This is a genomic window from Pseudomonas reactans (assembly GCF_013387025.1).
GTDB classification, from domain to species: domain Bacteria; phylum Pseudomonadota; class Gammaproteobacteria; order Pseudomonadales; family Pseudomonadaceae; genus Aquipseudomonas; species Aquipseudomonas reactans.
This window is the reverse complement of the sequence record NZ_JACAQP010000005.1, coordinates 56445-284530: the sequence shown is the minus strand read 5'-3', so window position 1 is coordinate 284530 and position 228086 is coordinate 56445. Positions and strand designations below refer to the sequence as shown.

The window sequence follows — 228086 nt, the reverse complement described above, 5'->3', positions numbered from 1 at the left end:
TGAACAGTTTGACGATGCGGTCTTCCAGGGAGTGGAAGCTGATCACCACCAGGCGACCGCCCACTTCCAGCGCTTCGAGGGCAGCCTCAAGGCCAGCCTCCAAGTCACCCAATTCGTTGTTGACGTGAATGCGCAGGCCCTGGAACGCACGGGTCGCTGGGTTCTTGCCTTTTTCCCATGCCGGGTTGGCGACTTTCAGCACTTCGGCCAGATCAGCGGTGCGTTCGAACGGCTGGATTTCACGACGTTCGACCACGGCACGGGCCATACGGCCGGCGAAGCGCTCTTCACCGTATTCCTTGAACACGCGGGTGATTTCTTCATGGGGTGCGGTCGCAATGAACTCCGCTGCGCTGATGCCCCGAGTCGGGTCCATGCGCATATCGAGCGGGCCATCGTTCATGAAACTGAAGCCGCGCTCCGGGTCGTCGAGCTGTGGCGAAGACACACCCAGGTCGAGCAGAACCCCAGCCACCTTGCCCGCCATGCCACGCTCGGCGACTTCGGCGCCCAGCTCGGCAAAGCTGCGCTGCACAACGACAAAGCGGCCGTCTTCGGCCGCTAGCGCTTGCCCGGTGGCAATCGCTTGAGGGTCTTTGTCGAACCCGAGGAGTTTGCCGTCGGACCCGAGCTGGCTGAGTATCAACCGGCTATGCCCGCCTCTGCCGAAGGTGCCATCCAAATAGCAGCCATCCGCGCGTACGGCGAGAGCCTCAACGGCTTCGTCAAGCAGTACGGTGATGTGGTTAAAGCCGCTATCAATAGTCACAGGATCAAATCACGCAGTTCATCAGGCATAGCGCCCGGTTGTTGAATAGCAGCCAGGTCAGCTGCAGAAACAGCATCCCAGGCATCTTCGTCCCACAATTGGAACTTGTTCAGTTGGCCGACCAGCATTGCGCGCTTGTCCAGCTTGGCGTACTCGCGCAGACGCGGAGGCACCAGGAAACGCCCGCTGCCATCCAACTCGAGGTCGACGGCATTACCGATCAGCAAACGCTGCAGGCGGCGGTTCTCTTCACGCAATGAAGGCAAGGCGCGCAATTTGGTTTCAATCAACTCCCACTCATCGAGGGGGTAAACACATAAACAAGGGTCAACGGCATCGATCGTGATGATCAACTGTCCAGAACTTCGCGAAATGAGCTCGTCACGATACCGGCTCGGCATGGCGAGACGGCCTTTTGCGTCGAGACTGATAGCGTTAGCTCCGCGAAACACAGATGCGTTTCTCCAAATTTTAGCGTTTTACGTTCAAAAAACCCACTTTGTGCCACTTTCCGCCACTTGCGCACACTATAGGAATGCGCCCACCACACCGTCAAGGCGCGGATTCAAGGAAAAGCCTTACAGAACGGAGATTTAGGAGCGTAAAGGGAGGAGAAACCAGAGTTCGGCGATGTTTTTGGCCCAACAAGCGCAAATAGCTCAAAGAGCTATAGCTCGAAGTTAAAGTAATTTATTAAGAGTAAGATTTTTTTGGTATTACGAAGATGCATCTGCCAATGATTCGGCAGGGAGGGATTCTTGCGTTACTACCGGTTTTCTGCCCGAGATTCGGACAGAAGGAAAAAGGTGGAGAGTCGATCTGTAAGCCGGGTTCTGTCTTGAACAGTCATTCGTCTACGATGGCCATCACTGGACATCTTTAGCAACCTACCCGGTCCCAGCGCGGGCCACGCCTTGGGACCCTATTTGGTCTTGCTCCAAGTGGGGTTTACCTAGCCACGAACTGTTGCCAGTCGTGCGGTGCGCTCTTACCGCACCTTTTCACCCTTACCGGCACCGAAATGCTTAGGCGGTTATTTTCTGTGGCACTTTCCGTAGGCTCACGCCTCCCAGGCATTACCTGGCACTTCGCCCTATGGAGCCCGGACTTTCCTCCCCCCCCTAATTTTCATAGAGGGCAGCGACTGTCCAATCGACTCTCCGCCGCGCAGGTTAACGGCACGGCGGACTTAGGACAAGTAATAAAAGTTCAGAATTGCCATCACGTTCAGACGGAATACAGGTTTAACGCCGGAACTATTCCGCTTTCTGCTTATCCAGCGCTGCTTGATACAAGAGATTCTTGCGCACGCCGGTAATTTCCGCCGCCAGGGCCGCAGCCCGCTTGAGCGGCATCTCCTTGAGCAGCAGGTCCAGGATGCGCATGGCCTCGCTGCCCACCGCGTCTTCATCCTCAGGCGCCGTCCAGCCCGCCACCAGCACCACACACTCGCCGCGCTGCTGGTTGCTGTCGCCCTCGACGAACCCACGCAGCTCTTCCAAAGGCAGGCCCTTGAGGGTCTCGAAGGTCTTGGTCAGCTCTCGCGCCAGCAAGGCCAGGCGTTCGCCGCCGAACACCAGCTCCATGTCCTGCAGGCATTCAAGGATGCGATGCGGGGCTTCATAGAAGATCAAGGTGCGGGGTTCTTCTTTCAGCGCCTGAAGGCGTGCGCGACGCCCAACAGCCTTGGCCGGCAGGAAACCTTCAAAGATGAAACGGTCGGACGGCAGGCCCGCCGCCGACAATGCAGCGATCAGCGCGCACGCTCCCGGAACAGGCACTACATTGATACCAGCGGCTCGCGCCTGGCGTACCAAGTGGTAGCCGGGATCGGAGATCAGCGGCGTGCCCGCGTCGGAGATCAACGCTACATCGTCGCCGGCCAGCAGGCGCACGATGAAGCGACTGCCTTCCTCGCGCTCGTTGTGCTCATGGCAAGCCGCTAATGGCGTGCTGATACCAAAATGCTGCATTAACCGCTGGGAGTGCCGCGTGTCTTCAGCCGCGATCAATTTAACCTCGCGCAACACTTTCAATGCCCGGGCACTGATGTCGTCCAGGTTGCCAATGGGCGTCGCCACGACAAAAAGCGAGCCTGCAGTGGAATTCAAAGGACCTGGAGCAGTCAAAACGCACACCTCGATGGTTGGCAAAAGCGACATTGTAGCGCGTAGGCGCCTGGAAAATATGCCATCACGGCCGATGCCTTTTCAGCCGTTTAACGCCCGTTGCAACATTTGCACGACCTAAATCGACGGTTTCACGCCAGTAACATCGCGCCTGGGCCAGTGCTTGGGTACAATTCCACGCTAATTTGATCGGTATCAGGAACACTTACATGATCGCTTGCCTGCGGCTGCTCTCCGCCCTCTGCCTCGCTGCCTTATTGGCCGCGTGTGCCAGCTCGCCCTCGTCCAGCCTTGGCGACCTTCCACGGACCCCGGACGCCAGTATCGAGCAACTGCTCGAACAGGCCACCACCGCCAAGACGCCAGAAAAGGCCGCGCTGCTGCGCCTGAGTGCGGCAGACATGGCCTATAAACAGAACAACCCTGGCCGCTCGTCGCAGATTCTTGCTCAGGTGCCCTTGGATGTCCTCAAGCCCGCCGCGCAAGTGTTTGCCAGCACCCTGGCCGCCGAACTGGCCATGGCGCGCAACCAGCCCAAGGCCGCGTTGAGCGCCCTGAACCACCCGAGCCTGCAAAACCTGAAGGACCTGCCGCCTGAACAGCAACTGCGCACCGGCAGCGTGCACGCCCGCGCCTATGAGGCCGATGGCCAGACCTTGGCCGCCGCGCGCGAACGTGTCGCCATGGCCCCACTGCTCACAGGCGATGCCGCCAAAAACAACCACGAAGCCATCTGGGTACTGATTGCCGCCCTGCCGGCTGAACAGCTGCAAGCCAGCGGCAACCCGACGCTCGACGGCTGGATCACCCTGGCACAGGCGGTCAAAGGCGCCGGCACGCTGGAGCAACAACAGGCTGCCATCGATACCTGGCGTGCACAGAACCCGAGCCATCCGGCCGCGGTGCAATTGCCGACGCCACTGACCAAGCTCAAGGAGCTGGCGAGCCAGCCCCTGACCAAGATCGCCCTGCTGCTGCCACAGGACGGCCCGCTGGCTTCCGTTGGCAAGGCGCTGCGCGAAGGTTTCATGGCTGCGCACTACCAGGCTGAACAAGCTGGGCAGAAGCCGCCGGTGATCGAGTTCTATGACAGCTCGCGCCTCAATTCCCTCGACGACTTCTACGCCAAGGCCCAGGCTGCCGGCGTGCAACTGGTGGTCGGCCCGCTGGAGAAGCCGCTGGTCAAACAGCTCAGCGCACGCCCGCAGTTGCCGATCACCACCCTGGCGCTGAACTACAGCGAGACCGATCGTAGCCCGGCGCAATTGTTCCAGTTCGGCCTGGCCGCAGAAGACGAAGCCCGCGAAGTATCGCGCCGCGCCCGTGCCGATGGCCTGCATCGTGCGGCTGCAATGGTGCCCCGTGGCGAATGGGGCGAGCGTGTCTACAAGGCCTTCCGCCAGGACTGGGAAGCCAATGGCGGCCAGGTCATGGGGGTTGAATATGTCGATCAGCCCGTTGCCCTCGCCCAGCAAATTGCCGATCTGTTCCAACTGCGCAAAAGCGAAGGGCGCGCCAAGAGCCTGCAAAGCACCGTCGGCACCGACGTCGCTGCGCAACCTTCGCGTCGCCAGGACATCGAGTTCATCTTCCTGGCCGTGACCCCGCAACTGGCCCAGCAGATCAAGCCGACCCTGAACTTCCAGTATGCTGGCGATGTGCCGGTGTACGCCACGTCCCACGTGTTCAGCGCCAGCGGCGACAAGAACCAGTACCTGGACATGACCAACGTGATGTTCTGCGAAACCCCTTGGCTGCTCAACACCACCGACCCGCTGCGCAACCAGGTTGCCGCACAATGGCCGCAAGCCAATGGCAGCCTCGGCCGCCTGTACGCAATGGGCGTCGATGCCTACCGCCTGGCGCCGCGCCTTGGGCAACTCAAGGCACTGCCGGACACCCGTGTTGACGGTCTGTCGGGTAACCTGGGCATCAGCGCCAACCAGCGCGTTGATCGCCAGATGCCATGGGCCAAGTTTGTCGGCGGCGAGGTCCAGCGCCTGCCGGATACCCCGCGCTGATGCCCGAGCGGTCCAGCGCACAAAGCGGCAAGGATGCCGAACTACAAGCTCTGAAACACTTGCAACAACAGGGTCTGCGCCTGCTGGCGCAGAACTGGTTGTGTAAACGCGGCGAGCTTGATCTGGTCATGCTTGACGGCGATACAGTAGTATTCGTCGAAGTCCGCTACAGAAAACACGCACAATGGGGTGGCGCGCTCGCCAGTATTGACGGGCGCAAGCGTCAAAAGCTGATACTCGCCGCGCAGTTTTTCCTGCAGAAAGAGCATCGCTGGACCGACGCCCCCTGCCGTTTCGATGTGGTTGCCATAGAAAGCACACCGTCTGGTCAGGCTGATCTGAACTGGCTCAAAGATGCCTTCGACAGCTGATTCGCCGGACATCTTCACCACACACTTTTGCTCTTTGCTTTGCGGGCTGCACATTCCTGTGCCAAACAGCCGCGCCACTTAAGGTCACACAGATGGACATGCAATCCCGAATTCGCCAGCTTTTCCAGGCCAGCATCGACACCAAGCAACAGGCGATGGACGTACTTGCACCGCACATCGAGCAAGCCAGTCAGGTCATGGTCAATGCCTTGCTCAACGAGGGCAAAATGCTTTCGTGCGGCAACGGCGGTTCGGCCGGCGATGCCCAGCATTTCTCATCCGAGCTGCTCAACCGCTTCGAGCGTGAGCGCCCGAGCCTGCCAGCCATTGCCTTGACCACTGACTCGTCGACGATCACCTCGATCGCCAACGACTACAGCTACAACGAAATCTTCTCCAAGCAGATCCGCGCCCTGGGCCAACCAGGCGATGTGCTGCTGGCGATTTCTACCAGCGGCAACTCGGCGAATATTATTCAGGCGATCCAGGCCGCACATGATCGCGAAATGATTGTCGTAGCATTGACCGGGCGCGATGGCGGCGGCATGGCTTCGCTGCTGTTGCCTGAAGACGTGGAGATCCGTGTCCCGGCCAATGTCACCGCACGTATCCAAGAAGTCCACCTGCTGGCGATCCACTGCCTGTGCGATCTGATCGACAGCCAACTGTTTGGGAGTGAAGAATGACCGTTAACCGCCTCAGCCTTTTGGCCATCACCCTGTGCCTCGCTATCAGCGGCTGCAGCACGGCCATCACTGCAACACGCGACACCCCTATTCAGGATGACAAGGGCACCCGTACCTTCGGCAGCAAGATCGATGACTCACTGATCGAAACCAAGGTTGAGGTCAACGTCGCCAAGGCCGCTACCGACCTGGGCAACGGCGCCTCGCGCATTGTGGTTACCAGCTTCAACGGCGTCGTGCTGCTCGCCGGCCAGACGCCACGTGCCGACCTCAAGGCCCAGGCCGAACAAGCCGCCGCCGCTGTACAGCGCGTGAAGAAGGTCCACAACGAACTGCAAGTGATGGACCCGATCACCCTGCTGGCCATCAGCAACGACGCGCTGCTGACCACCAAGATCAAGGCACAGATGCTCACCGATAACGCGATCCCAGGTTCGCGCATCAAGGTCGTGACCGACAACGGCATCGTCTACCTGATGGGCCTGCTCACCCAGGCCGAAGCCACTCGCGCAGCCAACTTGGTGCAGGGTGTGTCCGGGGTACAGAAAATCGTGAAGGTGTTCGAGTACATCGACTGACCGAAACGACAGCCACGAAAAAGGGCGCCGCATGGCGCCCTTTTTTATCAGCGAATATTTACTGGTACTGCGAGTACGGATTGCCCTGGAACTGGTTGTTTTGTTGTGGCGCCTGTTGCTGGGTACCTGGCTGGCCATACTGCTGGCCTGGGATCGGGCCGAGGTTGACTTCAACACGACGGTTCTGGGCACGACCGTTGACGTCGGCGTTGCTGGCAATCGGGTTATCCGGGCCGGCACCGCGGGCGCTCAGGTTGGCGCCGTTGACGCCTTGGGACGTCAGGTAGTTGGCCACGCTCTGCGCACGACGCTGGGACAGGTCCATGTTCAACTGGCGGCTACCGGTGCTGTCGGTGTAGCCGACGATCTGGATAGTGTTCTGGTTGAATTGCTTGAGCGAGTTGGCCAGGTTGTTCAGCGGCTGGTAGAAGCTGCTGGAGATCGCGTCCGAGTTGGTCGCGAAGGTGATGTTGCCCGGCATGATCAGCTTGATCTGGTCGCCCTGGCGCTGAACCTCAACACCGGTATTGGCCATACTTTCACGCAGTTTCTTTTCCTGTTGGTCGGCATAGTAGCCGTAACCTGCAGCACCAGCACCCGCAACGACCGCACCGATCAGCGCGCCCTTGCCACGGTTGTTGTGATCGATGGCCGCACCCGCCAATGCACCGGCCAGGGCGCCCAGGCCACCGTACTTGGCGGTCTTGCTCATACCGCCGGATTCATTACTCGCCTGTCCCTGGCTGCTGCCGTCATAAGGGTTAGGTGATGCGCAGCCGGACAACAAGGCTACGGCGGTAGCGACAACAAGCAGACGACGCGAAGTGAACATGAAGGGAGCTCCTACTTTTGCATTCTATGGTGCAAAGGACATTGGCAATGGACCTGTGCCGAGTTTGGAACGCGACAAACGGTAAAAATTCCGTGGCTACAGAAACCGTAGCAGACGCGCGCTGAACACGACCTGAGTTTTTGCTACAAGGTTTGCCTGTTATAGAACGCGTTCAGCCCGGCAATTATTCCTTCATGCCCGCACAAAAGGGTTCTCACGCATTTCATCGCCCAGCCGGGTATCCGGCCCGTGCCCGGTCACCACCGTCGCACCCTCGTCCAGGGTGTACAGCCGCTGCTTGATAGAGCGCACGATCGTAGCCTGGTCACCGCCCCACAAATCTGTTCGCCCTATGCCTCGGCGGAACAGCGTATCACCAGCAATCAGCAACTTGGCATCGGCAAACCAGAAGCTCATCGACCCTGGCGTATGGCCGGGCGTGTGCAACGCCACACCACAACCGCAGGGCAACTCTTCATCATGTTCCAGCCAACGGTCCGGCGAAGGCACCGGGATGTAGGGCACACGAAACATCTGGCATTGCATTTCCAGATTGTCCCAAAGGAATTGATCTTCTTTGTGCAGGTGCAAGGTGGCACCGGTCTTTTCTTTCAACTGGCCGGACGCCAGGAAGTGATCAAGATGAGCATGGGTGTGGATGATGCTCACCACCTTCAGGCCCAGAGCATCAAGCCGTGCCAAGATCAGCTCATGGTTGCCGCCTGGATCGACCACGATGGCCTTTTTGCTGACGGGGTCGCCGATGATGGTGCAGTTGCACTGCAGGGGGCCGACGGGGAAGGTTTCGCGAATCAGCGTGGGGGCTATGAGCGTCATGGGTGATCCTCTGAATCCTACTCAGTGCAATTAAACTAAAACTTCCAAGCCAATATCGCCAAAATAATTGCACTTTCAGAAGCCAGTTAAAGTGCTATTATTTTTTCACTTACCGCAAAAAAGTGCAGGAATAATAGCATGGCAAAAAAAACATCTCCGCTGCTACCTGCTACAGAACGCTTGCTTGCCGGCCTCGGCGAGCGGATCAAACTTGCTCGCATGCGCCGAAAAATCACCGCCAAACAAGCCGCTGAACGTGCCGGCATGTCCCAGATGACGCTTCGCGCCTTGGAGCGAGGATCTTCGGGTAGCACGATGGGCGCTTACTTGGCGATCTTGCAGGTCCTTGGCCTCGAAAAAGACCTGAACACCGTCGCATCGGAAGATGAACTGGGTAGACATCTTCAGGATGCAAAGCTGCTATCCGCAAAGACATCAGTTACCCGAACGAATACGTCGATGGCGTCAGAGAAAGTTACAACTAAGCCCGCCAGCGTTCGTACGAAGCCACTACCTTCAAATCCTATGCCCCCTCCCGACAAGGGCACGATCAGCAGCGATGCGCTGGCTGCGCTGATCCCACCACGGCAAAGGAAAGACACATAATGACCATGATTGGGGTTTATGCCGACTGGGAAGGTATCGACGGCCCATTACGGCTTGGCTGGCTGCACGCAAGAAAAACCCGACAGACCGAAAAGTTCGAGTACGAACACGATCCCCTGGCCTTGCAAAACCGAGCACTGAGCGCCATCCGGATTGATCCTGGCATTGGCCCCTTTGCAGGTGCTCAGTTTCCCGCTGAGGGGCGGAACATGTTTGGTGTGTTCAGCGATTCCTGCCCGGATCGCTGGGGTCGCCTGCTGATGAAACGCCGTCTGGAACGCGACATCCGCGACGGGCTGTACGACGCGAACACTCGGCTCGGCGAGTCGGACTACTTGCTGGGCGTACATGACGTCTTTCGCGCAGGCGCACTGCGTTACCGACTGAACGACACCGGCCATTTTCTCGACGACCAGGACGCCATTGCTGCGCCGCCTTTTATCGAGTTGCACGCGCTTGAAAGAGCCAGTCGCGAACTGGAGAACGATCCGGATAATCGGGCGCCAGAAGGTCGGGAGTGGTTGCGCATGTTGATTGCACCCGGCGGTTCCCTGGGTGGAGCACGCCCGAAAGCCAGTGTGGCCGATCGCAATAATCATCTTTGGATCGCCAAGTTTCCCTCTACCCGCGATACCTACGATGTAGGTGGTTGGGAGTTGGTCATCAATGCTCTTGCCAAGGCATGTGGTTTGAGAGTCGCCTCGGCAGTCGCCAAACGCTATGCCAGCGACTTTCATTGTTTCATGGTCAAGCGGTTCGACCGCACGGCCGCGGGCGGCCGCCTGCATTTTGCATCCGCTATGACCCTCACCAGTCGAGTCGATGGTGACGACGCGAGCACGGGCGCAAGCTATCTAGAGTTGGCTGAAGTACTGATGCGCAATGGCTCGAACACTGATCAGGATTTGCAAGAGCTATGGACACGCATCGTGTTCAATATTCTGGTTTCAAACACCGACGACCACCTGCGCAATCATGGTTTCATCCTGGAACCAGGTCACGGATGGCGCCTTTCGGATGCGTATGATTTAAACCCGACGCCAATGGGAGACGGCCTGAAACTTAATATCACCGAACATGACAACGCACTGGATCTCGAACTGGCGAGAGAGGTCGCCGGCTTCTTTCGTGTGAACCTTGGAGATGCGGATGAAATTATCGCTGATTGCATCAGTTCCGTTAGCCACTGGCGAACCGTCGCCCAAGCAGTGGGCTTTTCACAAAGAGAACAAGACTACATGGCTCCGGCTTTTGCAAAAGCCCAGGCTTAACCAATCAGCCTCAACTCCTGCGCCCTAGCCACCGCCTGGGTGCGCCGCTCGACGCCCAGCTTGCTGTTGATGTGGCTCGCGTGAGTCTTGACCGTGTGCAGTGAGATAAACAACCGGTTGCTGATCTCCTGATTCGAGCAGCCCTGAGCGATCAATTGCAGCACCGCCAGCTCTCGGGCGCTCAATGTCTCATGAGTCGAAGCTGCCTCCACCACTGCAACCGCCGGTAACAGCGCCAGCAGGCTCTGGCTCAGCAACCCATGGGGATCTTTGGCAAGCTGCTCGCGCATCCAGTCCGGGTGGGTTTCCAGCAATCGCTGGAAGGGTTGCAACGCGCCACCTGTACCGGCTTCAAGGGCCTGGACAAACACTGGGCGCGCCTTTGCCTCCTGCCCCTCCTCCAGCAACAGTTGTACCCGTTGGGTCAGGGCCATCAACGCGATCATCTGGCGCCCACTTTTGTGCGCCTGCTGCGCCAGTTCTTCAAGTCGCTGCAACGCCGCCGCCGGTTGGTGTCGAGTAGCATCCAACGCTGCCTGTTGCAGCCCGATATGCTGTGGCAGATGTGGGTGAAACTCTGGCGCGGCGGCGGCGTTTTCGCCATTGTAGGTTTGCCCCAGACGCGTCAACCAGGCGTCAGCCAAGTCGGTACGGCCCTGGGCCAGCCACAGCTCGCACTTGATCAGGGTGATCATCGCCAGGTAGTAGATTGGCGGCACGTCCCAGATATGCATCAACCGCTCGGCCTCGGCCAGCTCGGCGAAGGCTTTGGCAAAGTCGCCACGGCGCCCTTCGAAATTGGCGATCACGCAGTGGCCGATCAACACACTGATGTCGCGGCAAGCCCTGGCTTCAGCAAGACCGGCGCGCAAACGGGCGAGCCCGGCTTCGGGCTGGAGGCGCACCAGCAGCAGAAAACCCTCATAAAGCGATAACCGCGCACGCACCGCATACAAGCGCTGCGGTGCCAGGCCATGCAGACGTTGCAAGCCTTGGCGCACTTCATCCAGGGAGCGCAGGATCTCGCCGCGCGCCTGTAACACCCGCGCACGGTCGTAATGGGCCAGGGCTTCGAACAAGGGGTTGCCGACGCGCTGCGCCAGTTCCAGGGATTCTCGGTTCAAGCCACGCGCACGCCACAGGTCGGCATCGACAATGGCCAGGTTGGACAGGGTCGACAAGCACATCAACCGTTGGCCGTAACGCCGTTGCGGCAAGCTTTCCAGCGCTTCGCTGCAATATCGCTGAGTCAGTTCGCGATCGCCACGGCCACGGGCGATGATCCCGCTCAATGCCAGCCACTGGGCCAACATCGACTTTTGCGCAGTGGCCGACGGCGCCGGCAAGAAACGACTGAGGTAGCTGGACAGTTCTTCCGCCGCATCCAGTTGGCAGGCCAGGCCCAAGGCCCAGCTGTAGAGCACGATCAAGCGCGGCGTGCTGATCAGCAAGCTGTCGGGCAAGTCCATTTTCCAGCGCAGCAACATGCCCACGTTCTGCTCGGCCAACAGTTGTTCTTCGGAAAGGTTTTGTACCAGATTCGCAGCCACATCCAGGTGACCGGCGCGCAATGCCTGCTCCACCGCCTCGTCGATCAAACCCTGGGCATTGAACCAGCGACACGCGCGCAGGTGCAGGCTGGCCGCCGGCAACACGTTGCTGCTGGCACGCCGCGTGCGTAGCAAGTCCGAAAAAAGATGGTGATAACGGTACCAATGCCCCTGCTCGTCAAGCGGCACCAGGAATACTTGGTGCGCCTGCAGGTAACGCAGGATTTCGGCACTGTCGTGGGCTTCACGCACCGCATCGCAAAGTTCGCTGCAAAATCGGTCCTGAGGGGCGGTATCGTACAAAAACGCCTGCACTTCGGTCGGCAGGCAGTCGATGACCTCTTCCAGCAGGTAATCGCGGATCAGTCCTTCGCCGCCGTGCAGACTCTGCGGCAAGGCGCCGTCGCTGCCGGCCTCGGAGGCGGCCAGCAACCAGAAGCGCAGGCCGGCGACCCAGCCTTCGCTGCGGCGGATCAGGTTGTCGAGGGCTTCACCGCGCAAGGAACTGCTGTGGCGATCCAGCACGGCCAGTGATTCGTCGTGCGTCAGACGCAAATCCTGTTCGTGCAGTTCCAGCAGATGACGCGACAGCCGCAGCCGCGCCAGATGCCAGTCCGGACGCTGACGGCTGGTGACCAATACCACAAGGCCATCAGGCAAATGATTGAGGAAAAACTGCAGGCAACGGTCGAGCACCGGCCCCTGGGCCAGATGGTAATCATCCAGCACCAGCAACAGCGGCGCACGGGCGGACAGGTGCACAGCCAGCTCGTCGAGCAGGCCGTCAAGCCATTCTTCAAAGGCAAAGGGTTGATGACGCTGGCGCATTTTCAGCAGGCCCAGGGATTGGGCGCCGAGTTGCGGGAAGAATTGCTGCAAACCGTCGAGCAGGCGTTCAAGGAAACGCCCGGGGTCGTTATCCCGTGGGCTGAGGCCCAGCCACAGGCTTTGCCAATGGGCCGGCAAGCTCTGGCAGAACTCCACCGCCAACGAACTCTTGCCAAACCCAGCCGGTGCGCTGACCAGCAGCAACCGCCCTTCCAGCCCGGCGCTCAGGCGTTCGCACAGGCGCGGACGCAGCACATAGCCGTCAGGCAGAGGTGGCCTGTAGAAGCGACCTTCCAGGGTCGGAATCACCGCACTGGCAGGCCCTTGGATTCGGGACAGATCAGTCATCGCCGGGCTCTTGTAGAAGGCTGTTGTCGGCATTGCAGATGTCCGCAGACTAGCGGTAAAAGCCGCCGGTTTGTAGATCTTTGCAACATTTGCCTGAAAAAGAACTGCGACAAAAAAATACGCGCACAAAAAAGCCCCGAACCGGTCGGGGCTTCTTTGCGAGGATGCGGCCTCGGTTAACGCACGTTAGCGAACACCATCCTGGCGCAAGGCCGCCGGGGTGAAGTCGCTGGTGGTGGCGGTGAAGCCAAAGTCATACGCCTGCTTCTCTTCGTTCTTCATGCCCAGCGCCAGGTAGCGGCCGGACTGCAGGTCGTAGAGGGTTTCCAGGGCGTACCACGGCACTTGCTTGTCGTAGTAGTTCTCGGCATGGGCCTCCGCCACGCGCCACAGTTGGCCACGACCGTCGTAGTGATCGATGACCGCTGCTTGCCAGGTGTCTTCGTCAATGAAGAAGTCACGCTTGGCGTAGATGTGGCGCTGGCCTTCCTTCAAGGTGGCGACCACGTGCCAGACGCGGCGCAGCTCGTAACGCGTCAGGTCCTGGTTGATGTGGCCGGCCTTGATGATATCGGCGTACTTGAGCTTCGGATCGTCGATCTTGTAGCTGTTGGAGGCGATGTAGATTTCTTTCTTGCCGTCCAGCTTCCAGTCGTAGCGATCCGGTGCACCGTTGTACATGTCGAGGTTGTCGGAGGTACGCAGGCCGTCGGCTGCGGTGCCTGGCCCGTCATAGGACACTTGCGGCGCTCGGCGCACACGGCGCTGGCCGGCGTTGTAGACCCAGGCCGAACGCGGTTCCTTCACCTGATCCAGGGTTTCGTGCACCAGCAATACACCACCGGCCAGACGCGCAGGTGCAGTCACTTGCTGCTTGAAGTAGAACAGCACGTTGCCCGGATTTTTCGGGTCGTAGTCTTTCATTTTGTCGCGGAACACAAACTGGTCACGGAAATACACCAGGCTGTAGGAACCGTTGGTTTGCGGCGTAGCCTGGGTTACCAAACGGGTTACGCTGCCGCCGCGATAGCGGGTGATGTGGTTCCAGATCACCTCGACACCGCTTTTCGGGATCGGGAACGGCACGGCCGTTTCGAAGTTTTCCAGGCCGTTACCGCCAGACACCAGATTGGTGTTGGTGGCGTTTTTCTTGATGGACGCAAACACCTCCGCCGGCACGGTGGCACCGCGATGGGTCGGGTAGACCGGCATCTTGAAGGTTTCCGGGTAGCGCTTGAACATCGCGTACTGCCCCGGCGCCAGCTTGTCCTTGTACTGCTCGACGTTCGCCGCAGTGATGGTGAATTGCGGTTGTTCACTGGCGTATGGGTTGGCCAGGAACCCACGGGCGTCAACAGCGCCTGCGTTGGTGGGCAGCGGCGACCATTTTGGAATAGTACCCGCCGCGTTACCGGCCATTTCGGCGCCCATCGGTGTCAGGGTCGTGCCCAGCTTGGCGGCTTCATCCGCCGACACTGCCGCCATGACGTTGCTCGCCAGGATCGACAGCCCAAGCACACCCACGTGCAACAGACTTTTGGTTATTTTCATGTTCTGGTCTTCCTGAAATGCAGTGTGCTTAGAAGTTGGCGCCGAAGCTCAAAGCGACGAAGTCGCGGTCATCCACCGTACTGAACTTGCCACCAAAGAAGTTGGTGTAGGCCAGGCTGGCGGTGTAGGTGTTCTGGTACTCGGCATCCAGGCCCAGGCTGACCGCCTTGCGACCTTCTTCGAAGTTACCGCCAGGGCCTGGCGAATAACCGCTGACGTCATGGGACCAAGCGACGTTGGGCTTCAGGTTCACACCGGCGAAGACGTCCGGATATTCCCAAATGGCACGGGCGCGGTAGCCCCAGGAGGTGGAGGTGGTGAAACCGTCGTTGTTGCAGTTAGTGTTCAGGTCCGCAACGGGCACACCGGCACCTGCGGCGGTCGAGGCGTTGAGGCCATTGCAGAAACCGGCAGGCAGACTACCAGGGCCGAAAACCGGGTCGCGGCCATAACGAGTCTTGGACTTGCTTTCCAGCCCGCCCACATGTGTGACGCCGATTTCGCCCACCGTCGTCAGGCGGCTTGCCCCCATGACCTGATCAAAGAAATGCGTGAATGTTGTTTGTAGCTGGGTAATTTCCTTACGCCGATAACCATTGAGATCCTGTCCTGGAACGCCTTTGAGCACAGAGGCATTGGAATAACCGTTCAACGGTGTGACACCGGCAAATAGAATATCCGTCGAGTTCAGTTGCACCGGCGCATTCGGACGATAACTCACCTCACCACTCCACGCAGTGCCGGTAGGCAGGGTGGTGGAGAAGCTCAAGCCATACAAACGAATATCTTCTGGATACTCGACAAAATACTGGGAGTTGCCGGCGATTATCACAGGCGCCAATTGCCGTAACGCCGCGGGCGCGCCTGGGTTATTGAGCAGGTTATAGAGGGACTGGGAGGCGCCGCGAGCACTGAAGATAGGTGCCCGGCTATGGTAATTCATGAAGTAAGCGCCGAACTCCGTGTCCAACGGCTCATAGTTGTAATGGAAGGCAACGCCGAACTGCCCGCTGTCCCGGGCATCCCTGTCACCGCCACGAGCAACCTTTACCCCTTCTTCGTTTACATCAACACCAAAGCTGTTGAGGGTCGGATAAGCTGCGGGGTTAATTCGAGAACGCTTGTTCAATACACGCAGGTTATCGGTACAGCCATCTGAAATAATATCGGGCTGGGAGAAGAACGTTCCGCAGTTATCCGTTACCGTCTGGTCCCACTCCAACTGATAAAACGCCTCCGCCGACAAATTATCCGTCAGCGTTTGCGACACATAGAACATGTTGACCGGAATCAAACCCTCTTTGACTTCTGCACCCGGACGACGGAACGCCGATACATCGATCGGGTTGATGGAGTTGATGCCGCCGCCGATGAAGGTACTTTCACCCCAGCTCACTACTTGCTTACCGAATCGCACGTTACCGGGCTGATCGGCAATGGAATAGTTGTGGTAGATGAACGCATCGAGAATCTGCCCGCCAGAGGACTTGGCGCCTTCTTTACGGTTGTTGTCACTGATGTCCTTGAAGGGGCGACTTTCGTCCTTTAGCTCAAAGTCATACCAGTACTTGCCTCGTACAAAAACACCGGTGTCTCCGTACTTCAGTTCCAAATCATGGATGCCCTTGAAGATCTTCGAAAAGGTCTCGCCGCGCTTGAAGTTAAGGTGGCCGTCGTCGGAAGTCTGGGACAGGCCACGACCGCCATTGTTGGCGCCGATCAGGTCCTTGTTGGGCTTGGCTGTCGACCAGCTCGCCCCCACGGAAAGCGACGAGTCAAAGCTCCCTTCGATTTCACCAATGTTGAAACTGACGCCGAATGCGGGCCCGGCGAGCGTAGAAGCGAGACTGACGGCCAGGGGCAGTCTTGCCCGGCGCCAGAACTGGTTTACTGAGGTCATCGACGCTACTCCATGTGCATTATTGTTATGGCAGTGAGTTCTTTCTGTGATGCATGTAACGGCCGGAATACAACGATTCCAATGCCGCTCGGCAGCCGAGCCCCCATGGCCCGAAGCGGAACATCCTTGAAAAACTCTGGAAGGGACTATAGCCAGCGGGGGGTAGTGCTTGATCCCTCTAAAGTGTGATTTGCATCACCAACCCGTCTGCCACGACCCTTTCGCCACGTCGACGAAGGCCGACGCGGCAAGGATGGCTGAAAATCGGCAAATCACAAGTGAAGGCGCGAGATAGAGCATTGCCGTGCCAAAAGGGCACGGCGGATCAGCTCAAAGGGTGGATAGGAACGTGCTGTTGTTGGCCTGCCATTCGATGATGTCGATACGGATACGTTTTTTGTCGAGTTTTCCTACGCTGGTCTTGGGAATTTCGGTAACAACGGCGATCTGGCTTGGAATCGCCCACTTGCTCAAGTGCCCCAGCTCCACGAACGGCTTGAGGTGTTCCTTGAGCTCTCGGGCCCCTATCACATGGCCATCACGCACCACCAGCAACGCGAACGGACGCTCGCCCCACTGCGGATCGGCGATGCCCACCACCGCTACTTCGCGTACCGCCGGGTGACGGCTGACCAGGTCTTCGAGGGCCAGGGAGGAGACCCACTCGCCGCCGGTCTTGATCACATCCTTGATGCGGTCGCGGATGTCGATCACGCCGAAGGCATCCAGCGTGGCCACGTCGCCCGTGTGCATCCAGCCGCCTTCCCACAGCTCGGCGCCTTTTTGCGGCTCGTTGAAATAGCCTTCGCTGAGCCACGGCGCGCGCAGCACCAGCTCACCTTGGGACTCACCGTCAGCCGGTAGGAAGTTGCCGTCGCCATCAATGATCGCGGCCTCCACCAACGGTCCGGGGACGCCGGCCTTGATGCGGTAAGTGGTGCGCTCATCCTCGCTGCCAGCCATCAACTCTTCGTTGAGATGGGCGCAGGACACCAGCGGCCCGGTCTCGGACATGCCATACGCGGCGGTCAACTGAATGCCACGGGCCTTGGACGCTTCGTACAGCGAACGGTTAAGCGCACTGCCACCGATGACGATTTTCCAGCCACCGAAATCCACGTCCTGGGCCGCTTTGGCATTGAGCACCATTTGCAGGATGGTCGGTACGCAATGGGAGAAAGTGACCTTTTCCTTGCGCCACAGCTCCACCAGATATTCCGGGTCGTAGCGGCCAGGGTAGACCTGTTTCAGCCCGAGCATGGTCGCCACGTACGGCAAGCCCCAGGCGTGCACGTGGAACATCGGCGTGATCGGCATGTACACGTCGTTGGTGCCGAGCAACCGCACGCTGTCGACGCTGCCCATAATGGTCGCCACGCCCATGGTGTGCAGCACCAACTGGCGGTGGGTGAAATACACGCCCTTGGGGTTACCGGTGGTACCGGTGGTGTAGAAAGTGGTGGCGACAGAATTTTCGTTGAAGTCTTGGAAGTCGTACTTCGGGCTGGCGGCGGCCAGCAGGGTTTCGTACTCGCCCACCAGGTTGGGCAGTTCGGCGTTCTTGGACTCGCCGTCGGTAAGCAGCAGGGTCTTGTCGACCGTGGTCAGTTGCCCGGCAATCGCCTGGTAAAGCCCCACGAACTCACTGTTGACCAGCACGAAGCGGTCCTCGGCGTGGTTCATGGTGTAGAGGATCTGTTCCGGCGACAGGCGCACGTTGATGGTGTGGATCACCGCGCCAATCATCGGGATGGCGAACATGCATTCGAGGTAACGGTGGCTGTCCCAGTCCATCACCGCCACGGTATCACCGGCCTTCACACCCGCTTCAGTCAGCACATTGGCCAGGCGCGCAACGCGCTCGATCAGGGTGGGGTAGGTGTAACGCAGTTTGTCGCGGTAGACGATTTCCCGGGTCTTTTCATAGCGGGTGCCGGACATCAACAGGCGTTTGATCAACAGCGGGTATTGGTACGCACCTTCGGCGGGCGGGATAACACGGGTCTGCAACATACGAATCCCTTTTATGACTGCATGGTCTTGGCTGAAAGAACTGCACTGTAGAGCGCATATGTTTCAGCCAAATCAGCCAAAGGAATGATTTGCAGCCCCCAATGAATGCTAGCTTTGCGCCAGCATTCAGCTTATTTCATGCTGGTGAATGCCAGTTTCACGCCGATGGCAATCAACACCGCGCCCATGGTCCGATCAAACCAGTGTCCCATCCGCGCAAACCCGGCGCGCACGCGCTGCTGGCTGAACAGCATCGCCACCAAACAGAACCACAGCGCCGTCGCCACCGCCAGGTACACGCCGTAACCGGCTTGGATCGCCAGCGGTGTATGGGGGTTGATCACCACGGTGAACAACGACAGGAAGAACAGCGTGGCCTTGGGGTTCAAGCCGTTGGTGACAAAGCCTGCGGTAAACGCACCACGTGGGGTGCGCTCGCCCGCTTCGCGGTGCAGTTCGCCTTCGGCGACTGGCTTGGCCGGCTGCGCGCGCAGGGCCTTGAAACCGATGTACAGCAGGTAGGCGGCGGCCGCCCATTTCAGGGCGTTGAACAGCACGATGGACTGGGACACGATCAAGCCGATACCGAGCAACGAATAACCTACGTGCAGGAAAATCGCCGAGCCGACGCCCAGCGCAGTCCAGGTCCCGGCGCGACGGCCGTGGGTGACACTCTCACGCACCACCACCGCGAAATCCGGGCCGGGGCTGGCCACCGCCAACAAGTGAATCAGGGCTACGGTCAAAAATTCGGCGGCGTACATGCTCACTCCAATTAAGTAACTGATTATTTCATCTGATAGGCTCGGGAGATTACGCCTTCGAACCCTGTCGCAAAAGGTACAGTTGATGACGAACAATCGCCGCGCCGTCTTCCTTGATCACCCGTCCCTGGACCTGGGGGACCTCGACCTCAGCGAGCTGCGAGACAGCTTCAGCGAGTTGCAGTTGTTTACCGGCACCACGCCGCAGAACGTGATCGAACGCGTGCAAGGCGCCCACGTGGTCATCAGCAACAAAATCGCCCTCAACACCGAAACTCTGGCGGCCTGCCCGGACCTCAAGCTGATCCTGGTGTCGGCCACCGGCACCAATAACGTCGACCTCGACGCCGCCCGCGCCCATGACATCACCGTGAGCAACTGCCAGGGCTACGGCACGCCGTCGGTGGCGCAACATACAATCATGCTGTTGCTTAACCTGGCGACGCGCTTGAAGGACTATCAACGGGATGTGAGTGCCGGCAAGTGGCAGGAGGCCAAGCAGTTCTGCCTGCTGGACCACCCAATTGTCGAGCTGGAAGGCAAGACCCTCGGCCTGCTCGGCCATGGTGAGTTGGGCGGCGCCGTCGCGCGACTGGCCGAAGCGTTCGGCATGCGTGTCCTGCTCGGCGCGATTCCAGGCCGCCCGGCCCGTGCGGACCGCGTGCCACTGGATGAATTGCTGACCCAGGTGGATGCACTCACCCTGCACTGCCCGCTCAACGAGCACACCCGCGACTTTATCGGCGCCCGCGAGCTGGCGCTGCTCAAGCCTGGCGCGTTTGTGGTGAACACGGCGCGCGGTGGTTTGATCAACGAACAGGCCCTGGCGGACGCCTTGCGCAGCGGCCATTTGGGCGGCGCGGCCACCGATGTACTGAGCGTGGAACCGCCGGTGAATGGCAACCCACTGTTGGCCGGTGATATCCCTCGACTGATCGTCACCCCGCACAATGCCTGGGGCAGTCGCGAAGCGCGCCAGCGCATCGTCGGCCAACTGGCGGAAAACGCCCGGGGCTTTTTCAACGGGGCCCCGCTGCGCGTCGTCAGTTGATAAACTGCGCCCCTTTTCAAGGAGCAGACCATGGATCCGCGCAGTGAAGTACTGCTTCGTCAGGCCGAACTTTTTCAAGGCAACCTGCTGCTGGTGGGGTTGCCTGCCGACGACCTGCTGGGTCGCCTGCCCAATGCCCACGGCTGGTGCTGGCATGCCGGCGATCAGGCGGCGCTCGACGCACGTTTCCCTGAGCGCAGCCAGTTCGGCGTGAACGTGCCTGACCGGGCGTTTGATACGGCGGTGATCTTCCTGCCCAAGTCCAAGGACCTCACCGACTACCTGCTCAACGCCGTGGCCTCGCGCTTGCCCGGCGCCGAGCTGTTTTTGGTCGGCGAGAAGAAAGCCGGTATCGAAAGCGCCGCCAAGCAGCTGATCCCCTTCGGCAAACCGCGCAAGCTCGACAGTGCGCGGCATTGCCAGTTGTGGCAGATCACCGTGGCCAACGCCCCGCAAGCCGTCGAGCTTGAGAGCCTCGCGCAGGTCTTCGACGTGCCGCTGGCCGAGGGCCCGCTCAAAGTGGTGAGCCTGCCAGGCGTGTTCAGCCACGGGCGCCTGGATCGTGGTACCGAGTTGTTGCTGGAACATCTGGACAAACTGCCAAGCGGCCATTTGCTGGACTTCGGTTGTGGCGCGGGCGTGCTGGGGGCTGCGGTCAAACGTCGCTACCCGCACAACACGGTGACGATGCTCGACGTGGATGCCTTCGCCGCCGCCAGCAGTCGCTTGACCCTGGCCGCCAATGGTCTGGAAGCCGAGGTGTTGACCGGTGATGGCATCGACGCAGCACCGATGGGTTTGAACGCGATTTTGAGCAACCCGCCGTTCCATGTCGGCGTGCACACCGATTATTTCGCCACTGAGAACCTGCTGCGAAAAGCGGCGAAACACCTGGCAAAAGGCGGCGAACTTCGTCTGGTTGCCAACAGCTTCCTCAAATACCAACCACTGATCGAAGAGCACCTGGGCGTGTGTGCGATCAAGGCCGAGGGCAACGGTTTTCGCATCTACCGCGCCAAGCGCGGCTGACGGGCGTTTGAAAAAGAAGGCTTGCCGAATGGATTTTGCCTAGGCAGAATCCGCTCCGTCCTAGGGGAGTAGTCTCCCACGAGCGCCACGCTCGTCCGGCATACGTCAACATACTTGGTCAGCAGACCATGGCGTATGCGACCCAGGAGTCCGCACAGACGGACCGGGGTTTGACAAGACCTATGACACGCACACCTTACCCGGGGCGGGAAGGCTGTACGTGTCATAGCCGTGTCGACCCGCCCCTGGAAACCTACCTGATGCTGGATTCACTACTCGTTCCTACCGCAATCGTTGCCTTGGCCGAAATCGGCGACAAGACGCAACTGCTCGCGCTCATCCTGGCCGCACGCTTTCGCAAACCCTGGCCGATCATCGCCGGCATCGTCGCCGCGACCCTGGCCAACCATGCGGCCGCCGGTGCCGTGGGGGCCTGGTTCGGCAGTTTCTTCTCGGATGCGGTGTTGCACTGGATCCTTGCGGCGAGTTTCTGCGCCACGGCCTTGTGGACCCTGGTGCCCGACAAACTCGACGATGACGAAGCCAGTACCACGCGCAAATTCGGTCCGTTCCTGACCACGCTGATCGCGTTCTTCCTCGCGGAAATCGGTGACAAGACGCAGATCGCCACGGTGATGCTGGCGGCGCAGTACCCGGAGTTGTGGCTGGTGATTATCGGGACAACCCTGGGCATGCTGATTGCCAACGTGCCGGTGGTCTTGGCGGGGAATTTTGCAGCGGAGAAACTGCCGTTGACGCTGATTCGTCGACTGGCGGCGTCGGCGTTCTTCATCCTGGCGATTGTGGCGGTTTACAAGGCCATGCAGAGCAGCGGTTGGATCTAAATCTGTAAACCCGATCCCTGTGGGAGCTGGCTTGCCTGCGATGGCAGCAACCCGGTGCAACTGAAAGACCGAGCCGCCTGCATCGCGGGCAAGCCCGGCTCCCACATTGATCTGCGTTAACTCAGGACTTTTTGGCCTGCTGGTAAAGCGGCATCACCTTCGGAATTGCCGCCTGCAACGAGGCGATTCGGCTGTCGGAGGCCGGGTGAGTACTCATGAACTCCGGCGGCGCACCTTCCGAGGCTTTAGCCATCTTGTTCCACAAGGTGATGGCAGCGTTCGGGTTATAGCCGGCACGGGCCGACAGCTCCAGGCCGATCAGGTCCGCTTCGTTTTCATTGCTGCGGCTGTTGGGCAAGGTCATGCCGTAGTTGGCCACGGTATCGGCCAATGCCAAGCTGTCTTGGCCGAGGCCGAACAACGCACCGGCGCCCTGCTTCGCCATCTCGATCCCGTAGGCCTTGGACATGGCTTCACGGCCGTGTTCACGCAAGGCGTGGGCGATTTCATGACCCATCACGGCGGCCAGTTCGTCATCGGTGAGCTTGAGGTTATCGATCAATGCGCTGTACACGAAGATCTTGCCGCCAGGCCCGCAGTTGGCGTTCATCTCGTCGCTCTTGATCAGGTTCACTTCCCACTTCCACTGCGCGGCATCCGCACGGAACGTCGGCGCCTGGGCGATCAAGCGGTTGGCGATGGCCTGCACGCGCTTGGCGTTGGCGCTGGTCTTGTCCAGTTGGCCCTTGCTGCTGGCCTCTCCCAGGGTCTGCTGGTAGGACTGGGCATACATCTGGTCGACTTCCTGGCTCGACAGCATGCTGAACATGTACTGCTTGCGCTCAACCCCAACGGCGCCGCCGCTGGTGGTGTTGACCGACTGACACCCGGCCAGCAGCATCGCTGCAACCAGGCCGCTAACTGCCAATGACTTCTTCATGAACCTCTCCCTGAAAACACGCCCTTAAAACATGGCGCGTATCGTAGGCGCTCGTTTGTATCGACGCCAGATACACCAGACGTGTAACCGCTGATTTTCAGATACATCCCACGGCGCCAACGCCAACAACGGCGGCGGGCATTCCATTTGCGACACCCCAAACTTTTTTGTAGGACAACCCCTAATGCCCTGCGCGCCCGTGGCCGATACAAAAAGGCGGATTCTCTCCCCTGTGCCCGGAGCTTTCATGAAATTCAAGTCGATCCAATTTTCTGTCGCGGCACTGGCCGGGGCGATTGTCCTGAGCGTGGTCGCGGTGCTGGTGCTGTACGCCTTGTTTGCCGGAGCGCGGACCCAAGAGATGGTGCAGGATCGCACCCAGGTGCAATTCGAACAGATCATCGAGCAGCGCCTGACCGCCTTGGCGCAAACCCAAGCCACCTTGATCCAGCGCGAACTGGAAGCACCCTTGGTGACTGCCAAGAGCCTGGCCACCGCCAACGCCCTGCTCGGCATGAAAGACGCCAAGGGCGAACCGGCCCTGCAAGTCGGCCGCGAGCAACTGATCAACCTGCTGCATGAAACCGTGGTGCGCAATCCGAAGATCCTCGGCGCCTACATTGGCTGGGAGCCCAACGCGATCGATCATAACGACGCGGCCTATGTGAACAGCCCCATTATCGGCATGGCCGCCGACGGCCGCTTCCTGCCGTGGTGGTATCGCAACGCCGATGGCAGCCTGGGCCTGGACAAGCTCGCCGACGTCAACGACCAGAACATCCTCTCCACCGGCGTACGCGCCAGTGAGTACTACCTGTGCTCCAAGGAAAACAAAAAGGCCTGCGCCATCGACCCCGCCCCTTACAAGGTGGGCAACGCGATGGTGATGCTGGCTTCGTTCATCGAGCCGATCATGATCGACGGCACCTTCCAGGGCATCGTTGGTGCCGACCTGTCGGTGAACTTCATCCAGGACATGCTCACCAGCGCCGATCAAAAACTCTACAACGGTGCTGGTGAACTGGCGCTGATCTCCAGCAACGGCCGCCTGGTGGCCTACACCAAGGATGCCAGCAAGCTCGGCGAAAAGGCCAGCGACCTGCTCGACAGCAATGAACTGGCCAACCTCGGCCAACTGAAAGTCGGCGAAGTGCGCTACGACATCGACAAGGAACACGGGCACATCGAGCTGTTCCTGCCGTTCAACATCGGCCAGGCCGACGCGCGCTGGACCTTGATGCTGCAACTGCCCCTCAGCGCCGTGATGGCCGATTCGCAGAAGCTGCAAAGCGACCTGGAAGCCCAGCGCAAGACTGACATCTTCGGCATGACCATCGCCGGTTTGTTGATCGCGGGTATTGGCTTGCTGGTGATCTGGCTGGTCGGCCACGGCATTGCCCGTCCGCTCAAGCAAATGGTCGCGATGCTCAATGACATCGCCCAGGGCGAAGGTGACCTGACGCGGCGCCTGACCAGCGACCGCGTCGATGAACTGGGCGCGATCGCGAGCGGCTTCAACACCTTCCTGATCAAGCTGCAGGGCATGATCACCCAGGTGGTGAGTTCGGTGCAGAAAGTCAGCGACTCCTCGGAACACACCGCCGACATCGCGATACGTACCAACCAGGGCGTGCACAAACAGATGGTGGAAATCGACCAGGTCGCCACCGCTGTACATGAGATGACCGCGACTGCACAAGATGTTGCGCGCAACGCCACCCAAGCCGCCCAAGCCGCCAGCCATGCCGATCAGGCCGCAAGCCAAGGCATGCGCATCGTGCGCGACACCTCCACCTCCATCGGCGCACTGGCTGAAGAAATCGGCAAAGCGGTCAGCGTGGTGCAAACACTGGCCAAGGACAGCGAGAACATCAACGCCATCCTCACGGCGATTCGCGGGATTGCCGAACAGACCAACCTGCTCGCGCTCAATGCCGCCATCGAAGCGGCGCGGGCCGGGGAGCAAGGCCGTGGTTTTGCGGTGGTCGCCGACGAAGTGCGCAACCTGGCGCAAAAGACCCAGAAGGCCACCGAAGAAATCCAGACCATGATCCAGCAGTTGCAACAAGGCACGCGGGACGTGGTGCGGGTGATGGAGGACAGCCAGAACCGCACCGATGAAAGCGTGCAACACGCGGCCAAGGCGGCCGAAGCGCTGGAGACGATCACCCAGGCCGTCTCGGTGATCAACGACATGAACACCCAGATCGCCAGTGCCGCCGAAGAACAGAGCGCGGTGGCCGAGGACATCAACCGTAACGTGATCAATATCGGCCAGGTGGCCAATGAAGTAGCAGGCGGCGCGGATGAATCCAGCGCGGCCAGTGCGGACTTGACCAAGCTGGCGGAACAGCAGCGCCGGCTGATCAATCAGTTCAAGGTCTAAGCCGGGGTCAGGCACTCCGGCCCATTGAGCTTGGGATCGTTGACCATGTTGGCCAGGACTCTTTCGCGCAGCGCGACGGGCTCACTGGCCAGCAGGCCTTGCAATACATGCAACGGCGTCTCGGGATCGAGCCAGGCTGCCTGCCCGGCCTCATCCAGAATCAGCGGGCGACGCTGGGCCTGCGCCGCCTGGGTCACTACCGCCGTGCTCAACCACACCTGTTCCTGCACCGGATACGCTTCCCAGATCGCGGCGAAAAACAACGTGGAGCCCTCCCCCGTCGTCAGCCAGTACGGGCGTTTGCGCTGGGTGCCGCGCCATTCGTAGAACCCATTGGCGGGCAGCAGGCAACGGCGCAGACGGAACGCTTCGCGGAACATCGGTTGTTCGGCCAGGGTTTCGGCGCGGGCATGGGCGGGCGTGCGGGAAAGATCGGTCAACCACGGCGGCGTGAGGCCCCAGCGAGCGCGGGCCAGGGTGCGCTGGCCATCGGTGACGCGCTGGATCAGCACCGAATCATTCGGGGAAATATTCCACTGGGCCTGCTGGTCGGCCGGAAAGCCCGGCAAGGCAGCAAAGGCGGGGTTCCAGCGAAACAGGGCATAACGTCCACACATGGGGCAACACGACTCTTGGGTAAACCGACCGACAGCCTAACAGACCAGCACGTCAGGGAAGCTGTCAGGTTCATCGCCGGGCAGCGGTTGTGCGCCGATATAGGCAGTGATCAGCTCGCGGGCGTGCATGGCCCGGTCATTGTCCACCTCCAGGCCCAACAGACCAAAGATCGGCAGCTCGCCAGTGCCGCCGAGCAAATGCCGGCCCACCAGGTGCGCCTCGATGCCCTCGCTGGCGAGCATCTGTTGCAGCAGCTCGCCTTCCATCAGGTTTTCCGGTTCGTAGATTCGCTGCATGGGTGTATCCGTTATTCGTTTTCACTTCGGGTTTCGAGCATCCACTCTTCCCCATGCACCTGCAGATCGAAAATGATCGGCCGGCAACATACTTGGCAGTCTTCTATATAGATCTGGTCACCGCCAGACAAATCCACGGTTGTCTCGACCTCTTCACCGCAATAAGGACAATCGTACGTCGCATTTTCCAGCATCGCAGCCTCCAAGGTGACTTGTGCGTATAATCGCCGGTCTATTTACAGGGCTATTTCCGGCTGGGCCATTCCTCAGTCCGCCCCCTGGTATTTCCTTTACTTACCCTAGCCGTTTCTAACAAGAGAGCATGATGGGCGAATTCGATACCATCCGACCTTACAACGACAGCGAAGTCCCGGCAGTGCTGGCACGTCTGTTCAGTGACAAGGCCTTTCTGGACATCCTGACCCACTTCCGCTTCCCGCGCTTTGCCGGCGCCCTGGGCTGGCTGCTCAAGCCGATGATCGCCCGCAAACTGCGCCGCGAGTTCGCTGGCGTCACCACCGTGGCCACGCTGCAGGACAAAGTCGAGTACTACGTCGACCACACCATCGATCGGGCGACCGACGGCGTGACCTACACCGGCGTCGAGCAACTCAAGTCCGGCACGGCTTACCTGTTCCTGGCCAACCACCGCGATATCGTGATGGACCCGGCCTTCGTCAACTACGCCGTGTACCACGCCGGCCTGCCGACGCCACGTATCGCCATCGGCGACAACCTGCTGCAAAAGCCGTTTGTCAGCGACCTGATGCGCCTGAACAAGAGCTTCATCGTGCACCGCTCGATCACCGGGCGCAAAGAGAAGATGGCGGCGTATCAGTTGCTGTCGGCGTACATCAACCATTCGATCCGCAACGACGTTGCATCGATCTGGATCGCCCAGGCTGAAGGGCGCGCCAAGGATGGGGATGATCGCACCGAGTCGGCGATCCTCAAGATGTTCCACGTCAGCCGCAAGGATGAGCCGTTTGCCGAGGTGATCCAGTCGCTGAACCTGACGCCGGTGTCCATCAGCTACGAATACGACCCCTGCGATTCAGCCAAGGCCCGCGAACTGTACATCCGCGCTACCACCGGTACCTACAGCAAGGCGCCGGGCGAGGATGACGTGAGCATTGCGCTGGGCATCACCGGCTACAAAGGCCGGGTGCATGTGAACTTCGCGCCGCCGATCACCGAGCGTTTCGAAGACACCAAGCTGCTGGCCGCCGAAATGGACCGGCAGATTCTCGGCGGATACCGCTTGTTTCCGGTGCATTACCTGGCCTACGCCCAGTGGAGCGATGCCGACCCGCAATTGCAGGTGCCGACCGCCGCCGAAGTGTTCCCGGCGGACGAACTGGCCAAGGCGAAGGCGGAGTGGGAGCGACGCTTGAACGAGTGCCCGGCCGAGCACCGCCCCTTCCTGGTGGTGCAATATGCAACGCCGGTGCGTAATCAATATCGAGTCAAGGCCGGCATACCTCTCTGACGCTACGAGAGCTGGCTTCTGTGGGAGCTGGCTTGCCTGCGATGCGGACGCCTCGGTGGATCAGTCACACCTCGGTGATGCTTTCGCAGGCAAGCCAGCTCCCACATTTGTTTTATGGCGTTTTTAGAGGCGGGTGCTGAGCCAGGAGATGGCCAGCGCCAGCGCCAAACAGGCAAACCCTACGCGGTAAGCCAGACGATGCGCCCGTTCGGTGCGCACATCCAGAAACAACATCGGTTGGTCGATCGCGCGGTCTTCGCCCTGCGCGGTCAGGTCGGCCATTGCGCGCTGTTCGCGCAGGCGGGTAATGAACAGCAGCGCAGCGCCCGGGCAAGCCACGGCTAACGCAACAACGTTGATCAAAAGTGCAGGCAGCGCCATCGCAAACCTCGGTAGAACAGTATTTTGGTATCGATTCAGATACAAACCTGAACGATAGTGGCCTCCGGCGCCGTAAATGCTCCCTCCCCCATTGACGGCTAATGTATCCAGTAATTTACGCCGTCACCTGAACGTCACCTTAACAAGCCACTCTGTTGCCCTTCGACGCTTAGGAGCTTGTCATGCTGCACGCGCAAAACCAGGATCGGCTGTACCTGATCACCCAAAGTGATGAGCAAGAAGCACTGGTCGGCGGCCTGGCCTTCAACGTCCAGGACCGCCACTGGCTGGTGTATTGCGCCCTCGGCGGGCACCAGCACGCAGACCTGCCGGAGACCGATCTGCTGACAGGGGTGAGCCTGCTGGATTTCTGTATCGACACCGCCGCGTGAAACTGGAGGCGAAAAAAAGCCGGGCTCATCACTGGGCCCGGCTTTTTGTTGAATCGGTTATTGCGAGCTGAGCAAGGAACCGATGCTTGGGTCCTTGAACAGGCGGGTCAACGCATCACTGAGGACGTCGCTGACCAGCTTGGTGTTGGTTTCCTGGTTTGGCGACATGCCGAAGCGCTGGTTCAAGGACGCACCGTAGCGACCGCTGTAGCGACGGGTGCCGGCGCTGACGTCGGACTTGAAGGTCGCACCGATGGACGCTTCGGTCACGTACAGGCCGTCTTTAGGCGACTGGTATTTCAGCTCGGCCAGGGTAATGGTCAGTTGCGGCGCACCCGGCGCATTGGGGCTTGGGGTGAAACCCAGCAGACGCACGGCGGCTTCAGCCTGGGCCTGCAGCTTGGGCAGTACGTCCTGGGCATTCACAGAAACCAAAGCGGTCTCAGGGTACAGGCCACCGCGCGAGCCGAGGGTCGGCGATGGACGGCCATCCACCACACGCACCGACACCGGCTGGCCATGCCCGACAGGCGCCAGCTGCGAGGTGACTTTCGGCTCTGGGCTGAGTTGTTGCGGGCTGTTGGCGCAGCCAACCAGGGTCAAACTGGTCACAGTGATCAAACCGAACAACAGGCGTTGCAACATACTCATTTCTCCAAGACTAGGCGCAAACAGGCCAGCAGTATAACGGTGCACGCACGCCACTCACCAGCCATCCTGAACGGGAGCTGAAGCCGCGTTGAAATTACAACTTCGCATAAATTCGTCATTCCAATGTCATGACACACTGGCAACCTTCAAGCATGTAACACCATAGGTACAAAGCCATGCGCCTTCTCAAATCGCTGTTCATGCCAAACGCCCGTCATCGCCACTATGCCTTGCTTGACGCACGCGGCCATTGCCTGGCGTTCAAACAGTGCAGCCTGCCTCCGGTCGGCGAGGGCTGGGTGGAAGTAGCGGAGACCCATCTGGGTTGGATGCACCGTCCGCTGCCGGCCAGCGCCCGGGTGAACTCGATGTCGACACATGGGCACCCACGCCACGCGCTGGCTTCCTGACCAGATCCTTAATAAAAGTCATAAAACACGCCCATTTCCCTGGCGTTCTTCGCTACAATCTCCCCCCGATTATAAGGACGTCTCCTGATCGGGCCTCGCAGCATCGTTAATGCCTCGGCACTAACCCCCAAATCGCCCACAGAGAGCCGCCCACACAGATCGAGTGAAGCTGGCGTGCTTGCTGTTTTCCTTGCAAACCATCCGCCTTTACCGAATCTGCCAGAGCTGCCATTGCGCTCGGCCACTTGAGTTGTTTGCCCGTTTTGCCGCGTGTCGGCAGGAGTCTCGGGCCAGGTGCCAGGCTGGGGCAGCCCTTTTTTGAGGTTCACGTCTTCAAAAGAGCGTGAAAAAACGGGTTTTCACAACTTCACAAGAGTGTGGCGAGCAAATGAATAGTTTGGCGTTTGTACAAGCACCATCAGCGTCTGGAACAGCCCAACCACACAGGACCGAGCACGCCTTAAAAACCGGAGCTTGAGCCTGTCCGCTACGGATTGGTTGCACGAATCGCACGCTTTGACCATAAGTCGAATTGCCACAGGCGCCCATGAATGCGTTCATAGGCAGATTAGCCCGGCAGGAAGCGTGCGCTGAACATGCAAAGAATTGCGAATCGGACATGGCGATCCTGGCCATGGGTAACCTGGGGCAACACGTGAACCGCCCCGTCACTCCTGGCAGCCATGCCGTCAATTTGGTGCTGCAGATTTTGGAGACGCGTTAAATGGCGCATAACGAAGCAGTCGACGTAGTACTGGTAGGGGCCGGCATCATGAGTGCCACCCTGGCCGTACTGCTCAAAGAGCTCGACCCCGGCCTCAAGCTGGAAGTCGTTGAGCTGATGGATTCGGGTGCCGCGGAAAGTTCCAACCCGTGGAACAACGCCGGGACCGGCCACGCCGGGCTGTGTGAGCTGAACTACACACCCCAGGCCGCCGATGGCTCCATCGACATCAAGAAAGCCGTGCACATCAACACTCAGTTCGAGGTGTCGAAGCAGTTCTGGGCGTACCTGACCAAAAAGGGCACCTTTGGCTCGTCCAAGTCCTTTATCAGCCCGGTGCCGCACCTGAGCTTCGTGCAGGGCGACAAAGGCGTGGACTTCCTCAAGAAGCGCTTTGAATCCCTCAGCCAGCACCACGCGTTTTCGGACATGCACTACACCGAAGACCGTAGCGAAATGGCCGAGTGGATGCCGCTGATGATGCCGGGCCGCCCGCTCGATGAAAAAATTGCGGCCACCCGTGTCATGAACGGCACTGACGTCAACTTCGGCGCACTGACCAACCAACTGCTCAGCCACCTGACCAGTTCGCCCGACGCCCAGGTCAAGTACTGCAAGCGCGTGACCGGCCTCAAGCGCAACGGCGCGGGCTGGACCGTGAGCATCAAGGACGTCAACAGCGGCAACAGCCGTGAAGTCGACGCCAAGTTCGTGTTCCTCGGCGCCGGTGGCGCGGCCCTGCCGCTGCTGCAGGCCTCGGGCATCGAAGAGAGCAAAGGCTTTGGCGGCTTCCCGGTCAGCGGCCAGTGGCTGCGTTGCGACAACCCGGAAGTGGTCAAGCATCACCAGGCCAAGGTCTATAGCCAGGCTGCCGTAGGTTCGCCACCGATGTCCGTGCCACACCTGGACACCCGTGTGGTGGATGGCAAGAAATCCCTGTTGTTCGGGCCATACGCCGGTTTCACCACCAAGTTCCTCAAGCACGGCTCGTTCCTTGACCTGCCGATGTCGATTCGTGCCGGTAACATCGGCCCGATGCTGGCTGTGGCCCGCGACAACATGGATCTGACCAAGTACCTGGTCAGCGAAGTGCGCCAGTCCATGGAACAGCGCCTGGAATCCCTGCGTCGCTTCTACCCGGAGGCGAAAGCCGAAGACTGGCGCCTGGAAGTGGCCGGCCAACGGGTGCAGATCATCAAGAAAGACCCGAAAAAAGGCGGCGTGCTGCAATTTGGCACCGAGCTGGTCGCGGCCAAAGACGGCTCGCTGGCCGCACTGCTGGGCGCATCCCCGGGTGCTTCGGTGACCGTTTCGATCATGCTGGAATTGATCGAGAAGTGCTTCCCAGGCAAAGCCGCGGGTGAATGGGCCGCCAAGCTGCAGGAAATTTTCCCGGCACGGGAAAAGGTCCTGGAGACGGACGCCGAGCTGTATCGCAAGATCAACGCGCAGAACAACATCAGCCTGGAACTGGTTGAACCCGTAGGAGCGAGCTCGCTCGCGAAAAACGTCAACGATAACGCAGCGCATATGGATTAACGCAGCGCTCTCTGGTTTTTCGCGAGCAAGCTCGCTCCTACAGTAGAAAGCAAAAACGCCCCGCTCTCGCAATGAGAACGGGGCGTTTTTTATGTCTCGGATAATCAGCCGCGAGCGTTTTCGATCAGTTCGATGTACTCGTCCGCATTGCGCTGGTCCTTGATCAGGTCGACGAAGGTCTGGCCATGCTCATCCTTGCCGTCGAGGTCCAGGCCCGCGGCCTTGAAAAAGCCCAGGAACCGCTCGAAATCGTCGATACGCAGGCCACGGTAGGCCTTGATCAGTTTGTGCAGGGACGGGGAAGTCGCGTCGACCGGCTCGAAGTCCAGGAACAACTTGATCTGATCGTCGCCGATCTCGTCACCAATCACCTGTTTCTTATCTTTACGCATTACCGACTCCAGCCTGCAGACATTTACACGGGGTTTGAAGTCTACCTGCGAGGCGCAGGCTTGTGTAGGCGGGGCTACCTGGCCTTTACAGCACCGGTGTGCAGGTCCGCCCAGATGTGGCCATTGGTGTAGCTGAGAAACTGCACGTACACCGTGTCATTGCGCAGCAGGTCGACAATCACACGGTATTGGGCCACCGGGTAGGACAGTGTCAGGGTTTTGCTCTTGTCATCGTAGGCCGGTTTTTTCAGGCTTTTGCTTTCGGCGTCGAAATTGAGCACCACTTGGGCGATGGACGCGCCTTTGTTCAGGGACTTGCCTTTGAGGCGGATCATCAGCGGCGAAGTCACCGGGATCGGCTGCTGGCTGGACTGGCGCTGGTTGCCGACCACCACCGCGTACTCGGTGACTTGCAGCAATTGCTGCTGATCCGGCGCTTCGGCGCGCAGGGTCAGGTCGTCCGAGGGCAGGAATTGGCTGTGCATCGGTGCCGGCGCCGCGGCCAGCGGCAGGCTGAGGGTCAGCGCCAGGGCGGCGCAGGTGCGTATCAACAGACTCATGGGCCGCTCCGGCAAGATGGGCCCAGCACTGTAGCTCAATCGAACTGGGCAAGCATCCAGCGTTGATACTCGGCCACCCCAGCATCGCCTTCGCGGGGCGCCCAGTCGGCCAGTTCACCCTCGCCCACCGGGCGATAGGGCCCCGCTTTGCACTCGAACATCACGGTGTCGGGCTCCAGCACCACCAAACCGTGGAATACACCGGGCGGAAGATCGACGCCGGCGCATTCACCACCGGCCTGCATCACACGCTTGGCGAGCACTTCGCCCGTTTCGCTGAACACCAGCAACCCCAGGCTGCCTTGCAGCACAAGCAAGGTTTCGGCCTTGTCCGCGCTCAGGTGCCGGTGAGGCGGCACGTAGGTGTCCGGTTGCAGGCCCACCGCCAGGCGATGGCAGGGCTCTTCCATCTGATGGAAATTGTGATGGTGGCGGCCACGAGGGCTCGCGCCCGCTTTCTCGGCCAGTTCGGCAAACAGCGTCTGATCAAGAAAACGGGCCATGGCTCACATCCCTTTGACGGCGTAGATCCCGTTGGCATTGCGCCAGTAGCCTTTGTAGTCCATGCCGTAACCGAAGATGTAGCGGTCGATGCATGGCAAGCCGACATAATCAGCCTTCAGGTCTGGGCGGGCCTTGCGGTCGTGGTCTTTGTCGATCAATACGGCTGTGTGCACTTTGCGCGCGCCAGCGTGCTTGCAGAAGTCGATGATCGCGCCCAGGGTGTGGCCTTCATCGAGGATGTCATCGATGATCAGCACGTCGCGGTCGATGAACGAGACTTCCGGCTTGGCTTTCCAGAACAGGTCGCCGCCACTGGTTTCGTTGCGATAACGGGTGGCGTGCAGGTAGGACGCTTCCAGCGGGAATTGCAGGTGGGTCAGCAATTTGCCGGCGAAGATCAGGCCACCGTTCATCACGCAGAAGACCACCGGGTTGGTGTCGGCCATTTCGCGGGTGATGTGCGCGCCGACCTTGGCGATCGCCTCTTCGACTTGCGCTTCAGTGTACAGGCAGTCAGCCTCGCGCATGATTTGACGGATATGCTCGAGATCAGCGGACATGGCGCTCTCCAAGGGGGTGCTGTGGCAAGAAAAGCGGGCGAAGGTACGCTTCTCGTGCGCTCCGAGCAAGCGTTAATGGACTAACGTACTAGATGTCTATAGGACAACACCCTCGGATAGATTAATCTAGGCCGGTTTTTTTGCCCGCCGCCGGAGCCTTTCCCATGCCCACTCGCGAGATCCGCCACCCGCTGATCCGACACAAGCTCGGCCTTATGCGCCGCGCCGACATTAGCACGAAGAACTTCCGTGAGCTTGCTCAGGAAGTCGGAGCGTTGCTCACTTACGAAGCCACCAAGGATTTGCCCCTGGAAACCTACGAGATCCCCGGTTGGGCCGGTCCCGTCCAAGTGGAGAAAATCGCTGGTAAGAAAATCACCGTGGTCCCGATTCTGCGCGCCGGTATCGGCATGCTCGAAGGCGTGCTCAGTCTGATCCCGGGCGCCAAGGTCAGCGCCGTGGGCGTAGCCCGCAATGAAGAGACGCTGGAGGCCCACACCTACCTGGAAAAACTCGTTCCGGAAATCAACGAGCGCCTGGCGATGATCATCGACCCGATGCTGGCCACCGGCAGTTCCATGGTTGCCACCATCGACCTGCTGAAAAAAGCCGGTTGCCGGGACATCCGCGCCATGGTTCTCGTCGCTGCGCCCGAAGGCATTGCGGCCGTCGAGAAGGCCCACCCGGACGTGCAGATCTACACCGCGTCCATCGACGAGCGCCTGAACGAACACGGCTACATCATCCCAGGCTTGGGCGATGCCGGTGACAAGATCTTCGGCACCAAGCAGAAGGACGCGTGAGCATGCAGGATGAATTCAACGACCCGCTTTGGCGCCAGATCCTGTCTGGCGCACAAATGCTCTTCGTGGCATTTGGCGCGCTGGTGTTGATGCCGCTGATCACAGGTCTTGATCCAAACGTTGCATTGTTCACCGCCGGCCTGGGCACGTTGTTATTCCAGGTCGTAACGGGCCGCCAGGTGCCAGTCTTCCTGGCGTCGAGCTTTGCCTTCATCACCCCGATCATTCTCGCCAAGCAGCAATTCGGCCTCGCGGCGACCATGGGCGGGGTGATGGCGGCCGGCTTCGTCTACACCTTCCTGGGCGCTGCCGTGAAGATCAAGGGCACCGGTTTCATCGACCGACTGCTGCCTCCCGTGGTCATTGGCCCGGTGATCATCTCCATCGGCCTCGCCATGGCACCGATTGCCGCGAATATGGCGATGGGCAAAGGCGGTGACGGTGCCGAACTGATCCCCTACAGGACAGCGATGCTGATCTCGATGCCGGCGCTGCTGACCACCTTGATCGTGGCGGTGTTCGGCAAGGGGATTTTCCGCCTGGTGCCGATCATTTCCGGCGTGCTGGTGGGTTTTGCCATGTCGTTCTACTTTGGCGTGGTCGACACGGCGAAGATCGCCGCCGCACCGTGGTTCGCCCTACCCCACTTCACCGCGCCGGAATTCAACTGGCAGGCGATCCTGTTCATCGTCCCCGTGGCCCTGGCGCCGGCGATCGAGCATATCGGCGGTGTGATTGCGGTCGGCAGCGTGACCGGTCGCGACTACCTGAAGAAGCCCGGCCTGCACCGCACCCTGCTGGGCGACGGCATTGCCACCACGGCCGCCGGCCTGTTTGGCGGCCCACCTAACACGACCTACGCGGAAGTGACCGGCGCGGTGATGCTGACCAAGAACTACAACCCGAGAATCATGACCTGGGCGGCGGTGTTTGCCATCAGCCTGGCGTTCATCGGCAAGTTCGGCGCACTGCTGCAGAGTATCCCCGTGCCAGTGATGGGCGGGATCCTGTGCCTGCTGTTCGGTTCGATTGCTGCGGTGGGCATGAACACGCTGATCCGCCACAAGATCGACCTGGGCGAGGCGCGCAACCTGGTGATCGTGTCGGTGACGTTGGTGTTCGGGATTGGCGGTGTGCTGGTCGGCACCGGCACCGGCCCGGATGATTTCGGCCTCAAGGGCATCGCCCTGTGTGCGGTGGTGGCGATTGGTTTGAACCTGCTGCTGCCGGGCAATGATGGTTGGAAGAACAAGAAGCCGGATGAGCCGTTGATTTAACTACCAACGCAAAACCAATGTGGGAGCGGGCTTGCTCGCGAATGCAGTGTGTCATTCAGCACATCAGTGACTGAACCACCGCATTCGCGAGCAAGCCCGCTCCCACATTTTTTTGATCTCCAGTGTGGCTTAGAGCTCGCCAAGCCCATCGATCAACGCCTGATTCTGCTCCGGCGTACCAATGCTGATCCGCAGGAACTGGGCAATCCGTTCCTGCTTGAAGTGCCGCACGATCACACCTTGCTCTCGCAACTTGGCCGCCAGGCCGGCAGCGTCGTGCTTGGGGTGACGAGCAAAGATAAAGTTCGCTGCCGACGGCAACACTTCAAAGCCCTTCGCCTCCAACTGCCCGACCACCTTGTTGCGGCTGTCGATCACCAACTGACACGTCTTGTCGAAGTACTCACGGTCCTCGAACGCCGCCGCCGCGCCGACAATCGCCAGGCGATCCAGCGGATAGGAGTTGAAGCTGTTCTTGACCCGCTCCAGCGCCTCGATCAGGTCCGGATGGCCCACGGCCAGGCCCACCCGCAAACCGGCCAGTGAGCGCGATTTGGACAGGGTCTGGGTCACCAACAGGTTCGGGTAACGGTCCACCAGGCTGATTGCGGTTTCGCCACCGAAGTCGATATAAGCTTCATCGACCACCACCACCGAATCCGAGCTGGCCTTGAGGATCTGCTCCACCGCGTCCAGCGCCAGCACTGTGCCAGTCGGCGCGTTCGGGTTAGGGAAGATGATTCCGCCGTTGGGCTTCGCGTAATCCTCCACACGAATCTGGAACTGTTCGTCCAGCGGCACCGGGTCGGATTGGATGCCATACAGGCCGCAGTACACCGGGTAGAAGCTATAGCTGATGTCCGGGAACAGCAGCGGCAGGTCGTGCTGGAACAGGCCGTGGAAAATGTGCGCGAGGACTTCATCGGAACCGTTGCCGAGGAACACCTTGCCGGCATCAATCCCGTAATACTTGGCGACCGCCTGTTTGAGCAGGTCGCTGTTGGGGTCCGGGTACAGACGCAGGTTATCGTTCAACTCGGCTTGCATCGCGGCCAACGCCTTGGGCGATGGGCCGTAGGGGTTTTCATTGGTGTTGAGCTTGACCAGTTTGGTCAGCTTGGGTTGCTCGCCGGGCACGTAAGGCACGAGGTCCTTGACGAAAGGGCTCCAGAATTTGCTCATGTCTCAGTTCCCCTTCTCTTCAAGGATGCGGTATTCAGCGCTACGGGCGTGAGCGCTCAGGGACTCACCACGGGCCAGCACCGAGGCGGTCTTGCCCAGTTCGGAAGCACCCTGTGGCGAACAGAAGATGATCGACGAACGCTTCTGGAAGTCATACACCCCCAGCGGCGAGGAGAAACGCGCGGTACCGGACGTCGGCAGAACGTGATTCGGGCCCGCGCAGTAGTCGCCCAAGGCTTCGCTGGTGTGGCGGCCCATGAAGATCGCGCCGGCGTGGCGGATCGACGGCAGCCAGGCTTGCGGATCGGCGACGGACAGTTCCAGGTGCTCCGGCGCGATGCGGTTGGCCACTTCAATGGCCTGTTCCATGTCGCGTACCAGGATCAACGCACCACGGCCATTGATCGACTTCTCGATGATCTCGGCGCGGTCCATGGTCGGCAGCAGCTTGTTGATGCTGGCGGCGACCTGGTCGAGGAACGCGGCGTCCGGACTGACCAGGATCGCCTGGGCGTCTTCGTCGTGCTCGGCCTGGGAAAACAGGTCCATGGCGATCCAGTCCGGATCGGTCTGACCGTCGCACACCACGAGGATTTCCGACGGGCCGGCGATCATGTCGATACCGACCTGGCCAAACACGTGACGCTTGGCGGTGGCGACGTAGATATTCCCAGGGCCGACCACCTTGTCGACTTTCGGCACGCTCTCGGTGCCATAAGCCAAGGCCGCGACGGCTTGGGCGCCACCGATGGTGAACACGCGGTCGACACCGGCGATGCAAGCGGCGGCCAGCACCAGCTCATTGATTTCCCCGCGCGGGGTCGGCACCACCATGACCACTTCGGTTACGCCCGCCACTTTCGCCGGGATCGCGTTCATCAACACCGACGACGGGTACGACGCCTTGCCGCCCGGGACGTACAGGCCAGCGCGGTCCAGCGGTGTGACCTTCTGGCCCAGCACGGTGCCGTCGGCCTCGGTGTAGCTCCAGGAGTCCTGTTTCTGCTTTTCGTGGTAGCTACGCACCCGCGCCGCCGCGACTTCCAGGGCTTCGCGCTGAGGTGCAGTAATGCGCGTCAGGGCCAGTTCCAGGCGTTCACGGGGCAGGATCAGATCGGCCATCGACGCAACGTCCAGGCCATCGAACTGGCGGGTGAAGTCCACCAGCGCCGCATCACCACGCTCGCGCACGGCCTTGATGATGTCGAGCACTCGCCCGTTGACCGACTCGTCGGACACGCTTTCCCAGCTCAGCAGATGATCCAGATGATGGGCAAAATCCGGATCGGCAGCGTTGAGTCGGGCAATTGCAGTGGACGTGGTCATAGCGAGGGCCTCATAGGATTGGCAAAAATGCTCAGGCGCCGAAAGTTAGCAGTCGATCCGCTTGGGCACCTGAGAATTCTGGCTATGAGGCGGATAGACGGGCGCGACCTAGGGCCGCGCGGGTAAGTCAACCGCGGTGTCGCGACTCCACTGCCTTGCGCAGGGTGTCGATCAACGCCTGGATACGGGCGTGCTGCATCTTCATCGATGCTTTGTTGACGATCAGGCGGGAGCTGATGTCGGCAATGAATTCTTGCGGCTCAAGACCGTTGGCACGCAGGGTGTTGCCGGTGTCGACCACGTCGATGATCTTGTCGGCCAGGCCAATCAGCGGCGCCAGCTCCATCGAACCGTAGAGCTTGATGATGTCGACCTGGCGACCTTGTTCGGCGTAGTAACGCTTGGCAACGTTGACGAACTTGGTCGCCACGCGCAGGCGGCCTTTAGGCTCGACGTCGCCGACACGGCCAGCGGTCATCAGCTTGCACAGGGCAATACGCAGGTCCAACGGCTCGTACAGGCCCTGGCCGCCGTATTCCATCAGCACGTCCTTACCGGCGACACCGAGGTCGGCCGCACCATGCTCAACGTAGGTCGGCACGTCGGTAGCCCGCACGATCAACAGGCGAACGTCGTCCTGGGTCGTGGGGATGATCAGCTTGCGGCTCTTGTCCGGATTCTCGGTCGGCACGATGCCCGCTTCAGCCAGAAGCGGCAAAGTGTCGTCAAGGATGCGGCCCTTGGACAGTGCGATGGTCAACATGGGAAACGTCAGTCCTTCATCAGGCTATTGCTGCCCGGTCGCAAACGGCGCCGGACACAGATCGAGGCCATAACAGCCTCGATTTGGAACAAATCTGTATTTGTAGGAGCGAGCTTGCTCGCGAAGAACTCATGGACACCGCGTTGATTCTGGATAAACACGTTATCGTTGAAGTTTTTCGCGAGCAAGCTCGCTCCTACAGCGCAGCAGGGACTAGCCCGGTACGCGGCGGATTTTTGCGCCGAGCATCTGCAGTTTTTCTTCGATGCACTCGTAGCCACGGTCTATGTGGTAGATGCGGTCGATCAGGGTGTCACCTTCGGCGATCAGCGCCGAGATCACCAGGCTGGCCGAAGCCCGCAGGTCGGTGGCCATCACTGGCGCGCCCTTGAGTTTCTCGGTGCCGGTGACGATGGCGGTGTTGCCTTCAACCTGGATCTTCGCACCCATGCGGTGCAGCTCGTACACGTGCATGAAACGGTTTTCGAAGATGGTCTCGATCACGGCGCCGGTGCCTTCGGCAATGGCGTTCAAGGAGATGAACTGCGCCTGCATGTCGGTCGGGAACGCCGGGTACGGAGCGGTACGCACGTTGACGGCTTTAGGACGCTTGCCGTGCATGTTCAGCTCGATCCAGTCTTCACCGGTGGTGATTTCGGCACCGGCTTCGCGCAGTTTTTCCAGGACCGCTTCCAGGATGGTCGGATCGGTGTCCTTGACCTTGACGCGGCCACCGGTCACGGCGGCGGCAACCAGGTAGGTGCCGGTCTCGATACGGTCTGGCATGACCTTGTAGGTAGCGGTGTGCAGGCGCTCTACACCATCGATGGTAATGGTGTCGGTGCCGGCGCCGGAAACCTTGGCGCCCATGGCGTTCAGGAAGTTGGCCAGGTCGACCACTTCCGGCTCGCGCGCGGCGTTCTGCAGCACACTGCGGCCTTTGGCCAGGGCAGCGGCCATCATGATGTTCTCTGTACCGGTCACGCTGACGGTATCAAAGAAGAAATTCGCGCCACGCAGGCCGCCTTCCGGCGCCTTGGCCTTGATGTAGCCGCCTTCGACGTCGATCACTGCGCCCATGGCTTCGAGGCCACGGATGTGCAGGTCCACCGGACGCGAGCCGATGGCGCAGCCGCCAGGCAGCGCGACTTCGGCCTCACCGAAACGGGCAACCATCGGGCCCAGCACCAGGATCGACGCACGCATGGTTTTCACCAGTTCGTACGGGGCGATCAGGGTCTTGATGGTGCGCGGGTCGATTTCGACAGCCAGTTTCTCGTCGATCACCGGCTCAATGCCCATGCGACCGAACAGCTCGATCATGGTGGTGATGTCGTGCAGGTGCGGCAGGTTGGCCACGGTAACCGGGCCATCGCACAGCAGGGTCGCCGCCAGGATCGGCAAGGCGGAGTTTTTTGCACCGGAGATGCGAATCTCGCCATCTAGGCGGGCACCGCCGGTAATAATCAATTTATCCATAAGAATCTCGACGCCTTGGGGGCTCAGGTGCGCTCGGCCCAGGCCGCGCGGCTGAAAAATTTCATAGTGACCGCATGGATGCTGCCATCGGTGATCCACGGGTTCAAATGGGCATAGATCTGCTGTTGACGCTTGACCGGGCTCAATGCCGCCAGTTCATCGCTAATCACGTTCAGCTGGAAGTTGCAGCCTTCGCCTTCAACTTCAACGGTCGTTTCCGGCAGCTTTCCTTCAAGAAAGCTCTTAACTTCTAGGGCCTGCATGCTCAACCTCTATCGGCGCCCAGTGCGCACGGGTCGCACATCATACAAAAAAGCCCCGCGCCTGCGAACCCCGCATAGCAGGACTCTGACGGGGGGCCTCTTTAATAATGTGTATTAAGGATGGGCCAGCAGCTCGGTCAGCCCGGAAACTTCGGCGATTTCACGCATGTCTTCGGGCATTGCACGAATGCTGACCGGCTTTTTGGCCGCCTCAGCATCGCGCAAGAAGCACAGCAGCAACGACAAACCCACGCTGCTGGACTTGGTCACCGCCGAACAATCCAGCACCAACGCGGGCGCGGAGCTGGTCTTGATCAGTGCCTGGCCCTGCTTGCGCAGGTCAGGCCCGGTGCGGTAATCCAGCACGCCGCTGATGAACAGCTCGCCGGCATCGCCAAGACGAACAGCCGCTTCAGTCATTGTGCAGGCTTCCCGGCTTCTTTATCGGACGTTTCCTTGGCCTTGGCGACCTCACCGGCCCAACCATTGATGGTTTTATCCAGGTCGTTGCCATTGCGCTGCATGGCATCGGCGAACTGGTCACGGAACAGCTTGCCGATGTTGATGCCATTGATGATCACGTTACGCAGCTTCCACTCGCCGTTGACCTTCTCCAGCGTGTACTGCACCGGGTAGACGGCACCGTTGTTGCCCTTGACGCTCATGTTGACGCTGGTGCGATCACCGGACTCGTCACCGGCCGGAGCGACGGTAATGCCCTGGTTGTTGTACTCAAGCAAAGCGTTACCGTAGAACTGGAACAGGCCACGCTTGAAGTTTTCCTGGAAGGTCTGCATCTGCGCCGGGGTCGCCTTGCGCGAATACTTGACCGTCATGATGCTGCGGGAAATGCCCTCGGCATCGACGACCGGGCCGACAATGGTATTGAGTGCGTCGTAGAACTTACTCGGATCTTGCTTGTACTGCTCTTTATTGGCAGTCAGGTCAGCCAGCATCTTGCTGGTCGTGTCCTGCACCAGGTCGTGCGCAGAACCTGCAGCGTTAGCCATCAGCGGCAGCGCTGCCAACAACACCAGCAGGCCACGTCGCAAGGTAGAGATCATGAACAGATTCCTCATTTGGCGTCTTTATTGACCGTATTAAGCAGGAATTTACCGATCAGGTCTTCAAGCACCAGCGACGACTGTGTGTCGTGGATTGTCGAGCCATCCTTGAGCAGGGCTGTTTCCCCGCCCACGCTGACACCGATGTATTTCTCGCCCAGCAGACCCGCAGTGAGGATAGATGCAGTGGAGTCGGTCGGCAGATTATCTACCTTCTTGTCCAGTTGCATGGTCACTCGCCCGGTGAAGCTGTCGCGATCCAGATCGATTGCCGTGACCTTGCCGATGGTCACACCGGCCATGGTCACTTTAGCTCTGACAGTCAAACCGGCGATATTGTCGAAGTACGCGTAAAGTTTATAAGTATCGGCGGTGGGGCTGGCCGACAGGCCACTGACTCGCAGGGCCAATAACAGTAAAGCCAGGATGCCAGCCAGCAAGAAAAGGCCGACACCGATTTCCACAGTGCGGTTTTGCATCAGAAATCTCCAAACATCAAGGCGGTCAAAATGAAGTCAAGGCCCAGTACCGCCAGCGAGGCGTACACAACGGTCTTGGTGGTGGCGCGACTGATCCCTTCTGAAGTGGGCTCACAGTCATAGCCTTGGAATACGGCGATCCAGGTCACTACAAAGGCGAAGACGATGCTCTTTATGATGCCGTTGAGCACGTCACCACTGAAGGTCACGCTGTTTTGCATGTTGGCCCAGTAGGAACCGTCGTAGACACCCAGCCAGTCCACCGCCACCCACGAACCGCCCCAGATACCCACCACGCTGAAGATCATCGCCAGCAGTGGCAGGGAAATGAAACCGGCCCACAGGCGCGGGGCAACAATGTACTTGAGCGGGTCCACGCCGATCATTTCCAGGCTGGACAGCTGTTCGGTGGACTTCATATTGCCGATTTCGGCGGTCAGCGCGGAACCCGCGCGCCCGGCGAACAGCAGCGCGGTCACCACTGGCCCCAGCTCACGCAGAAGCGTCAGGGCGACCATCTGCCCCACCGCCTGCTCCGAACCGTAACTGGAAAGAATATTGAAACCCTGCAACGCCAGCACCATGCCGATGAACACCCCGGAGACCACAATGATCACCAGGGACATCACGCCGACCGAATGCAGCTGCTTGATCAGCAGGCCAAAGCCGCCGCCAATGCCGCCGCGACCGAGCAGGGCGTGGAACAGGAAAATCGTCGAACGGCCGAGCACTTCGACAATGTCGATGCCCGAACGACCGAAAAGGCGAACCTTCTCGATGAGAGATGTCTTGCGCATCAGCGCTTCCCCAGAAGATCTGAGCGGTAATCCGCTGCCGGAAAATGAAAAGGCACCGGACCATCGGGATCGCCGGTCATGAATTGGCGAATGCGCGGGTTATCGGCGTTCATCAGCTCTTCAGGCGTGCCCTGACCCAGCACTTGGCCATCGCCAACAACATAGAGGTAATCGGCAATGCTCGCGGTTTCTGCAAGATCGTGGGAAACCACAATACTGGTGATGCCCAGCGCATCATTGAGCAAGCGGATCAAGCGCACCAGCACGCCCATGGCGATGGGGTCCTGGCCGACGAAGGGCTCGTCATACATGAGAATCTGCGGGTCGAGGGCAATGGCGCGCGCCAGGGCCACACGGCGCTTCATGCCGCCGGACAGTTCGTCAGGCATCAGGTCGATGGCACCACGAAGGCCTACGGCCTGCAGTTTCAGCAACACGATGTCACGAATCATTTCATCGGACAGCTGGGTATGCACCCGGAGCGGAAAGGCCACGTTCTCGAACACATCGAGGTCGGTGAACAGTGCACCGCTCTGGAACAGCACACCCATATGCTTGCGCGCATCGAACAGATCACTGCGCGACAGCGTCGGCAAGTTCTGGCCATTGACCCACACTTCGCCGGCGCTGGGACGCAATTGCATGCCCATCAGGCGCAACAGGGTGGTCTTGCCGCAACCGGAAGGCCCCATGATGCCCGTGACCTTGCCGCGCGGAATGCGGATATCGACGTTATTGAAGATGCTGCGCGTCCCGCGCTTGAAGGTCAGTCCCTTCAGCTCGACCGCGTAGGCGTTATCGGCACTCATCTAAACTCCTTGGGATGCAGCCTCTCACTCAGACACCACGCTTGTGACAAACGTTTGCAACCGTTGTGCAATAGTTGGCACGTGGGCTGGGCGGACCGAACTGGCGGCGAACTATATCACTGCTGGTACAAGGCGCCCAAGGCCGGAACAGCGCTTGTTCAGATTGGGGACAGGGAAAAGTCGTTACTCAGGATGAATCTCAGGTGCATTGCGAACAAACCCTGACGAACTAGCGTGAGGGAATTGATCATTACCGCTATAATCGCCGACTTTTCGTCAGGCTATACGATTTCAGACATGAGCCAATCCAGCGACCTTATTCAATCCGCACAACGCACCATCCGCCTCGAGCTTGAAGCCGTAGAAGGCTTGCTGGCGCATATCGACGCAGATTTCGTACGCGCCTGCGAGATGATTCTGGCCAGCAAGGGCCGCGTTGTCGTGGTCGGCATGGGCAAGTCGGGCCACGTCGGCAACAAAATCGCCGCCACCCTGGCCAGCACCGGGACCACGGCATTTTTCGTGCACCCGGCCGAAGCCAGCCACGGCGACATGGGCATGATCACCAGGGATGACATCATCCTGGCGCTGTCCAACTCCGGCACCACCAACGAAATCGTGACCCTGCTGCCGCTGATCAAGCGCCTGGGCATCCAGATGATCAGCCTCACCGGCAACCCGGATTCGACGCTGGCAAAGGCCGCCGAAGTGAACCTGAATGTTCACGTGGCCCACGAAGCCTGCCCGCTGAACCTGGCACCGACCTCCTCCACCACCGCCGCACTGGTCATGGGCGATGCCCTGGCCGTGGCGTTGCTGGAAGCCCGTGGATTTACCGCTGAAGACTTCGCGTTTTCCCATCCAGGTGGCGCCTTGGGCCGTCGCCTGCTGTTGAAAGTGGAAAACGTCATGCATTCCGGTGATGAGTTGCCCCACGTCCAGCGCGGCACCTTATTGAAGGACGCGCTGATGGAAATGACCCGCAAGGGCCTCGGCATGACCGTGATCCTGGAAGCCGACGGCCGCCTGGCCGGGGTCTTCACCGACGGCGACTTGCGTCGCACCCTGGACCGCACCATAGATATCCACACCGCGACCATCGATGCGGTGATGACCCCTCACGGCAAGACCGCCCGCCCCGAGATGCTGGCAGCCGAAGCCTTGAAAATCATGGAAGACCACAAGATCGGCGCGCTGGTGGTAGTCGATGCCAATGACCACCCGATCGGCGCCCTGAACATGCACGACTTGCTGCGTGCGGGAGTGATGTAAATGACCAGCGACCTGTTGCAACGCGGTAAAAACATCAAATTGGCGATTTTCGACGTGGATGGTGTGCTGACCGATGGCCGCCTGTACTTCCTCGAAGACGGCAGCGAATTCAAGACGTTCAACACCCTCGACGGCCAGGGCATCAAGATGTTGATGGCTTCGGGCGTGCAAACGGCGATTATCAGCGGCCGGAAAACGCCGGTTGTGGAACGTCGCGCACAAAACCTGGGGATTCCTCACCTGTATCAGGGCCGTGAGGATAAACTGGTGGTTCTGGACGAGCTTCTTGGCCAACTCAACCTAAGCTATGAGCAGGTCGCCTACCTGGGCGATGACCTGCCAGACCTGCCGGTGATCCGTCGAGTAGGCCTGGGCATGGCCGTCGCCAATGCGGCGGCGTTTGTTCGCGAGCACGCCCATGGCATCACCACCGCCCGTGGCGGTGAAGGTGCCGCCCGCGAGTTCTGCGAGCTGATCCTGCGTGCCCAGGGCAGCCTTGAAGCGGCCCACGCCGCCTACTTATAGAGCGTTTTATGCTGAGCAAAAAGATTCGCAACTTCCTGTTATTCGGGGCCATTGCCGCGCTGTTCCTGGCGGTAGGCTACTGGAATATCAGCCCGGAGCGCTTTCTCGACCAGCCTGCCGCGCAGGTTGACGAGGGTGCTATCGACTATTACGCCATCAATGCCAAGAGCGTGCAGTTCCTGCCCGATGGCAAGGTGCAGTACGAGATGACCTCGGACAAGGTCGAGCACGTGAAGGCCAGCGAAATCACGCTGCTGACCAACCCGGACATGAACATTTACCGCGGCACCGAGTTCCCGTGGCACGTCACCAGCAAGCGTGGCGAGGTCAACCCGGACGGTACCGAGGTGGAACTGATCGACTCGGTGCGCGTTGCGCGCACCGACGATAAAAATCGTGAGACCGTGATTACCAGCAGTCGCATGACCGTATTCCCGCAGAAGCAATATGCGCAGACCGAGCAAGACGTTAGAATCGACGGCGCTGGCGGTGTATCGACTGGCAAGGGAATGAAAGCGTATTTGAAAGAAAGCAGGATACACCTGCTATCGAACGTAAGAGGACAGTATGAGGCTCGTTAAAACTCTCCCTATTTTGCTCAGTCTGGGCGCAGCACTGGGAAGCGTGAGCGCCTGGGCTCTGCCGAACGATAGCCAGCAGCCGATCCACATTTCAGCTGACGATGCGCAACTGGATGACAAGCAAGGCGTTGCCACCTACACCGGCGGCGTGATCATTACCCAGGGCTCGATGAAAATCACCGGTAATACCGTCACGCTTACGCGCACCAAGACCGGCGATATCGATGTCGTGACCTCGGTAGGCAACCTGGCTTACTTCGAACAGAAGCAGTCGCCTACCGACACCGGCCCGATGAAAGGCTACGGCAAGACCATCCAGTATCACGCCCAGCAGAACCGCATCGTACTGATCGACCAGGCCAAGGTGCTCAGCCCCGATGGCAACTCCACGGAAGGTGAGAAAATCACCTATGACACCGTGAAACAGATCGCTAACGCCGGTCGTGCCAATGGCAACAAGGTCACCGCGCCCCGCCCACGCATCGACATGGTTATCCAGCCGAAGAAGAAGGCCGAGTAATGGCAACCCTGAAAGCCCAGCATCTGGCCAAGGCCTACAAAAGCCGTCAGGTCGTGCGCGACGTCAGCCTGTCGATCGACAGCGGCCAGATCGTCGGCTTGCTCGGCCCGAATGGCGCCGGCAAGACCACCTGCTTCTACATGATTGTCGGCCTGGTCCAGGCGGATCAGGGTCGCGTCCTGATCGACGACTTGGACGTGAGCCACCAGCCAATGCACGGTCGTGCGCGCGCCGGTATCGGCTATCTCCCGCAGGAGGCGTCGATCTTCCGCAAACTGTCGGTCGCCGATAACATCATGGCGATCCTCGAGACCCGCAAGGAACTCGACCGTGATGGCCGTCGCAAGGAGCTGGAAAGCCTGTTGCAGGAATTCCACATCAACCACATCCGCGACAACCTCGGCATGAGCCTGTCCGGTGGTGAGCGTCGTCGCGTTGAAATCGCCCGCGCGCTAGCCACTGCGCCCAAGTTCATCCTGTTGGACGAACCGTTTGCCGGCGTTGACCCGATCTCGGTCGGCGACATCAAGCAGATCATCCATCACCTCAAGGCCAAGGGCATTGGCGTGCTGATCACTGACCACAACGTCCGTGAAACCCTCGATATCTGCGAAACCGCGTATATCGTCAACGATGGCCAACTGATCGCCGAAGGCGATTCCGCCACCATCCTGGCCAACGAACTGGTCAAGGAAGTGTACCTGGGTCACGAGTTCCGCCTGTAAACACCGTGGTGTCACGGCCGTTTGCCGAGGTGCGCGGGAGTCAATGAAAACCTCCGGATTTTTATTGTTACCGCGCTCTAGGCAAAGCACCCGACATCAGGCATATAATTTGCTTATGTTTGGCGCTCACGCGCCCTGTCGTGGATGGCGCATTGCGCCGGCGAATAAGGTGTTAAGCCCCTGCCATGAAACCATCGCTAGTCCTGAGAATGGGCCAGCAGCTGACGATGACACCGCAGCTGCAACAGGCCATCCGCCTGCTCCAATTGTCGACCCTGGACCTGCAACAGGAAATCCAGGAGGCCCTGGAGTCCAATCCGATGCTCGAACGCCAGGAAGAAGGCGACGACTTCGATAACGCAGACCCGCTGGCCGATAACATCGAGCAAAAACCCAATTCCGACGTGCAGGAACCCTCCTATCAGGAAACCGCCCCTACGGTGGATAACCTTGAGGAAGGCGAATGGAATGAACGCATCCCCAACGAACTTCCCGTCGACACGGCCTGGGAAGACGTCTACCAGACCAGCGCCAGCAGCCTGCCCAGCAATGACGATGACGAGTGGGACTTCACCACCCGCACCTCCGCCGGTGAAAGCCTGCAGAGCCACCTGCTGTGGCAACTGAACCTGGCGCCGATGTCGGACACCGATCGCCTGATCGCCGTGACCCTGATCGACTGCATCAACAACCAGGGTTATCTAGACGAGACGCTCGAAGAGATTCTTGAGGCCTTCGACCCGGAACTGGATATCGAGCTGGACGAGATCGAAGCCGTCCTGCACCGCATCCAGCAATTCGAGCCTGCCGGGATCGGCGCGCGAACCCTGAGCGAATGCCTGCTGCTGCAATTGCGCCAACTGCCGGCCAAAACCCCCTGGCTCGCAGAGGCCCAGCGCCTGGTCACCGATTACATCGACCTACTGGGCAGTCGCGACTACAGCCAGTTGATGCGCCGTATGAAGCTCAAGGAAGACGACCTACGCCAGGTCATCGAGCTGGTACAGAGCCTCAACCCGCGCCCGGGTTCGCAAATCGAGTCCAGCGAAGCCGAATACGTGGTGCCTGACGTGATCGTGCGCAAGGACAACGAGCGCTGGCTGGTTGAACTGAACCAGGAATCGGTGCCACGCCTGCGCGTCAACCCGCAATATGCCGGTTTCGTACGCCGCGCCGATACCAGTGCCGATAACACCTTCATGCGCAACCAGTTGCAAGAAGCCCGCTGGTTCATCAAGAGCCTGCAAAGCCGCAACGAAACCCTGATGAAAGTGGCCACCCAGATTGTCGAGCACCAGCGCGGCTTCCTGGAATACGGCGACGAAGCGATGAAACCGCTGGTACTGCATGACATCGCCGAAGCAGTCGGCATGCACGAGTCGACGATTTCCCGGGTCACCACGCAGAAATTCATGCATACCCCACGGGGTATTTATGAACTGAAATACTTTTTCTCCAGCCACGTCAGCACCTCCGAAGGCGGTGAATGCTCGTCCACGGCGATCCGCGCGATCATCAAAAAACTGGTTGCCGCGGAAAATCAGAAAAAGCCATTGAGTGACAGTAAGATCGCTGGTTTACTGGAGGCACAAGGCATTCAGGTCGCCCGTCGAACCGTCGCCAAGTACCGCGAGTCCCTCGGGATCGCGCCTTCCAGCGAGCGTAAGCGTTTGATGTGACGGGCGGGCCACAGCGTTCCAGTGGCAGGCGCTTTTGCCTGCCGCTTTATGCACTGGCAACGAAGGAGAAGCTGTATGCAAGTCAACATCAGTGGACACCAGCTGGAAGTCACCAAACCCCTGCGCGAATACACCGAAAGCAAGCTGAACAAGCTGGCAGGGCATTTTGACAAGATCACCAACGTGCAGGTCATCATGGAGGTCGATAAGCTCAAGCAGAAAATCGAGGCCACCCTGCACGTACCGAATGCAAAGCTCGTCGCCAATGCGGAGCATGAAGACATGTACGCGGCGATCGACTCGCTCTACGACAAGCTGGACCGCCAACTCATAAAGCATAAGGAAAAGAATCTGCACCTGATGCAAGGTACAGGTCGTTAAATCTCCCCCCATGATCCGACTTGAAACCATCCTGACCCCCGGCCGTTCCCTCGTGAACGTGCCGGGCGGCAGCAAAAAGAAAGCCCTCGAACAAATTGCCAACCTGATCGCGCGCGAAGTGCCGGATCTGGAGATGCAAGATGTCTTCGATGCGCTGATTGCCCGTGAAAAACTCGGTTCCACCGGTTTTGGCAACGGCATCGCCATTCCTCACTGCCGTCTCAAGGGCTGCGAAACCCCCGTCAGCGCCCTGCTGCACCTGGAAGCTCCCATCGATTTCGATGCGATCGACGGCGCCCCGGTTGACCTGCTGTTCGTGCTGCTGGTCCCGCAAGCCGCCACCGATGCGCACCTGGAACTGCTCCGGCAGATCGCCAGCATGCTCGACCGCAAGGAAGTACGCGACAAACTGCGCAGTGCCAGCAGCAATGAGGCGCTGTACCAGGTTGTCCTGGATGAACAGAACGGGCAGTAATCATGCGTTTGATCATCGTCAGCGGCCGCTCCGGCTCGGGTAAAAGCACCGCCCTCAACGTACTTGAGGATAACGGTTTCTATTGCATCGACAACCTGCCCGCCGGCCTGCTGCCGGAATTGGCGGAACGCGCGTTGATTCACACCGAACTGGCGCAACCGCTGGTCGCCGTCTCGATTGACGCCCGCAACCTGCCCAGCCACCTTGAGCGTTTCCCGCAATTACTCGAGGAAGTGCGGGCCAAGCACATTCATTGCGACGTGCTTTACTTGGATGCCGACGAAGAGACGCTGCTCAAGCGATTTTCGGAAACCCGCCGGCGTCACCCCCTCAGCAGCCCTCATCGCTCCCTGGCGGAAGCCATCGAAGACGAAACCAAGCTGCTGGGGCCGATCATTGACCTCGCCGACCTCAAGATCAACACCACCAGCCTCAACCTGTACCAGTTGCGCGATGCCATCAAGCTGCGCCTTCTGAACCAGCCGGAGCCGGGTACGGCGTTTCTGGTGGAGTCGTTTGGGTTCAAGCGCGGCATGCCGGTGGACGCCGACCTGGTGTTCGACGTGCGTTGCCTGCCCAATCCTTACTGGAAGCCGGAACTGCGCGAACAGTCCGGTCTGGATCAGCCCGTGGCCGATTACCTGGCCGCACAACCGGACGTGGAAGAGATGTTCCATGACATCTCCAGTTACCTGCTCAAATGGCTGCCGCGTTTTGCCGCAAGCAACCGCGCCTATGTCACCATTGCCATCGGCTGCACCGGCGGGCACCACCGCTCCGTCTACCTGACCGAGCGCCTGGGCCAGGTCCTGCAAAAAACCCTCAAGAACGTCCAGGTCCGCCACCGCGACCTTAGCTGAAAGGAACACCTTCGCGATGCCCGCTCTGGAAATTGAAATCATCAACAAACTGGGTCTGCATGCCCGCGCTTCGGCTAAATTCGTGGGCGTAGCCGGGCAGTTTCCCTGCCAGATCCGCGCGGGTCGCACGCCGGAATCCATGGTCGACGGCAAAAGCATCATGGCCATGATGATGTTGGCAGCGGGCAAGGGCACCAAGATTCACTTGAAGACGGAAGGCGAGCAGGAAGACGAAGCGATGGCCGCACTGGTGGCGCTGATCAACAACTTCTTCGACGAAGGCGAATAACCCCCTGTAGGAGCCCGGCTTGCCGGCGATGGCGTCCTTCCATCCCGCGCAAGACTCGCGACCGATCGCCGGCAAGCCGGCTCCTACAAGGGAGCGATTTACCCCAAGGCGGTGTCCATCACCATCATCAAGCAGAATCCGATGCACAACCCCAAACTGGCGAGCTTTTCGTGACCATTGCGCCGCGATTCGGGAATGACCTCGTGGGTCACCACCAGTAGCATCGCACCAGCGGCCAGGGCCAGCCCCAACGGCAATAGCACCTCGGCCAGGCTCACCAACCAAGCGCAGAGCACGGCAAATACCGGCTCGACCAGGCCTGACGCCGCGCCGATCAGGAACGCCTTGACCCGCGACATCCCTGCCCCGGCCAACACCAACGCAATCACCAGCCCTTCGGGCACATCCTGCAAGGCAATGCCCATGGCCAGGCTGTCGGCATCCGGCATGCCACCGCCCGCCGAGACGCCGACCGCCATACCTTCCGGGATGTTGTGGGCGATGATGGCAAACACGAACAGCCAGATACGCGGTGGAATCACCGGCTTTTCCGGCGTGCCCACCAGCATTTCCGGGCTGGCGCCGGAGACCTTGCGGTCCACCAGATACAGCCCGAAAGCACCCAACATGATGCCAAAACTGATCAAACCACTGGCACCCCAGGGCGAAAGGCCCAGGCCTTCAGCCGCGGCAATGCCCGGCACGATCAGCGAAAACGCTGTCGCCGCCAGCATGACTCCAGCCCCAAACCCCAGCAGCGTATCGCTCAACGCCACCGGCATCCGTCGAATGACCAGCACCGGCACCGCACCGAGCGCCGTACCGAGAGCGCAGATAGATCCACCCTGGAGCGCACGCAGAATCCGTGGCTCCAGGTTCAGCCAGGCCAGCCCGTGGGCCACCAGCAATGCAGTACCTGCCAACAGCAACAACGAGCCAAACGCATAACGAAACATTCGCCCGCTGCTGATCGCCAGTGTTTCAGTGCCCATAGTTGGCCTTAGATCTTGTTATGAAGGTGAATGTCAGGCCACGGCGGCCTGATAGCGTGCAGCGACTTCCGGCCAGTTGATGACACTGTAGAAGGCATTGATGTATTCCGGACGGCGGTTCTGGTAAAGCAGGTAGTAGGCGTGCTCCCACACGTCCAGGCCGAGGATCGGCGTGTTGCCACCCATCAGCGGGCTGTCCTGGTTACCGCTGCTTTCCACCACCAGCGTCTTTTGCGGGGTGACGCTAAGCCAGGCCCAGCCGCTGCCGAAACGGGTCAGTGCAGCTTTGGTAAACGCCTCTTTGAAGCTATCAAAACCGCCCAATTGCTCCTCGATGGCTTTACCCAGTGCGCCTTCGGGCTTGCCACCGCCTTTGGGCGACATCACCGCCCAGAACAGCGAGTGGTTGGCATGTCCACCGCCCTGATTGATCACCGCTGCACGCAGTTTTTCCGGCAGTTGCTGCACGCTGGAAACCAGCTTCTCGACCGGCCAGCCGGCGAACTCGGTGCCCTCGACGGCAGCGTTGAGGTTGTTAATGTAGGTTTGGTGGTGCTTGGTGTAGTGGATTTCCATGGTTTGCGCATCGATATGCGGTTCCAGGGCGTCATAGGCGTAAGGCAAAGCAGGCAGGGTATAAGTCATATCAATGTGCTCCGTAATGAGGAGTGGCGGGTTGCGCCGCAGCGCCACCCAACAGGCGATGAGTGCGCGGGTACTCGCCGTGATCGCTGATGAAATTCAATAGCTCGACGTAGGTCTTGCTGCTCTGACGCAACGCCGCTTCGCGCAATTGCGGGCTCAGACGCGAGTCCTGCATGGTCTGCAACAAGCGCTGATGGATAGCGCACAGGTACTCCGCGCTCTCCTCGGGCTGGTTCAGGCGCAGGTGCAGGTCCGCCAGGTTGTGGTGGGAAATGACGCAAGCCGCCACTGCTTCGTCGGCATCCGCCCAGCGTTCGAACAACACTTGGGCCAGGGCCAGGGCTTGCAAATAGGCCTCGCGAGCGTCAACCAACTCGCCCGCCATAAAGCAGCGATTGGCCCGTTCGATCGTGCGTTTCCAGTGCTCCATGGTGAGCCTCCAAAGCAGGGACGATGATTACACGCCGCCGGCCGTGAGCTTTTCCGGATCCAGCAGGATCTCCAGTTGGCTACGTGGCAAGTCGGTGTGCTCAAGGGCGACATCAATCACCGGACGGCCTTGCTGATAGGCCTTCTTGGCGATTTCAGCAGCCTTTTGGTAACCGATGATCGGGTTGAGTGCGGTCACCAGGATGGGGTTGCGCGACAACGCTTCCTTGAGCTTGGCTTCGTTGACCTTGAAACTGGCGATGGCCTTGTCCGCCAGCAAACGGCTGGAATTGGCCAGCAATTCGAGACTGCTGAGCAGGTTCTGCGCAATGATCGGCAGCATCACATTCAACTCGAAATTGCCCGACTGACCGGCCACGGTGATCACTGTGTCATTGCCGATGACCTGAGCGGCAACCATCGCAGTTGCTTCGGGGATCACCGGATTGACCTTGCCAGGCATGATCGACGAGCCAGGCTGCAGGCCTTCCAGTTCGATTTCACCCAGGCCGGCGAGCGGACCAGAGTTCATCCAGCGCAGGTCGTTGGCGATTTTCATCAGCGACACGGCAGTGGCTTTCAATTGGCCGGAGACTGCGACGGCGGTGTCTTGGGAGCCAATCAGGGCGAACAGGTTCTTGCCGGGCGTGAATTTAACGCCGGTCAGGCTGCTCAGTTGCTGGCTGAAACGTGCCGCGAATTCAGGGTGTGCGTTGATGCCGGTGCCTACCGCAGTACCGCCCTGGGCCAACGCCTGCAAACTCGGCAGAAGGTCCTGCAAATGCCCGATATTGGCCTTGAGCTGCTGCGCCCAACCATTGAGCACCTGACTCATGCGCACCGGCATGGCGTCCATCAGGTGCGTGCGGCCGGTTTTGATGAACGGGTGAACCTCTTCGGCCTTCTGCTCAATCACCTGCACCAGGTGCAGCAGGGCCGGCAGTGTTTGCTCGTGCAGGACCAGCGCGGCACTGACGTGGATCGTGGTCGGGATGATGTCGTTGCTGCTTTGGCCGCAGTTCACGTGGTCGTTGGGGTTGACCGACTCGCCGAGCAAGCGGGTGGCCAGGTTGGCAATCACTTCGTTGGCGTTCATGTTGGAGCTGGTGCCGGAGCCAGTCTGGAAGATATCCACCGGGAAGTGCCGCATGAACTCGCCTTCCAGCAAGCCTTGGGCGGCGTCGACGATGGCTTTGCCCTGCCCTTCACTGATTTGCTTGAGGTCGACGTTGACCTTGGCGGCGGCGGCCTTGGCCAGGATCAGGGCGCGGATGAATTGCGCCGGCATGCGTTGGTGACTGATCGGGAAGTTGTTCACCGCGCGCTGGGTTTGCGCACCGTACAAGGCCTCGGCCGGCACTTGCAGTTCGCCCATGCTGTCGCGTTCGATACGGGTGTTACTCATCGTTAGATCCTTGCACCAGGTCGGAGTGAGAAATAGACGGCAGCAATTCGCAGGTCGCCAATCGCCACGCAAAGGACTGCCAGCGCTTGAGGCGGCAGGCGCAGTGAGAGAGTTTTTCCAGGTCGCGCAGCGGGCGCCAGGCTTGATCCAGGCACATGGAGCGCCAATGCCAAGGCAGCGCGATGTCGCTGGCGGTATCGAGCAGCAGGCGGAATGAGGTTTCTGCGATCGTCCACGGATGGGTCGCGGTGCAGCACGCCAGGTATCGCCCCTCATTGAGGTAGTGTTCGATCAGGCGCGGCTCGTTGGGGTCAAGGCCGCAGCGAATCTGGCGACTCATCCAGCGCCAGCTCTCCAGGTAAGGATCCTCATGCAGGACAGAACTCATGATCCACGCTCATTCGGTAATGATATTTATTATTAAATGATATTGAGAATCAAAACAATAGCTGCAAATTGATCCGCCTGTAAAACACCCACAAAAAAAGGCGCGCCACCCAATGGGTGGCGCGCCTTTTTTGCGTAAACCGTCGGAAAGATCAGCTACCGGCGACAGTCATCCGCTCGATCAACACCGAACCTGTGCGAATGTTGCTACGCAGTTCCAGGTCGTTTCCGACCGCGACGATCTGTTTGAACATGTCGCGCATATTGCCGGCGATGGTCACCTCCTGGACAGCGAACTGAATCTCGCCATTTTCCACCCAGAAACCTGCAGCACCGCGGGAGTAATCACCAGTCACCATGTTCAGGCCGTGGCCCATCAACTCCGTCACCAACAGTCCACGCCCCATGCGCCGCAGCAGCGCCGCCTGGTCTTCATCACCATGGGTGACGAACAGGTTATGCACGCCACCGGAGTTGGCGGTGCTTGGCAGGCCCAGTTTGCGACCGGCGTACGTGCCCAACACGTAGGAAACCAACTCGCCGTTCTCGACGAACGGTTTGGCATAGGTCGCCAGACCATCACCGTCGAATGACGTACTGCCCATGGCGCGCATCAAGTGCGGGCGCTCGTCGATGGTCAGCCACTCCGGGAACAGCTTCTGGCCAATCGCCCCCTCCAGGAACGAGGACTTGCGGTACAAGTTGCCACCGGAAATCGCCCCCAGGAAACTGCCAAACAACCCACCGGCCAGTTCTGCCGAAAACAGCACCGGCACTTCACAGGTCGGCACCGGCCGCGCGCCCAGACGGCTCGCCGCACGCTGCGCGGCGCGCTGACCAATGCTGACCGGATCCGCCAGCAACTCACCCTGGCGGCTCACGTCGTACCAGTAATCACGCTGCATCTGGCCATCGGCTTCGGCGATCATCACGCAGCTCAAGCTATGACGGGTGGACGCATAACCCCCGATAAAACCATGGCTGTTGCCATACACGCGGCAACCCTGGTGCGTGCTCAACGTGGTGCCATCCGCGTTCTTGATGCGGGCATCGGCGTCGAACGCGGCGGCTTCGCAGATCAATGCCTTTTCGATGGCCTGCTCGGGTGTGATGTCCCAGGCATGAAACAGATCGAAATCCTTCAAGTCCTTGGCCATCAGCGCCTTGTCGGCCAGGCCTGAGCTTTCGTCTTCAGAGGTGTGCTTGGCGATTGCCAGCGCAGCCGCCACCGTCTCGCGAATCGCTTCCGGACCGCTGGCCGAGGTACTGGCCGAACCTTTGCGCTGCCCGACATACAAGGTGATACCAAAGCCTTGGTCGCGGTTGAACTCAACGGTCTCCACTTCCCGCTGGCGCACCGACGTCGACAGCCCCTGCTCCAGCGACACCGACACTTCACAGGCACTGGCCCCCTGGCGCTTGGCCTCGGCAAGGATCTGCTCGACTTGTTCCTGCAGTGCCGGTAACGCTTGCGGACCGACGCTTTGGGCTGCACTCATGGTTTTCTCCAATCAAATTCTGCTTTCGGTTAAGGCCATCGAGCGACCGGGCCGGACAAGCGGCCCCCGACTGGTTATCATGGCGGCGTTTCTTTGCGGACTGCCACCATGGTTGATTCTTACGACGACTCCCTCGATGGGGAGAAAAGCAAAACCCAGGTCAAACGTGAGCTGCATGCTCTGGTTGACCTCGGCGAGCGCCTTACAACGCTCAAAAAAGACTTGATTGCAAAACTGCCACTGACCGACGAAATGCGTCGTGCGCTGGCCGATGCGCCCAAGCACACCGCGAATATCGCGCGTAAACGGCACATCTCGTTTATCGGCAAACTCATGCGCGATCAGGACATCGACGCCATTCTGACCTTGCTCGATCAAACCGATGCCTCCACCCGCCAGTACAACGAACGCTTCCATAACCTGGAACGTTGGCGTGACCGCCTGATCTCGGGCGATGACGCCGTGCTGGAGAAATTCGTGGTGGACTACCCGGACGCGGACCGCCAGCAACTGCGTTCCCTGATCCGTCAGGCCCAGCACGAACTGGCGCATAACAAGGCGCCGGCCACCAGCCGTAAAATCTTCAAGTACATCCGTGAGCTGGACGAGACTCAACGCGGCCTGCGTTGATCCTCTTCCCCGGGTGGCGGTTTTCGCCACCCGAAGCTCCACCTTTCTTACGACCCCGTGCCACCCACGGTGATCGCATCAATCTTCAGCGTTGGCTGGCCGACACCCACCGGCACCGACTGCCCGTCTTTCCCGCAGGTGCCCACGCCGCTGTCCAGCGACAGGTCGTTACCGACCATCGACACCTTGCTCATGGCTTCCGGCCCATTACCGATCAACGTTGCGCCTTTGACCGGCGCGGTGATCTTGCCGTCTTCGATCAGGTACGCCTCGCTGGTGGAGAACACGAACTTGCCGCTGGTGATATCCACCTGGCCGCCACCGAGGTTGGCGCAGTAGATACCGCGCTTCACCGAAGCGATGATTTCGGCCGGGTCACTTTCACCACCGAGCATGTAGGTATTGGTCATGCGCGGCATCGGCAGGTGCGCATAGGATTCGCGACGGCCGTTACCGGTGCGCGCCACGCCCATCAGGCGGGCGTTGAGCTTGTCTTGCATGTAGCCCTTGAGCACGCCGTTTTCGATCAGGGTGGTGCACTCGGTCGGCGTGCCTTCGTCATCGACGCTCAGCGAGCCCCGGCGCCCAGCCAGGGTGCCATCATCGACGATGGTGCAGAGCTTGGAGGCAACCATTTCACCCATGCGCCCGCTGTAGGCTGAACTGCCCTTGCGGTTGAAGTCACCTTCCAGGCCATGGCCGACCGCTTCGTGCAGCAGCACGCCGGACCAGCCCGAGCCCAGCACCACAGGCAAAGTACCCGCCGGTGCCGGAATGGCTTCCAGATTGACCAGCGCCTGGCGCAACGCTTCACGGGCGTAACCCATGGCACGGTCGTCGGTGAGGAAATAACGGTAGTCGGTACGCCCGCCGCCACCATGACCACCCCGTTCGCGGCGACCGTTCTGTTCGACGATCACACTGACATTGAAACGCACCAACGGGCGTACATCCGCCGCCAGGCCACCATCGGTGGACGCCACCAAAATGCGCTCCCACACACCGGCCATGCTCACGGTGACCTGCTGGATGCGCGGGTCCAGCGCACGGGTGGCGGCGTCGATGCGCTTGAGCAGTTCGACCTTTTCCGCACGGCTGATCACTTCCAGGGGGTTATCGGGCGCGTACAGTTGCGCTACGTCCTGAGTGCTGAACGCCTGCACCGTGCCATTTTGCCCGGCCCGGGAGATCGAGCGCGCGGCACGCGCGGCCAGGCCCAAGGCTTCCAGGGTGATTGCGTTGCTGTAGGCAAAACCGGTTTTCTCGCCGGATTGCGCGCGCACGCCCACACCCTGGTCGAGGTTGAAACTGCCTTCCTTGACGATGCCGTCTTCCAGGGCCCAGGACTCGGAAATCTGGCCCTGGAAATACAGGTCGGCCGCGTCGATGCCCGGACCGGCCAGGTCGCCGAGTACGGTTTGCAAGCTTTCGATGGTCACGCCACCGGGTGCCAGGAGGTGATCACTGACTGAGGACAACAACTCGCTCATAGGTATGGCCTTAAATTCATCGTTCCGAAGCAGGTCGCTGTGCGCCCTGCGAGAAAAAGCGCCGATGGTTGACCACCGGCATGCGCGTCCGTATCGACGCCTGTTCACTACTATCGCGTTCGGCCAGCAACACCGCTTCGCCTTGATCCTGTTGTGTCAGCACACGCCCCCAAGGGTCGACAATCGCCGCATGACCATAGGTTTCCCGTGGCCCCGGATGCACACCGCCTTGAGCCGCCGCCAGCAGGTAACACTGGGTCTCGATGGCGCGTGCGCGAATCAGCACATCCCAATGCGCCGCGCCGGTCACCGCCGTAAACGCCGAAGGCGCGGTAATCAGCTCAGCCCCCGCCGCACGCAACTCGCTGTACAGCTCAGGGAAGCGCAGGTCGTAGCACACCGTCAGGCCCAACCGGCCAACAGGCGTGTCCGCCACCACCACATTGCCTCCAAAAGCATAGTCGTCGGATTCGCGATAACGACCACGGGCATCGGCGACATCCACATCGAACAGGTGCAGCTTGTCGTAACGGGCAACGATTTCGCCCTGATCATCCACCAGCAACGAGCAGGCATTGGACTTGGCGTTCGGCTGGTCCTTTGGCGGCAGCGGCAAAGTACCAGCCACTATCCATAAGGTGAGGTCGCGGGCGGTCTGTTTCAACCAGGGCAGTATCGGGCCCTCGCCCAGTGCTTCGGCGCGACCGATGTCGGCCACGTCGCGGCGGCCCATGGCAGCGAAGTTTTCCGGCAATACCGCCAGCTTCGCCCCGCCCACCGCAGCTTGTTCCAGCAAGCGCCGGGCTTGGGCCAGGTTGGCCAGCACATCGCTCTGGCTGACCATTTGAATTACCGCAAAGGACATGGGCCGTCTCTCCGTCATGGGCATGCGGCCATGCTACTCCACAGGCCCTCAGTTTGGCTTTTCAAATGGCTTGTCGAAGGTGATTTTCGGGTCCTTCCACGGCCCTTCGACCTTGTATTGCACACTGGCGAAACGTGAAACCCGATCACCGATCAACTTGTCGATCAGGAACAACGCACCGCCAATAGCCGGCGCACCCACGATCAGCGCTGCGATCGGCAGGTTGTTGGTCACCGGCAGGGTGACCAGCAGCTTGGCGTCGACACGGTCTGCGACCAGGTCCAGGGTGCCGTTCAACTCCAGGTTAGTCGAAGGCCCGGTCATGGTGATCGGCTCACGGGTCACGAATACTCCGTTGCTCGCCGCCAACAAACCTTTGACCCGGTCATAGCTCAAGCCCTTGCCGAGCAAGTCCGAGAAGTCCAGGCGCAGACGCCGCCCGATGGAGTTGAAGTTCAGCAGGCCAAACACCCGCAGCGCCTGTGCGCCGCCTTCCACTTCGACGAACTGGCCATTGCGGAACGCCGCATCCAGGCTGCCGGAGAATCGCTTGGGCCCGACATAGGCTGGCGAACCGGGCCAGCGACCATCCACATCCAGATGGAAATCCTGGCTGGTGACGGTAGGCGCATAACCCCACCCCTTGAGCACATCGCCGATATTCTTGCCATCCAGTCGGCCCTTGTACCAACTGCTGCTGTCACCAGCCGCCCCTTCCCAACCACCCGCCCCCTTGAGCTGCATGCCCTTGAGGCCGAGGTCCAGGTTATTGAAGGCCAGGCCTTTGGCGGTCGGGCGGATTTTCAGCGACCAGGCGCCTATCAGGTCAGGGCCCTGGAACAGTTGATCGATGGCGATATCCAGCGCAGGGATATTTTTGGGATCGACATCGGCCAAGGGGTCCGGTGCGTTTTCATCAGCCTGCACCGTCGGATCCACTGCCGGCAGCTTTACATACTGCAGGTTGACCGCAATCGGTGCGCCCTTGGCGTCCGGCAGGTTGACCGTGCCCTTGGCTTGCTGACTGTCGAGTTGCAAGCCCCAGGCCGCAGGCTTACGCGCCAATTGCAAATTGACCTGATCAAACTGGGTGCCAAAACCGGTCAGCTTACCCACCTTGAAGTCAGCGCCGCTGAGCAACTGCTTGGCGCTGCCGCCCGGATCGTTGCCCGCGTAGCGGTCAACCAGTTTCTTCCACGGGTCAATGTCGAGTTCAGACAGCACGCCGCGAATGCGCAAGCCCTTGGCTCCTGGCAACACAGCATCGCCATCACCCAGGAAAAGCTCACCGCGCCCTTCATTGAATTTGTCCGGCGGCGCCGCAAAGGTGAAGTTGGCCAGCTCGCCGTAGTCGAACCAATAACGCCGCTCGGCACCTTGCAAAGTCATGCGGAACACGCTGTCACGCCCCTGGCTCGCCGGCATGCCGAACGGAGCGGGTAAATCCACGGCCACGCCCTTCATGTTGGAGCTGACCATCAGTTGGCTATCGGCACCGTCCAGGGTCAGTTGCAACTGATAGGGGATATCGCCGGACACCGGCAACGGCTGGCTGACTTTCAACCAGTCCGTCAGCCGCTTGACCGTCACCTGGCCCTTGGCAGTCACACGCGTGCTGATATTGCCCGGCTTGCCATCGGCAACGATCTGCGCGGTGATCGGCCGGTCGAACGCTTGGGCCGTGATGTTCTGGCCACTGAGGCCCTTGGCGCTGTCAAAGCGGAAGTCGCCCTTGAGCTGAGTGAGGTCCAGAGTCGGCTCGGTCAGTTGCAGGCGCGATTTATCCGTCTTGAAGTCCACCACAATCTTAGGATCAGTGCCCTTGGCCAACGGTACATCCAGGTCAAGACTGCCCTGCAGATCGCCCTCACCTTTCCACCCGGCAAAGGTCGATGCAGTGCCGATCGGTGCTTCCTGAAGAATTTTCAAACCGTCGCCCAAACCACCGGCAAACCCGCCAGTCAGCAACAGATGACTGTCCTTGCCCGCCGGCGCGTGGGGGATATTGACGTAGACGTCCTTGACCTTGGTGTCGAGCAACTGGCCCTTGCTGGCCAGGATGCGCACGCCACTCTCCTCGACAAACACTTCGCCACTGACCTTGCTCACATGCGGCCAGCCCGGCTGGAACGCCAGTTCGGCATCATGCACCTTGAAGAACAGGCTGATATTACGTGAAGCCGGCAGCGCGTCGTGGTTCAGCGAACCCTGGTACTGGAAGAAGCCCTGGTCCACGGCGCCCTTGAGAATCGCCGTGCGCAGCCATTCATCCAACGCCGGGCTCAACACCGCCGGCAGGTATTTGGGGGTGAAACGCCCATCGCCATCGACCATGCCGACCCGCAGGTCCATGTAGTCTTCCTGGTCGTGGTCGAAATGCAAGCGAATCAGGAAGTCGGCAGCGACCTTGCCCTCCTCACCCAGCACCTTGATATACGGGGCGATCAGGGTAAAGCCTTGCTTATCGAGCTTCCACGTCAGGCGCGCATTGGCCTGGATGTACTGCCACGGCTTGGCAAAGATCGGGTCGAGGTGCAGGGAAAAGTCCTTGCTGTCCATGCGCAACTCGCCATGCCCCAAGTCACCGCTGATACTGCCGGACACGTTCCGCGCGGCGGGTGCGCCAAAGTAGGCATCAAAACCGATGCGTTCGAGGTTGGCGGCGAAGCTGACTTTTTGATCGGTGGCGTCTTGAGGGCGAAAGTCCACCAGCACATTACGCAGCAGGCCCGTGGCCTTAAGGTGCTGGATAGTCTTGGCAAAACCCTCCGGCAGCGGCGCCAAGGCATTGAGCAGCGGCGTGATCGGCGTGAGGTCCAGGCGGTCGGCCTGGAGCTTCCAGACTTCCTGATCCTTGTCGGTGGCCAGGGTTTGCTGAAGTTGCAGGCGCGATTCCCAGCGGGTTTCCCCCAGGTTCATCGCCAGCGAGTCGAACAGCACCTTGAGACCGGTATCGCTGCGTTGCAGGTAGGCGGTGAGCGCCAGGTTCTCGATATGCACAGGTTTGCGGTCGGCGTAGCTGCCTTTTACCTGCGGCGAGTTGAGGCGCACCACCGCGCTTTGCACGGTGCCTTTGGCCCAGGTCAGCCAGAACTCACCGCCAGCCTTGAATTGGGTGAGCTTCCATTGCTGGGTCAGCTTGGCCGGAATCCACTTGGCCCAGTCGCTTTGCGGCAGGCTCAGGTACGCCTGGACTTCGCCGTCCTTCCACTGGTTGGCGCGAATGCGCGTGCGCAGGTTCACCGCCAAGGGTTGGCCGTCGGGCAGCGTCAGGCGCGCATCCAGGCGTTGACGGGTGATGCCGGTGTGCAGGCTCAGGCCGACATACGTCAGGGTTACCGGCGCCTGGTCAAACGGCTGCAAGGTCACCTGACTGTCGAGCAGCGACACGCGCTTGACCTTTTGCATGTTCTTGAGCAACTGCTCAGGGTCCACGGGCTGGTCGTCTTGCACCGGCAGGCCCTGCAACGCCCATTTACCGTCCTTGTCTTCCTTGACGCTGAGCTGCAAGCCACTGACCTGCAGATGAGCAATGCGCACTTCACGGGCCATCAGGCTGGCCCACATATCCGGCACCACTTCGACCTGGTCCAGGCGCAAGGCACTGCTGCCCTCGCCCACCATCACATCGTGGGCCCGTAATACCGGCGCGAAGCCGCTCCAGCGGCCTTCAAGGCTGCCAATGTGCAACGGCATGTCCACGGCGACCTGGGCCTTGGCTTCGATCTCTGCACGGTACTCGGCCACCAGTGGCGTCAACTCACGACCCAGGCTCACATACACCGCCGCCAGTACCAGCAGCAAGGCACAGAGGCCCAGGCCCCAACGGGTCAAAGCGGCAAAAAAGCGTATCAGACGCTCCATGTCAGGCGACCCTCAAGACAGTAGTCGGACGGCAGATCAAGGTCTGCCCGTCTCGTAAAAAGAAAACGATTGGGGATCAGAGCAGCACCACGTCATATTGTTCCTGGGAATACATGGTTTCGACCTGGAAGCGTATCGTGCGGCCGATAAATCCCTCCAGTTCGGCAACGTTACCGGATTCTTCGTCCAGCAGCCGGTCGACCACTTTCTGGTTGGCGAGCACTCTGTAACCCTCGGCCTGGTAGGCCCGCGCTTCTCGCAGGATTTCGCGGAAAATCTCGTAGCAAACGGTTTCAGGGGTCTTCAATTTACCGCGGCCCTGGCAACTGCTGCACGGCTCGCACAGCACCTGCTCCAGGCTTTCGCGGGTGCGCTTGCGCGTCATTTGCACCAGGCCCAGCTCGGTGATGCCAATGATGTTGGTCTTGGCGTGGTCGCGCTCCAGCTGTTTCTCCAGGGTACGCAGCACCTGGCGCTGGTGTTCTTCATCTTCCATGTCGATGAAGTCGATGATGATGATGCCGCCCAGGTTACGCAGGCGCAGTTGGCGCGCGATCGCGGTGGCCGCTTCAAGGTTGGTCTTGAAGATGGTTTCTTCGAGATTGCGATGGCCGACGAACGCGCCGGTGTTGACGTCGATGGTGGTCATGGCTTCCGCCGGGTCCACTACCAGGTAGCCACCGGACTTGAGCGGCACCTTGCGCTCCAGGGCTTTCTGGATTTCGTCTTCGACGCCATACAGGTCGAAGATCGGTCGCTCGCCGGGATAGTGTTCCAGGCGGTCGGCAATTTCCGGCATCAGCTCGGCAACAAATTGCGTGGTGCGCTGGAAGGTTTCCCGCGAGTCGATGCGAATTTTCTCAATCTTCGGGCTGACCAGGTCGCGCAGGGTGCGCAGGGCCAGGCCGAGGTCTTCATAGATCACGCTGGGCGCGCCGATGGTCTTGATCTGGGCGCCGATCTGGTCCCACAGGCGCCGCAGGTAGCGGATGTCCATGAGAATCTCATCGGCGCCGGCGCCCTCAGCGGCGGTGCGCAGGATGAAGCCGCCCGCTTCCTTGATGCCTTCGGCCGCCACACAGTCGCTGACCACCTTTTTCAGGCGCTCGCGCTCGGCTTCGTCTTCGATCTTCAGGGAAATGCCGACATGGGCGGTGCGCGGCATGTACACCAGGTAACGCGACGGAATCGACAGTTGCGTGGTGAGGCGCGCGCCTTTGGAGCCGATGGGGTCCTTGGTGACTTGCACCACCAGGCTCTGCCCTTCGTGCACCAGGGCACTGATGCTTTCTACCGCTGGCCCTTCGCGCAGGGAAATTTCCGAAGCATGGATAAACGCGGCACGGTCCAGGCCGATGTCGACGAAGGCCGCCTGCATGCCCGGCAAAACCCGCACCACCTTGCCTTTGTAGATATTGCCGACGATCCCGCGCTTCTGGGTGCGCTCCACGTGCACTTCTTGCAGAACACCGTTCTCTACCACCGCCACGCGCGATTCCATCGGCGTGATATTGATCAGAATCTCTTCACTCATGGCTGGGTCTCGTTCAGGCGTTTTCACAATAGTGACCGATCGCTTAAGGCTGGGCGCTGGAGTACGGCGTTCAGCGCGCGGTAAGGTTTTGCCAACAGGGTATGCCGAATTGGCCGAGCAGTTGCGCGGTTTCGCACACCGGCAGGCCTACCACGGCGGAATAACTGCCATTGAGCCCTGCGACGAACACCGAGCCCAACCCTTGGATAGCATAGCCGCCCGCTTTGTCCTGGGGCTCGCCACTGTGCCAGTAGGTGGTTGCTTCCTCGACGGAAATCTCGCGAAACCGTACACGACTGCTTACACAAACAGTCTCGCAGCGCTGGCCATCGGTGAGGGCAATGGCGGTGAGCACTTCATGCTCACGCCCCGCCAGCGCCATCAACATGGCCAGGGCATCGGCCTGATCGACGGGCTTACCGAGGATTTTTCCATCGATGATTACGGCAGTGTCGGCACCCAACACACAGGCGTCGGAGGTATTTTCGAGCGCAGCAAAACCCGCCGTTGCCTTGCCACGCGCAAGGCGCTCAACATAGGAAACAGCGGATTCGTTTGTAAGAGGAGTTTCATCGATAGCGGCGCCGACCACGGTGAAAGGCACACCGATCTGGGTCAGCAGTTCACGCCGCCTCGGGGAGCCCGAGGCCAGGTAAAGCGAATTCATTGCAGACTCTCCCTGTAGGGTTCGATAACCAGGCAGAGCCTCGCAATCCATTCAATTGATTTTATAGCGACGACGCAACCCACGCAGACCGAAGCTGATCCATGGCCACAGCAAGGCACTGACCAGCGCTGGCAATACCAGCGCCAAGGTTGGCTGGCGGTTACCGGTCAAGGCGCTCAGCCATAGCTGAACCAGCTGTGCCAGGCCGAAGATCACCAGGATCACCAGGCACTGCTGCCACATCGGGAACATCCGCAGGCGCTGCTGCAACGACAGCACCAGGAAAGTGATCAGGGTCAGGATCAACGCGTTCTGGCCCAGCAAGGTGCCATAGAGCACATCCTCCGCCAAGCCCAGGAACATCGCCGTGACCATGCCGACCTTATGCGGCAGGTTCAGCGACCAGAACGCCAGCAACAGTGCCAGCCAGAGCGGGCGCAGGATTTCCATGAACTGCGGCAAGGGCGAAACGCTCAGCAGCATGCCGATAGCAAAGGTCAGCCAGACAATCCAGCCGTTGCGCGAATGAGTACTGGCCATTATTCCTCCCTCTGCCGCGTGGTTGCCGGGGCAGTTGCCGGAGGCTTGGCAGCCGGGGTCGCGGCCGGCGGTTTAGTCACGGTTGGCTTGACGGGACGCGTGTTGTGGGCTGCCGGCTTGACCGGGGTGGCTACAGGCGCTGCCGGAGCCGCCGTCGGTGCCGGTGGCCCGACGAATGCCGGCTTGGGCACGGTCGCCGGAACGATCGGCGCTGTACCGTTTTGCTTGTCTTCCGCTTCCTGGGCCTGCGCGGCATCGTTGGCGCGCTCTTCCGGCGTGCGGTTGTCGCTGAACACCAACAGCAGGTAGCGGCTGCGGTTCAGGGCGGCAGTCGGCACGGCACGCACAATGGCGAACGGCTGGCCGGAATCGTGGATCACTTCCTTCACCGTCGCCACCGGGTAGCCCGCCGGGAAACGCTGACCCAGGCCGGAACTGACCAGCAGGTCGCCTTCCTTGATGTCTGCAGTGTCCGCCACATGGCGCAGCTCCAGGCGCTCCGGGTTACCGGTACCGCTGGCAATCGCGCGCAGGCCGTTGCGGTTCACCTGCACCGGAATGCTGTGGGTGGTGTCCGTCAGCAACAATACCCGCGAGGTGTAGGGCATCAGCTCAACCACCTGGCCCATCAGGCCACGGGCGTCGAGCACCGGCTGGCCCAGGACCACACCGTCGCGCTCACCCTTGTTGATGATGATGCGATGGGTGAAGGGGTTGGGGTCCATGCCGATCAACTCGGCCACTTCGACCTTTTCGTTGACCAGCGCGGAAGAATTGAGCAACTCGCGCAGCCGAACGTTCTGCTCGGTGAGGGCCGCGAGCTTTTGCATGCGCCCCTGCAACAGCAGGTTTTCGGTCTTGAGTTTTTCGTTTTCGGCGACCAGTTCGGTGCGGCTGCCAAATTGGCTGGCCACGCCCTGGTACAGACGTTGCGGCAGGTCGGTGATCCAGTAAGTCTGCATCAACACCAGCGACATCTGGCTGCGCACGGGCTTGAGCAGTGCAAAGCGGGCATCGACCACCATCAGCGCGACCGAAAGCACGACCAGCACCAACAGGCGCACGCCCAATGAGGGGCCTTTGGCGAAAAGCGGTTTAATAAGCCGCTCCTCCCAGGCAAATGTTCTCTTTATTCATACGGCATCTAACCGGCCTGGATGCAGATTGAAGAAGATAAACGCCAACAGGCAGCACTGCAAAGTGCTGCCTGCGGGCGAAACATGGGCTAACCAGCAATGACTTATTCGCTGGAGAGCAGGTCCATGGTGTGTTTATCCATCATTTCCAGTGCACGACCACCGCCACGGGCAACGCAGGTCAGCGGGTCTTCGGCAACGATCACCGGCAGGCCAGTCTCTTGGGCCAGCAGCTTGTCGAGGTCGCGCAGCAAGGCGCCACCACCGGTCAGCACCAGGCCACGCTCGGCGATGTCGGAAGCCAGTTCCGGCGGCGATTGCTCCAGGGCGCTTTTCACCGCCTGAACGATGGTGGCCAAAGACTCTTGCAGAGCTTCCAGCACTTCATTGGAGTTCAGGGTGAAGGCACGTGGAACGCCTTCGGCCAGGTTGCGACCGCGCACGTCAACTTCGCGCACTTCGCCGCCTGGGTAGGCGGTGCCGATTTCCTGCTTGATGCGCTCAGCGGTGGATTCACCGATCAGGCTGCCGTAGTTACGACGTACATAGGTGATGATCGCTTCGTCGAAACGGTCGCCGCCGACGCGGACGGATTCGGCATACACCACACCGTTCAGGGAGATCAGGGCGATTTCAGTGGTACCACCACCGATATCCACCACCATCGAACCGCGTGCTTCTTCAACCGGCAGGCCGGCACCGATCGCAGCCGCCATTGGCTCTTCGATCAGGAACACTTCACGGGCACCGGCGCCAAGGGCCGATTCACGGATGGCACGGCGCTCAACCTGGGTGGATTTGCACGGAACGCAGATCAGCACACGGGGGCTGGGCTGCAGGAAACTGTTTTCGTGAACCTTGTTGATGAAGTACTGCAGCATCTTCTCGCAGACGCTGAAGTCGGCGATCACGCCGTCTTTCATCGGACGAATGGCGGCAATATTGCCCGGTGTACGGCCGAGCATGCGCTTGGCCTCGGTGCCGACGGCAACGACACTTTTCTGGTTACCGTGCGTCCGAATAGCCACAACCGATGGCTCATTCAGGACGATACCGCGCTCGCGCACGTAAATAAGGGTGTTGGCAGTGCCCAGGTCAATGGAAAGATCGCTGGAAAACATGCCACGCAGTTTCTTGAACATGGGAAAGGGACCCTAGGCAACGCGTGGGTAAAAAAGTGCGGCAAACTCTAACAACGACAGGGATTTTGGGCAAGGCGCCAATGTGCTAAATTGGCCGACTTTCTGTGCACCTAACCCCACAATCGCGGCCGTAAGACCGTAGAAATGCGGTAGTGTTCCGACAATCTAACACACGGACAGCCTCCGTTCTGTTTTCCACTGGAGATTCCCATGACGCTTGAACGCTCCGACGTGGAAAAAATCGCGCACCTGGCCTCGCTTGGCCTCAATGATGCCGATCTTCCACAGACCACCGCAGCCCTGAACAGCATTCTCGGGCTGGTCGACCAAATGCAGGCCGTGAATACCGACGGTATCGAGCCCCTGGCTCACCCGCTGGAAGCCAGCCAGCGCCTGCGCGCAGACGTCGTGACCGAGAGTAATAATCGCGAGGCCTACCAGTCCATCGCGCCAGCGGTCGAAAACGGCCTGTACCTGGTTCCGAAAGTCATCGACTAAAGGGAAAGAGCCTGCAATGCATCACATGACTCTGGCCGAGATCGCCCGCGGTCTCGCCGACAAAAAGTTTTCTTCCGAAGAGCTGACCAAGACCCTGCTGGCGCGCATCGCCGAGCACGATCCAAAGGTCAACAGCTTCATCAGCCTCACCGAAGAACTGGCCCTGAGCCAGGCCAAGGCCGCCGACGCACGTCGCGCCAACGGTGAAAGTGGCGCGCTGCTGGGCGCTCCAATCGCCCACAAAGACCTGTTCTGCACCCAGGGCATTCGCACCAGTTGCGGCTCGAAGATGCTCGACAACTTCAAGGCGCCTTACGACGCCACCGTGGTGTCCAAGCTGGCTGCCGCCGGGGCTGTGACCCTGGGCAAGACCAACATGGACGAATTCGCCATGGGTTCGGCCAACGAGTCGAGCTACTACGGCGCGGTGAAAAACCCGTGGAACCTGGAGCACGTGCCCGGCGGTTCGTCCGGCGGGTCGGCGGCCGCGGTTGCCGCGCGCTTCCTGCCGGCGGCTACGGCCACCGACACGGGCGGCTCGATCCGCCAGCCTGCGGCCTTCACCAACCTCACCGGCTTGAAGCCGACCTACGGTCGCGTTTCCCGTTGGGGCATGATCGCCTACGCCTCCAGCCTCGATCAGGGCGGCCCTCTGGCGCGCACCGCCGAAGACTGCGCAATTTTGTTACAAGGCATGGCAGGCTTCGATAAACAGGACTCCACCAGCATCGATGAACCAGTGCCGGACTACAGTGCCAGCCTGAACACCTCGCTCAAGGGCCTGCGCATCGGCGTGCCGAAGGAATACTTCAGCGCCGGTCTCGACCCGCGCATTGCTGAACTGGTGCATAACAGCGTCAAGACCCTGGAAAGCCTGGGTGCCGTGATCAAGGAAATCAGCCTGCCGAACAACCAGCACGCGATTCCTGCCTACTACGTGATCGCGCCGGCAGAAGCTTCCTCCAACCTGTCGCGTTTCGACGGCGTGCGTTTCGGCTATCGCTGCGAAAACCCGAAAGACCTCACCGACCTTTATAAGCGCTCCCGTGGCGAAGGTTTCGGTGCCGAAGTGCAACGCCGGATCATGGTCGGTGCCTACGCCCTGTCGGCCGGCTACTACGACGCGTACTACCTCAAGGCGCAGAAAATCCGTCGCCTGGTGAAGAACGACTTCATGGCCGCCTTTGAACAGGTCGACGTGATCCTCGGCCCAACCACGCCGAACCCGGCCTGGAAGCTCGGCGCCAAGAACGGCGACCCGGTGGCTGCGTACCTCGAAGACCTGTACACCATCACCGCCAACCTCGCGGGCCTGCCGGGCTTGTCCATGCCTGCCGGTTTCGTCGATGGCCTGCCGGTCGGCGTGCAATTGCTCGCCCCGTATTTCCAGGAAGGCCGCCTGCTCAATGTGGCGCACCAGTACCAGTTGAACACCGACTGGCACACTCGCACCCCTACCGGCTTCTGAGGAGAACACTATGCAATGGGAAGTTGTGATCGGGCTGGAGATTCATACCCAGCTCGCCACCCAATCGAAGATTTTCTCCGGTAGCGCCACCACGTTCGGCTCCGAACCGAACACCCAGGCCAGCCTGGTTGACCTGGGCATGCCCGGCGTACTGCCGGTGCTGAACCAGGAAGCGGTGCGCATGGCGGTGATGTTCGGCCTGGCGATTGACGCCGAGATCGGCCAGCACAACGTGTTCGCGCGCAAGAACTACTTCTACCCGGACCTGCCCAAGGGCTACCAGATCAGCCAGATGGAACTGCCGATCGTCGGCAAGGGCCACCTGGACATCCCCCTGGAAGACGGCACCATCAAGCGCGTCGGTGTCACCCGTGCGCACCTGGAAGAAGATGCCGGCAAGAGCCTGCACGAAGAGTTTATCGGCTCTACCGGCATCGACCTGAACCGTGCTGGCACGCCGCTGCTGGAGATCGTCTCCGAACCGGACATGCGCAGCGCCAAGGAAGCCGTGGCCTACGTCAAGACCATCCACGCGCTGGTGCGTTACCTGGGCATTTGCGACGGCAACATGGCCGAAGGTTCGCTGCGTTGCGACTGCAACGTGTCGATCCGTCCAAAGGGTCAAGCCGAGTACGGCACTCGCTGCGAGATCAAGAACGTCAACTCGTTCCGCTTCATCGAGAAGGCGATCAACAGCGAAGTGCGTCGCCAGATCGAGCTGATCGAAGACGGCGGCAAGGTCATCCAGCAAACGCGCCTGTACGACCCGAACAAAGACGAAACCCGCGCCATGCGCAGCAAAGAGGAAGCCAACGACTACCGTTACTTCCCGGATCCGGACCTATTGCCGGTGGTCATCGAGGACTCGTTCCTCAATGACGTGCGCGCCACCCTGCCGGAACTGCCACAGCAGAAACGCGAGCGCTTCCAGGCGCAGTTCGGCCTGTCGGTCTACGATGCCAGTGTCTTGGCCTCCAGCCGTGAACAAGCCAACTACTTCGAAAAAGTCGTAAGCATTGCCGGCGACGCCAAGCTGGCGGCCAACTGGGTGATGGTTGAACTGGGCAGCCTGTTGAACAAACAAGGCCTGGAAATCGACGAAGCCCCGGTCACCGCCGAGCAGTTGGGCGGCATGCTGCTGCGAATCAAGGACAACACCATCTCCGGCAAGATCGCCAAGACAGTGTTTGAAGCCATGGCCGCAGGCGAAGGCAGCGCGGACGAGATCATCGAGAAGCGTGGCCTCAAGCAAGTCACCGACAGCGGCGCGATCTCGGCCGTATTGGATGAAATGCTCGCGGCCAACGCCGATCAGGTCGAGCAATACCGTGCGGCAGACGAAGCCAAGCGCGGCAAGATGTTCGGCTTCTTTGTGGGCCAGGCGATGAAAGCCTCCAAGGGCAAGGCCAACCCGCAGCAGGTGAACGAATTGCTGAAAAGCAAGCTCGAAGGCTGATAGCGATGAATGGTCCGGGCGGGATTTCACCTCCAACCCGGATCCCTTGTGGGAGCGGGCTTGCTCGCGAATGCGGTGGATCAGTAAAGCAGTATGTAGCTGACACACCGTATTCGCGAGCGAGCCCGCTCCCACATTTAAAGCGGGGACTCCTTGAATGAAGCGTCTACTCGGCCTCCTGGCCCTGTTCTCCCTGTTGGCCGGCTGCGCCAGCGGCGTCATCAACCCCAACGGCTACGACGAAACCGGCACTGCCTCCTATTATGGCGCCCGGCACCATGGCAAAAAGACCGCCAGCGGTGAACCCTTCAACCAGAACGCCCTGACCGCCGCCCACCGGCAATTGCCGTTCGGCACCCAGGTCAAGGTCACCAATCTCGACAACGACAAATCCGTGGTTGTCCGCATCAATGATCGCGGCCCGCATACCCGTGGGCGCCTGATCGATCTTTCACGCAAGGCGGCCGAGCAGCTGGGTATGATCAGCAGCGGTACGGCGCGAGTGCGCGTACAAGCGCTAAGCAACTAAACGGAGCCCAGGCCATTTTCGGATTAACCGCCCTCTCGCCCTGGAGTCTGCTGGAATTGGTCAGCGGCCTGGTGCTACTGATCATCGGCGCCGAAATCCTGGTGCGCGCCGCCGTGCGCCTGGCGGCGAGCCTCAAGGTGCGACCGCTGATCATCGGCCTGACAATCGTCGCCTTCGGCAGCAGCGCGCCGCAGATGACCGTCAGCCTGCAAGCCACCCTGGCCGGCAACACCGATATCGCGGTGGGCAGTGTGATCGGCAGCAGCATCTTCAACATCCTTGTAACCCTGGGCCTGTCGGCGCTGATCATTCCGCTGCGGGTTTCGCGCCAACTGGTGCGCCTGGATATTCCGGTGATGATCCTGGCCGCGCTGCTGGTGTTCACCCTAGCTGCCAATGAAGCACTCACACCGGTCGACGGCCTGCTGCTGCTGGTTGCCCTGGTCGCCTACCTCGGCGTGCTGCACTACCAGACCCGCCATTCCCGCCGCCCCCGCACGCTGGACACCGTAGCCCGCGCGCCCTGGCTGAGCAGCGTGCTGCTGATGCTCGGCGGGTTGCTGATCCTGGTGCTGGCCGGCCATTTGCTGTTGGGCGCGGCGGTGGATGTGGCGAGCGACCTGGGCCTGTCGGAACGTGTGATCGGCCTGACTCTGATCGGCGTGGGCACCTCGCTGCCATGCCTGGCGACCTCGTTGATTGCCGCCCTGCGCGGCGAGCGGGAAATCGCCGTGGGCAACGTGATCGGCAGCAACCTGTTCAACCTGCTGGGCGTATTGGGCCTGACGGCCCTGCTCGCGCCCTCGCCGCTGTCGGTATCGCCCAATGCCCTGGATTTCGACCTGCCGGTGATGCTCGGTGTAGTCGTGCTGTGCCTGCCGGTGTTCTACACCGGCTACCGCGTGACCCGCGCCGAAGGCCTGGTGCTGCTGGGCCTGTACCTGGCGTACGGGCTGCATGTAATGGCGTTCACCACGGGCATGCCCCTGGCCACCAAGCTTGAACACCTGATGCTGTACTACGTCCTGCCAGTGCTGGTGGCTTTTCTGTTGTTCAGCACGCTGCGAGCCTGGCGCCGCCAACACAAGAGGGAATCGCAATGACCGATCAGAAAAAGCCCGGGGTTGAGATGCGTCGCCAAGTCATGGGCGATGTATTCGTCGACCGCGCCCTGGGCAATGCCACCGAGTTCACCCAGCCGCTGCAGGATTTCGTCAATGAACATGCCTGGGGCAGTGTGTGGAACCGCGAAGGATTGCCGCTGAAAACCCGTAGCCTGATCACCCTCGCCGCCCTGACCGCGCTCAAGTGCCCGCAGGAGCTGAAGGGCCATGTGCGCGGCGCACTGAACAACGGTTGCACCGTGGAAGAGATCCGCGAGGCGTTGCTGCATTGCGCGGTGTATGCCGGTGTGCCGGCGGCGATTGATGCGTTCCGCGCGGCGCAGGAAGTGATCGACACCTACCAGGCACCTGTGTAGGAGCGAGCTTGCTCGCGAAAATCGTCAACGAATACGCGGGCAATCTGAGTAACCGACGCGCTCTTGGGGTTTTCGCGAGCAAGCTCGCTCCTACACCCAGCCGCCGGCCTGCAACACGAAGATCCCGATATTCGTGGTCACCGCCGCCATCAAGGTGGTGATCACGATAATCGCCGCCGCCAGTTCATGATTACCCTCGGCCGCCCTGGCCATCACAAAACTGGCGGCTGCGGTCGGCGCACCGAAGTACAGGAACAGAATCCCCAGCTCCGGCCCGCGAAAGCCCAGCAACCACGCGCCCAAGGTCGCCGCTACCGGCAGCCAGACCATTTTCATCAAACTCGCGCTCAGCGCCCTATTGCCGCTCTTACGCAACGCTGCGAGCGACAAGGTGCCGCCAATGCAGATCAAGGCCAACGGCAACGTAGTATCAGCCAGATACTGCATGGATTTTTCCAACCAGCCAGGCAGGCCAATCTGAAAATAAGCGAACGGCGCCGCCACGATCACGCTGATGATCAGCGGGTTGGCCACCACACTTTTGCAGATGCTCCACGGATCGGACTTGATCACCGGGCTGTACACCGCCAACACGATGGTCGACAGGGTGTTGTAGAACAGGATCACCAGCGCCGCGAGAATCGCGCCGAGGGAGATGCCATAGTCGCCATACATACTGGCGGCCAGTGCCAGGCCTATCACCCCGTTGTTGCCGCGAAACGCGCCCTGGGTGTAGATACCCCGGTCTTCACGCGGGCAACGAAAGATCGCCCAGCCCCAGGCCAGCGCAAAGCTGAGCAAGGTGGCGACTGCAAAGTAGATCAGCAGGCCCGGCTTGAGCGCCGAGTGCAGGTCGGCATGCAAGATGCCGAGGAACAGCAGCGCCGGCATGGTGACGTTGAAAACCAGGGACGAGGCCGTGTGGATGAAGTTGTCGTTGATCCAGTTGATGCGCTTGAGCAGCACACCGAGAAACAGCATGGCAAACACCGGCGCGGTGATGGTGAGGGTGGTGAGGAAAATTGCCAGCATGCCGGGGAGAACCTTGGTGAGCGTCGTTAGGTGGCTAATGATAAGCCATGCAGCCCTGCGGCGTCTGGTAGGACGCCTTCGCGAGCAAGCCCGCTCCCACATTCCGACCGATTTTCAACAGGAGAATGCGGTCAAGTGTGGGAGCGGGCTTGCTCGCGAAGCAGGCGACTCAGTCTCAGGTAATGGGGGCAGGGTTGAATAACGTGATGTCGTTGTGCAGCTTGTGATGCTCCGCCCACGTCTGCTTCCTGCCACTGGCTACATCCAGGTAGAAGTGAAACAACTCCCAACCCAGTTCCTCTATGCTCGCCCGTCCCGTGGCAATACGCCCCGCGTCGATATCGATCAGGTCCGGCCAACGCTGCGCCAGCTCCGTGCGCGTCGACACCTTCACCACCGGCGCCATCGCCAGCCCATACGGCGTACCACGCCCGGTGGTGAACACATGCAGGTTCATCCCCGCCGCCAGTTGCAATGTGCCGCATACAAAGTCACTGGCCGGCGTGGCGCAGAAGATCAGGCCCTTGCCCTTGAAACGCTCGCCTGGCCCGAGCACCCCATTGATCGCACTGCTGCCGGATTTGACGATAGAGCCCAGGGACTTCTCGACAATGTTCGACAACCCGCCCTTCTTGTTGCCCGGCGTGGTGTTGGCGCTGCGATCCGCCTCGCCCTTGGCCAAATAACGGTCATACCAGTCCATCTCGCGCACCAGTTCCTGGGCAACCGCCTCGCTTTCAGCGCGAGACGTCAGCAGGTAGATAGCATCGCGGACTTCGGTCACTTCGGAAAACATCACCGTCGCGCCGGCCCGCAACAGCAAATCCGAGGCATAGCCCAGCGCCGGGTTGGCGGTGATACCGGAAAACGCATCACTGCCGCCGCACTGCATGCCCAGAATCAGCTCCGACGCCGGCACGGTTTCCCGGCGGCGCTGGTCGAGTTTCTTCAGGCGCGTCTCGGCCAGTTCCATGATCTGCTCGATCATCTCGGTAAAGCCGTGGCTGGAATCCTGCAGCCGATACAGCCAGGGCTCACTCAGGTCAACCGAGCTGTCGTTGTCGTGCATCACCTGTCCGGCCTGCAGTTTCTCGCAGCCCAGGCTGATCACCAGGGCTTCGCCACCCAGGTTCGGATTGCGCGCCAGGTTGCGTACCGTGCGGATCGGGATGTAGGCATCGGTCGCAGTGATCGCCACACCACAGCCGTAGCTGTGGGTCAGCGCCACCACGTCATCGACATGCGGGTACTTGGGCAGCAATTCGTCCTTGATGCGCTTGACCGCATGGTCCAGCACGCCAGTCACGCACTGCACCGTGGTGGTGATGCCAAGGATATTGCGCGTACCCACCGTGCCATCCGCGTTGCGGTAACCCTCGAAGGTAAACCCTTCCAAGGGTGCCTGGGCCTCAGGCACCTCGGTGGAGAGCGGCAAGCTGTCCAACGGCGGCGCGGTGGGCATGCGCAGTTGATCTTCCTGCACCCAACTACCACGCGGAATCGGCGCCAGGGCATAGCCGATGGTCTGGCCGTAGCGAATAATCTGGCCGCCTTCGGGGATGTCTTCCAGGGTCACCTTGTGGCTCTGGGGGATGAAATCCACGGTCACCAGGCCGTCCGGGAATTCGGTCCCGGCCGGTACGCCCTGGTCATTGACCACGATCACCACGTTGTCGCGTTCGTGCAAACGAATCGAGCGCGGCGAGTCGGCATGTTCAATCAACTGCATCACACGGCCCCTCAGGAATGCGCTTCGGTTAGGTTGGTCAACTCAGGCCCTTTGGTAGGCGGCTCTTTGAGGACGACACGTTTGATCGGCCCAACGATGACCAGGTAGCTGAACACCGCCACCAGCGCATTGGCGCCGACAAACACCAGGGCCCATTTGAACGAGCCGGTGGTGCTGATGATGTAGCCGATCACAATAGGTGTAGTGATCGACGCGAGGTTACCGAAGGTGTTGAACAAGCCACCACTGAGGCCGGCGATTTGTTTCGGCGAGGTGTCGGAGACTACCGCCCAGCCCAGTGCGCCAACGCCTTTACCGAAGAAGGCCAAGGCCATGAAGCCCACCACCATCCACTCGATATCCACGTAGTTGCAGGCCACGATGCTGCTGGAGATCAGCAGGCCACCAATGATCGGCGCTTTACGGGCGAAGGTCAGGGAATGACCCTTGCGCAGCAGGTAATCCGAAACCACCCCGCCGAGCACGCCGCCGATAAACCCGCAGATCGCCGGCAACGAGGCGATGAAACCGGCCTTGAGGATGGTCATGCCACGGTCCTGCACCAGGTACACCGGGAACCATGTGAGGAAAAAGTAGGTGATACCGTTGATGCAATACTGGCCTAGGTACACGCCGAGCATCATGCGGTTGGTCAGCAACTGGCGGATGTAATCCCACTTCGGCCCGTCGGTTTTCTTACCCTTGCCTTTGTCCTGATCCATATCGACCATCGCGCCATTGGCGGCGATGTGATTGAACTCAGCTTCGTTGATCAGCGGGTGCTGGCGCGGGCTGTGGATAACTTTCAGCCAGATCAGCGAAAACACGATGCCGATCACACCCATCACGATAAACACGTGCTGCCAGCCAAAGCGGTAGACAATCCAGCCCATCAGTGGCGCAAACAGCACCGTGGCGAAGTACTGCGCCGAGTTGAAGATCGCTGAAGCCGTACCGCGCTCAGCCGTAGGAAACCATGCCGCCACAATACGGGCATTTCCGGGAAACGAAGGCGCTTCGGCCAGGCCCACCATAAAGCGCAGCATAAACAGCGCAACCACGGCGGTGGAGACACCAAACTCACCGACATAGCCTTGCAGCACGGTGAACAGTGACCAGGTGAAGATGCTCAGCGCATAGACTTTCTTGGAACCGAACCGGTCCAGCAACCAGCCACCGGGAATTTGCCCGGCCACGTAGGCCCAACCGAATGCAGAGAAGATGTAACCGAGGGTGACCGCGTCGATGCCGAGGTCTTTTTGCAGGCTGGAGCCCGCGATGGCGATAGTGGCCCGGTCGGCGTAGTTGATCGTGGTCACCAGGAACAGCATGAGCAGGATCAAATAGCGGACGTGGGTCGGCTTGGTCGCTTGCATGTAGAAGTACTCCCACTAATTATTTTTTTTGCGGGTAATGGTGGTGTGTTGCTGCCCACTGTAGGAGCGAGCTTGCTCGCGAAAACCTCAAAAGCACCGCGCACATCCTGAATGTCCGCGTATTCGTTGACGTTTTTCGCGAGCAAGCTCGCTCCTACAGGGAATCAGCCCCCGTCATAGGGGGCTGCGAGTTACGAACCGATGTAGCTGGTCTTCACCACGGTGTAGAACTCTTGCGCATAGCGACCTTGCTCACGCGACCCATAGGATGAACCCTTACGGCCACCGAACGGAACGTGGTAGTCCACACCGGCGGTCGGCAGGTTGACCATCACCATCCCGGCCTGGGAGTGGCGCTTGAAGTGGTTGGCATATTTGAGCGAGGTGGTGGCAATGCCCGCCGACAAACCGAACTCGGTGTCGTTGGCCATGGCCAGCGCCGCTTCGTAATCCGCCACGCGCACAACGTTGGCCACCGGCCCGAAGATCTCTTCACGGCTGATGCGCATGGCCGCTTCGCTGTCGGCAAACAACGTTGGGGCCAGGTAGTAGCCTTCGGTGTCACAGGTGACCAGGCCGCCACCGCTGACCAACCGCGCACCTTCGCTTTGGCCGATGTCGATGTACTTGAGGTCCTGGTCCAATTGCGCCTGGGAAACCACTGGGCCGATGTCGGTGCCGCTTTTCAGCGCGTGGCCGACCTTGATCGACTTCATGCGCTCAGCCATCGCCGCGACGAATTGGTCGTGAATCCCGGCGGTGACGATCAGGCGGCTGGAGGCGGTGCAACGTTGGCCGGTGGAGTAGAACGCGCTCTGCACCGACAGCTCGACGGCCTGCTTGAGGTCGGCGTCGTCGAGAATGATCTGCGGGTTCTTGCCGCCCATTTCCAGCTGCACTTTGGCCTGGCGCGAAACGCAACTGACGGCGATCTGACGACCCACGCCGACGGAGCCGGTGAAGCTGATGCCATCGACTTTCGGGCTGTTGACCAATACATCGCCGACCACGCGGCCGCTGCCCATCACCAGGTTGAACACGCCAGCCGGGAAGCCCGCACGGGAAATGATTTCGGCCAGTGCCCAAGCGCAGCCCGGTACCAATTCAGCCGGCTTGATCACCACGCAGTTGCCGTAGGCCAGGGCCGGGGCGATTTTCCAGGCGGGGATGGCGATCGGGAAGTTCCACGGCGTGATCAGGCCGACCACCCCCAGGGCTTCACGGGTGACTTCGACGTTCACGCCCGGACGAACCGACGGCACGTAGTCGCCGGACAGGCGCAGGCACTCACCGGCAAAGAACTTGAAGATGTTACCGGCGCGGGTCACTTCGCCGATGGCTTCGGGCAGGGTCTTGCCCTCTTCACGGGCCAGCAGGGTGCCGAGTTCTTCGCGGCGCGCGAGGATTTCGCTGCCGACTTTATCCAGGGCGTCATGGCGCGCCTGGATCCCGGACGTAGACCAGGCCGGGAATGCCGCGCGGGCTGCGTCGATAGCGGCGTTGACTTGGGCAACATCCGCCTTGGCGTATTCGCCAATGACATCGGACAACTCCGAGGGGTTGAGGTTGACGCAATAGTCGGCACCGGCCACCCATTGGCCATTGATGTAGTTATCAAAACGTTGAGCTTGGGACACGAATCTTCTCCTGACGCAAAAGGCCGCTGATCTCTCAGCGGCCTTGTTGATAAGTTATTGCGCGCCTTGCTTGTCGATCAGCGCGGCCAGGGCTTCATATTCTTCCGGCAACAGGTCGGTCAGCGGCGTGCGCACCGGGCCTGCGTCGTAGCCGGCGATTTTTGCACCGGCCTTGACGATGCTCACGGCATACCCGGCCTTGCGGTTGCGGATGTCCAGGTACGGCAGGAAGAAGTCGTCGATGATCTTGGAAACGGTGGCGTGATCGTCCTTGGCAATCGCGTGGTAGAAGTCCATCGCGGTTTTCGGGATGAAGTTGAACACCGCCGAGGAGTACACCGGTACGCCCAGGGCCTTGTAGGCAGCGGCGTAAACCTCTGCCGTCGGCAGGCCACCGAGGTAACTGAAACGATCACCGAGGCGGCGACGGATCGCCACCATCAACTCGATATCGCCCAGGCCATCCTTGTAGCCGATCAGGTTCGGGCAGCGCTCGGCCAGGCGTTCCAGCAGCGGCGCGGTCAAGCGGCAGACGTTACGGTTGTAGACCACCACACCGATCTTGACCGACTTGCACACAGCCTCAACGTGGGCGGCAACGCCGTCCTGGCTGGCTTCGGTGAGGTAGTGCGGCAGCAGCAGCAGGCCTTTGGCGCCGAGGCGCTCGGCTTCCTGGGCGTATTCGATGGCCTGGCGAGTCGAGCCGCCGACACCGGCCAGGATCGGCACGCTGGTGGCGCAGGTATCAACCGCGGTTTTCACCACTTGGGAATATTCACTGGCAGCGAGGGAGAAAAACTCACCGGTGCCGCCGGCAGCGAACAAGGCGGTAGCGCCGTAAGGAGCCAGCCATTCCAGACGCTTGATGTAACCCGCCTGGTGAAAGTCACCCTGGGCGTTGAAATCGGTCACCGGGAAAGACAGCAGACCGTGGGAGAGGATGGACTTCAGTTCTTGTGGATTCATTATTCGAACACCCTGGGCGAAGACTTTCTATCGAAAGGTTGTTGTTGGTTTTGGTGATGTCGTACGTCATCGTACAACTATAAAAAGATTCGTCAACTGCAATTCATCAGACTTCATTGTGGGCGCTTTGAATGCGCGCCTTCTTGACGCAGGAATTTTTTCCTCTATGCTCGATTTAACTGTATATACATACAGTTATTACGGAAGATTCCTACGACATAGCAAGGAGCTAACATGTCAGGTCTTGAACTCGCAGCACCCGAAAAGAACCCACCGACTCTGCGCTTCGAAGGCGGAGAACACACGGCCATCGGCGATGAAACCCTGTTGCGCTTCGTCAAGGACGCCCCGGCGATTCCCGCCCATCAAGTCGAGTTGCACCTGCCCAACGGGCTGGCGTTGACCTATGGCCAAGTGATCGCCCTGGGCGGCGACTTCTATGGCATTCCCGGTCAACCGATCAGCGATGGCGCCTCCCCCGCCGAACGCGTCCAACGCTTTACCGCGGCCTTCAATACTCTCGCCGTACTGCCCGCCTCGCGGGAAGAAGCGCACAAGATCCTCGCGGTGATGCAAAAGGAGATCACTGCGGTCAAGCAGGCGATCAAGGATGGAAAACAAGCCCATGAAGCCTATGACGCCTTGGGTGATACGTTGTCCGAGGAATGGAACCGCATCACTGGCGGCGGCAGCGCGGTTTCGGCGCTGATTCCATTGGGACGTTACCTGAAACTGGCGGCGGACAATGCCGACCACTTCGGCGAATGGGCGCTGTCGGCCTATCTGGCGGGGCACACGGCGGCACTGCAACAAGCCGTCGTGGCGCACCAGACCGGCACCGACCAGGCGCTGGAACTGGCGTACGCCATGAACAGTTTTGCTGATCACTTTTTGACCGATCTGTTCTCGGCCGGCCATCTGCGTGTACCGCGTAAACAACTGGCAGCTGTGGTGACGCCAGGTGAGTTGGGCTCGCTGATCAGCCGCTTCATGCATGACGAAGACAGCAAGTTCGGGCTCAAGGTGCGCAATGCCATGGGCGATCAATGGCACGCGTATGGGGACAAACGCTACTTCGACGCGATTGATGCGGACAATCGGGTGCAGGTCAAACGTGCGGTGCAGGCTTCGGCGGCTGAAATTTTCGACACCTTCATCAGCGGTGTCGCGCCCTCCCCGGCCAACTTCAAGGCGCCGCTGTATGTGCCGGACCTGAATGCGGCGCAGAACCCGGCGAATAATTTTTCGCCGCTGTTCAAGGCGGAGGGAGACAAGGTATTGCGTCGCAAGGACGTGAATGACCTGAACGACAAGCACTGGACGAATGATTGGTGGGGGTGGAGCACTTACCTGCTGCTCAAGGACTACAAGCCAAACCAACCCGCCAACTAGTAGGAGCCGGCTTGCCGGCGATGCAGGCACCTCGGTCCATCAGCCATACCGAGGCGACACTATCGCGGGCAAGCCCGGGTCCCACATTAGGTCGGTGCAGCCTTCAACCGCGCTGCGCTTCTGCCTCCTCATGGGCGTGGCGCAGCCGCTCGCGGCTATTGGTCAAATGCAACCTCATGGCCGCCCGCGCCGCATCCGAGTCCTGACGTGCAATCGCTTCATAAATCTCTTCATGCTCACGACTCAAGCGCCCCATGTAGTGCTGCTGGTCATCATGGGCCAGGCGCGCCGAATTCAGGCGGGTGCGTGGAATGATGCTGGTGCCCAGGTGGGTCATGATGTCGGTGAAGTAGCGGTTGCCGGTGGACAGGGCAATTTCCAGGTGGAATGCAAAGTCGGAGGCCACCGCGTCACCGGCGTGAGCCGCGCTTTCATTCAGGGCATCGAGCGCCGCACGCATGGCGGCCAGTTGCTCGTCGCTGCGGCGCAATGCGGCCAGGCCTGCCGACTCCACTTCCAGGCTGATGCGCAGCTCCAGGATCGCCAGCACGTCACGCAAAGTAACCACAGTGGCCGGGTCGATACGGAAACCGCTCGGGCTCGGCGTATCCAGCACAAAGGTGCCGATACCATGCCGGGTTTCAACCTGCCCCGCCGCCTGCAAGCGTGAAATGGCTTCACGCACCACCGTGCGGCTCACCCCATGGGCGTCCATGATCGCCGACTCGGTGGGCAACTTGTCGCCTCGCTTGAGCTGGCCGTCGCGGATTTGCTCGGACAACACCGTGACCAATTCCTGGGCAAGGCTGCGGCGCTTGCGGGGAAGACGAGGGGCGGTGTTGGCGTTTTCCATGATGGATCATCTTTCTCGGTGAGCTTGAGCACGCATCATAGCCCATGGTGGTTGTACGATCACCGTCCAGGCGCGACTTTCATCCCTATCCTTCGCGCAAAAAAATACCCCGACACAAGTCGAGGCATTTTTTCAGCGCATCCCGAGAGAGACGCGCGTTATTTCACCACCTTCAGGCTCGGCCGGCCGCTGGGGCGCGGTGGCTCGGAATCCGGTGGCGGCTGATCATCGCCGTCTTCGTTTTCGATCGATTCGTCACCCTCGAAAGGCGACTCCAGATCGAACACCATGCCTTGGCCGTTCTCCCGGGCATAGATGCCGAGGATGGCGCCAATCGGCACGAACAGCGTATGCGGCACGCCGCCAAAACGCCCTTCGAAGCTCACGGCTTCGTTGTCCATGTGCAGGTGGCGCACGGCACTCGGCGATACGTTCAACACAATCTGCCCATCACTGGCGAAACCCTCCGGTACCTGAACCGCAGGAAATTCGGAATTGACCAGCATGTGCGGGGTGCAATCGTTGTCCACAATCCACTCATAGAGCGCGCGGACCAAGTAGGGTCGACTGGAGTTCATCAGCGGCTCCTTAAGCCTTAGCGCATATCGCGTTCGACACCAGACAGACTTGCCTGGAAAGCCTCACGCGCAAACTGGCGCTCCATGTAATCAAGCAGCGGCTTGGCAGGCCGCGGCAGTTCAATACCGAGAATCGGCAAGCGCCAGAGTATCGGTAATAGGCAGCAATCCACCAAACTTTGTTCCTCACTGAGGAAAAAAGGCTTATCGGCGAACAATGGCGAAACGCCGGTCAGGCTCTCGCGCAATTCCTTACGCGCCTGCACCCGAACAGCTTCCTTTGTACGCGAATCCAGAATCACATCCACCAGCCCGCACCAGTCACGCTGGATCCGATGGATCAGCAGGCGGCTGTTGGCACGCGCCACCGGGTACACCGGCAGCAAAGGCGGATGCGGGTAACGCTCATCCAGGTATTCCATCACCACGGTCGACTCCCACAGCGCCAGGTCACGATCGACCAGGGTGGGCAAGCTGCCGTAAGGGTTCACTTCGATCAGTTTTGGCGGCTGACGGCCCGCCTCCACACTGATGATCTCGGCGCTGACACCCTTCTCTGCGAGCACGATGCGTACTCGGTGGGAATAGTGGTCGGCGGGGTCGGAGTAACAGGCCAACCGATTGGTCACGCCCATGGCGGTCCTCCTCGCTTGTTGAAATTATCGAAAGCTCAAAAACGAGCGCGCCCAGAGAGCATCCCTGTAACAACCGGTTAAACCAGGTCGCTACGTATTCAGAGATGCCGCTGGGCGCGCAAGATTAACAGCAATTGCTTACGGTTGGATCAATGCACATCCTTCCAGTATTCGCGTTTGAGCAGGTAGGCGAATACGAAGAAGAACGCCAGGTACAGCAGCACATAGGTACCAATGCGCTGATGCTCCAGTTTGACCGGGTTGGCCGAGTAGGCCAGGAAGGTCACGAGGTTCTTGACCTTCTCGTCGAACTGCTCGTCTGTCAACGAACCTGGGGTTTCTATCTTCAGTTGATCGCACGCTTCATGAGTCAAAGGCGTGCCAGTCAACGGATCGTATTGCTTCTTGCCGTCTTCAACGACCTGGATCTGCTTGCATCCTACCACTTGCTTGCCTTGCAGGCCGACCAGAACGTTAGGCATGCCGACGTTCGGGAACACACGGTTGTTCACGCCATACGGACGCGCCGGGTCTTCGTAGAAGGATTTCAGGTAGCCGTAGAGCCAGTCGGTGCCGCGTACACGAGCCACCAGGGTCAAGTCAGGCGGTGCTGCGCCGAACCAAGTCTTGGCGTCTGCAGGCTTCATGCCGATGGTCATGTGGTCGCCGATCTTGGCGCCGGTGAACACCAGCTTCTCCAGCATCATTTCATGGGGGATGCCGAGGTCATCGGCAACCCGTTCGTAACGCTGGAACTTGGCGCTGTGACAGCCCATGCAGTAGTTGGCGAAGGTGCGCGCGCCATCCTGCATGGCAGCCTTGTCGGACACGTCGATATCGACTTTTTCCAGTTCCGGCCCGCCATGCTCGGCAGCGAAGGACAGTAGCGGCAAGGCCGCAAGCATCAATGCAACGAATAACTTTTTCATCAGCCAGTCACCCTTTCCGGAACCGGTTTGGTCTTCTCGAGCCGGGTGTAGAACGGCATCAGAATGAAGTAGGCGAAGTACAGGAAGGTGCAGACCTGCGACAGCAACGTACGCTCAGGGGTCGGCGCCAATACGCCCAGCACACCCAGGATCACGAAGGAGATGCAGAACACCCACAGCCAGATTTTGCTCAGCCAGCCCTTGTAGCGCATGGACTTGACCGGGCTTCGGTCAAGCCAAGGCAGCACGAACAGCACCGCGATGGCCGCGCCCATGGCGATCACACCCATGAGCTTGTCGGGGATCGCCCGCAAGATCGCGTAGAACGGCGTGAAGTACCAGACTGGGGCAATGTGCTCAGGTGTCTTGAAGGCGTTGGCCTGTTCGAAGTTAGGCTTCTCCAGGAAATACCCGCCCATCTCCGGGAAAAAGAACACGATCGAGCAGAACACGAACAAGAACACCACCACGCCGACAATGTCTTTCACGGTGTAGTAAGGGTGGAACGGAATGCCATCCAGCGGGATGCCGTTTTCGTCCTTGTGCTTCTTGATGTCCACGCCATCCGGGTTGTTGGAACCCACTTCGTGCAGCGCCAGGATGTGCAGTACCACCAGGCCCAGGATCACGATCGGCAAGGCCACCACGTGCAGGGCGAAGAAGCGGTTCAGGGTGATGCCCGAGATCAGGTAGTCACCGCGGATCCACTGGGTCAGGTCGTTGCCGATCACCGGAATGGCACCGAACAGCGAGATGATCACCTGGGCCCCCCAGTACGACATCTGGCCCCATGGCAGCAGATACCCCATGAAAGCTTCGGCCATCAGCGCCAGGTAGATCAGCATGCCGAACACCCACACCAGCTCGCGGGGCTTCTGGTACGAGCCGTAGAGCAGGCCACGGAACATGTGCAGGTAGACGACGATAAAGAACGCTGACGCGCCGGTAGAGTGCAGCAGGCGCAGGATCGAGCCGTACTCGACGTCACGCATGATGTACTCGACGGAGGCGAATGCCTCTTCCGCCGACGGGGTGTAGCTCATCGTCAACCACACGCCGGTGACGATCTGGTTGACCAGCACCAGCAATGCCAGGGAGCCGAAGAAGTAGAAGAAGTTGAAGTTTTTCGGCGCGTAATATTTGCTGAGATGGTCTTCCCACATTTTAGTGGCGGGGAAGCGCGCATCCACCCAATCCATGAACTTGCTCATCACGCGTTCTCCTTATCGAGGCCAATGACAATGAGGTCGTCAGTTTCGTAGGTGTGCGGAGGAACCGGCAGGTTCAAAGGAGCAGGCTGGGACTTGTAGACGCGGCCAGCAAGGTCGTAGTGCGAGCCGTGGCACGGGCAGAAATAACCGCCGACCCAATCCTTGCCCAGATCGACAGGGGCCACTTCCGGGCGGAAGGTAGGCGAGCAACCCAAGTGGGTACAGAGACCGACCAGCAGCAGGATCTCTGGCTTGATCGAACGCACTTCGTTCTTGGCGTAGGCGGGTTGGTCGGACTTCTCGGATTTGGGGTCAGACAACTGGCCTTCGATCTTTTTGAGATTCCCCAGGATTTCCTCAGTACGACGAACAATGAAGACCGGCTGGCCGCGCCATTCAGCAATCATCTGCTGCCCTGGCTCGATCTTGCTGATATTCACCTTCACCGGTGCACCTGCGGCTTTCGCCTTGGCACTGGGAAACCATGACCCCACGAACGGGACCGCAGCCCCCACCGCTCCTGCAGCACCCACCACGGATGTGGCTGCTACCAAGAAGCGACGCCGGCCTGCATTCACGCCGTCATTGCTCATTCAGTCCTCTCCCATCAGCTTTTTGGCCTGTTAAATCAGGCGTCTACTAAGTGTTGAATCTTTACTTATAAAAATTTTGCCGAATGGTAATGAAAAGCCCCACGTCTGACAAGGGAATTGCCGGGAGCTCAGCCTCCAGGCCTTGTAGTATAGGGGGTCTACGGATGTGGCAAGTTGTCACGGCGATTTTTATGCATAAATCGCAGGCAATAAAAAACGCCCAGCTCCGTGAGGAGGCTGGGCGTTTTTGTGGAACGTAAAGCGAATTAACGCTTCGAGTACTGCGGACGCTTACGCGCTTTACGCAGACCGACTTTCTTACGTTCAACTTCACGAGCATCGCGAGTCACGAAGCCAGCTTTGCGCAGAGCGCCACGCAGGGTTTCGTCGTACTGCATCAGAGCGCGAGTGATACCGTGGCGGATTGCGCCAGCTTGACCACTTACACCGCCACCGATAACGGTGACGTAGATGTCGAACTTTTCAACGGTCTCGGTCAGTTCCAGCGGCTGACGAACTACCATGCGGGCAGTTTCGCGGCCGAAGAAGTTGTCCAGGGAGCGGTTGTTGATCGAGATGTTACCAGTACCCGGACGCAGGAAAACGCGAGCGGTTGCGGTTTTGCGACGGCCAGTGCCGTAATTTTGAGTCGCCGACATAATGAACTATTCCGTTAAAACTTCAGTTCTTGGGGCTGCTGAGCAGCATGAGGGTGTACAGCGCCCGCATAGACTTTCAGCTTGCGAAACATATCGCGACCCAGTGGGCCCTTAGGCAGCATGCCTTTGACCGCGATTTCGATCGGGGCTTCAGGCTTCTTGGCAATCAGGCCTTCGAAGTTGGAAGACTTGATACCGCCTGGGAAACCGGAGTGACGGTAGTACATTTTGTCGCTTGCTTTGTTGCCGGTTACACGAACCTGCTCAGCGTTGATGATGACAATGTAGTCACCAGTATCAACGTGAGGGGTGTACTCAGGCTTGTGCTTGCCACGCAGACGGCTGGCGACTTCAGTGGCCAGACGACCCAGGGTCTGACCAGCGGCGTCGACGACAAACCAGTCGCGCTGAACTGTTTCCGGTTTTGCAGTAAAAGTTGTCATTCTTTAATAGCCTCAGGGGCCGCCCTGTAAATTAGACGGCGGATCTTACTGAATAGTGCGTACTTTGACAAGTCAAAGGCAGCCGGATACAGACGCTATCGGGGGCTCGGGTCGGCGCGTCCGTTCAACGGCAAGATTCTTCGGCAGGCGGCGCATCACTTCCACTGCAGAAAGAGGTGGGCAATTATGCAGATTGCGAAAAAAAATTCAACCTGCTTTTATGATTGTTTTCCCTGAAGGAGTACCCGATGGATTATCGACAGCTGGGCCGTACGGATCTGAACGTGAGCGCGATAGCCTTGGGCACCATGACCTGGGGCGAGCAGAACAGCGAGGCAGAGGCCTTCGCGCAGATCGAGCGGGCCAAGGGCGCGGGGATCAACTTCCTCGACACGGCCGAAATGTACCCGGTGCCGCCCAAGGCCGACACCTATGCCACCACCGAACGCTACATCGGCAATTACTTCAAAAGCCGTGGCGACCGCGCCGACTGGATCCTGGCCAGCAAGATCGCCGGCCCCGGCAACACCATCGACTACATCCGCGATGGCCACCTGCGCCACAACCGCAAGCACATCGTCGACGCCCTGGATGCCAGCCTCAAACGCCTGCAGACCGACTGGATCGACCTCTACCAACTGCACTGGCCGGAACGCAGCACCAACTTCTTCGGCCAACTGAGCTACAAGCACAAGGACGAAGACGACCTCACCCCGCTGGAAGAAACCCTCGAAGCGCTGGACGAGCAAGTGAAGGCCGGCAAGATCCGCCACATCGGCCTGTCCAACGAAACGCCGTGGGGCACCATGAAATTCCTGGCCCTGGCTGAAGCCCGTGGCTGGACCCGCGCAGTGTCGATCCAGAACCCCTACAACCTGCTCAACCGCAGCTTTGAAGTGGGCCTGGCGGAAGTTGCGATCCGTGAACAGTGCGGTTTGCTGGCGTATTCGCCACTGGCGTTTGGCATGCTCAGCGGCAAGTATGAAAACGGTGCGCGCCCGGCCAAGGCACGGCTGACCGAATACAGCCGCTTCAGCCGCTACTTCAACCCGCAGTCTGAAGCGGCGTGCAGCCGTTATGTGGCGTTGGCACGGGAGCACGGCCTGGACCCGGCGCAGATGGCATTGGCGTTTGTGACGCAGCAGCCGTTTGTGACCAGCAATATCATTGGTGCCACGTCGCTGGAGCAACTGGATAGCAACATTGCCAGTGCGGATCTGAAACTGTCGAAAGAGGTATTGGAAGGGATTGAGGCGATTCAGAAGGACCACCCGAACCCTGCTCCTTGATTGATCTGTAGACCGCTTTCGCAGGCAAGCCACTCCCACATTTTGATTTGTGAACACCGTCAAATGTGGGAGCTGGCTTGCCTGCGATGGCGCCCTCAAAAGCACCACATGATCACAGCGCCCGCGCAATAATCTCCTTCATGATCTCATTGGTCCCCGCATAAATCCGCTGCACCCGCGCATCCGCCCACGCCCGTGCAATCGGGTATTCCCACATAAAGCCGTAACCGCCGTGCAACTGCACGCACTCATCGAGCACCTTGCATTGCAGGTCCGTGGCCCAGTACTTGGCCATCGCCGCCGTGGGCACATCCAGCTTGCCTTCCAGATGCAACGAAATGCACTTGTCGACGAATACACGACCGATCTGAATCTCGGTGGCCATCTCCGCCAGCTTGAAGCGCGTGTTCTGGAAGTCCGCAATCGCCTTGCCGAACGCCTTGCGTTCTCGGGTGTATTCCAGGGTCCATCCCAGCGCCGCCTCGGCGGATGACAGAGCGCCGATCGCAACCGTCAGCCGCTCCTGAGGCAACTCCTGCATCAGATACGCGAAGCCCGCGCCCGCTTGGCCCAACAGGTTTTCCTTGGGCACCCGCACATCCTGGAAGAACAGCTCTGATGTGTCCTGGGCTTTCATGCCGACCTTCTCCAAGCGCTTGCCCTTGTCGAAGCCCGGCGTGTCGGCTTCCACGAGGAACAGGCTGGTGCCCTTGGCGCCGGCCTTGGGATCGGTCTTGGCGACGACGATCACCAGCTCCGCCAGGTAACCGTTGGTGATAAAGGTCTTGGAGCCGTTGATCACATACTCATCACCCTCCAGCACTGCGGTGGTCTTCACGCCTTGCAGATCGGAACCAGCGCCCGGCTCGGTCATGGCAATGGCCGTGACCATCTCACCGGAGATCAGCTTGGGCAGGTATTTGTGTTTCAACGCCTCACTGCCGTAATGCAGGATATATGGCGCAACAATATCCGAATGCAGTGAAAAACCGATGCCGGTCAGCCCCAGCCGGCTGATCTCCTCGATCACCACCGCGCTGTACAAAAAGTCCGCACCCAGCCCGCCATATTCTTCTGGCAGGTGGGAGCACAGCATCCCCGCCTCCCCTGCCTTGGTCCACAAACCCCGGTCGATGTAGCCCTGTTTCTCCCATTGCCCATGGAACGGCGCGGCGTCTTTTTCGAGGAAGGTGCGCACGCTCTCGCGGAAGAGTTCGTGTTCCGGGCTGAACAAGGTTCTGGGAATCATGGGTCACCTGCGTGGATTGTCGGACAAGGACGAACCCACAGAGACTATGCCGCGAAGGCAGCACGGGACACTGGACACATGCGACAAAAAATAAGACGATCCAGCCGTCTGGTGACCACTTTCCCCTATAAGAATAAATGAAATTATGTCTAACCAAATCTCCACGCCGTTGCGGCGCGTCAGCATTTTGGCCATTGATCGGGTATTCGCTTCAACCCTCATGCAAGCCAAGGATTTTTTCCACCTCGCCAGCCTGCGTTACGGCAAGCAACAAGGCCTGGGCCTGACCCCCGCGTTTGAAACGCGCCTGGTCAGCCCCGACGGGCAATCGGTACGCAGCTTCAGCGATGTGATCATGCCGGTGGACGGCGGCCTGGAAGACGCCGACATCATCGTGCTACCGGCCTTCTGGGATGACTTCGACGCCTTGTGCACGCGCTACCCACAAGTGCTGCCATGGTTGCGTGAGCAGCATGCACGCGGCGCCGTGTTGTGCGGCGAAGCCACCGGGGTGTTCTGGCTGGCCGAAGCCGGCCTGCTCGACGGCAAGGAAGCGACCACCTACTGGCGCTTCTTCAACGCCTTCAGCGAACGCTTCCCCAAGGTTCAGCTCAACCAGGACAAACACCTCACCGACGCCGACAACCTGTATTGCGCCGGCGGCACCACCTCAGCGTGCGACCTCTATATCTACCTGATCGAACGCTTCTGCGGCGCCAACATCGCCCAGGCCGTGGCCCGCGATATCCTCTACGAAGTGCAGCGCAGCTATTCACCGGGACGCATCGGGTTTGGCGGGCAGAAGCTGCACCAGGATGTGATCATCCTGCAGATCCAGCATTGGCTCGAAGAACACTTCGCCGACAAATTCCGCTTCGAAGACGTGGCACGGGAACACGGCATGAGCATCCGCAACTTCATGCGCCGCTTCCAGACCGCTACCGGTGACAAGCCGCTGCATTACCTGCAACGGCTGCGCATCGAGACGGCCAAGGGATTGCTCTCGGGCAGCCGCAAGAGCATCAAGACCATCAGTTATGAGGTGGGGTATGACGATGCGAGTTTCTTTGCGCGGTTGTTCCGGCAGCACACGGAGTTGTCGCCAAACCAGTATCGCCAGCAATTCCAGCAGGCCGCCTGAAACACCCCTGTAGGAGCGAGCTTGCTCGCGAAGAACTCAAGGGCAACGCGGGGAATCAGATTCCCCGTGTCATCATTAACGATCTTCGCGAGCAAGCTCGCTCCTACAGTGAGGCAGTGCTTAAGGCTTGTGACCGCGCGACAGGAATTCGTGGGACTGCATTTCCAGCAACCGGCTCAATGTGCGCTGGAACTCGAAGTTCAGGCGCCCGCCGGTGTACAGGTCCTTCAACTCGACTTCCGCCGAGATGATCAGCTTCACGTTACGGTCGTAGAACTCGTCGACCATGTTGATAAACCGCCGTGCGATGTCGTCAGTGGTGACGCTCATCTGCTCTACGCCGCTCAGGATCACGGCGTGGAAGATCTTGCCCAGTTCGATGTAGTCGTTCTGGCTACGCGGGCCGTCGCACAGCTGGCGGAATTCGAACCAGGCCACATCATCGCAAGTACGCAACGCGATGATTTCGCGGTTCTCGATCATCAGTTTGTCGTTTTCCACCGCCTGGGTGCATTCCGGCGTAAGGGCGCGGAAGCTCTTTTTCAGGCTTTCGTGGGCCGCTTCGTTCAGCGGGAAGTGGAACAGCTCCGCTTGCTCCAGATGGCGCAGACGGTAGTCGACGCCGCTGTCGACGTTGACGATTTCAGTGTTCTGCTTGATCAGCGCGATGGCCGGCAGGAAGCGCGCGCGCTGCAGGCCGTCCTTGTACAAACCGTCGGGCACGATGTTCGAGGTGGCGACCAGAGTCACGCCGTTCTTGAACAGCTCTTCCATCAGGGTGCCGAGGATCATGGCGTCGGTGATGTCGGAGACAAAGAACTCATCGAAGCAGATCACCCGCGCTTCTTCGGAGAAACGCTTGGCGATGATGGTCAGCGGGTTTTTCTCGCCCGGCAGGGTCTTCATCTCTTCGTGCACGCGCTTCATGAAGCGGTGGAAGTGCGTCCGTACCTTTTCCTTGAACGGCAGCGCTTCGAAGAAAGTGTCGACCAAATAAGTCTTGCCGCGCCCCACGCCGCCCCAGAAGTACAGGCCTTTGACCGGCGTGTGGTCTTTCTTGCCAAACAGCTTGCTGAACATCCCCGGCTTGCTCTGCGAAGCCGCGAGCAGGTCGTCGTACAGGCGCTGCAAATGACGCACCGCATTTTCCTGGGCCGCGTCATGGAAGAATTCAGGGCGTTTCAGATCAGCTTGATATCGTTCTAGGGGCGTCATAATTTCGTTAGCAAGGCAACAAAAACGGGCCGTCACTGTAACGACGGCCCCGGATAATGGCAATCAACCCTTGGTCGGGTTAATCCTCGATAGGGGTCAACGCAACGCGCAGGGCTTCGATGGCCGCATCGCGCGACACTTCGTCGGCGAACTCGGCACTGTCGGCCACCACGGCGCCGTCCAGCCATACGCTGAAACCCAGGGCTTCGGTGCGTACGTCTAGGGCGTCGCCATTTTGCAGTTGTTTGGTTACCGCGCCCGCCGCTTTCCCGTCAGCAAAGTTGCGTGACAGCAGCAATTGCTCGCCATCGGCCGCCAGCAGGCGGAAGCGGAAGCTGCCGTCGTCCTCGCGAAAGCTCACGAAGCGCGCAGCTTTTGCGGCTTTCTTCTTGGTCGCGACTGGCGCTGCGGCTTGATTGACGAAAGAACGCAGGCCCACCGCCTCACGCAGCTCGGCCAGGAACGGCGCCGCCACGGCACGGGCCTTGTTGGCACCGACCAGCAGCAGGTCTTCCATGTCCGACGGGCGCGACATCAATTGATGGTAACGCTCGCGGGCTTCGCCCAGTTGGCCATCCAGCAGTTGGAACAGACGGTTCTTCGCCTCGCCCCAGCCCAGCCCTTGCAGCAGTTCGGCGCGGAATTCTTCTTCCTGGGCCTTGCTGGCAAACGCCTGGTACAGGGTAAACAGGTGCGAATTGTCCGGGTCCTTGGCTTCGCCCGGCGCGCGGGAGTCGGTGACGATGCGCGAAATCGCGTCCTTCATGTCCTTGGCGCTGGTGAACAACGGGATGGTGTTGTCGTAGCTCTTGGACATCTTACGGCCATCCAGGCCCGGCAAGGTGGCGACGCTTTCTTCGATCAACGCCTCGGGCATGGTGAAGAATTCTTTACCGTTGCCGAACAGGTGGTTGAAACGCTGGCCGATATCACGGGCCATTTCCACGTGCTGGATCTGGTCGCGGCCGACCGGCACCTTGTGCGCATTGAACATCAAAATGTCCGCCGCCATCAGCACCGGGTAGCTGTACAGGCCCATGCTGATGCCCGCGTCCGGGTCTTCGCCGGCTTCAACGTTCTTGTCCACCGAGGCCTTGTACGCGTGGGCGCGGTTGAGCAGGCCCTTGGCAGCCACGCAGGTGAGCAGCCAGGTCAGCTCGGGGATTTCCGGGATGTCCGACTGGCGGTAGAAGGTCACCCGGTTCACATCCAGGCCACCGGCCAGCCAGGTCGCGGCGATTTCCATGCGCGAGCGCTGGATGCGCTGCGGGTCATCGCACTTGATCAGGGCGTGGTAGTCGGCCAGGAAGTAGAAGGAGTCGGCATTGGCGTCCTGGCTGGCGAGGATCGCCGGGCGGATCGCACCGGCGTAGTTGCCCAGGTGCGGCGTGCCGGTGGTGGTGATGCCGGTGAGGATACGGGTACGAGTCGTCATGGGTAATCGCTTATCAGACTGCTATCAATTCGAGAGGCGCGGCAGCACCAGATCCTTCAGATCGGTGAGCTTGCCATGAAAAAAGTGTCCGCATTCTGCCACTTTCAGCAGCTCATGGGGGCGTTTCAGGGCTGCAGACCAGTCGTAGACGGTCTGTGGGTCGACCACTTCGTCGGTTTCCGGCTGGATCAAGGTCAATGGGCAACCCTGTGGCAGCGCATCGGTATCGCGCAGGCGCATCACCGCTGCGGCAACCATGAATAGATGTGACAGTTTTTCACCCTTGGCTTCCAGGCGACCGCCGAGACTGGCAGCGACGTAGCCGCCGAAGGAAAAGCCGAGCAAGGTGATCGGCAGATCCGGGTGTTTTTCCCGCAGCCAGGTGGCGGCCGCTTCGGCATCGTCCACTTCACCGGTGCTCATGTCGTGGGTGCCGGCACTCGCGCCAACGCCACGGTAATTGAAACGCAAGGTAATCAAACCGGCATCACGGGCGGTGCGCTGCAGGGTCGATACCACTTTATTGAGCATGGTCCCACCCTGCACCGGGTTGGGGTGGCAGATCAGCGCCAGGCCACGTGGCTCGGGGTGATCCAGGTACAGGGCTTCCAATTGGCCTACCGGGCCATCGATCAAAACGGGGGTTTCACGCATGAGCAAGAGATGAACTCCGTGACCTCTCAATGGGTCGACTCGTCTAGCTAAAAGTCTGTGCTTGGCATCATTGCGAGCTTAATCGCGGTATACAGCGCAGGTTTGAGCCGTTAACGTAAAGCAAAGCCGTTTATAGAGGAAGGACTCGTGGAACACTCGCTCTTAGTTTGGTTGTTGCCGACTCTTGCCCTGGTTGCCGGTGTCGCCATTGGTTTCCTGGTTGCTCGCTTGCTGCCGAATGCCGCGCCTAACCGCACGCAGCGTCAGTTGGATGACATTCAGGAACGTTTTGACAGTTATCAGAACGAGGTTGTTACCCACTTCAACAGCACCGCGACCCTGGTCAAGAAGCTCACCCAGAGCTACCAGGAAGTACAGGATCACCTCGCCGATGGCGCAAACCGCCTGGCCCTCGACGACATCACCCGCCAGCGCCTGCTGGCTGCGTTGCATTCCGACGCACCGCAAACCCCACGGGAGCGCTTGACCCCGCCACGGGAAAACCAGGAGCCACCACGGGACTACGCGCCAAAAACGCCGAACGCCCCAGGCATGCTGGATGAGCAGTACGGTTTGAAGAAGTAACTCACTCTTCAAACACTAAAAAGCCCGGCTGATCGATGATCAGCCGGGCTTTTTGTTGGCTGGCGTTTACACCGGCTGTTCTTGCAACATCCCACCCTCGATCCGCACATGCCGCCCATGGAAGCGCTTGAGGCTGCTGCGATGGCCGACGCTGACGATGCTCAGCCCCGGCAGTTCATCGATCAGCGCCTGATACAGCGTAGCCTCGTCCTCTTCATCCATGGCCGACGTGGCTTCGTCCATGTACAGCCATTGCGGCGCGAACAGCAACGCGCGGGCAAAGGCCAGGCGTTGCTGCTCGCCCGGCGAGAGCATGCGTTGCCAGTGATTGGCCTCCTCCAGCCGGCCCACCAGATGCGGCAGGCGGCAGGTTTCCAGGACCTGTGCATAACGTTCTGCCGGGTAGACGCTGGCGTCCTGTGGATAACTCAACACCGCCTTCAGCGTGCCAATCGGCAGGTAAGGTTTTTGCGGCAGGAACAGATAACGTTCGGCCGGCAACCGAATGCTGCCGTGGCCCTCAGGCCAGAGCTGCCCCATCGCACGTAGCAAGGTACTTTTGCCGCTGCCGGAACGGCCGCTGAGCATAACGCGCTGACCCGGTTCAACAACCATGTCTGCGTCGCTCAGCAAATGGCGACCATCGACCAGATCCATACCCAAGTTTTGCACCACCAGCCGGTCGCCCTCGGCGCTCACATCGATGGCCGCTGGGCGTTGCTCGTTGTCGCGCATGGCCTGTTGAAAACTCAGTAGACGGTCACTGGTTGCGCGCCAGCCAGCCAGGTCCGAGTACGCGCTGATAAACCAGCTGAAATTGCCCTGTACGTTGCCAAAGGCCGAGTTGATTTGCATCAACTCACCCAACTCGATCTTGCCGGAGAAATAGCGCGGCGCGGCCACGATAAATGCAAAGACAGTGGCTATCTGTTCGTAACCGGCGGTGAAAAACGTCAGGCGCTTGGACACCTTCATGATGTCCCAGTAGTTGTGCCAGACTTTGCCGAACCGCGCACTCAGCCGCTGATTCTCGTTGGGCTCACCGTTGTACAGGGCGATACTCTCGGCGTTCTCACGTACCCGCACCATGGAGAAACGCAGGTCCGCTTCGAAACGTTGTTGCTGGTTGCTCAAGCCGATCAGACGGCGACCGATCAGATGGGTCAACCAGCTGCCGACAGCCGCGTAAACCAAGGCACACCAGAACATGTAGCCTGGGATAGTGATACCGAACACTTCGATGCTGCCCGACACGCCCCACAGGATGATCGAGAACGACACCAGGCTCACCACATTGCGCAGCAGGCCAAGGCCGAGGCTCAAGGTGTTCGAGGTAAAGCTGTTGAGGTCTTCGGAAATCCGCTGGTCCGGGTTGTCGGTGTAGCCACCCTGCTCCAGCTGGTAGTAATTCTTGTGGCCAAGCCAGCGCGCAAAGTACTTTTCGGTCAGCCACGCCCGCCAGCGAATCGTCAGCATCTGGGTCAAATAGAGGCGGTAGACCGCGCCGAGAATCGCCACGGTGGCGATGCCGCAGAAATAGCCGATCTGTTGCCAGAAGGCGGCGGTGTCCTTGTTCTCCAGGGCGTTGTAAAAGTCTTTGTACCAATGGTTGAGCCACACGGAAATCGCCACGCTGAACAGCGACAAACCGATCACCACCGCCAGCAACAACCAGGCCTTGCCCTTCTCTTCACTGCGCCAATAGGGCGTGATCATCGCCCAGGTGCGGCGAAAGAATTGCCCACGCACCGCATCGTTGACCGCAGAATACTCAGCGTTCTGATTCATCGTTCAGGCTCTGTAAGAAAATGTGACAGGCGTTCGAACCGATCATAGTTGATCGGTTCGGCGCTCCGTGCGGCCTGAAGCAGATTGTTCAGCTGTTGTTCAGATCTGGCTCAGCGCCGTACCGGACGCTTCTGCAGCTTGCGCTGCAAGGTACGGCGGTGCATGCCCAGGGCACGGGCAGTGGCGGAGATATTGCCTTCGTGCTCAGTCAGCACGCGCTGGATGTGTTCCCACTGCAGGCGGTCCACCGACATCGGGTTTTCCGGTACCAGGGTGTCCAGGTCGGCGTGCTCGGAGAGCAAGGCAGCCAGTACGTCGTCGGCATCCGCCGGTTTGCACAGGTAGTTGCAGGCGCCGCGCTTGATCGCCTCGACGGCGGTGGCAATGCTGGAGTAACCGGTGAGGATCACCACGCGCATTTCCGGGTCGAGTTCCAGCAGTTTGGGCAGCAGCACGAGGCCGGAGTCGCCGTCCATTTTCAGGTCGAGCGCGGCGTAGTCCGGAAGGTCGGCCTGAGCGATGGTCAAGCCCTCCTCGGCCGACCCTGCGGTGCTGACACGAAAACCGCGACGGCTCATGGCGCGCGCCATCACGCGGGTAAAGGTGGCGTCGTCATCTACCAGCAACAGGTGCGGCAGATCTTCGCCTTCGACTTGGATCTCGTCACTCATCGATATCTCCTCGTGCGACACGGGGCAGGCGCAGCTCGGTGAGCGTACCCCCTTCCTCATGACTATAGAGCTTCACTGAGCCGCCCGCGCGGGTCACGCTGGCCTTGCTCAAAAACAGGCCGAGGCCGAAGCCTTTGCCCTTGGTGGTAAAGAAAGGTTTGCCGATCTGCTCGGCAATGGCCAGCGGCACGCCCGCGCCGTGGTCGCGAATGCTGATGGTCACGTCGTCGGCGTCCCAGTCCAACTGCACGCCCAGGCCTTCGGGGCAGGCGTCGGCGGCGTTGTTCAGCAGATTGAGCAGGGCTTGGGTCAAGTCTGGCGGCGGTGCCATGCGCGGCACGCTGCCCTGGCCCAGCAGGTGGAAGCGGTAGCTGGCTTCGGGGCGCATCAGGTGCCAGCGGTTAAGGGCCTCGTCGAGCCACTGGGTCACGTCCTGCATCTCAACCGCCAGGCGACGATTGGCTTCGGCGGCGCGCACCAGTTGCTGCAAGGTCTGCTTGCACTGCTTGACCTGCTCGCGCAGCACGCCGAGGTCTTCTTGCAGCGCCGGGTCGTGATGGTCCTGGGTCATTTCGTTGAGCAGCACGCTCATGGTGGCCAGGGGCGTGCCCAGTTCATGGGCGGCACCGGCAGCCTGGGTGGCAACGGCCAGCAGTTGCTGGTCGCGCAGGCCTTCTTCACGGCGAATGGCGCGCAGCTCTTCCTGGCGGCGCAGCTCTTCGGCCATGCGCGCGGCGAAGAACGTGATTACCGCAGCGGACAGGGCGAAACTCAGCCACATCCCGTATATCTGCAGGTTTTCCCGGGCAATCGGGAAGGTTTGCAGCGGGTAGAAGCGCGCCAGCAGCAAGGTATAGAGCGTCAAGGCGATACCCGACAGCACCACCGAGTAGCGCCACGGCAAGGTCACGGCAGCGATGGTCAGTGGCACCAGGTAATACGAAACAAACGGATTGGTGGAACCACCGGAGAAATACAGCAACACACTGTGGATAAACAGGTCGCAGGCCAATTGCAGAGCGTACTCCAGCTCGGTCACCGGCCAGGTAGTGCGCAACCGGATCGCGGTAAACACACAGAGCACGGTGGAGAAACCGAGGGTCACACCCAGTTGCAGCCACGGCAGCGGCAGCAGGTCGAACCAATAGGCGAGCCCGACGGAGCCGGCCTGTGCGGCCAGGACCAGGGTACGGATGAACGTCAGGCGCCAGAGGTTCTGGCGAGTGGCGGAAGTCAGTTTTACGGCGGCGAGCATGTGCTCTCCCGGTGAGCGCTGCAGGCGGATCGGCAGGAGTATAAACGAAGCAGGCCGGCTGGCACGGCGTGTGTGGCTCTTTGCCGCAGGCCGGGCCAATGACCGTTCGTCGGCATCACCACAACTTGTAGCGAATGTGTAAACCCGAAGAACCCGATGCCACCGTCTACAGTCATACCCAACACGACTATCTCAAGGAGCTTCCATGTCTCGTTTCACTCGCAGTGCAGCCGCCCTCACCCTCAGCGTCGGCACCCTGGTCAGCCTGCCAGCACTGGCCGCTGACGCACTGAACTACAACCAGATTTCCCTGCGCGCCGAGGTCAGCCAGGAGGTGGCCCGCGACAAGATGATCGTGACCCTGTACACCGAATCCCAGAACAGCGACCCAGCCAAGCTCGCCGCTGAAATCACCACCACCATGAACAAGGCGCTCGGCCAGGCGCGCGAAGTCAAAGGCGTAACCCTGCGCCAGGGCAGCCGCAACAGCTACCCGATCTACGACAACAAGAACCAGAAGATCACCGGCTGGCGCGAACGCGCCGAACTGCGCCTGGAAAGCGCGGACTTTCCGGCACTGTCCAAGCTTACCGGCGAACTGCTGAATACCCTGAAAATGGACAGCATGGACTTCGCTATTGCCGACGCCACCCGCAAGGCCAGCGAAGATGCGCTGCTCAAGGATGCGGTCACCGCGTTTAAAGCACGCGCGCAACTTGCCACCGACGCGTTGGGCGGCAAGGGCTACAAGATCGTCAACCTGAACTTCAACACCAATGGTTATCCACAGCCCTACGCCCGTGGCGGCATGATGATGAAGGCGGCCATGGCCGATTCGGCACCGACGCCTGAAGTGGAAGCCGGCACCAGCCAGGTCAATATGAGCGCCGATGGCGTGATTGAAGTGCAGATGCCGTGACCCCTACCTGATAAACCTGAACGGCGTTACCCTCGGTAGCGCCGTTTTCGTTTGGGCAGCTTATATATGCCTGCCACTTCAGGGGTCTCCATGGAAAGAATCGCCTTAAAACCGCTACTCCTCGCTGCCGGCCTGCTGGCCTTTATGCCACAGGCCCAGGCCGCCACCACCCTGGTCTACTGCTCCGAAGCCAGCCCCGCCGGTTTCGACCCCAGCCAGTACACCAGCGGCACCGACTTCGACGCCTCAGCCGAAACCGTGTTCAACCGCCTGACCCAGTTCAAACGCGGAGGCACCGAAGTCGAGCCCGGCCTGGCGACAAGTTGGGACATCTCCCAAGACGGCCTGACCTACACCTTCCACCTGCGCGATGGCGTCAAGTTCCACACCACCGACTTCTTCACCCCTACCCGCGACTTCAACGCGGATGATGTGCTGTTTACCTTCAATCGCCTGCTGGATGCGCAAAGCCCGTTTCGCCTGGCCTACCCTTCCGAGTCGCCGTACTTCACCGACATGGGCTTGAACACCACGATCAAGCGCGTCGACAAACTCGACGAACACACCGTGCGCTTCAACCTGAATAACGTCGATGCGTCGTTCGTGCAGAACCTGGCCATGAGCTTCGCCTCGGTGCAGTCCGCCGAATACGCCGCGCAACTGCTCAAGCAAGGCAAGGCCGAAGAGATCAACCAGAAACCGGTGGGCACCGGGCCGTTCGTGTTCAAGCGCTACCAGAAGGATTCGCAGATCCGCTACGTAGCCAATAAACAGTATTGGAAACCCGAAGATGTGAAGCTCGACAACCTGGTGTTCGCCATCACGCCAGATGCGGCGGCGCGCCTGCAAAAGCTCAAGGCCGGTGAATGCCAGGTCAGCGGCTACCCGCGCCCTGCGGATATCGAGGTGATGAAGCAGGACCCGAACCTGCGTGTCCTGCAACAAGCCGGTTTCAACCTGGGTTTCCTGGCCTACAACGTGACCCACCCGCCGCTGGACCAGCTCAAGGTGCGCCAGGCGCTGGACATGGCCATCGACAAGCCGGCGATCATCAAGGCCGTGTACCAGAGCGCCGGACAATTGGCGCAGAACGCCCTGCCGCCAGCGCAGTGGTCTTATGACCCGAGCATCAAGGACGCGCCCTACGACCCGACCAAGGCCAAAGCGCTACTAAAAGAAGCAGGGGTTGCACCCGGTACCACCCTCAACCTGTGGGCAATGACCGTACAACGCGCGTCCAACCCGAACGCGCGCATGTCGGCACAAATGATCCAGCAGGATTGGGAAAAGGTCGGCATCAAAGCCAATATCGTCAGTTATGAATGGGGCGAGTACATCAAGCGCGCCAAAAACGGCGAGCATGACGCCATGATTTATGGCTGGACCGGTGACAATGGTGACCCGGATAACTGGCTCGGCGTGCTCTACAGTTGTGCTGCGGTCAAGGGCAGCAACTACGCCAAATGGTGTAACCCGACCTACGACAAGCTGGTGCAGCAAGCCAAGGTCAGCAATGATCGCGCGCAACGCATCAAGTGGTATCAGCAGGCACAAAAAATCCTTAAGGAACAAGTACCTATAACACCCATTGCGAACTCGACGGTTTTCCAGCCACTGCGTAAGGAAGTCAAGGACTTCAAGATCAGCCCCTTCGGCCTGACGCCGTTCTACGGCGTGAGTCTAGATAAGTAACAGCAACGCCCCAACCGAGTGCGCTAGACGCCTCGGTTGGTCATTTTTGGTGCGCCTCCTGCACCGAAAAAACCCTCGAAATATGCGCAAATATGTACAAACTTTCATAATTGCGACATTCCTGTACGTTCGTACCACTGTTTTACCTTCGTAACGGTTCCGCATCTTGCAATGGGTATGGCGCCTGCATAAGTATCCGCAGGCCGACTCACGAGGTCGCCCTCACCACCAAAAATGACAACAAATCATGAGGCCAACATGCTTAAACACGCAGTCATTCCGTTAATTGTTAGCGCTGGCCTTATGGCCGCAGCTCCTTTCGCCCAAGCGGCGACTAACCTGGTGTTCTGCTCCGAAGGGAGCCCGGCGGGTTTTGACCCGGCCCAGTACACCACCGGAACAGACTTCGATGCCTCGGCCGAAACCATGTTCAACCGCCTGACCCAGTTCGAACGCGGCGGCACTGCTGTGGTTCCTGGGCTGGCCACCAGCTGGGACGTGTCCCCGGATGGCTTGACCTACACCTTCCACCTGCGTGATGGCGTCAAGTTCCACACCACCCCGTACTTCAAGCCGACCCGTACCTTCAATGCCGATGACGTGCTGTTCACGTTCAACCGCATGATCAACAAGGACGATCCATTCCGCAAAGCCGCCCCCACCGAGTTCCCGTATTTCACGGACATGGGGATGGACACCAACATCAAGAACATCGAAAAAGTCGATGATCACACCGTCAAGTTCACCCTTGGCACCGTGGACGCCGCCTTCATCCAGAACATGGCAATGAGCTTCGCCTCGATCCAGTCAGCGGAATACGCCGCCCAGCTGTTGAAAGCAGGCAAGGCCACGGATATCAACCAGAAGCCGATTGGCACTGGCCCGTTCGTGTTCAAGAGCTACCAGAAAGACTCGAACATCCGTTACACCGGCAACAAAGACTACTGGAAACCTGAAGACGTCAAGATCGACAACCTGATCTTCGCCATCACCACCGACCCGTCGGTACGTATCCAGAAGCTCAAGAAAAACGAATGCCAGATCACCTTGTTCCCACGTCCGGCCGACCTGAAGGCGCTGGGCGAAGACAAAGACCTGAAAATGCCGAACCAGGCCGGCTTCAACCTGGGCTACATCGCCTACAACGTCATGGACAAGGTCAAGGGCAGCGACCAGCCAAACCCGCTGGCCGACCTGCGCGTACGCCAGGCGCTGGACATGTCGGTGAACAAGCAGCAGATCATCGACTCCGTGTACCAGGGCGCTGGCCAACTGGCCGTCAACGCCATGCCTCCGACCCAGTGGTCCTATGACACCACCATCAAGGACACCAAGTACGACCCTGAGAAAGCCAAGTCGCTGCTCAAGGAAGCGGGCGTCAAGGAAGGGACTGAAATCGTTCTCTGGGCCATGCCGGTTCAGCGTCCGTACAACCCGAACGCCAAGCTGATGGCTGAAATGCTGCAGAACGACTGGAAGAAGATCGGTCTGAACGTGAAGATCACCAGCTACGAGTGGGGCGAGTACATCAAACGCTCCAAAGGTGGCGAGAACCAGGCCATGATCATTGGCTGGAGCGGTGACAATGGTGACCCGGACAACTGGCTGAACGTGCTGTTCGGCTGTGATTCGCTGTCCGGTAACAACTTCTCCAAATGGTGCGACAAGAAATTCGACGGCATCGTGAAAGAAGCCAAGGCTACGTCGGACGTCGCCAAACGCACCGAGCTGTATAAGCAGGCGCAACATATCCTCAAAGATGCTGTCCCGATGACACCTATCGCGCACTCGACGGTGTATCAACCCATGCGTTCTACCGTGCAGGACTTCAAGATCAGCCCGTTTGGCTTGAACTCCTTCTACGGCGTGAGCGTCAGCGGCAAGTAAGGATCATTGACGGCGACGTTTCCTAACGTCGCCGTTATTGCATCCGCCTGGACCGTAGGAAATAGACCACGCCCGAAATCGTTGCTTCCTACAGCAGCGAACTGCGATGCGTGACGCCGTTGCCTACAAGGTCAATCCGATTTGGCGCATTTACTGCCAGGTCCGCGACCCATAACGTCGTAGGACAGCAGAGGCTCCTAATGCGGAAAGGCACTTGCTGCGCGTGGGATCAGCGATGTCACCCTGGCAGAAGGCCCGGGTGGTTGCTCGCTGATGACAACTACAAACAAGGATCGGGATCGTCATGCGCCATACCACCGTATTATCCGCAATGTTTGCCACCAGCCTGCTGGCTGCGGCCACCATGGGCCACGCCGCCGACAAGCAGAGCCTGGTGTTCTGCTCGGAAGGCAGCCCGGCCGGTTTTGATACCGCGCAATACACCACCGCCACCGACAACGACGCGGCCGAGCCGCTGTATAACCGCCTGGTTGAGTTTGAAAAAGGCGAGACCGGCGTCGTCCCTGCATTGGCAACCAAGTGGGATATTTCGCCAGACGGCCTGACTTACACCTTTCACCTGCGTGAAGGGGTGAAATTCCACAGCAACAAGGAATTCAAGCCGACACGGGAGTTCAACGCCGACGACGTGCTGTTCACCTTCAACCGCATGCTTGACCCCGATCACCCGTTTCGCAAGGCCTACCCCACCGAGTTTCCGTACTTCAACGGGATGAGCCTGAACAAGAACATCGCCAAGGTCGAAAAAACCGACCCGCACACCGTGGTGATGACCCTGAACACGGTTGACGCCGCGTTTATCCAGAACATCGCCATGAGCTTCGCCGCGATCCTCTCGGCCGAATACGCCGACCAGTTGCTAAAGGATGGCAAACCGAGTGATATCAACCAGAAGCCGATCGGCACCGGTCCTTTCGTATTCCAGCGGTATCAGAAAGATTCGCAGATCCGTTATGTGGCCAACAAACAGTACTGGGACCCGAGCAAGGTCAAGCTGGACCAGTTGATCTTCGCCATCAACACCGACGCCTCGGTGCGGGTGCAAAAGCTCAAGGCCGGCGAATGCCAGGTGACCCTGCATCCGCGCCCGGCTGACGTCGATGCCCTCAAGGCCGACCCGAACCTGCAACTGCTGACCAAGCCAGGTTTCAACCTCGGCTACATCGCCTACAACGTGCGCCACAAGCCGTTCGACCAACTCGAAGTGCGCCAGGCGCTGGACATGGCGGTGAACAAGCAGAGCATCCTGAACGCCGTGTACCAGGGCGCGGGGCAATTGGCGGTCAACGCCATGCCACCGACGCAGTGGTCCTACGACGACAGCATCAAGGACGCCGCCTACAACCCGGAAAAAGCCAAGGAACTGCTCAAGGCCGCCGGCGTGAAAGAAGGCACCGAAATCACCCTGTGGGCGATGCCGGTACAACGTCCGTACAACCCCAACGCCAAGCTGATGGCCGAGATGCTGCAAAGCGACTGGGCCAAGATCGGCCTCAAGGTCAAGATCGTCAGCTACGAGTGGGGCGAGTACATCAAGCGCACCAAGAACGGTGAGCACGATGTGAGCCTGATCGGCTGGACCGGCGACAACGGTGACCCGGACAACTGGCTGGGCACCCTCTACAGCTGCGATGCCATCGGCGGGAACAACTACTCCATGTGGTGTGACCCGGCGTACGACAAGCTGATCAAGCAAGCCAAGGTCGTGACCGACCGCGAACAAAGGACTGTTCTGTACAAACAGGCGCAGCAACTGCTCAAGCAGCAGGTGCCGATCACGCCAGTCGCCCACTCGACGGTCAACCAGCCGTTAAGCGCCAAAGTCGAAGGTTTCAAAGTGAGCCCCTTCGGCCGCAACGTGTTCTCGGGCGTCAGTATCACCCCATAAGAAAATAACCGGATTGCGCAGGGCCGACGCTGCCCTGCTGCAAACGTGCGGCCTTTTGTTGGGAAATTTCCTACGCCAAACGTTTGCAATGGCTTGAACGAGTTACACACCCAATAGCCGGATCACCAAAAAAGACCGGCATTAAAAAGAGAACCAAAGGAGCTTCATCCATGAAACTGAGCAGCAAAGCGCTTCTGGCCCTGGCCATCAGCACCATCACGGCAACCGCCTATGCTGAATCCGCCAGCCAGGACTTCGTTCCTACCACACTGGCCGGCACCAGCGCCCAAAGCGAGGCCAAGGGCTTTATCGACGGTCAGAGCCTGGGCGGTACCACGCGTAACTGGTATGCGAACGAAATGAAGTTTCGCAACGACCGCTTCAGCTACCGCAAAGACGGCGTGAAAACACCGATCTCCCGCCGTATCAACTGGGCCCAGGGCACCATCCTCAACTACACCTCGGGCTTCACCCAGGGCACTGTAGGGGTCAGCACTGAAGTCGCTGCTTACAACTTCATCGCCCTTGATCGCGACCGTAAAGACATCGCTGGCGGCTCCAACCGTACTCTGGCCGATTCCGGCGGCGACGCAGTAGGCCAGTGGAGCAAACTGGGTCTGGCCAACGTCAAGTTCCGTGTGTCGAACACGACCTTGACCGCCGGTCGCCAGAACTTCAGCACCGGTATCGTTGACACCATCGGCAACCGCGCCCTGCCTTCGAGCTTCGAAGGTGTGAGCTTCAACAGCGAAGAGTTCAGCAACCTGTCGTTCCAGGGCGGCATCTTCGACCGCGTTTCGCCGCGTACCGAGCAGAGCCTGTCGAAATTCCGTTCCGAATACGGCAACGGCCAGGAAACCGACAAGGTCAAGACCCTGGGCTTCAACTACCAGCCGTTCAAGAGCCTGAAAACCAGCGTTTTCGCGGCTAACGTCGAAGACTTCTGGAACCAGTACTACTTCGGCGCGACCCACGAACTGGGTGATGCACAGACCCTGGCACTGACCACCGGCCTGAACTACTACAAGACCACCGATACCGGCAGCAAGAAGATGGGCAACATCGACAACGATACTTACTCGTTGTCCTTGGGTCTGACCCACCAGGCGCATACCCTGACCTTCTCGTACCAGGAAGTGAACGGTGACGAATACTTCGACTACCTGCACGAAACCAACGGCATCTACCTGGCCAACTCCCTGACCTCTGACTTCAACAGCCCGAACGAGAAGTCGTTCCAGATCGCCTACGCCATCAACATGGCCGAATACGGCGTGCCAGGCCTGAAGTTCAACGTCTACTCGGCTCGCGGCTGGGGCATCGACGGTACTCACTACAACGGTACCGCCTACGGCGAAGCCGGCGCATCGCGCAGCGACCTGCGCCTGATGGATGGCGAGAAGCATCAGGAATACGGTATCGGTTCGTCCTACGCGATCCAGAGCGGCCCGCTCAAGGCCACCACCATCCGTGGCACCTACGTGACTCACCGCGCCAGCGCCCAACAGGCTGACGGCAACATCAAAGAGTTCCGTCTGGTCACCACCATCCCGTTCAACATTCTTTAATCAGCGCCAGGTAGACGGCGGGCTCAGGACGAGCCCGCCGTCTACGCTTGTCTGGTCCCATCGATTGCAGAGGGCTCCGAATGAAATTGCTCCCACTACAAGCCGCCATGGCTGCCGCGCTGTTGAGCGTGGCGATCGGCGTTTCGGCCAAACCACTGGTGGTCTGCACCGAAGCCAGCCCGGAAGGTTTCGACCCGGTCCTGTACACCACGGCCGTGACCGCTGACGCCGCCGCCGAGACCATGTTCAACCGCCTGGTGGACTTCAAGCCCGGCACCACCGAAGTGGTCCCCGCGCTGGCCAAAGACCTGCCCGAGATCAGCGCCGATGGCCTGACCTACACCTTTCACCTGCGTGACGACATCAAGTTCCACACCACCGACTATTTCAAACCCACGCGCAACATGAATGCCGATGACGTGCTTTGGAGCTTCCAGCGCCAGCTGGACCCGAACCATCCGTGGCATAAAAAGTCCCTCGTGGGCTACCCGTACTTCGAAAGCATGGGCTTCAAGGAACTGCTCAAGAGCGTAGAAAAGACTGACGATCACACTGTCGTCTTTACCCTGACCCGTCCTGAAGCACCGTTTTTGGCCGACCTGGGCATGGCATTCTCTTCCATCCATTCGAAGGAATACGCCGACCAGTTGCTCGCATCCGGCAAGACCGAAGACCTCAACGCCAAGCCCATCGGCACCGGCCCGTTCGTCTTCACCCGTTATCAGAAAGATGCCCAGGCGCGGTTCAAGGCCAACCCCGACTACTTCCGTGGCAAACCACAGGTAGACCCGCTGATTCTGGCGATCTCAACCGATAACAACGTGCGCCTGCAAAAGCTCAAGGCCAACGAATGCCAGATCGCGTTGTTCCCCAAGCCGGATGACATCCCAAGCATCAAGAAAGACCCGAACCTGAAAGTTGATGAACTGGCGGCGATGACCACCAGTTACACCGCGTTGAACACCACTCACAAATACATGAGTGATGCGCGGGTGCGTCACGCGATCAACATCGCGTTCGACAAGGCTGGCTACACCGAAGCCCTGTTCGGCAAAGGCAATGCTGTAGTGGGCACCGGCCCTTATCCGCCGACCTTGCTGGGTTTCAGCGACAAGCTGAAGAACCCGCCCCGCGATCTGGACAAGGCCCGCGCCCTGCTCAAGGAAGCCGGCGTACCGGAAGGCACTGAGTTCACCCTGTTCACCCGTAACGGTGGCGGCCCGACCAACCCTAACCCGATGCTCGGCGCGCAGCGCATGCAGGCGGACCTGGCGCAGATCGGCCTGAAGGTGAACATCAAAGTTATGGAATGGGGCGAAATGCTCAAGCGTGCTAAAAACGGTGAGCACGACATGGTTTCGGCGGGTTGGGTCGGTGATAACGGCGACCCGGATAACTTCCTGACGCCAAACCTGAGTTGCGATGCAGCGAAAAACGGCGAAAACTACGCCCGCTGGTGTAACAAAGAGTTTCAAGACTTGATCGACAAGGCGCGCGCCATCGCTGAACCCGCCCAGCGCGCTGCACTCTATGAACAAGCACAGGACGTTTTCGACAAGGACCAACCATGGCTTCCCATGGCTTATCCGAAACTGTTCACCGCCATGCGCAAGAACGTAGAAGGCTTCACCCAAAGCCCTCTGGGTACAAATAACTTCGCCACTACCCAGGTGAAGTAAATAAGAAAAACACTCGGCACCGTCGACACTGACGGTGCCGAACCTGCCTAACCGGCTGATTGAGGTACACGACAAGATGTTTAGTTTTATTGCCCGCCGACTGGGGTTACTGATCCCCACGTTCTTCGGCATCACGTTGCTCACGTTTGCGTTGATTCGCATGATCCCTGGCGACCCCGTTGAAGTCATGATGGGCGAGCGGCGCGTCGACCCCGAGATGCACGCACAGGCAATGGAACGCCTTGGCCTTAACAAGCCGCTGTATGCGCAATACCTGGATTACGTCGGCAAACTGGCCCAGGGTGACCTTGGCGAATCGCTGCGTACCCGCACCAGCGTGTGGACTGAATTCACCGCCCTCTTCCCGGCGACCCTGGAACTGTCCATGGCCGCCCTGTTGTTCGCCGGCATCCTGGGCCTGTTGGCTGGGGTGATCGCGGCCTTGAAGCGAGGATCCCTGTTCGACCATGGGGTGATGGGCATCTCCCTGGCGGGATATTCGATGCCGATCTTCTGGTGGGGCCTGATCCTGATCATGTTCTTCTCCGTAAGCCTGGGCTGGACCCCAGTGTCCGGGCGGATCGACTTGCTCTACGACATCGAGCCGCGCACCGGTTTCATGCTGATCGACACCCTGCTGGCTGACGAGCCGGAGGCTTTCTTCGACGCCCTGCACCACCTGATCCTGCCGGCCATCGTGCTTGGCACCATCCCACTGGCCGTGATCGCGCGGATGACCCGTTCGTCGATGCTCGAAGTCTTGCGTGAAGACTACATCCGCACCGCCAAGGCCAAAGGCCTGTCGCCGGCGCGCGTGGTGTTCGTGCACGGCCTGCGTAACGCGCTGATCCCGGTACTGACCGTGGTCGGCCTGCAAGTCGGCACCCTGCTGGCCGGTGCGGTTTTGACCGAAACCATCTTCTCGTGGCCCGGTATCGGCAAATGGCTGATCGAAGCCATTGGCGCGCGGGACTACCCGGTGGTGCAGAACGGCATCCTGCTGATCGCCTGCCTGGTGATCCTGGTGAACTTCGTGGTGGATATCCTCTACGGCTTCGCCAACCCACGCATCCGTCACCAGCGCTGAGATCATGACCATGACCACACCTACTCCAGTGTCAGCAGTCGATCAAAGCCTGCTGTACCCGTCCCCGTACAAAGAATTCTGGCAAGCCTTCTCCAAGAACAAAGGCGCGGTTGCCGGCCTGCTGTTCATGTTGCTGATCGTGTTCTGCGCGATCTTCGCGCCGTGGGTTGCACCGCATAACCCGAGCGAGCAATACCGCGACTTCCTGCTGACCCCGCCAGCCTGGCTGGAAGGTGGGCAGATGCAATTCCTGCTGGGCACCGACGAACTGGGCCGTGACTTGCTGTCGCGCCTGATCCAGGGCTCGCGCCTGTCGTTGCTGATCGGTTTGTCGTCGGTGGTGATGTCGCTGATTCCGGGGATCCTGCTGGGCCTGTTCGCCGGGTTCTTCCCGCGCTTGCTCGGCCCAACCATCATGCGTCTGATGGACATCATGCTGGCCCTGCCCTCGCTGCTGCTGGCCGTTGCTATCGTCGCGATCCTCGGCCCTGGCCTGATCAACACCGTGATCGCCATCGCCATCGTATCGCTGCCGTCCTACGTCCGCCTGACCCGCGCTGCGGTCATGGGCGAACTGAACCGTGACTACGTGACCGCCGCCCGCCTCGCCGGCGCCGGCCTGCCACGCCTGATGTTCATCACCGTGCTGCCCAACTGCATGGCGCCGCTGATTGTACAGGCCACCCTGAGCTTCTCGTCGGCGATCCTCGATGCCGCAGCCCTGGGCTTCCTCGGCCTTGGCGTACAGCCGCCCACCCCGGAGTGGGGCACCATGCTGGCTTCGGCCCGTGACTACATCGAACGCGCCTGGTGGGTAGTGAGCTTGCCTGGTTTGACCATTTTGCTCAGCGTGCTGGCAATCAACTTGATGGGCGACGGCCTGCGCGATGCGCTGGACCCGAAACTCAAGAACGCCGCCTGAGGAGATTCCCATGTCACTGTTAGAAATCAAGAATCTCAACGTGCGCTTCGGCGACAAGACCGCCGTCCCGGTGGTCGATGGCCTCGACCTCAAGGTCGACAAAGGCGAAGTCCTGGCGATCGTTGGCGAGTCGGGCTCGGGTAAATCCGTGACCATGATGGCGCTGATGAGCCTGATCGAGCACCCCGGCATCGTCACCGCCGACGCCCTGAACTTCGACGGCAAGGACATGCTCAAGCTGAGCAACCGCCAGCGCCGCCAGATCGTCGGCAAAGACCTGGCGATGGTGTTCCAGGACCCGATGACCGCACTGAACCCCAGCTACACCGTGGGTTTCCAGATTGAAGAAGTGCTGCGCCTGCACCTGAAAATGTCCGGCAAACAAGCGCGCAAGCGTGCCATCGAACTGTTGGAAAAAGTGGAGATCCCAGGCGCTGCCAGCCGTATGGATGCCTACCCGCACCAACTGTCCGGCGGCATGAGCCAGCGTGTGGCAATCGCCATGGCGATTGCCGGCGAGCCGAAACTGCTGATCGCGGACGAACCAACCACGGCGTTGGACGTGACCATCCAGGCGCAGATCATGGAACTGCTGCTGGCCCTGCAGAAAGAGCAGAACATGGGCCTGGTGCTGATCACTCACGACCTTGCAGTCGTGGCGGAAACCGCCCAGCGCGTGTGCGTGATGTATGCCGGCCAAGCCGTCGAAGTCGGCCAGGTGCCGCAACTGTTCGACATTCCGGCGCACCCGTACAGCGAAGCGCTGCTCAAGGCGATCCCCGAGCACAGTCTCGGTGCCACACGCCTGGCCACGCTGCCAGGTATCGTTCCAGGTCGTTATGACCGACCGCAGGGTTGCCTGCTGTCACCGCGCTGCCCGTATGTGCAGGAATCCTGCCGTGCCCAGCGTCCGGGGCTTGATCCTAAAACCAACAGCCTTGCGCGCTGCTTCTACCCCTTGAACCAGGAGGTGGCGTAATGGCCGTCGTTCTTACCGCCCGCGACCTGACCCGTCACTACGAAGTGTCCCGTGGCCTGTTCAAGGGCCACGCGTTGGTGCGTGCCCTCAATGGTGTGTCCTTCGAGCTGGAAGCTGGCAAGACCCTCGCGGTTGTAGGCGAGTCGGGTTGCGGCAAATCCACCCTGGCCCGTGCGCTCACATTGATTGAAGAGCCGTCTTCGGGCTCCTTGAAAATCGCCGGCCAGGAAGTCGCCGGCGCCGACAAGGCCCAGCGCAAGCAACTGCGCAAAGACGTGCAGATGGTGTTCCAGAGCCCGTACGCCTCGCTAAACCCACGCCAGAAAGTCGGTGATCAACTCGGCGAGCCGCTGCTGATCAACACCAACCTGTCCGCCGCCGAACGCCGCGAGAAAGTGCAGGCGATGATGAAGCAAGTGGGCCTGCGCCCCGAGCACTATCAGCGCTACCCGCACATGTTCTCCGGTGGCCAGCGCCAGCGCATCGCCCTGGCCCGCGCCATGATGCTGCAACCCAAAGTGCTGGTGGCGGATGAACCCACCTCGGCGCTGGACGTGTCGATCCAGGCCCAGGTACTCAACCTGTTCATGGACCTGCAGCAGGAATTCAACACGGCCTACGTGTTCATCTCCCACAACCTGGCAGTGGTGCAACACGTCGCCGATGACGTGATGGTGATGTACCTCGGCCGCCCAGTGGAAGTCGGCCCCAAGGAAGACATCTACGCCCGCCCGCTGCACCCATACACCCAGGCGCTGCTGTCGGCCACCCCGACCATCCACCCGGACCCGAACAAGCCGAAGATCAAGATTGTCGGCGAACTGCCCAACCCGTTGAACCCGCCGCCTGGCTGCGCCTTCCATAAGCGCTGCCCGTATGCGACCGCACGGTGCAGCACCGAGGAGCCGCAACTGCGCGCCTTGGATAACCGCCAGGTGGCTTGCCACTATGCGGAGCAGTTCGTGGCTTAAGCCCTGCTTTTGTGGCGAGGGAGCTTGCTCCCGTTGGACTGCGTAGCAGTCCCAGTCTTTTTAAACAAAGAGCCAGGGCCGCTTCGCGGCCCAACGGGAGCAAGCTCCCTCGCCACAGTAATCCGGTTCCAGGACTGGAGTGATACAGCGTTCTACAGCCCTTCCCGTCAGGTTGCGCATCAGCCTGGCGGGAGGGGTTTTTTCGTTTTTGCGCGATGTAAATGCAGGAGTGGCGAATTGAATTTGTAACAAAAAACACACAGACGAACCCTCGCATTTCCAGGTGTCGCGGCCTGCAGATGCGGGTTTAGAGCCTCTTTGAAAGTGTATAGATTGTAAATGCAATTTACTTTTATTTGAGAATCAATACCATTCCGGCGCAAGGAGAGCGCCTGAATGCACGTTCGCTACCAGACGGCGACTCAGGCGCATCTCGTTCAATCGCCCTCTAAAGGACTTTGCGGACATGTCGTCTCGATTCAGGCTCAGCCATTTCTCCCTGGCGTTTATCGCTGCCTTCTCTTCGCCTGCCCTGCTGGCGGATGCCCTGGAAAGAGAACGCGACAAAGTACCGATCGAAGCGACAGACCTTCCCGTAGACGGCACGCCACAGGCCTTGGAGCTGGAGGTCACCCGCGTACTCGGGACGGCGGCAGAAGAACTCAAACAAGCCCCCGGCGTGTCGATCATCACCGCCGAGGACATCAAGAAGCGCCCGCCCACCAATGACCTGTCGGACATCATCCGTCGCGAGCCGGGCGTCAACCTGACCGGCAACAGTTCCAGCGGCAGCCGTGGCAACAACCGTCAGATCGACCTGCGCGGCATGGGCCCGGAAAACACCCTGATCCTGATCGATGGCAAGCCGTCGACCTCACGCAACGCCGTGCGTTACGGCTGGAGCGGTGACCGCGACACCCGTGGCGAAACCAACTGGGTGCCGGCCGAAGAAGTCGAACGCATCGAAATCCTGCGCGGTCCGGCCGCAGCCCGTTACGGCTCGGGCGCCATGGGCGGGGTGGTCAACATCATCACCAAGCGACCGACCGACCAATTGCACGGCTCGCTGACCGCCTACACCTCATTTCCCGAAGACGACGCCGAAGGCGCGAGCAAGCGCACCAACTTCAACCTCAGCGGCCCGTTGACCGACTCCCTGGCGTTTCGCGTCTACGGCGGCCTGAGCAAGACCGACGCCGACGATTCCGACATCAACCGCACCGAGCAAGCGACGGCCGATTCGCTGGTGGCCGGCCGCGAAGGCGTGCGCAACAAAGACGTCAACGGCTTGTTGAGTTGGCAATTCACCCCGGAGCAAACCCTCGACCTGGAAGCCAGCTACAGCCGCCAGGGCAATATCTTCGCCGGCGACACCATGCTCAACGGCGGTGGCAACTTCGTAAACAGCCTGGTGGGCAAGGAAACCAGCGTGATTCAGCGCAGCAGCTTCTCGGCGACTCACCGTGGCGAATTTGACTGGGGCTCGACCCTCGCCTCGTTGACTCACGACCTGACCCGCAACGAGCGCCTCAATGAAGGGCTGGCCGGTGCCAATGAAGGTGCGCCTTCCGCCACAGCCGGCCGTTTCGAATCGCGCCTGCGTAACACCCGAGCCACCGCCGAGGTCAACCTGCCACTGAGCTTTGGCGCCGAGCAAGTGCTGACGCTGGGCAGTGAGTACCTCTACGAGTCGATGAACGATCCGGGCTCGTTGCGCCCGCAAACCTACGACCCGGGCACCGGCGGCGTGCCAGGCATCCCGGGTGTCAATCGCAGCAGCACCAAGACCACCGCGTCGAGCTACGCGCTGTTTGCCGAAGACAACATCGAGGTGGGCAGCAAGACCATCGTCACCCCCGGTCTGCGCTTCGACGATCATGAAGAGTTTGGCGGCAACTGGAGCCCCAGCCTCAACGCCTCGCACCAGTTGACCGACGAACTGAGCCTCAAGGGCGGTATCGCCCGGGCGTACAAAACGCCCAACCTGTACCAGTCGAACCCGAACTACTTGCTGTACAGCCGTGGCAACGGGTGCAACGCCAGCGAAGCCAACCTGGGCGGCTGCTATCTGGTGGGTAACCGGGACCTGAAGCCGGAAATCAGCGTCAACAAGGAAATCGGCCTGGCCTACGACAAGGGCACCTGGCGCACCAGCGCGACCTACTTCCGCAATGACTACAAGAACAAGATCAATGCCAGCAACGAGGCGGCGTTCCGCCTGGCCAATGGCCGTCGTGTGCTGCAATGGGAAAACAGCGGGCCGGCTCTGGTGCAGGGGGTCGAGGGCAACCTGTTCGTAAGCCTGCGCAACGACCTGGACTGGAACACCAACCTGACCTACATGATCGACTCCAAGGACAAGGACACCGGCGAGCCGCTGAGCATCATTCCCAAGTACACCGTCAACACCACGCTGGACTGGCAAGCCACCGACAAACTCTCGTTCCAGGTCAGCGGCACCTATTACGGCAAGCAGGAATCGCCGACGCTCAACTCGCGCAGCGCCAGCAGCTACGATCGCAGCGCCCAACAGGATGTCGACCCGTACGGGTTGATGGGCTTGAGCAGCGGTTACGAGTTCAACAAAAACCTCAGCGTACGCGTCGGCATCAACAACTTGCTGGACAAGCGCCTGTACCGCAAAGGCAACGCCGACGACGCCGGTGCCCAGACCTATAACGAACCCGGCCGCGCTTACTTTGCGTCGGTGACTACATCGTTCTGATCGAAACACTGCGAGCACATAACGGACTCCGCCCGGCTAGCCGGGCGGTTTTGTTTCTGGCTGTGACTATGTCTGGCTGTCGCCTTCAGCGTCCGGATCATCGCTGTCCGGCTCGTCGGTGGTGGAGTCATCGTCGTCCTCGCTGCCACCCTGCCCCTTGTCGCCAGGCTCTGCCTCGGACTTGGCCAGTTGCAGATCCTGGTTATGCCCCGACGACACAACACCGCTCTGCACCGGGTTATGCGCCCAGGCCGACGACATTCCCAACGACAACAACACCATCACTTTTATCAACAACACAACGCGTTGAAAAATACTCATGGTTGATTCCGTCCAGTCAGTAGGTAGATCCCACGCGACAGCCGTTTACCGCCGCCAGCCTTGACGCTAGTCCCGATGCCGGGTTTGCGCCAGGCATCAGGTTTCGCCGTCGTCATAGGTTTCACTGTCCTCGCCCTCATTGTAGGGGTTTTCCTGGTCTTCCTTCGGCGCGGGCTGGGCTTGGGGCTTCCAACTGCCGGAGTTGACTTCCTGCTGCTTTTTCTTGGTGACGGGGCCGGTGTCTTTCCATTGAGGAACGCCAGCGCCCGCCAGGGCCGGGACCGTGGACAGTCCCAGACCGGCTAACAGCACCCAGCAGATGATGCGTTTGACACTAGGCACAGCGCTTTCCTTTTCAATCAGTGGATAAATCCTGCACCCAAAAAACTAGACCCGATACGCCACTCTCGCCACAAAAAAGGGCGAAGCCATAATAGCTTCGCCCTTTTCTTTACCGCTCAGACCTTAATGGTGCTCACGGGTCGCACGGAATTTAACATCCGGCCAGCGCTCTTCCATCAACGCCAGGTTCACCCGGGTCGGCGCCAGGTAGGTCAGGTGACCACCACCGTCGACCGCCAGGTTTTCCACAGCCTTGTTGGAGAACTCTTCCAACTTCTTCTTATCGCTGCAATCGATCCAGCGCGCGGAGTACACGGTGATCGGCTCATACGAGCACTCAACCTTGTATTCCTCTTTCAAGCGGCTGGCGACCACATCGAACTGCAGCACACCGACGGCGCCGAGAATGATGTCGTTGCTGCGCTCGGGGAAGAACACCTGGGTGGCGCCCTCTTCCGCCAATTGCTGCAAGCCTTGGCGAAGTTGCTTGGACTTGAGCGGGTCACGCAGGCGCACGCGACGGAACAGTTCCGGGGCGAAGTGCGGGATACCGGTGAAGCCCAGGGCTTCGCCTTCGGTGAAGGTGTCACCGATCTGGATGGTGCCGTGGTTGTGCAGGCCGATGATGTCGCCGGCGTAGGCTTCTTCGAGCTGTTCACGCTCGGAGGAGAAGAATGTCAGGGCGTCGCCGATGCGTACGTCCTTGCCGGTGCGCACGTGGCGCATCTTCATGCCTTTTTCGTATTTGCCGGAGCAGATGCGCATGAAAGCGATACGGTCGCGGTGTTTTGGGTCCATGTTCGCTTGGATCTTGAACACGAAGCCGGTGAATTTCTCTTCGACCGGTTCCACGGTGCGTTCGTTGGCGACACGGGCCAATGGGCGCGGGGCCCAATCCACCACGGCGTCGAGCACGTGGTCGACACCGAAGTTGCCCAGGGCGGTACCGAAGAACACCGGGGTCAGTTGGCCATCGAGGAATTCCTGCTGGTTGAACTCATGGCAGGCGCCCTGCACCAGTTCCAGCTGGTCGACAAAACGGTCGTACTCGTCACCCAGGTGGGCGCGGGCTTCGTCTGAGTCGAGTTTCTCGATGATCTTGGTTTCGGTGCGCTCGTGACCGTGGCCGGCGGTGTAGACAATGATGTAGTCGTCGGCCAGGTGGTACACGCCCTTGAAGTCGCGATAGCAACCAATCGGCCAGGTGATCGGCGCGGCCTTGATCTTCAGGACGGCTTCGATTTCGTCCAACAGCTCGATCGGGTCACGGATGTCGCGGTCGAGTTTGTTGATGAAGCTGACGATAGGGGTGTCACGCAGACGGCACACGTCCATCAAGGCAATGGTACGTGGCTCGACGCCTTTACCGCCGTCGAGGACCATCAACGCCGAGTCCACCGCGGTCAGGGTGCGGTAGGTGTCTTCGGAGAAGTCTTCGTGGCCCGGGGTGTCGAGCAGGTTGACCATGTGGTCGCGATACGGGAACTGCATGACCGACGTGGTAATGGAAATACCCCGTTGTTTTTCCATTTCCATCCAGTCGGAGGTGGCATGGCGGTCGGATTTGCGGGATTTCACCGTGCCGGCCACCGCGATTGCCTTGCCCATCAGCAAGAGTTTCTCGGTGATGGTGGTTTTACCGGCATCGGGGTGGGAAATAATGGCGAAAGTGCGGCGTTTCGCGACTTCGGCGGCCTGGTGGGTCATGGGAAATCGCCTGGCAGGTGAGTCAAAAAAGGGCGGCGAGTATAGCGCAAACCCCAGGGGCCGGACCACCGTTCACCCGATTAGGGGTGGCTAAATGCTGCCAAGTATGGAACCTTTTAAAAGGTCGAGACGTCCACTCCCCTGCTACCGCACTCGGCACAGGGGCTGATAAATCAGCAAGTTAGCCTGACGAGGCTGCGCTCATGGCTCGGATTTTTACCGCGTTGCCGGTATCGACGAGCTGCATTTCGCGACCACATTTGCCGACAGCCAGGAATGGCATTGCCGCTCGGAAATGTGGACGCCGACAGAAGAAAAAAGGAGTCCGCCTGTGGCTATTCGCTATGGCAAAGGGCTGATAGGAGGAGCGGTTGTCGTCGCCCTCCTGGCCCTGCTGATCCACTGGATCGGCATCAACACGATCGAACTGTACCGCGACGATTTGTTGTTTTACCTGCAAGCTCACTTGATCCTCGTTCTTGTCTCCATGCTGGCGGCCCTCGTTGTGGGCATCCCCGCCGGTATCCTGCTCAGCCGACCGCACATGGTCGGGCGCGCAGAACGCTTCATGCAGATCTTCAACATCGGCAATACCGTCCCTCCCCTGGCCGTACTGGCCATCGCCCTCGGCGTCCTCGGAATCGGCAGCGGCCCGGCGATCTTCGCGCTGTTCCTCGCCTCCCTCCTGCCTATCGTGCGCAACACCTATGAAGGGTTGAAAAACGTACAGGGCTCCCTGAAAGAAGCCGCCACCGGCATCGGTATGACGCCGCGCCAGGTGCTGTTTCGCGTGGAATTGCCCAACGCCGTGCCGATCATCATCGGTGGCGTACGGGTGGCCCTGGCGATCAACGTCGGCACCGCGCCATTGGCGTTCCTGATTGGCGCCAACAGCCTGGGCAGCCTGATCTTCCCTGGCATCGCCCTGAACAACCAGCCGCAATTGCTGCTCGGTGCCGCGTGTACCGCACTGCTGGCCTTGCTGCTTGATGGCCTGGTGACCCTGGCCAGCCGCCTCTGGCTGGAACGCGGGCTGCGTGCGTCTTAAGGAACCGACATGAAAAAACTGACCTTGATACTGAGCTGCGTCCTGCTGTTTGCAGGCATTGCGCAAGCCGCCGAAAAACCGGTGATCCGCATCGGCGCCCGGGTGTTCACCGAACAGACCCTGCTGGCCGAAATCACCTCCCAATACCTGCGCACCAAGGGCTATGACACCCGCGTGACCGGCGGCCTGGGCAGCAACCTGGCGCGCAGTGCCCAGGAAAGCGGGCAGCTGGATTTGATCTGGGAATACACCGGCGTGTCGCTGGTGGCCTACAACCATGTCGACGAGAAACTCGACAGCGAACAGTCCTACGCTCGGGTGAAAGAACTCGACGCGAAAAAAGGCCTGGTCTGGCTCTCCCCGTCGCGCTTCAGCAACACCTACGCCCTGGCGCTGCCGGAGAAAGTTGCGGCTGAGCATCCCGAGATCAACAGCATCAGCGACCTGACCCTGGCCGTCGCGCAAGACGCCAAGAGCAACCGCCTGGTGGCCCTGGACACCGAGTTCGCCAACCGCTCCGACGGCCTGGCCGGCATGGTCAAGCTGTACGACATGAACCTCACGCGCAAAAACACCCGGCAGATGGACGCGGGCCTGGTCTACACCGCGCTGCGTAATGGCCAGGTGTTTGCCGGTTTGGTCTACACCACCGACGGTCGCCTGAACGCCTTCAAATTGAAGCTGCTGGCAGACGACAAGCACTACTTCCCGGACTACACCGCCGCCCCCGTGGTGCGTCAGGTGTATCTCGACGCCCACCCGGAACTGGCCGCTGACCTCAAGCCACTGGCCGATCTGTTCGACGACGAAACCATGCGCCAACTCAACGCGCGGGTCGACGTCGACCACGAAAGCCCTTCGGCGGTTGCCGCCGACTTCCTGCGCCAGCATCCGATCAATCAATAAGGAGAAGACATGGAATTCCTGAACGCCTTTTCCCATCTTGATTGGGCCCAAGTCCTGCAACTCACTGGACAACACATCACCCTGGTCGGTATCGCCGTGATCCTCGCGATCCTGATCGGCGTGCCCCTGGGCATTCTGATGACGCGTTTCCCGACGCTCGCAGGCCCGCTGCAAGCCAGCGCCACGGTGTTGCTGACCGTGCCGTCCATCGCGCTGTTCGGCCTGCTGTTGCCGTTCTACTCCAAATTCGGCCAGGGCCTGGGGCCGATGCCGGCGATTACCGCCGTGTTCCTCTACTCCCTGCTGCCGATCATGCGTAACACCTACCTCGCGCTCACCGGCGTGGAGCCGGGCATTCGCGAAGCCGCACGCGGCATCGGCATGACCTTCGGCCAGCGCCTGCGCATGGTCGAGCTGCCCATCGCCGTGCCGGTGATCCTCGCCGGTGTACGCACCGCCGTGGTGATGAACATCGGTGTGATGACCATCGCCGCCACCATCGGCGCCGGTGGCCTGGGTGTACTTATTCTGGCTTCCATCAGCCGCAGCGACATGTCGATGCTGATCGTCGGCGCCGTGCTGGTCAGTCTCCTGGCCATCTTCGCCGACCTGCTCTTGCAATGGCTGCAACGCTCGCTGACTCCAAAAGGATTGCTCAAATGATCGAACTTCAAAACCTGTCCAAGACCTTCCAAAGCAACGGCAAGACTGTCACTGCCGTGAACGATGTAAGCCTGACCGTCAATGAAGGCGAGATTTGCGTGTTCCTCGGCCCCTCCGGCTGCGGCAAAAGCACCACGCTGAAGATGATCAACCGCCTGATCAAGCCCACCTCGGGCAAGATCCTGATCAATGGCGAAGACACCACTGACCTCGACGAAGTGACCCTGCGTCGCAACATCGGTTATGTGATCCAGCAGATCGGCCTGTTCCCGAACATGACCATCGAGGAAAACATCGTGGTCGTGCCGAAATTGCTCGGTTGGGACAAGCAAAAATGCCACGACCGCGCCCGCGAGTTGATGAGCATGATCAAGCTGGAACCCAAGCAGTATTTGCACCGCTACCCACGTGAATTGTCCGGTGGCCAGCAACAGCGGATCGGCGTGATCCGCGCACTGGCGGCCGATGCGCCGCTGCTGCTGATGGACGAACCGTTCGGCGCGGTCGACCCGATCAACCGCGAGATGATCCAGAACGAATTCTTCGAGATGCAACGCGCGCTGAACAAGACCGTGATCATGGTCAGCCACGACATCGACGAGGCGATCAAGCTGGGCGACAAGATCGCCATCTTCCGTGCCGGCAAGCTGCTGCAGATCGATCATCCGGACACGCTGCTGGCGCACCCGGCCGACGAGTTCGTCAGCAACTTCGTGGGCCAGGACAGCACCCTCAAGCGCCTGCTGCTGGTGAAGGCCGAAGATGCGGCGGATAACGCGCCGTCGGTGAGCCCGGAAACCCCGGTGGCCGATGCGCTGGAATTGATGGACGAACATGACCGCCGCTATGTGGTGGTGACCTGTGCCGAGAACAAGGCGCTGGGTTATGTACGACGTCGCGACCTGCACCGTCAGGCCGGTACCTGCGGCCAGTACCTGCGCGAGTTCAACGCCACGGCGGCGTATGACGAGCATTTGCGCATCCTGCTGTCGCGTATGTACGAGTTCAACCGGTCGTGGTTGCCAGTGATGGATGCGGAGCGGGTGTTCCTTGGGGAAGTGACGCAGGAGTCGATTGCCGAGTACCTGAGCTCTGGTAAGTCGCGTGGGGGCAAGACCAGTATTGTTTCGCCTGCTGAGACTGCCCTCGCCTGACCTGACACCACGCAGTCAAAAATGTGGGAGCGGGCTTGCTCGCGAAAGCGGAGTGTCAGTCACTGAATATGTTGACTGATACACCGCTTTCGCGAGCAAGCCCGCTCCCACATTGGGTCTGGGGTGTGTCAGGGAAATCCCGCTGATTTGCCCCCTCCGGGGAACATCATTCCGTCACACCGGTCGGTTACATAAGTAGCTGCACGGGTTCGCGCGACGAACGCGTGCAAAAACGCGACATTTTTAGTTGATCTCAAGCCCCTCACGCCCTAAAGTTCGCGCCGAACGTCCATGCTGGAAACGATCCATCCGGCTCAAGTACTGACGACGAGACAGCAAGGCCAAGGGAAGCGGTTATTCCCATGGCCTTTTTGCTTTCGGCGACATGCCTTGGGAAGTAGGCGAACCAAAGTGGGGATACGGAGGACGTTCATTTGCACCCATTGATCAATCTAGTTTGCCCTTAGGAGTTCCCAGCATGTCGATCAACGTCGAAGATTATTTCGCGCGCGCCACTTTTGACAAAATGAAGGCGTTCGCCGACAAGCAAGAAACCCCGTTCGTGGTGATCGACACCGCGATGATCAGCCAGGCCTACGATGACCTGCGCGCCGGTTTCGAATTCGCCAAGGTCTATTACGCGGTCAAGGCCAACCCGGCCGTCGAGATCATCGACCTGCTCAAGGATAAAGGTTCGAGCTTCGACATCGCCTCGATCTACGAGCTGGATAAAGTACTGGGCCGTGGCGTCAGCGCCGACCGCATCAGCTACGGCAACACCATCAAGAAATCCAAGGACATCCGCTACTTCTATGAGAAGGGCGTGCGTCTGTTCTCCACCGACTCCGAAGCCGACCTGCGCAACATCGCCAAGGCCGCACCGGGTTCGAAAGTGTATGTACGTATTCTCACCGAAGGCTCGACCACCGCTGACTGGCCTTTGTCGCGCAAATTCGGCTGCCAGACCGACATGGCCATGGACCTGCTGATCCTGGCCCGTGACCTGGGCCTGGTGCCTTACGGCATCTCGTTCCACGTGGGTTCGCAACAGCGCGATATCAGCGTGTGGGACGCGGCGATCGCCAAGGTCAAAGTGATCTTCGAACGCCTGAAGGAAGAAGACGGTATCCACCTCAAGCTGATCAACATGGGCGGCGGCTTCCCGGCCAACTACATCACCCGCACCAACAGCCTGGAAACCTACGCTGAAGAAATCATCCGTTTCCTCAAGGAAGACTTCGGCGACGACCTGCCGGAAATCATCCTGGAGCCGGGCCGTTCGTTGATCGCCAACGCCGGCATCCTGGTCAGCGAAGTGGTCCTGGTGGCGCGTAAATCCCGTACCGCCGTCGAGCGTTGGGTGTACACGGATGTGGGCAAGTTCTCCGGCCTGATCGAAACCATGGACGAAGCCATCAAGTTCCCGATCTGGACCGAGAAGAAAGGCGAGATGGAAGAAGTGGTCATTGCCGGCCCAACCTGCGACAGCGCCGACATCATGTACGAGAACTACAAGTACGGCCTGCCGCTGAACCTGGCGATTGGTGATCGTCTGTACTGGTTGTCGACCGGTGCCTACACCACCAGCTACAGCGCGGTTGAGTTCAATGGCTTTCCGCCGCTGAAATCCTTCTACGTGTAAAACGGCTGCAGCAAAAAAACCCATGACAAGTCATGGGTTTTTTACGCCTTAAGAAAGGCTGCCTGCGCGCTCCCGGTAGGCCTCTGCCATTGCTCTGATCTGTGGATCGTTCGCCGCTGAGAGTGCCTGGTGCGCTGTGCGCAAGAACTTCAGGTTCCCGCCCGCCAACGCTTTGCGCAACCACTCCAGCGCTGCTTCGATTTGCCCCCTGTCAGCCAACACCGCCGCATAACTGAACTGCCCGCGAAAATCCCCGGCTTCGGCGGAGCATCGATACCACTCTACGGCGGCGCCCAAATCTCTTGGACAGCATTGACCGTCTTCCAGATAACGCCCCAACAAGTTCATCGACTTGGCATGGCCTTGTTCCGCTGCCTGGCGGTATAGGCTCAGCGCTTGTTGCTGGTCTTCGGCAATACCGCGTCCGGTGGCCAGCAGATTGGCGTAGTTGTATTGCGCCCAATCCAAACCGGCTTCGGCGGCCAAACGGTATTCTCGCGCCGCTGCCGCTTCATCCGCCGCGCAACCCCAGCCATGCTCCAAACACCGCCCGGTCATATTGCGCGCCATCAAGTGCCCGCCCTTTGCCGCAATCTGGAACCAGCGCAATGCCAGCGCTTCATCGCGGGCAATGCCACGCCCTTCCAGCAGGATCTGCCCGAGCAGCGCCTGGGCATCGACCACGCCCTCCTTTGCCGCCACCAGGATCGCTTGGGCGGCGCGCACGGGGGAATCATCAAGCATGCTTTGCAGTTGCTCGACGTTGAGCACTTCTTCACGACGCAACAAGAAGCCCATGTCAGACCTCGACCCAGCGGCGCAACAGGTTGTGGTAGGTACCGGTGAGCTGGATCAGCGCGGGGTGGTCGGGCACGTCGGCGCTCAGTTGCTGGATCGCACCGTCCATTTCGAACAGCAGCGTGCGCTGGCTGTCTTCGCGCACCAGACTTTGGGTCCAGAAGAACGAGGCGTAGCGCGCGCCGCGGGTCACGGCGTTGACTTTATGCAGGCTGGAACCGGGGTACAGCACCATGTCGCCGGCCGGCAACTTTACGCGCTGCAGGCCGAAGGTGTCCTGGATCTCCAGTTCGCCGCCGTCGTATTCATCGGGGTCGCTGAAAAACAAGGTGGATGACAAATCAGTGCGCACCCGCTCATGGCTACCTTTGGGCTGGCGCACGGCGTTGTCGATGTGAAAATCGAAACTGCCGCCAGCGGTGTAGCAGTTGAGCAACGGAGGGAAGACCTTGTGCGGTAACGCCGCCGACATAAACAACGGGTTCTGCCACAAACGCTCCAGCATCGCCGCGCCGATTTCCTTGGCGAGCGGGTGGCCTTCGGGCAATTGCAGGTTGTGCTTGGCCTTGGCGGACTGGTGCCCGGCGGTGATTTTACCGTCGGCCCAATCGGCGGTTTCCAGGGCCTGGCGAATGCGCTGCACTTCCTCACGAGAGAACAGGCCGGGAATGTGCAGCAACATGGGGCAACACCTGAAATCAAATAGACATCAATGGTAATGATTCTTATCCGCCCTGTAAAACGCAGCAGACGAATGAGTTCGTAAAAACCGTAAGCAAAAAGTGTAAAGAATGTAAATTCAGTGCAATTGGCAATGTATCGCAATTGATAGAAATACTTGTTAACACTATATTCCGCGGCCTCACATCCTTGGGGAAAGGACACGTCATGTCGCGCACCACTACAAAAATACCTGCCAGTTCACCACGCATGCTGGCTTCGGCCATCGGCGTTGCCCTCAGCGCCAGCTCTGTCGCCCATCTGGCGCAAGCGGCCGAAGACACTGAACAAAAAGGCCAGCGCAACAGCATCTCCCTGGGCGCCACCAGTATTACTGGCGAAGAACAGGACAACACCTCCTACCAGGTCGAAAAAGCCTCGTCGCAGAAATACACCGCGCCGCTGGTGGACACACCGCGCTCAGTCACCGTGGTGCCGCAACAAGTGCTCAAGGACACCGCCGCCACCTCATTGCAGGATGCCTTGCGCACCGTGCCGGGCATCACGTTTGGCGCCGGCGAAGGCGGCAACCCCCAGGGCGACCGCCCGTTTATCCGTGGTTTTGACGCCCAGGGCGACACCTACCTGGATGGCGTGCGCGACACCGGCGGCCAGAGCCGTGAGATCTTCGACATCGAGTCGATCGAGGTCAGCAAAGGCCCGAACTCTTCGTTCGGCGGTCGTGGCTCGGCCGGTGGCAGCCTCAATCTGGTGAGCAAGACCCCACAAGCGCGGGACTTCACCAACGGCGGTTTCACCTACGGTTCCGACCAGACCCGCCGCTACGTACTCGACGTGAACCGTCAGTTCCTCGACGACAGCGCTGCGTTCCGCCTGAACCTGATGAGCCACGAACAGAACGTGGCCGGTCGTGACGCGATCAACTACGACCGCTGGGGCGTCGCTCCGTCGCTGACGTTTGGCCTGGGCACCCCGACCCGCGTCAACCTCAGCTACTACCACCTGGAAAGCAACGATCTGCCGGACTCCGGGATTCCCTACGGTTACGGCTCGTCGACCGCGACATCCCACGGACATGACAAACCCAACGACGGCGGCGACAGCAACAACTTCTACGGCCTCAAGAGCCGCGACTTCCGCAAGACTCGCGCCGACATCAGCACGTTCTCCGTCGAGCACGACCTGAACGACAACATGACCCTGAAAAACACCCTGCGTCATGGCAGCACCGGGCAGGATTACATCCTGACGCAGCCGGATGACAGCAAGCTCAACGTCAACAAATACGGCACCGTGTGGCGTCGCGCCAACAGCCGGGTTTCGACCACAACCACCACCACCAACCAGACCGACCTGTTCGGCAGCTTCCAGGCACTGGGCTTCAAGCACAGCTACTCCACCGGCCTGGAATTCACCGGTGAAGAAACCCGCGTGAGCAGCTATAACATTAGCCCCAACGCCAACCCGACCTGCACCGTCGCCAAAGGCAGCCTGGGCGGCCAGTGCACCTCCCTGAGCAACCCGAACCCGGATGACGCCTGGACCGGCAACATCGCGCGCAACTATTACGGCACCACCACCAAGGCCACCAGCCGTGGCGCCTACGTATTCGACACCATTGAACTGGACCCGAAATGGTTGCTGAACGTCGGCCTGCGCTACGACACCTTTGACACCGTTGCCAACACCGATTCCGCGACCGGCCGCAGCAAAATCAAAGAAGACAGCCAATTCTTCAACTGGCAGGCCGGCCTGGTCTGGAAGCCGGTGGAAAACGCCAGCATCTATGCGTCTTACGCCACGTCGGCGACGCCAGCCGGCGGCCTGGTCGGTGAAGGATCGGACGGCAACCCTCTGTCTGCCGGTGCCGCCAGCAGCGACTTGCAGCCGGAAGAAACCGTCAACTACGAGCTGGGCACCAAGTGGGACCTGTTCCACGATCGCCTGTCCCTGACCGCCGCGGTGTTCCGTACCGAGAAGAAAAACACGCGCATCCTGGTCGACGCCCTGACCTATCAGAACGCCGGTGAGTCCCAAGTCGACGGCCTGGAACTGTCTGCCAGCGGCAAGATCACCGATCAATGGCAAGTGTTCGCCGGCTACAGCTACCTCGACAGCGAGTTGGTCAAATCCGGCCTGAACGGTCGCAACGGTGTGGTCAGCTCGGGGTCGAGCAAAGGCAACCAAATGCCCAACACGCCGAAGAACACCTTCAGCCTGTGGACCACCTACGACGTCACGTCCAAGCTCACCATCGGTGGCGGCGCGTTCTACGTGGACCAGGTTTATGGCGATGCGGGCAACACCGTGTATGTACCGTCCTACACCCGCTACGACGCCATGGCCAGTTACAAGCTGACCAAGAACGTCGACCTGCAATTGAACGTACAAAACCTGACGGACAAGCTGTATTACGACAAAGCCTTCTCGACACACTTCGCCAACCAGGCGGCCGGTCGCACGGCCCTGCTGTCCACCAGCTTCCACTTCTAAACAGCCACACCACGCAGCAAAAAGCCCCACGCATCGGATGCGTGGGGCTTTTGCGTGTAAAACAGAATGTTTCTCGACAAGCCACGGCATAATGCGCGCCGTGCCCTACATATCCGGATAGACGAGGCGGTCAGACGTGTTGAAGAAAACCCTGTTCCAGTTGCACTGGTTCTTCGGCATTACCGCCGGGCTGGTGCTGGCCTTGATGGGGATCACCGGGGCTGCGGTCTCGTTTCAGGATGAAATACTGCGGGCGCTCAACCCTAGCGTACTGACCGTGGAAAAACGCGAAGCTGGCGTATTGCCGCCCGCCGAGCTGGTGCGCAAGCTGGAAGCCACCGAAGGCAAGACCGTGGCCATGCTGTTCGTTGAGAGCGAGAGCGGCAACGCCGCCCGCGTATTCTTCACGCCGCCGCCCGGTGAACGCCGTGGCCAGTTGCGCTATTTCGACCCCTACACCGGCGACTACATGGGCGACGTGGTCGGCCAGGAAGTTTTCGGCTTCCTGCTGCAATTTCACCGTTTCCTGGTGATGGGCGATACCGGGCGCAACATCACCGGCGCCTGCACACTGATCCTGGTGTTCTTCTGCCTGTCCGGCTTGTACCTGCGCTGGCCGCGCCAGGTGGCGAGCTGGCGCGTCTGGCTGACCCTGGACTGGCGCAAAAAGGGCCGGGCCTTCAACTGGGACCTGCACTCGGTGTTCGGCACCTGGTGCCTGTTGGCCTATCTGCTGTCGGCGCTGACCGGGCTGTATTGGTCCTACGACTGGTACAGCCAGGGCCTGACCAAGCTGCTGTCCGACGCCCCACAGAATGAACGGGTGCGCAAACGCGGCCCAGCCCCCGAAGGCCCGGCGCCCGTAGCCAATTACGATGCGATCTGGAGCAGCATCTACAGCAACGCCGGCCCAGGCTTGAGTGCTTACAACATCCGCATGCCGGCCGTCGCCGGGCAGCCGGCCACCGTCTACTACCTGCTGGACAACTCGCCCCATGACCGCGCGCTGAACCAGATCAACCTGGACCCGGCGACCGGCGAGGTGAAATCCCATGACCGCTACGCCAGCAAGACCCTCGGCTCGCAACTGCTGACCAGCGTCTACGCGCTGCACACCGGCAGTTACTTCGGCCTGGCAGGAAGGATCATACTCACGCTCAGCTCGGTGCTGATGCCGCTGTTCTTCATCACCGGTTGGTTGTTGTACCTGGACCGTCGTCGCAAAAAACGCCAGGTGCGTGACGCGCGTAAAAGCCTCACAGCCAATGCCAGCGATGCCCCGGCCTGGCTGATCGGTTTCGCCAGCCAGAGCGGTTTTGCCGAACAGCTGGCCTGGCAAACGGCTGGCCAATTGCAGGCGGCCGGCTTGCCGGTGAAGGTGCAATCCCTGGGCAGCGTCAGCCAGGATGATCTGCGTCAGTCGGAAAATGCGCTGTTCGTGGTCAGCACCTTCGGCGACGGCGAAGCGCCCGACAGTGCTCGCGGTTTCGAGCGCAGCGTGCTCGGCCAGGACCTGTCCCTAAAGGGCTTGAACTACTCGGTCCTGGCCCTGGGTGATCGTCAATACGAACACTTCTGCGGCTTCGCGCGGCGCCTGCATTTCTGGCTGACCAATCAGGGCGGCAACGCGCTGTTTGCCCCCGTGGAAGTCGACAGCGGTGACACCGCCGCCCTGCTGCACTGGCAACAACAACTCGGCCAGCTCACCGGCCACGCCCCGGCGGCCGCTTGGCCGACCGCCCAATACGAAAACTGGACGCTGAGCCAACGCACCCTGCTCAACCGCGACAGCGCAGGCGCCGATGTCTACTTGCTGGGCCTCACCTCACCTTCGCCACAAAGCTGGCAGGCCGGCGACCTGGTGGAAGTGCTGCCGCGCAACTGCCCTTGGGCCATCGAGCACTTCCTGGGGGGCCTGGGCCTGGCCAACAGCGACGGTGTGCTGATCGACGGCATGGCGCACACCCTCGATCAGGCCCTGGCCACTCGCCAACTGCCGACGCATCGCGCCCACCTGGTCGGCCTGCATGCCCAGGCGCTGGTGGACGCGCTGGTGCCCCTGGGCATGCGCGAATACTCCATCGCCTCGATTGCCAGCGATGGCGTACTCGAATTGATCGTGCGCCAGGAACGCCACCCCGACGGCAGCCTGGGCCTGGGGTCAGGCTGGCTCACCGAACATGCCGCCCTCGGTTCCAGCATCAGCCTGCGCCTGCGTCGCAACAGTGGTTTCCATCTACCAGGCGTACCCGTGCCACTGATCCTGCTGGGCAACGGCACCGGCCTGGCCGGCCTGCGCAGCTTGCTCAAGGCGCGCGTTGCCGATGGCCAACAGCGCAACTGGCTGCTGTTCGGTGAACGCAATATCAAGCATGACTTCCTCTGTCAGGACGAATTGCAAGGCTGGTTGGCCAGTGGGGATCTAGCGCTGCTGGACCTGGCGTTTTCCCGTGACCAGGAGGAAAAAATCTACGTGCAGGATCGCCTGCGTGAGTCGGCCGAAGTGCTGCGTAAGTGGCTCAGCGACGGCGCGGCGATTTATGTGTGCGGGAGTCTGCAGGGGATGGCGACTGGGGTGGACCAGGCGTTGGTGGACATACTCGGCAGTGAGGCGGTGGAACGTCTGATCGAGCAAGGTCGCTATCGCCGGGACGTCTACTGATTGGCAACTGTGGGAGCTGGCTTGCCTGCGATGACTGTAGTGAATTCACCACCGCTATCGCAGGCAAGCCAGCTCCCACAGTTTTGATTGCGTTCCAAGTCAGGCGGGTTGCAGTTTTTGTTCGAACACCGAGACGCCATCCAGGTCCCGCAAAACCACAGTCAACTCCGCCGTCTGCCCATCAATATTCACCTCGCCAAAAAACTGAAACCCGGCGAACGGTGAGGTGTTCTGCGCCGGCGGCGCTTTCTCGAACACCACCTCAGGCCCAAAGGTTTTATCCAACGGATTAGGCCCGAAACTCCCCGCATTCAACGGCCCGGCAACAAACTCCCAGAATGGCTCGAAATCCTGGAACGCCGCACGATCCGGGTGATAGTGGTGTGCCGCGCAGTAATGCACATCCGCCGTCAGCCAGACATGGTTGCGTACCTTCTGCGCCCTTAAAAAGCCCAGCAGCTCGGCAATTTCCAGCTCACGCCCTTGCGGTGCGCCTGGGTCATTATTGGCAATCGCTTCCCAGCGCGGTACGCCTGGGCTCACTTCGCCATCGGGCACACCCAGGCCAATCGGCATGTCAGCCGCGATGACTTTCCACTGCGCCTGCGAACCTTTGAGCTCACGCTTGAGCCAGTCCAATTGCTCACGGCCGAGGAAGGGCTTTTCGCCGCCCAGGTTGTCATCGTTGGGTCCGCGATAGCTGCGCATATCCAGCACAAATACATCCAGCAGCGGCCCATAGCTGAGCTTGCGATAAATCCGCCCGCCGCCATCGGCACTCTGCCGACGCATCGGTGAATATTCCAGCCAGGCCTGGCGCGCACGGCCGACCAAGGTGTTGATGTCCTTGACCTGGTAACGCTCATCCAGTTGCTTGCTCGGCGACCAGTTGTTCACCACTTCATGGTCGTCCCACTGCCAGATTTGCGGCACTTCGGCGTTGAAACGACGGACGTTTTCATCCATCAGGTTGTAGCGGTAATTGCCGCGATACTCATCCAGGGTTTCGGCAACCTTGCTCTTGGCTTCGGTGGTGATGTTGCGCCAGATGCGCCCGTCTTCGACCGTAAGTTGGGCCGGCACCGGGCCGTCGGCGTAGATGGTGTCGCCGCTGTGGATAAAGAAGTCCGGCAAGCGCAGGCGCATGGCTTCATAGATGCGCATGCCGCCGATGTCCGGGTTGATGCCGAAGCCTTGGCCGACGGTGTCGCCACTCCACACAAAACGGATATCGCGGCGCTGTTGCGGCACGCTGCGCAGGTGGCCGAACCAGGGTTCACTGGCAACGCCGGTCTGGGCGTCTTCGAAGTGCACACGGTAGAAGATCGCCTGGTCGGCGGGCAGCCCGGTGAGTTCGACACGGGCGGTGAAGTCGGTGCGGTTGTCGGCCAGGGGTGAGATGAATTTGCGCGGGTTGCTGAAGACACTGCGGGTATCCCACTCCACCACCATGCGGGCCGGGCGGTCGCTGCGGCTCCAGATCATGGCGCGATCACCGAGCAGGTCGCCGGACTGCACGCCGTCGGTGAGTTGTGGCCGGTCCTTGACCGAGGCGATCACCGCCGGGGCCAGGCCCGGCAGCAACAGGCCGGCGCCGACGGCTTGCATCACGCGGCGGCGGCCGAGATCGAAGTGGCTCATGCACATGCCCTCTGAATATCAAAAGGGGAACTTAAGCATGGCCGGATGAAGCGACTATGACAGCCCTACCGATAATGCGTTATCCACGCATCACTGAGGGACGGCCACAGCGCTGATCTTTCCGCTGCGATAAGCCTCGAATATTTGATCAATACTGGATTTGGCATCGCCCTTCGCCGTGAAAATCCCACCGCAACCTTGGTTAGCGGCGGCGTAACGCTCGTCATCCATCAACACCTGATGCGCTTTCTTCAAGTTCCAGAACGGGATACCGGCAAACAAGTGGTGGGTCAGGTGGTAGTTATCGCCATGCATCCCGATGATCGAACGCTCAAGCAGCGTGGGGAAGCGATTGCGGGTGAGCTGCACTTCTTCGTGGTAGAGGCCAAACATCCCGAAATGCTCAGAGACTTCGGATAACCAGCCAATCACCTGGAACACCGTGAAATACGGCACCAGCCAAAACAATACATAGGCCCACGGACCGATGAAGTAGCTGAAAACCAGCAGCAGTACCGTGTGAACAGCCAGCAATTTCAGGCCTTGTGCCGGATTGGCCAGGATATCCCCAGCCCGATTCTTGACCAGGTAGAGGAAGTAACGATAGGTATTGGCCAATGTCAGGCTCTTGAGCAAATGCCCGATCAGAAAATCGAAGCGGTCGGTCGCTTTATACAGGCCCGATTCGATGTAATAGCGGTGGTCCGGGTCTTTATGGGGGTCACCGAGATTGTGATGGTGAAGCTGCACATGGGAGCGTCGGTAAGCCTCATAATTCTGGAAGATCGGGTAGCCGAGCAAATATTCGCCGATGACTTTATTGAGCTTTTTGCTTTGGGTCAGCGTCATGTGCGCGGCTTCGTGCAGCAACGAAGCCAAGGCCCGTTGCCGGGAGCCTATAAACAGGAGTGCCAGTGGGTAGAGGTAGTTGTAGCGATCCGCAAAAAACACCGCCAGTGAGATAACGGCCACGTCGGCCAACACCGCCAACATCCAGTGCCAATTATCCTTTTTGTAAAGTGCACGCAGTCGTTGTTTCACTTCATTGGCAGGATTGAACTTATTTATATTACCCATCAGAATTCCTTTTCCTCAGTTCGAGGCGCCCAGTGTAATTTACCTGATACGCAACATTATAAAAACGGGCCACGCGACGAGCGCTTGATCACCCACACCCAACCGCCGGAGCAACTTAATAGTTTGCACCTGTCTTGGCCAACCGATAGAAGCACAGACGATGCTCGGCGAGTATCGCCGCTACACCACCCTGTTATTTATATAATATGAATATTACAGTTTCGCCAGCAACTCCATGAACACCTGCACATCTTCAAGGCTATTTTTATTATTAATCGATAGCCGCACAAAGCGATCATGCCCTTGCCCCAACATATAGTAAGGCGTATGTGAGGCATAACCCGGCCAGCCATTCACGCCCTGCGCACGCATGTAATCGACAAGTACAGTTGCCGAATAATTAGCGTGGGTAAAGGCAATGATCCCCGCTTGTTGTGTACCTGGAGCGATGACGCTGATATGCGCCGTTTGGGCCAACTGTTGATAAAGAAACCGGTAGGTCCCACGCTCAACGTTGTAGGCCACGGACAGACGGTCTTTGATCGCCTGGTTCAACCCAACCACTGCCGCATTGTTACGCTCGGCATACTCAAAACGCCGCGCATCATCAGCCCCCAGGCTCACCACGCCGCGCACGTCAACGCTGGCCCTGCTCAGGTCAGTGAAGCGCGGTTGCGCAGCCACCATAAAATCCTCGGACAGATAGGCAAACCCCGTGCCTCTGGGTCCGCAAAGAAACTTCCTACCGGCGGCGGTCAACACATCGGCACCGATAGCCTGCACATCCAGGGGCAGCATGCCTGCCGATTGACAAGCATCAACGAAGTAAAAGCACGGGTAATCACGCAAGATATTACCCACCGCTTCAACATCGTTCACGATGCCGCAGCACGACGGCACATGCACGACCGAGACCAGCATGACTTGCGCGCTCATATGCTGTGCCAGCCATTGCAGGTCCAGGTCACCATTTGCCAGCAGCGGCATTACGTCAACCACCACGCCGTAGCGGCGCTGCAACTCAGACAATGCGATCAGGTTGCCGGCGTATTCATAGGGCGTGACCACGACACGCGCCCCCTTGGACCAAGGCAGCGCGTTCAACGCCGTCACCCACGCCTTGGTAGCGCCATCGAAAAGTGCAATATTGCGCGCAGTCGTGCCAAGTAACCGAGCGATATTTTCATACACTTCGCCGTCCAGCGTTGCGGCGTAGGACAGTTCGGTTTCATAGGCGCCGAGTTCATGTTCCTCTTGCAAATAAACCTGCATCACATGCAACGTTTCAGCGGAAACACGACCGGCCCCTGCAGTATTAAAGTGAATCATCAATCAGCCCTATTTCGTGAGCCCATAAAATAGAAACCGCTCGCCACCACGATACACATGGACAAGACATAGAACATCGCCTGGGGCGCATAAAGCGATAACGCTATCCCACACAATACCGGGCCGAGGGCCGCCCCCAGGTTCGACAAGTTCTGTGCGCCGTAGTAAACGCCGCGCATATCCTCCGGTGCTATGTAATCAATAAACAGATATTCCGCCGGAATAATGATGATTTCACCCACGGTAAAAACGATCATCGCAAGTACCCAAATAACCGGTATCTGTGCATAGGCGAACCCCATCAGCCCTACCACAAAGAACAGCATCCCCAGCATTAACATGCGAAACAGGTTGTGCTGGTTGATCCGCGAGCCGATCAGGTATTGAAGACCGATCACCACACAGGCGTTGGTGGTGACCAGGTAATTGATAATCCGATACGCATTTTGTGGGTCGCTCGTCACGATCAGGTATTGCGACAAGTAGGCGGTGAACTGCCCGAACACAATGGCGCTGAGAATGCCGCCGATCGTGAAACACACCAACCGATAGTTCTTGACCAAATGCACCAGCACGTTGGCAAAGCTCGTTCCGCTACCTTCACTCGCACTGCCCGTTGGCCGAGGAATTCGTCCACCCACCAGCCCATACAGCAGGACAAAGACCGCCCCGATCAACGCGGCCACGGCAAACGGCATTCCGGGACTGACTTTGGCAAACATCACACCGAGAAAAGGTCCGATGGCATAGCCGACGTTGGTCAGGGTGTACTTCAGTGAGAACACCCCGCCGCGCTTGTCCGGTGCCACCAGAAAACCTATGCCGGATTTAACGGCGATGTCGACCACGGCATAGGCCAGGTTCACCACCACAATCGCGATGATGAACGGCACCAGACTGGTGACCTGGAACGCCACCGCGAACGCGAGGGCGAACACCGTCGCAGCGACGAGCATGACCCGGTAGTTGGAGAACCTGTCCACCAGGAACCCGCCATAGACCCCCAGGACTGAACTGACGATCAATGCACCGCCGACCGCAAGACCGATATCCGCAACGCCCAGACCAAACGCCTCGGAGAAGTAAATAACCAGATAGGGCAACGCCAGCGCCCTGGCGACGGTCAGGATAAAGGTCGCCGACAGCAGCAGGATCACCGTTCTGTCATAGACCCTGGCTTGACTCTGGGCTACCAGTCCCTCCGAGACGTGCTTCATGTCAGCATTTCCCTGTAAACGCTTGGCTCGTGCTCACGCAGCAATTCAATACTGTGCTGAATATTCGTGCGATCGCTGTCGAGGATGAATACATGACCGGGGCTGTTTTCCAGGGAAATGGTCGGTTTGAGTACACCGTCATCCTGGATTTTTATGCTGTGCACGCCGGGGATCGCCTTCCACGCCGTGATGTCCGGCGAACGCTTGATTGGCCCCGCATGCCGCGAGATCAGAAACACACAGCTGGAATGAAAGTAGAGCTTTTTCCGCGGCCGCTGGCGGTAGTCGAGAAAAGCCTGAGGGTTAATCAACGAGTCGATCCACAGGCTCAACTGGTTATGCCCCAAGGCTCGGGTATAGGCCGAAAGATCGATACCGCCCGGCATGCGCGCAGCCGTCTCCAGCAACACCGGTTCGTCATTGACGATCATCAATTCGCTATGCCCGACGCCTTGCCGGATGCCCAGCGCATCGAGTACAGAGAATATGTAACCGGACAGCCGACTGTAGACGTCGGCATTCTCCACCGGGCACATCAGCTGGTTGTAGTCATGCACCGGCGAGGCACCGATACGAGTACGGTAGACACGGATAATTTCGCTGACGTAGTGCAGGCCATCGACACTCACGGTATTCACGCAGTATTCGATGTCGACGTCTTTGGACTTGCTGAGCAGCAACTCCGAGTTGAAGTCCGAGTTATCCAGGTATTGCTGCACCAGGATCTCTTCATTGCTTTCCAGAAAAATATTGCGACTGGACTTTATGACGTCGAAGGCGTGTTCAATCTGGCTGACGTCAGTGCAAATGTGGATATTGTCGGAACCGGCGCTTTTAACCGGCTTCACTACCACCGGCAGCATGTGGTTTTCCTTGACCCAGTCCAGAATGCCCGGCAACGCATCTGACTTGAAGTGCTTGATCGATCGTACACCCGCCCGGGACAACGCCTCGTGCATTTGGTACTTGTCGCGCCAGCGCACTGCGTGGTCAGGATTGTTATGGCGCGGGACGTTGAACAGCGCAGCCAGATGGGCGGCCAACTCCACGCCGAACTCACAACCGGCCAAGACAAACTGCACGCAATAGTCGGACAGCGCTTCCTGCAACTCTGCATCCGAACGATAAAGCAGGTCGTTGATGAAATCCCCGGTGCGGAACCAGGTCTCATAAAACGCGTTCACGTCAGCGGTCGAACGCACGTGCACACATTCATACCCACGTGACATGAACGCAGGTGCGATCAAACTGCCAATCGAATAGGCATCGACAACCACGACGATATTTTTCTTGTAGATCATTTGACGGCCTCCCGCGTTGAACTCAATTCACGCACGGTGGCTTTGATTATCCCCGCTGCCTTGAGGATGTCGGCACGACTGATATTGATATGCGGCATAAAGCGCATTTCCCGTGCGTTATAAGGCAAGCCGGCGACACCTTGTTGGCTCAGGTGAGTACCGAACTGCATCGGCGTCATACCCAGCGAAGAAACATCCAGGGTCACCATATTGGTTCCCTTGTAGTGCGCAGGCGTCTCATCGATATCGCTGAGCAGGCGGTGCAGCAGGGCCGCATGTTCGTGATCTTCGGCCAAGCGCTCGATATTGTTGTGCATCGCATAGAGCCCGGCGGCGGCCATCATGCCGGCCTGATGAAGATCGCCGCCAAACCATTTACGGTATTTCCTGGCGCGCTGGATCAGCTCTTTAGAGCCCACCATGATCGAGCCCACTGGTGCGCCCAGTGCCTTGGACAGACACATGGACATGAGGTCGGCGTTTTCCGTGTAGGAGGTCACATCAATGCCTGACGCGATAGAAGCGTGGAGGATGCGAGCACCATCCAGGTAACGATAGGCGTCGATAGTCTTGGCATAACCGAAGACTTCGTTCATCTGTGCCAGAGGAAAGATCGCACCGCCTTTGCACCCGAGGGTGTTTTCAACCACCACCACGCGTGGCAACGCGTAGTTCTGGTTCCAGCGGCAACGCGAGGCATACAGCTTTTCCAGGTCACTGACGTCAAACAACCCGTTCTCGTGGGACGACAATGAGAAGTTGACGCCGGAAAACGCCGATGTAGCAGCGGCCTCGTAATAGTTGATGTGGTAGGAAGCATCCAGAAAAATCTCATCACCGGGCTGGGTGAGGGACTTGATAGCCAACTGATTGCTCAGCGTGCCACCCGTGGTGAAGAGCGCCGCTTCCTTTTGAAAGTAATTGGCACAGAACGCTTCCAGAGCCCGCACACTCGGGTCTTCGCCGAAGCATTCGTCCCCGACTTCCGCCTGGTAGATAGCCTTGCGCATGCCTTCCGTTGGCTTGGTGACCGTATCGCTTCTGAGATCGATAAACATGACTGCTCCTTTAGTAACCAGCGCCGAACGTGATACGCGAGGGGTCGTAGAAGTCGGCAAGTGCCTGAAGGACATTGTCCGGCGACTCCGCCAGGCGGTGCAGGAAATGCAGGTACCAGCTATCGCCGTAAACTGCGGCAATCCGGCAGGTCAGGCCCGCCTCTTTGGCACTGCGCAACACGTCCGGTTGTACGCCGTGGAGCATCTCCAGCTCCTCGATCCTCAATTGATAACCACCGTCGAAAAGACGCTTGATCAAGTTGGGGTCTTGCGTTGCACAACTCACAGCCACGTTGGCGGCCAGCAAGTCATCAAGTAACGACAGGTAGCGTTTATCCAGTGCCTCACCACGAGGCAGCGCAATGTCGGGTACCTCGTTGTAAACCCCTTTGACCAATCTGACTTTACGTCCATAGCTGATGATGCGCGGCAAGTCTTCGACAGTTCTATGCAAGTGCGCTTGCACGGTAATACCGACATTGTGATGGGCGGGGGCAAGTTCGGCGTACACTTCCAGAATCTTATCAACGGCCGAAGAGTGCTCCATGCTGATCATGACGGGGATATCGTGCTCCGCCGCCGCCGACAGGATAGTGGCTGCGTTGTGATAGGCGGTTTCCTGGGAAACAAGCAGCCCCACCGCACTTAAATCAAACCCCAACTGTGGTTTTAAACCAGCGCGGGCAAACGTTTTAATGGCGCTCAGGTACTCGTTGACAAAGTCTTGTACAACGCCTGGGTCATGATTTTCTTCACCCACATATTCAACACCCAGCTGGTAGCCTTTTGCCGCTAACGCCTGCAGCTTACCGCTCAATGCCTGCGCATCCGACGCGACAATGTAACGATGGGCAGCGTGCTCGAACAATTTGAAAAACAATGAATTTTTATCAAACGCATCGCGACAGGCCTGGTTGAGTGCCAACTTTTTCAACCCTGCACAGGCCAGTGTATAAACTTCCTTGGAAAGCATTTCTTCCTCCTTGCAGACAATAGTTTGTGCAACCACAACTCATCTATAAAACAGCACAGGTGTTTTATTAAAAACTCGGCGACCCATTTCACGCGCGCAATAGTGCCCTGGACAAGAAAATGCCACTCATAACCTGAAAGGTGTTTTTTGCCCTATTCCGCCTGCATGAGAATGCTCGGGGACTCAAAGCAACGCCGCTCCATAAACAGGAGATGCAGCGATTGCTCATAACAGGGTCGATATACGAAGTGCCGGGAAAGAGCACTTATCGTCGTCAGATTTATTTTAAAAGTGACCAGCATCCTTGTCTCGTCAATCAATAGGCCATTTTTATGACATTGCGAGTAGCGAATCACTGACAGGTATTCGTGCGTCTAGCTTACCGCCGTGCCACGTTCTGATTTATGATCTTTTTTACCAGATAGGTGGAACTAAATTCATGGATACAGGGTTCGTATGTTTTCCTCAGAGCGCTTGAAAGGGATTGATGTGTTCGTCTGCGTCTCGGAGACCGGCAGCTTCAAGGCCGCGGCCGAGAGAATGAATTTGACAGGCTCCGCCATCAGTAAAAGTGTCGCCCGGCTGGAGAGCCGATTGGGCACCCGGCTTTTTCAACGCACGACCCGACGCCTTTCGTTGACCGATGCCGGGATCGCGTTCTATCGCACCTGCACCGGTGTGCTCGCAGACCTCGAAGAGGCAGAGTTGTCACTGCAAGTCGACAATATCGAGCCGCGTGGACGGATTCGAATCGACCTTCCAGGCGCGTTCGGCCGCGCACAAGTGCTCCCGACGCTCCTGCGGTTCATGCAGGATCACCCGCTGCTGATACCGCACATCACGTTCTCCGACGGGTTGATCGACCCATTCCAGGAAGGCGTGGACGTGGTGGTGCGCATCGGCGGCGCCGATGTCTGGCCCGAAAGAGTGGCGCATCGTTACCTGGCCAGTGAGTGGCATACCTTCTGCGCATCGCCGAGCTATTTGGCCAAGCACGGCACGCCGCTCACGGAGCAGGATCTGGAGCATCACCACTGCATCGCCTATGGCTGGGTGGATGGCAATATCACCCCGTGGAGTTTCGCAGGCGAGCATCCGGGCGCCATAAAACGCCAACCGGTGGCTGCCCGGTTGGTGATCGGTAATGGCGAAGGCTTGTTGATGGCGGTATTGGCGGGCAGTGGAATCGCACAATTGCCATCGTGGCTGATTAATCAGCAGTTGGAAGACGGAACCTTGGTAGAAGTGTTGCCCCACCTGGCAACCGAGGGCATTCCGATCAATCTTGCCTGGGTCAAAAGCCGCCAAACGCTGCCAAAGGTCAGTGCCTTGCTGGACGCATTGACGGCAAGCCTGACGCCAGCAGGCGGCATCTTAGGGGGGCTTAGACGAACATGACCCCCTTGAGAAACCAGGCGACCCCAAGGCCGCCTTTGCATGCCGATGTACAACCGCGACCACCCGGGCACTGCCACAGTGCCGTGCCCCCACTGCTGATACATGCGATCAGGTCGGCGCGACCGCCAGTTCGACGGCTTCCGGGCGCTTGATCAGCGCGTACACCAACCCCGTCAACAGGCTGCCGGCAACAATCGCCAGCAAATACAGCAACGCATGGTTCATCGCATTCGGAATGACCAGCACAAACAGGCCGCCGTGGGGCGCCGCCAGTTTGCAGCCGAAGTACATCGACAGCGCGCCGGTCAACGCACCACCGGCAATGCTGGCCGGGATGACGCGCAACGGGTCTTTGGCGGCAAACGGAATCGCGCCTTCCGAGATAAAGCACATGCCGAGGATCATCGCCGCTTTGCCGGCCTCGCGCTCAGTCTGGGCGAATTTGCGACGGGCCAGGAACGTGGCGATGCCCATGCCAATCGGTGGCACCATGCCGGCGGCCATGGTGGCAGCCATCGGCGCGCCACTGGAGGCCGCCAGCAAACCGACGGAAAACGCGTACGCCGCCTTGTTGATCGGCCCACCCAGGTCGACACACATCATGCCGCCCAACAGAATCCCCAACAGCACCGCGTTGGTGGTGCCCATGGTGCTGAGGAAGTCGGTCAGCCCAGTAAGCAGGCGCGCGACCGGCGGCCCCACCAAGTAGATCATCGCCAGGCCGGTAAACAGGCTCGCCAGCAATGGGATGATCAGGATCGGCTTGAGCGCCTCCAGGCTCTGCGGCAACTTCACCGCACGGGTGATCAGCTTGACGCAATAGCCGGCCAGGAAACCGGCGAAGATGCCGCCGATAAAGCCCGCGCCCAGCGTCCCGGCCAATAAGCCGCCAATCATGCCGGGCGCGATGCCGGGCCGGTCGGCAATCGAGTAGGCGATGTAGCCCGCCAGCAACGGCACCATCAACATGAAGGCACGGTCACCCACGGTTTTCAGTGCAGCTGCCAAGGTGCCTTCCTGTTCAAAGGCATGGATGCCAAACACGAACGACAAGGCGATCAATAGCCCGCCCGCCACCACCATCGGCAACATGAACGACACACCGGTCAACAGGTGTTTGTACACGCCGGTCTTTTCTTTCTTGGCCACCGCACCGCTGGCGGCGTTTTCCACCGCACCTTCAGCCAGCGCCTTATTAAGGGTGGCTTCGGACTGCTTGAGGGCAATGCCAGTGCCGCAGCGGTAGATCTTCTTGCCGGCAAAGCGCTCGGTGGCGACTTCGATATCCGCCGCCAACAACACCACATCGGCATCGGCAATGGCCTGCGGGCTCAAGGGCGTCCGTGCACCGACCGAGCCTTGAGTCTCGACCTGCAAGTCGTAGCCCAGCCGCTTGGCGGTCTGCTGCAAGGCTTCTGCGGCCATGAAGGTGTGTGCCACGCCGGTTGGGCAAGCGGTGATGGCGACGATGCGCGGCGCATGCTTGGCCAGCTTCTCCGTAGCGACATACACCTGCGCCTCTTCTGCGCCGCGACGCAACACCGCGTCGACATCCGCCAGCGCCTGGGCCGGCGTGCTCTGGAACACGCGCTTGCCGACAAACCGCTGCATATCCACCGGGGTGCTGCTGACCAACAACACCCATTCGGCGTCGTCGATCGTGGCCTGGGACAACTGGCGTTCCGGGCGCTGCACATCCACCACTTCAACGCTGGTGCTCCAGCCTTGGCGCTGCGCGGCGGCGTCCAACAAGCGGGCGCACAGCACACTGGTGACCATGCCGTTTGGGCAGGCGGTAACAATGGCTAACTTCATCACAAACCCTCTTATTGTTCTGTCAGCGCGCGCACGTGGACGCCGCTTTCGAGGCACGCCAATTGCGCGTGATCGCTGATGCCGAAACCGATCTGCGTCACCGCCATCGCGGCAATTGCCGTGGCTCGGCGCAGGGTTTGCTCCGGTGTATCGCTGCTGAGCAGACCGTGGAGCATCCCAGCCAACAGCGAGTCGCCGGCGCCGACGGTGCTGGCAACCGCGACCTTGGGCGGTGTGGCGTGCAACGATGTGCCCGGGCTGTACCAGCTCACGCCCGCAGCGCCGTCGGAAACCACCACGTGTTCCACACCTTGTTGATGCAATTGGCTGATGGCATCCGGGGCATTACCCAGGGCGTCGGCCAGTTCTTCGGTATTGGGTTTGACCAGCCACGGGCCAGCTTTCAACCCGGCGCGCAATGCGTCGCCGCTGGTGTCCAGGGCGACTTTCAAGCCAAGGTTTTTCAGTTGTTCGAGCATTTTCTGAAACCACTGCGGGCTGACGCCGCGCGGCAGGCTGCCAGCCACTACCACCGCATCGAATTCCGGACCGATCATCGCGATCATCTTGAGCAGCTCTTCTTGCGCCGCTTCACTCACCAGCGGCCCAGGCGCATTGATGTCGGTGACCCGGCCATCCTGCTCGGCAATCTTGATATTGCTGCGTGTTTCACCCGGCACGCGAATGAACGCATTGCCAAATCGACGGCGGGCGATCAGCGCGTCGAACGCCTGGGGGTTTTCCTCACCGAGAAACCCGCCCACGCTCACCAGATGGCCCAGGTCGGCCAACACCTGCGCCACATTCACACCCTTGCCGGCGGCATGGGTCAGCAGGGTTTCGCTGCGGTTGACTTCACCCGGTTCCAGGCGCGCCAGGCGTACCGTCAGGTCCAACGCAGGGTTCAGCGTCAGGGTCAGAATCCTTGCCATCTACACGGCCTCCACTAGGGCTCGCACTTCGGCGGGCGAGCCCACCGCCAGTGCTTGTTGCGCCAGGCCCTGGGCCTCGCTCAGACTGAATTCGCGCACGCGCGCCTTCACTTCGGGAATGCTGCGGGCCGACACGCTCAGCTCATCGACACCCAGGCCGATCAGCACTGGCACCGCCAACGGGTCCGCCGCCAGCTCGCCGCACACGCCGACCCATTTGCCATGGGCATGGGCGGCGCGCACGGTGATGTCGATCAGTTGCAACACCGCCGGGTGCAGGCCATCGGCCTGGGCGGACAGGGTCGGGTGGCCACGGTCGATGGCCAGGGTGTACTGGGTCAGGTCGTTGGTGCCGACGCTGAAAAAGTCGACTTCCTTGGCCAGGACCGGCGCGAGCAATGCCGCCGACGGCACTTCGATCATGATCCCCAGTTGCAGGTCCGCTACCGGGATTTCCAGGCGCAGACGCTCGGTCATGTCGCGGGCTGCGCGCCATTCGTCAACACTGCCGACCATGGGGAACATGATGCGCAGCGGGCGATTGTCCGCCGAGCGCAGCAGCGCCCGCAGTTGCGCTTCCATGATCTGTGGGCGCTGCAAGGTCAGACGAATGCCGCGCACGCCGAGGAAGGGGTTTTCTTCTTGGGCGATCGGCCAGTAAGGCAGCGGTTTGTCGCCGCCCACATCAAGGGTGCGCACCACCAGCGGGCGACCGGCGAGGCCATCGAGGACGCGGCGGTATTCAGCTTCCTGGGTGGCCTCGTCCGGCGCTTGCGGGTGGGCCATGAAAATCAGCTCGGTACGTAACAAACCAATGCCTTCGGCACCCTGCTCCACCGCGCTGGCAACCCCGGCACTTTCGCCGATGTTGGCGAACACTTCCACGGCGTGCCCGTCGCGCGTCAGGGCCGGTTCGTGGCGCTGCGCAGAGGCGGCTTGCAGGCGTTGTTCACGGGTGTCGCGCTCGACCGTTGCGCGTTGCAGGGTAGCGGCGTCGGCGTCTACATGCAGGCGACCGCGCTGGCCATCCAGCAACAACGGCGTACCGGCGGTCAGCAGCAACACCGTCAGACCGGCACCGACCAACGCCGGAATACCCAGCGCACGGGCGACAATGGCGCTGTGGGCCGTCGCGCCGCCACGGGCGGTGAGGATGCCGGCGACGCGCGCCGGGTCCAGACGCGCCACATCGGACGGACCGACTTCGTCCATCACCAGAATGTAAGGTTCGCTCGGCTCCTGGGCGGTTTCGACGCCACACAGTTGCGCCAGCACGCGGCGACCAATGTCACGCAGGTCGGCGGCACGTTCGGCAAGCAAAGCATCCTGCAACGACTCCTGCTGCTTGGCGGCCGCCTCGATCACACTCATCCACGCCGCTTCAGCGCTTTCGCCTTGCTTGAGGCGGGTGTCGACTTCGTCGGTGAGTTCCGGGTCGTCGAGCATTTCCTGGTGGGTGATGAAAATCTCGCGGATCGCCTTGGACTGGCTGCGCTCGATCAGGCCTTGGATATCACGACGCACATCACCCAAGGCGCTGCGCAGGCGCTGGCGCTCGATGGCCGAGGATTCGCCACGCAGTGGGTAATCGAAGACCTGCTGAACCTGGATATGCGCTGGGCCGATGGCAATGCCCGGCGCGGCGGCGATGGCCTGGATCTGGCTGCCGGCCAAGGGCGCGCTGAGCACCGGCTCGATATCGACGACTTCAGGCGGGGCGCTCGCGGTCGGCAGCGGCTCGACTTCTTCACCCAGGCCTTCTTCCACCGCCGCCAACAGCGCGGGCAGCGCGTCGCCGGCAATGCTCGGTTCGGCGACAAACTCCAGCACCTGGCCGCGACGCGCACCGAGGCTCAGCAGTTTGCTCAGGCTTTTCACCGACACGGCGCCAACTGGACCATCGACGACGCGCACGCGGAGGTCGCCTTCGAAACTTTTCGCCAACTGCGCAAGGATCTTCGCTGGGCGTGCATGCAGGCCGTGGGCGTTGGCCAGGGTGATGCGCGCAGTGGGCCAATCTGGAGGCAATTCACCGCCGAGCACTTCAAGCACGGCGCGGCTGCTGGTGGCGCGGCCGAGTTCCTGGCCGCGGCCTTCGATCAGCAAGGCACATAGGCGCTCGAGCAACGTCTGGTGGGCTTCGCCCAGGCTGGCCAGGCAGAACAGGCCGTTGAGCGGCTGGCCGAGGTAACGCATGGGTTTGTCCGGGGTGACAAACGCCAGCCCTGGGCGCTTGACAGTCTGCTCGCTGTGCAACCACCACAGGCCATCGCCGAGGGGCAGCGCGTCCACCTGCTGCAACACGGCGGCGAAACCATTGCTCACACAATCGGCCTGACGCAACAGACGCGCACCGCGCCATACCAGCTCTTCGAAATCGTCGGCCGACACGCCCAGGCTGATCATCTGCGCATCCAGCGCCAGTTCCTGCGGCGCACCTTGCAGCAGTTTCAACAGCGCTTCGGCGCTGCCGGCACGGCGCAGGGCCTGGCCCAAGTCGGTTTCGCCGAGGGCGCGGGTGAGCAGTTGCAGCAAGCGCAGGTGTTCGTCGGATTTGGCGGCGATACCGATGGCCAGGTACACGATCTGGCCGTCGCCCCAGTCCACCCCTTCGGGGAACTGCAGCAGCCGCACACCGGTGGAGAACACCTGGTCACGGTTTTCGGGGGTGCCGTGGGGGATGGCGATACCTTGGCCAAGGAAGGTCGAGCCTTGGGCTTCACGGGCTTGCAAACCGCTGAGGTAACCCTCGGCGACCAGGCCATCGGCCACCAGTTTTTCAGCGAGCAGGTGCAAGGCAGCAGATTTGTCCACAGCCACTTGGCCCATGGAAATCTGCTCTACAGTGAGCTCAAGCATGCCGTTCTCCTAGTTAGTGCGGTGGCGCACTAGGTATTGTTTTAAACAAACAGTGTAAAGGGTGTTCAAGAATTACTGACTGAGCAGTCAATTGGCAGTAGCCACTCAGTCGCGAACGTCGTAAAAATACGCTGGCTGAAACGTTTAATCTATAGTTTATGGAAGACTACGCGTTAATTGCGCATCCTTGAAGAACCACTCGGCGCTTGAGCCAGGACATTGGTCGTGTACAGGAATCGGTTACGATTGGAGAAAATGTCGGGGCAAGCTCCAGAAAACAAGGAAATCCCGGTTTGAAACTCAGTGATATCGCCCGTCTCGCCGGTGTGTCCGTGACCACCGCCAGCTACGTCATCAATGGCAAGGCTGAACAGCAACGCATCAGCAGCGCCACCGTCGAGCGAGTGCGTGCCGTGGTCGAAGCCCATGGCTTTACCCCCAACCCCCAGGCCGCCGGGCTGCGCAGTCGGCACACGCGCACCTTGGGCTTTATCCTGCCCGACCTAGAAAACCCCAGTTATGCGCGCATCGCCAAGCTGCTGGAACAAGGCGCGCGGGCGCGCGGCTATCAACTGCTGATCGCCAGCTCCGACGATGACGCCGACAGCGAACGCCAACTGTTGCAACTGTTCCGTGCCCGGCGCTGTGATGCGCTGTTTGTCGCCAGTTGCTTGCCGGCCAGCGATGACAGTTACCGCGAGCTGCAGGCCAAGGGGCTGCCAGTGATTGCCATCGACCGGGTGATGGGCGCGGATCATTTCTGCTCGGTGGTCAGCGACGACCGCCAGGCGTGCCAGCAATTGACCAGCAGCCTGTTGCAACCTCTGCCCAAGCAGATCGTGCTGATCGGCGCACGGCCCGAGCTAAGCATCAGCCAGGAACGTGCCGCCGGCTTCCGCGAGGCACTCGAAGGTTTCACCGGCGAGGTGATCGTCGAACACGGTGAAGCCTTCAGCCGCGATTGCGGCCGACAGTTGATGGAGCAACTTCTGCAGCAACTGGGGCATTTGCCTGACGCGCTGGTGACCACGTCCTACGTGCTGCTGCAAGGCGTGTTCGACGCCCTGCATGACTTCCCGCTCAAATCACGGCCGCTGCGCCTGGGCACCTTTGGTGATACCCAGTTGCTGGATTTCCTGCCGCTGCCGGTCAACGCCATGGCCCAGCAACATCAACTGATTGCCGAGACCGCCCTGCGCCTGGCCCTGGCCGCGGTTGAAGAAGAACAGTACCAACCCGGCGTGCATGCCATCGGCCGGACGTTCAAGCAGCGTATTCGCGAGGCCTGAGCGTGGAGTTGATCGACACCCACACCCACTTGGACTTTCCGGACTTCGACAGTGATCGCCGGGAAGTCCTCGCCCACAGCCGAGCCTTGGGCGTGCAACGCATGGTGGTGTTGGGCGTGTATCAGAAGAATTGGCAGCGGTTATGGGACCTGGTGCAAGCGGACGAAGGCTTGTTCGCTGCCTTTGGCCTGCATCCGGTGTACCTCGATGACCATCGCCCCGCCGACCTGACGGAGCTGGGCGACTGGCTGACTCGCCTGCACGGCCACCGGCAACTGTGCGCTGTGGGCGAAATCGGCCTGGATTACTTCCTCGAACAGCTGGACCGCGAACGCCAGCAAAGCCTGTTTGAAGCGCAACTGAAACTGGCGGTGGACTTCCAACTGCCAGCACTGCTGCACGTGCGTCGCAGCCACGCGGCCGTGATCGCCACCCTCAAGCGCATTCGCCTGCCCCGTGGCGGCATCATCCATGCATTTGCCGGCAGCCGCGAAGAAGCCCGCGAATACATCAAGCTCGGCTTCAAACTGGGCTTGGGCGGCGCCGCCACTTGGCCCCAGGCCCTGCGCATGCACAAGGTGCTGGCTCACCTGCCGTTGGATGCGGTGGTACTGGAAACCGACTCACCGGATATGGCGCCCGCCATGTATCCCGGCCAACGCAACAGCCCCGAACACCTGCCGTCTATCTGCACCGCGCTCGCCGAGCGCATGGGTACCAACGCTTTATTGCTGGCTGAGGCGAGCACACGCAATGCGCGCGAGCTGTTCAACTGGTAGCGCGGGTGTGACCAATTGTAGATTCAACGTCATGCGCTGGCGGTAACGGGCGTATCGCAACACCAGAAAATGCACCAGCAGCACCACCAACGAGATGTTGAATTGGCCGATCACACTGATCAGCCCCACCCACTCCACCACCAGCGCCACGATCAGCACCGTGCAGGTCAATACCGCCATGCTCGGGCGCACCATCGCCCACTGGTCCAGGGACCTGAACTGGCGCAACTGCCGAGGGCAGTTCAACTGCAAAATCCACTGGCAGTAAGGGCAATCGAACGGCTCTTCGATGGCGATGGCATTCAGTTGCCAAGGCTTGAGGTTAAAGGTGATATCACAATGGGCGCAGTGCCCTTTGATGCCGATCGCAGCGGCCATCGCTGTGCCTCCCCTGGACTTGAAATCGAGTGAAACAATTTTCACCGATTCACGGCTCCAGAAAAGAGACGCAGCAAAATCAGGACAAGCGCCACACCACAAGGCGATAAATCCTACACATGGCTCTCACACCCGAAACGCGCCGATCAATTGTTTCAGCTCAATCACCTGCAGCGATAGCTGTCGACTCGCCGCTTCGGTCTGATGCGTGCCCTCAGCCGCATGCTCGCCAGCCCGATTGATTTCAACAATGTTCTGGTCGATATCGTGGGCGACGGCGGTTTGTTGCTCCACAGCGGCGGCGATCTGCTGGTTCTGATCGACGATCATGCCGACGGCACCGAGGATGTTTTCCAGGGCCTGCTGGACCTTTTCCGACTGCCCCACGGTGCCACTGGCCATTTCATGGCTGCTGCCCATGGCCTTCACGGCAGCCGCCACACCACTGTGCAAGCGGCTGATCATCTGTTCGATTTCTTCGGTGGAATGCTGGGTGCGTCGTGCCAGCGTGCGCACCTCATCGGCCACCACCGCAAACCCACGCCCTTGCTCGCCAGCACGCGCGGCTTCGATAGCCGCGTTGAGTGCTAGAAGGTTGGTTTGTTCGGCAATGCTCTTGATCACTTCCAACACGCTGCTGATGGACTGGCTGTCGGTGGCCAGTTGGTTGATCACCCGCACCGACTGATCGATCTCCGTGGCGAGCCGCGCAATGCTGCCCTGCTGCGACTGCACCAGGCCACGGCCGCTGACGGTCTCATCGTTGACGCTATGGGCACTGCTCACTGCCGCCGCCGCGCTGCGCGCAACTTCCTGCGCAGTAGACGACATCTGGTTCATCGCGGTCGCCACCTGTTCGATCTGCGTACGCTGCCCGGATACGGCCTGATTACTCTGGGCCGACACCGTCTCCACCTGTCCGGCCTGCAACTCGACTTGACTGACGGTATGCCCGACGCGCTCGATCAAGTCATGGATCTTCGCCACGGTGCCGTTGAACACCTGGCCCAGGTCACCCAGTTCATCGCGGCTATGTGCAACAAAAGTGACGGTCATGTCCCCGGCCGCCACCTTATCCATCATCGCGCCCAGGCGCCTCAGCGTGGTGCGCGTGGAGGCGTAGAAGCCTGCGTACAAATAGAAAATCAACAGGAACACCGCGCTCAGCGCCGAGACCAGCACCACCATGTGTGTGCGGTTCTGTGCCAGACGTTGTTCCAACTGCTGTCCGAGAAAGGTCAACGTGGCGTCATCCAACTGGTAGGTCTGGGCCATCAACCGGCTGACACCGTCGTAGAAATCCTGCCAGGGTGCGTCGAGGGTTTCGGCCATCACCACCTGTTCTTCAAACAACTCGCTGCCTTGCTTGAGGCTGGCGCTGCTGGCCTTGGCCAGGCTGTCGAGGGCCGTATGCGCGGCTTTGCTGGAGCCCAGGGCGTCCTGCAATTTCAAGCCATATTCGGCCTGGAGTTTTTCCAGTTGCTGCAACAGTTCGTCAAAGCGTGTGCTGGACGACGAATTGAGAAAGCCTTGACCCAGAGAATAGGCGCCCATCGCCCGGCCTTCGCCCAGTGTCTGGGTGACCTGCGGGGTCACGCTGGTGATCAATTCACTGAGTTGGCGCAGATCGCTTTGGGAGTCGCGGCTTAAGCCGGATTGGCTGGCGATGATCTGGCTGAGCATCTGGGCCTTATTGAGCAATTTGCCGATCAGCGCACTTTTGCTCAGCAACGAGGTTTCCTGTTGCTGGGCCTTGAAGGCGGTGATCAACTCGTCGCGCTTGGCGTCAAACGCGGCAATTTGCTCGGGCTCGGTCGTCATGGCGTTGAGGCTTTGCAGGCGACTCAACACGCTGTGTTCCAAGGCGCTGATCTTGCCCTCAAGGTCGCCCGCCTTGCCGGACTGGCCCAGCGTGGCGTTGATCTGCACCTGGTTGTTGAGGGTTTCCAGGTCGCGGCGTAGCGCCAGACTGCTGCCAAGCAAGTCGAGGCTTTGCAGTTCGACGCGGGTGCCCTGGAATTCACGCCACGAGTCACGCACCAGGTAATAGTTGGTCGCCAGCATCGGCAGCAGGAACAACACGCTGATCAAGCTGAACTTCATGCCGAAGCTCAGGCGATTCATCAGCGCGACGGCGGGATAGAGCAAGCTCTTCACAGGTGAACTCCCTTTCTTTTATTTTTATTGAGGCGCAGGGCGGCAGTTAGCCAGCATCTGTATAGCTCAATTTGAAAGGGAGTTTTGTAACTTAAGGTTAATGAGATCAGCCGTCAGGGCAATACCGTCCAGATGGCAAACCCGGCATACCACAGCACCGCTGCGCGCAGCAGCAGTTCCCAGAGTCGGTCGAGGCTGTTGATGCCGTCGGGACCGACCGCCGGTGGCGGGATTTCGGCGGCGACCAGGCCGACTTTCTCCACCAACTGGGCAGCGCTGATGTCCCAACTCAGCAGTTCATGCAGCATCACACGGCCAACGGCGACGAAGTTGCCCACCAGGGCAAAGCTGGCCGCCAGCAGACGCACCGGCAGCCAGTCAAAGGCGTGGCGCAGTTGCCCGGCCCGCTCAGCCACCAAAGGGTTCTTGCTGTGGTCACTGGCCAGTGCGAGCAGGCGATAAGCCAGCGCAGCCACCGGACCCAACAGGAAGTACCAGAAAATCACCGCAAAAAAGCTCTGGTAGGCCTGCCACAACAGATGGCCCTGGACGCGTTCGAGCAGTTGTTCGCCACTGTCGGCGCTCAGGTTCAGGTCACGCTCGGCCACATGCTCGGCGGCTTGCAGGTCGCCACGTCGCCAGGCATCGCGGAAGGGGCCGAGCCCGGCAAGCAGATCACCACGGCCCAGGCTGTAGATCACCACCAGCAGGTGCACCGGCAGTGCCAACAGCCCGTAAGCCACCGGCTCCAACACCAGCAGCAGCAACGCCAACAATGCCACCGGCAGCAACACCAGCAATGCCAGGATCAGCCAGGGCTGTTTGCCCATGCGCGGGCTCGATTCCAGCTTGGCAAGTTCACGCAGCCAACCGCCATCACGCTGCAACCGCTGGCGCAGGGCCGAGAACTTCTCGATCCATACGGCCAGCACCAACACCAGGAAACTCATCGTGCGTGTCCTCCATCCTGTAGGGCGCTGCGAAAGCGCGTCCAATCAAAAGCCGGGCCGGGATCGGTCTTGCGACCCGGGGCGATATCGCTGTGACCACAGATACGCTGGGGCGTAATGTCGGGGTAAGCCGCCAGTAACTGGCGGGTCAGGTCGCTCAATGACGCATATTGGGCGTCAGTGAACGGCTGGTCATCCGTGCCTTCAAGCTCCACCCCCAAGGAAAAGTCATTGCAGGTGTCCCGCCCCTCGAATTGCGAGATCCCGGCATGCCAGGCGCGATCAAGACAGGACACAAACTGCGTCACCGCACCATCACGTTCAATCAGAAAATGCGCAGACACCCGTAGGTCAGCGATCCCTTCAAAGTAGGGATGTTCCGTGACATCCAGGCGGTTCTGGAAGAATTCCTGCACTTTACCGGTAGCGAACTGCGCCGGTGGCAGGCTGATGTTATGCACCACCAACAGTGAGATCTCGCCGGCGGGGCGCTCGTTGAAGTTGGGCGAAGGGCAATGACGGATGCCCTTGCACCAACCGCTGGTGGGGTCCAACTGCATACAGGTTCCTTGAACGAGACAACGTGTGATCAGTATGCCGCGTTCGACCCACAGGTTGCGATCACTTGCCGCGATTGAGTTGTCGCAGCTTGCCCACGACGGCCGTCAAGGCACGCTCGAACAAGGGGCCGCCGTCCAAGGCGTGCAGCGTGCCCTGCTTGAACGCCAATGCCAATTGGCCCGCGCTTTTCTCCAACACCTTGAGCCCCGTGCGACTGGTGAAGATGTAGGTGTCGGCCGGCGCCATGATTGCCGTCAACCGACAGCGCAGCGTAGTGGTCGCGTCCTCCTCGAACACCACCCAGCCACCGATCTTGAGTTGGTGAGCCTTGATCCGGTCGAGGTCGTTGTCCTGCAGATCGCGGACCGGGTCAGGTGACGCCGAGGTCAGCACAAAGGGTTCGTGCACTTCGATCCACTCGTCGACACCTTCAGGTGCCTGGACATGCAAGGCCTGCAAACGCACAAAAAACTCGCGGGTGCTGAAGGGGTCGAACGCGGCGCTGGTCAATCCGTCGCGCAAGGCCTTGAGCAAGCCCGGCAGTTGCTCCAGCAAATGGCGCCCGGCTTCGGTGTCTTGTTGCAGACCGACGCTCCAGATCAGTTCGTCCATGGTGCGCAGCCCCGCCTGCCACTGCACCGACTGCTCGCCATGCTTGAGGCTGGCCAGCAACAGTACCTGGCTCCAGGCCTGTTGCAGGAATTGCACAACCGGACGCGGCAGGGTCTTGCCCAACAACCGCTTGTTCAGCACATCGGCCACGCGCTGGCGAGCCGCTTCGGTGCGCACGCGCCCGGCTTCGGCATCGCGGGTGTGTTGTTCAAGCAAATCGCTGCGCCGCCGCTCATCGGCAGTGAATGCACTGAACTCGGCGAGCAATTGGCAGAAAATCGCCGGATCTTCGACAAATTCATTGAGTAAGCGCTGCACCACCTGCTCGATGCGCAGATACAAGTGGTCGCGCTGGCTGCCGCCCATGGCCGCGGCCGCGATTTCATTGAGCAGGCGTCGCGCCGGGTGGCTGGCACGACTGAAGAGGCTCTTGTCCAGCACCGCCACCTTCAGCATCGGGATCTGCAGACGGCCGATCAAGGCCTTGAAGGCATCGGGCACGGCGCGGTCGTTGAGGATGAATTCGAACAGCAGCGCGATCAGGTTGATCACATCTTCGTCCGCCTCCTCCACCACCCGCGACTTGCCACTCTTGACGCTGACGCGAGTGAGCAACTGCTCAAGCTGGTTGCGCAGGTCGAAATCATCCTCGACCTCAGGCTCCGGCACGTACTGCTGCAAATGGGAGAGCAAGCGCAGCAGGTCACGGGTGGCAATGGGCAAGGGTTCGGCGCTGGCTTCAAGGGTCGGCGCCACGCTACCGCGTACCGCGGCGAGCAACGGCTGGAGCGCGGCGAAGGCTTCCTGGCCATTTTCGTCGACAGGCGGCAAGGTTTCTTCGCGCGGCAGCTTGCGGGACTCAGGCGCCTCAAGCCGCCGCGACGGTACGGCTTTGAGCTCCGGCAACACACCGGTCGCGACCAGCAATTGATTGGCTTCGCCATACAGTTGGTCGGCGTCACTGAGCACGTACTTTTCAAACAACTTGAGCATGATCAGTTTGACGCGAATCTCCACGCCCAGGCTGCGCCCCGCCCGCAGGAAGAACTCACACAGCAGTGCAGGCCCCAGTGGGTTTTCACGATCATCCAGGCGATTGCCGAGCAACGCGCTCAAGCGAGCCGTGAGTTGCGCCAAGGCCAAGCCATCACGGTGCCGCACCCGACCCAGCATGGCCTCAAGTGCAACGGCTTTTTCCAGGTCATCCTTGGATGAGCCCGGTGCTGCGTCGTAGGAAACCACCGGCACCAACTGCAATTCCCCGCGCCCTGCCTGACCCAGGCTGGCGAAGGCTTCAAACAGGCGCTCCATGAACACACGCTCGAAATTCTTGCGCTTGAGGCGCAGGTCGCGCATGGCCTCGAAGAAAATATGGTGGTCGAGGTTGTTGCGCGCCTTGTCGGCCATTTCGAACAAGGTGTCGTCGGCGTTATCGAACAAATCCTGCAGCCCCTGCTGCAACTGTTGTGCTGCCTTGTCGCGGACCTGCAGCAACACCACCGGCAGTCGGGCGAGCGGCGATGGCGTGGCGGGCGCCTTGTTGAAGGGCACCACCTTTCCGTCATTGTGCATCCTGGCCTCCTGAAACGGCGGTATTGGTCTGAACGTCAAAGCTATGACGCCAATTGCAAGGCGCGAGATTATCTGGCAAATGAGGGGGGTTGCGCCAGCAAACTCTGCCTTTGCTCGGTAAATGAATGGTGAGCCTGGGTTCGAGCGCGCACTGCCCCTATAATCGGGGCACTTTGTCTGTGGAGCCTGTTATGCCGAATCTCCGTCTTGCCGACCTCACCGCCGAAATCGAAGCCAACGTGCGCCGCGCACTGCTGGAAGATATCGGCAGCGGCGACATCACTGCACAGTTGATCCCGGCCGAACGGCTGGCCACGGCGACCATCATTACCCGTGACGCCGCGGTCATCGCCGGTACGGCCTGGGTGGATGCGGCGTTCCGCCAGTTGGACCCACGGGTCGCCGTGCATTGGCAAGTGGCCGACGGTGAGCGCGTCAACCCCAACCAGGTGCTGTTCCACCTTGAAGGCCCGGCACGTTCACTCCTGAGCGGCGAACGCTGCGCGCTGAACTTCCTGCAGTTGCTGTCCGGCGTCGCCACCCGCGCCCAGTTCCTCGCGGATTTTGTCGCCAGCACTCAGGTCAAGCTGCTGGACACCCGCAAAACCCTGCCGGGGCTGCGCCTGGCGCAGAAGTACGCAGTGACCTGCGGCGGCTGCCACAACCACCGTATCGGTTTGTATGACGCGTTCCTGATCAAGGAAAACCATATCGCGGCCTGCGGCGGCATCGCCCAGGCGATCACGGCCGCCCACAAGATCGCCCCCGGCAAGCCGGTGGAAATCGAAGTGGAAAGTCTGGATGAACTGCGCGAAGCCCTGGCGGCGGGCGCGGATATCATCATGCTCGATGAGCTGAGCCTGGACGATATGCGTGAAGCCGTGCGCCTGAACGGCGGCAAGGCGAAACTGGAGGCCAGCGGCGGGATCAATGAAAGCACCCTGCTGCCCATCGCTGAGACCGGGGTGGATTACATCTCGATTGGTGCGATGACCAAGGATGTGAAGGCGGTGGACTTGTCGATGCGCCTTAGTATCTGAAGGGCCTTAATTGTAGGAGCGAGCTTGCTCGCGAAAAACGTTAACGATAACGCGTGAACGCTGACGGCACGCGGCGCCCTTGAGTTTTTCGCGAGCAAGCTCGCTCCTACAGACGGCTTCTAAACCACCAAGTCATTCATCTCGCAATACTCTTCCCATTCGACACCCAGCACCTCGGCCGCCTCTTTGTGCAAAGCCAGTCGTGCCGCTTCAAAACCTTCCGGTGTCGAGGTGTACTTGAGGGTCAGCTCCCAAGGCTGGTAGCCCTGGCTCTCGGCCTCGTCCTCGAATGCCCACTGGATCTGGTCGCGCTGATCATCGGCGCTCAGGTCCTTGATCTCTTCTTTAAGCTGCGGCGTGTCCTCAAGGTATTTTTTGAGTGCTTCTTCGTGCCGAACTTCCTGGGTCATTTCAGTCGTGGTCATGTCGTTCTCTTAGATCGAGGAATGGGGATGCATCTGGGTCATCAAGGTTGCGCAGATACAAAAGAGCGGGCGCAAATGCCAGCTCGTCTGGCCTTCAGAACCATTCTGGGATCAACGGAAAACAGTGCTGCCGATGTTGCCTTTTTGCCCGAGACAGGAATCGAACCTGCGACCTTCGCGTTACGAGTGCGCTGCTCTACCGGCTGAGCTACACGGGCGGTGGGCTAAAGCTAGCACCGCATCGGGAGTCCGGCAACTTGCCGCCGTCAGCGGGCAATCACGCCCTGAGCCCAAAAGCGTGGTTGCAGCATGTTGGCATGGCTGTCCAGGTACTGTTGCTGGGCTCGCGCGATGTGAGGCACGTCACGCACGGCGATAACAATCAACAGACCAACGGCCAGCAGCCCCAAGACTTTCCAAGCGCCCCAGGCCAATGGCAATTGGCCGGTTTGCGGGGTTCGCCAGACATGCAACGCCATCAGCCAGCCCACTACCAACGCCAGCCAGACCTGGGAGTTGGGCATCACGATCACGCCGTCGACCATGGACTGCACCAACGCACCGACCAAGGCCGCAAACAGGCAGAGTCGCAACAGGTCCGCAGGCTCCGCGCTCAGCGCACGCTCACGCAGTACACCGACTGTGGCCCAGCCTGCGCGCCATGCCAACACGGCGACGCACAACGCCGATGGCACGCCCCACTCACTGGCCCATTGCAGGATCGCCTGATGAGGGTGAGCGGCAATACTGTTGGCGATATCCGCGAAATGCATCGGCCCGAACCCCAACCAAGGACGCTCGACGAGCATGTGCCAGGCCTGCCACCAAATCGGACCGCGTCCCGACAACGTGGTTGTGAGGCGATCGCTGGCGGCATTGGCGATTTCGATCCCCTGGTAGTCCGCCAACACCTTGAACACCAGCCAATACAACAACAGCCCCCCCAGCATTGCGGTCAATTGCCAAGCTAGCCAGCGCCGGCCCCATGGCCCCAGTACCGCTAGCACCACGCCCGCCGTGCCTATACCAAGCCAAGTACCCCGCGTGCCCCCCCCAATCGCGATCAGCCACCACGCGCACAGCAGCGCGAACACCGCAGCCTTGACTGAGCGGGAAAGCGTCGGGCTCAACAAGGGAAGCGCCAGCAGCGGCAAGGTGAATGTCTGGAACTGGCCGTAGAAACGCTTGTTGGAAAAGCCGGACAGCAGCAAGTCAGGGTCAAGCACCCGCTCTGCGCCGATGAGCGCCAGGGCCCCTGCGTAGGTGTATTGAATCGATTTGATCAGGCACAGCAGCACCACGAACAGGACCAAGGCGCGGTCCAAAAACTGACCGCCCTGGCGACGCGCCAAGGCGAAGGCCACCGCAATCGCGCCGCAGCTGACGAACGATGCCACTTCGGTAAGTGCCCACAGCGACTGGTGTGCCCGCATTGACGACACCAGGCCCAACCCAATGATCAGCGTCAGGCCCAGGGCTGTGGGCCGGTCCACCAGCCGTTCAACGCGAGCGATCGAAAAGCCATACAGCACCGCGCAAGCTCCGACGGCGATCTGCATCACCCGCTGCAGATCATGCCCACTGAAGGGAGCACAAATCCCGACAACCAGCAGGCACATCACTGCCACCAGGAAAATATTGCCACGCTGCTCTACGGATAACGCCATCGGCCACCTCAACGTCCCTGTGGAGGGTTTAGCAGTTAAGCGCCGTCAGCGCCGCAGCCTTTGGCGACATATTTTGCGTCAGCGGTGGTGGTGCATTTCCAACCGGTGGTGGCATTGCGCGTCAGGCTGATGGTCTTGCCCAACACCGGTGCCGGCGCATCAAGTATTTCGCAACTGATCGAGCCCGCGCCCGTGGCAACGTCCCCAGCCACGTCAATCTTGCAGTTGGCCGTCGGGCTGGTGCCACCGATCAATGCCAGCGTAGGGACCGTGCCCTGGTTGAGGGTGTCTTCATACCCAGGCTTCAACGCAGTGATTTCAGCCAGGCCGGCGGTGAATTTGGCCTTGGCCTGGTGGGTGGTGTACATGGGCAGGCCGATGGTGGCCAAAATGCCGATGATTGCCACGACGATCAACAACTCGATCAGGGTAAAACCTTTTTGACGTATCACATTCACTCTCCAGGATAGAACTCATGACAAGGCGCGTCCTGCGCCCCGTGTTGTGCAGCGGCGCCAGTGTACTCATCCGCAAGCGCTCAATCGCGCACAAGTCGCACATTCTGACATTTTATCCTGCTGCACCTGCCAGCCCGAATCCGTCACCTGACTAAGCTATAAGTCTTCGACGGCCTCTGTGCGGAACGGTGACATGGACGACGCTTTAACGCTGTACGCCTGGGAAGGCATCAATCGCAAAGGACGCAGGGTCTGCGGGCAAACCACGGGGCATAATCTTGCCTGGGTCAGGGCCCAGTTGCGCCAACAGGGCATCAGCCCAGGACACGTGCACAGGAAAGCCCCCATTCTGCTGGGACTCAAACCGTCGATCAAATCGACGGATATCACCCTGTTCACTCGCCAACTGGCGACGCTGCTGAAGGCCGGGATTCCCCTGCTGCAAGCCTTCGACATCATCGGCGAAGGCTTCGACAACTGCGCTGTGCGTGAGCTGGTGCAAGGACTGAAACAAGCGATTGCCTCCGGCTCCAGCCTGGCCGACGCCTTGCGCAAAAAGCCGCGCTGTTTCGATGAGCTGTTTTGCAACCTGGTGGCCGCCGGCGAACAGGCCGGCGCACTGGAAACCCTGCTGGAGCGCGTGGCGATCCACCGGGAAAAGAGTGAGCAGCTAAGGGGCAGGATCAAAAAGGCCATGACCTATCCGATCGCCGTATTGTTGGTGGCCAGCCTTGTCACCGGCGTGCTGCTGATCCACGTCGTACCGCAGTTCCAGAACCTGTTTGCCGGCGTCGACGGCACGCTGCCCGGTTTTACCTTGCAGGTGATCGCCCTGTCAGAATTCATGCAGAAGGCCTGGTGGATCGTAGCGCTTGGCGTTCTCGCGGGAGGCATGGGCGTGCGCCACGCCTATCGCGCCGTCCCTGCCTTTCGGCTCTGGTTGGACGCCGGTTTGTTGAAAACCCCACTCGCAGGCAAACTGCTGACAAAATCGGCCGTGGCCCGCTACGCCCGCACACTGTCCACGACCTTTGCCGCGGGCGTTCCACTGGTTCAGGCACTGGATTCAGTGGCTGGCGCCGTCGGTTCAGGGCCGTTCAAACAGGCAATCGAGCATATGCGACACGACGTATCCACCGGCATGGCATTGAATCAATCCATGGTCGCCAGCGGCCTGTTTCCTCGTATGGCAATCCAGATGACAGCCATCGGCGAGGAGTCAGGCACCCTGGACCGCATGCTGGAAAAGGTCGCCAACCATTACGAGGCCGACGTGGACAACCTGGTCGACAACCTCACCAACCTGATGGAGCCGCTGATCATGGTGATCCTGGGGAGCATTGTCGGTGCGCTGGTAATTGCCATGTACTTGCCGGTCTTCCAACTGGGGAGCGCGTTTTGAGCCTATTACTGGTTGAGCACCCGTGGGCCTTTGTGGTGATGGCTGGGATACTGGGGCTGATCGTCGGCAGTTTTCTCAACGTACTGGTGTGGCGCCTGCCAAAAATGCTCGAACGGGAATGGCGCGCCCAGGCCCATGAAGTGCTCGGTCTACCCGCTGATCCCGCAGGGCCGACCTACAACCTGATGCACCCCAATTCCTGCTGCCCGCACTGCGACCATCCGATACGCCCGTGGGAAAATATCCCACTGCTCAGCTACTTGTTTCTGCGCGGTCGTTGCGCCCATTGCAAAGGGGCAATCAGCCCTCGCTATCCGCTCACTGAACTGACGTGTGGACTGATCTCGGCCTGGGTGGCGTGGCATTTCGGCTTTGGCTGGCAGGCTGGCGCGGTACTGTTGCTGAGCTGGGGTTTATTGGCGATGAGCCTGATCGACGCCGACCATCAACTGTTACCGGATGTACTGGTGATGCCATTGCTGTGGCTGGGGCTGATCGTCAACGGCTTCGGCCTGCTGACGACATTGCCCGACGCCCTGTGGGGCGCAGTGATCGGGTACATGAGTTTGTGGAGCGTGTTCTGGCTGTTCAAGCTGGTTACCGGCAAGGACGGTATGGGCCACGGCGATTTCAAGTTACTCGCACTGCTCGGTGCCTGGGGCGGCTGGCAGATCCTGCCGATGACGCTGTTGATGTCGTCGTTGGTCGGTGTGTTCGTTGGCTTGATCCTGATGCGCCTGCGCAAGGCCCAAGCGTCGGCACCGATGCCGTTTGGTCCGTATCTGGCGATTGCCGGCTGGATTGCATTGCTCTGGGGTGGTCAAATAACCGACTTCTATTTGCAGTCTGTCGGTTTCAGATGACCACTTCTGTTGCAACACCCTGGATTCTCGGCCTTACCGGCGGTATCGGCAGCGGCAAAAGCGCGGCGGCGCAGCACTTTATCGATCTGGGTATCGACCTGGTGGACGCCGACCACGCTGCCCGCTGGGTGGTCGAGCCTGGCCGCCCGGCATTGGCACGCATCGCTGAGCACTTTGGTGCCGGCGTGCTGCAATCTGACGGCCAGCTGGATCGCGCCGCCTTGCGCAAGTTGATCTTTGAAGTCCCCGAAGAGCGCCGCTGGCTCGAAGCCCTGCTGCACCCGTTGATTGGCGAAGAGATCCGCAGCCACCTGGCGCGCGCGACGTCACCTTACGCGATCCTGGTGTCGCCACTGCTGATCGAGTCCGGCCAGTACAGCATGACCCAGCGCATCCTGGTGATCGACGTGCCGCAATCGCTACAGATTCAGCGTACCCTGCAGCGCGACGGCATCAACGAACAGCAGGTGCAGGCGATTCTAAAGGCTCAGTCGAGCCGCGAAGACCGCCTGAAACATGCCGATGACGTACTGGTCAATGACCAGGACCTTGCCTGGCTGCACAGCGAGGTCGAGCGACTGCACCACTTTTACCTTACTTTGCGTGGAGGCCGATCATGAGCCAACCCTTGACCGTCGACTGCCCAACCTGCGGCGCCCCCGTGGAATGGAAAGCGACCAACCTCAACCGACCGTTCTGCTCGGACCGCTGCAAACTCATCGACCTGGGCGCCTGGGCCGCTGAGGAACACAAGATCCCCGTGGCCCCGGATGCCGAAGACGAGCTGTTTTCCGAAGACCTGCCGCCGCGCCACTAAGGGCGCATAAAGGCGTATTCCTGCTGGTCGTCGAGGTTTTCTGCAAGGTATTGCAGCTCGTCGGCCAGGTCTTCAAAACTGCGTACACCCTTGCTCTGCTGCACTACTGCGCTGAGCATGGCGCGCAGGGTCAGGCCTGGGTCAAAACCGATTTCCTGTGCCGCATCCTGGCTTCTGCGCAACTCCTGCCGTGCCCACTCGTACACACTCATGATCCGTGCTCCTGGAAAAATTTTGCAGAGCATGGGCCTGGCTGCGTGTGCGAGATTTGATCTGGATCAACGCGGCGAATCGTCATCCTTCCAGGGCGCCGAGAGGTAGCGCGTGCGGTTGAAAGTCTCCAGCCATTCCGGGCAAAACACCACCAGGGCGCTGATAACCATGCCGTTGATAAAAGCCTCGGGGAAGATGATCAGCCATAGGTAGCCGACGAAATCCTCCAGCCATTCCGGCATGGCGAAGCGGCCGTCGAACCACAGCAGCCCCAGCCCCAACAGCAGGCAGAGCAATGCCGATAATGCGGCGGCAAAGAACCCGGAACAGAAGATATACACAAAGGGATTACGCGGTTGTGCTCGCTCGACCAGCAGCGCGCAGGCTTCAGTGACCAGCACCGGCAGCACGACCAGCAACAGGCCATTGACGCCAAGGGCGGCGAGGTCTTGGCGCCCTAACATCATCAGGCCCAACTGGGCGGCAAAGCCACCGACAATTGCCAAAGGCCAATCCAGCAACAGGGTCACGGCGGTCATGCCGATGAAGTGGTACGACACGCCGGTATCAAAGTCCCGCCGTACCAGCCACAGCATGAACAACGCGAACACCGTGCCGAACAGCAAGTGCTGGCGGCGGCGGTCGGCAAACAACTCGACCCAGGGCGAGCGCAGGATCGCCCACAGCACCACCGGCACATAGAACAACCAGCCGAAACCAAGGGTTTGCGGCGCCAGCACGGCTGCGCTGATCACGGTTTCACCCGCGCCAGGGCCTGAAGCAGTTCAGCCGCCGAGCGGTACTCGTGCGCTGCAATCAACGTTCGCGCCGTAAAAAACCTCACAACACACTCCTCATGCTCGGCTGACGGTCGAGTAGGCAGTCTACACCGACCTTCAGCGAACATGAGCGGCCACGGCGCCGCCCTGAAGAGGGCCCAGCGCGTGGCGCTAGCGTTGTTCCGTCGCCTTGTCCGTTGGCTGTGCATACAGTTTTTTCAGCGCGTCGCTCATCGGCAACCCGAGGTTGATGTTTTTCGGAGGGATGGGTTGCAGGAACCACTTGTTGTAGATGTCATTGATCCGACCTGATGCGAAGGTCTGTATCAGGGCGTTGTCCACCACGGTTTTGAACGGCGTGTCGTTCTTGCGCAGCATGCAGCCGTAGATTTCGTAAGACTGAGGCGTACCGACGATGTGCCACTCTGCCGGCTCGCGCGCCTTGACCACTTCCCCGGCAAGCACGGCGTCGTCGATCATGAAGGCAACCGCCCTTCCAGATTCGAGCATCTGAAACGACTCGCCATGGTCCTTGGCCGAAATCACGTTCATCAGCATGCTGCGCTCGGCATTCATTTTCTTCAGCAAACGCTCCGACGTACTGCCGGCGGTGGTCACGACATTCTTTTCCCTGAGATCGTCAAAGTCCTTGATGCCGGACCGTGTGCGAGTGAGCAGGCGTGTGCCGACCTCAAAGATGCCCACCGAGAAGTCCACTTGCTGCTGGCGCTCAACGTTATTGGTGGTCGACCCGCATTCCAGATCGGCGGTGCCGTTCTGGATCAGCGGGATACGGGTTTGCGAGGTCACCAGGTTGTAGCGCACCTTGAGGTCGGGCAACTGCAACTCGCGCTTGAGGGCGTCGACGATCTGCAATTGCAGGTCGTGTGAGTAACCCACCGGTACGCCACTGGCGTCGATGTAGTAGGAAAAGGGAATGGCCGCATCACGAATGGCTAAGGTGATGTAACCGTTGTCCTTGATCTTTTTCAAGGTTCCAGTCAACGGCTCGGCAGAGGCCGGGGTGGAAAAAAGGCCGAGCGAAACCGCAGCCGCCGTCAGGCAGAGAAATGTGCGCACGATGAGATTCCTTGGTTTTATTGTTGTAAGGAGCGTGGGTGTTACGGGTGAATTTCGGCGAATGCCCTGACCGGAAACGCGGCGGCGTCACGGGCCTTCAGAGGAATGGAGAAGAATCGGCAGGCGTGGCCATGAAGACGGTCCAGCCCCTTGAGGTTTTCGACGATCAGGATGCCGTCCTTCAGAAACCAGGTGTGGGCGGGACGTTCCGGGTCTCGAGTGGAGTCAGCGTTCGAGCAGTCCACGCCAAACAGCGCGATACCGGCCTGACGCAAACCACTGAGCACTTCACGGGCCAGGAACGGATGCTGGCGGTACACCTCAGTGCCCCAGTGACGGTCCCAACCGAAGTTCACCAGCACAGCCTTGCCCTTGAGCTGAGGCGGAACGCTCAGGTCGGCCCACCCCAGCGCCTGTCCAGGGCTGGCATGGCGGGCATCAATCACCACGGCGTCGAGGATCATACGCTCCAGCGCCAGTGCAGCAATGTCTTCAGCCCCTTCAAAGCGGTGCCGCGGGGCGTCCATCTTGGTACCCACCGAGGTCTGGAACGCCACGTCGGTGATCTCGAACGACGCCTTGCCTTGGTAGTGGTGGGTGGAATCGTGGTGGGTCATGAACGGCTTGACGTGCGCCGTAAGCTCCACGGTTTCGCCCGCCTGGTTGCTGAAGCGCACACCGGGCATTCGATCGTGAAACTCGTGTGAAAGGTCGATGATCATTGGCGGGTTCCCAGGCGTTGAGGGTTCAGGGATGAACCGGCGTTGACTCAAGCATAGAACCGCTCACCCCCACCGACTAATGACAATTACCCAAGCCGCCATGCCGATTGGGTATACCCGCGCTCAGCCTTTTATTGCCTTGAAATGCGCCTGCAATCGCGCAGCAAAATCCACCGCCAGTTTGGACGGCGCGACATGAGGCGCGTACGCCATATGGGTCTGCACGACGATACTGGGGTGAAAGGGCACCGCATGCACCAGGCCGGCAAAGATCGATGCGGCATAGGTACTCACCACCCCGATGCCGACACCATTGCCCGCGAGGGTGCAGATGGTCGCCGAGTAATTGGTTTCAAGGGTCGAGGGTGGCGTGACCCCGTGCCTGGCCATCACCTGCTGCAATAGCTGGTGCTGCGCATCGTCGCCATGGTGCACGAGCAAGGGATAGTGCTGCAGGTCATGGACATGCACGCTGGCCTTTTCAGCCAGGGGATGTTGCTTGTGCATCACGCACACCGACCAGCCCTGGTCGATGAGCACGGGCTCCAGGCCCGTGGTACGGATATCACTGGTGGACAGCGCCAGGTCATAGATGCCGCTGAGCAAACCGTCGCGCATGTGTTGGGTGCCAATGGTGTGCAAGGTCACGTGCACGCCGGGATAGTCCTGCTTGAAACCCTGCATCACCGCAGGCACCACCGCCAGGCCCAGCACCGGCGTACAGGCAATGCGCAGCAGGCCGACGCCCGAATGCTTGAGCGAAGCAATGGTTTGCTCAACCTTGTCGAGCCCCAGGAAATGACGCTGCACCGAGTCGAACAGCTCGCGCGCCTCGGGAGTTGGCAACAGACGACCGCGCTGGGTCTCGAACAGCTTGAGGCCGCTGGCCGCCTGCATCTGCGCCAGGGTGCGGCTGACCGCCGGCTGGGTGGTGTGCAGGATCTCGGCGGCGGCTGTCGTGGTGCCGCTGAGCATCACGGCGCGAAAGGTTTCGATCTGTCGGGAATTGAGTGGGCGGCTCATGGCAAGTCCGGCAAAGGTCGGGAAGTGTGTACTCAACATATACCACAAGCACATAGACTGGTAGACATATGTCATTTGTGGGTATGAACGGGCCATTCCTAAACTTTGCCCATGAAAACCTTATCTCCCCCCCAAGCATTTCCCCCCAGCGTCCTTGAATGCGTGCGCGGTATCGAATCCGGCCGTTGGACGGCCGAACAGTTGGTGCGCGCCAGCCTCGAGCGCGCCTGCGCTCGCGAACATGAATTGCACGCCTGGGCCTATCTCGGCATTGATGAAGCCCTGGCCCAGGCTCGCCAACTCGATCGCTCGCCTTGCAAAGGCTTGCTGCACGGCATACCGATCGGCGTGAAAGACTTGTCCGATACGGCCACCCTGCCCACGTCCTATGGCTCGCCTGCTTATGCAGGACATCGCCCCGTGATGGACGCCGCCTGTGTGGCGCTGGCCCGGACGGCCGGCGCGGTGATCCTCGGCAAGACCGCCACGGTGGAATTCGGTGCAACCCGCCCCTGCGCCACCACCAACCCGCATAACCTTGAGCACACACCCGGCGGCTCATCGTCAGGTTCGGCGGCAGCCGTGGCCGATGGCCAGGTGCTGCTGGCGACGGGGACGCAGACGGGCGGGTCGATTATCCGCCCCGCCGCTTTTTGTGGCGTGGTCGGTTTCAAGCCTGGGCTTGGCACCATCTCGCCCGCCGGCACCAAAGGCTACGCCTGGTCGCTGGACACGGTCGGCGCCCTGGCCACCTGTGTTGCCGATGTCACCCTGTTTTTTGATGCTCTGCGCGGCGCACGTGCTTCCCAACCGCTGCCCGCTCACGGCAATGCGCCACGTATCGGCGTGTTTCTCGGCCCCTTCGCCGGTCAGGCCTCACACGCCGCGATCCAGGCCATCGACCATGTAGCCGCCCGTTGCTGCAAGGCCGGCGCATCGGTGCGCTGTGTGCCGCCGCAGCCAGGCTTTGAGCATTCGCTGGATTGGCATCGCTGCATCTCACGCTACGAGATGGGGCGTTCCCTGGTGCCGGAACAGCACAGTAGCAGCGCCGCTCAGTTGGGGTCGGTGCTGCATCAGGAAATCGAGCGCGGCCAACACGTCGACGAACAACACTACCAGCACGCCCAAGCCGGCCGCCTGGAGTTGTCCTCACGATTCGACACGTTGATGACGCGATTCGACGCCTTGCTGACCTTCGCCACACCGGGGGAAGCGCCCCGAGGTCTTGCGTCTACCGGTGATGCCACGTTCAACCTGAGCTGGTCGCTGCTGGGCCTGCCGTGCCTGTCGTTGCCCGTTGCCTTCGGCCCTTCGGGGTTGCCCCTGGCGGTTCAACTGATCGGCCCGCGCCTGGGCGACCGCCGCCTGCTGGAGGCTGCGCACTGGATTGAAAACACCGTAACACCGTTCAAACCCGCCCCCCTGACAACCTAGGAGCTTCAATGAGCCTTCCACGCAAGTCCCCACTCGTGCACACCCGCAGCGCACACAACCCGGCGCCGATCTGGCAAAGTGAGGCCGTTCGCGCCGGCGCGTTTATCTTCACCTCGGCCAAACTGGCAACGGACTGGGTCAGCGCGATAGCCCCCGAAGCCCAGGCCGACCAACAGTTTCCGCATTTCGGCTGCCCATCCGAGCGCCAGACCGAATACATTTTGCGTTCCCTGGCGCAAACCCTGGAACAAGCCGGCAGCACACTGGACCGCGTCATCAAGGCCCACGTGTTCCTGCTGGACAGCGCACAGTTCCCTGGCTTTGACCGGGTCTGGAAGCGCTACTTCCCCAATCCGCCGACCCGCACCACCGTGGGTGCCGATGGCCTGCTGATCCCTGGTGCCTTGCTGGAAATCTCGCTGATTGCCGTTGCCAGCGACAGTGGAATCACGCCGCAGCCGGCCAAGTCCGACGCGCCGCGCCCCTTGACGAAAAAAGTCGAGGCCATTCGTGCCGGCGACTTTGTCTTCACCTCCGGCCAACTCGCTCACGACGCGGTCGCCGGCGTGCCGCCCGAAGCAGCCGGCGCGGGGCACCAGGTGGACTTGGCCAAACAGACCACCTACACCCTGAACAATATGGTGCGCTCACTGGCCGCCGCCGGCGCCGAACCTACCGATGTAGTCAAGGCCCAGGCGTTGCTGCTCAATACCCGCGAGCAAGAGCAGTTTCTTCCCGCTTGGCACGATGCCGCGCTGGGTACGCCGTCGCTGGCGGTGACCGGAATCGGCTCATTGCTGGTGACCGGCACCATCATCGAGATCGACCTCACGGCCTACACCGGCACCGACCTTCGCTTGCCGGTGCAGCGCGGCCCCCATGGCCCCGAAGCCTTAGGCTGTGGCGAACTGGTGTTTTCCGCCGGGATCTATCCAGGCTTCGATACCGGCGAATTGCCGGCCGAATGCGTAGTGCACGAGGCTTATCCGTATTACTCATCGGCCATCAGCCTGCAAACCGAATGGGTACTGCAACGTCTTGATGCCGCCCTGCGCGAAGTGGGCAGCGACTTGGCACACATCGCCAAGGCACAGGTGTTTCTCACCGACCTCAGCGACTTCGCCCTGTTTGACGCCGTGTGGCGCAAGCATTTCCAGACGCCGCCTGCGCGATCAGTGGTCAAGGCGTCGCCGCTGCCGGTAGAAGGCGCGCGGATTGCGATTGAGGTCATCGCCCTGACGGCATGATGCACCGGATGAACCTGCAACCCCTTCTGCGCCGGCACGCAGGAGGGGTTTTTTCGTGCTGCAGGGCCGGTTATGGCAGCGGCGTATCGATGATGTAAATGCGACGTTCGCCCAGGTGGATCGAATCGATACACACCTGTTGCCCGTCGTGCCGCCAGCGCGGGTGCAGGTCGCAGCGATTCTCTTTGCTCAGGTCGGGGCTGGTGTAGAACTGCCCAAGGTTGCGGCGCTGCCCAGTGTGCATGTCATAGATGAACAGGTAGCGCTCATGGGTTACGGCATCCGGGTAGGTGTCGCTCAACAACCAGCGCGGGTTGACCGGCGAAAAGCTCATATGGCCGTTTTCGGTCAGCACTCCCTCACCGATCACCCTCACCTCTCCGCCGGGCTCGTCGGTGTAAAGGTGGTAGTGAATCTGCCCCGCATGCGGGCCCCAGACAATGATGTGACGGTCGTCCTGCCACAGCGGATGGGAAATCTGGTATTCGGATTTTTCATAGTCAAAAGTGCCCACCGCCGTGGGGTCGAAATCCTCCGCCAACTGCGGCAACGGGTGGTCCGAGCACTCCAGCAAGCGCAGATCGGAGCCGTCCGGATTCATCGTGATCAGCCGATGTAAAAAGCACGTCTCGTCTGCCACGCGCTCAGTCCAGCGGTGCAGGAACAGGACCCGATTGGACGCCGGATTGACCTCGATATGGCTGACCCAATGCAACGCATTGGCCATCGACTCGCGTGGGTGAAACTCACGCAAGCCCCGGTAGCTGACCACCAATTCGGCATCCCCATTGGCCAGGTTCATACGGTAAATGCCGTCGTTGGCCGGGAACTTTTCCAGCGCCTCGACCGGCGTGTAGTCGGCATACCCGATGGTCTGGTGCGTCACCCACAGCCGCCGATAATTGACGCACAGTGCCCACTCGCTGTTGGGGGCTACCACGTACACCGGCAGCGGCAAGACACGGCTGGCGCCGGTGACGATATCGCGGACCTCGCTGGCGAACCCCGGGTAGCGCAGGCCTGGCAACTCGCTGCGCACGTTGTAGATGACGGTTTTACCGGGCGCATTGTTGAGCCATTGCAGTTGCGCGCCCATCTGCCAGTTCCAGGCGGTGGTGTGGGCCAGACGCACAAAACGGTCACCTTCTTGCGTGTCGAAATACCCAACACCTGCGACCAGTTCAGGACTGATCGGTTGGTCGGCCCAAGGCACCTGCAAGGCGAGCACGTAGCGGTTGGTGATGTCCCAGTTGGACTTGTTGTAATAGCCAAAGAAGTAATGCTGGTTGTCGTTACCCACGCGAAGGCAGGGATGGGGATTGTGAGTGTCGGTCATGGCAGCTATTCATCGGTAGTTGATCGGGCGGGGGTTACCCCAAGCCAGTCTAGAATCGCCCACCAATACCAATCCAATGGAAACCTGCTACGCACCTATGTGAAACGGGTATGCCTTGAGCCCATACCAGAACGGCATGCCCGTATGCCAACAACTGATTGGAGGCCCACCCGGCGCGCTTCTAGACTGTTCATAACGGCGGCCGTGATCCGTCGTCCCGTTGACCGGCCTGGAGCAAGCGCGTGACCTTATTGTCCATCGTGGTATTTGACGACTTCTCGGACATCGACCTTGTCCTGCCGTGGGACATTCTCAGCCGCGTAAAACGTCATGACTGGAAAGTCCAGGTGGTGGGCATGGGTTCAACCCATCGCTCGACCCTGGGCATGCTGGTCAAGACTGACGAGCGCCTGAACAGCGTGGCCCACTCCGATGTCGTGATCATCCTGGGAGGTGAAGGCTCCCGCGTGCGCCTCAACGACTCCGAGTTCCTCGACGACTTGAAGTTGGACCCACAGCGCCAGCTGATCGGCGCGCAATGCTCCGGCGCGCTGATCCTGGAGAGACTCGGCCTGCTGCAGGGCCGGACCGCGACCACGACCCCGTTCGCAGTGCGGGAGATGCAGGCAGCGGGCGTGGTGTTGCAACAACGCCCGTTGGTGGTCCACGGCAATGTCGCCACGGCGGGCGGTTGCCTGGCCTCGCTGTACATGACGGCCTGGATTCTGTTCCGCTGCATCGGCGTGGCGGATGCCAAGCAGATTTTTGCTGAAGTGGCGCCCGTGGGTGACGACGCGTTCTGGGCGGTGATTGAGCGCGCCGTCACCGCACAAATACGAGCGACGAACGTGCCCATCCCCTGAACAAGGCCCGTTTTTAATCAATGAAAAAAGCGGGTGCACGCCAGGGTCTATTTATAAAGATCACATTTGGGCGCTAAGCTGCTGGGTATGGATGACTCAGACTACTTGCGCCTACTCACCGTCGCGGCCGAACAAGCCAACGCGTTCCTGTCCAATGCCCGCAAATGGGAGCGTGAGCGTTGGGTCTGCCAGCGCCTGCTGCAAGGCCTGAACGTGCCCTACCGTGCCGAAGAGTTTCATGCCGCCGGGCAAGAACCGCCGGACGTACTGTTTCGCGATGCCAGCTTCGAGGTGTTTTTCGTACTGGATGAGGGCCGCCGCCTGAACGACGAATGGCGCGACGAGTTGCTGCGTCGGCGCAGCGCCTTCTCCCTGAGCCAATTGGTGCGGCGCGAAGCCAAGCCGCGGCGCATTCCGGCCCACGAGTTTTTATTGCGCCTGGCACCTACACTGCGCAAGAAGGCGCATAACTATAAAGAACGCGGGATGGACCTGGGGGAGTTGGATATCGTCGCCTTCACCAGCCTCAAGCGCGAAGTACTCGACCTCAACAGTCATTTTCCGCCGCCAACCGAATACCTGCGCCAGGGCTGGCGCTCGTTGTCGCTGGTGGGGCCGACGTTTGCGCGGGTGCTGTTCGCGCACCCGGACGCACCGGATTTCTTGCGCAACAACCTGGGCCGCAGCATAGTATTCGATGTGGGCATCAGCCTCTGATCCCCCGGACTGTAACGTGGCGCCCTTTTGCAACGTCTACCTGACGAGGCCTTTATGACCAGCCGCCTGAACCCCGATGACCAACAGCATGTCGAAGAGTACCTGCAACTCTCCCAAAACCGAGTCGAGCGCAAGCCTTTCCGGCCATGGCTGCTCCTGGGTGTGGTGCTTGTTGTGGTGATCGGCCTGGGCTTGCTGAGCCGACTTTTGAGTTACCTGACGCTATGAGCTGCCTGGCGCTCGCGGGGGTAACTGCTCCGATTTCTTTTAGCCTTGCGAGATATCCCCATGACCCATCGTATTATTATCGTCGGCGGCGGCGCCGGCGGCCTGGAGTTGGCTACCCGCCTGGGTAAGACTCTGGGCAAGCGCGGCACCGCCAGCATCACGCTGGTAGACGCCAACCTGACCCACATCTGGAAACCCTTGCTGCACGAAGTGGCGGCCGGTTCGCTCAATTCCTCGGAAGACGAACTCAACTATGTCGCCCAGGCCAAATGGAACCACTTCGAGTTCCAGTTGGGGCGCATGAGCGGGCTGGATCGTGAACAGAAGAAAATCCAGCTGGCCGCCACCCTCGACGAAGAAGGTCGTGAGCTGGTGCCCGCGCGCGTGCTGGGCTACGACAGCCTGGTGATTGCCGTTGGCAGCACCACCAATGACTTCGGCACCGAAGGCGCGGCGCAACACTGCCTGTTCCTCGACACCCGCAAGCAGGCCGAGCGCTTCCACCAGCAACTGCTCAACCACTACCTGCGCGCCCATGCCGGGCAGACGGATGTGGTGGAAAAGATCAGCGTCGCCATCGTCGGCGCGGGGGCCACCGGGGTCGAGCTGGCCGCCGAACTGCATAACGCGGCCCATGAACTGGCCGCCTACGGCCTGGACCGCATCAAGCCGGAAAACATGCACATCACCCTGATCGAAGCCGGCCCACGGGTGCTGCCTGCCCTGCCGGAGCGTATCGGCGGGCCTGTGCATAAAACCCTGGAGAAGCTTGGGGTGACTGTGCTGACCAATTCGGCAGTGAGCGAAGTGACCGCCGACGCGTTGATCACCAGCAGCGGCCAAGTGATCCCCGCCAGCCTCAAGGTATGGGCCGCAGGGATTCGCGCGCCAGGCTTCCTCAAGGACATCGATGGCCTGGAAACCAACCGCATCAACCAACTGCAAGTGTTGCCGACGCTGCAAACCACCCGCGACGAAAACATCTTTGCCTTTGGCGACTGCGCCGCCTGCCCGCAACCGGGCACCGATCGCAATGTGCCGCCACGGGCCCAGGCCGCCCACCAGCAAGCATCGCTGCTGGCCAAGTCGCTGAAGCTGCGTATCGAAGGCAAGGACCTGCCGAGCTACAAGTACACCGACTATGGTTCGCTGATCTCGCTGTCGCGTTTCTCGGCGGTGGGTAACTTGATGGGCAACCTCACCGGCAGTGTGATGCTTGAGGGCTGGCTGGCGCGGATGTTCTATGTGTCGCTGTACCGCATGCACCAGATGGCGCTGTATGGTTTCTTTCGTACAGCGATGCTGATGCTGGGGAGCAAGATTGGGCGTGGCACCGAGCCACGGCTCAAACTTCACTGACAACTCCCCCTCTGTAGGAGCCCGGCTTGCCGGCGATGGCGGCCTTGAGATCACCAATATCTCACTGACGCTATCGCCGGCAAGCCGGCTCCTACAGGGTTTGTAGTGCGCCTTTGAATTTCGGGCAAAAAAAATCCCCGTATCTTTCGATACGAGGATTTTTAATATGGTCGGGGTAAGGGGATTCGAACTCCTGACATCCTGCTCCCAAAGCAGGCGCGCTACCGGACTGCGCTATACCCCGGTAAAAAAAAGGCGACCTTTCAGTCGCCTTCTTCGATCAGTGCTTTTGGCCTCTGATCTTAAGATTCGATTCCAGCATTAGCTGGTCTCAAAAATGGTGGGTCGTGTGGGATTCGAACCTACGACCAATTGGTTAAAAGCCAACTGCTCTACCAACTGAGCTAACGACCCAAATATGGTCGGGGTAGGGGGATTCGAACTCCCGACATCCTGCTCCCAAAGCAGGCGCGCTACCGGACTGCGCTATACCCCGATATTGAAATTGGCTCCGTGACCAGGACTCGAACCTGGGACCCAATGATTAACAGTCATTTGCTCTACCGACTGAGCTATCACGGAACTACATATTTCAAAGTGCTACGTTGTTGCTTACTACCTTCTCTTCGACTTGTCCGTATCGCTACGTTCATGTCTCTGAGGCGCGCTATTCTACAATCTTAAAAACCCCTGTCAACCCTTTAAATTGCTTTTAAGACAATGATTTGCGCTTGTTTCTGATTTCTTCTTGGGGAGAAGAAACCCGTGGGCTGACGTTGCTGCGGGGCGCACTTTACAAGCCTTTGCCTTACAGTTCAACGCCCTATCGAAAAAAAAAGGCCCCGCAATGCGGGGCCTTCTCTTATTACCCAACAGACCTGGGATTAGTGGAAGACAATTTCGTCGTTTTCCACCGTCGCCTCGACGCTGGTGCCCGGCATGAAGCTGCCGGACAGGATCAGCTGGGCCAGCGGGTTCTCGATCCAGCGCTGGATCGCACGTTTCAGAGGCCGTGCGCCATACACCGGGTCGTAACCGACCGCAATCAGCTTGTCCAACGCCTCGCTGCTCAACACCAGGTCCAGCTCGCGCTCTGCCAGGCGACCACGCAGGCGACTCAACTGGATCTCAGTGATGCCCGCGATCTGATCCCGCGCCAGAGGCTCGAAGATCACCACTTCGTCGACCCGGTTGATGAACTCCGGACGGAAGTGGCTGGTCAGTGCATCCATCACGGCCGCGCGCTGGCCTTCACGATCACCCACCAACTCCTGGATCTGTGCCGAGCCCAGGTTGGAAGTCATCACGATCACGGTGTTGCGGAAGTCCACGGTACGCCCGTGGCTGTCCGTCAGACGGCCATCTTCCAGCACCTGCAGCAGGATGTTGAACACATCCGGGTGCGCTTTCTCGACCTCATCCAGCAGGATCACCGAGTAAGGCTTGCGCCGCACGGCCTCGGTCAGGTAACCGCCCTCTTCGTAGCCCACATAGCCTGGTGGTGCGCCGATCAAGCGAGCCACCGAGTGTTTCTCCATGAATTCGGACATATCGATCCGCACCATGGCCTCTTCGGTATCAAAGAGGAACTCGGCCAAGGCCTTGCACAGCTCGGTCTTACCCACACCGGTCGGGCCGAGGAACATGAACGAGCCGCTCGGACGGTTCGGGTCGGACAACCCGGCCCGCGAACGCCGTACCGCGTTGGACACCGCGACCACGGCCTCTTCCTGGCCAATCACACGTTGGTGCAACAGGCTTTCCATCTTCAGCAGCTTGTCGCGCTCGCCTTCGAGCATTTTCGACACCGGAATGCCGGTCCACTTCGAGACGACTTCGGCGATTTCTTCCTCGGTCACCTTACTGCGCAGCAACTGGTTCTCAGGCTTGCCGTGCTGGTCGACCATCTGCAGGCTGCGCTCCAGGTCCGGGATCACCCCGTACTGCAACTCGGCCATGCGGTTCAGGTCGCCTTTACGGCGCGCGGCTTCCAGCTCCTGGCGGGACTGTTCGATCTTTTGCTGGATCTGCGCAGAGCCCTGCACTTCGGCTTTTTCCGAGGTCCAGATTTCTTCCAGGTCCGAATACTCGCGTTCCAGACGGACGATTTCTTCCTGAAGTTTTTCCAGGCGTTTCTTCGCCGCGTCGTCTTCTTCTTTCTTCAGGGCCTGGGACTCAACTTTCAGTTGAATCAGGCGCCGATCCAAGCGGTCGAGCACTTCCGGCTTGGAATCGATCTCCATGCGGATGCGGCTGGCCGCTTCGTCGATCAAGTCGATGGCCTTGTCAGGCAACTGACGATCAGTGATATAGCGATGGCTCAATTTCGCCGCCGCAATGATCGCACCGTCAGTGATCGCCACCTTATGGTGGACCTCATAACGCTCTTTCAGGCCACGCAGGATCGCGATGGTGTCTTCTTCGCTCGGTTCTTCCACCAGCACTTTCTGGAAGCGGCGCTCAAGGGCCGCGTCCTTTTCAATGTACTGGCGATATTCGTTGAGCGTCGTGGCACCGACGCAATGCAACTCGCCCCGCGCCAAGGCTGGCTTGAGCATGTTGCCCGCATCCATGGAACCTTCGCCTTTACCGGCGCCGACCATGGTGTGCAGTTCGTCGATAAACAGAATGATCTGACCTTCCTGCTTCGACAGTTCATTAAGCAGGGATTTCAGGCGCTCTTCGAACTCGCCACGGAACTTGGCACCGGCAATCAGCGACCCCATGTCCAGGGACAGCAGGCGCTTGCCTTTGAGGCCGTCCGGCACTTCACCATTGATGATGCGCTGTGCCAGGCCCTCGGCAATCGCGGTTTTACCCACGCCAGGCTCACCGATCAGCACCGGGTTGTTCTTGGTGCGACGTTGCAGGACCTGGATGGTGCGACGAATTTCATCGTCACGGCCGATTACCGGGTCAAGCTTGCCTTCTTCGGCGCGCTTGGTCAGGTCGACGGTGTATTTATCCAGGGCCTGGCGCGACTCCTCATGGTTGGGGTCGTTCACCGCGTCGCCGCCGCGCAGGTTGTTGATGGCGTTTTCCAGGGCTTTCTTGCTCACACCCTGGCCCAGCAACAACTTGCCGAGCTTGCTGTTCTCGTCCATGGCGGCGAGCAGCACCAGTTCGCTGGAGATGAACTGGTCACCCTTCTGCTGGGCCAGACGGTCTGCCTGGTTAAGCAGGCGCGCCAGGTCCTGGGACATATTCACGTCGCCGGTCGGGTTTTGGATTTTCGGCAGCTGGTCGAGCTCTTTGCTCAATTCCTTGCGCAGGCTGTTGACGTCGAAGCCCACCTGCATCAGCAGGGGCTTGATAGAACCACCTTGCTGTTCCAGGAGCGCCTGCATCAAGTGTGCAGGCTCGATGGCTGGGTGGTCGAGGCCCACCGCCAGGGATTGAGAGTCAGATAACGCCAACTGCAATTTGCTGGTTAAACGATCTATACGCATTAGTCACCTTCCTTTTGAGCAGGCCGGAGCTATAAAACATTCCTGAATGAAGAAACCTGCCAGATACCCTTATAGATGGGGTGGATTCTGTAAGTTTCAAGCTTCGGACAGTTGACGCAGATCAGAGGAGTCTAGCGTTCCAGCCAGATAAGGGAGGCAAACCGACCGGTGCGTGGGCTACGGCGGTAAGAAAAGAAGCGCGGGTCGGTCACGGTGCAGAACCCGCCACCATAAACAGCAGTGACGCCACGTGCGGCCAGGCGCAAACGGGCCAGCTTATAGATGTCGGCCATGAACTTGCCGGGATTACGGCTGGGCACGAAGGCTTCAGCGGTGATCGGCGATTGCTGCATGAAGGCTTCACGCACTTCCGGGCCGACTTCAAAGGCTTGCGGGCCAATCGCCGGGCCAAGCCAGACCAGCACTTCGCCGGGTTCGACATCCAGGCTTTCGAATGCTGCTTCCAACACGCCCGCCGCCAGGCCACGCCAACCAGCATGGGCTGCGGCGACGCGAGTGCCAGCACGGTTGCAGAACAGTGCGGGCAGGCAATCGGCAGTCATTGAGGTGCAAGCGATGCCAGGGGTGCTGGTCCAACTGCCATCGGCTTCAGCGGTGCGATTTGGGTTGGCTTCGACCACAGTCACACCATGAACCTGACGCAGCCAGGCCGGCTGAATAGTGAAGGCATCGCTAAGACGACGGCGATTCTCAAGGACGGCCTCCAGGCTGTCCTCGACGTGATCGCCCAGGTTGAGGCTGTCGAACGGCGTCAGGCTGACGCCGCCCGCACGGGTGGTGACGCAGGCTTTCACCTGAGCCGGCGCAGGCCAGTCAGGAATCAGCCAGTCACTCATCCGATAAACGCCTCGCGATCCTGCTTTAGCAGCGACAGCAACCAGACCAGATCGTCCGGCAGCGGCGATTCCCAGCTCATCCGCTTACCGCTCGTCGGATGATCCAGTTCCAGGAAGCGCGCATGCAGTGCCTGGCGCGGGAAGGTTTTCAACGATTCAACCATGGTCTGGCTGGCCGCAGGCGGAATACGGAAGCGACCACCGTAGGCCGGATCTCCGACCAACGGGAAGTTGATGTGCGCCATGTGCACGCGAATCTGGTGGGTACGGCCGGTTTCCAGCTTGACCCGCACGTGGGTGTGGGAACGGAAACGCTCCAGCACACGGTAGTGGCTGACGGCCTGCTTGCCGCCTTCCATCACCGCCATACGCTGGCGCTGCTGGCCGTGGCGACCGATCGGGGCGTTGATCTTGCCCCCCGCCACCACCACGCCGATCACGATGCACTCGTAGATCCGGCTGACGCTGCGGCTTTGCAATTGTGTGACCAACTGCGTCTGCGCCTGAATGGTCTTGGCCACCACCATCAAACCGGTGGTGTCCTTGTCCAGACGGTGCACGATGCCGCAGCGCGGGACATTGATGATGTCCGGCACGTGGTGCAACAAGGCATTGAGCAAGGTGCCATCAGCGTGCCCGGCCGCCGGGTGAACCACCAGGCCTGCGGGTTTGTTGATGACCAGGATGTCGTCGTCTTCATAGACGATATCCAGCTCGATGTCCTGGGCGACCCATTCTCCCTGGGCTTCCTGCTCGGCAGTCAGCTCAAGAATCGCACCGCCATGGACTATGTCTCGCGGGCGGATAACCGCTCCATCCACAGTCAGGCGGCCGTCTTTGATCCAGGCGGAAAGGCGCGAGCGCGAGTGCTCAGCGAATAATTGTGCGGCGACTTGATCGAGGCGTTGGCCGCCCAATTCGGACGGCACCTCTGCGCGAAGTTCAATTTTATCGGACATGCTCAGACTAGGCGTGGCACAGCCTTTGGTTTCGGCTGCGCGCTTGTGGTTAAATACGGCGTCTTTTGCCCCGAGGCTTTCAACGGGGCGCTCATCATAACAGGACGGCCCCGCCCAAGACAGCGGCCGTCATAGGGACGCAAGCCGCCATGCAAGTGAAACACCTGCTGCTGATCGCCATCCTCGCCATGACTGCTGCTTGCTCGTCAACAAAGGAAGTCGTCGACGAAAACCTGAGCGAAGTCGAGTTGTACCAACTGGCTCAGAAAGACTTGGACAATAATAGCTTCACCAGCGCCACAGCGAAGCTGAAGGCACTGGAGTCGCGCTATCCGTTCGGGCGCTACGCCGACCAGGCCCAGCTCGAGCTGATCTACGCCAACTACAAGAACGCCGAGCCGGAAGCTGCCAAGTCCGCCGCCGAGCGTTTCATCCGCCTGCATCCGCAGCACCCGAACGTCGACTACGCCTACTACATGAAGGGCCTGACCTCGTTCGACCAGGACGTCGGCCTGCTGGCGCGCTTCCTGCCGCTGGACATGACCAAGCGTGACCCGGGCGCTGCCCGCGACTCCTACAACGAGTTCGCCCAGCTGACCAGCCGCTACCCCAACAGCCGCTACGCACCAGACGCCAAGCAGCGCATGATCTACCTGCGCAACCTACTGGCCTCCTACGAGATCCACGTGGCGCACTACTACCTGACCCGTCAGGCCTACGTAGCCGCCGCCAACCGTGGTCGTTATGTGGTAGAAAACTTCCAGGAAACCCCTTCCGTGGGTGACGGCCTGGCCGTGATGACCGAGGCTTACCAGCGTCTGCACCTGGACGATCTGGCCAGCACCAGCCTGGAAACCCTGAAGCTCAACTACCCGGATCACCCAAGCCTGAAAGACGGCCAGTTCGTGCCTCAGGTTGCCGAAGCCGACAACCGTTCGTGGCTGAGCAAGTACACCCTGGGCCTGATCGAGTCCCGTCCACCGCTGCCGCCTGGCGAAACCCGCGCCAACCAGGACGTGATCAAGCAGTACCAGGACGCCAAGGATGCTATTCCTTCGGAGCTCAAGCCGCATGACGAGAACGGCGACGTGATCAAAGAAGAAGAGCCTGAGGCCCTGGGCAACAACCAGGACCGTTCGTGGTTCAGCTACATGACCTTCGGTGTGTTTGACTGATAGCACCCGGTGTCATCAAGAAGGAGCCTTTCGAGGCTCCTTTTTTGTGGGTGATATTTATTGCGCTGTGCGCCTGGCACGTCCTTGGCTAAACTGGCGCATTCCTTGTCGAGAAACTGCCCATCATGCTTCGTCTATTGTTCTGGATTGCCGTCATTGCCGCCGCAGTATGGTTCTGGCGCAAATTCAAAAGCCCGGCCGCCAAGCAACATCGCGCAAGCGAGCCTGACGCCGCCCTGATGGTGCGCTGCGCCCATTGTGGCGTGCACCTGCCACAGGATCACGCCTTGAGCTCGCGCCAGGAGTGGTATTGCACCCAGGCGCATCTGGAACAGGGCCCGAAGTCTATCCAGCGTTGATCCGACCTTCTGGCGCATAAGGCGCGGGGTCGATGATCGGCGTACGCGCCAGCAGCAGGTCGGTAAACAACTGGCAGGATGCCGGCGCAAGCACCAGGCCATTGCGGTAATGGCCGCAGTTGAGCCACAAGCCTTTGAAGCCAGGCACTTGGCCAATATAGGGGATGCCTTCCGGTGAACCAGGGCGCAATCCGGCCCAGTGCCCAACCACCTCGGCGTCCGCCAAGGCGGGAATCAACTCCACCGCTGATGCCTTGAGGCTTTGCAGCGCCGTTTCGGTGGGGGTCTTGTCGAAACCTTCATGCTCCAGGGTACTGCCGATCAAGATGTGCCCGTCACGCCGCGGGATCGCATAACGCCCCTTGGCCAGGACCATGCTCGACAGGAAGTCCGAAGCGCATTTGTACAGGATCATCTGGCCCTTGACCGGCTCGACCGGCAGCGACAGGCCCAAAGTACCCAGCAGTTCACCACTCCAGGCGCCGGCCGCCAGTACGACCTGGTCGCCAAAGATCGGCCCATCAGCTGTGTTCACGCCCACTACATTGCCAGCGTCCAGAACAAATCCGGTCACTTCGCACTGCTCATGAAGGGTCACGCCGGGCAACGCCAGCAGTGCCGCCTTGAGGGATTTGACCAGGCGCGGGTTGCGCACATTGGCGACGTTTGCCATATAGACCGCACTGGAGTACCCGCCGCCCAGCACCGGAACGGCATCATGGGCCGCCGAGACGTCCACTTTGCTCAAGGGGCGGTCTTCTCGCGCAGCCCAGGCCAGGGCTTCGGCTTCGTCGTCCAGGTCCAGCCAGTACAGGCCGGTGGTATGCACCTGCGGGTCGACACCGGTCTGGGCAAACAGGCGCTGTGCCAACTGAGGATAAAAGTCTTGGGACCAATGGGCCAGTGCGGTGACGGCCGGGCTGTAGCGCCACGGATACAACGGCGAGACAATACCGCCGCCTGCCCAGGAGGACTCCTGCCCCAACCCCGCGCGCTCCAGCAGCACCACGGCTTGCCCTTGGGTCGCCAGGTTGAACGCCGTCAACAAGCCGATGACCCCGCCACCGACAATCACTACCTGCTGTTGCTCTGCCATCATTTGATCCAGCCGATAAATAGGAACACGCGCACTTGGCGCCCAGTCATCCAGCACTCTCATCATTGCCCCCAGCACAGCTTGCGCGACATTTCAGGTGCCGCACCCGGATTGGTCCGCGCACCGGTGCTGGCCAGGCTGAAGTCGCCGCAAAGGTCGCCAGTCATCACCGAGCCGACGCGAGGCGTAGCCGCGAGCTGGAAATCCCGAGGGTTCAATGCTGCGGTGATTCTATAGCGATCATTGCCCTCGCTGACGCCGCTTGCATCAATAAAAGTGCCGCTCCTCGTATAAAACCGCTCCAGATGCTGAGCCTGGTCGGTCAATAACGCGGCGATTTCAGCGCGATAGACCTTTTTCATATGGCCGGTGTAGCCGGGGTAAGCAATCCCGGCCAGCACCGCAATGATCACCACGGCGATCAGTAACTCGATCAGGGTAAAGCCCTGGCTGTCCATGCCCATTTCAACGCTCCTTATTGAAGTTGCCGCCAGGCCACCCGCCGAAAACGCGAACCGCCCTCCTCTTCTACATGCGCATAGACGCTCTCCAACACCGTGCGCAATTGGCCGCTTAACCCGACAGCCGTCACTCGATACGCGTCGGCCACGGCCTGTGGTGGTACATGCACCAGCCCCACCGCAGGTCCGAGGGATTGAATGCCGTATAGACCTCCACTCAGTGCAACCCAAGTGACTCCCGAAACAGGGTCCACCCCAGCCCCAACCACCGAATAGGCGGCAGCCGGCGGCGCACAGGTGACAATCGACCGGCACGGCGGCAGCATCGCAAATGCCCGCTGCACGACCGATTCCCCACGTCGCAAGCCACTTTCCGCAGTTTGTAGCGACTGATTGCGGTGCCAAAGACTACCGCTGACTTTTTGCTGGCTGACCGCACCTTGCATCGATGACAGACCGATCAGCGACAACAGCAGCAACAACACCAGGCTGACCAGCAGCACCATGCCCGCCTGCCGCAGACGAACAGGTTCTTTAGACGTCATGGCTGCCCTACCCCAGACGGTTTCGCAGCGCCGCCACGACGCTGTAGGTTTGATCCTTCACGCGTCCGGCGGGGTCTTGCAGCGTCATCAGGATGCGCACACTGCGTATCAAGGCAAGGTCCGCCGGGCTCGCGTCGTAACGCGCCACCTCCGTCGACGAAGGTTTGGCAGCCACGCCAAAGCTGATATCGAAAGCCTGCACGTTATCCACCAGCACTGCCTTGGCCGGGGCCGCAGGCGTGCTGACTTTCAATTGGCCGGCTTCGAAGGTGTAGGTGATCTGGCGCAGCGCAAAGCGGATTTGTCCGGGGACAGGCGCGGGAGAACTACCTGCGTATGCCTGGGCGGTGCCCGTGCAATCGGACAATACGGTCCAGTCAGGCTTGCCACTCTCGTTACCAACATCTGCGGTGACTAGCGTCAGCGACTTTGCGCCCGCCCCAGCGCTCCAACTGACAGGCTGATCAAAGAACGGCGGCGCATTGTCGATAAATGCCGTGGACAGGCAGCCAAACATGCCCGCCTGGCGAATATCCTGGATCAGCTTGCCCAGCACGAACCGTGCGTCATCCTGCAGAAACATGGCGGCCTGCTGGCTGGCGTGGGTCACTTGGGAACTGATCAGCACCTGGGTGGCCCCAACCATCAATACCAAGCCCGCGGCCAACGCCAGCAGCAATTCCACCAGGCTGAATCCCCGAACAAGACGCCTCATCGCGCGCCCCTCGATTCATCGCTGATGCGGCTGGTCAGGGTAAATGTTTCCCGGGCACCCGGTTTGTTTGTGCCCCGGCTGTCGTCCCAACTGATGCTGACCGTCACCTCACCCGCACTGACCGACACCGAGCCTTTGGCACTCGCCCCGGCAAAGCCGAGGATATTGGCCTCGAAGTCATGCAGGTCCAGATCGCGCACGCTGGCAGACGCGCCGCTGACCGGGGCACGCTCGGCTCGCCCCCAGGAGTAGTCGACAGCAGAATTGGCGCGGATTCGGTCAAGCATGTCGTAGGCAATGAAACTCGCCTGGCTGGTCATCCTGGAACTGTCCGTGTACTTGAGCGCATTGAGCTGGATCACCGCAGCGCCCAGCAGGCCAATGGCGAGAACCAGCACGGCAACAAGCACCTCGATCAGCGTCATGCCAATTTGGTGCCTAGAAAAATCCTGGGGAAAACCGCTGTTGGGGCAGGCAAGCATTACCGTCGTCATCCGTGTCGAGGTCCGAAAAAAGCAGGAAAAACCTGCTGTGCGGCCCAAGACTAGCGTCGGTTTTTCGCTCGCGCTGCTCCCGGAACAAAGGGAAATACTTTGGACATGAAGGCCATCATTCGACGCAACGCACTGCGGGCTATACCTAAGACGTCAACTGAATCCAAGGACGGACGATACATGCGCCAACAAGGTTTTACCCTGATCGAGCTGCTGCTCGGGCTGATCGTGAGCGGCATCCTGGCCGGCCTGGCAACCCCGAATTTCAAGGGATTGCTGGAATCACAACAGCGACACAGCGCGGCACAATCCTTGACCGCAGGCCTGCACTACGCGCGCACTGAAGCCATCGCCCGTAACCAGCCGGTAGTCATTCATGCGCGGGAAGACGACTGGAGCCAGGGCTGGCGGGTCATTGTGGATATAAGCGGACGCGGCTACCTGGATGACAACAACCCCGTGCTGCAGGAGCATCAGGATAACGGTCGTGTGCCAATAGTTGGCAATGGGCCGGTCAAGAGCCAGGTGCGCTTCAGCGGATTGGGCGAACCGGTGTTTTCAGGAGGAGGTTTTCGCGCTGGCACCGTGCACGTATGCGCCACCGATCAGGCGCAGAGCCTGTATCAGGTCGTACTGGCGCCCAGCGGGCGCATCAGCCTGCGCAGCGAGCGTGCCGAGCAGGCGTTGTGCCGGAGCTACTCCGGCACACAGGTACTCAGAGCAGCGAGCGAACCCGCAGCTCCTTGGGCATGGAGAAGGTGATGTTCTCTTCACGGCCAGCCAGCTCATCGGCACCAGTGGCGCCCCAGGCATGCAACTGCTGGATAACGCCGCGCACCAGCACTTCCGGGGCCGAAGCGCCCGCCGTGATACCGATACGCTCGACGCCATCGAACCAGCTGCGCTGCATGTCTTCGGCGCCATCGATCAGGTACGCCGGGGTTGCCATGCGTTCAGCCAACTCACGCAGGCGGTTGGAGTTGGAGCTGTTAGGGCTGCCGACAACCAGAACCACGTCGCATTCGTCGGCCAGTTGCTTGACCGCGTCCTGCCGGTTTTGAGTGGCGTAGCAGATGTCGTCCTTGCGCGGGCCACCAATGGCCGGGAAGCGACTGCGCAGCGCGTCGATGACGCGGCTGGTGTCGTCCATGGACAAGGTGGTCTGGGTCACGAATGCCAGGCGTTCGGGGTTGTGTACCTGCAGGCTGGCGACGTCTTTTTCGTCTTCCACCAGGTAAATCGCCCCACCATTGCTGGCATCGTACTGGCCCATGGTGCCTTCGACTTCCGGGTGACCGGCATGGCCGATCAGGATGCACTCTCGACCGTCACGGCTGTAGCGTGCCACTTCGATATGCACCTTGGTGACCAGCGGGCAGGTGGCATCGAAGACTTTGAGGCCACGGCCTGCCGCTTCGGTACGCACGGCCTGGGAAACACCGTGGGCGCTGAAGATGACAATGACGTCGTCCGGCACCTGGTCCAATTCTTCGACAAAGATGGCGCCGCGCGCGCGCAGGTCTTCGACCACGAATTTGTTGTGGACGACTTCGTGGCGCACGTAAATCGGCGGCCCGAAGACTTCCAGGGCGCGGTTGACGATTTCGATCGCCCGGTCCACGCCGGCGCAGAAGCCACGGGGGTTGGCGAGTTTGATTTGCATGCTGTGCCTCGTGTCTTGCAGGGCAAGAAATTGGATCAACTCAGCTCTATAAGAGCAAGCCTTTGTAGAAACCGGGCTTGCCCGCGATGCAGACGACTCGGTGTATCAGGTACACCGAGGTGATGCAATCGCAGGCAAGCCAGCTCCCACACAAGCCCGACACCCACAGGGGCCGGAATCTTCTGTTAAAGCGCTTTAACGTCGATGATTTCAACATCAAAGGTCAAGGTTTTACCGGCCAACGGGTGGTTGAAGTCGATGGTCACTTGCGCGTCATCGAAGGTTTTCACCACACCGGGCAATTCGGTATTCGCCGCATCGTTGAAGATCACCAGCAGGCCTTCCGACAGGTCCATGTCCTGGAACTGCGAACGCGGGATGATCTGCACATTTTGCGGGTTGGGCTGGCCAAAGGCGTTTTCCGGCAGGATCTGCAGGGTGCGCTTGTCGCCGGCCTTGAAGCCGAACAGGGCCGCTTCGAAACCCGGCAGCAGGTTGCCATCGCCGACCTTGAAGGTGGCCGGGGCTTTGTCGAACGTGCTGTCGACCGTATCGCCATTCTCCAGGCGCAGTGCGAAATGCAAAGTGACTTCCGTGTTCTGGCCGATGCGTTGCTCAGCCAATACCTGATCAGTCATTGACGGTCTCTCCGGTTTTCTTGCTTTTGAACATGTCCAACGCCAGCATGATTGCACCGACGGTGATGGCGCTGTCGGCAAAGTTGAACGCTGGGAAGTACCAGCGGTTCTGCCAATGCACCAGGATAAAGTCGATCACATGGCCGAGCGCAATGCGGTCGTAAAGGTTGCCCAGCGCACCGCCCAGCACCAGCGCCAAGGCGATCGCCAGCCAGGTGTCATCACGGCCAAGACGCTTGAGCCACACCACCAGCACCGCACTGACGACCACGGCGATCAGGGCGAACAGCCAGCGCTGCCAGCCGCCGCCATCAGCCAAAAAGCTGAAAGCGGCGCCGGTGTTGTAGGCCAGGGTCCAGCTGAAGTAATCCGGGATCACCACAATCTGCTGGAACATCTGCAGGGAGCCTTCGAAATGAGCCTTGCTGACCTGGTCAATGACCAGGACCAGCAAACTCAGTACGAGCCAGCCCAGACGTCCGAAACGACTGGTATCAGGCATAGTGGCGAACCTCACCAGCACCCGAGATATTGTCGACGCAGCGACCACAGATCTCCGGATGCTCAGGGTTCACGCCGACGTCTTCACGGCAGTGCCAGCAACGGGCGCACTTAGGGAAGGCCGATTTGACCACTTTGAGCTTGAGGCCCGGCACTTCGGTGGCGACCGCGTCCGCCGGGGCCTGGGCGAATGGCGCCAGGCTCGCGGTAGAGGTGATCAGCACGAAGCGCAGTTCGTTGCTCAGCTTGGCCAGGTCGGCGGTCAGGCCTTCCTCGGCAAACAGGGTGACTTCGGCTTGCAGGTTGCCACCGACGGCCTTGGCCGCGCGTTGCACTTCCAGCTCCTTGTTCACCGCAACCTTCACGGCCATCACGCCTTCCCAGTACTCGCGGCCCAGTTCGAAATCGGCCGGCAGTTCGGTCAGGCCTTCGTACCAGGTGTTGAGCATCACGGACTCGTTGCGCTCGCCCGGCAGGTATTCCCACAGTTCGTCGGCGGTGAAGGCCAGGATCGGCGCGATCCAGCGCACCAGCGCTTCGGAGATGTGGAACAGCGCGGTCTGCGCCGAACGGCGCGCCTTGCTGTTGGCGCCGGTGGTGTACTGGCGGTCCTTGATGATGTCGAGGTAGAAACCACCCAGCTCCTGCACGCAGAAGTTGTGGATCTTCGAGTACACGTTCCAGAAGCGGTACTCACCGTAGTTTTCCTGCAACTCGCGTTGCAGCAACAGGGTACGGTCCACAGCCCAACGATCGAGGGCGAGCATGTCCTCGGCCGCCAGGATGTCGGTGGCCGGGTTGAAACCGGTCAGGTTCGACAGCAGGAAGCGTGCGGTATTACGGATGCGACGGTAGGCATCGGCGCTGCGGGCCAGGATCTGGTCCGACACGGCGATTTCGCCCGAATAGTCGGTCGACGCAACCCACAGACGCATGATGTCGGCGCCCAGGGTGTCGTTGATCTTTTTCGGCTCGATCACGTTCTTCAGCGACTTGGACATCTTGCGGCCCGTCTCGTCGACGGTGAAGCCGTGGGTCAGCAGTTCGCGGTATGGCGCGTGGTTGTCGATGGCGCAACCGGTCAGCAACGACGAGTGGAACCAGCCACGGTGTTGGTCGGAGCCTTCCAGGTACAGGTCGGCACGCGGGCCGGTCTCGTGACCCATCGGGTGCGAACCACGCAGCACGTGCCAGTGGGTAGTACCCGAGTCGAACCACACGTCGAGGGTGTCGCTGATCTTGTCGTACTGCGGCGCTTCATCGCCTAGCAGCTCGGCGGCGTCCAGCTTGAACCAGGCTTCGATACCTTCCTGTTCAACGCGCTGAGCGACTTGTTCCATCAACTCGACGGTACGTGGGTGCAGTTCGCCGCTTTCCTTGTTCAGGAAGAACGGGATCGGCACGCCCCAGTTACGCTGGCGGGAGATGCACCAGTCCGGACGGTTGGCGATCATCGAGTGCAGGCGCGCCTGGCCCCAGGCCGGGACGAACTGGGTGTCTTCGATGGCTTTGAGCGAGCGGACACGCAGCGTGTCGCCGCTGGTTGGCTCTTTGTCCATGCCGATGAACCACTGCGCAGTGGCGCGGTAGATCAGCGGGGTCTTGTGGCGCCAGCAGTGCATGTAGCTGTGCTGGATGGTGGCGGTTTGCATCAACGCACCGACTTCACGCAGTTTTTCGATGATCGGCTGATCGGCCTTGAAGATGAACTGCCCGCCGAAGAACTCCAGCGACGGCACATAGACGCCGTTGCTTTGCACCGGGTTGATGATGTCGTCGTTGACCAGGCCGTACTTCTTGCAGATCACAAAGTCGTCTACGCCATAGGCAGGCGAGCAGTGAACGATACCGGTGCCCGAGCCCAGCTCAACGTAGTCAGCCAGGTACACCGGCGACAGGCGGTCATAGAACGGGTGACGGAAGTTGATCAGTTCCAGCGCGGAGCCGGTGGTGGTCGCGATGACCGAACCTTGCAGCTCGTAGCGGGCCAGGCAGGCTTCAACCATTTCCTCGGCCAGCACCAGCAGGCGATCACCGACGTCCACCAGGGCGTAGGTGAATTCCGGATGCACGTTCAGCGCCTGGTTGGCCGGGATGGTCCACGGGGTGGTGGTCCAGATCACGATGGCGGCTGGCTTGGCCAGCGATGCCAGGCCAAAGGCCTCGGCCAGCTTGGCCTCGTCGGCGATCGGGAAAGCCACGTCGATGGTCGAGGACTTCTTGTCTTCGTACTCGACTTCCGCTTCAGCCAGGGCCGAACCACAGTCGAAGCACCAGTTCACGGGTTTGAGGCCCTTGAACACGAAACCGCCCTTGACGATCTCGGCCAAGGCACGGATTTCCCCGGCCTCGTTCTTGAAGTTCATGGTCTTGTAGGGGTTGTCCCACTCGCCCAGCACGCCCAGTCGGATGAATTCGGACTTCTGCCCTTCGATCTGCTCGGTGGCGTAGGCACGGCACAGTTCGCGGGTTTTATCCGCGCCCAGGTTCTTGCCGTAGGTCACTTCGACTTTGTGTTCGATCGGCAGGCCGTGGCAGTCCCAACCCGGCACGTACGGTGCGTCGAAGCCCGACAGGGTCTTCGAGCGCAGGATCATGTCCTTGAGAATCTTGTTCAGCGCATGACCGATGTGAATCGTACCGTTGGCATAAGGAGGGCCGTCGTGCAGGACGAATTTCGGACGATCCTTGCCAATTTCGCGCAACTTTCCGTACAGGCCAATACTGTCCCAGCGCTGCAGGATCTGCGGTTCGCGCTGTGGCAGGCCGGCCTTCATTGGGAAGGCGGTGTCCGGAAGGTTTAGCGTGGCTTTATAGTCGGTCATTTAAGGCTCTTCGGTTAGCGATGGGCGCTAGGTGCGGCTAGTGCACGGGCGGCGGCGACATCCGCATTGATCGCCGTTTTCAACGCCTCAAGGGAGGCGAAACGCTGCTCTTCACGCAGCTTCTGGTGGAAAACCACCGTCAAACGCCGGTCATACAGATCACCGGCAAAATCCAGCAGATGTACTTCCAGGTGGGCCTTGCCATCACCTGCAACCGTGGGCCTGACGCCTATGTTGGCGACTCCGGGCCACGATTGGCCGTCGATGTCGACGCTCACCAGGTAAACCCCGGTCAGCGGCACACGACGGCGCTTGAGTTGCACGTTGGCGGTTGGCGTGCCCAATTGGCGCGCCAGCTTCTGGCCGTGCAGAACCCGTCCGGCAATGCGGAACGGGCGGCCGAGCAACCGCTCGGCCAAGGCGAAGTCGGCAGCAGCCAGCGCGTTACGCACCTGGGTACTGCTCACGCGCAGACCGTCCAGTTCGACGGTTTGTGCGGCTTCGACGGTAAAACCCTGGTTGACGCCCGCATGCTGCAGGAAATCGAAATCCCCGACGCGGTCGCAACCAAAGCGGAAGTCGTCACCGACCTCCAAATGCTGCACGCCCAGGCCATCAACCAGGATACGGTCGACGAACTCGGCGGCGCTCAGGCTTTGCAAACGCTGGTTGAAGGCCAGGCAGAGGACACGGTCCACACCCTCCTCAGCCAGCAATTGCAGCTTGTCCCGCAGGCGGGCCAGGCGGGCCGGCGCGGTCTCGGGGGTAAAGTATTCCCGCGGCTGTGGCTCGAAAATCACCACGCAGCTGGGCACGCCCAACTCGACCGCGCGTTCGCGCAGCCGAGCCAGGATAGCCTGGTGGCCACGGTGAACACCGTCAAAGTTGCCAATAGTGGCGACGCAGCCCCGATGCTCGGGGCGCAGGTTGTGGAGACCTCGAACCAGCTGCATAACGCGCTTCTTGCTCATAAAGTGGTCGATTATAACCACACCCGGCCCCGGACGACAGGCAACAGCACAGGCCAAATGGATCGAATCGATAAAACAACGGTTTTATCGCGGCAAACTCTCTAACCCAGGGACTTGCGATTGAAATCCCGCAGGCGGAAGCCTTGCAGCAGCAACATCCCGAAGTACACCACCACACCCGCGACGACCAAAACGCCAAGACGCATGAAGCGCTCCAGCATATGGCCTTCATCCCATGCAGGCATGAAGTGCATCAGGCCCAGCAGCACGGCCGACATCATGGCCACCGCCACCAGCAACTTGAGGGCAAACAGGCCCCAGCCTGGCTGCGGCTGGAACATTTGCTGCTTACGCAATTGGTAAAACAACAGCCCGGCATTGATGCACGCACCGGCACTGATCGCCAGGGCCAGGCCGGCGTGGGCCAGCGGACCGATAAACACCAGGTTGAGCAATTGCGTGACGATCAGCGTGAAAATCGCAATTTTCACCGGTGTACGGATGTTTTGCTGGGCGTAAAAGCCCGGGGCCAGCACCTTGATCACGATGATGCCGAGCAGGCCAACGGAATAGGCGACCAGCGCATGTTGCGTCATCAATGCGTCATGTGCATCAAACTGACCGTACTGAAACAGCGACACGGTCAACGGCTCGGCCAGAATCCCCAAGGCCAGGGCGCACGGCAGTACCAGCACAAAGCACAGGCGCAGGCCCCAGTCGAGGATGCGCGAATACTCCTGGCGATCCTTGCTGGCATAGGTACGCGCCAGGGTCGGCAGCAAAATTGTGCCCAACGCAACGCCCAGCACGCCGGACGGCAACTCCATCAGACGGTCGGCGTAGTACATCCACGACACCGAGCCGGACACCAGCAGCGAGGCGAACGCCGTATTGATGATCAGGGAAATCTGGCTGACCGACACGCCGAGAATCGCCGGCAGCATATTGCGCATCACGCGCCATACGCCGGTATCCTTGAGGTTCAGGCGCGGCAACACAAGCATGCCGATCTTTTTCAAGTGCGGCAGCTGGTAGAGCAATTGCGCCAGGCCGCCGGCCAGTACCGCCCAGCCCAGGGCCATAACCGGTGGATCAAAGTATGGCGTAAGGAACAGCGCGAAGATGATCATGCTGACGTTCAGCAGGGTCGGCACAAAGGCCGGCACCGAGAAACGGTTCCAGGTATTGAGGATCGCCCCGGCCAGGGATGAGAGGGAGATCAGCAATATATAAGGGAAGGTCACGCGCAGCAGGTCAGTGGTCAGTGCGAATTTTTCCGGGGTATTGGCAAAACCGGGCGCCGTGGCCCAGATCACCCAGGGCGCGGCGAGCATGCCGAGCACGGTCACCAGCACCAACACCAGGGTCAACAGGCCCGAAACATAGGCAATAAAGGTGCGGGTGGCTTCTTCGCCCTGCTGGGTCTTGTATTCAGCCAGGATCGGCACGAAGGCCTGGGAAAACGCACCTTCGGCGAAGATCCGCCGCAGCAGGTTGGGCAGTTTAAAGGCAATAAAGAAGGCATCCGTGGCCATGCTGGCGCCGAAAATGCGCGCCAGCAGCGTGTCGCGTACAAACCCCAGAACCCGGGAGATCATCGTGATAGAGCTGACGGCGGCCAACGATTTGAGCAGATTCATTGAAAGAGTTTGCGCCTTTAGATAAAGAGCAGGCGAACAAAGCGCCTACTTATGCGATACTGCGCGCCTGCAACAGCACAGAGCCAAAGCTCGCGAGTTTACAGGTCAAGCGCCGGAAATAAATCACCCGCCTCTTCAGATCGACCACTCAGCAGTTCGCATCAGCCGCCCTTGACAACACATCAAGTCATCGGCATGATTCGCGGCCTATTTTGTTTGCTATTTCCTAAAAAGTCTTTCGAGGAGCTCGACGGTGGCCAACACACCTTCCGCCAAAAAACGTGCAAAACAGGCTGAGAAGCGTCGCAGCCACAACGCCAGCCTGCGTTCCATGGTTCGTACCTACATCAAGAATGTAGTTAAAGCCATCGACACCAAAGACGCTGAAAAAGCTCAAGCAGCTTACGTTCTGGCTGTGCCAGTTATCGACCGCATGGCCGATAAAGGCATCATCCACAAGAACAAGGCCGCTCGTCATAAGAGCCGTCTGAATGGCCACATCAAGGCTCTGAGCGTCGCTGCTGCAGCCTAAGTGGTAAAAACTGCAACGCGACCCAGGTTGCGAAACAGTTAAGAAATACCCCGTACCGAAAGGTCCGGGGCATTTTTGTTTGTGCCTGTGGCGAGCCTGAGTCACTTTTCGAGCACAAAAAAAACGCCCCGAACCAGTCGGGGCGTTTTTGCTACCTATTGATCAAACCACAATCAATGGTGATGACCGCCTTCACCGTGGACGTGGCCGTGGGCCACTTCTTCCTGGGAAGCGTCGCGGATGGCAACGATCTTCACTTGGAAGTTCAGACGCTGACCAGCCAGTGGGTGGTTGCCGTCGACGGTCACGTCGTCGCCATCCAGATCACGGATGGTCACGATCTGCATTTGGCCATCCGGCGCGGAAGCGTGGAACTGCATGCCCACTTCCAGCTCGTCAACGCCTTCGAACATGCTGCGGCTCAGGGTGCTGACCAGTTCGGCCGAATACTCGCCGTAGGCATCTTCAGGTTCTACGGCAACGGTCAGCTCATCACCGACGTTCTTGCCTTCCAGTGCCTTTTCCAGGCCTGGGATGATGTTACCTGCGCCTTGCAGGTAGACCAGCGGCGCGCCGCCGGCGGAGCTGTCGATGACCTCACCAGCGTCGTTGGTCAGGGTATAGTCGATGGAGACAGCCTTGTTAGCGGCGATCGTCATGGGGCGAGACCTTTTGCATAAGAATGAAGAACGGACAAGTCTAAACAAGGATTTGCCCGAAAGCGAACAGAACCCGGACAGACGGGACCGATCAACGGCATCCTTCATCATCGGGTTCCATCAGGATGACGACCAGCACTGGGTCGCGGAGCTGTCCTGTGGCCACACCCAGCACCTGCGCCACCAGCCACCCTGGCAGTCCCGCGCCTGGGTCCTCGACCCCGCGCAACGCCTTGAAAAAATAGGCCAGCCCTTTGCCTGCGGCTGGTGTGCGCAAGCACACGAATAACGATAACCTTGGCGCCTGATTCCCGGTAGACGTTCAACCATAGAACCTCACCGAAGCCATGCACCTTCAGAGAATTCGCATGCAGACTTTTTTTATCGCGCCCACCGATTTTGGTGTGGGTCTGACCTCCATCAGCCTTGGGCTGGTGCGCACCCTTGAGCGGGCCGGGCTGAAAGTCGGTTTCTTCAAGCCGATTGCCCAGCCGCACCCCGGCGATACCGGCCCCGAGCGCTCCACCGAGCTGGTAGCGCGCACCCACGGCCTCAAGCCGCCACAGCCCCTGGGCCTGGCCCACGTAGAACGCATGCTCGGCGACGGCCAGCTCGACGAACTGCTCGAAGAAATCATCACGCTGTACCAGCAAGCCGCCGTGGGCAAGGACGTACTGATCGTCGAAGGTATGGTGCCGACCCGCAGCGCCAGCTATGCGGCGCGGGTCAACCTGCACCTGGCCAAGAGCCTCGACGCCGAAGTGATCCTGGTCTCGGCCCCGGAAAACGAAGTGCTCACCGAACTCTCCGGTCGCGTGGAATTGCAGGCGCAACTGTTCGGCGGGCCGAAAGACCCGAAAGTCCTCGGAGTGATCCTCAACAAGGTACGCACCGACGAAAGCATGGAAGCCTTCGCGGCGCGCCTCAAAGAGCATTCGCCCCTGTTGCGCAGCGGCGATTTCCGCCTGCTCGGCTGCATTCCCTACCAGCCCGAACTCAACGCCCCGCGCACCCGAGACGTGGCCGACCTGATGGGCGCGCAGATTCTCAACGCCGGCGACTACGAAACCCGGCGCATGACCAAAATCATCATCTGCGCCCGTACCATGCGCAACACCGTGGAGCTGCTCAAGCCCGGCGTACTGGTGGTGACACCCGGCGACCGCGACGACATCATCCTCGCTGTCAGCCTCGCCGCGATCAACGGCGTGCCCCTGGCCGGCCTGTTGCTGACCAGCGACACCCTGCCCGACCCGCGCATCATGGAATTGTGCCGTGGCGCGTTCCAGGCCGGGCTGCCGGTGTTGTCGGTGAGCACCGGTTCCTACGACACGGCGAACCAGCTCAACAGCCTCAACAAGGAAATCCCGATTGATGACCGCGAACGCGCGGAGATCATCACCGATTTTGTCGCCAGCCATCTGGATGCGCGCTGGTTGCATCAGCGTTGTGGCACGCCACGGGAGATGCGCCTGTCGCCGGCGGTGTTCCGCTACCAGTTGATCCAGCGCGCCCAGGCCGCCAACAAACGCATCGTGTTGCCCGAAGGCAGCGAACCGCTGACCGTGCAAGCCGCCGCGATCTGTCAGGCGCGGGGCATTGCGCGCTGCGTGTTGCTGGCCAAGCCGGCGGACGTGGAAGCGGTCGCCCGCGCCCAGGGCATCGAGTTGCCCGAAGGTTTGGAGATTCTCGACCCGGACCTGATCCGCCAGCGCTACGTCGAGCCGATGGTCGCGCTGCGCAAGAGCAAGAGCCTCAACGCGCCGATGGCCGAGCAGCAGTTGGAAGACACGGTGGTGATCGCCACCATGATGCTCGCGCTGGACGAAGTGGACGGCCTGGTCTCCGGCGTCATCCACTCCACCGCCAACACCATCCGCCCTGCCCTGCAACTGATTAAAACGGCGCCGGGCTGCACGCTGGTGTCGTCGGTGTTCTTCATGCTGTTCCCCGAACAGGTGCTGGTGTACGGCGACTGCGTGATGAACCCGCACCCAAGCGCCGCCGAATTGGCGGAGATCGCGTTGCAAAGTGCCGACTCGGCGGCGGCATTCGGCATCACGCCGCGCGTGGCGATGATCAGCTATTCCAGCGGCGACTCGGCCAGCGGCGAGGAAGTGGAAAAAGTCCGCGAAGCCACCCTGCTCGCCCACGAACAGCAAAGCTCGTTGTTGATCGACGGGCCGCTGCAATACGACGCCGCCGCCAACGAAAACGTTGCCCGGCAACTGGCGCCCAACAGCCAGGTCGCCGGCAAGGCCACCGTATTTGTGTTCCCCGACCTCAACACCGGCAACACCACCCACAAGGCCGTGCAGCGCAGCGCCGATTGCGTGAGCCTGGGGCCAATGCTCCAGGGCCTGCGCAAACCGGTCAACGATCTGCCACGCGGCGCCCAGGTAGACGATATCGTGTACACCATCGCGCTCACCGCGATTCAAGCCGCCAACCGACCTATGGATATCTAAATGCTGGATTTTCTACCTGCCGCCGTGCGCGGGGTGATTGCGTCGCTGTTGTTGGCGCTGAACACGATCCTGTTGTGTTCATTTCTGTTTATCGTGGCGCTGTTCAAGGCGTTGCCGTTTGCCAAGCGCTTCAGCGAATGGCTGATGAACCACACCCATGAAGCCTGGGTGACCAACAATAAGGGTTGGATGAACCTGGTGCGACGTACACGCTGGCACATCAACGGCCTGGAAGGGCTGGATTACCAGCACTCGTACCTAGTGACCAGCAACCACCAGAGCTGGGTCGACATCATGGTGCTGCAATACGTGCTGAACCGCCGAGTTCGCCCGCTGAAATTCTTCCTCAAGCAGGAGCTGATCTGGGTGCCAGTGATTGGCCTGGCATGGTGGGCCCTGGGCTTTCCATTCATGAAGCGCTACACCAAGGCCTACCTGGAAAAACATCCGGAAAAGAAAGGTAAGGACCTGGAAACCACGCGCAAGACCTGTGCGAAGTTTCGCGACAACCCGGTGGGCATTTTCAACTTCGCCGAAGGCACGCGGTTTACCCCAGGCAAGCATGCGCAACAGAAATCTCCTTTCCGTTACCTGCTCAAGCCCAAGGCGGGCGGAATTGCGTTTGTGCTGGATGCCATGGGTGAGCAGTTGAAGTCACTGGTCAATGTGACCATTCACTACCCCGCCGGTCGCCCTGGGTATTGGGATTTGCTATGCGGGAATGTGCAGGATGTGGTGGTGCAGTTCGAAGAAGTGCAGATCCCGGCCGCGTTCATTGGCAAGAATTATGAGCAAGATGGGGAGTACCGGACGGCGTTCCAGGGTTGGATCAACCGGTTGTGGGAAGACAAGGATGCGCTGCTGGATCGGCTGCACACCGAATTCCCAGGCAAACAGTGATCAAAATGTGGGAGCTGGCTTGCCTGCGAAGGCGGTGGGTCAGCTGTATATGTATCAACTGACAGGCCGCTTTCGCAGGCAAGCCAGCTCCCACATTGACCGAGTTCGATCTTGAGAATGTACAAAGCCCGCCACCGAGTGATCGGTGGCGGGCTTTTTTTGTGCGCGTGACGCTTAGATCGCGCCGCGCTTGCGCAACAGCTCCAGCACTTGCTTGACGCTTTCTTCCAACGACAAGGCCTGGGTGTCGATCACCAGGTCGGCATTCAACGGCACGTCGTACGGGAAGGATTCGCCAGGGATGTTATCCCCACCCGCCGCGTACAGGCCCTGCGGATCACGCTCGGCGCACACCAGCGGCGACGCTTGCACGTAGACGGTCAGCAGACGATCAGCGCCGATCAGCGCCTTGGCCTGTTCACGGCCTTCGGCATCCGGGGCCACAAACGCGGCCAGAGTCAGCAGGCCCGCTTCGTTGAACTGACGCGCCACGTGTGCGGCACGACGCCAGTTCTCGGTGCGGCCGGCACGGTCTTGCGGCAAGCCTTTGTTCAAGTCGTGACGCAGGTTTTGGCCATCCAGTACGAATACCGCACGGCCCATGTCGAAGAGCTTGCGCTCAACCGCATAGGCCAGGGTGCTCTTGCCAGCGCCCGACAGGCCGCTGAACAGCACGGTGGCCGGTTGCTGGCCGAAGCGCTGGGCACGTTCTTCGGTGGCCACGTGGGCCAACTTGCCGTGCTGCGCCGAGCTGCCGTGGGTCACAGGCGGCGCGATGATCATGCCCGCCGCAACGGTGCCGTTGGTCAACCGGTCGATAACAATGAACGCGCCCGTGGTGCGGTTGCTGTCGTAACCGTCCAGGGCGATGGCGGCATCAAGGCTGACCTTGACCCGGCCAATTTCGTTCAGTTGCAGCGAACTCGCCGGACCTTCGGCCAGGGTGTTCACATCCACACGGTGCACGATGCTGGTAATGGAACCCGGCACGTAGCTGGTGGCGCGCTTGATATCGTATTTCTTGCCCGGCAGCATCGGCTCTTCGGCCATCCACACCAGCATGGCGTCGAAGGCGTCGGTTACCTGCGGCACGTTGTCGGCATGTACCAACAGGTCGCCACGGGAGATGTCGATCTCGTCTTCCATGGTCAGGGTCACGGCTTGGCCTGGGCCGGCGTTTTCCAGCTCACCTTCAAAGGTGACGATGGATTTGACGCGGCTGCTCTTGCCCGACGGCAGCACCACGACTTCATCGCCCTTGTGCACGATGCCGCTGGCCAGGGTGCCGGCGAAACCACGGAAGTTCAGGTTCGGACGGTTGACGTACTGCACCGGGAAACGCAGGTCGGTGTAGTTGCGGTCGTTGGCGATCTCGACGGTTTCGAGGATCTCCATCAGCGACTGCCCGGTGTACCAAGGCGAACGCTCGCTCTTGTTGACCACGTTGTCGCCCTTGAGCGCCGACATCGGCACGAACGCCAGGGTGCTCGGCTTGAAGGCGATACCGTCGGCGAACTTCAGGTAATCGGCCTTGATCTGCTCGAATACGCTCTGGTCGAACCCATTGATGTCCATCTTGTTGACGGCCACCACGATGTGCTTGATACCCAGCAACGAGGCGATAAAGCTGTGGCGACGGGTCTGGGTCTGCACGCCATAACGCGCGTCAATCAGGATGATCGCCAGGTCACAGGTGGAGGCACCGGTGGCCATGTTGCGGGTGTACTGCTCATGGCCGGGGGTGTCGGCGATGATGAATTTGCGCTTGGCGGTGGAGAAGTAGCGGTAGGCCACATCGATGGTGATGCCTTGCTCACGCTCGGCCTGCAGGCCGTCGACCAGCAGTGCCAGGTCGATATCATCGCCGGTGGTGCCGGACTTCTTCGAATCGCGGGTGATGGCTTCCAGGTGATCTTCGTAGATCATCTTGGAGTCGTGCAGCAGGCGCCCGATCAGGGTGCTCTTGCCGTCGTCGACGTTGCCGCAGGTCAGGAAGCGCAACATTTCCTTGCGCTCGTGCTGGCCCAGGTAGGCGAGGATGTCCTCGCTGATCAAATCAGATTGATGCGACATGACAGCCCCTTAGAAATAGCCTTGACGTTTTTTATCTTCCATCGAGCCTGCACCATCGTGGTCGATGACACGGCCCTGGCGCTCGGAAGTTCGCGTCAGGAGCATTTCCTGAATGATGTCCGTCAGCGTCTCGGCTTCGGACTCCACCGCGCCCGTCAACGGGTAGCAGCCAAGGGTACGGAAACGTACTTTCTTTTTGACGATTCGGGCTTTGTCTTCGTCGGACAAGTGTTCGAGGATGCGGTCGTCGTCGATCATGATCAACGTGCCGTTCTTCTCGATCACTTCGCGTTCGGCGGCGAAGTACAGCGGCACGATCGGGATGCCTTCGAGGTAGATGTACTGCCAGATGTCCAGCTCGGTCCAGTTGGACAGCGGGAATACACGGATCGACTCGCCCTTGTTGACGTTGCCGTTGTAGACGTTCCACAGCTCGGGGCGCTGGTTTTTCGGGTCCCAGCGGTGTTTGCTGTCGCGGAACGAGTACACGCGCTCTTTGGCGCGGGATTTCTCTTCATCGCGACGGGCACCGCCGAACGCTGCGTCGAAACCATGTTTGTCCAACGCCTGCTTGAGGCCTTCGGTCTTCATGATGTCGGTGTGCTTGGCGCTGCCGTGGGTGAAGGGGTTGATGCCCTGCGCCACGCCGTCCGGGTTCACGTGGGTGATCAAGTCCAGGCCCAGCTCCTCGACCATCTTGTCGCGGAACTTGTACATCTCCTGGAATTTCCAGCGGGTGTCGACGTGCATCACCGGGAACGGCAGCTTGCCCGGGAAGAAGGCCTTGCGCGCCAGGTGCAGCATCACGGCGGAGTCTTTACCGATCGAGTAGAGCATCACCGGGTTGTCGAACTCGGCGGCGACCTCGCGGATGATGTGGATGCTTTCCGCCTCCAGCTGTTTCAGATGCGTCAGTTTGTCGACCATGGTTACTCACGGAAAAACGATCTTATGGACGGCCTGCGGGCCGTGTTCGAGCGGGGCATGCTAGCACAGCACCTGCTTCTATTCAGGGAGCCAGCTAGATCGAAACGGTATATGAATATGCCCCCAGGTTTGGCCCTCAAATCGGGTTGGGGCAATCGATGAACAGATGCTCCAAGGCAAAGCGCCGCGCCAGGTAATCGCCCAGGGCCTGTACGCCGTAGCGCTCGGTGGCGTGGTGGCCGGCGGCGATGAAGCTGATGTCGTTTTCGCGGGCGCTGTGAAAAGTTTGCTCGGAGGCTTCGCCGCTCAGGTACAGGTCGACACCGGCCGCAATCGCGTCGTCGATATAGCCCTGGCCACCGCCGGTGCACCAGCCGACGCGGCGGATCATCTCGCTGCCTTCGATCAGCAGCGGTTCGCGGCCCATGACTTCCTGCACACGGCGGGCGAAATCACGGGGCGACAGGGGCTCGGCCAGGGAGCCGACCAGGCCGACGATCTTGGGGTTGCTCGGGTCCAGCGGGCCTTCGACGGTGATATCCAGCTGACGGGCGAGCTGCACGTTGTTGCCGACGTCAGGGTGCAGGTCCAGCGGCAGGTGGTAGGCCAGCAGGCTGATGTCGTGCTTGAGCAGCGTCTTGAGGCGGCGCTGTTTCATGCCAGTGATACAGGGGTTTTCGCCTTTCCAGAAATAGCCGTGGTGCACCAGGATCAGATCGGCCTGGGCTTCGACGGCCGCGTCCAGCAGGGCCTGGCTGGCGGTCACGCCGCTGACGATGCGCATCACTTGCGGGCGGCCCTCGACCTGTAGGCCATTGGGGCAGTAATCGGCAATTTTTGCGCTGCCGAGGTAGCGGTCCGCTTCCTCGACGAGGGTGGTAAGGGGGACGGCCATAAAAGACTCCTAAATATCCCGTTCGCAGGCGTCACAGCCTCGTATAATGCGCGACATTATGGGCGCTCTCTCGCCCCCTGCAACCTGTCAGGACTTACTTGATGCTCAAGGCGCTGCGTTTTTTTGGATGGCCATTATTGGCTGGCGTGCTGATCGCGATGCTGATTATTCAGCGCTACCCCGAATTGGTGGGCCTGCCCAGCCTGGATGTGAACCTGCAACAGGCCCCGCAAACCAACGCGGTGGTGCAAGGCCCGGTGACTTACGCCGACGCGGTGGTCATCGCCGCCCCGGCGGTGGTCAACCTGTACACGACCAAGGTCATCAACAAACCGGCGCACCCGTTGTTTGAAGACCCGCAGTTCCGCCGCTACTTCGGCGACAACGGGCCCAAGCAGCGGCGCATGGAATCCAGCCTGGGTTCTGGCGTGATCATGAGCCCCGAGGGCTACATCCTCACCAACAACCACGTGACCACCGGCGCCGACCAGATCGTGGTGGCCCTGCGTGACGGCCGCGAAACCCTGGCCCGCGTGGTGGGCAGCGACCCGGAAACCGACCTCGCGGTACTGAAGATCGACCTGAAAAGCCTGCCGTCCATCACCCTCGGCCGTTCCGATGGTTTGCGCGTCGGTGACGTAGCACTGGCCATCGGCAACCCGTTCGGCGTCGGCCAGACCGTGACCATGGGCATTATCAGCGCCACCGGGCGTAACCAATTGGGCCTCAATAGCTACGAAGATTTCATCCAGACCGACGCGGCGATCAACCCGGGTAACTCCGGCGGTGCGCTGGTGGATGCCAATGGCAACCTGACCGGTATCAACACGGCGATTTTCTCCAAATCCGGCGGCTCACAGGGCATCGGGTTTGCGATCCCGGTGAAGCTGGCGATGGAAGTGATGAAGTCGATCATCGAGCACGGCCAGGTGATTCGTGGCTGGTTGGGGATTGAAGTACAGCCGTTGACCAAGGAACTGGCCGAGTCGTTTGGCCTGACCGGACGCCCAGGCATCGTGGTCGCCGGGATCTTCCGCGACGGCCCGGCGCAGAAAGCCGGCCTGCAACTGGGTGATGTGATCCTCAGCATCAATGGCGAACCGGCCGGTGATGGCCGCAAGTCGATGAACCAGGTGGCGCGGATCAAGCCGACCGACAAGGTGGCGATCCAGGTGATGCGCAACGGTAAGGAGATCAAACTGTTGGCGGAAATCGGGCTACGTCCACCGCCTGCGCCGGTCAAGGAAGAAGAATAACCCCTCACTCACAGGTGCCCGTATGCGGGCACCTGTAAGCTTATATTTCAAAGCAATTCATTCTCATTGGTCATGTTATATTGTTTCAATATCGCTATTGGAACGCTCTATCATGCCGTCTCGAAGAATCGCCCCCTTGGCTGGCCTGGCCTTGGGTTTGCTGCTCGACCCCGCCTACGCCGAAGAAAACATCCTGGAACTCGACGCCATCAGCGTCACCACCGACGCCTATGAGTCCAGCACCGGCCCCGTCAAGGGCTACCGCGCCACTCGTTCGGCCAGCGCGACAAAGACCGACACCGCGATTCGTGACATCCCACAGTCCATCAGTGTGATTCCCGCGACGGTGCTAAAGGACCTGGGCAGTACCAACGTGGAACGCGCCCTGGAGTTTGCCGGCGGCGTGTCCAAGCAGAACAACTTCGGCGGCCTGACACTCTACGAATACAGCGTGCGCGGCTTCACCACGTCGGAGTTCTATCAGGACGGCTTCAGCGCCAACCGTGGCTACCCGAGCACACCGGACGCGGCGAATATCGAACGCATCGAAGTGCTAAAAGGGCCCGCCGCCAGCCTGTATGGCCGTGGCGATCCTGGCGGCACGGTGAACATCGTCACCAAGAAGCCCCAGCCTGAAGCCTTCACCACCCTGCAAACCAGCGCCGGCAGTTGGGACCGTTATCGCACCGCCGTGGACGTCAATACCCCGCTGGACATCGAGGGCAAGGTACTGACGCGGGTTAACCTGGCGGTGGAAGACAACCACAGCTTCCGCGACCACGTGCAGAGCAAGCGGGTATTCGTCGCGCCTTCGTTCAGTTGGCAATTGGACCCGGACACCAGCCTGCTGGTGGAAAGCGAATTCGTGCGCCACAGCTCCACCTTCGACCGTGGCATTGTCGACGCCCCCGGCGTATCCCGCTCCACCTTCCTCGGCGAACCCAACGATGGCGATATCGACAACCACAACAATCGCATTCAGGCGACCCTCGAACACCACCTCAACGACGCCTGGAAACTGCGTCTGGCCAGCCACTATAAGCAAGGCAGCCTGTGGGGCGACGCCTCGGAAAACCGCGCACTGAACGCCGACGGCCACACCATCGACCGCCGCTACCGCGAGCGTTCCATGGGTTGGCACGACAGCATCACCCAGTTGGGGCTGCGCGGCCTGTTCGACATCGGCAGTTGGCAGCACGAGTTGCTGATCGGCACCGAATACGAGGACTACCGTAAGAAAGAACGCGTCACGGCGATTGGCGGTAGCCGCTACCCCATCGACATCTACAATCCGGTCTACGGCAAGCCCAAACCCAGCGGCGCGCGCTCCGGCACCGACTTCTTCGAACAGACCAAAAGCCACGCGCTGAACCTGCAAGACCAGATCATCTTCACCGACCGCCTGCGCGGTATGGTCGGTGCGCGCTTCGAGCATTTCGAGCAGAGCATCGACGACTTCACCCGCAACCACGCCAAGAGCAAGCAGACCCACGACGCGTTTACCCAACGCGCCGGCCTGCTGTATCAGCTCACACCGCAGGTGGGGGTGTTCGCCAACGCCTCCACATCGTTCAAGCCCAACAGCGGCCTGGACGCCAACAACAAATCCTTCAAGCCAGAAGAAGGGGTGGGCTATGAAGTGGGAATCAAGAGCGAGCTGTTCGACGACCGCCTCAGCGCCACCCTCGCCGCCTTCCATATCGAAAAGGAAAACGTACTGACCCTGGACCCGGCCACCAACCTCAACCGCGCCGTGGGCAAGGCACGCAGCCAGGGTTTTGACCTGCAACTGACCGGGCAAGTGACCGATGCCGTACGGGTGATTGGTGCGTTTGCCTACATCGACGCCGAAGTTACCAAAGGCGATAAAGCCATTCCGACCGGCAGCCGCATCCTTGGCGTGGCCAAGCGTAGCGGAAGTCTGTTGGGGGTTTATGAGTTTCAGGATGGCGCGTTGCGCGGCTCGGACCTGGGCGCGGCATTCACGTATGTGGGCGATCGTTCCGGTGAGGCCGGCACGAACTTTGAGCTACCGGCCTATCACACCGTTGATCTGCTGGCCCATTACAAGGCTACGGAGAATGTCACCGTGGGCTTGAACCTCAACAACCTGTTTGATGAGAAGTACTACGAGCGGTCCTACAGCAACTATTGGATCAATCCGGGTGAGCCGCGCAATCTCACGGTCAGCCTGACCCTAAAGCTCTAAACGCCTACCTGTAGGAGCGAGCTTGCTCGCGATGCCCCTGAGAGCGCCGCGTTAACTCAGAAGCGCTGCGTTATCGTTGACGTCCTTCGCGAGCAAGCTCGCTCCTACAATGATTGCGGTGCCCGTTCGCACAGGGTGTTGAGCGCCTTCGCCCACTGCGGGTCATCATTCAGACACGGCACCAGCACCAATTCCTCCCCCCCGGCCTCGCGGAACTGCTCCAGCCCGCGATCGCCGATTTCCTCCAGCGTCTCGATGCAGTCGGCAACGAACGCCGGGCACATCACCAGCAGCTTTTTCACGCCTTGCTGGGCCAGGGCTTCCAGGCGCGCTTCGGTGTAGGGCTCGATCCACTTGGCTCGACCCAGCCGCGACTGGAAGGCCACCGACCATTTATCCTCCGGCAGGCCCATGCGCGCGGCAAAGTCCCGCGCCACGCTGAAGCACTGCCCGCGATAACAGGTGGCACGCACTTCAGGGGATGCGTTCACGCAGCAATCGGTGGCGCCATCGAAGGTATGCCCAGGGTTGAGTTTTTGCAGATGGCGTTCCGGCAAGCCGTGGAAGCTGAATAGCAAATGATCGTAGTCCTGCTGCAAGTGCGGCTTGGCGCTGGCTACCAGTGCGTCGAGGTATTCAGGTTGATCGTAGAAAGGCTGCAGAGTGGCAAATTGCAGGTCGAGCTTTTTCTCGCGCAGCACACGCCGCGCTTCTTCCACCACCGTGGTCACGGTGCTGTCGGCGAACTGCGGGTAAAGCGGCGCCAGGGTGACTTTGCGGATGCCCTGGGCGGCGAGGCGCGTCAACACGCTTTCAATGGACGGCTCGCCATAGCGCATCGCCAACTCCACCGGGCCCTGGGTCCACTGCGTGGTCATCTGCTGCTGCAAACGGCGGCTCAGCACCACCAACGGCGAACCTTCGTCCCACCAGATGGATGCGTAGGCATGGGCCGACTGCTCGGGGCGCTTGATCAGGATCAGCGACACCAGCAAGCGCCGCACTGGCCACGGCAGGTCGATCACATAAGGGTCCATCAGGAACTGATTGAGGTAGCTGCGCACATCGGCCACCGAGGTGGATTTTGGCGAGCCCAGGTTGACCAGTAACAACGCGTGATCCGTCATGCAACATCCTATCTCTAGAGGCGGCTGGACAAGTCATCCAAGGCCGCACGCAACTCAGTGAACTGGAAAGTGAAACCAGCGGCCAGCAAGCGCTCGGGCACCGCCTTCTGCCCGCCCAGCAATAGGCCGGACAACTCGCCCAGACCCACCTTCAATGCAAAGGCCGGCATGGGCATGAACGCCGGGCGGCGCAACACCCGGCCCAGGGTTTTCGCAAACTCGCGATTGCGCACCGGGTGTGGCGCGCAGGCATTATAAGGACCACTGGCATCAGGCTTGTGCAGAAGAAAATCAATCAGGGCGATTTGATCCTTGATATGCACCCACGGCATCCACTGCCGACCATTGCCGATCGGCCCGCCCAGCGCCAGTTTGAATGGCAGCAACAGCCGCGACAAAAAGCCGCCCTCGGCCGACAACACCAAACCGGTCCGCACCAACACAACACGAATGCCCAAGCCTTCGGCGCGCTGAGCGATTTCTTCCCAGGCAATGCACAGCTGGCTGGGGAAATCGTCCTGCACAGGGCCACTGGCTTCGGTCAATTCCCGCTCGCCGCCGTCGCCGTACCAGCCGACCGCCGAACCGGAAATCAACACCGCTGGTTTTTGCTCCAGACCTTCAAGCCATGCCAGCAAGGTTTCAGTCAGACTGATGCGGCTGCTCCACAACAACGCCTTACGCTTGTGGGTCCACGGGCGATCAGCAATGGGCGCGCCGGCCAGGTTAATGACCGCATCCACCGGGCCGATAACCTGTTGCAGGTGTTCGACGCCTGCGACTTGAGCGCCGCACCGCTTGGCAACCTGTTCCGGCTGCCGACTCCACACAGTCAGCCGATGCCCCTGCGCAAGCCAGTGGTGGCAGAGTTGGCGGCCGATCAGGCCAGTACCGCCGGTCAGCAAAATGTGCATGGGGTGTTCCTCATGTAACGTTCGCCGCCCATCGCTAGTCTATTTTATAAGCAGCGGGCGTGACGTTGGATTAAGCCTCTGCTTTAACCATAGGTCACGCCGTAAGAACAGGTAAGCCAAAACTTATACCAAAAAACAATATTGTACAGCTATTGGTGTCGGCGTAGTCTGTACCCAACGGTAAAACGAGGCCCCCCATGACTGTTCCCATCGCGATCATCGGCACCGGCATCGCCGGTCTCTCCGCCGCCCGAGCGTTACGAGACGCGGGGCACGCTGTACAACTCTTCGATAAAAGCCGCGGCAGTGGTGGCCGCATGTCCAGCAAGCGCAGCGATGCCGGCTCCCTGGACATGGGCGCGCAATACTTCACCGCCCGCGACCGGCGCTTCGTCAACGAAGTGCAACGCTGGCAAAGCAATGGCTGGGCCGAGCAATGGAAACCCCAGCTGTACAACTTCAAGTCCGGCCAACTCACCCCCTCCCCCGATGAACAGATCCGCTGGGTCGGCACGCCGCGCATGAGCGCCATCACCCGCGCCCTGCTCGACGACCTGCCGGTGGCGTTCGGCTGCCGCATCACCGAAGTGTTTCAAGGCAAACAACACTGGAACCTGCTGGATGCCGACGGCGAAAACCACGGCCCGTTCAGCCACGTGATCATCGCCACCCCAGCGCCCCAGGCTACCGCCCTGCTGGCTGCTGCGCCCAAGTTGGCCAGTGCCGCCGCCGGCGTGAAAATGGACCCTACCTGGGCCATCGCCCTGGCGTTCGACAAGCCCCTGGATACACCGATGGAGGGCTGTTTCGTGCAAGACAGCCCCCTCGATTGGCTCGCGCGCAACCGCAGCAAACCGGGACGCGACACCCACCTCGACACCTGGGTACTGCACGCCACCAGCACGTGGAGCAAGGCCCACCTGGACCTACCCAAGGAGGCGGTAATCGAGCACCTGCATGGCGCCTTCGCCGAATTGCTGCACAGTGCCATGCCCGCGCCGTCGTTCAGCCTGGCGCACCGCTGGCTCTATGCGCGACCGTCCAGCAGCCACGAATTCGGCGTGCTCGCCGATGCCGACCTGGGTCTGTACGTGTGTGGCGACTGGTGCCTGTCGGGCCGGGTCGAAGGGGCATGGCTCAGTGGCCAGGAAGCCGCGCGACGCTTGATCGAACACCTGCAATGAACCGCATCAATCCCGCAAAACTGCTGCTGTCGAAATGGACAGCAGCTCATCCTCGCAACAAAGAAAAACACTTCTTGGTCACCGAACTGTTTCGGGATGAAGAAGGCATCGTGCTGGAAATCGAGCTGCAAGCCGTCATGACCCGACGCGCCGAACGCTTCACCTGGCAAACCCTGCAAAACGCCGACGCCTGGAAAATCGGCTGGAAATAGCCGACCCGCAAAAACTTGTACAAATAATTTGACTTGTACAGCATCGAATCTATGATGAGATTTAGTTGTACAAGATTTTAATCTTGTACAGGAATCTTGCAGGGGGTTCGTTTATGTCCAGCACCACCAAACCAAAGATCGCCATCAGCGCCTGCCTCCTGGGCGAGAACGTGCGCTTCAACGGCGGCCATAAACAATCCCTGCTGTGCAGCCAGACCCTAGCCGACTATTTCGACTTCGTGCCGCTGTGCCCCGAGGTCGCCATCGGCCTGGGCATTCCCCGCGAACCGATCCGCCTGGTGGGCGACCCGGCCCACCCGCAAGCCGTCGGCACGGTGCACCGCGAACTGAACGTCACCCAGCCGCTGGACGATTACGGCCAGCAGATGGCGTCGGAACACACCGACCTGTGCGGTTACATCTTCATGCAGAAGTCACCGTCGTGCGGCCTGGAACGGGTCAAGGTCTACCGTGACAACGGCACCCCGGTCGACGGTGGCGGGCGTGGTGTCTACGCCCAAGCGTTTTGTGCGCGTCACCCCAATCTGCCGGTGGAAGAAGACGGTCGATTGAATGACCCGGTGCTGCGGGAAAACTTCCTGACCCGCGTCTTCGTCTACGCCGATTGGCAACAGCTGCTGGCCGAAGGCCTGACCCGCCACCGCCTACTGGCCTTTCATTCACGCTACAAATACCTGTTGATGGCCCACAGCCCGGCGCACTACAAAAGCCTCGGGCACCTGCTGGGCAGCATGACCAAAGAGACCCACCTCGATGAACTGGCCGCCTGTTACTTCAGCGACCTGATGACCGGCCTGAGCCAATGCGCCACCCGTGGCACCCACACCAATGTGCTGCAACACATCAGCGGTTACCTCAAACAAGTCATCAGTGCCGACGATAAGCAGGAAATGCAGACCGTCATCGGCCAGTACCGCCAAGGCATCGTGCCGCTGGTGGTGCCACTGGCCCTGCTCAAGCACCACTTTCGCCAACACCCGGACCGCTACATCGCGCAGCAGGCCTACCTGCAACCGCACCCGGAAAACCTCAGCCTGCGAAATGCGATCTAGCCCATGAAAGCTGCCCTGCAAGACGAACCCGGCGAAGACATCGCCCAAGCCCTCGAAGACGGCTGGCTGCCGATCCGCGAGGTGGCGCGCCAGACCGGCGTCAACGCCGTGACCCTGCGCGCCTGGGAACGCCGTTATGGCCTGATCGTGCCCCAACGCACGCCCAAAGGTCATCGGTTGTTCAGCGCCGAACATGTGCAACGTATCCACACCATCCTCACCTGGCTCAATCGCGGCGTGCCGGTGAGCCAGGTCAAAGGCCTGATCGACTCAGCCCTCAGCGTTCCCGATGCCGTGGAAAACGAATGGCACACCTTGCGCCAGACTCTTGTTCAAGCCATCAGCGAATTGGCCGAACGCCGTGTGGATGACGCCTTCAACCAAGCCATGGCGCTGTACCCGCCACGAACCCTGTGCGAGCAGATGTTGTTGCCACTGTTGCAGGAGCTGGAACAACGTTGGCAAGGCCAGTTCGGTGCGCAGATGGAGCGGGTGTTTTTTCTGTCCTGGCTGCGCAGCAAGTTTGGTGCGCGTATTTATCACAACAATCGTCAGCTGCATGGCGCGCCGTTGCTGTTGGTGAACCAGTCCGACCTGCCCCTGGAGCCGCACCTGTGGCTCAGCGCCTGGCTCGCCAGCAGCGCCGACTGCCCGGTGGAAGTATTTGACTGGCCGCTGCCCGCTGGTGAACTGGCGCTGGCAGTGGAACACCTGCAACCGCGCGCGGTGCTGCTGTATTCGAGCAAGGCGCTCCACCTGTCGGCTTTCGCAAAACTTTTGAGTGGCGTCAGTTGCCCAAAATTGATGGTCGGACCAACGGTATGCATCCACCAGGCCGAGTTGACCGTATTAACCCATGACATTCCTGATTTGTTCGTCGCCGAAGACCTGTTGTCGGCCCACCAGCTACTGATCCAGCGTGGACTCGTTTAAATGCATTTGATCTGGCTGCGCACCGACCTGCGCCTACACGACAACACCGCCCTGGCCGCCGCGAGCCAGCGAGGCCCGCTGGCGGCCGTGTACCTGATCACGCCGCAGCAATGGCTGGACCATGACGATGCGCCGTGCAAAGTGGACTTCTGGCTGCGCAACCTGCAAGAGCTGAGCAAGACGCTGGGCGCGCTGAACATTCCCCTGCTGATTCGCACCGCGGCTACTTGGGATCAGGCACCCGACGTATTGAGCACGTTGTGCCACGAGCTGTCGGTGGAGTCGGTCCACGTCAACGAGGAATACGGTATCCACGAAAGTCGCCGGGACGCTGCGGTGTCCAAGGCCTTGGAAGCCGATGGCGTGACGTTCCACAGCTACCTTGATCAACTGTTCTTCCAACCCGGCAGCGTGTTGACCAAGACGGGCACGTATTTCCAGGTGTTCAGCCAGTTCCGCAAGGTTTGCTACACCCGCCTACACAGCGCTCTGCCGCGCACGGTCGCAGCACCAAAGGCCCAGGCGCCGATCAAGCTCAAAAGCGATCCCGTGCCGAACACGGTCGAAGGTTTCGAACCACCCAGCGAAGCACTGCGCGCCCTCTGGCCTGCTGGTGAAGACGAAGCCCGGCGCCGCCTCGACGCCTTCGCCGACCAGCAAATCAGCTACTACAAGGATGAGCGCGACTTCCCCGCCAAGCCCGGCACCAGCCAGCTCTCCGCCTACCTCGCGGCGGGTGTGGTTTCGCCGCGCCAGTGCCTGCATGCCGCGCTGCAAACCAACGGCGGCGAGTTCGAAAGTGGTGACATGGGCGCCATCACCTGGATCAACGAACTGCTCTGGCGCGAGTTCTACAAACATATCCTGGTGGGTTACCCACGGGTTTCCCGTCACCGCGCTTTCCGCCCCGAAACCGAAGCCGTGGCTTGGCGCAATGCGCCGAAGGACCTCGCCGCCTGGCAGGAAGCGCGCACCGGCCTGCCGATCATCGACGCGGCCATGCGCCAACTGCTGGAAACCGGCTGGATGCACAACCGCCTGCGCATGGTGGTGGCGATGTTCCTGACCAAGAACCTGCTGATCGACTGGCGCGAAGGCGAGCGCTTCTTCATGCGCCACCTGATCGATGGCGATCTCGCCGCCAATAACGGCGGCTGGCAGTGGAGCTCATCCACCGGCACCGACTCGGCACCGTACTTCCGGATTTTCAGCCCGTTGAGCCAGTCGGAGAAATTCGACAGCGAGGGCATTTTCATCAAGCACTGGCTGCCGGAGTTGGCCGCACTGAATAAGAAAGAAGTGCACAACCCCGAAGCCGTCGGCGGTTTGTTTGGCGTGGCCGACTACCCGCGTTCGATTGTCGACCTGAAGAAGTCCCGCGAACGCGCCCTGGCCGCCTTCCGCAGCCTGCCTTCGCGCCAAGCTGTCGGGGGCGAACATGAGTGACTTCCTGCGCCGCTTCGCCCAGGCCTTTGCCACGCTGGACAAACACAACCTGCATTTGCTCGACAGCCTGTACAGCCCGGACATCGCCTTTGCCGATCCGCTGCACGAAGTCCACGGACTGCCCGCCATGCACCGTTACTTCGCAGAGCTGTACAGCAACGTCAGCCAACTGCGCTTCGACTTCCACGGCTTCGACCAGGTGGCCGAAGGCGAAGGTTACCTGCGCTGGAAAATGAGTTTCTGCCACCCGCGCCTGGCAGGCGGCAAGGTCATCCGCGTGGAAGGCTGCTCGCACCTGATGTGGCGTGACAAGGTGTACCGCCATCGGGATTACTTCGATGCCGGTGCCCTGCTGTACGAACACCTGCCCGTACTGGGCCGCGTCATCAGTTGGCTGAAAAGGAGAATGGGATGAGCAGTACATCGCCCCGCCGTTATTGGCTGACTGGCGCCAGCAGTGGCATCGGTGCCGCGCTGGCCGTGGAGTTGCTCAACAGCGGCGCCCATGTAGCGCTGAGTTCGCGCACCAAAGGGCCTTTGGAAGCGCTCGCCCAACGTTATCCCGGCCAAGTGCTGGTAGTCGCGGGCGATCTGACCAACAGTCAGACCGTGCGCGAGATCGGCGAACATATCGGGGTGGTCTGGGGTTCGCTGGACACCGTGATCCTCAATGCCGGCACCTGTGAGTACGTGGACGCGCGGCAGTTTGATTCGTCCATCATCGAGCACGTGGTGCGCACCAACCTGCTGGCCAGCAGTTATTGCATCGAAGCCGCCCTTCCGTTGTTACGCGCCGGGCAAACGCCGCACTTGGTGGGTGTCGCCAGCGCCGTGACCTACCTGCCGATGCCCCGCGCCGAAGCCTACGGTGCGTCGAAGGCCGGCCTGCGCTACCTGTTCGAATCCTTGCGCATCAGCCTGGCGTCGGAAAATATCGACGTCACGGTGATCAGCCCGGGCTTTGTCGACACGCCGTTGACCGAACGCAATGACTTCCCGATGCCACTCAGTTGGCCCGCGGACAAAGCCGCCAAACATATCTTCAATAAACTGGAAAAGCGTCCGCTGGAAATTGCCTTTCCCGCATTGTTCATCGCCGCTCTCTGGCCACTGTCGAAACTGCCGAACCGCGCACAATTGGTCATCGGCAAGCGCATGTTGCGCAGCCAGCCGCCGAAGAAGGACGACCAGTGAAGATCGCCATCATCGGCAGCGGCATCGCAGGGCTGACCAGCGCCTACCTGCTCAGCCGCCGGCATGAGATCACGCTGTTCGAAGCGGGCGACCGCATCGGCGGGCATACCCACACGGTCAACGTGACCGTCGAGGGCCAAAGCTATGCGGTGGACACGGGCTTCATCGTATTCAACGACTGGACGTACCCCAACTTCATCCGCCTGTTGGGGCAGATCGGGGTGACGTTCAAACCTACCGAGATGAGCTTTTCGGTGTGCGACGAGCACACTCGGTTCGAATACAACGGCAATAACTTCAACAGCTTGTTTGCCCAGCGTCGCAACATTTTGTCGCCGGGATTCTGGGGCATGCTGCGCGATATCTTGCGCTTCAATCGCCAGGCGCCACTGGACTTGCAGGAGCAACGCATCAGCGCCGAAATGACTCTGGGCGACTACCTCGACGCCAACGGTTACGGCGAGCGGTTTATCCGCCATTACATCGTACCGATGGGCGCGGCGATCTGGTCGATGTCGCTGGCCGACATGCTGGGTTTTCCCTTGCAGTTCTTCGTGCGTTTCTTCAAGAACCACGGTTTGCTGTCGGTGAGCAACCGCCCACAATGGTGCGTGATCGAGGGGGGGTCCAGCCGTTACATCGAACCGCTGACCCGCAGCTTTCGTGAACAGATCCGCCTCAATTGCCCTGTGCATAACGTCGAGCGCAGCGACGACGGCGTGGTTATCCACAGCCCGGCCGGCAGCGAGGCATTCGATCGCGTGGTGTTCGCCTGTCACAGCGACCAGGCCCTGGCGTTATTGGCCGACCCGAGCCAGGCCGAACAAGACATCCTGAGTGCCCTGCCCTACGCCGACAACGACGTGGTGCTGCACACCGACACTCGCCTGCTGCCCGATCGCAAACTGGCCTGGGCCAGCTGGAACTACCGGCTCAGCGGCACTGCGCAGAAGCAGGCGGCGGTGACCTATGACATGAACATCCTGCAAGGCATCGACAGCGCCACCACCTTTTGCGTCAGCCTCAACCAGACGCCGATGATCAACCCGCTGAAGGTGCTTGCCCGCTACACCTACGCCCACCCGCAATACAGCCTGGCGGCGGTGGCGGCCCAGGGCCGCTGGGAAGAAATATCCGGCGTGCGCAATACCTTTTATTGCGGCGCCTACTGGGCCAACGGTTTTCACGAAGACGGCGTGGTCAGTGCCCTGCGCGTGGCCCAAGCCTTTGGGGAAACCCTGTGAACAGCGCCTTGTACAGCGGCTGGATTGCCCATCGCCGGTTTGCGCCCAAGGCCCACGCCTTTCGCTACCGCATCGGCCTGCTGTACCTGGATTTGAGCGAAGAACACGAAGTGCTTGGCCTTTCGCCCCTGGCCGGGCGTAGCCGCCTGGCGCCCTTCGGTTTTCGCCAGCAGGACTACCTGCGTGAATTGACGTGCACCGGCATCAGCTTGAGCGATGCCGTGCGCCAGGAAGTCGGCAAGGCACTGGGGCGTACACCCCAGGGCGTTATCTGCCTACTGACCCAGGCCCGCAGTTGGGGCCTGGCTTTTAACCCCGTGAGTTTCTTCTACTGCTTCGAGTCCGACGGACGTCTGGCGGCGATCCTGTGTGAAGTGACCAACACCCCGTGGCGCGAGCGTTATCACTACGTGCTGCCGGCCCAGGCTTTGGGCGCGGATGAATACCAGCATTTCGCCGTGGCCAAGGCCTTCCATGTGTCGCCGTTCTTGCCGCGCGACTTGGAATACCGCATGAGCTTCAGCCCGCCCGCCGCCAAACTCGGCGTGCACATGGCCGACTGGCAGGGCGAATTGAAAGTCTTCGACGCCACCTTGAGCCTGCAGAAAGAGACGCTGAACCGCGCCAGCCTGCACCGCTACCTATGGCGCTTTCCGTGGATGACCGCCAAGACCTGCCTCGCGATCTACTGGCAGGCCTTGCGCCTGTTGCTCAAACGCACACCGATTTTTTCCCACCGGGCCGCCGATGGCGCCTCTCGCACTGCAGTCGGGTACACCAAGGATCGCCGCCATGAAATCCCCTAGTTTATCGGTCAAGACCCATCGCCTGAACGTCAACGGCATGACCGCCGCGCTGCTGCGCAAGGCCGTGCTGCGTCAACTCAGCCAATTGCGCCATGGTCAGTTGGTAATGATCGAAGACGGCGAGCGGCAAGTCTTCGGCGCACGCGAAGCGCACCTGCTGGGCGAAATCCAGATCCTCGATTCGGCCGTGTGGGGCCTGGTGGCAGCCAACGGTTCCATCGGCGCTGGTGAGGCGTTTATCCACGGTTACTGGAGCAGCCCGGACCTCACGGCAGTGGTTCGCGTGATGGTCAGCAACCTCGACGTACTCGATGCGATGGAAGGCGGCCTGGCACGCCTGGCACGTCCCTTCACCCAGGGCCTGCACTGGCTCAACCGCAATACGCGCAAGGGCTCGCAGAAGAACATCGCCGCCCACTACGACCTGGGCAATGACCTGTTCGAGGAATTCCTCGACCCGACCATGATGTACTCGGCGGCGCAATTCCTGACCGCCGACGACACTTTGGAACAGGCGCAACTGAACAAACTGGAACGCATCTGCCAGAAGTTGGCGCTCAAGCCCAGCGATCACCTGCTGGAAATCGGCACCGGCTGGGGCAGTATGGCGCTGTACGCCGCGCAACATTATGGCTGCAAAGTCACCACCACGACCCTGTCCAAGGAGCAGTTCGCCTACACCGAAAAACGCATCGCCGCCCTGGGCTTGCAAGATCAGGTCACGCTGCTGTTGCAGGATTACCGTGACCTTACTGGCCAGTACGACAAGTTGGTGTCGATTGAGATGATCGAGGCGGTGGGCCATCGCTTTCTGCCAACCTACTTTAAACAGTGCGCGCACCTGCTCAAGAGCGACGGCTTGATGCTGCTGCAAGCCATCACCATTCGCGACCAGCGCTACGAACAAGCGAAAACCAACGTCGACTTTATCCAGCGCTACATCTTTCCGGGCGGCGCCCTGCCCTGCGTGCAAAAGATGCTACAGGTCGTCAGCCGCGACACCGATATGAACCTGCTGCACATGGAAGACTTCGGCCTGCATTACGCACGGACCTTGCGCCTGTGGCATGAAAACTTTCGCCGCGCCCACGGCCGCCTTGCTGAGTTGGGCTACGACGAATACTTCCTGCGGCTGTGGGAGTTTTACCTGTGCTACTGCGAAGGTGGTTTTATGGAACGCACCATCGGCACCGCGCAATTGCTGCTGGCCAAGCCGTCCGCGATCAACCCGCCGCTGCTCGGACGCTTCAGTGCTTAAGACGTTGGCCAATGCCGTGCTGTTTCAGTGCGGTTGGTTTGCGTGTGTACTCGGCGGTGACAGCGTGTGGCTACTGGTAGGGCTGGCCGTACTCGCCGTTCATCTGCTGTGGATAAGTTCTTGGGCTGAAGACGGCAGGCTGATCCTCAGCGTGACGGCATTTGGCACACTGCTTGATACGGCACTGCGCACGCTGGGCGTGTTTCATTTCACTGAGCCGGGCCCGCTGATTCCCCTCTGGCTGATCCTGTTATGGGCGTTGCTGGCGACCACGTTACGCCATTGCCTGGCCTGGAGCGCGCGCCCGTGGTGGCGTGCGGCTTTACTTGGCGCAGTAGGCGGCCCGCTCTCTTACTATGCCGGTAGCCAGTTGGCCGGCGTGCAGTTCGGTTTCGGCCTGACATCCACGATGGCCTTACTGGCGCTGCTGTGGGCGGCGGTGTTTGTAGGCCTGCACCGGCTGGCGCGCTGACGTCTGTCAGTCGTTTCACACCTGCGTCACCCGCTTGCCTTACACTGCGCGCCTATGACCAACATCCCCCACACCCAAATCACCGAACCCGCGGTCACCTGCTCGACCTGCGCGGCTTGCTGCTGCCAGCTGGAAGTCATGCTGATCACCGACACCGGGGTGCCGGAACGCTATATCGACACCGATGACTGGGGCGGCGAAGTGATGCTGCGCCTGGACGACGGCTGGTGCGCAGCGCTGGACCGGGACACGATGATGTGCACGATCTATGAGCGACGGCCGCTGATCTGCCGGGAGTTCGAGATGGGGGCGCCGGAGTGCCTGACCGAGCGCGAAGGGATCGCTACGGCCTACCGCTGATTGAACGACATCCTGTAGGAGCCGGCTTGCCGGCGATAGCATCATCTCGGTGTCACTGATAGACCGTGATGTCTGCATCGCCGGCAAGCCGGCTCCTACAGTGAGAGGTGTGTTTAGAGCGGTAGGGTGTAGTGCACCGAGTAACTCTCTACCCCGTCGTTGTTGCTGCTGATGCCCGCGTTGGAATAATGCGTGGCACGAATGCCCACTTCATGTCCGCCTGCGAAGCGCAGGCCGAAACCCAAACGGTCTTCGAACTGGAAGGCCTGGCCGATGTTGTTGTCTTCCACTTTGGTGCGCGAGAACACCGCCACGCCAATCCCGGCTTCGATGTACGGCTTGACCTTCTCCCCCGCAAACTCGTACACAAAGACCGGCGAGAACGACAGGCTGCTGACGCTGGAGCGCTTGTCACCGTCCCAATAGGTGTAGGCGCCGCTCCAGTAGCCGGTCAATCGACCGGTATCGCTCTGCCACCAGCTTTTGTCCCAGTCCGAGGTCAGCCCCAGCCGATAGGTCATGGTCGAATCGCTGGTGCTCCCCACACCGAACTCCAGGCCAGCGGCCTGCGCCGAAACAGAGTGCCCCACTACAACGGCCGCAATCGCGGCCAAACAGAACAAGCGCTTCATAAGAAACATCCTTTCCAAACGAAGTTATAGGATTTTTTACAGGCAATCTCGCTATAGAAGCTGGCGTGTAGTCAGAAGTTCCAGCTTATAACGCCGGTATTTCACGAATTTTTCACGAAGCGAAGCTTCGCACAACGCCCGGATATTTCCATAGTGTCGGTAGGATATTTCTTAGGTGATACACATCGCCACTGGTCCAGAACTGCGCGGGTTCAAGATTGCCGGCGGCCAGCAGGTCGCGCTCGCCCAGCAGACGCTTGAGCTGACGGGCCACGGCGGCGCCGGTGTCGATGAGAATGATGCTGGGGGGCAGCATCTGCGCCAGGAGTGGCTTGAGGAAGGGATAGTGGGTGCAACCAAGAATGATGGTGTCGCAGCCGGCGCTGAGCAGCGGTTCGATGTAACCCTGCAACATCTGGCGCAGGGCTGGGCTGTTCAGGTCACCGCTTTCAATCAGTTCAACCAGACCCGGGCACGGCTGGGTCACGACCTTCACATCGGTAGCGAAACGGTCGAGCAACGCGGCGAACTTGGCGCTTTGCAGCGTGCCGGTGGTGGCAAGCACCCCGACGACGCCACTGCGAGTCGCGGCGGCTGCGGGCTTGACGGCGGGCTCCATGCCCACCAGCGGCCAATCAGGATAGTCCAGGCGCAGGTCGGCAACAGCGGCGACGGTGGCGGTATTACAGGCAATCACGAACGCCTTGACGCCCTGCTCCCGGAAAAACGCCGCCACCCGCCGCGAGCGCTCAAGGATAAATGCCGGGCTTTTCTCGCCGTAGGGGATGTGCCCGCAATCGGCCACATACAGCAATGGTTCGTGGGGCAACAGTTGCTGAATTTCGTCCAGCACGGTCAATCCGCCGATACCGGAGTCGAACACACCGATCGGCGCGCCCTTATCCATGTTGCGTCCCGCACACGCTGCAACCGGGGTCACGTTTGACGCGCAACTCGCGAAAGCGTGTGGTCAAGGCATCGATAAGCAACAGGCGGCCCACCAGCGGCTCACCGAAACCAGCCAGCAGTTTCAAGGCTTCCAACGCTTGCAGGCTACCGACCACCCCCACCAGCGGGCCGACCACGCCGGCTTCGCTGCAGGTGAGGTCGGTGTCGCTGCCGTGCCCGTATAAACAGTGGTAGCACGGGCTCTCTTCACGGCGCGGGTCGAACACCGACAGTTGCCCTTCCAGGCGAATCGCCGCACCGCTGATCAAAGGTTTGCCGGCCGCGACGCAAGCCGCGTTGACCGCTTCGCGGGTGGAGAAGTTGTCGCTGCAATCAAGCACCACGTCCACCGCTTCGACCGCTGCTGCCAGTGTGTCGGCATCCAGCGCGGAGCGATGGGCGATCAGTTTGATCTCGGGGTTGATGGCGGCCAGGCGGCGCAGGGCCGAGTCGACCTTTGTCTGCCCGACACTGTCAGTGTCGTGGATGATCTGGCGTTGCAGGTTGGTCAGGTCGACAGTGTCGAAGTCCGCCAGATGCAGTTCGCCCACGCCCGCCGCCGCCAGGTACAGCGCAACGGGCGCGCCCAGGCCACCGAGGCCGACGATCAAGGCACGGCCGTTTTTCAGGCGCAATTGGCCGTCAATGTCGACATGTTGCAACAGAATCTGTCGGCTATAGCGCAACAGCTCCTGATCGGTCAGCACGGCCGGCGCCCCAGGGTGATGCGCTCGTGGCCGCCGAGGTCGATGCGGCTGTGAACCTCTTCAAAACCTTCACTCAACAGCAGGTCGCGCACAGCCGGAGCCTGGTCGTAGCCATGCTCCAACAGCAGCCGGCCACCCGCATTCAGATAAGAAGGGGCTTCTTTGATGATCAAGCGCAAGTCGTCCAGACCATCATGGCCAGCCACCAATGCGCTGGCCGGTTCAAAGCGTACATCGCCTGCTACCAGATGCGGATCGTTGGCAGCAATGTACGGCGGATTGCTGATGATCAGGTCATAGGTATGACCTTGCAACGCGCTGAACCAATGGCTGTTCAGCACCGTCGCGTTATCAAGGTGAAGCCTTTGACGATTGCGCTCGGCCAAGGCCACCGCTTCCAGCACACGGTCGACGGCGGTGACGTGCCAGGCCGGGCGCTCGCTGGCCAGGGCCAGGGCGATGGCACCGCTGCCGGTACCCAGGTCGAGAACCTTGGCGGGCGTGGCCGGTAACAATTCCAAGGCAGCTTCCACCAGCAATTCAGTGTCCGGACGCGGGATTAGCGTGTGGGGCGCGACCTCCAGGTCCAGCTTCCAGAAACCCTGCTGGCCGAGGATATACGCCACCGGCTCACCGCCACGACGACGTTGCAGGTAGCCGGCAAAAGTCAGCGCGTCTTCACTGGTGACGATTTTCTCGGGCCAGGTGTGCAAGTAGCTGCGCGACTTGCCCAGGGCCGCCGCCAGCAACAATTCGGCATCCAGACGCGCAGTAGGCGAATCCGGAAGGTCAGCGGCGCGCAGCAGGCTGGCGATGATGGTCATTTATTCACCTATCGCCGCGAGTTGATCCGCCTGGTATTCGGCGAGCAATGGCTCGATCACGGCGTCTACGCCACCGGCGAGAATCTCGTCCAGGGAGTAAAGCGTGAGGTTGACGCGGTGGTCGGTGACCCGGCCCTGGGCAAAGTTGTAGGTGCGGATGCGCTCGGAGCGGTCGCCCGAGCCGACCAACAGTTTGCGCTCGCTGGCAATCGCGTTGGCGGCGGCGCTGGTCTGCTGGTCGTTGAGCTTGGCTGACAGCCAGGACATGGCCCGCGCACGGTTCTTGTGCTGGGAACGCTCTTCCTGGCACTCCACCACGATGCCCGACGGCAAGTGAGTGATGCGGATGGCGGAGTCGGTCTTGTTGACGTGCTGACCGCCAGCGCCCGACGAGCGGTAGGTGTCGACGCGCAAATCGGCCGGGTTGATCTCGATGGCTTCCTGCTCGTCCGGCTCGGGCAGCACGGCCACGGTGCAGGCGGACGTATGGATTCGGCCCTGGGACTCGGTCGCCGGCACGCGTTGTACGCGGTGTGCGCCGGACTCGAACTTGAGCTTGCCGTAGACGTTATCGCCTTCAACCCGCGCGATGACTTCTTTATAGCCGCCGTGCTCGCCTTCGTTCTCGGACAGGATTTCTACGCGCCAACCGCGACGTTCGGCGTACCGCGAATACATGCGGAACAGATCGCCGGAGAAGATCGCCGCTTCGTCGCCGCCGGTGCCAGCACGGATTTCGAGGAATACGTTGCGCCCGTCGTTCGGGTCCTTCGGCAGCAGCATGCGTTGCAGGTCACCTTCCAGCGCAGCCAGCTTGTCCTTGGCTTCGCGGACTTCTTCCACGGCCATTTCACGCATGTCCGGGTCGCTGTCCTTGAGCAGCGCCTGGGCGCCTTCAAGGTCGGCCTGGGTTTTAAGCCACTGCCCATAGGTGGTCACAATCGGCTCAACTTCCGCGTATTCCTTGGAATACGTACGGAATTTGGCCTGATCAGAGATGACTTCGCCATCGCCGAGCAGGGCGGTCAGTTCTTCGAAACGATCCTGGAGCACGTCCAGTTTATTGAGCAGTGACGCTTTCATTGCGGTTTTTTATCCGAAGAGCTATCTGACGCGCCCTCACCGAGGGCAAAGAGTTCCTGGGCCATGGCCAGCGCATCGAGGCGGCCTTCGGCGGTAAGCTTTTTCAATTGTACGCTGGGCGCGTGGAGCAACTTGTTGGTAAGACCACGCGCCAGTTGCATCAACACTTCTTCGGCACTGCTGCCGTTGGCCAGCAAGCGCTGGGCCTTGATCAACTCCTCGTCGCGCAGGCGTTCGCCCTGCTGACGATACGCCTTGAGCACATCCACCGCCGCCAATTCACGCAGGCGCACCATGAAATCTTCGGCACCGGTGCTGACCATCTCTTCTGCAGCCTGGGCGGCACCCTGACGGCTCTTGAGGTTTTCGGCGACCACTTCGTGCAGATCGTCGACGCTATAGAGGTAAACGTCGTCCAACTCGCCGACTTCGGGTTCGATATCCCGAGGAACGGCGATATCCACCATAAAGATCGGTTTGTGCTTGCGCAGCTTCAAGGCGCTCTCGACCGCGCCCTTGCCAAGAATCGGCAACTGGCTGGCAGTGGAGCTGATGACGATATCGCTGCGCACCAGTTCGGCCGGGATATCTGCCAGCAATACGGCGTGCGCGCCGAACTGCTCGGCAAGGATGCTCGCGCGCTCCAGAGTGCGGTTGGCGACAACAATGCGCTTCACGCCCAGATCGTGCAGGTGACGGGCGACCAGGGTGATGGTCTCACCGGCGCCGATCAGCAGGGCCTGGCTGCGTTGCAAGTCACTGAAAATCTGTTTGGCCAGGCTGACGGCCGCAAACGCCACGGACACCGGGTTTTCGCCAATGGCGGTGTCGGTGCGGACCTGCTTGGCGGAATTGAACGTCGCCTGGAACAGCCGGCCCAGCAGCGGGCCGACGGTGCCGGCCTCACGCGCCACGGCGTAGGCGGATTTCATCTGGCCGAGGATCTGCGGCTCACCCAGCACCAGCGAATCGAGACCGGATGCCACACGCATCATGTGACGAACTGCCGCATCCTCTTCGTGCACATAAGCGCTCGCGCGCAGGTCGTCGAGGCTCAAATGGTGGTAATCGGCCAGCCAGCGCAGCACCACATCCGCTGAAAGATGTTCCTGCTCTATATAAAGCTCGCTGCGATTGCAGGTCGAAAGGATCGCAGCTTCGCGACTGTCGGTGAGCCGGCAGAGCTGCTGCAGGGCCTCAACCAACTGCTCTGGCGTAAACGCCACGCGCTCGCGCACGTCTACGGAGGCAGTCTTGTGGTTAATACCGAGTGCGAGGAAGGCCATTCAATATCGCTGATGATGTCGGGAAGCCGACAATTGTCCTACTTCGAAAGATTCAGAACAACCACCGTAAGCTATTGTCCTAATGCCTTGTGTCTATAAAGGCACCCATTGAGACTCGGTTATGTTTGGCCGAAGGCTTGTGTCATGATGATCCGACCGCAGGTTAGTCGTCCTCTTCCTATATGAATAGATCTTCCGCGTTGCTCCTTGCTTTTGTCTTCCTCAGCGGCTGCCAGGCCATGGCCCCCGTGTCGCCGGACGGTACGCCGCCGGTGGAAGACAGCACCCCCGCCCCTGAAAAGCCCAAGGTTTATTCCTCGTTCAGTGAAGAAACGGTGTTCAGCCTGCTGACCGCGGAACTCGCCGGCCAGCGCAACCGTTTCGACATTGCCCTGGATAACTACGTGACCCAGGCCATCAACACTCAGGATCCGGGGATTTCCGAGCGCGCGTTCCGCATCGCCGAGTACCTGGGCGCCGACCAGGCTGCGCTGGACTCTTCGCTGATCTGGGCGAAGAACGCACCGGACGACCTGGAAGCCCAGCGGGCGGCGGCCGTTCAGTTGGCACGCGCCGGGCGCTATGACGACTCCATGGTCTATATGGAGAAGGTCCTCCAGGGCAAGGGCGACACGCATTTCGACTTTCTCGCGCTGTCGGCGGCCGACACTGACCAGGACACGCGCAATGGTTTAATGAAGAGCTTCGACCGCCTGCTGCAAAAACACCCGAAGAACAGCCAACTGATTTTCGGCAAGGCCTTGCTGCTGCAACAGGATGACGAAGCCGATGCAGCGCTGAAGCTGCTGGAGCAGAATCCGCCGGAAGAAGGCGAAATCGCCCCGATCCTGCTGCGCGCGCGCCTGCTGCAGAACCTCAATCGTGGCAAGGAAGCGATTCCGCTGCTGGAAAAAAGCATCAAGAAGTATCCGGAAGACAAGCGCCTGCGCCTGACCTACGCGCGCATGCTGGTCGAGCAGGACCGCATGGAGGACGCCAAAGTGCAGTTCGCCAGCCTGGTCCAGCAATACCCTGACGATGACGAATTGCGCTACTCCCTGGCACTGGTGTGCCTGGAAGCCAAAGCCTGGGACGAGGCCAAGGGTTACCTGGAAGAGCTGATCCAGCGCGAAAGCCATGTGGATTCGGCGCACCTGAACCTTGGCCGTATCGCCGAGGAGCGCAGCGACCCGCAGGCCGCCCTGCTCGAATACGCCCAAGTCGGCCCTGGTAATGACTACCTGCCTGCCCAGTTGCGCCAGGCCGACATCCTGATGAGCAACGGTCGCACCGACGAGGCGGAAAAACGCCTGGCCGCGGCGCGCGATGCCGAGCCGGACTATGCGATCCAGCTGTACCTGATCCAGGCTGAGACCTTGTCGGCCAACAATCAGGGTGAACGTGCCTGGAAACTGCTGCAACAAGCCTTGTTGCAATTCCCCGACGATTTGAACCTGCTGTATACCCGCGCCATGCAGGCGGAAAAACGCAATGACCTGGCGCAAATGGAAAAAGACCTGCGCCTGATCATCAAGCGCGACCCCGATAACGCCATGGCCCTCAACGCCTTGGGTTACACCTTGTCCGACCGCACAACGCGTTATGACGAAGCCAAGGTGTTGATCGAACAAGCCCACAAGCTCAACCCGGAAGACCCGGCCGTACTCGACAGCCTCGGTTGGGTGAATTACCGCCTGGGCAACCTGGACGAAGCCGAACGCTTGCTGCGCCAAGCGCTGGAGCGCTTCCCCGACCAGGAAGTCGCCGCTCACCTGGGCGAAGTGCTGTGGGCCAATGGCAAACAGCGCGAAGCACGCCAGATCTGGGAAAAATTCCTCAAGGAACAACCTGAAAGCCCCATCCTGCGCGGCACCATCAAGCGCCTGACCGGATCCGAGACCCTTTAAGCTTATGTTCTTGCGCCACGTTGTTATTTTTAGCTTCATCGCCTTGCTCGCCGGTTGCGCGGGTTTCGGCGCCCGTGAATCCGTTGAAGGTCAGGGCAACCCGGCGCAATGGAAGCAGCACAAAGATCAGCTCAGCAGCATCGACGGCTGGCAAATCGAAGGCAAAGTCGGGGTTCGCGCGCCGAAGGATTCCGGAAGCGGCACCTTGTTCTGGCTGCAACGCCAGGATTACTACGATATCCGCCTGTCCGGCCCGCTGGGCCGTGGCGCGGCACGCCTGACCGGTCGCCCGGGGCAAGTCAGCCTCGAAGTGGCCAATCAAGGGCGTTATGAAGCGACCTCGCCGGAAGCGCTGCTGGAAGAGCAGATTGGCTGGAAGCTGCCGGTGTCTCATCTGGTCTGGTGGGTACGCGGCCTTCCCGCACCCGACAGCAAGAGTCGTCTGAGCCTCAATGGCGACAGCCGCCTGGCCACGCTGGAACAGGATGGCTGGCAGGTCGAGTATTTGAGTTACGTAGAGCAAAGCGGATATTCGCTGCCTGAGCGCATCAAGCTGCACGGCCCCGACCTTGACGTCACCTTAGTGATCAAGGACTGGCAACCGCGCAAACTGGGGCAATAACGTGACTGTACAAACCTTGACCCTACCCTCCCCGGCAAAACTCAATCTGATGCTGCACATCCTCGGTCGCCGTGAAGATGGCTACCACGAACTGCAGACGCTGTTTCAATTTCTCGACTACGGCGATGAACTGACCTTCGCCGTGCGCGACGATGGCGTGATCAAGCTGCATACGGAATTCGAAGGTGTGCCTCACGACAGCAACCTGATCGTGAAGGCGGCGAAAAAACTTCAGGAACAATCCGGTTGCCGGCTCGGCATCGACATCTGGATCGATAAGATCTTGCCCATGGGCGGTGGTATCGGTGGCGGCAGCTCGAATGCCGCGACCACATTGCTGGGCCTGAATCACTTGTGGCAACTGGGTTGGGACGATGATCGCCTGGCCGCGCTGGGCCTGACACTGGGCGCCGACGTCCCGGTTTTCGTGCGTGGGCACGCGGCTTTCGCCGAGGGCGTGGGGGAGAAACTCAGCCCGGAATACCCCGAGGAGCCTTGGTATGTCGTGCTTGTGCCGCAAGTATCTGTAAGTACAGCAGAAATTTTTTCAGATCCGTTGTTGACACGTAACTCTTCTCCCATTAAAGTGCGCCCCGTTCCCAAGGGAAACAGTCGAAATGACTGCTTACCGGTTGTAGCAAGGCGTTATCCAGAGGTACGTAACGCTTTGAATTTGTTAGGTAAATTTACCGAAGCAAAATTAACCGGAACTGGAAGTTGTGTGTTTGGGGGCTTCCCAAGCAAAGCTGAAGCTGATAAAGTCTCGGCCCTTCTTACAGAGACCCTTACAGGGTTTGTAGCAAAGGGAAGCAACGTTTCGATGTTGCATCGCAAGCTGCAAAGTCTGCTCTAAAGGAACCGAGTGTTAGGCACTCGTTGCAACAGATACAGGGGCGTCGCCAAGCGGTAAGGCAGCAGGTTTTGATCCTGCCATGCGTTGGTTCGAATCCAGCCGCCCCTGCCATTTTCTATACTCATCCAGGTTACCCTCAGCCTCTAGGTACTGCGCGTGTCCAAGATGATGGTCTTTACGGGGAATGCTAACCCCGATCTGGCTCGGCGTGTCGTACGTCAGCTGCATATCCCTCTCGGTGACATCTCTGTCGGTAAATTTTCCGACGGCGAAATTACAGCCGAGATCAATGAAAACGTTCGCGGTAAAGACGTCTTCATTATTCAGCCGACTTGCGCTCCGACCAACGATAACCTGATGGAACTCGTCGTGATGGCTGATGCCTTCCGCCGCTCCTCAGCGACTCGAATCACAGCTGTAATCCCTTACTTTGGTTATGCCCGTCAGGATCGCCGTCCGCGTTCCGCACGTGTGGCTATCAGCGCGAAAGTCGTCGCTGACATGCTGACCGTGGTAGGTATCGACCGTGTTCTCACGGTTGACCTGCACGCTGACCAAATCCAGGGGTTCTTCGATATTCCGGTAGATAACATCTACGGCTCCCCCGTACTGGTGGATGACATCGAAGACCAGCGCTTTGAAAACCTGATGATCGTGTCCCCGGACATTGGTGGCGTCGTGCGTGCACGGGCTGTTGCCAAATCCCTGGGCGTGGACCTCGGGATCATCGACAAACGCCGTGAGAAAGCCAATCACTCTGAAGTGATGCATATCATCGGTGATGTCGAAGGGCGTACCTGTATTCTGGTTGATGACATGGTCGACACCGCCGGCACCCTGTGCCACGCGGCGAAAGCCTTGAAAGAGCACGGTGCGGCTAAAGTCTTCGCCTACTGCACACACCCTGTGCTGTCGGGCCGAGCGATCGAGAACATCGAGAATTCCGTGCTGGACGAACTGGTGGTGACTAACACCATCCCATTGTCCGCCGCTGCTCAAGCCTGTGCGCGTATCCGTCAACTGGATATCGCACCGGTCGTTGCCGAGGCGGTCCGCCGCATCAGCAATGAAGAATCGATCAGCGCGATGTTCCGCTAAGGGTCACACCTTCGGCACATCCCACTGACGAAAAGCGCCCCGCCCCGACATTCTGTTGGGGCGGGGCTTTTTTGCCCATGTCGAGTACGGCGCTGGTCGCAAACGCCCCTCGATGATGGCTATTTTGGAGATACAAAATGACTGACTTTACTCTGAACGCTCAAGCGCGTACTGACCTGGGGAAAGGTGCGAGCCGCCGCCTGCGTCACGCCGCCAACATCCCAGCCGTTGTATACGGTGGTAACAAAGCTGCTGAATCCGTGACCATCCTGGCCAAGGAAATCGCCAAGCTGTTCGAAAACGAAGCTGCCTACAGCCACGTTATCGAGCTGAACGTCGACGGCACCAAGCAGAACGTCATCGTTAAAGCGATGCAGCGTCATCCGTCCAAGCAGTTCATCATGCACGCTGACTTCGTTCGCGTTGTAGCCGGCCAGAAACTGACCGCTATCGTGCCTGTACACTTCATCGGTGAAGAAGCACCGATCAAGAAAGGCGGCGAGATTTCTCACGTTGTGAACGAAATCGAAGTGACCTGCCTGCCGAAAGACCTGCCTGAGTTCATCGAAGTCGACCTGTCGGCTGCTGAAGTTGGCGCAATCATCCACCTGTCCGACCTCAAAGCCCCTAAAGGCGTTGAGTTTGTTGCACTGGCTCACGGTGATGACAAAGCGGTTGCCAACGTTCACGCTCCACGCGTTGCTCCAGAAGCTGAAGAAGGCGCTGCAGAGTAATTCACTCTGTCTTGCCGGAGCTTGAGGAAACATCGCGGACCGGAACGTAGCGAGAAAGCGGGCGATAACGCGGCGTTTACTCTTGAGTAAATAGCTTCTGTCGTCCACTTTCGCCGCACACTTGGTTGCGGCGATGTTATCCACAACTCCAAAGGAAGGGCCCCTGTCGTGACTGCCATTAAACTGATCGTTGGCCTGGGAAATCCAGGCGCCGAATACGAACAGACCCGGCATAACGCGGGGGCCCTTTTTGTTGAGCGCATCGCCCACGCCCAAGGTGTTACCCTTGCGGCCGATCGCAAATATTTTGGCCTGACCGGGCGCTTTTCGCACCAGGGTCAGGATGTTCGTCTGCTGATTCCCACCACCTACATGAACCGCAGCGGCCAGGCTGTCGCGGCGCTTGCGGGTTTCTTTCGGATCAAACCCGAGGAAATCCTGGTGGCCCATGACGAACTGGACCTGCCACCCGGTGTTGCCAAGCTCAAGCTGGGCGGCGGGCATGGCGGGCACAACGGCCTGCGCGACATCATTGCGCAGTTGGGCAATCAGAATAATTTCTACCGTCTGCGGCTCGGCATTGGCCACCCAGGCGTTGCCAGTATGGTTTCAAATTTCGTCCTGGGTCGTGCGCCACGCGCCGAACAGGAAAAACTCGATGCCAGCATCGACTTTGCCCTCGGCGTGCTGCCGGATATCTTCGCCGGTGAATGGAACCGCGCGATGAAAAACCTGCACAGCCAGAAGGCCTGACTCTTACCGAGGGGAAACACCATGGGATTCAATTGCGGCATCGTCGGCCTGCCCAACGTCGGCAAATCCACCCTGTTCAACGCCCTGACCAAGTCCGGTATTGCGGCGGAGAACTTCCCCTTCTGCACCATCGAGCCCAACAGCGGTATCGTGCCGATGCCGGATCCACGCCTGGACGCCTTGGCGGCCATCGTCAATCCAAAACGCATCCTGCCGACCACCATGGAGTTCGTCGACATCGCTGGCCTGGTTGCCGGCGCGTCGAAAGGTGAAGGCCTGGGCAACAAGTTCCTGGCCAACATCCGCGAGACCGATGCCATCGCCCACGTGGTCCGCTGCTTTGAAGACGAGAACGTGATTCACGTCTCCAACAGTGTCGACCCGAAACGCGACATCGAGATCATCGACCTGGAACTGATCTTCGCCGACCTCGACAGCTGCGAGAAGCAACTGCAAAAAGTCGCGCGCAACGCCAAGGGTGGCGACAAGGACGCCGTGGTCCAGAAAGGCCTGCTGGAGCAGTTGATCGCTCACTTCACCGAAGGCAAGCCGGCACGCAGCCTGATGAAGAACATGGGCGCTGACGAAAAGGCCGTGATCAAGGGCTTCCACCTGCTGACCACCAAGCCTGTGATGTACATCGCCAACGTCGCCGAAGATGGCTTCGAGAACAACCCGCTGCTCGACGTGGTCAAGGCCATCGCCGACGAAGAAGGCGCGATCGTGGTTCCGGTGTGCAACAAGATCGAAGCAGAAATTGCCGAGTTGGATGACGGCGAAGAAAAAGACATGTTCCTCGAGGCCCTGGGCCTGGAAGAGCCTGGCCTGAACCGCGTGATCCGCGCGGGTTACGAAATGCTCAACCTGCAGACCTACTTCACCGCCGGTGTTGAAGAAGTCCGCGCCTGGACCGTCAAGGTCGGAGCTACCGCGCCACAGGCTGCTGGCGTGATCCACACCGACTTCGAAAAAGGCTTTATTCGCGCCGAAGTGATCGCCTACAACGACTTCATCCAGTTCAAGGGTGAAGCCGGTGCCAAGGAAGCCGGTAAGTGGCGCTTGGAAGGCAAGGAATACATCGTGAAAGACGGCGATGTGATGCACTTCCGCTTCAACGTGTAAGTATTTCACGCGGTTTCTGCCAACAAAAAAAGCCGATGCACTGCATCGGCTTTTTTGTGGGTGTCAGTAAGGCAAAAAAACGCTTACATCAAAATCGCAGATCAATATTGATTACTCCTACATCCAACACCCAAACAAGAACACATAACATAGCAGCAACTTAATCCAGGAATAAATTTAACTTTTCCTACACATCACCGGACGAAAATCACCTTAATTTTAGCTGATACTTTTTATAACTTAATCGCTATTGACCAGCCCTTGCCTACAACTTACTTATTGGTGCAATCACAACAATGAGTACTCATTCGATGTCGGCCATCTGCCAAAGGGAAACTGAAATGGATATTTCATTCATCGAAGGCCAAGACACTGAAAATACACTTGCCAGAACTGCGCCACTCAATATTGACATTTTATTACTGGGAGAAACCGGCACGGGCAAGGATACTTTGGCCCAAAGGGTTCATCGTCTGTCGGGACGGCGGGGTAATTTTGTTGCTGTCAACTGCGCGGCCATCCCGGAGAGCCTTGCGGAAAGCCAGTTGTTCGGCGTCAACAGCGGCGCTTTTACCGGCGCCATGCAATCGCGGGCCGGTTTTGTCGAAGCAGCCCACCTGGGTACTCTTTATCTCGACGAGATCGACAGTATGCCACTGGTCCTGCAAGCCAAACTGCTTCGGGTGCTTGAGTCTCGCGGAGTGGAGCGCTTGGGCTCGACCCGTTTCATCCCGGTAGACATGCGAGTCATCGCATCAGCACAGCATGCGTTGCATAAAATGGTAGAGCAAGGGGCCTTCAGACGTGACCTGTACTTTAGATTGAATGTCGTCAACATCCAGCTTCCCGCGTTGCGTGATCGACGCGAGCGCATCGTCCCGTTATTCCTTGAAATGATCCGCCAGGAAGCCGATCACTTCAATTGTCCTGCCCCCTGCCCGCCTGAGGGCTTGTTACAACAGCTTTTGTGCCATACATGGCCCGGTAACGTGCGTGAACTGCGTTCGACCGCCAAGCGTTTCGTATTGGGCCTGGCTCCGCTATCAAACGCTGTGGATGACCAACAGATGAGTGGAATCAGCCTGAAGACACGCTTGCAACACATCGAAAAAGCGTTGATCGAAGAGTCTCTGTATCGCCATGACCATTGCGTTGACAGTGCTGCGCTGGCGCTACGGGTCGCCAAGCGGACACTGTATTACCGGATGAAACAACTGAATATATCTATTCCTTGAACCTAGCGTTTCTACAACCTGCCACCTACAACCTTATGAGTAGGCAAAACACCTCAACACTCATACACAGGTAGCCATCAGAACATCATTACAAACCGCACAACTCGAAATTTAACATTTAG

Annotated in this window: 217 protein-coding genes, 6 tRNA genes, 1 other RNA gene, 1 pseudogene and 1 riboswitch (1 of these 226 only partly in view); of the genes and pseudogenes, 100 read left to right on the top strand and 125 right to left on the bottom strand. The window is 60.1% G+C overall.

Annotation, left to right across the window (positions count from 1 at the left end; all coding sequences use genetic code 11):
* The 4 genes from rsmH to rsmI form a co-directional block, all read right to left on the bottom strand.
* Positions 1-769, bottom strand: partial view of a 16S rRNA (cytosine(1402)-N(4))-methyltransferase RsmH gene (gene rsmH / locus HX793_RS05720; RefSeq protein ID WP_016974952.1) — the 5' portion only. Its footprint begins 179 nt before the window's first position; the window shows 769 of its 948 coding nt (coding positions 1-769); the start codon lies at positions 767-769; the stop codon falls past the left edge of the window.
* The gene (gene mraZ / locus HX793_RS05715; RefSeq protein ID WP_003171868.1) at positions 766-1221 is read right to left on the bottom strand and encodes a division/cell wall cluster transcriptional repressor MraZ; all 456 of its coding nucleotides are present in this window, start codon (positions 1219-1221) and stop codon (positions 766-768) included. Before mraZ ends, rsmH begins: the two co-directional genes overlap by 4 nt.
* Before the next feature lie 354 nt (positions 1222-1575).
* Positions 1576-1929, bottom strand: an RNA gene (gene rnpB / locus HX793_RS05710) — RNase P RNA component class A.
* Between the two features lie 96 nt (positions 1930-2025).
* Positions 2026-2931 carry a 16S rRNA (cytidine(1402)-2'-O)-methyltransferase gene (gene rsmI / locus HX793_RS05705; protein ID WP_016974951.1) on the bottom strand — a complete coding sequence of 302 codons (906 nt, stop codon included), beginning with the start codon at positions 2929-2931 and terminating at the stop codon, positions 2026-2028.
* A gap of 176 nt (positions 2932-3107) precedes the next feature.
* Between rsmI and HX793_RS05700 the strand changes: the two genes are divergently transcribed.
* The 4 genes from HX793_RS05700 to HX793_RS05685 all read left to right on the top strand — a co-directional run bounded on the left by HX793_RS05700 (position 3108) and on the right by HX793_RS05685 (position 6554).
* Entirely contained in the window at positions 3108-4919 is a 1812-nt protein-coding gene (locus tag HX793_RS05700) for a penicillin-binding protein activator (protein ID WP_177050215.1), read from the top strand.
* Positions 4919-5290: a YraN family protein gene (locus tag HX793_RS05695; protein ID WP_016974949.1), complete on the top strand. Its 372-nt coding sequence runs from the start codon at positions 4919-4921 to the stop codon at positions 5288-5290. Before HX793_RS05700 ends, HX793_RS05695 begins: the two co-directional genes overlap by 1 nt.
* Before the next feature lie 92 nt (positions 5291-5382).
* Positions 5383-5976: a phosphoheptose isomerase gene (locus tag HX793_RS05690; RefSeq protein ID WP_007904374.1), complete on the top strand. Its 594-nt coding sequence runs from the start codon at positions 5383-5385 to the stop codon at positions 5974-5976.
* The gene (locus HX793_RS05685) at positions 5973-6554 is read left to right on the top strand and encodes a BON domain-containing protein (RefSeq protein ID WP_016974948.1); all 582 of its coding nucleotides are present in this window, start codon (positions 5973-5975) and stop codon (positions 6552-6554) included. The genes HX793_RS05690 and HX793_RS05685 overlap by 4 nt, the downstream gene beginning before the upstream one ends.
* A 58-nt stretch (positions 6555-6612) precedes the next feature.
* Here the strand turns inward: HX793_RS05685 and HX793_RS05680 are convergent, their stop codons facing one another.
* Together HX793_RS05680 and HX793_RS05675 are read right to left on the bottom strand one after the other, a co-directional pair.
* Complete coding sequence (locus HX793_RS05680; protein ID WP_016978289.1) at positions 6613-7386, bottom strand: YiaD family glycine zipper/OmpA-like lipoprotein; 774 nt, start codon at positions 7384-7386, stop codon at positions 6613-6615.
* A 192-nt stretch (positions 7387-7578) separates the two neighbouring features.
* Positions 7579-8223, bottom strand: coding sequence for an MBL fold metallo-hydrolase (locus tag HX793_RS05675; protein WP_177050217.1), 645 nt, complete (start codon positions 8221-8223; stop codon positions 7579-7581).
* Positions 8224-8361: 138 nt separating this feature from the next.
* On the opposite strand from HX793_RS05675, the gene HX793_RS05670 reads away from it, so the two are divergent.
* Together HX793_RS05670 and HX793_RS05665 are read left to right on the top strand one after the other, a co-directional pair.
* Positions 8362-8829, top strand: coding sequence for a helix-turn-helix domain-containing protein (locus tag HX793_RS05670; protein ID WP_177050219.1), 468 nt, complete (start codon positions 8362-8364; stop codon positions 8827-8829).
* Positions 8829-10100: a type II toxin-antitoxin system HipA family toxin gene (locus HX793_RS05665; protein WP_177050221.1), complete on the top strand. Its 1272-nt coding sequence runs from the start codon at positions 8829-8831 to the stop codon at positions 10098-10100. The genes HX793_RS05670 and HX793_RS05665 overlap by 1 nt, the downstream gene beginning before the upstream one ends.
* Here the strand turns inward: HX793_RS05665 and HX793_RS05660 are convergent.
* The 5 genes from HX793_RS05660 to HX793_RS05640 form a co-directional block, all read right to left on the bottom strand.
* Positions 10097-12826, bottom strand: coding sequence for a winged helix-turn-helix domain-containing protein (locus HX793_RS05660; protein ID WP_177050223.1), 2730 nt, complete (start codon positions 12824-12826; stop codon positions 10097-10099). The genes HX793_RS05665 and HX793_RS05660 overlap by 4 nt on opposite strands.
* 186 nt (positions 12827-13012) lie before the next feature.
* A complete protein-coding gene (locus tag HX793_RS05655; RefSeq protein WP_016978294.1) occupies positions 13013-14377 on the bottom strand; it encodes a DUF1329 domain-containing protein in 1365 nt (454 codons plus the stop codon).
* Between the two features lie 28 nt (positions 14378-14405).
* The gene (locus HX793_RS05650; protein ID WP_095014741.1) at positions 14406-16277 is read right to left on the bottom strand and encodes a DUF1302 domain-containing protein; all 1872 of its coding nucleotides are present in this window, start codon (positions 16275-16277) and stop codon (positions 14406-14408) included.
* Between the two features lie 330 nt (positions 16278-16607).
* Positions 16608-18290, bottom strand: coding sequence for a fatty acid--CoA ligase (locus HX793_RS05645; protein WP_177050224.1), 1683 nt, complete (start codon positions 18288-18290; stop codon positions 16608-16610).
* 131 nt (positions 18291-18421) lie between these two features.
* Complete coding sequence (locus HX793_RS05640; RefSeq protein ID WP_016978297.1) at positions 18422-19054, bottom strand: LysE family translocator; 633 nt, start codon at positions 19052-19054, stop codon at positions 18422-18424.
* An 85-nt stretch (positions 19055-19139) separates the two neighbouring features.
* Between HX793_RS05640 and HX793_RS05635 the strand changes: the two genes are divergently transcribed.
* The 3 genes from HX793_RS05635 to HX793_RS05625 all read left to right on the top strand — a co-directional run bounded on the left by HX793_RS05635 (position 19140) and on the right by HX793_RS05625 (position 21979).
* The gene (locus HX793_RS05635) at positions 19140-20105 is read left to right on the top strand and encodes a 2-hydroxyacid dehydrogenase (RefSeq protein ID WP_177050225.1); all 966 of its coding nucleotides are present in this window, start codon (positions 19140-19142) and stop codon (positions 20103-20105) included.
* Between the two features lie 30 nt (positions 20106-20135).
* Positions 20136-21134: a methyltransferase gene (locus HX793_RS05630; RefSeq protein ID WP_177050226.1), complete on the top strand. Its 999-nt coding sequence runs from the start codon at positions 20136-20138 to the stop codon at positions 21132-21134.
* A 50-nt stretch (positions 21135-21184) separates the two neighbouring features.
* Positions 21185-21306, top strand: a riboswitch (yybP-ykoY riboswitch).
* Between the two features lie 88 nt (positions 21307-21394).
* On the top strand, positions 21395-21979 hold the full coding sequence (locus HX793_RS05625; protein ID WP_016978300.1) for a TMEM165/GDT1 family protein: 585 nt from the start codon (positions 21395-21397) through the stop codon (positions 21977-21979).
* Between the two features lie 121 nt (positions 21980-22100).
* Here the strand turns inward: HX793_RS05625 and HX793_RS05620 are convergent, their stop codons facing one another.
* Positions 22101-22919, bottom strand: coding sequence for a M48 family metallopeptidase (locus HX793_RS05620; RefSeq protein ID WP_016978301.1), 819 nt, complete (start codon positions 22917-22919; stop codon positions 22101-22103).
* A 184-nt stretch (positions 22920-23103) separates the two neighbouring features.
* On the opposite strand from HX793_RS05620, the pseudogene HX793_RS31970 reads away from it, so the two are divergent.
* Positions 23104-24447, top strand: a pseudogene (locus HX793_RS31970) (methyl-accepting chemotaxis protein); the annotation flags it as partial.
* Between the two features lie 15 nt (positions 24448-24462).
* Positions 24463-25305 (top strand): methyl-accepting chemotaxis protein, encoded by an 843-nt coding sequence (locus HX793_RS31965; RefSeq protein WP_371317952.1) that lies wholly within the window; start codon positions 24463-24465, stop codon positions 25303-25305.
* Here HX793_RS31965 and HX793_RS05610 read toward each other — a convergent pair.
* From HX793_RS05610 to HX793_RS05600, 3 genes are read right to left on the bottom strand one after another with little or no spacing between them, the layout of a single operon-like run.
* Entirely contained in the window at positions 25302-25922 is a 621-nt protein-coding gene (locus HX793_RS05610) for an SOS response-associated peptidase (RefSeq protein WP_177094943.1), read from the bottom strand. The genes HX793_RS31965 and HX793_RS05610 overlap by 4 nt on opposite strands.
* 36 nt (positions 25923-25958) lie before the next feature.
* Positions 25959-26219, bottom strand: coding sequence for a putative signal transducing protein (locus HX793_RS05605; RefSeq protein WP_177050229.1), 261 nt, complete (start codon positions 26217-26219; stop codon positions 25959-25961).
* Between the two features lie 11 nt (positions 26220-26230).
* Positions 26231-26413, bottom strand: coding sequence for a CPXCG motif-containing cysteine-rich protein (locus tag HX793_RS05600; protein WP_177050231.1), 183 nt, complete (start codon positions 26411-26413; stop codon positions 26231-26233).
* A 131-nt stretch (positions 26414-26544) separates the two neighbouring features.
* On the opposite strand from HX793_RS05600, the gene HX793_RS05595 reads away from it, so the two are divergent.
* Positions 26545-27708: a 1-acyl-sn-glycerol-3-phosphate acyltransferase gene (locus HX793_RS05595; RefSeq protein WP_025999883.1), complete on the top strand. Its 1164-nt coding sequence runs from the start codon at positions 26545-26547 to the stop codon at positions 27706-27708.
* A 123-nt stretch (positions 27709-27831) separates the two neighbouring features.
* Here the strand turns inward: HX793_RS05595 and HX793_RS05590 are convergent, their stop codons facing one another.
* The gene (locus tag HX793_RS05590) at positions 27832-28089 is read right to left on the bottom strand and encodes a hypothetical protein (protein ID WP_016978306.1); all 258 of its coding nucleotides are present in this window, start codon (positions 28087-28089) and stop codon (positions 27832-27834) included.
* 182 nt (positions 28090-28271) lie between these two features.
* Between HX793_RS05590 and HX793_RS05585 the strand changes: the two genes are divergently transcribed.
* Positions 28272-28481: a hypothetical protein gene (locus tag HX793_RS05585; protein ID WP_016978307.1), complete on the top strand. Its 210-nt coding sequence runs from the start codon at positions 28272-28274 to the stop codon at positions 28479-28481.
* Between the two features lie 57 nt (positions 28482-28538).
* On the opposite strand, the gene HX793_RS05580 is transcribed toward HX793_RS05585, so the two are convergent.
* Entirely contained in the window at positions 28539-29126 is a 588-nt protein-coding gene (locus HX793_RS05580) for a YajG family lipoprotein (protein WP_016978308.1), read from the bottom strand.
* A 182-nt stretch (positions 29127-29308) separates the two neighbouring features.
* Here HX793_RS05580 and HX793_RS05575 point away from each other — a divergent pair, with 182 nt between their 5' ends.
* Positions 29309-29542, top strand: coding sequence for a hypothetical protein (locus HX793_RS05575; RefSeq protein ID WP_016978309.1), 234 nt, complete (start codon positions 29309-29311; stop codon positions 29540-29542).
* Positions 29543-30266: 724 nt separating this feature from the next.
* Positions 30267-31805 carry a malate dehydrogenase (quinone) gene (gene mqo / locus HX793_RS05570; protein WP_177050235.1) on the top strand — a complete coding sequence of 513 codons (1539 nt, stop codon included), beginning with the start codon at positions 30267-30269 and terminating at the stop codon, positions 31803-31805.
* 104 nt (positions 31806-31909) lie between these two features.
* On the opposite strand, the gene HX793_RS05565 is transcribed toward mqo, so the two are convergent.
* From HX793_RS05565 to HX793_RS05550, 4 genes are all read right to left on the bottom strand, one after another.
* A complete protein-coding gene (locus HX793_RS05565; RefSeq protein WP_177050237.1) occupies positions 31910-32197 on the bottom strand; it encodes a PA4642 family protein in 288 nt (95 codons plus the stop codon).
* A 74-nt stretch (positions 32198-32271) separates the two neighbouring features.
* Positions 32272-32757, bottom strand: a complete 486-nt coding sequence (locus tag HX793_RS05560) for a hypothetical protein (protein WP_177050239.1) — start codon at positions 32755-32757, stop codon at positions 32272-32274.
* 35 nt (positions 32758-32792) lie between these two features.
* Positions 32793-33260: a WbuC family cupin fold metalloprotein gene (locus tag HX793_RS05555; protein WP_177050240.1), complete on the bottom strand. Its 468-nt coding sequence runs from the start codon at positions 33258-33260 to the stop codon at positions 32793-32795.
* A 3-nt stretch (positions 33261-33263) separates the two neighbouring features.
* Positions 33264-33821 (bottom strand): hypoxanthine-guanine phosphoribosyltransferase, encoded by a 558-nt coding sequence (locus HX793_RS05550; RefSeq protein ID WP_010213093.1) that lies wholly within the window; start codon positions 33819-33821, stop codon positions 33264-33266.
* Between the two features lie 164 nt (positions 33822-33985).
* Between HX793_RS05550 and upp the strand changes: the two genes are divergently transcribed.
* Together upp and HX793_RS05540 are read left to right on the top strand one after the other, a co-directional pair.
* On the top strand, positions 33986-34624 hold the full coding sequence (gene upp, locus HX793_RS05545; protein WP_010213094.1) for a uracil phosphoribosyltransferase: 639 nt from the start codon (positions 33986-33988) through the stop codon (positions 34622-34624).
* 2 nt (positions 34625-34626) lie between these two features.
* Positions 34627-35901 carry a uracil-xanthine permease family protein gene (locus tag HX793_RS05540; RefSeq protein ID WP_177094945.1) on the top strand — a complete coding sequence of 425 codons (1275 nt, stop codon included), beginning with the start codon at positions 34627-34629 and terminating at the stop codon, positions 35899-35901.
* 129 nt (positions 35902-36030) lie between these two features.
* On the opposite strand, the gene hisC is transcribed toward HX793_RS05540, so the two are convergent.
* The 10 genes from hisC to HX793_RS05490 all read right to left on the bottom strand — a co-directional run bounded on the left by hisC (position 36031) and on the right by HX793_RS05490 (position 44063).
* The gene (hisC, locus tag HX793_RS05535) at positions 36031-37083 is read right to left on the bottom strand and encodes a histidinol-phosphate transaminase (RefSeq protein ID WP_177094947.1); all 1053 of its coding nucleotides are present in this window, start codon (positions 37081-37083) and stop codon (positions 36031-36033) included.
* Positions 37084-37086: 3 nt separating this feature from the next.
* Entirely contained in the window at positions 37087-38409 is a 1323-nt protein-coding gene (gene hisD, locus HX793_RS05530; RefSeq protein ID WP_177094949.1) for a histidinol dehydrogenase, read from the bottom strand.
* Positions 38410-38536: 127 nt separating this feature from the next.
* Positions 38537-39172, bottom strand: a complete 636-nt coding sequence (gene hisG / locus HX793_RS05525; protein WP_010213102.1) for an ATP phosphoribosyltransferase — start codon at positions 39170-39172, stop codon at positions 38537-38539.
* Positions 39173-39385: 213 nt separating this feature from the next.
* On the bottom strand, positions 39386-40651 hold the full coding sequence (gene murA, locus HX793_RS05520) for a UDP-N-acetylglucosamine 1-carboxyvinyltransferase (protein WP_010213103.1): 1266 nt from the start codon (positions 40649-40651) through the stop codon (positions 39386-39388).
* 23 nt (positions 40652-40674) lie between these two features.
* Positions 40675-40914: a BolA family protein gene (locus tag HX793_RS05515; protein WP_003188597.1), complete on the bottom strand. Its 240-nt coding sequence runs from the start codon at positions 40912-40914 to the stop codon at positions 40675-40677.
* Positions 40915-41028: 114 nt separating this feature from the next.
* Positions 41029-41334 carry an STAS domain-containing protein gene (locus HX793_RS05510; protein WP_033899385.1) on the bottom strand — a complete coding sequence of 102 codons (306 nt, stop codon included), beginning with the start codon at positions 41332-41334 and terminating at the stop codon, positions 41029-41031.
* The gene (locus HX793_RS05505; protein WP_016976201.1) at positions 41331-41978 is read right to left on the bottom strand and encodes an MlaC/ttg2D family ABC transporter substrate-binding protein; all 648 of its coding nucleotides are present in this window, start codon (positions 41976-41978) and stop codon (positions 41331-41333) included. The genes HX793_RS05510 and HX793_RS05505 overlap by 4 nt, the downstream gene beginning before the upstream one ends.
* An 11-nt stretch (positions 41979-41989) precedes the next feature.
* Entirely contained in the window at positions 41990-42457 is a 468-nt protein-coding gene (gene mlaD / locus HX793_RS05500; RefSeq protein ID WP_003171814.1) for an outer membrane lipid asymmetry maintenance protein MlaD, read from the bottom strand.
* Complete coding sequence (gene mlaE / locus HX793_RS05495; protein WP_010213107.1) at positions 42457-43254, bottom strand: lipid asymmetry maintenance ABC transporter permease subunit MlaE; 798 nt, start codon at positions 43252-43254, stop codon at positions 42457-42459. The genes mlaD and mlaE overlap by 1 nt, the downstream gene beginning before the upstream one ends.
* Entirely contained in the window at positions 43254-44063 is an 810-nt protein-coding gene (locus HX793_RS05490; protein WP_003171811.1) for an ATP-binding cassette domain-containing protein, read from the bottom strand. Before HX793_RS05490 ends, mlaE begins: the two co-directional genes overlap by 1 nt.
* A 297-nt stretch (positions 44064-44360) precedes the next feature.
* Here HX793_RS05490 and HX793_RS05485 point away from each other — a divergent pair, with 297 nt between their 5' ends.
* The 10 genes from HX793_RS05485 (at position 44361) to HX793_RS05440 (ending at position 51370) form a co-directional block, all read left to right on the top strand.
* Positions 44361-45335, top strand: coding sequence for a KpsF/GutQ family sugar-phosphate isomerase (locus HX793_RS05485; protein ID WP_177094951.1), 975 nt, complete (start codon positions 44361-44363; stop codon positions 45333-45335).
* Complete coding sequence (locus HX793_RS05480) at positions 45336-45860, top strand: KdsC family phosphatase (protein WP_010213109.1); 525 nt, start codon at positions 45336-45338, stop codon at positions 45858-45860.
* A gap of 8 nt (positions 45861-45868) precedes the next feature.
* Positions 45869-46441: an LPS export ABC transporter periplasmic protein LptC gene (gene lptC, locus HX793_RS05475; RefSeq protein WP_177094953.1), complete on the top strand. Its 573-nt coding sequence runs from the start codon at positions 45869-45871 to the stop codon at positions 46439-46441.
* On the top strand, positions 46428-46961 hold the full coding sequence (gene lptA / locus HX793_RS05470) for a lipopolysaccharide transport periplasmic protein LptA (protein WP_016976205.1): 534 nt from the start codon (positions 46428-46430) through the stop codon (positions 46959-46961). Before lptC ends, lptA begins: the two co-directional genes overlap by 14 nt.
* Positions 46961-47686, top strand: a complete 726-nt coding sequence (gene lptB / locus HX793_RS05465) for an LPS export ABC transporter ATP-binding protein (RefSeq protein ID WP_003171806.1) — start codon at positions 46961-46963, stop codon at positions 47684-47686. The genes lptA and lptB overlap by 1 nt, the downstream gene beginning before the upstream one ends.
* Before the next feature lie 185 nt (positions 47687-47871).
* A complete protein-coding gene (locus HX793_RS05460) occupies positions 47872-49365 on the top strand; it encodes an RNA polymerase factor sigma-54 (RefSeq protein ID WP_016974289.1) in 1494 nt (497 codons plus the stop codon).
* A gap of 75 nt (positions 49366-49440) precedes the next feature.
* Complete coding sequence (gene hpf / locus HX793_RS05455; protein ID WP_003171804.1) at positions 49441-49746, top strand: ribosome hibernation-promoting factor, HPF/YfiA family; 306 nt, start codon at positions 49441-49443, stop codon at positions 49744-49746.
* A gap of 10 nt (positions 49747-49756) precedes the next feature.
* Positions 49757-50221 (top strand): PTS IIA-like nitrogen regulatory protein PtsN, encoded by a 465-nt coding sequence (ptsN, locus tag HX793_RS05450; protein WP_061435337.1) that lies wholly within the window; start codon positions 49757-49759, stop codon positions 50219-50221.
* Between the two features lie 2 nt (positions 50222-50223).
* Positions 50224-51081, top strand: coding sequence for an RNase adapter RapZ (gene rapZ, locus HX793_RS05445; protein ID WP_016976207.1), 858 nt, complete (start codon positions 50224-50226; stop codon positions 51079-51081).
* A 16-nt stretch (positions 51082-51097) separates the two neighbouring features.
* Positions 51098-51370 (top strand): HPr family phosphocarrier protein, encoded by a 273-nt coding sequence (locus tag HX793_RS05440; RefSeq protein WP_016974292.1) that lies wholly within the window; start codon positions 51098-51100, stop codon positions 51368-51370.
* A 98-nt stretch (positions 51371-51468) separates the two neighbouring features.
* Here HX793_RS05440 and HX793_RS05435 read toward each other — a convergent pair whose 3' ends face one another.
* The 6 genes from HX793_RS05435 to pmbA form a co-directional block, all read right to left on the bottom strand.
* Positions 51469-52362, bottom strand: a complete 894-nt coding sequence (locus tag HX793_RS05435) for a ZIP family metal transporter (RefSeq protein WP_016976208.1) — start codon at positions 52360-52362, stop codon at positions 51469-51471.
* Between the two features lie 33 nt (positions 52363-52395).
* Positions 52396-53007: a superoxide dismutase gene (locus HX793_RS05430; RefSeq protein WP_016976209.1), complete on the bottom strand. Its 612-nt coding sequence runs from the start codon at positions 53005-53007 to the stop codon at positions 52396-52398.
* Position 53008: 1 nt separating this feature from the next.
* A complete protein-coding gene (locus HX793_RS05425) occupies positions 53009-53437 on the bottom strand; it encodes a DUF2753 family protein (protein ID WP_016976210.1) in 429 nt (142 codons plus the stop codon).
* Positions 53438-53464: 27 nt separating this feature from the next.
* The gene (locus HX793_RS05420; protein WP_177094955.1) at positions 53465-54841 is read right to left on the bottom strand and encodes a class II fumarate hydratase; all 1377 of its coding nucleotides are present in this window, start codon (positions 54839-54841) and stop codon (positions 53465-53467) included.
* The gene (locus HX793_RS05415; protein WP_095014717.1) at positions 54834-55229 is read right to left on the bottom strand and encodes a FagA protein; all 396 of its coding nucleotides are present in this window, start codon (positions 55227-55229) and stop codon (positions 54834-54836) included. Before HX793_RS05415 ends, HX793_RS05420 begins: the two co-directional genes overlap by 8 nt.
* 151 nt (positions 55230-55380) lie before the next feature.
* Entirely contained in the window at positions 55381-56727 is a 1347-nt protein-coding gene (pmbA, locus tag HX793_RS05410) for a metalloprotease PmbA (protein WP_177094957.1), read from the bottom strand.
* A 108-nt stretch (positions 56728-56835) separates the two neighbouring features.
* On the opposite strand from pmbA, the gene yjgA reads away from it, so the two are divergent.
* Positions 56836-57357 (top strand): ribosome biogenesis factor YjgA, encoded by a 522-nt coding sequence (gene yjgA / locus HX793_RS05405; RefSeq protein ID WP_033899348.1) that lies wholly within the window; start codon positions 56836-56838, stop codon positions 57355-57357.
* Between the two features lie 47 nt (positions 57358-57404).
* Here yjgA and tldD read toward each other — a convergent pair whose 3' ends face one another.
* The 8 genes from tldD to mreB all read right to left on the bottom strand — a co-directional run bounded on the left by tldD (position 57405) and on the right by mreB (position 68595).
* Positions 57405-58847 carry a metalloprotease TldD gene (tldD, locus tag HX793_RS05400; protein WP_010213129.1) on the bottom strand — a complete coding sequence of 481 codons (1443 nt, stop codon included), beginning with the start codon at positions 58845-58847 and terminating at the stop codon, positions 57405-57407.
* A 16-nt stretch (positions 58848-58863) separates the two neighbouring features.
* Complete coding sequence (locus HX793_RS05395; RefSeq protein ID WP_177050246.1) at positions 58864-59712, bottom strand: carbon-nitrogen hydrolase family protein; 849 nt, start codon at positions 59710-59712, stop codon at positions 58864-58866.
* Positions 59713-59760: 48 nt separating this feature from the next.
* The gene (locus HX793_RS05390) at positions 59761-63576 is read right to left on the bottom strand and encodes a YhdP family protein (RefSeq protein WP_177094959.1); all 3816 of its coding nucleotides are present in this window, start codon (positions 63574-63576) and stop codon (positions 59761-59763) included.
* Between the two features lie 76 nt (positions 63577-63652).
* Positions 63653-65110, bottom strand: coding sequence for a ribonuclease G (gene rng / locus HX793_RS05385; protein WP_010213134.1), 1458 nt, complete (start codon positions 65108-65110; stop codon positions 63653-63655).
* Between the two features lie 70 nt (positions 65111-65180).
* The gene (locus HX793_RS05380) at positions 65181-65777 is read right to left on the bottom strand and encodes a Maf family protein (RefSeq protein ID WP_177058649.1); all 597 of its coding nucleotides are present in this window, start codon (positions 65775-65777) and stop codon (positions 65181-65183) included.
* 51 nt (positions 65778-65828) lie between these two features.
* A complete protein-coding gene (mreD, locus tag HX793_RS05375) occupies positions 65829-66317 on the bottom strand; it encodes a rod shape-determining protein MreD (RefSeq protein ID WP_016976217.1) in 489 nt (162 codons plus the stop codon).
* Complete coding sequence (mreC, locus tag HX793_RS05370; RefSeq protein WP_177050458.1) at positions 66317-67417, bottom strand: rod shape-determining protein MreC; 1101 nt, start codon at positions 67415-67417, stop codon at positions 66317-66319. Before mreC ends, mreD begins: the two co-directional genes overlap by 1 nt.
* A 140-nt stretch (positions 67418-67557) precedes the next feature.
* Positions 67558-68595 (bottom strand): rod shape-determining protein MreB, encoded by a 1038-nt coding sequence (mreB, locus tag HX793_RS05365; protein ID WP_002555108.1) that lies wholly within the window; start codon positions 68593-68595, stop codon positions 67558-67560.
* A gap of 210 nt (positions 68596-68805) precedes the next feature.
* On the opposite strand from mreB, the gene gatC reads away from it, so the two are divergent.
* The 6 genes from gatC to HX793_RS05335 all read left to right on the top strand — a co-directional run bounded on the left by gatC (position 68806) and on the right by HX793_RS05335 (position 74026).
* Entirely contained in the window at positions 68806-69093 is a 288-nt protein-coding gene (gene gatC, locus HX793_RS05360; protein WP_010213142.1) for an Asp-tRNA(Asn)/Glu-tRNA(Gln) amidotransferase subunit GatC, read from the top strand.
* Between the two features lie 16 nt (positions 69094-69109).
* Positions 69110-70561, top strand: coding sequence for an Asp-tRNA(Asn)/Glu-tRNA(Gln) amidotransferase subunit GatA (gene gatA, locus HX793_RS05355; RefSeq protein ID WP_016976219.1), 1452 nt, complete (start codon positions 69110-69112; stop codon positions 70559-70561).
* Between the two features lie 10 nt (positions 70562-70571).
* Positions 70572-72017 (top strand): Asp-tRNA(Asn)/Glu-tRNA(Gln) amidotransferase subunit GatB, encoded by a 1446-nt coding sequence (gene gatB, locus HX793_RS05350; RefSeq protein ID WP_177050250.1) that lies wholly within the window; start codon positions 70572-70574, stop codon positions 72015-72017.
* A gap of 157 nt (positions 72018-72174) precedes the next feature.
* Entirely contained in the window at positions 72175-72546 is a 372-nt protein-coding gene (locus HX793_RS05345) for a septal ring lytic transglycosylase RlpA family protein (protein WP_016976221.1), read from the top strand.
* A 47-nt stretch (positions 72547-72593) separates the two neighbouring features.
* A complete protein-coding gene (locus HX793_RS05340) occupies positions 72594-73649 on the top strand; it encodes a calcium/sodium antiporter (protein ID WP_025999733.1) in 1056 nt (351 codons plus the stop codon).
* A complete protein-coding gene (locus tag HX793_RS05335; protein ID WP_016976223.1) occupies positions 73646-74026 on the top strand; it encodes a carboxymuconolactone decarboxylase family protein in 381 nt (126 codons plus the stop codon). The genes HX793_RS05340 and HX793_RS05335 overlap by 4 nt, the downstream gene beginning before the upstream one ends.
* 90 nt (positions 74027-74116) lie before the next feature.
* Here the strand turns inward: HX793_RS05335 and HX793_RS05330 are convergent, their stop codons facing one another.
* The 5 genes from HX793_RS05330 to kdgD all read right to left on the bottom strand — a co-directional run bounded on the left by HX793_RS05330 (position 74117) and on the right by kdgD (position 80766).
* On the bottom strand, positions 74117-75058 hold the full coding sequence (locus tag HX793_RS05330; RefSeq protein WP_016976224.1) for an AEC family transporter: 942 nt from the start codon (positions 75056-75058) through the stop codon (positions 74117-74119).
* A gap of 175 nt (positions 75059-75233) precedes the next feature.
* Entirely contained in the window at positions 75234-76787 is a 1554-nt protein-coding gene (gene garD / locus HX793_RS05325) for a galactarate dehydratase (protein ID WP_122723727.1), read from the bottom strand.
* 11 nt (positions 76788-76798) lie between these two features.
* Complete coding sequence (locus tag HX793_RS05320; protein ID WP_177094961.1) at positions 76799-78163, bottom strand: MFS transporter; 1365 nt, start codon at positions 78161-78163, stop codon at positions 76799-76801.
* Positions 78164-78354: 191 nt separating this feature from the next.
* Complete coding sequence (locus tag HX793_RS05315) at positions 78355-79800, bottom strand: aldehyde dehydrogenase family protein (protein WP_049710003.1); 1446 nt, start codon at positions 79798-79800, stop codon at positions 78355-78357.
* Between the two features lie 54 nt (positions 79801-79854).
* A complete protein-coding gene (kdgD, locus tag HX793_RS05310) occupies positions 79855-80766 on the bottom strand; it encodes a 5-dehydro-4-deoxyglucarate dehydratase (protein WP_177050258.1) in 912 nt (303 codons plus the stop codon).
* Positions 80767-81000: 234 nt separating this feature from the next.
* Between kdgD and HX793_RS05305 the strand changes: the two genes are divergently transcribed.
* Positions 81001-82158: a phospholipase gene (locus tag HX793_RS05305; RefSeq protein ID WP_177050259.1), complete on the top strand. Its 1158-nt coding sequence runs from the start codon at positions 81001-81003 to the stop codon at positions 82156-82158.
* A 103-nt stretch (positions 82159-82261) separates the two neighbouring features.
* On the opposite strand, the gene HX793_RS05300 is transcribed toward HX793_RS05305, so the two are convergent.
* From HX793_RS05300 to rplM, 8 genes are all read right to left on the bottom strand, one after another.
* Entirely contained in the window at positions 82262-83011 is a 750-nt protein-coding gene (locus HX793_RS05300) for a FadR/GntR family transcriptional regulator (RefSeq protein WP_016976230.1), read from the bottom strand.
* A 158-nt stretch (positions 83012-83169) separates the two neighbouring features.
* Positions 83170-83589 (bottom strand): ClpXP protease specificity-enhancing factor, encoded by a 420-nt coding sequence (locus HX793_RS05295; RefSeq protein ID WP_016976231.1) that lies wholly within the window; start codon positions 83587-83589, stop codon positions 83170-83172.
* A 17-nt stretch (positions 83590-83606) separates the two neighbouring features.
* Positions 83607-84224 carry a glutathione S-transferase N-terminal domain-containing protein gene (locus HX793_RS05290; protein WP_016971566.1) on the bottom strand — a complete coding sequence of 206 codons (618 nt, stop codon included), beginning with the start codon at positions 84222-84224 and terminating at the stop codon, positions 83607-83609.
* A 149-nt stretch (positions 84225-84373) separates the two neighbouring features.
* Positions 84374-85153 (bottom strand): cytochrome c1, encoded by a 780-nt coding sequence (locus tag HX793_RS05285; protein ID WP_010213166.1) that lies wholly within the window; start codon positions 85151-85153, stop codon positions 84374-84376.
* Positions 85153-86364: a cytochrome b gene (locus HX793_RS05280; RefSeq protein WP_003188526.1), complete on the bottom strand. Its 1212-nt coding sequence runs from the start codon at positions 86362-86364 to the stop codon at positions 85153-85155. The genes HX793_RS05285 and HX793_RS05280 overlap by 1 nt, the downstream gene beginning before the upstream one ends.
* On the bottom strand, positions 86364-86957 hold the full coding sequence (petA, locus tag HX793_RS05275) for a ubiquinol-cytochrome c reductase iron-sulfur subunit (RefSeq protein ID WP_016976232.1): 594 nt from the start codon (positions 86955-86957) through the stop codon (positions 86364-86366). The genes HX793_RS05280 and petA overlap by 1 nt, the downstream gene beginning before the upstream one ends.
* A gap of 266 nt (positions 86958-87223) precedes the next feature.
* Entirely contained in the window at positions 87224-87616 is a 393-nt protein-coding gene (gene rpsI / locus HX793_RS05270) for a 30S ribosomal protein S9 (RefSeq protein WP_002555064.1), read from the bottom strand.
* A 14-nt stretch (positions 87617-87630) separates the two neighbouring features.
* Positions 87631-88059, bottom strand: a complete 429-nt coding sequence (gene rplM, locus HX793_RS05265) for a 50S ribosomal protein L13 (RefSeq protein WP_003188508.1) — start codon at positions 88057-88059, stop codon at positions 87631-87633.
* A gap of 248 nt (positions 88060-88307) precedes the next feature.
* Here rplM and HX793_RS05260 point away from each other — a divergent pair, with 248 nt between their 5' ends.
* The gene (locus tag HX793_RS05260) at positions 88308-89348 is read left to right on the top strand and encodes an NADP(H)-dependent aldo-keto reductase (RefSeq protein ID WP_122723722.1); all 1041 of its coding nucleotides are present in this window, start codon (positions 88308-88310) and stop codon (positions 89346-89348) included.
* A 112-nt stretch (positions 89349-89460) separates the two neighbouring features.
* Here HX793_RS05260 and HX793_RS05255 read toward each other — a convergent pair whose 3' ends face one another.
* Complete coding sequence (locus tag HX793_RS05255) at positions 89461-90597, bottom strand: acyl-CoA dehydrogenase family protein (RefSeq protein ID WP_177094963.1); 1137 nt, start codon at positions 90595-90597, stop codon at positions 89461-89463.
* A gap of 220 nt (positions 90598-90817) precedes the next feature.
* On the opposite strand from HX793_RS05255, the gene HX793_RS05250 reads away from it, so the two are divergent.
* On the top strand, positions 90818-91738 hold the full coding sequence (locus tag HX793_RS05250; RefSeq protein ID WP_174555873.1) for a GlxA family transcriptional regulator: 921 nt from the start codon (positions 90818-90820) through the stop codon (positions 91736-91738).
* Positions 91739-91858: 120 nt separating this feature from the next.
* Here the strand turns inward: HX793_RS05250 and zapE are convergent, their stop codons facing one another.
* From zapE to HX793_RS05235, 3 genes are all read right to left on the bottom strand, one after another.
* Positions 91859-92953, bottom strand: a complete 1095-nt coding sequence (zapE, locus tag HX793_RS05245; RefSeq protein ID WP_016976236.1) for a cell division protein ZapE — start codon at positions 92951-92953, stop codon at positions 91859-91861.
* Positions 92954-93032: 79 nt separating this feature from the next.
* Positions 93033-94388: a tryptophan--tRNA ligase gene (locus tag HX793_RS05240; protein ID WP_177050263.1), complete on the bottom strand. Its 1356-nt coding sequence runs from the start codon at positions 94386-94388 to the stop codon at positions 93033-93035.
* A 24-nt stretch (positions 94389-94412) separates the two neighbouring features.
* Positions 94413-95042, bottom strand: a complete 630-nt coding sequence (locus HX793_RS05235; RefSeq protein WP_016976238.1) for an alpha/beta hydrolase — start codon at positions 95040-95042, stop codon at positions 94413-94415.
* Between the two features lie 147 nt (positions 95043-95189).
* Between HX793_RS05235 and HX793_RS05230 the strand changes: the two genes are divergently transcribed.
* Positions 95190-95627 carry a Z-ring associated ZapG family protein gene (locus HX793_RS05230; protein ID WP_064450688.1) on the top strand — a complete coding sequence of 146 codons (438 nt, stop codon included), beginning with the start codon at positions 95190-95192 and terminating at the stop codon, positions 95625-95627.
* Positions 95628-95693: 66 nt separating this feature from the next.
* Here the strand turns inward: HX793_RS05230 and HX793_RS05225 are convergent, their stop codons facing one another.
* The 3 genes from HX793_RS05225 to HX793_RS05215 form a co-directional block, all read right to left on the bottom strand.
* A complete protein-coding gene (locus tag HX793_RS05225; RefSeq protein ID WP_177050265.1) occupies positions 95694-97415 on the bottom strand; it encodes an ABC transporter ATP-binding protein/permease in 1722 nt (573 codons plus the stop codon).
* A 110-nt stretch (positions 97416-97525) separates the two neighbouring features.
* Complete coding sequence (locus HX793_RS05220; protein ID WP_177050267.1) at positions 97526-98086, bottom strand: response regulator transcription factor; 561 nt, start codon at positions 98084-98086, stop codon at positions 97526-97528.
* Entirely contained in the window at positions 98079-99341 is a 1263-nt protein-coding gene (locus HX793_RS05215; protein ID WP_177050269.1) for an ATP-binding protein, read from the bottom strand. The genes HX793_RS05220 and HX793_RS05215 overlap by 8 nt, the downstream gene beginning before the upstream one ends.
* A gap of 205 nt (positions 99342-99546) precedes the next feature.
* Between HX793_RS05215 and HX793_RS05210 the strand changes: the two genes are divergently transcribed.
* The 11 genes from HX793_RS05210 (at position 99547) to HX793_RS05160 (ending at position 115679) form a co-directional block, all read left to right on the top strand.
* On the top strand, positions 99547-100260 hold the full coding sequence (locus tag HX793_RS05210) for an SIMPL domain-containing protein (protein ID WP_016976241.1): 714 nt from the start codon (positions 99547-99549) through the stop codon (positions 100258-100260).
* A 90-nt stretch (positions 100261-100350) separates the two neighbouring features.
* On the top strand, positions 100351-101952 hold the full coding sequence (locus tag HX793_RS05205) for an ABC transporter substrate-binding protein (RefSeq protein WP_177050271.1): 1602 nt from the start codon (positions 100351-100353) through the stop codon (positions 101950-101952).
* Positions 101953-102210: 258 nt separating this feature from the next.
* Positions 102211-103839: an ABC transporter substrate-binding protein gene (locus HX793_RS05200; RefSeq protein ID WP_016976243.1), complete on the top strand. Its 1629-nt coding sequence runs from the start codon at positions 102211-102213 to the stop codon at positions 103837-103839.
* A gap of 304 nt (positions 103840-104143) precedes the next feature.
* Positions 104144-105748 (top strand): ABC transporter substrate-binding protein, encoded by a 1605-nt coding sequence (locus tag HX793_RS05195; protein WP_177050273.1) that lies wholly within the window; start codon positions 104144-104146, stop codon positions 105746-105748.
* 170 nt (positions 105749-105918) lie between these two features.
* The gene (locus HX793_RS05190; RefSeq protein ID WP_177050275.1) at positions 105919-107316 is read left to right on the top strand and encodes an OprD family outer membrane porin; all 1398 of its coding nucleotides are present in this window, start codon (positions 105919-105921) and stop codon (positions 107314-107316) included.
* 80 nt (positions 107317-107396) lie between these two features.
* The gene (locus tag HX793_RS05185) at positions 107397-108995 is read left to right on the top strand and encodes an ABC transporter substrate-binding protein (protein WP_016976246.1); all 1599 of its coding nucleotides are present in this window, start codon (positions 107397-107399) and stop codon (positions 108993-108995) included.
* Positions 108996-109071: 76 nt separating this feature from the next.
* On the top strand, positions 109072-110082 hold the full coding sequence (locus HX793_RS05180) for an ABC transporter permease subunit (RefSeq protein WP_016976247.1): 1011 nt from the start codon (positions 109072-109074) through the stop codon (positions 110080-110082).
* A 10-nt stretch (positions 110083-110092) separates the two neighbouring features.
* Positions 110093-111004 (top strand): ABC transporter permease subunit, encoded by a 912-nt coding sequence (locus HX793_RS05175; RefSeq protein ID WP_010213191.1) that lies wholly within the window; start codon positions 110093-110095, stop codon positions 111002-111004.
* A gap of 10 nt (positions 111005-111014) precedes the next feature.
* Entirely contained in the window at positions 111015-111983 is a 969-nt protein-coding gene (locus HX793_RS05170; protein ID WP_178905459.1) for an ABC transporter ATP-binding protein, read from the top strand.
* Positions 111983-112954 carry a peptide ABC transporter ATP-binding protein gene (locus HX793_RS05165; RefSeq protein WP_016976250.1) on the top strand — a complete coding sequence of 324 codons (972 nt, stop codon included), beginning with the start codon at positions 111983-111985 and terminating at the stop codon, positions 112952-112954. Before HX793_RS05170 ends, HX793_RS05165 begins: the two co-directional genes overlap by 1 nt.
* Before the next feature lie 466 nt (positions 112955-113420).
* A complete protein-coding gene (locus HX793_RS05160; RefSeq protein ID WP_016976251.1) occupies positions 113421-115679 on the top strand; it encodes a TonB-dependent siderophore receptor in 2259 nt (752 codons plus the stop codon).
* A gap of 66 nt (positions 115680-115745) precedes the next feature.
* Here the strand turns inward: HX793_RS05160 and HX793_RS05155 are convergent, their stop codons facing one another.
* The 3 genes from HX793_RS05155 to HX793_RS05145 all read right to left on the bottom strand — a co-directional run bounded on the left by HX793_RS05155 (position 115746) and on the right by HX793_RS05145 (position 118049).
* Positions 115746-116000, bottom strand: coding sequence for a hypothetical protein (locus HX793_RS05155; RefSeq protein ID WP_016976252.1), 255 nt, complete (start codon positions 115998-116000; stop codon positions 115746-115748).
* Positions 116001-116096: 96 nt separating this feature from the next.
* Positions 116097-116342 (bottom strand): hypothetical protein, encoded by a 246-nt coding sequence (locus tag HX793_RS05150; protein WP_095014692.1) that lies wholly within the window; start codon positions 116340-116342, stop codon positions 116097-116099.
* 123 nt (positions 116343-116465) lie between these two features.
* Positions 116466-118049: a peptide chain release factor 3 gene (locus tag HX793_RS05145; RefSeq protein WP_010213196.1), complete on the bottom strand. Its 1584-nt coding sequence runs from the start codon at positions 118047-118049 to the stop codon at positions 116466-116468.
* Between the two features lie 331 nt (positions 118050-118380).
* On the opposite strand from HX793_RS05145, the gene HX793_RS05140 reads away from it, so the two are divergent.
* From HX793_RS05140 to HX793_RS05120, 5 genes are all read left to right on the top strand, one after another.
* Positions 118381-119097, top strand: coding sequence for an ABC transporter permease (locus HX793_RS05140; protein ID WP_016976254.1), 717 nt, complete (start codon positions 118381-118383; stop codon positions 119095-119097).
* A 9-nt stretch (positions 119098-119106) separates the two neighbouring features.
* The gene (locus HX793_RS05135; protein WP_177094966.1) at positions 119107-120003 is read left to right on the top strand and encodes a glycine betaine ABC transporter substrate-binding protein; all 897 of its coding nucleotides are present in this window, start codon (positions 119107-119109) and stop codon (positions 120001-120003) included.
* Between the two features lie 9 nt (positions 120004-120012).
* Complete coding sequence (locus HX793_RS05130; RefSeq protein ID WP_010213201.1) at positions 120013-120666, top strand: ABC transporter permease; 654 nt, start codon at positions 120013-120015, stop codon at positions 120664-120666.
* A complete protein-coding gene (locus tag HX793_RS05125; RefSeq protein WP_003188471.1) occupies positions 120663-121820 on the top strand; it encodes an osmoprotectant ABC transporter ATP-binding protein OsmV in 1158 nt (385 codons plus the stop codon). Before HX793_RS05130 ends, HX793_RS05125 begins: the two co-directional genes overlap by 4 nt.
* A 478-nt stretch (positions 121821-122298) precedes the next feature.
* Complete coding sequence (locus HX793_RS05120) at positions 122299-123462, top strand: type III PLP-dependent enzyme (protein ID WP_016976256.1); 1164 nt, start codon at positions 122299-122301, stop codon at positions 123460-123462.
* Positions 123463-123510: 48 nt separating this feature from the next.
* Here HX793_RS05120 and HX793_RS05115 read toward each other — a convergent pair whose 3' ends face one another.
* Together HX793_RS05115 and HX793_RS05110 are read right to left on the bottom strand one after the other, a co-directional pair.
* On the bottom strand, positions 123511-124260 hold the full coding sequence (locus tag HX793_RS05115) for a tetratricopeptide repeat protein (protein ID WP_016976257.1): 750 nt from the start codon (positions 124258-124260) through the stop codon (positions 123511-123513).
* Between the two features lies 1 nt (position 124261).
* A complete protein-coding gene (locus HX793_RS05110; protein ID WP_016976258.1) occupies positions 124262-124942 on the bottom strand; it encodes a Fe2+-dependent dioxygenase in 681 nt (226 codons plus the stop codon).
* A 206-nt stretch (positions 124943-125148) separates the two neighbouring features.
* On the opposite strand from HX793_RS05110, the gene HX793_RS05105 reads away from it, so the two are divergent.
* Both HX793_RS05105 and HX793_RS05100 read left to right on the top strand, forming a co-directional pair.
* Positions 125149-127434: a TonB-dependent receptor gene (locus HX793_RS05105; RefSeq protein ID WP_177050285.1), complete on the top strand. Its 2286-nt coding sequence runs from the start codon at positions 125149-125151 to the stop codon at positions 127432-127434.
* Positions 127435-127570: 136 nt separating this feature from the next.
* A complete protein-coding gene (locus tag HX793_RS05100; RefSeq protein ID WP_177050286.1) occupies positions 127571-130096 on the top strand; it encodes a PepSY domain-containing protein in 2526 nt (841 codons plus the stop codon).
* A 99-nt stretch (positions 130097-130195) separates the two neighbouring features.
* Here HX793_RS05100 and HX793_RS05095 read toward each other — a convergent pair whose 3' ends face one another.
* The 7 genes from HX793_RS05095 to HX793_RS05065 all read right to left on the bottom strand — a co-directional run bounded on the left by HX793_RS05095 (position 130196) and on the right by HX793_RS05065 (position 138692).
* Positions 130196-131737 (bottom strand): alkaline phosphatase D family protein, encoded by a 1542-nt coding sequence (locus HX793_RS05095; RefSeq protein WP_016976261.1) that lies wholly within the window; start codon positions 131735-131737, stop codon positions 130196-130198.
* Positions 131738-131827: 90 nt separating this feature from the next.
* Positions 131828-132814 carry a guanitoxin biosynthesis L-arginine gamma (S) hydroxylase gene (gntB, locus tag HX793_RS05090; RefSeq protein ID WP_016976262.1) on the bottom strand — a complete coding sequence of 329 codons (987 nt, stop codon included), beginning with the start codon at positions 132812-132814 and terminating at the stop codon, positions 131828-131830.
* 213 nt (positions 132815-133027) lie between these two features.
* Entirely contained in the window at positions 133028-134143 is a 1116-nt protein-coding gene (locus HX793_RS05085; protein ID WP_177050288.1) for an aminotransferase class V-fold PLP-dependent enzyme, read from the bottom strand.
* Positions 134143-135360 carry an MFS transporter gene (locus tag HX793_RS05080; RefSeq protein ID WP_177050290.1) on the bottom strand — a complete coding sequence of 406 codons (1218 nt, stop codon included), beginning with the start codon at positions 135358-135360 and terminating at the stop codon, positions 134143-134145. Before HX793_RS05080 ends, HX793_RS05085 begins: the two co-directional genes overlap by 1 nt.
* Entirely contained in the window at positions 135357-136661 is a 1305-nt protein-coding gene (locus HX793_RS05075) for a hypothetical protein (RefSeq protein ID WP_016976265.1), read from the bottom strand. The genes HX793_RS05080 and HX793_RS05075 overlap by 4 nt, the downstream gene beginning before the upstream one ends.
* Positions 136658-137719, bottom strand: coding sequence for a threonine aldolase family protein (locus HX793_RS05070; RefSeq protein WP_095014681.1), 1062 nt, complete (start codon positions 137717-137719; stop codon positions 136658-136660). The genes HX793_RS05075 and HX793_RS05070 overlap by 4 nt, the downstream gene beginning before the upstream one ends.
* A gap of 10 nt (positions 137720-137729) precedes the next feature.
* A complete protein-coding gene (locus HX793_RS05065; RefSeq protein ID WP_177050292.1) occupies positions 137730-138692 on the bottom strand; it encodes a proline dehydrogenase family protein in 963 nt (320 codons plus the stop codon).
* Between the two features lie 456 nt (positions 138693-139148).
* Between HX793_RS05065 and HX793_RS05060 the strand changes: the two genes are divergently transcribed.
* The gene (locus HX793_RS05060; protein WP_177002363.1) at positions 139149-140090 is read left to right on the top strand and encodes a LysR family transcriptional regulator; all 942 of its coding nucleotides are present in this window, start codon (positions 139149-139151) and stop codon (positions 140088-140090) included.
* Between the two features lie 108 nt (positions 140091-140198).
* Here HX793_RS05060 and HX793_RS05055 read toward each other — a convergent pair whose 3' ends face one another.
* The 3 genes from HX793_RS05055 to ptsP are packed head-to-tail and all read right to left on the bottom strand — an operon-like array spanning position 140199 to position 145696.
* Entirely contained in the window at positions 140199-141905 is a 1707-nt protein-coding gene (locus tag HX793_RS05055; RefSeq protein ID WP_177050294.1) for a PTS fructose-like transporter subunit IIB, read from the bottom strand.
* A gap of 11 nt (positions 141906-141916) precedes the next feature.
* Positions 141917-142837, bottom strand: coding sequence for a 1-phosphofructokinase (pfkB, locus tag HX793_RS05050; protein ID WP_177094968.1), 921 nt, complete (start codon positions 142835-142837; stop codon positions 141917-141919).
* Positions 142838-145696, bottom strand: a complete 2859-nt coding sequence (gene ptsP / locus HX793_RS05045; RefSeq protein WP_177094970.1) for a phosphoenolpyruvate--protein phosphotransferase — start codon at positions 145694-145696, stop codon at positions 142838-142840.
* A 293-nt stretch (positions 145697-145989) separates the two neighbouring features.
* On the opposite strand from ptsP, the gene cra reads away from it, so the two are divergent.
* Together cra and HX793_RS05035 are read left to right on the top strand one after the other, a co-directional pair.
* Complete coding sequence (cra, locus tag HX793_RS05040; RefSeq protein ID WP_016976272.1) at positions 145990-146985, top strand: catabolite repressor/activator; 996 nt, start codon at positions 145990-145992, stop codon at positions 146983-146985.
* 2 nt (positions 146986-146987) lie between these two features.
* Positions 146988-147764, top strand: coding sequence for a TatD family hydrolase (locus HX793_RS05035; protein ID WP_177094972.1), 777 nt, complete (start codon positions 146988-146990; stop codon positions 147762-147764).
* Here the strand turns inward: HX793_RS05035 and HX793_RS05030 are convergent.
* The 5 genes from HX793_RS05030 to HX793_RS05010 all read right to left on the bottom strand — a co-directional run bounded on the left by HX793_RS05030 (position 147711) and on the right by HX793_RS05010 (position 153994).
* Positions 147711-148142: a hypothetical protein gene (locus tag HX793_RS05030; protein WP_177094974.1), complete on the bottom strand. Its 432-nt coding sequence runs from the start codon at positions 148140-148142 to the stop codon at positions 147711-147713. The two genes, HX793_RS05035 and HX793_RS05030, sit on opposite strands and share 54 nt — an antisense overlap.
* 126 nt (positions 148143-148268) lie before the next feature.
* Positions 148269-148973, bottom strand: coding sequence for a methyl-accepting chemotaxis protein (locus tag HX793_RS31960; protein WP_371858002.1), 705 nt, complete (start codon positions 148971-148973; stop codon positions 148269-148271).
* Between the two features lie 1439 nt (positions 148974-150412).
* On the bottom strand, positions 150413-151249 hold the full coding sequence (ampE, locus tag HX793_RS05020) for a regulatory signaling modulator protein AmpE (RefSeq protein WP_095014672.1): 837 nt from the start codon (positions 151247-151249) through the stop codon (positions 150413-150415).
* Positions 151246-151809: a 1,6-anhydro-N-acetylmuramyl-L-alanine amidase AmpD gene (gene ampD, locus HX793_RS05015; RefSeq protein WP_095014671.1), complete on the bottom strand. Its 564-nt coding sequence runs from the start codon at positions 151807-151809 to the stop codon at positions 151246-151248. The genes ampE and ampD overlap by 4 nt, the downstream gene beginning before the upstream one ends.
* 61 nt (positions 151810-151870) lie before the next feature.
* Positions 151871-153994, bottom strand: coding sequence for a DUF1631 domain-containing protein (locus HX793_RS05010; protein WP_177094977.1), 2124 nt, complete (start codon positions 153992-153994; stop codon positions 151871-151873).
* Positions 153995-154185: 191 nt separating this feature from the next.
* On the opposite strand from HX793_RS05010, the gene nadC reads away from it, so the two are divergent.
* On the top strand, positions 154186-155034 hold the full coding sequence (gene nadC, locus HX793_RS05005) for a carboxylating nicotinate-nucleotide diphosphorylase (protein WP_177094979.1): 849 nt from the start codon (positions 154186-154188) through the stop codon (positions 155032-155034).
* A 119-nt stretch (positions 155035-155153) separates the two neighbouring features.
* Here the strand turns inward: nadC and HX793_RS05000 are convergent, their stop codons facing one another.
* The 4 genes from HX793_RS05000 to HX793_RS04985 all read right to left on the bottom strand — a co-directional run bounded on the left by HX793_RS05000 (position 155154) and on the right by HX793_RS04985 (position 157575).
* The gene (locus HX793_RS05000; protein ID WP_177094981.1) at positions 155154-155459 is read right to left on the bottom strand and encodes a DUF6388 family protein; all 306 of its coding nucleotides are present in this window, start codon (positions 155457-155459) and stop codon (positions 155154-155156) included.
* Positions 155460-155604: 145 nt separating this feature from the next.
* A tRNA-Thr gene (locus HX793_RS04995) sits at positions 155605-155677 on the bottom strand.
* 48 nt (positions 155678-155725) lie between these two features.
* Positions 155726-157126 (bottom strand): O-antigen ligase family protein, encoded by a 1401-nt coding sequence (locus tag HX793_RS04990; protein WP_177094983.1) that lies wholly within the window; start codon positions 157124-157126, stop codon positions 155726-155728.
* A 35-nt stretch (positions 157127-157161) separates the two neighbouring features.
* Positions 157162-157575: a pilin gene (locus HX793_RS04985; RefSeq protein WP_177002533.1), complete on the bottom strand. Its 414-nt coding sequence runs from the start codon at positions 157573-157575 to the stop codon at positions 157162-157164.
* A gap of 202 nt (positions 157576-157777) precedes the next feature.
* Between HX793_RS04985 and HX793_RS04980 the strand changes: the two genes are divergently transcribed.
* The 4 genes from HX793_RS04980 to yacG are packed head-to-tail and all read left to right on the top strand — an operon-like array spanning position 157778 to position 160666.
* Positions 157778-158986, top strand: coding sequence for a type II secretion system F family protein (locus tag HX793_RS04980; RefSeq protein WP_218178594.1), 1209 nt, complete (start codon positions 157778-157780; stop codon positions 158984-158986).
* Positions 158983-159849, top strand: a complete 867-nt coding sequence (locus HX793_RS04975) for a prepilin peptidase (RefSeq protein ID WP_177094985.1) — start codon at positions 158983-158985, stop codon at positions 159847-159849. Before HX793_RS04980 ends, HX793_RS04975 begins: the two co-directional genes overlap by 4 nt.
* A complete protein-coding gene (gene coaE, locus HX793_RS04970) occupies positions 159846-160469 on the top strand; it encodes a dephospho-CoA kinase (RefSeq protein WP_016976285.1) in 624 nt (207 codons plus the stop codon). The genes HX793_RS04975 and coaE overlap by 4 nt, the downstream gene beginning before the upstream one ends.
* Positions 160466-160666: a DNA gyrase inhibitor YacG gene (yacG, locus tag HX793_RS04965; protein ID WP_003188437.1), complete on the top strand. Its 201-nt coding sequence runs from the start codon at positions 160466-160468 to the stop codon at positions 160664-160666. The genes coaE and yacG overlap by 4 nt, the downstream gene beginning before the upstream one ends.
* Here the strand turns inward: yacG and HX793_RS04960 are convergent.
* The 5 genes from HX793_RS04960 to HX793_RS04940 form a co-directional block, all read right to left on the bottom strand.
* On the bottom strand, positions 160663-160878 hold the full coding sequence (locus tag HX793_RS04960; RefSeq protein WP_003171680.1) for a hypothetical protein: 216 nt from the start codon (positions 160876-160878) through the stop codon (positions 160663-160665). The two genes, yacG and HX793_RS04960, sit on opposite strands and share 4 nt — an antisense overlap.
* A gap of 66 nt (positions 160879-160944) precedes the next feature.
* Positions 160945-161634 (bottom strand): energy-coupling factor ABC transporter permease, encoded by a 690-nt coding sequence (locus HX793_RS04955; RefSeq protein ID WP_177050324.1) that lies wholly within the window; start codon positions 161632-161634, stop codon positions 160945-160947.
* Positions 161635-161829: 195 nt separating this feature from the next.
* Entirely contained in the window at positions 161830-162738 is a 909-nt protein-coding gene (locus HX793_RS04950; protein ID WP_123478104.1) for a glutamate/aspartate ABC transporter substrate-binding protein, read from the bottom strand.
* A gap of 41 nt (positions 162739-162779) precedes the next feature.
* A complete protein-coding gene (locus HX793_RS04945) occupies positions 162780-163460 on the bottom strand; it encodes a cyclase family protein (protein ID WP_123478102.1) in 681 nt (226 codons plus the stop codon).
* A 123-nt stretch (positions 163461-163583) separates the two neighbouring features.
* Positions 163584-164483, bottom strand: a complete 900-nt coding sequence (locus HX793_RS04940; RefSeq protein ID WP_016976289.1) for a LysR substrate-binding domain-containing protein — start codon at positions 164481-164483, stop codon at positions 163584-163586.
* A 162-nt stretch (positions 164484-164645) separates the two neighbouring features.
* Between HX793_RS04940 and HX793_RS04935 the strand changes: the two genes are divergently transcribed.
* The gene (locus tag HX793_RS04935; RefSeq protein WP_178905458.1) at positions 164646-165920 is read left to right on the top strand and encodes an amidase; all 1275 of its coding nucleotides are present in this window, start codon (positions 164646-164648) and stop codon (positions 165918-165920) included.
* 8 nt (positions 165921-165928) lie between these two features.
* The gene (locus tag HX793_RS04930) at positions 165929-167167 is read left to right on the top strand and encodes a RidA family protein (protein WP_177094989.1); all 1239 of its coding nucleotides are present in this window, start codon (positions 165929-165931) and stop codon (positions 167165-167167) included.
* A gap of 70 nt (positions 167168-167237) precedes the next feature.
* Here HX793_RS04930 and HX793_RS04925 read toward each other — a convergent pair whose 3' ends face one another.
* Entirely contained in the window at positions 167238-168503 is a 1266-nt protein-coding gene (locus HX793_RS04925; protein WP_177094991.1) for a hypothetical protein, read from the bottom strand.
* A gap of 242 nt (positions 168504-168745) precedes the next feature.
* Here HX793_RS04925 and HX793_RS04920 point away from each other — a divergent pair, with 242 nt between their 5' ends.
* The 4 genes from HX793_RS04920 to HX793_RS04905 all read left to right on the top strand — a co-directional run bounded on the left by HX793_RS04920 (position 168746) and on the right by HX793_RS04905 (position 171670).
* Positions 168746-169366 (top strand): DJ-1/PfpI family protein, encoded by a 621-nt coding sequence (locus HX793_RS04920; protein WP_016976293.1) that lies wholly within the window; start codon positions 168746-168748, stop codon positions 169364-169366.
* 87 nt (positions 169367-169453) lie between these two features.
* Positions 169454-170083, top strand: coding sequence for a DUF1780 domain-containing protein (locus tag HX793_RS04915; RefSeq protein ID WP_010213242.1), 630 nt, complete (start codon positions 169454-169456; stop codon positions 170081-170083).
* A 54-nt stretch (positions 170084-170137) separates the two neighbouring features.
* Positions 170138-170311 (top strand): DUF3094 family protein, encoded by a 174-nt coding sequence (locus HX793_RS04910; protein WP_016976295.1) that lies wholly within the window; start codon positions 170138-170140, stop codon positions 170309-170311.
* A gap of 60 nt (positions 170312-170371) precedes the next feature.
* Positions 170372-171670, top strand: a complete 1299-nt coding sequence (locus tag HX793_RS04905; protein ID WP_016976296.1) for an NAD(P)/FAD-dependent oxidoreductase — start codon at positions 170372-170374, stop codon at positions 171668-171670.
* A gap of 167 nt (positions 171671-171837) precedes the next feature.
* On the opposite strand, the gene HX793_RS04900 is transcribed toward HX793_RS04905, so the two are convergent.
* From HX793_RS04900 to rluD, 7 genes are all read right to left on the bottom strand, one after another.
* Positions 171838-171914 (bottom strand) — tRNA-Pro (locus tag HX793_RS04900).
* Positions 171915-172008: 94 nt separating this feature from the next.
* Positions 172009-172084, bottom strand: a tRNA-Lys gene (locus HX793_RS04895).
* 5 nt (positions 172085-172089) lie between these two features.
* A tRNA-Pro gene (locus HX793_RS04890) sits at positions 172090-172166 on the bottom strand.
* A 10-nt stretch (positions 172167-172176) separates the two neighbouring features.
* Positions 172177-172252: transfer RNA gene (locus HX793_RS04885), tRNA-Asn, on the bottom strand.
* 302 nt (positions 172253-172554) lie between these two features.
* Entirely contained in the window at positions 172555-175119 is a 2565-nt protein-coding gene (gene clpB / locus HX793_RS04880; protein ID WP_016976297.1) for an ATP-dependent chaperone ClpB, read from the bottom strand.
* Between the two features lie 131 nt (positions 175120-175250).
* The gene (pgeF, locus tag HX793_RS04875) at positions 175251-175976 is read right to left on the bottom strand and encodes a peptidoglycan editing factor PgeF (protein WP_177094993.1); all 726 of its coding nucleotides are present in this window, start codon (positions 175974-175976) and stop codon (positions 175251-175253) included.
* Positions 175973-176935, bottom strand: coding sequence for a 23S rRNA pseudouridine(1911/1915/1917) synthase RluD (gene rluD, locus HX793_RS04870; protein WP_016976299.1), 963 nt, complete (start codon positions 176933-176935; stop codon positions 175973-175975). The genes pgeF and rluD overlap by 4 nt, the downstream gene beginning before the upstream one ends.
* 149 nt (positions 176936-177084) lie before the next feature.
* Here rluD and HX793_RS04865 point away from each other — a divergent pair, with 149 nt between their 5' ends.
* Both HX793_RS04865 and HX793_RS04860 read left to right on the top strand, forming a co-directional pair.
* Positions 177085-178110, top strand: a complete 1026-nt coding sequence (locus HX793_RS04865) for an outer membrane protein assembly factor BamD (RefSeq protein ID WP_038846854.1) — start codon at positions 177085-177087, stop codon at positions 178108-178110.
* A gap of 125 nt (positions 178111-178235) precedes the next feature.
* On the top strand, positions 178236-178469 hold the full coding sequence (locus tag HX793_RS04860) for a PP0621 family protein (protein WP_177094994.1): 234 nt from the start codon (positions 178236-178238) through the stop codon (positions 178467-178469).
* Here HX793_RS04860 and thiO read toward each other — a convergent pair.
* From thiO to pilV, 5 genes are all read right to left on the bottom strand, one after another.
* Positions 178456-179565 (bottom strand): glycine oxidase ThiO, encoded by a 1110-nt coding sequence (gene thiO, locus HX793_RS04855; protein WP_177094996.1) that lies wholly within the window; start codon positions 179563-179565, stop codon positions 178456-178458. The genes HX793_RS04860 and thiO overlap by 14 nt on opposite strands.
* Positions 179566-179627: 62 nt before the next feature.
* Positions 179628-180029: a type IV pilin protein gene (locus HX793_RS04850; RefSeq protein WP_177094998.1), complete on the bottom strand. Its 402-nt coding sequence runs from the start codon at positions 180027-180029 to the stop codon at positions 179628-179630.
* Between the two features lie 11 nt (positions 180030-180040).
* Positions 180041-180571, bottom strand: a complete 531-nt coding sequence (locus HX793_RS04845; protein WP_177058685.1) for a PilX N-terminal domain-containing pilus assembly protein — start codon at positions 180569-180571, stop codon at positions 180041-180043.
* Positions 180572-180578: 7 nt separating this feature from the next.
* Positions 180579-181286 (bottom strand): PilW family protein, encoded by a 708-nt coding sequence (locus tag HX793_RS04840; RefSeq protein ID WP_177050340.1) that lies wholly within the window; start codon positions 181284-181286, stop codon positions 180579-180581.
* Positions 181283-181768 (bottom strand): type IV pilus modification protein PilV, encoded by a 486-nt coding sequence (gene pilV, locus HX793_RS04835; protein WP_177095001.1) that lies wholly within the window; start codon positions 181766-181768, stop codon positions 181283-181285. Before pilV ends, HX793_RS04840 begins: the two co-directional genes overlap by 4 nt.
* Before the next feature lie 192 nt (positions 181769-181960).
* Between pilV and HX793_RS04830 the strand changes: the two genes are divergently transcribed.
* Complete coding sequence (locus HX793_RS04830) at positions 181961-182542, top strand: GspH/FimT family pseudopilin (RefSeq protein WP_177095003.1); 582 nt, start codon at positions 181961-181963, stop codon at positions 182540-182542.
* Here HX793_RS04830 and ispH read toward each other — a convergent pair.
* The 6 genes from ispH to murJ form a co-directional block, all read right to left on the bottom strand.
* Positions 182496-183443: a 4-hydroxy-3-methylbut-2-enyl diphosphate reductase gene (ispH, locus tag HX793_RS04825; RefSeq protein ID WP_016976308.1), complete on the bottom strand. Its 948-nt coding sequence runs from the start codon at positions 183441-183443 to the stop codon at positions 182496-182498. The genes HX793_RS04830 and ispH overlap by 47 nt on opposite strands.
* A 185-nt stretch (positions 183444-183628) precedes the next feature.
* Positions 183629-184066: an FKBP-type peptidyl-prolyl cis-trans isomerase gene (gene fkpB, locus HX793_RS04820; protein WP_010213263.1), complete on the bottom strand. Its 438-nt coding sequence runs from the start codon at positions 184064-184066 to the stop codon at positions 183629-183631.
* 7 nt (positions 184067-184073) lie between these two features.
* The gene (gene lspA, locus HX793_RS04815; RefSeq protein ID WP_177002340.1) at positions 184074-184583 is read right to left on the bottom strand and encodes a signal peptidase II; all 510 of its coding nucleotides are present in this window, start codon (positions 184581-184583) and stop codon (positions 184074-184076) included.
* Positions 184576-187407, bottom strand: coding sequence for an isoleucine--tRNA ligase (ileS, locus tag HX793_RS04810; protein WP_028618778.1), 2832 nt, complete (start codon positions 187405-187407; stop codon positions 184576-184578). Before ileS ends, lspA begins: the two co-directional genes overlap by 8 nt.
* Before the next feature lie 14 nt (positions 187408-187421).
* Positions 187422-188360, bottom strand: coding sequence for a bifunctional riboflavin kinase/FAD synthetase (gene ribF / locus HX793_RS04805; RefSeq protein ID WP_010213269.1), 939 nt, complete (start codon positions 188358-188360; stop codon positions 187422-187424).
* A 119-nt stretch (positions 188361-188479) separates the two neighbouring features.
* Complete coding sequence (gene murJ, locus HX793_RS04800) at positions 188480-190018, bottom strand: murein biosynthesis integral membrane protein MurJ (RefSeq protein WP_177002338.1); 1539 nt, start codon at positions 190016-190018, stop codon at positions 188480-188482.
* A gap of 253 nt (positions 190019-190271) precedes the next feature.
* On the opposite strand from murJ, the gene rpsT reads away from it, so the two are divergent.
* Positions 190272-190550 (top strand): 30S ribosomal protein S20, encoded by a 279-nt coding sequence (rpsT, locus tag HX793_RS04795; RefSeq protein ID WP_016976313.1) that lies wholly within the window; start codon positions 190272-190274, stop codon positions 190548-190550.
* Positions 190551-190723: 173 nt separating this feature from the next.
* Here the strand turns inward: rpsT and HX793_RS04790 are convergent, their stop codons facing one another.
* Positions 190724-191209 (bottom strand): FKBP-type peptidyl-prolyl cis-trans isomerase, encoded by a 486-nt coding sequence (locus tag HX793_RS04790; protein WP_003188398.1) that lies wholly within the window; start codon positions 191207-191209, stop codon positions 190724-190726.
* Here HX793_RS04790 and HX793_RS04785 point away from each other — a divergent pair.
* From HX793_RS04785 to yihG, 3 genes are all read left to right on the top strand, one after another.
* Positions 191208-191498 (top strand): DUF3565 domain-containing protein, encoded by a 291-nt coding sequence (locus HX793_RS04785; protein ID WP_033896987.1) that lies wholly within the window; start codon positions 191208-191210, stop codon positions 191496-191498. The two genes, HX793_RS04790 and HX793_RS04785, sit on opposite strands and share 2 nt — an antisense overlap.
* Before the next feature lie 79 nt (positions 191499-191577).
* Positions 191578-193677, top strand: coding sequence for a phosphate acetyltransferase (gene pta / locus HX793_RS04780; RefSeq protein WP_033896986.1), 2100 nt, complete (start codon positions 191578-191580; stop codon positions 193675-193677).
* Complete coding sequence (gene yihG / locus HX793_RS04775) at positions 193678-194577, top strand: 1-acylglycerol-3-phosphate O-acyltransferase, YihG family (protein WP_177095005.1); 900 nt, start codon at positions 193678-193680, stop codon at positions 194575-194577. It begins immediately after the preceding gene.
* Positions 194578-194751: 174 nt separating this feature from the next.
* On the opposite strand, the gene cysN is transcribed toward yihG, so the two are convergent.
* The 3 genes from cysN to HX793_RS04760 form a co-directional block, all read right to left on the bottom strand.
* The gene (gene cysN / locus HX793_RS04770) at positions 194752-196650 is read right to left on the bottom strand and encodes a sulfate adenylyltransferase subunit CysN (protein WP_177095007.1); all 1899 of its coding nucleotides are present in this window, start codon (positions 196648-196650) and stop codon (positions 194752-194754) included.
* Positions 196651-196659: 9 nt separating this feature from the next.
* Positions 196660-197577: a sulfate adenylyltransferase subunit CysD gene (gene cysD, locus HX793_RS04765; protein ID WP_005784641.1), complete on the bottom strand. Its 918-nt coding sequence runs from the start codon at positions 197575-197577 to the stop codon at positions 196660-196662.
* Positions 197578-197713: 136 nt separating this feature from the next.
* The gene (locus tag HX793_RS04760; RefSeq protein ID WP_016977054.1) at positions 197714-198472 is read right to left on the bottom strand and encodes a Nif3-like dinuclear metal center hexameric protein; all 759 of its coding nucleotides are present in this window, start codon (positions 198470-198472) and stop codon (positions 197714-197716) included.
* 101 nt (positions 198473-198573) lie between these two features.
* On the opposite strand from HX793_RS04760, the gene algW reads away from it, so the two are divergent.
* Together algW and HX793_RS04750 are read left to right on the top strand one after the other, a co-directional pair.
* Complete coding sequence (gene algW, locus HX793_RS04755) at positions 198574-199728, top strand: Do family serine endopeptidase AlgW (protein ID WP_016977055.1); 1155 nt, start codon at positions 198574-198576, stop codon at positions 199726-199728.
* 112 nt (positions 199729-199840) lie between these two features.
* Positions 199841-201937, top strand: a complete 2097-nt coding sequence (locus HX793_RS04750; RefSeq protein ID WP_177095008.1) for a TonB-dependent siderophore receptor — start codon at positions 199841-199843, stop codon at positions 201935-201937.
* A 104-nt stretch (positions 201938-202041) separates the two neighbouring features.
* Here HX793_RS04750 and hemH read toward each other — a convergent pair whose 3' ends face one another.
* Both hemH and HX793_RS04740 read right to left on the bottom strand, forming a co-directional pair.
* Positions 202042-203064 (bottom strand): ferrochelatase, encoded by a 1023-nt coding sequence (gene hemH, locus HX793_RS04745; protein WP_177050350.1) that lies wholly within the window; start codon positions 203062-203064, stop codon positions 202042-202044.
* Positions 203065-203078: 14 nt separating this feature from the next.
* A complete protein-coding gene (locus tag HX793_RS04740; RefSeq protein ID WP_177095010.1) occupies positions 203079-203978 on the bottom strand; it encodes a TIGR01777 family oxidoreductase in 900 nt (299 codons plus the stop codon).
* A 197-nt stretch (positions 203979-204175) separates the two neighbouring features.
* Here HX793_RS04740 and HX793_RS04735 point away from each other — a divergent pair, with 197 nt between their 5' ends.
* The 12 genes from HX793_RS04735 to HX793_RS04680 all read left to right on the top strand — a co-directional run bounded on the left by HX793_RS04735 (position 204176) and on the right by HX793_RS04680 (position 214160).
* Entirely contained in the window at positions 204176-205162 is a 987-nt protein-coding gene (locus HX793_RS04735) for an NAD(P)/FAD-dependent oxidoreductase (RefSeq protein WP_177050354.1), read from the top strand.
* Positions 205159-205374, top strand: a complete 216-nt coding sequence (locus tag HX793_RS04730; protein WP_016977059.1) for a TIGR02450 family Trp-rich protein — start codon at positions 205159-205161, stop codon at positions 205372-205374. Before HX793_RS04735 ends, HX793_RS04730 begins: the two co-directional genes overlap by 4 nt.
* Positions 205375-205487: 113 nt before the next feature.
* Complete coding sequence (locus HX793_RS04725; RefSeq protein ID WP_177095013.1) at positions 205488-206447, top strand: YbgA family protein; 960 nt, start codon at positions 205488-205490, stop codon at positions 206445-206447.
* 3 nt (positions 206448-206450) lie between these two features.
* Positions 206451-207380 carry a MerR family transcriptional regulator gene (locus tag HX793_RS04720; RefSeq protein ID WP_177095015.1) on the top strand — a complete coding sequence of 310 codons (930 nt, stop codon included), beginning with the start codon at positions 206451-206453 and terminating at the stop codon, positions 207378-207380.
* Positions 207381-208826 carry a deoxyribodipyrimidine photo-lyase gene (gene phrB / locus HX793_RS04715; protein WP_016977062.1) on the top strand — a complete coding sequence of 482 codons (1446 nt, stop codon included), beginning with the start codon at positions 207381-207383 and terminating at the stop codon, positions 208824-208826.
* Complete coding sequence (locus tag HX793_RS04710; RefSeq protein WP_177050362.1) at positions 208819-209241, top strand: nuclear transport factor 2 family protein; 423 nt, start codon at positions 208819-208821, stop codon at positions 209239-209241. Before phrB ends, HX793_RS04710 begins: the two co-directional genes overlap by 8 nt.
* On the top strand, positions 209238-210020 hold the full coding sequence (locus tag HX793_RS04705; protein ID WP_016977064.1) for an SDR family NAD(P)-dependent oxidoreductase: 783 nt from the start codon (positions 209238-209240) through the stop codon (positions 210018-210020). The genes HX793_RS04710 and HX793_RS04705 overlap by 4 nt, the downstream gene beginning before the upstream one ends.
* A complete protein-coding gene (locus HX793_RS04700) occupies positions 210017-211264 on the top strand; it encodes an NAD(P)/FAD-dependent oxidoreductase (RefSeq protein WP_177050363.1) in 1248 nt (415 codons plus the stop codon). Before HX793_RS04705 ends, HX793_RS04700 begins: the two co-directional genes overlap by 4 nt.
* On the top strand, positions 211261-212070 hold the full coding sequence (locus HX793_RS04695) for a DUF1365 domain-containing protein (RefSeq protein WP_177095017.1): 810 nt from the start codon (positions 211261-211263) through the stop codon (positions 212068-212070). The genes HX793_RS04700 and HX793_RS04695 overlap by 4 nt, the downstream gene beginning before the upstream one ends.
* Positions 212057-213328, top strand: coding sequence for an SAM-dependent methyltransferase (locus tag HX793_RS04690; protein WP_177050365.1), 1272 nt, complete (start codon positions 212057-212059; stop codon positions 213326-213328). The genes HX793_RS04695 and HX793_RS04690 overlap by 14 nt, the downstream gene beginning before the upstream one ends.
* A complete protein-coding gene (locus tag HX793_RS04685) occupies positions 213321-213800 on the top strand; it encodes a DUF2878 domain-containing protein (RefSeq protein ID WP_177050366.1) in 480 nt (159 codons plus the stop codon). The genes HX793_RS04690 and HX793_RS04685 overlap by 8 nt, the downstream gene beginning before the upstream one ends.
* A 54-nt stretch (positions 213801-213854) precedes the next feature.
* Positions 213855-214160 (top strand): YkgJ family cysteine cluster protein, encoded by a 306-nt coding sequence (locus HX793_RS04680; RefSeq protein ID WP_016977069.1) that lies wholly within the window; start codon positions 213855-213857, stop codon positions 214158-214160.
* Between the two features lie 113 nt (positions 214161-214273).
* On the opposite strand, the gene HX793_RS04675 is transcribed toward HX793_RS04680, so the two are convergent.
* The 6 genes from HX793_RS04675 to hemA form a co-directional block, all read right to left on the bottom strand.
* The gene (locus tag HX793_RS04675) at positions 214274-214792 is read right to left on the bottom strand and encodes an acyloxyacyl hydrolase (RefSeq protein ID WP_177002320.1); all 519 of its coding nucleotides are present in this window, start codon (positions 214790-214792) and stop codon (positions 214274-214276) included.
* A gap of 112 nt (positions 214793-214904) precedes the next feature.
* The gene (murI, locus tag HX793_RS04670; protein WP_177095019.1) at positions 214905-215699 is read right to left on the bottom strand and encodes a glutamate racemase; all 795 of its coding nucleotides are present in this window, start codon (positions 215697-215699) and stop codon (positions 214905-214907) included.
* Positions 215692-216447 (bottom strand): molybdopterin-synthase adenylyltransferase MoeB, encoded by a 756-nt coding sequence (locus HX793_RS04665; RefSeq protein ID WP_177095021.1) that lies wholly within the window; start codon positions 216445-216447, stop codon positions 215692-215694. Before HX793_RS04665 ends, murI begins: the two co-directional genes overlap by 8 nt.
* Positions 216441-217271 (bottom strand): peptide chain release factor N(5)-glutamine methyltransferase, encoded by an 831-nt coding sequence (prmC, locus tag HX793_RS04660; protein ID WP_177050369.1) that lies wholly within the window; start codon positions 217269-217271, stop codon positions 216441-216443. The genes HX793_RS04665 and prmC overlap by 7 nt, the downstream gene beginning before the upstream one ends.
* Positions 217272-218354, bottom strand: coding sequence for a peptide chain release factor 1 (prfA, locus tag HX793_RS04655; protein ID WP_061435246.1), 1083 nt, complete (start codon positions 218352-218354; stop codon positions 217272-217274).
* The gene (hemA, locus tag HX793_RS04650; protein WP_016977075.1) at positions 218351-219640 is read right to left on the bottom strand and encodes a glutamyl-tRNA reductase; all 1290 of its coding nucleotides are present in this window, start codon (positions 219638-219640) and stop codon (positions 218351-218353) included. Before hemA ends, prfA begins: the two co-directional genes overlap by 4 nt.
* A 182-nt stretch (positions 219641-219822) precedes the next feature.
* Here hemA and HX793_RS04645 point away from each other — a divergent pair, with 182 nt between their 5' ends.
* The 9 genes from HX793_RS04645 (at position 219823) to HX793_RS04605 (ending at position 227964) form a co-directional block, all read left to right on the top strand.
* Positions 219823-221547 carry a tetratricopeptide repeat protein gene (locus tag HX793_RS04645; RefSeq protein ID WP_177050372.1) on the top strand — a complete coding sequence of 575 codons (1725 nt, stop codon included), beginning with the start codon at positions 219823-219825 and terminating at the stop codon, positions 221545-221547.
* A 4-nt stretch (positions 221548-221551) separates the two neighbouring features.
* Positions 221552-222169: a lipoprotein insertase outer membrane protein LolB gene (gene lolB, locus HX793_RS04640; protein ID WP_177058703.1), complete on the top strand. Its 618-nt coding sequence runs from the start codon at positions 221552-221554 to the stop codon at positions 222167-222169.
* Positions 222170-222218: 49 nt separating this feature from the next.
* Positions 222219-223022: a 4-(cytidine 5'-diphospho)-2-C-methyl-D-erythritol kinase gene (gene ispE, locus HX793_RS04635; RefSeq protein ID WP_218168599.1), complete on the top strand. Its 804-nt coding sequence runs from the start codon at positions 222219-222221 to the stop codon at positions 223020-223022.
* A gap of 36 nt (positions 223023-223058) precedes the next feature.
* Positions 223059-223133: transfer RNA gene (locus tag HX793_RS04630), tRNA-Gln, on the top strand.
* A gap of 45 nt (positions 223134-223178) precedes the next feature.
* The gene (locus HX793_RS04625; protein ID WP_003171603.1) at positions 223179-224120 is read left to right on the top strand and encodes a ribose-phosphate pyrophosphokinase; all 942 of its coding nucleotides are present in this window, start codon (positions 223179-223181) and stop codon (positions 224118-224120) included.
* Positions 224121-224257: 137 nt separating this feature from the next.
* Positions 224258-224854, top strand: coding sequence for a 50S ribosomal protein L25/general stress protein Ctc (locus HX793_RS04620; protein WP_016977079.1), 597 nt, complete (start codon positions 224258-224260; stop codon positions 224852-224854).
* Between the two features lie 168 nt (positions 224855-225022).
* A complete protein-coding gene (gene pth / locus HX793_RS04615; protein WP_016977080.1) occupies positions 225023-225607 on the top strand; it encodes an aminoacyl-tRNA hydrolase in 585 nt (194 codons plus the stop codon).
* A 21-nt stretch (positions 225608-225628) separates the two neighbouring features.
* Positions 225629-226729: a redox-regulated ATPase YchF gene (gene ychF / locus HX793_RS04610; protein ID WP_003171595.1), complete on the top strand. Its 1101-nt coding sequence runs from the start codon at positions 225629-225631 to the stop codon at positions 226727-226729.
* A 311-nt stretch (positions 226730-227040) separates the two neighbouring features.
* A complete protein-coding gene (locus HX793_RS04605) occupies positions 227041-227964 on the top strand; it encodes a sigma 54-interacting transcriptional regulator (protein ID WP_016977081.1) in 924 nt (307 codons plus the stop codon).
* The last annotated feature ends 122 nt before the right edge of the window (positions 227965-228086 follow it).

What these genes read in the sequence shown, in the direction of transcription:
- HX793_RS05220 (WP_177050267.1), bottom strand. Translation starts at nt 98,086, where the DNA reads ATGAGTGACGAGATCCAAGTCGAAGGCGAAGATCTGCCGCACCTGTTG.
- petA (WP_016976232.1), bottom strand. Translation starts at nt 86,957, where the DNA reads ATGAGCAATGACGGCGTGAATGCAGGCCGGCGTCGCTTCTTGGTAGCA.
- HX793_RS05165 (WP_016976250.1), top strand. Translation starts at nt 111,983, where the DNA reads ATGGCCGTCGTTCTTACCGCCCGCGACCTGACCCGTCACTACGAAGTG.
- HX793_RS05130 (WP_010213201.1), top strand. Translation starts at nt 120,013, where the DNA reads ATGGAATTCCTGAACGCCTTTTCCCATCTTGATTGGGCCCAAGTCCTG.
- HX793_RS05185 (WP_016976246.1), top strand. Translation starts at nt 107,397, where the DNA reads ATGAAATTGCTCCCACTACAAGCCGCCATGGCTGCCGCGCTGTTGAGC.
- HX793_RS05300 (WP_016976230.1), bottom strand. Translation starts at nt 83,011, where the DNA reads ATGGAAAACGCCAACACCGCCCCTCGTCTTCCCCGCAAGCGCCGCAGC.
- HX793_RS05290 (WP_016971566.1), bottom strand. Translation starts at nt 84,224, where the DNA reads ATGGGCGTGACCAATCGGTTGGCCTGTTACTCCGACCCCGCCGACCAC.
- HX793_RS04730 (WP_016977059.1), top strand. Translation starts at nt 205,159, where the DNA reads ATGAACCGCATCAATCCCGCAAAACTGCTGCTGTCGAAATGGACAGCA.
- HX793_RS04720 (WP_177095015.1), top strand. Translation starts at nt 206,451, where the DNA reads ATGAAAGCTGCCCTGCAAGACGAACCCGGCGAAGACATCGCCCAAGCC.
- HX793_RS04790 (WP_003188398.1), bottom strand. Translation starts at nt 191,209, where the DNA reads ATGACGATCGCCGCTAACAAGGCTGTCTCCATCGACTATACCCTGACC.
- HX793_RS05060 (WP_177002363.1), top strand. Translation starts at nt 139,149, where the DNA reads ATGTTTTCCTCAGAGCGCTTGAAAGGGATTGATGTGTTCGTCTGCGTC.
- HX793_RS05395 (WP_177050246.1), bottom strand. Translation starts at nt 59,712, where the DNA reads ATGTCCTTTGCGGTAATTCAAATGGTCAGCCAGAGCGATGTGCTGGCC.
- HX793_RS04915 (WP_010213242.1), top strand. Translation starts at nt 169,454, where the DNA reads ATGGATGACTCAGACTACTTGCGCCTACTCACCGTCGCGGCCGAACAA.
- HX793_RS05175 (WP_010213191.1), top strand. Translation starts at nt 110,093, where the DNA reads ATGACCACACCTACTCCAGTGTCAGCAGTCGATCAAAGCCTGCTGTAC.
- HX793_RS05625 (WP_016978300.1), top strand. Translation starts at nt 21,395, where the DNA reads ATGCTGGATTCACTACTCGTTCCTACCGCAATCGTTGCCTTGGCCGAA.
- clpB (WP_016976297.1), bottom strand. Translation starts at nt 175,119, where the DNA reads ATGCGTATAGATCGTTTAACCAGCAAATTGCAGTTGGCGTTATCTGAC.
- hisG (WP_010213102.1), bottom strand. Translation starts at nt 39,172, where the DNA reads ATGTTGACCATCGCACTGTCCAAGGGCCGCATCCTTGACGACACTTTG.
- HX793_RS05195 (WP_177050273.1), top strand. Translation starts at nt 104,144, where the DNA reads ATGCGCCATACCACCGTATTATCCGCAATGTTTGCCACCAGCCTGCTG.
- HX793_RS05580 (WP_016978308.1), bottom strand. Translation starts at nt 29,126, where the DNA reads ATGTTGCAACGCCTGTTGTTCGGTTTGATCACTGTGACCAGTTTGACC.
- rplM (WP_003188508.1), bottom strand. Translation starts at nt 88,059, where the DNA reads ATGACAACTTTTACTGCAAAACCGGAAACAGTTCAGCGCGACTGGTTT.
- pilV (WP_177095001.1), bottom strand. Translation starts at nt 181,768, where the DNA reads ATGCTTGCCTGCCCCAACAGCGGTTTTCCCCAGGATTTTTCTAGGCAC.
- yihG (WP_177095005.1), top strand. Translation starts at nt 193,678, where the DNA reads ATGCTGGATTTTCTACCTGCCGCCGTGCGCGGGGTGATTGCGTCGCTG.
- hisD (WP_177094949.1), bottom strand. Translation starts at nt 38,409, where the DNA reads ATGACCACGTCCACTGCAATTGCCCGACTCAACGCTGCCGATCCGGAT.
- HX793_RS05260 (WP_122723722.1), top strand. Translation starts at nt 88,308, where the DNA reads ATGGATTATCGACAGCTGGGCCGTACGGATCTGAACGTGAGCGCGATA.
- prmC (WP_177050369.1), bottom strand. Translation starts at nt 217,271, where the DNA reads ATGACCATCATCGCCAGCCTGCTGCGCGCCGCTGACCTTCCGGATTCG.
- HX793_RS05135 (WP_177094966.1), top strand. Translation starts at nt 119,107, where the DNA reads ATGAAAAAACTGACCTTGATACTGAGCTGCGTCCTGCTGTTTGCAGGC.
- HX793_RS05180 (WP_016976247.1), top strand. Translation starts at nt 109,072, where the DNA reads ATGTTTAGTTTTATTGCCCGCCGACTGGGGTTACTGATCCCCACGTTC.
- HX793_RS05595 (WP_025999883.1), top strand. Translation starts at nt 26,545, where the DNA reads ATGGGCGAATTCGATACCATCCGACCTTACAACGACAGCGAAGTCCCG.
- pmbA (WP_177094957.1), bottom strand. Translation starts at nt 56,727, where the DNA reads ATGAGTGCAGCCCAAAGCGTCGGTCCGCAAGCGTTACCGGCACTGCAG.
- HX793_RS05670 (WP_177050219.1), top strand. Translation starts at nt 8,362, where the DNA reads ATGGCAAAAAAAACATCTCCGCTGCTACCTGCTACAGAACGCTTGCTT.
- hemH (WP_177050350.1), bottom strand. Translation starts at nt 203,064, where the DNA reads ATGACGGATCACGCGTTGTTACTGGTCAACCTGGGCTCGCCAAAATCC.
- HX793_RS04905 (WP_016976296.1), top strand. Translation starts at nt 170,372, where the DNA reads ATGACCCATCGTATTATTATCGTCGGCGGCGGCGCCGGCGGCCTGGAG.
- HX793_RS05460 (WP_016974289.1), top strand. Translation starts at nt 47,872, where the DNA reads ATGAAACCATCGCTAGTCCTGAGAATGGGCCAGCAGCTGACGATGACA.
- nadC (WP_177094979.1), top strand. Translation starts at nt 154,186, where the DNA reads ATGCCGAATCTCCGTCTTGCCGACCTCACCGCCGAAATCGAAGCCAAC.
- mlaE (WP_010213107.1), bottom strand. Translation starts at nt 43,254, where the DNA reads ATGCGCAAGACATCTCTCATCGAGAAGGTTCGCCTTTTCGGTCGTTCG.
- HX793_RS05255 (WP_177094963.1), bottom strand. Translation starts at nt 90,597, where the DNA reads ATGATTCCCAGAACCTTGTTCAGCCCGGAACACGAACTCTTCCGCGAG.
- ychF (WP_003171595.1), top strand. Translation starts at nt 225,629, where the DNA reads ATGGGATTCAATTGCGGCATCGTCGGCCTGCCCAACGTCGGCAAATCC.
- murI (WP_177095019.1), bottom strand. Translation starts at nt 215,699, where the DNA reads ATGGATAAGGGCGCGCCGATCGGTGTGTTCGACTCCGGTATCGGCGGA.
- garD (WP_122723727.1), bottom strand. Translation starts at nt 76,787, where the DNA reads ATGCAGTTGATTGAACATGCCGACTCGCCGCGCTCGATTCGTTTGCAC.
- HX793_RS05205 (WP_177050271.1), top strand. Translation starts at nt 100,351, where the DNA reads ATGGAAAGAATCGCCTTAAAACCGCTACTCCTCGCTGCCGGCCTGCTG.
- HX793_RS04725 (WP_177095013.1), top strand. Translation starts at nt 205,488, where the DNA reads ATGTCCAGCACCACCAAACCAAAGATCGCCATCAGCGCCTGCCTCCTG.
- mlaD (WP_003171814.1), bottom strand. Translation starts at nt 42,457, where the DNA reads ATGCAAAACCGCACTGTGGAAATCGGTGTCGGCCTTTTCTTGCTGGCT.
- thiO (WP_177094996.1), bottom strand. Translation starts at nt 179,565, where the DNA reads ATGGCAGAGCAACAGCAGGTAGTGATTGTCGGTGGCGGGGTCATCGGC.
- HX793_RS05485 (WP_177094951.1), top strand. Translation starts at nt 44,361, where the DNA reads ATGAGCCAATCCAGCGACCTTATTCAATCCGCACAACGCACCATCCGC.
- HX793_RS05675 (WP_177050217.1), bottom strand. Translation starts at nt 8,223, where the DNA reads ATGACGCTCATAGCCCCCACGCTGATTCGCGAAACCTTCCCCGTCGGC.
- HX793_RS05250 (WP_174555873.1), top strand. Translation starts at nt 90,818, where the DNA reads ATGCAAGCCAAGGATTTTTTCCACCTCGCCAGCCTGCGTTACGGCAAG.
- HX793_RS05000 (WP_177094981.1), bottom strand. Translation starts at nt 155,459, where the DNA reads ATGACCACGACTGAAATGACCCAGGAAGTTCGGCACGAAGAAGCACTC.
- HX793_RS04620 (WP_016977079.1), top strand. Translation starts at nt 224,258, where the DNA reads ATGACTGACTTTACTCTGAACGCTCAAGCGCGTACTGACCTGGGGAAA.
- rsmI (WP_016974951.1), bottom strand. Translation starts at nt 2,931, where the DNA reads ATGTCGCTTTTGCCAACCATCGAGGTGTGCGTTTTGACTGCTCCAGGT.
- HX793_RS05200 (WP_016976243.1), top strand. Translation starts at nt 102,211, where the DNA reads ATGCTTAAACACGCAGTCATTCCGTTAATTGTTAGCGCTGGCCTTATG.
- HX793_RS05640 (WP_016978297.1), bottom strand. Translation starts at nt 19,054, where the DNA reads ATGTACGCCGCCGAATTTTTGACCGTAGCCCTGATTCACTTGTTGGCG.
- HX793_RS05565 (WP_177050237.1), bottom strand. Translation starts at nt 32,197, where the DNA reads ATGCGTAAAGATAAGAAACAGGTGATTGGTGACGAGATCGGCGACGAT.
- HX793_RS05590 (WP_016978306.1), bottom strand. Translation starts at nt 28,089, where the DNA reads ATGGCGCTGCCTGCACTTTTGATCAACGTTGTTGCGTTAGCCGTGGCT.
- HX793_RS04740 (WP_177095010.1), bottom strand. Translation starts at nt 203,978, where the DNA reads ATGCACATTTTGCTGACCGGCGGTACTGGCCTGATCGGCCGCCAACTC.
- HX793_RS04940 (WP_016976289.1), bottom strand. Translation starts at nt 164,483, where the DNA reads ATGAGCCGCCCACTCAATTCCCGACAGATCGAAACCTTTCGCGCCGTG.
- HX793_RS05600 (WP_177050231.1), bottom strand. Translation starts at nt 26,413, where the DNA reads ATGCTGGAAAATGCGACGTACGATTGTCCTTATTGCGGTGAAGAGGTC.
- HX793_RS05440 (WP_016974292.1), top strand. Translation starts at nt 51,098, where the DNA reads ATGCCCGCTCTGGAAATTGAAATCATCAACAAACTGGGTCTGCATGCC.
- HX793_RS05700 (WP_177050215.1), top strand. Translation starts at nt 3,108, where the DNA reads ATGATCGCTTGCCTGCGGCTGCTCTCCGCCCTCTGCCTCGCTGCCTTA.
- HX793_RS31965 (WP_371317952.1), top strand. Translation starts at nt 24,463, where the DNA reads ATGATCACCCAGGTGGTGAGTTCGGTGCAGAAAGTCAGCGACTCCTCG.
- HX793_RS05415 (WP_095014717.1), bottom strand. Translation starts at nt 55,229, where the DNA reads ATGAGTTCTGTCCTGCATGAGGATCCTTACCTGGAGAGCTGGCGCTGG.
- HX793_RS05215 (WP_177050269.1), bottom strand. Translation starts at nt 99,341, where the DNA reads ATGCTCGCCGCCGTAAAACTGACTTCCGCCACTCGCCAGAACCTCTGG.
- HX793_RS04705 (WP_016977064.1), top strand. Translation starts at nt 209,238, where the DNA reads ATGAGCAGTACATCGCCCCGCCGTTATTGGCTGACTGGCGCCAGCAGT.
- HX793_RS05095 (WP_016976261.1), bottom strand. Translation starts at nt 131,737, where the DNA reads ATGAGCCACTTCGATCTCGGCCGCCGCCGCGTGATGCAAGCCGTCGGC.
- HX793_RS05105 (WP_177050285.1), top strand. Translation starts at nt 125,149, where the DNA reads ATGTCGCGCACCACTACAAAAATACCTGCCAGTTCACCACGCATGCTG.
- HX793_RS05390 (WP_177094959.1), bottom strand. Translation starts at nt 63,576, where the DNA reads ATGGAGCGTCTGATACGCTTTTTTGCCGCTTTGACCCGTTGGGGCCTG.
- upp (WP_010213094.1), top strand. Translation starts at nt 33,986, where the DNA reads ATGCCCACTCGCGAGATCCGCCACCCGCTGATCCGACACAAGCTCGGC.
- HX793_RS05680 (WP_016978289.1), bottom strand. Translation starts at nt 7,386, where the DNA reads ATGTTCACTTCGCGTCGTCTGCTTGTTGTCGCTACCGCCGTAGCCTTG.
- hpf (WP_003171804.1), top strand. Translation starts at nt 49,441, where the DNA reads ATGCAAGTCAACATCAGTGGACACCAGCTGGAAGTCACCAAACCCCTG.
- HX793_RS04680 (WP_016977069.1), top strand. Translation starts at nt 213,855, where the DNA reads ATGACCAACATCCCCCACACCCAAATCACCGAACCCGCGGTCACCTGC.
- HX793_RS04830 (WP_177095003.1), top strand. Translation starts at nt 181,961, where the DNA reads ATGCGCCAACAAGGTTTTACCCTGATCGAGCTGCTGCTCGGGCTGATC.
- prfA (WP_061435246.1), bottom strand. Translation starts at nt 218,354, where the DNA reads ATGAAAGCGTCACTGCTCAATAAACTGGACGTGCTCCAGGATCGTTTC.
- ampE (WP_095014672.1), bottom strand. Translation starts at nt 151,249, where the DNA reads ATGAGTTTCCTGGTGTTGGTGCTGGCCGTATGGATCGAGAAGTTCTCG.
- murA (WP_010213103.1), bottom strand. Translation starts at nt 40,651, where the DNA reads ATGGATAAATTGATTATTACCGGCGGTGCCCGCCTAGATGGCGAGATT.
- HX793_RS04605 (WP_016977081.1), top strand. Translation starts at nt 227,041, where the DNA reads ATGTCGGCCATCTGCCAAAGGGAAACTGAAATGGATATTTCATTCATC.
- HX793_RS05210 (WP_016976241.1), top strand. Translation starts at nt 99,547, where the DNA reads ATGTCTCGTTTCACTCGCAGTGCAGCCGCCCTCACCCTCAGCGTCGGC.
- HX793_RS04785 (WP_033896987.1), top strand. Translation starts at nt 191,208, where the DNA reads ATGGGGCGAGACCTTTTGCATAAGAATGAAGAACGGACAAGTCTAAAC.
- HX793_RS05510 (WP_033899385.1), bottom strand. Translation starts at nt 41,334, where the DNA reads ATGACTGAAGCGGCTGTTCGTCTTGGCGATGCCGGCGAGCTGTTCATC.
- ispH (WP_016976308.1), bottom strand. Translation starts at nt 183,443, where the DNA reads ATGCAAATCAAACTCGCCAACCCCCGTGGCTTCTGCGCCGGCGTGGAC.
- HX793_RS05540 (WP_177094945.1), top strand. Translation starts at nt 34,627, where the DNA reads ATGCAGGATGAATTCAACGACCCGCTTTGGCGCCAGATCCTGTCTGGC.
- kdgD (WP_177050258.1), bottom strand. Translation starts at nt 80,766, where the DNA reads ATGAATCCACAAGAACTGAAGTCCATCCTCTCCCACGGTCTGCTGTCT.
- HX793_RS05435 (WP_016976208.1), bottom strand. Translation starts at nt 52,362, where the DNA reads ATGGGCACTGAAACACTGGCGATCAGCAGCGGGCGAATGTTTCGTTAT.
- hemA (WP_016977075.1), bottom strand. Translation starts at nt 219,640, where the DNA reads ATGGCCTTCCTCGCACTCGGTATTAACCACAAGACTGCCTCCGTAGAC.
- HX793_RS04760 (WP_016977054.1), bottom strand. Translation starts at nt 198,472, where the DNA reads ATGGCCGTCCCCCTTACCACCCTCGTCGAGGAAGCGGACCGCTACCTC.
- HX793_RS05605 (WP_177050229.1), bottom strand. Translation starts at nt 26,219, where the DNA reads ATGCAGCGAATCTACGAACCGGAAAACCTGATGGAAGGCGAGCTGCTG.
- HX793_RS05490 (WP_003171811.1), bottom strand. Translation starts at nt 44,063, where the DNA reads ATGAGTGCCGATAACGCCTACGCGGTCGAGCTGAAGGGACTGACCTTC.
- lptC (WP_177094953.1), top strand. Translation starts at nt 45,869, where the DNA reads ATGCTGAGCAAAAAGATTCGCAACTTCCTGTTATTCGGGGCCATTGCC.
- HX793_RS04990 (WP_177094983.1), bottom strand. Translation starts at nt 157,126, where the DNA reads ATGGCGTTATCCGTAGAGCAGCGTGGCAATATTTTCCTGGTGGCAGTG.
- ptsN (WP_061435337.1), top strand. Translation starts at nt 49,757, where the DNA reads ATGATCCGACTTGAAACCATCCTGACCCCCGGCCGTTCCCTCGTGAAC.
- gatA (WP_016976219.1), top strand. Translation starts at nt 69,110, where the DNA reads ATGCATCACATGACTCTGGCCGAGATCGCCCGCGGTCTCGCCGACAAA.
- ptsP (WP_177094970.1), bottom strand. Translation starts at nt 145,696, where the DNA reads ATGCTTGAGCTCACTGTAGAGCAGATTTCCATGGGCCAAGTGGCTGTG.
- HX793_RS05225 (WP_177050265.1), bottom strand. Translation starts at nt 97,415, where the DNA reads ATGAATCAGAACGCTGAGTATTCTGCGGTCAACGATGCGGTGCGTGGG.
- HX793_RS05125 (WP_003188471.1), top strand. Translation starts at nt 120,663, where the DNA reads ATGATCGAACTTCAAAACCTGTCCAAGACCTTCCAAAGCAACGGCAAG.
- HX793_RS04750 (WP_177095008.1), top strand. Translation starts at nt 199,841, where the DNA reads ATGCCGTCTCGAAGAATCGCCCCCTTGGCTGGCCTGGCCTTGGGTTTG.
- HX793_RS05650 (WP_095014741.1), bottom strand. Translation starts at nt 16,277, where the DNA reads ATGACCTCAGTAAACCAGTTCTGGCGCCGGGCAAGACTGCCCCTGGCC.
- rapZ (WP_016976207.1), top strand. Translation starts at nt 50,224, where the DNA reads ATGCGTTTGATCATCGTCAGCGGCCGCTCCGGCTCGGGTAAAAGCACC.
- HX793_RS05235 (WP_016976238.1), bottom strand. Translation starts at nt 95,042, where the DNA reads ATGCGTGAAACCCCCGTTTTGATCGATGGCCCGGTAGGCCAATTGGAA.
- algW (WP_016977055.1), top strand. Translation starts at nt 198,574, where the DNA reads ATGCTCAAGGCGCTGCGTTTTTTTGGATGGCCATTATTGGCTGGCGTG.
- HX793_RS05335 (WP_016976223.1), top strand. Translation starts at nt 73,646, where the DNA reads ATGACCGATCAGAAAAAGCCCGGGGTTGAGATGCGTCGCCAAGTCATG.
- HX793_RS05120 (WP_016976256.1), top strand. Translation starts at nt 122,299, where the DNA reads ATGTCGATCAACGTCGAAGATTATTTCGCGCGCGCCACTTTTGACAAA.
- HX793_RS04675 (WP_177002320.1), bottom strand. Translation starts at nt 214,792, where the DNA reads ATGAAGCGCTTGTTCTGTTTGGCCGCGATTGCGGCCGTTGTAGTGGGG.
- HX793_RS04910 (WP_016976295.1), top strand. Translation starts at nt 170,138, where the DNA reads ATGACCAGCCGCCTGAACCCCGATGACCAACAGCATGTCGAAGAGTAC.
- HX793_RS05330 (WP_016976224.1), bottom strand. Translation starts at nt 75,058, where the DNA reads ATGCTGGCAATTTTCCTCACCACCCTCACCATCACCGCGCCGGTGTTT.
- HX793_RS05280 (WP_003188526.1), bottom strand. Translation starts at nt 86,364, where the DNA reads ATGAGCAAGTTCATGGATTGGGTGGATGCGCGCTTCCCCGCCACTAAA.
- HX793_RS05085 (WP_177050288.1), bottom strand. Translation starts at nt 134,143, where the DNA reads ATGATTCACTTTAATACTGCAGGGGCCGGTCGTGTTTCCGCTGAAACG.
- HX793_RS05515 (WP_003188597.1), bottom strand. Translation starts at nt 40,914, where the DNA reads ATGCAGGCCCTAGAAGTTAAGAGCTTTCTTGAAGGAAAGCTGCCGGAA.
- gntB (WP_016976262.1), bottom strand. Translation starts at nt 132,814, where the DNA reads ATGGGTAATATAAATAAGTTCAATCCTGCCAATGAAGTGAAACAACGA.
- lolB (WP_177058703.1), top strand. Translation starts at nt 221,552, where the DNA reads ATGTTCTTGCGCCACGTTGTTATTTTTAGCTTCATCGCCTTGCTCGCC.
- HX793_RS05320 (WP_177094961.1), bottom strand. Translation starts at nt 78,163, where the DNA reads ATGCAAGCGACCAAGCCGACCCACGTCCGCTATTTGATCCTGCTCATG.
- HX793_RS05110 (WP_016976258.1), bottom strand. Translation starts at nt 124,942, where the DNA reads ATGTTGCTGCACATTCCCGGCCTGTTCTCTCGTGAGGAAGTGCAGCGC.
- phrB (WP_016977062.1), top strand. Translation starts at nt 207,381, where the DNA reads ATGCATTTGATCTGGCTGCGCACCGACCTGCGCCTACACGACAACACC.
- HX793_RS05170 (WP_178905459.1), top strand. Translation starts at nt 111,015, where the DNA reads ATGTCACTGTTAGAAATCAAGAATCTCAACGTGCGCTTCGGCGACAAG.
- HX793_RS05010 (WP_177094977.1), bottom strand. Translation starts at nt 153,994, where the DNA reads ATGCACAATGACGGAAAGGTGGTGCCCTTCAACAAGGCGCCCGCCACG.
- HX793_RS04645 (WP_177050372.1), top strand. Translation starts at nt 219,823, where the DNA reads ATGAATAGATCTTCCGCGTTGCTCCTTGCTTTTGTCTTCCTCAGCGGC.
- HX793_RS05030 (WP_177094974.1), bottom strand. Translation starts at nt 148,142, where the DNA reads ATGGCCGCTGCGATCGGCATCAAAGGGCACTGCGCCCATTGTGATATC.
- gatC (WP_010213142.1), top strand. Translation starts at nt 68,806, where the DNA reads ATGACGCTTGAACGCTCCGACGTGGAAAAAATCGCGCACCTGGCCTCG.
- murJ (WP_177002338.1), bottom strand. Translation starts at nt 190,018, where the DNA reads ATGAATCTGCTCAAATCGTTGGCCGCCGTCAGCTCTATCACGATGATC.
- gatB (WP_177050250.1), top strand. Translation starts at nt 70,572, where the DNA reads ATGCAATGGGAAGTTGTGATCGGGCTGGAGATTCATACCCAGCTCGCC.
- HX793_RS05115 (WP_016976257.1), bottom strand. Translation starts at nt 124,260, where the DNA reads ATGGGCTTCTTGTTGCGTCGTGAAGAAGTGCTCAACGTCGAGCAACTG.
- HX793_RS04840 (WP_177050340.1), bottom strand. Translation starts at nt 181,286, where the DNA reads ATGAGGCGTCTTGTTCGGGGATTCAGCCTGGTGGAATTGCTGCTGGCG.
- tldD (WP_010213129.1), bottom strand. Translation starts at nt 58,847, where the DNA reads ATGAGCGAGTTGTTGTCCTCAGTCAGTGATCACCTCCTGGCACCCGGT.
- HX793_RS04850 (WP_177094998.1), bottom strand. Translation starts at nt 180,029, where the DNA reads ATGGGCATGGACAGCCAGGGCTTTACCCTGATCGAGTTACTGATCGCC.
- HX793_RS05305 (WP_177050259.1), top strand. Translation starts at nt 81,001, where the DNA reads ATGTCAGGTCTTGAACTCGCAGCACCCGAAAAGAACCCACCGACTCTG.
- HX793_RS04980 (WP_218178594.1), top strand. Translation starts at nt 157,778, where the DNA reads ATGGACGACGCTTTAACGCTGTACGCCTGGGAAGGCATCAATCGCAAA.
- HX793_RS05695 (WP_016974949.1), top strand. Translation starts at nt 4,919, where the DNA reads ATGCCCGAGCGGTCCAGCGCACAAAGCGGCAAGGATGCCGAACTACAA.
- pta (WP_033896986.1), top strand. Translation starts at nt 191,578, where the DNA reads ATGCAGACTTTTTTTATCGCGCCCACCGATTTTGGTGTGGGTCTGACC.
- HX793_RS05380 (WP_177058649.1), bottom strand. Translation starts at nt 65,777, where the DNA reads ATGAATTCGCTTTACCTGGCCTCGGGCTCCCCGAGGCGGCGTGAACTG.
- HX793_RS05655 (WP_016978294.1), bottom strand. Translation starts at nt 14,377, where the DNA reads ATGAAAATAACCAAAAGTCTGTTGCACGTGGGTGTGCTTGGGCTGTCG.
- HX793_RS05555 (WP_177050240.1), bottom strand. Translation starts at nt 33,260, where the DNA reads ATGGCCCGTTTTCTTGATCAGACGCTGTTTGCCGAACTGGCCGAGAAA.
- pgeF (WP_177094993.1), bottom strand. Translation starts at nt 175,976, where the DNA reads ATGAGTGACTGGCTGATTCCTGACTGGCCTGCGCCGGCTCAGGTGAAA.
- HX793_RS05240 (WP_177050263.1), bottom strand. Translation starts at nt 94,388, where the DNA reads ATGACGACTCGTACCCGTATCCTCACCGGCATCACCACCACCGGCACG.
- HX793_RS31960 (WP_371858002.1), bottom strand. Translation starts at nt 148,973, where the DNA reads ATGTCGTCTACTGCGCAGGAAGTTGCGCGCAGCGCGGCGGCGGCAGTG.
- HX793_RS05080 (WP_177050290.1), bottom strand. Translation starts at nt 135,360, where the DNA reads ATGAAGCACGTCTCGGAGGGACTGGTAGCCCAGAGTCAAGCCAGGGTC.
- HX793_RS05345 (WP_016976221.1), top strand. Translation starts at nt 72,175, where the DNA reads ATGAAGCGTCTACTCGGCCTCCTGGCCCTGTTCTCCCTGTTGGCCGGC.
- HX793_RS04945 (WP_123478102.1), bottom strand. Translation starts at nt 163,460, where the DNA reads ATGATCATCGACCTTTCACACGAGTTTCACGATCGAATGCCCGGTGTG.
- HX793_RS04710 (WP_177050362.1), top strand. Translation starts at nt 208,819, where the DNA reads ATGAGTGACTTCCTGCGCCGCTTCGCCCAGGCCTTTGCCACGCTGGAC.
- cysD (WP_005784641.1), bottom strand. Translation starts at nt 197,577, where the DNA reads ATGGTCGACAAACTGACGCATCTGAAACAGCTGGAGGCGGAAAGCATC.
- yacG (WP_003188437.1), top strand. Translation starts at nt 160,466, where the DNA reads ATGAGCCAACCCTTGACCGTCGACTGCCCAACCTGCGGCGCCCCCGTG.
- HX793_RS05630 (WP_177050226.1), top strand. Translation starts at nt 20,136, where the DNA reads ATGGATCCGCGCAGTGAAGTACTGCTTCGTCAGGCCGAACTTTTTCAA.
- lptB (WP_003171806.1), top strand. Translation starts at nt 46,961, where the DNA reads ATGGCAACCCTGAAAGCCCAGCATCTGGCCAAGGCCTACAAAAGCCGT.
- rpsI (WP_002555064.1), bottom strand. Translation starts at nt 87,616, where the DNA reads ATGTCGGCGACTCAAAATTACGGCACTGGCCGTCGCAAAACCGCAACC.
- HX793_RS05645 (WP_177050224.1), bottom strand. Translation starts at nt 18,290, where the DNA reads ATGTTGCAGACCCGTGTTATCCCGCCCGCCGAAGGTGCGTACCAATAC.
- HX793_RS05635 (WP_177050225.1), top strand. Translation starts at nt 19,140, where the DNA reads ATGACGAACAATCGCCGCGCCGTCTTCCTTGATCACCCGTCCCTGGAC.
- HX793_RS05575 (WP_016978309.1), top strand. Translation starts at nt 29,309, where the DNA reads ATGCGCCTTCTCAAATCGCTGTTCATGCCAAACGCCCGTCATCGCCAC.
- zapE (WP_016976236.1), bottom strand. Translation starts at nt 92,953, where the DNA reads ATGACGCCCCTAGAACGATATCAAGCTGATCTGAAACGCCCTGAATTC.
- HX793_RS04845 (WP_177058685.1), bottom strand. Translation starts at nt 180,571, where the DNA reads ATGACGTCTAAAGAACCTGTTCGTCTGCGGCAGGCGGGCATGGTGCTG.
- HX793_RS05665 (WP_177050221.1), top strand. Translation starts at nt 8,829, where the DNA reads ATGACCATGATTGGGGTTTATGCCGACTGGGAAGGTATCGACGGCCCA.
- HX793_RS04930 (WP_177094989.1), top strand. Translation starts at nt 165,929, where the DNA reads ATGAGCCTTCCACGCAAGTCCCCACTCGTGCACACCCGCAGCGCACAC.
- ampD (WP_095014671.1), bottom strand. Translation starts at nt 151,809, where the DNA reads ATGCAGTTGGACCCCACCAGCGGTTGGTGCAAGGGCATCCGTCATTGC.
- rluD (WP_016976299.1), bottom strand. Translation starts at nt 176,935, where the DNA reads ATGTCCGATAAAATTGAACTTCGCGCAGAGGTGCCGTCCGAATTGGGC.
- cysN (WP_177095007.1), bottom strand. Translation starts at nt 196,650, where the DNA reads ATGTCGCATCAATCTGATTTGATCAGCGAGGACATCCTCGCCTACCTG.
- HX793_RS05620 (WP_016978301.1), bottom strand. Translation starts at nt 22,919, where the DNA reads ATGAAGAAGTCATTGGCAGTTAGCGGCCTGGTTGCAGCGATGCTGCTG.
- HX793_RS05190 (WP_177050275.1), top strand. Translation starts at nt 105,919, where the DNA reads ATGAAACTGAGCAGCAAAGCGCTTCTGGCCCTGGCCATCAGCACCATC.
- HX793_RS04690 (WP_177050365.1), top strand. Translation starts at nt 212,057, where the DNA reads ATGAAATCCCCTAGTTTATCGGTCAAGACCCATCGCCTGAACGTCAAC.
- hisC (WP_177094947.1), bottom strand. Translation starts at nt 37,083, where the DNA reads ATGAGCAAATTCTGGAGCCCTTTCGTCAAGGACCTCGTGCCTTACGTG.
- rng (WP_010213134.1), bottom strand. Translation starts at nt 65,110, where the DNA reads ATGAGTGAAGAGATTCTGATCAATATCACGCCGATGGAATCGCGCGTG.
- HX793_RS05610 (WP_177094943.1), bottom strand. Translation starts at nt 25,922, where the DNA reads ATGTGTGGACGTTATGCCCTGTTTCGCTGGAACCCCGCCTTTGCTGCC.
- mreB (WP_002555108.1), bottom strand. Translation starts at nt 68,595, where the DNA reads ATGTTCAAGAAACTGCGTGGCATGTTTTCCAGCGATCTTTCCATTGAC.
- HX793_RS05480 (WP_010213109.1), top strand. Translation starts at nt 45,336, where the DNA reads ATGACCAGCGACCTGTTGCAACGCGGTAAAAACATCAAATTGGCGATT.
- HX793_RS04735 (WP_177050354.1), top strand. Translation starts at nt 204,176, where the DNA reads ATGACTGTTCCCATCGCGATCATCGGCACCGGCATCGCCGGTCTCTCC.
- HX793_RS05295 (WP_016976231.1), bottom strand. Translation starts at nt 83,589, where the DNA reads ATGAACTCCAGTCGACCCTACTTGGTCCGCGCGCTCTATGAGTGGATT.
- yjgA (WP_033899348.1), top strand. Translation starts at nt 56,836, where the DNA reads ATGGTTGATTCTTACGACGACTCCCTCGATGGGGAGAAAAGCAAAACC.
- HX793_RS05660 (WP_177050223.1), bottom strand. Translation starts at nt 12,826, where the DNA reads ATGACTGATCTGTCCCGAATCCAAGGGCCTGCCAGTGCGGTGATTCCG.
- HX793_RS05065 (WP_177050292.1), bottom strand. Translation starts at nt 138,692, where the DNA reads ATGCTTTCCAAGGAAGTTTATACACTGGCCTGTGCAGGGTTGAAAAAG.
- lspA (WP_177002340.1), bottom strand. Translation starts at nt 184,583, where the DNA reads ATGCCTGATACCAGTCGTTTCGGACGTCTGGGCTGGCTCGTACTGAGT.
- HX793_RS05155 (WP_016976252.1), bottom strand. Translation starts at nt 116,000, where the DNA reads ATGAGTATTTTTCAACGCGTTGTGTTGTTGATAAAAGTGATGGTGTTG.
- HX793_RS04865 (WP_038846854.1), top strand. Translation starts at nt 177,085, where the DNA reads ATGCAAGTGAAACACCTGCTGCTGATCGCCATCCTCGCCATGACTGCT.
- HX793_RS05055 (WP_177050294.1), bottom strand. Translation starts at nt 141,905, where the DNA reads ATGAAGTTAGCCATTGTTACCGCCTGCCCAAACGGCATGGTCACCAGT.
- HX793_RS04860 (WP_177094994.1), top strand. Translation starts at nt 178,236, where the DNA reads ATGCTTCGTCTATTGTTCTGGATTGCCGTCATTGCCGCCGCAGTATGG.
- HX793_RS05070 (WP_095014681.1), bottom strand. Translation starts at nt 137,719, where the DNA reads ATGTTTATCGATCTCAGAAGCGATACGGTCACCAAGCCAACGGAAGGC.
- HX793_RS05075 (WP_016976265.1), bottom strand. Translation starts at nt 136,661, where the DNA reads ATGATCTACAAGAAAAATATCGTCGTGGTTGTCGATGCCTATTCGATT.
- HX793_RS05685 (WP_016974948.1), top strand. Translation starts at nt 5,973, where the DNA reads ATGACCGTTAACCGCCTCAGCCTTTTGGCCATCACCCTGTGCCTCGCT.
- lptA (WP_016976205.1), top strand. Translation starts at nt 46,428, where the DNA reads ATGAGGCTCGTTAAAACTCTCCCTATTTTGCTCAGTCTGGGCGCAGCA.
- HX793_RS05550 (WP_010213093.1), bottom strand. Translation starts at nt 33,821, where the DNA reads ATGTCCGCTGATCTCGAGCATATCCGTCAAATCATGCGCGAGGCTGAC.
- HX793_RS05420 (WP_177094955.1), bottom strand. Translation starts at nt 54,841, where the DNA reads ATGAGTAACACCCGTATCGAACGCGACAGCATGGGCGAACTGCAAGTG.
- HX793_RS05430 (WP_016976209.1), bottom strand. Translation starts at nt 53,007, where the DNA reads ATGACTTATACCCTGCCTGCTTTGCCTTACGCCTATGACGCCCTGGAA.
- HX793_RS04925 (WP_177094991.1), bottom strand. Translation starts at nt 168,503, where the DNA reads ATGACCGACACTCACAATCCCCATCCCTGCCTTCGCGTGGGTAACGAC.
- HX793_RS05505 (WP_016976201.1), bottom strand. Translation starts at nt 41,978, where the DNA reads ATGATCTCTACCTTGCGACGTGGCCTGCTGGTGTTGTTGGCAGCGCTG.
- mreD (WP_016976217.1), bottom strand. Translation starts at nt 66,317, where the DNA reads ATGGCCAGTACTCATTCGCGCAACGGCTGGATTGTCTGGCTGACCTTT.
- ileS (WP_028618778.1), bottom strand. Translation starts at nt 187,407, where the DNA reads ATGACCGACTATAAAGCCACGCTAAACCTTCCGGACACCGCCTTCCCA.
- HX793_RS05160 (WP_016976251.1), top strand. Translation starts at nt 113,421, where the DNA reads ATGTCGTCTCGATTCAGGCTCAGCCATTTCTCCCTGGCGTTTATCGCT.
- ribF (WP_010213269.1), bottom strand. Translation starts at nt 188,360, where the DNA reads ATGCAGCTGGTTCGAGGTCTCCACAACCTGCGCCCCGAGCATCGGGGC.
- HX793_RS05425 (WP_016976210.1), bottom strand. Translation starts at nt 53,437, where the DNA reads ATGGAGCACTGGAAACGCACGATCGAACGGGCCAATCGCTGCTTTATG.
- HX793_RS05560 (WP_177050239.1), bottom strand. Translation starts at nt 32,757, where the DNA reads ATGAGTCTGTTGATACGCACCTGCGCCGCCCTGGCGCTGACCCTCAGC.
- HX793_RS05285 (WP_010213166.1), bottom strand. Translation starts at nt 85,153, where the DNA reads ATGAAAAAGTTATTCGTTGCATTGATGCTTGCGGCCTTGCCGCTACTG.
- HX793_RS05585 (WP_016978307.1), top strand. Translation starts at nt 28,272, where the DNA reads ATGCTGCACGCGCAAAACCAGGATCGGCTGTACCTGATCACCCAAAGT.
- HX793_RS05145 (WP_010213196.1), bottom strand. Translation starts at nt 118,049, where the DNA reads ATGACCCACCAGGCCGCCGAAGTCGCGAAACGCCGCACTTTCGCCATT.
- coaE (WP_016976285.1), top strand. Translation starts at nt 159,846, where the DNA reads ATGACCACTTCTGTTGCAACACCCTGGATTCTCGGCCTTACCGGCGGT.
- ispE (WP_218168599.1), top strand. Translation starts at nt 222,219, where the DNA reads ATGCTGCACATCCTCGGTCGCCGTGAAGATGGCTACCACGAACTGCAG.
- HX793_RS04960 (WP_003171680.1), bottom strand. Translation starts at nt 160,878, where the DNA reads ATGAGTGTGTACGAGTGGGCACGGCAGGAGTTGCGCAGAAGCCAGGAT.
- pfkB (WP_177094968.1), bottom strand. Translation starts at nt 142,837, where the DNA reads ATGGCAAGGATTCTGACCCTGACGCTGAACCCTGCGTTGGACCTGACG.
- mqo (WP_177050235.1), top strand. Translation starts at nt 30,267, where the DNA reads ATGGCGCATAACGAAGCAGTCGACGTAGTACTGGTAGGGGCCGGCATC.
- HX793_RS05690 (WP_007904374.1), top strand. Translation starts at nt 5,383, where the DNA reads ATGGACATGCAATCCCGAATTCGCCAGCTTTTCCAGGCCAGCATCGAC.